The sequence below is a fragment of the Tropicibacter sp. Alg240-R139 genome (assembly GCF_900537075.1).
Classification (GTDB): domain Bacteria; phylum Pseudomonadota; class Alphaproteobacteria; order Rhodobacterales; family Rhodobacteraceae; genus Falsiruegeria.
Window position 1 is genome coordinate 56,999 of record NZ_UNRA01000001.1, and the last position, 228,070, is coordinate 285,068.

Annotated in this window: 222 protein-coding genes, 4 tRNA genes and 3 pseudogenes (2 of these 229 cut by a window edge); 96 read left to right on the plus strand and 133 right to left on the minus strand. The window is 58.8% G+C overall.

The genetic code is table 11. From position 1 onward, the window contains the following. Nucleotides 1-459: the 5' portion of a YeeE/YedE thiosulfate transporter family protein gene (locus G6R15_RS00285; protein ID WP_373455996.1), read on the minus strand. The gene continues 141 nt to the left of window position 1, outside the view; only the first 459 of its 600 coding nucleotides appear in the window; it begins with the start codon at nt 457-459; its stop codon lies off the left edge, out of view. Between the two features lie 165 nt (nt 460-624). On the opposite strand from G6R15_RS00285, the gene G6R15_RS00290 reads away from it, so the two are divergent. Beyond that, complete coding sequence (locus G6R15_RS00290; RefSeq protein WP_240336628.1) at nt 625-1,125, plus strand: hypothetical protein; 501 nt, start codon at nt 625-627, stop codon at nt 1,123-1,125. 7 nt (nt 1,126-1,132) lie between these two features. Here the strand turns inward: G6R15_RS00290 and G6R15_RS00295 are convergent, their stop codons facing one another. Continuing rightward, a complete protein-coding gene (locus G6R15_RS00295) occupies nt 1,133-2,392 on the minus strand; it encodes a VWA domain-containing protein (RefSeq protein ID WP_164657794.1) in 1,260 nt (419 codons plus the stop codon). Between the two features lie 60 nt (nt 2,393-2,452). Further along, nucleotides 2,453-3,361, minus strand: coding sequence for a MoxR family ATPase (locus tag G6R15_RS00300; RefSeq protein WP_164657795.1), 909 nt, complete (start codon nt 3,359-3,361; stop codon nt 2,453-2,455). Between the two features lie 249 nt (nt 3,362-3,610). Here G6R15_RS00300 and G6R15_RS00305 point away from each other — a divergent pair, with 249 nt between their 5' ends. The 25 genes and pseudogenes from G6R15_RS00305 (at nt 3,611) to purF (ending at nt 28,358) form a co-directional block, all read left to right on the plus strand. Further along, nucleotides 3,611-4,642 carry a glycosyltransferase family 2 protein gene (locus G6R15_RS00305; RefSeq protein ID WP_164657796.1) on the plus strand — a complete coding sequence of 344 codons (1,032 nt, stop codon included), beginning with the start codon at nt 3,611-3,613 and terminating at the stop codon, nt 4,640-4,642. Next, nucleotides 4,639-5,292, plus strand: a complete 654-nt coding sequence (locus tag G6R15_RS00310) for a sulfotransferase (protein ID WP_164657797.1) — start codon at nt 4,639-4,641, stop codon at nt 5,290-5,292. The genes G6R15_RS00305 and G6R15_RS00310 overlap by 4 nt, the downstream gene beginning before the upstream one ends. Continuing rightward, nucleotides 5,292-7,709 (plus strand): glycosyltransferase family 2 protein, encoded by a 2,418-nt coding sequence (locus G6R15_RS00315; RefSeq protein ID WP_164657798.1) that lies wholly within the window; start codon nt 5,292-5,294, stop codon nt 7,707-7,709. The genes G6R15_RS00310 and G6R15_RS00315 overlap by 1 nt, the downstream gene beginning before the upstream one ends. A 3-nt stretch (nt 7,710-7,712) precedes the next feature. Continuing rightward, on the plus strand, nt 7,713-8,444 hold the full coding sequence (locus G6R15_RS00320) for an FkbM family methyltransferase (protein ID WP_240336629.1): 732 nt from the start codon (nt 7,713-7,715) through the stop codon (nt 8,442-8,444). 5 nt (nt 8,445-8,449) lie between these two features. Further along, a complete protein-coding gene (locus tag G6R15_RS00325) occupies nt 8,450-9,529 on the plus strand; it encodes a glycosyltransferase family 2 protein (RefSeq protein WP_164657799.1) in 1,080 nt (359 codons plus the stop codon). A gap of 86 nt (nt 9,530-9,615) precedes the next feature. Beyond that, nucleotides 9,616-10,575: a phosphoadenosine phosphosulfate reductase gene (locus tag G6R15_RS00330; RefSeq protein WP_164657800.1), complete on the plus strand. Its 960-nt coding sequence runs from the start codon at nt 9,616-9,618 to the stop codon at nt 10,573-10,575. Nucleotides 10,576-10,655: 80 nt separating this feature from the next. Continuing rightward, a complete protein-coding gene (gene pyrC, locus G6R15_RS00335) occupies nt 10,656-11,693 on the plus strand; it encodes a dihydroorotase (protein ID WP_164657801.1) in 1,038 nt (345 codons plus the stop codon). 73 nt (nt 11,694-11,766) lie between these two features. Next, complete coding sequence (locus G6R15_RS00340; RefSeq protein ID WP_164657802.1) at nt 11,767-12,444, plus strand: orotate phosphoribosyltransferase; 678 nt, start codon at nt 11,767-11,769, stop codon at nt 12,442-12,444. A 199-nt stretch (nt 12,445-12,643) separates the two neighbouring features. Beyond that, a complete protein-coding gene (locus tag G6R15_RS00345; RefSeq protein WP_164657803.1) occupies nt 12,644-14,137 on the plus strand; it encodes a replicative DNA helicase in 1,494 nt (497 codons plus the stop codon). Between the two features lie 74 nt (nt 14,138-14,211). Then, nucleotides 14,212-14,427 carry an agmatine deiminase family protein gene (locus G6R15_RS00350; protein WP_164657804.1) on the plus strand — a complete coding sequence of 72 codons (216 nt, stop codon included), beginning with the start codon at nt 14,212-14,214 and terminating at the stop codon, nt 14,425-14,427. A gap of 49 nt (nt 14,428-14,476) precedes the next feature. After that, nucleotides 14,477-14,830, plus strand: a pseudogene (locus G6R15_RS00355) (agmatine deiminase family protein); the annotation flags it as partial. A 103-nt stretch (nt 14,831-14,933) separates the two neighbouring features. Then, nucleotides 14,934-15,005, plus strand: a complete 72-nt coding sequence (locus G6R15_RS23070) for a hypothetical protein (protein WP_373456004.1) — start codon at nt 14,934-14,936, stop codon at nt 15,003-15,005. Between the two features lie 162 nt (nt 15,006-15,167). Further along, nucleotides 15,168-16,106 (plus strand): isopenicillin N synthase family oxygenase, encoded by a 939-nt coding sequence (locus tag G6R15_RS00360; protein WP_164657806.1) that lies wholly within the window; start codon nt 15,168-15,170, stop codon nt 16,104-16,106. 46 nt (nt 16,107-16,152) lie between these two features. Then, nucleotides 16,153-17,181: pseudogene (alr, locus tag G6R15_RS00365) on the plus strand (alanine racemase); the annotation flags it as partial. Between the two features lie 104 nt (nt 17,182-17,285). Next, complete coding sequence (locus G6R15_RS00370) at nt 17,286-18,068, plus strand: ABC transporter permease (protein ID WP_164657808.1); 783 nt, start codon at nt 17,286-17,288, stop codon at nt 18,066-18,068. After that, nucleotides 18,065-18,505, plus strand: a complete 441-nt coding sequence (locus G6R15_RS00375) for a hypothetical protein (RefSeq protein ID WP_164657809.1) — start codon at nt 18,065-18,067, stop codon at nt 18,503-18,505. The genes G6R15_RS00370 and G6R15_RS00375 overlap by 4 nt, the downstream gene beginning before the upstream one ends. Continuing rightward, complete coding sequence (locus tag G6R15_RS00380) at nt 18,498-19,244, plus strand: ABC transporter ATP-binding protein (RefSeq protein ID WP_164657810.1); 747 nt, start codon at nt 18,498-18,500, stop codon at nt 19,242-19,244. The genes G6R15_RS00375 and G6R15_RS00380 overlap by 8 nt, the downstream gene beginning before the upstream one ends. A 107-nt stretch (nt 19,245-19,351) precedes the next feature. Continuing rightward, entirely contained in the window at nt 19,352-19,723 is a 372-nt protein-coding gene (locus G6R15_RS00385) for a hypothetical protein (RefSeq protein ID WP_164657811.1), read from the plus strand. Nucleotides 19,724-19,842: 119 nt separating this feature from the next. Then, nucleotides 19,843-20,295, plus strand: a complete 453-nt coding sequence (locus tag G6R15_RS00390) for a paraquat-inducible protein A (RefSeq protein ID WP_164657812.1) — start codon at nt 19,843-19,845, stop codon at nt 20,293-20,295. Between the two features lie 100 nt (nt 20,296-20,395). After that, a complete protein-coding gene (locus G6R15_RS00395; RefSeq protein WP_240336681.1) occupies nt 20,396-21,229 on the plus strand; it encodes a DNA repair protein in 834 nt (277 codons plus the stop codon). A 380-nt stretch (nt 21,230-21,609) separates the two neighbouring features. Then, nucleotides 21,610-22,971 carry a DNA repair protein RadA gene (radA, locus tag G6R15_RS00400; protein ID WP_164657813.1) on the plus strand — a complete coding sequence of 454 codons (1,362 nt, stop codon included), beginning with the start codon at nt 21,610-21,612 and terminating at the stop codon, nt 22,969-22,971. Nucleotides 22,972-23,023: 52 nt separating this feature from the next. After that, on the plus strand, nt 23,024-23,578 hold the full coding sequence (locus G6R15_RS00405; RefSeq protein WP_164657814.1) for a CvpA family protein: 555 nt from the start codon (nt 23,024-23,026) through the stop codon (nt 23,576-23,578). Nucleotides 23,579-23,749: 171 nt separating this feature from the next. Continuing rightward, nucleotides 23,750-25,540: an adenylate/guanylate cyclase domain-containing protein gene (locus G6R15_RS00410; protein WP_164657815.1), complete on the plus strand. Its 1,791-nt coding sequence runs from the start codon at nt 23,750-23,752 to the stop codon at nt 25,538-25,540. A gap of 343 nt (nt 25,541-25,883) precedes the next feature. Then, on the plus strand, nt 25,884-26,441 hold the full coding sequence (locus G6R15_RS00415; protein WP_164657816.1) for a Hint domain-containing protein: 558 nt from the start codon (nt 25,884-25,886) through the stop codon (nt 26,439-26,441). A gap of 396 nt (nt 26,442-26,837) precedes the next feature. Further along, complete coding sequence (gene purF / locus G6R15_RS00420; protein WP_164657817.1) at nt 26,838-28,358, plus strand: amidophosphoribosyltransferase; 1,521 nt, start codon at nt 26,838-26,840, stop codon at nt 28,356-28,358. A 310-nt stretch (nt 28,359-28,668) separates the two neighbouring features. Here the strand turns inward: purF and G6R15_RS00425 are convergent, their stop codons facing one another. Then, on the minus strand, nt 28,669-29,178 hold the full coding sequence (locus G6R15_RS00425; RefSeq protein ID WP_164657818.1) for a CHAP domain-containing protein: 510 nt from the start codon (nt 29,176-29,178) through the stop codon (nt 28,669-28,671). Nucleotides 29,179-29,666: 488 nt separating this feature from the next. On the opposite strand from G6R15_RS00425, the gene G6R15_RS00430 reads away from it, so the two are divergent. Continuing rightward, nucleotides 29,667-29,915, plus strand: coding sequence for a hypothetical protein (locus tag G6R15_RS00430; RefSeq protein ID WP_164657819.1), 249 nt, complete (start codon nt 29,667-29,669; stop codon nt 29,913-29,915). Between the two features lie 42 nt (nt 29,916-29,957). Then, nucleotides 29,958-30,602, plus strand: coding sequence for an SDR family oxidoreductase (locus tag G6R15_RS00435; protein ID WP_164657820.1), 645 nt, complete (start codon nt 29,958-29,960; stop codon nt 30,600-30,602). Nucleotides 30,603-30,605: 3 nt separating this feature from the next. Here G6R15_RS00435 and G6R15_RS00440 read toward each other — a convergent pair whose 3' ends face one another. From G6R15_RS00440 to G6R15_RS00470, 7 genes are all read right to left on the minus strand, one after another. Continuing rightward, nucleotides 30,606-31,727, minus strand: coding sequence for an aromatic ring-hydroxylating dioxygenase subunit alpha (locus G6R15_RS00440; RefSeq protein WP_164657821.1), 1,122 nt, complete (start codon nt 31,725-31,727; stop codon nt 30,606-30,608). A 93-nt stretch (nt 31,728-31,820) separates the two neighbouring features. Then, complete coding sequence (locus tag G6R15_RS00445; protein ID WP_164657822.1) at nt 31,821-32,663, minus strand: ATP-binding protein; 843 nt, start codon at nt 32,661-32,663, stop codon at nt 31,821-31,823. 78 nt (nt 32,664-32,741) lie between these two features. Further along, nucleotides 32,742-33,992, minus strand: a complete 1,251-nt coding sequence (pepT, locus tag G6R15_RS00450) for a peptidase T (RefSeq protein WP_373455997.1) — start codon at nt 33,990-33,992, stop codon at nt 32,742-32,744. 245 nt (nt 33,993-34,237) lie between these two features. Next, complete coding sequence (locus tag G6R15_RS00455) at nt 34,238-35,014, minus strand: alpha/beta hydrolase (protein ID WP_164657823.1); 777 nt, start codon at nt 35,012-35,014, stop codon at nt 34,238-34,240. Nucleotides 35,015-35,280: 266 nt separating this feature from the next. Further along, complete coding sequence (tatC, locus tag G6R15_RS00460; RefSeq protein ID WP_164657824.1) at nt 35,281-36,165, minus strand: twin-arginine translocase subunit TatC; 885 nt, start codon at nt 36,163-36,165, stop codon at nt 35,281-35,283. After that, entirely contained in the window at nt 36,162-36,641 is a 480-nt protein-coding gene (gene tatB / locus G6R15_RS00465; protein ID WP_164657825.1) for a Sec-independent protein translocase protein TatB, read from the minus strand. Before tatB ends, tatC begins: the two co-directional genes overlap by 4 nt. A 6-nt stretch (nt 36,642-36,647) precedes the next feature. Then, nucleotides 36,648-36,875, minus strand: a complete 228-nt coding sequence (locus G6R15_RS00470; protein ID WP_164657826.1) for a twin-arginine translocase TatA/TatE family subunit — start codon at nt 36,873-36,875, stop codon at nt 36,648-36,650. A gap of 228 nt (nt 36,876-37,103) precedes the next feature. Here G6R15_RS00470 and G6R15_RS00475 point away from each other — a divergent pair, with 228 nt between their 5' ends. Both G6R15_RS00475 and G6R15_RS00480 read left to right on the plus strand, forming a co-directional pair. Next, nucleotides 37,104-37,412, plus strand: coding sequence for a hypothetical protein (locus G6R15_RS00475; protein ID WP_164657827.1), 309 nt, complete (start codon nt 37,104-37,106; stop codon nt 37,410-37,412). Between the two features lie 33 nt (nt 37,413-37,445). Continuing rightward, a complete protein-coding gene (locus G6R15_RS00480; RefSeq protein ID WP_164657828.1) occupies nt 37,446-38,111 on the plus strand; it encodes a YafY family protein in 666 nt (221 codons plus the stop codon). A gap of 256 nt (nt 38,112-38,367) precedes the next feature. Here the strand turns inward: G6R15_RS00480 and G6R15_RS00485 are convergent, their stop codons facing one another. From G6R15_RS00485 to G6R15_RS00520, 8 genes are all read right to left on the minus strand, one after another. Beyond that, nucleotides 38,368-39,546 (minus strand): peptidoglycan DD-metalloendopeptidase family protein, encoded by a 1,179-nt coding sequence (locus G6R15_RS00485; RefSeq protein ID WP_164659208.1) that lies wholly within the window; start codon nt 39,544-39,546, stop codon nt 38,368-38,370. A gap of 70 nt (nt 39,547-39,616) precedes the next feature. Next, nucleotides 39,617-40,264, minus strand: coding sequence for a protein-L-isoaspartate(D-aspartate) O-methyltransferase (locus G6R15_RS00490; RefSeq protein WP_164657829.1), 648 nt, complete (start codon nt 40,262-40,264; stop codon nt 39,617-39,619). Continuing rightward, nucleotides 40,261-41,043: a 5'/3'-nucleotidase SurE gene (gene surE / locus G6R15_RS00495; RefSeq protein WP_164657830.1), complete on the minus strand. Its 783-nt coding sequence runs from the start codon at nt 41,041-41,043 to the stop codon at nt 40,261-40,263. Before surE ends, G6R15_RS00490 begins: the two co-directional genes overlap by 4 nt. Nucleotides 41,044-41,303: 260 nt before the next feature. Further along, a complete protein-coding gene (locus G6R15_RS00500) occupies nt 41,304-42,347 on the minus strand; it encodes an ABC transporter ATP-binding protein (RefSeq protein ID WP_164659210.1) in 1,044 nt (347 codons plus the stop codon). Nucleotides 42,348-42,496: 149 nt separating this feature from the next. Further along, on the minus strand, nt 42,497-43,540 hold the full coding sequence (locus G6R15_RS00505) for a methyltransferase domain-containing protein (protein WP_164657831.1): 1,044 nt from the start codon (nt 43,538-43,540) through the stop codon (nt 42,497-42,499). 104 nt (nt 43,541-43,644) lie between these two features. Beyond that, nucleotides 43,645-44,442, minus strand: a complete 798-nt coding sequence (locus G6R15_RS00510; protein WP_164657832.1) for an O-methyltransferase — start codon at nt 44,440-44,442, stop codon at nt 43,645-43,647. A 23-nt stretch (nt 44,443-44,465) separates the two neighbouring features. Beyond that, the gene (locus tag G6R15_RS00515; RefSeq protein ID WP_164657833.1) at nt 44,466-45,572 is read right to left on the minus strand and encodes a hypothetical protein; all 1,107 of its coding nucleotides are present in this window, start codon (nt 45,570-45,572) and stop codon (nt 44,466-44,468) included. 3 nt (nt 45,573-45,575) lie between these two features. Continuing rightward, nucleotides 45,576-46,355: an SDR family oxidoreductase gene (locus tag G6R15_RS00520; RefSeq protein WP_164657834.1), complete on the minus strand. Its 780-nt coding sequence runs from the start codon at nt 46,353-46,355 to the stop codon at nt 45,576-45,578. 187 nt (nt 46,356-46,542) lie between these two features. Here G6R15_RS00520 and G6R15_RS00525 point away from each other — a divergent pair, with 187 nt between their 5' ends. From G6R15_RS00525 to G6R15_RS00535, 3 genes are all read left to right on the plus strand, one after another. Beyond that, the gene (locus tag G6R15_RS00525) at nt 46,543-47,550 is read left to right on the plus strand and encodes a Hint domain-containing protein (protein WP_240336630.1); all 1,008 of its coding nucleotides are present in this window, start codon (nt 46,543-46,545) and stop codon (nt 47,548-47,550) included. A gap of 380 nt (nt 47,551-47,930) precedes the next feature. After that, a complete protein-coding gene (locus tag G6R15_RS00530) occupies nt 47,931-48,368 on the plus strand; it encodes a cytochrome c (RefSeq protein WP_164657835.1) in 438 nt (145 codons plus the stop codon). Nucleotides 48,369-48,856: 488 nt separating this feature from the next. Continuing rightward, a complete protein-coding gene (locus G6R15_RS00535) occupies nt 48,857-49,279 on the plus strand; it encodes a hypothetical protein (RefSeq protein WP_164657836.1) in 423 nt (140 codons plus the stop codon). A 37-nt stretch (nt 49,280-49,316) separates the two neighbouring features. Here G6R15_RS00535 and G6R15_RS00540 read toward each other — a convergent pair whose 3' ends face one another. Continuing rightward, nucleotides 49,317-49,664, minus strand: a complete 348-nt coding sequence (locus G6R15_RS00540; protein ID WP_240336631.1) for a BrnA antitoxin family protein — start codon at nt 49,662-49,664, stop codon at nt 49,317-49,319. A gap of 156 nt (nt 49,665-49,820) precedes the next feature. Between G6R15_RS00540 and G6R15_RS00545 the strand changes: the two genes are divergently transcribed. The 3 genes from G6R15_RS00545 (at nt 49,821) to G6R15_RS00555 (ending at nt 53,852) form a co-directional block, all read left to right on the plus strand. Beyond that, nucleotides 49,821-51,428, plus strand: a complete 1,608-nt coding sequence (locus G6R15_RS00545; protein WP_164657837.1) for a peptide chain release factor 3 — start codon at nt 49,821-49,823, stop codon at nt 51,426-51,428. 669 nt (nt 51,429-52,097) lie between these two features. Then, entirely contained in the window at nt 52,098-53,504 is a 1,407-nt protein-coding gene (locus G6R15_RS00550; RefSeq protein WP_164657838.1) for a DEAD/DEAH box helicase, read from the plus strand. Between the two features lie 156 nt (nt 53,505-53,660). After that, entirely contained in the window at nt 53,661-53,852 is a 192-nt protein-coding gene (locus tag G6R15_RS00555; RefSeq protein ID WP_164657839.1) for a hypothetical protein, read from the plus strand. A gap of 84 nt (nt 53,853-53,936) precedes the next feature. Here G6R15_RS00555 and G6R15_RS00560 read toward each other — a convergent pair whose 3' ends face one another. From G6R15_RS00560 to G6R15_RS00730, 37 genes are all read right to left on the minus strand, one after another. Next, nucleotides 53,937-55,604 (minus strand): ribonuclease J, encoded by a 1,668-nt coding sequence (locus G6R15_RS00560; RefSeq protein ID WP_164657840.1) that lies wholly within the window; start codon nt 55,602-55,604, stop codon nt 53,937-53,939. A 2-nt stretch (nt 55,605-55,606) separates the two neighbouring features. After that, nucleotides 55,607-56,380 (minus strand): type III pantothenate kinase, encoded by a 774-nt coding sequence (locus G6R15_RS00565; protein ID WP_164657841.1) that lies wholly within the window; start codon nt 56,378-56,380, stop codon nt 55,607-55,609. Between the two features lie 14 nt (nt 56,381-56,394). Beyond that, nucleotides 56,395-57,144 (minus strand): biotin--[acetyl-CoA-carboxylase] ligase, encoded by a 750-nt coding sequence (locus G6R15_RS00570; RefSeq protein ID WP_164657842.1) that lies wholly within the window; start codon nt 57,142-57,144, stop codon nt 56,395-56,397. 54 nt (nt 57,145-57,198) lie between these two features. After that, a complete protein-coding gene (gene nuoN / locus G6R15_RS00575) occupies nt 57,199-58,641 on the minus strand; it encodes an NADH-quinone oxidoreductase subunit NuoN (RefSeq protein ID WP_164657843.1) in 1,443 nt (480 codons plus the stop codon). A 14-nt stretch (nt 58,642-58,655) separates the two neighbouring features. After that, nucleotides 58,656-60,200, minus strand: coding sequence for an NADH-quinone oxidoreductase subunit M (locus G6R15_RS00580; RefSeq protein WP_164657844.1), 1,545 nt, complete (start codon nt 60,198-60,200; stop codon nt 58,656-58,658). Then, the gene (gene nuoL, locus G6R15_RS00585; RefSeq protein WP_164657845.1) at nt 60,200-62,335 is read right to left on the minus strand and encodes an NADH-quinone oxidoreductase subunit L; all 2,136 of its coding nucleotides are present in this window, start codon (nt 62,333-62,335) and stop codon (nt 60,200-60,202) included. Before nuoL ends, G6R15_RS00580 begins: the two co-directional genes overlap by 1 nt. 6 nt (nt 62,336-62,341) lie before the next feature. Continuing rightward, nucleotides 62,342-62,647 (minus strand): NADH-quinone oxidoreductase subunit NuoK, encoded by a 306-nt coding sequence (gene nuoK, locus G6R15_RS00590; RefSeq protein ID WP_005624625.1) that lies wholly within the window; start codon nt 62,645-62,647, stop codon nt 62,342-62,344. A gap of 2 nt (nt 62,648-62,649) precedes the next feature. Next, nucleotides 62,650-63,252, minus strand: a complete 603-nt coding sequence (locus tag G6R15_RS00595) for an NADH-quinone oxidoreductase subunit J (RefSeq protein ID WP_164657846.1) — start codon at nt 63,250-63,252, stop codon at nt 62,650-62,652. Then, nucleotides 63,249-63,668: a carboxymuconolactone decarboxylase family protein gene (locus G6R15_RS00600; protein ID WP_164657847.1), complete on the minus strand. Its 420-nt coding sequence runs from the start codon at nt 63,666-63,668 to the stop codon at nt 63,249-63,251. The genes G6R15_RS00595 and G6R15_RS00600 overlap by 4 nt, the downstream gene beginning before the upstream one ends. Beyond that, nucleotides 63,665-64,159: an NADH-quinone oxidoreductase subunit NuoI gene (nuoI, locus tag G6R15_RS00605; RefSeq protein WP_164657848.1), complete on the minus strand. Its 495-nt coding sequence runs from the start codon at nt 64,157-64,159 to the stop codon at nt 63,665-63,667. The genes G6R15_RS00600 and nuoI overlap by 4 nt, the downstream gene beginning before the upstream one ends. Before the next feature lie 12 nt (nt 64,160-64,171). Next, nucleotides 64,172-64,411 carry a hypothetical protein gene (locus tag G6R15_RS00610; protein WP_164657849.1) on the minus strand — a complete coding sequence of 80 codons (240 nt, stop codon included), beginning with the start codon at nt 64,409-64,411 and terminating at the stop codon, nt 64,172-64,174. A 4-nt stretch (nt 64,412-64,415) separates the two neighbouring features. Beyond that, nucleotides 64,416-65,453, minus strand: coding sequence for an NADH-quinone oxidoreductase subunit NuoH (gene nuoH / locus G6R15_RS00615; protein ID WP_164657850.1), 1,038 nt, complete (start codon nt 65,451-65,453; stop codon nt 64,416-64,418). Between the two features lie 6 nt (nt 65,454-65,459). Then, on the minus strand, nt 65,460-65,846 hold the full coding sequence (locus G6R15_RS00620; RefSeq protein WP_164657851.1) for a hypothetical protein: 387 nt from the start codon (nt 65,844-65,846) through the stop codon (nt 65,460-65,462). Continuing rightward, nucleotides 65,843-67,864, minus strand: coding sequence for an NADH-quinone oxidoreductase subunit NuoG (gene nuoG, locus G6R15_RS00625; protein WP_164657852.1), 2,022 nt, complete (start codon nt 67,862-67,864; stop codon nt 65,843-65,845). The genes G6R15_RS00620 and nuoG overlap by 4 nt, the downstream gene beginning before the upstream one ends. 3 nt (nt 67,865-67,867) lie before the next feature. After that, nucleotides 67,868-68,386 (minus strand): DUF5333 domain-containing protein, encoded by a 519-nt coding sequence (locus tag G6R15_RS00630; protein WP_240336632.1) that lies wholly within the window; start codon nt 68,384-68,386, stop codon nt 67,868-67,870. Further along, complete coding sequence (locus G6R15_RS00635) at nt 68,383-68,745, minus strand: hypothetical protein (RefSeq protein ID WP_164657853.1); 363 nt, start codon at nt 68,743-68,745, stop codon at nt 68,383-68,385. The genes G6R15_RS00630 and G6R15_RS00635 overlap by 4 nt, the downstream gene beginning before the upstream one ends. A 70-nt stretch (nt 68,746-68,815) precedes the next feature. After that, complete coding sequence (locus G6R15_RS00640; protein ID WP_164657854.1) at nt 68,816-69,319, minus strand: DUF3291 domain-containing protein; 504 nt, start codon at nt 69,317-69,319, stop codon at nt 68,816-68,818. Beyond that, nucleotides 69,316-69,732, minus strand: coding sequence for an MAPEG family protein (locus G6R15_RS00645; RefSeq protein ID WP_164657855.1), 417 nt, complete (start codon nt 69,730-69,732; stop codon nt 69,316-69,318). The genes G6R15_RS00640 and G6R15_RS00645 overlap by 4 nt, the downstream gene beginning before the upstream one ends. A gap of 315 nt (nt 69,733-70,047) precedes the next feature. Continuing rightward, nucleotides 70,048-71,343 (minus strand): NADH-quinone oxidoreductase subunit NuoF, encoded by a 1,296-nt coding sequence (nuoF, locus tag G6R15_RS00650; RefSeq protein ID WP_164657856.1) that lies wholly within the window; start codon nt 71,341-71,343, stop codon nt 70,048-70,050. Between the two features lie 7 nt (nt 71,344-71,350). Further along, nucleotides 71,351-71,590 carry a DUF5337 domain-containing protein gene (locus G6R15_RS00655; RefSeq protein WP_164657857.1) on the minus strand — a complete coding sequence of 80 codons (240 nt, stop codon included), beginning with the start codon at nt 71,588-71,590 and terminating at the stop codon, nt 71,351-71,353. A gap of 27 nt (nt 71,591-71,617) precedes the next feature. Beyond that, nucleotides 71,618-72,055: a hypothetical protein gene (locus G6R15_RS00660; protein ID WP_164657858.1), complete on the minus strand. Its 438-nt coding sequence runs from the start codon at nt 72,053-72,055 to the stop codon at nt 71,618-71,620. Between the two features lie 24 nt (nt 72,056-72,079). Next, nucleotides 72,080-73,177, minus strand: a complete 1,098-nt coding sequence (gene nuoE / locus G6R15_RS00665; protein WP_164657859.1) for an NADH-quinone oxidoreductase subunit NuoE — start codon at nt 73,175-73,177, stop codon at nt 72,080-72,082. Nucleotides 73,178-73,204: 27 nt separating this feature from the next. Further along, nucleotides 73,205-73,507 carry a hypothetical protein gene (locus G6R15_RS00670; protein ID WP_164657860.1) on the minus strand — a complete coding sequence of 101 codons (303 nt, stop codon included), beginning with the start codon at nt 73,505-73,507 and terminating at the stop codon, nt 73,205-73,207. Beyond that, nucleotides 73,504-74,718, minus strand: a complete 1,215-nt coding sequence (locus G6R15_RS00675) for an NADH-quinone oxidoreductase subunit D (RefSeq protein ID WP_164659216.1) — start codon at nt 74,716-74,718, stop codon at nt 73,504-73,506. Before G6R15_RS00675 ends, G6R15_RS00670 begins: the two co-directional genes overlap by 4 nt. Nucleotides 74,719-74,759: 41 nt before the next feature. Then, a complete protein-coding gene (locus G6R15_RS00680; RefSeq protein ID WP_164657861.1) occupies nt 74,760-75,134 on the minus strand; it encodes a nuclear transport factor 2 family protein in 375 nt (124 codons plus the stop codon). A gap of 14 nt (nt 75,135-75,148) precedes the next feature. After that, nucleotides 75,149-75,295 carry a hypothetical protein gene (locus G6R15_RS22645; protein WP_165821361.1) on the minus strand — a complete coding sequence of 49 codons (147 nt, stop codon included), beginning with the start codon at nt 75,293-75,295 and terminating at the stop codon, nt 75,149-75,151. After that, nucleotides 75,292-75,465 carry a hypothetical protein gene (locus tag G6R15_RS22650; protein ID WP_205520446.1) on the minus strand — a complete coding sequence of 58 codons (174 nt, stop codon included), beginning with the start codon at nt 75,463-75,465 and terminating at the stop codon, nt 75,292-75,294. The genes G6R15_RS22645 and G6R15_RS22650 overlap by 4 nt, the downstream gene beginning before the upstream one ends. Beyond that, entirely contained in the window at nt 75,465-76,070 is a 606-nt protein-coding gene (locus G6R15_RS00685) for an NADH-quinone oxidoreductase subunit C (protein WP_164657862.1), read from the minus strand. The genes G6R15_RS22650 and G6R15_RS00685 overlap by 1 nt, the downstream gene beginning before the upstream one ends. Next, entirely contained in the window at nt 76,067-76,600 is a 534-nt protein-coding gene (locus G6R15_RS00690) for an NADH-quinone oxidoreductase subunit B family protein (RefSeq protein ID WP_037307875.1), read from the minus strand. Before G6R15_RS00690 ends, G6R15_RS00685 begins: the two co-directional genes overlap by 4 nt. Continuing rightward, nucleotides 76,591-76,956, minus strand: a complete 366-nt coding sequence (locus G6R15_RS00695) for an NADH-quinone oxidoreductase subunit A (RefSeq protein WP_164657863.1) — start codon at nt 76,954-76,956, stop codon at nt 76,591-76,593. Before G6R15_RS00695 ends, G6R15_RS00690 begins: the two co-directional genes overlap by 10 nt. A 370-nt stretch (nt 76,957-77,326) precedes the next feature. After that, a complete protein-coding gene (locus tag G6R15_RS00700; RefSeq protein ID WP_164657864.1) occupies nt 77,327-78,106 on the minus strand; it encodes a crotonase/enoyl-CoA hydratase family protein in 780 nt (259 codons plus the stop codon). Between the two features lie 2 nt (nt 78,107-78,108). After that, nucleotides 78,109-78,630, minus strand: a complete 522-nt coding sequence (locus G6R15_RS00705) for an AAA family ATPase (protein ID WP_164657865.1) — start codon at nt 78,628-78,630, stop codon at nt 78,109-78,111. Then, nucleotides 78,631-79,485 (minus strand): hydroxymethylglutaryl-CoA lyase, encoded by an 855-nt coding sequence (locus G6R15_RS00710; RefSeq protein WP_164657866.1) that lies wholly within the window; start codon nt 79,483-79,485, stop codon nt 78,631-78,633. A gap of 72 nt (nt 79,486-79,557) precedes the next feature. After that, complete coding sequence (locus G6R15_RS00715; RefSeq protein ID WP_164657867.1) at nt 79,558-81,495, minus strand: acetyl/propionyl/methylcrotonyl-CoA carboxylase subunit alpha; 1,938 nt, start codon at nt 81,493-81,495, stop codon at nt 79,558-79,560. Nucleotides 81,496-81,576: 81 nt separating this feature from the next. Further along, on the minus strand, nt 81,577-83,181 hold the full coding sequence (locus G6R15_RS00720; RefSeq protein WP_164657868.1) for a carboxyl transferase domain-containing protein: 1,605 nt from the start codon (nt 83,179-83,181) through the stop codon (nt 81,577-81,579). Further along, complete coding sequence (locus G6R15_RS00725) at nt 83,178-83,942, minus strand: hypothetical protein (RefSeq protein WP_164657869.1); 765 nt, start codon at nt 83,940-83,942, stop codon at nt 83,178-83,180. Before G6R15_RS00725 ends, G6R15_RS00720 begins: the two co-directional genes overlap by 4 nt. Further along, nucleotides 83,939-85,465 (minus strand): AMP-binding protein, encoded by a 1,527-nt coding sequence (locus tag G6R15_RS00730; RefSeq protein ID WP_164657870.1) that lies wholly within the window; start codon nt 85,463-85,465, stop codon nt 83,939-83,941. The genes G6R15_RS00725 and G6R15_RS00730 overlap by 4 nt, the downstream gene beginning before the upstream one ends. Before the next feature lie 181 nt (nt 85,466-85,646). Here G6R15_RS00730 and G6R15_RS00735 point away from each other — a divergent pair, with 181 nt between their 5' ends. Further along, on the plus strand, nt 85,647-86,252 hold the full coding sequence (locus tag G6R15_RS00735; RefSeq protein WP_164657871.1) for an OmpW family protein: 606 nt from the start codon (nt 85,647-85,649) through the stop codon (nt 86,250-86,252). Between the two features lie 84 nt (nt 86,253-86,336). On the opposite strand, the gene G6R15_RS00740 is transcribed toward G6R15_RS00735, so the two are convergent. The 3 genes from G6R15_RS00740 to G6R15_RS00750 form a co-directional block, all read right to left on the minus strand. Further along, complete coding sequence (locus tag G6R15_RS00740; RefSeq protein WP_164657872.1) at nt 86,337-87,500, minus strand: isovaleryl-CoA dehydrogenase; 1,164 nt, start codon at nt 87,498-87,500, stop codon at nt 86,337-86,339. A 200-nt stretch (nt 87,501-87,700) separates the two neighbouring features. After that, nucleotides 87,701-88,897 (minus strand): DegT/DnrJ/EryC1/StrS aminotransferase family protein, encoded by a 1,197-nt coding sequence (locus G6R15_RS00745; RefSeq protein ID WP_164657873.1) that lies wholly within the window; start codon nt 88,895-88,897, stop codon nt 87,701-87,703. A gap of 46 nt (nt 88,898-88,943) precedes the next feature. Next, the gene (locus G6R15_RS00750; RefSeq protein ID WP_164657874.1) at nt 88,944-89,642 is read right to left on the minus strand and encodes an HAD-IA family hydrolase; all 699 of its coding nucleotides are present in this window, start codon (nt 89,640-89,642) and stop codon (nt 88,944-88,946) included. Between the two features lie 214 nt (nt 89,643-89,856). Here G6R15_RS00750 and G6R15_RS00755 point away from each other — a divergent pair, with 214 nt between their 5' ends. Next, a complete protein-coding gene (locus G6R15_RS00755) occupies nt 89,857-90,399 on the plus strand; it encodes a pyridoxamine 5'-phosphate oxidase family protein (protein WP_164657875.1) in 543 nt (180 codons plus the stop codon). Here G6R15_RS00755 and G6R15_RS00760 read toward each other — a convergent pair whose 3' ends face one another. Then, nucleotides 90,400-91,119 carry an FkbM family methyltransferase gene (locus G6R15_RS00760; protein WP_164657876.1) on the minus strand — a complete coding sequence of 240 codons (720 nt, stop codon included), beginning with the start codon at nt 91,117-91,119 and terminating at the stop codon, nt 90,400-90,402. A gap of 104 nt (nt 91,120-91,223) precedes the next feature. Here G6R15_RS00760 and G6R15_RS00765 point away from each other — a divergent pair, with 104 nt between their 5' ends. After that, nucleotides 91,224-91,910: a DNA alkylation repair protein gene (locus G6R15_RS00765; protein WP_164657877.1), complete on the plus strand. Its 687-nt coding sequence runs from the start codon at nt 91,224-91,226 to the stop codon at nt 91,908-91,910. Here G6R15_RS00765 and G6R15_RS00770 read toward each other — a convergent pair. Next, nucleotides 91,898-92,359 (minus strand): hypothetical protein, encoded by a 462-nt coding sequence (locus G6R15_RS00770; protein WP_164657878.1) that lies wholly within the window; start codon nt 92,357-92,359, stop codon nt 91,898-91,900. The two genes, G6R15_RS00765 and G6R15_RS00770, sit on opposite strands and share 13 nt — an antisense overlap. 91 nt (nt 92,360-92,450) lie before the next feature. Between G6R15_RS00770 and moaA the strand changes: the two genes are divergently transcribed. From moaA to G6R15_RS00785, 3 genes are read left to right on the plus strand one after another with little or no spacing between them, the layout of a single operon-like run. Beyond that, nucleotides 92,451-93,458, plus strand: coding sequence for a GTP 3',8-cyclase MoaA (gene moaA, locus G6R15_RS00775; RefSeq protein WP_164657879.1), 1,008 nt, complete (start codon nt 92,451-92,453; stop codon nt 93,456-93,458). Then, complete coding sequence (locus G6R15_RS00780) at nt 93,458-94,756, plus strand: 3-deoxy-D-manno-octulosonic acid transferase (protein ID WP_164657880.1); 1,299 nt, start codon at nt 93,458-93,460, stop codon at nt 94,754-94,756. The genes moaA and G6R15_RS00780 overlap by 1 nt, the downstream gene beginning before the upstream one ends. Beyond that, complete coding sequence (locus G6R15_RS00785) at nt 94,753-95,799, plus strand: glycosyltransferase family 4 protein (RefSeq protein ID WP_164657881.1); 1,047 nt, start codon at nt 94,753-94,755, stop codon at nt 95,797-95,799. Before G6R15_RS00780 ends, G6R15_RS00785 begins: the two co-directional genes overlap by 4 nt. Before the next feature lie 79 nt (nt 95,800-95,878). On the opposite strand, the gene G6R15_RS00790 is transcribed toward G6R15_RS00785, so the two are convergent. Genes G6R15_RS00790 through G6R15_RS00810 form a run of 5 tightly spaced genes read right to left on the minus strand, consistent with a single transcriptional unit; the run spans nt 95,879 to nt 102,440 of the window. Continuing rightward, a complete protein-coding gene (locus G6R15_RS00790; protein WP_164657882.1) occupies nt 95,879-97,042 on the minus strand; it encodes a M20 aminoacylase family protein in 1,164 nt (387 codons plus the stop codon). Between the two features lie 28 nt (nt 97,043-97,070). Next, the gene (locus G6R15_RS00795) at nt 97,071-98,234 is read right to left on the minus strand and encodes a M20 aminoacylase family protein (protein WP_164657883.1); all 1,164 of its coding nucleotides are present in this window, start codon (nt 98,232-98,234) and stop codon (nt 97,071-97,073) included. A 39-nt stretch (nt 98,235-98,273) separates the two neighbouring features. Beyond that, nucleotides 98,274-99,440 (minus strand): M20 aminoacylase family protein, encoded by a 1,167-nt coding sequence (locus G6R15_RS00800; RefSeq protein WP_164657884.1) that lies wholly within the window; start codon nt 99,438-99,440, stop codon nt 98,274-98,276. Further along, nucleotides 99,441-100,610, minus strand: coding sequence for an acetylornithine deacetylase (gene argE / locus G6R15_RS00805; RefSeq protein ID WP_164657885.1), 1,170 nt, complete (start codon nt 100,608-100,610; stop codon nt 99,441-99,443). Nucleotides 100,611-100,619: 9 nt separating this feature from the next. Next, nucleotides 100,620-102,440 (minus strand): ABC transporter ATP-binding protein, encoded by a 1,821-nt coding sequence (locus G6R15_RS00810; RefSeq protein ID WP_164657886.1) that lies wholly within the window; start codon nt 102,438-102,440, stop codon nt 100,620-100,622. A 283-nt stretch (nt 102,441-102,723) separates the two neighbouring features. On the opposite strand from G6R15_RS00810, the gene G6R15_RS00815 reads away from it, so the two are divergent. The 3 genes from G6R15_RS00815 (at nt 102,724) to G6R15_RS00825 (ending at nt 106,472) form a co-directional block, all read left to right on the plus strand. After that, on the plus strand, nt 102,724-104,430 hold the full coding sequence (locus G6R15_RS00815; RefSeq protein ID WP_164657887.1) for a peptide ABC transporter substrate-binding protein: 1,707 nt from the start codon (nt 102,724-102,726) through the stop codon (nt 104,428-104,430). A gap of 109 nt (nt 104,431-104,539) precedes the next feature. Then, on the plus strand, nt 104,540-105,547 hold the full coding sequence (locus tag G6R15_RS00820) for an ABC transporter permease (protein WP_164657888.1): 1,008 nt from the start codon (nt 104,540-104,542) through the stop codon (nt 105,545-105,547). Continuing rightward, nucleotides 105,540-106,472 (plus strand): ABC transporter permease, encoded by a 933-nt coding sequence (locus tag G6R15_RS00825; RefSeq protein ID WP_164657889.1) that lies wholly within the window; start codon nt 105,540-105,542, stop codon nt 106,470-106,472. The genes G6R15_RS00820 and G6R15_RS00825 overlap by 8 nt, the downstream gene beginning before the upstream one ends. A gap of 446 nt (nt 106,473-106,918) precedes the next feature. On the opposite strand, the gene G6R15_RS00830 is transcribed toward G6R15_RS00825, so the two are convergent. The 4 genes from G6R15_RS00830 to G6R15_RS00845 all read right to left on the minus strand — a co-directional run bounded on the left by G6R15_RS00830 (nt 106,919) and on the right by G6R15_RS00845 (nt 112,039). Then, nucleotides 106,919-108,196 carry a DUF3422 family protein gene (locus tag G6R15_RS00830; protein ID WP_164657890.1) on the minus strand — a complete coding sequence of 426 codons (1,278 nt, stop codon included), beginning with the start codon at nt 108,194-108,196 and terminating at the stop codon, nt 106,919-106,921. A gap of 238 nt (nt 108,197-108,434) precedes the next feature. Next, a complete protein-coding gene (locus G6R15_RS00835) occupies nt 108,435-109,868 on the minus strand; it encodes an NAD(P)(+) transhydrogenase (Re/Si-specific) subunit beta (RefSeq protein ID WP_164657891.1) in 1,434 nt (477 codons plus the stop codon). A 13-nt stretch (nt 109,869-109,881) separates the two neighbouring features. Next, the gene (locus G6R15_RS00840) at nt 109,882-111,453 is read right to left on the minus strand and encodes a Re/Si-specific NAD(P)(+) transhydrogenase subunit alpha (RefSeq protein ID WP_164657892.1); all 1,572 of its coding nucleotides are present in this window, start codon (nt 111,451-111,453) and stop codon (nt 109,882-109,884) included. 130 nt (nt 111,454-111,583) lie between these two features. Then, nucleotides 111,584-112,039, minus strand: coding sequence for an isoprenylcysteine carboxylmethyltransferase family protein (locus tag G6R15_RS00845; RefSeq protein ID WP_164657893.1), 456 nt, complete (start codon nt 112,037-112,039; stop codon nt 111,584-111,586). Between the two features lie 218 nt (nt 112,040-112,257). Here G6R15_RS00845 and G6R15_RS00850 point away from each other — a divergent pair, with 218 nt between their 5' ends. The 3 genes from G6R15_RS00850 (at nt 112,258) to G6R15_RS00860 (ending at nt 114,854) form a co-directional block, all read left to right on the plus strand. After that, nucleotides 112,258-113,010 (plus strand): SDR family NAD(P)-dependent oxidoreductase, encoded by a 753-nt coding sequence (locus G6R15_RS00850; protein ID WP_164657894.1) that lies wholly within the window; start codon nt 112,258-112,260, stop codon nt 113,008-113,010. 84 nt (nt 113,011-113,094) lie between these two features. Continuing rightward, the gene (locus G6R15_RS00855) at nt 113,095-114,390 is read left to right on the plus strand and encodes an SDR family oxidoreductase (protein WP_164657895.1); all 1,296 of its coding nucleotides are present in this window, start codon (nt 113,095-113,097) and stop codon (nt 114,388-114,390) included. Beyond that, on the plus strand, nt 114,387-114,854 hold the full coding sequence (locus G6R15_RS00860) for a DUF2269 domain-containing protein (protein ID WP_164657896.1): 468 nt from the start codon (nt 114,387-114,389) through the stop codon (nt 114,852-114,854). Before G6R15_RS00855 ends, G6R15_RS00860 begins: the two co-directional genes overlap by 4 nt. A gap of 72 nt (nt 114,855-114,926) precedes the next feature. Here the strand turns inward: G6R15_RS00860 and G6R15_RS00865 are convergent, their stop codons facing one another. Together G6R15_RS00865 and G6R15_RS22970 are read right to left on the minus strand one after the other, a co-directional pair. After that, nucleotides 114,927-116,129: a sulfatase-like hydrolase/transferase gene (locus G6R15_RS00865; RefSeq protein WP_164657897.1), complete on the minus strand. Its 1,203-nt coding sequence runs from the start codon at nt 116,127-116,129 to the stop codon at nt 114,927-114,929. After that, nucleotides 116,048-116,665, minus strand: coding sequence for a sulfatase-like hydrolase/transferase (locus G6R15_RS22970; RefSeq protein WP_164657898.1), 618 nt, complete (start codon nt 116,663-116,665; stop codon nt 116,048-116,050). Before G6R15_RS22970 ends, G6R15_RS00865 begins: the two co-directional genes overlap by 82 nt. A gap of 142 nt (nt 116,666-116,807) precedes the next feature. Here G6R15_RS22970 and G6R15_RS00875 point away from each other — a divergent pair, with 142 nt between their 5' ends. Further along, a complete protein-coding gene (locus G6R15_RS00875; protein ID WP_164657899.1) occupies nt 116,808-117,725 on the plus strand; it encodes a LysR family transcriptional regulator in 918 nt (305 codons plus the stop codon). Between the two features lie 234 nt (nt 117,726-117,959). Further along, a complete protein-coding gene (gene kynU / locus G6R15_RS00880) occupies nt 117,960-119,153 on the plus strand; it encodes a kynureninase (protein ID WP_164657900.1) in 1,194 nt (397 codons plus the stop codon). On the opposite strand, the gene G6R15_RS00885 is transcribed toward kynU, so the two are convergent. Beyond that, nucleotides 119,146-119,724: a TetR/AcrR family transcriptional regulator gene (locus G6R15_RS00885; RefSeq protein WP_164657901.1), complete on the minus strand. Its 579-nt coding sequence runs from the start codon at nt 119,722-119,724 to the stop codon at nt 119,146-119,148. The two genes, kynU and G6R15_RS00885, sit on opposite strands and share 8 nt — an antisense overlap. 101 nt (nt 119,725-119,825) lie before the next feature. Between G6R15_RS00885 and G6R15_RS00890 the strand changes: the two genes are divergently transcribed. The 3 genes from G6R15_RS00890 to G6R15_RS23040 all read left to right on the plus strand — a co-directional run bounded on the left by G6R15_RS00890 (nt 119,826) and on the right by G6R15_RS23040 (nt 125,137). Beyond that, a complete protein-coding gene (locus G6R15_RS00890) occupies nt 119,826-120,290 on the plus strand; it encodes a (2Fe-2S)-binding protein (RefSeq protein WP_164657902.1) in 465 nt (154 codons plus the stop codon). Between the two features lie 3 nt (nt 120,291-120,293). Beyond that, on the plus strand, nt 120,294-122,531 hold the full coding sequence (locus tag G6R15_RS00895) for a xanthine dehydrogenase family protein molybdopterin-binding subunit (protein WP_164657903.1): 2,238 nt from the start codon (nt 120,294-120,296) through the stop codon (nt 122,529-122,531). Nucleotides 122,532-123,049: 518 nt separating this feature from the next. Beyond that, entirely contained in the window at nt 123,050-125,137 is a 2,088-nt protein-coding gene (locus G6R15_RS23040) for a Hint domain-containing protein (protein WP_164657904.1), read from the plus strand. Between the two features lie 2 nt (nt 125,138-125,139). Here G6R15_RS23040 and G6R15_RS00905 read toward each other — a convergent pair whose 3' ends face one another. The 3 genes from G6R15_RS00905 to G6R15_RS00915 form a co-directional block, all read right to left on the minus strand. Next, a complete protein-coding gene (locus tag G6R15_RS00905; protein WP_164657905.1) occupies nt 125,140-125,919 on the minus strand; it encodes a gamma-glutamyl-gamma-aminobutyrate hydrolase family protein in 780 nt (259 codons plus the stop codon). A 116-nt stretch (nt 125,920-126,035) separates the two neighbouring features. Next, entirely contained in the window at nt 126,036-126,461 is a 426-nt protein-coding gene (locus tag G6R15_RS00910) for a heme-binding protein (protein ID WP_164657906.1), read from the minus strand. A 69-nt stretch (nt 126,462-126,530) separates the two neighbouring features. After that, complete coding sequence (locus G6R15_RS00915) at nt 126,531-128,663, minus strand: malate synthase G (RefSeq protein ID WP_164657907.1); 2,133 nt, start codon at nt 128,661-128,663, stop codon at nt 126,531-126,533. A 230-nt stretch (nt 128,664-128,893) separates the two neighbouring features. Here G6R15_RS00915 and pepN point away from each other — a divergent pair, with 230 nt between their 5' ends. From pepN to G6R15_RS00940, 5 genes are all read left to right on the plus strand, one after another. After that, a complete protein-coding gene (gene pepN / locus G6R15_RS00920) occupies nt 128,894-131,446 on the plus strand; it encodes an aminopeptidase N (RefSeq protein ID WP_164657908.1) in 2,553 nt (850 codons plus the stop codon). A 23-nt stretch (nt 131,447-131,469) separates the two neighbouring features. Beyond that, nucleotides 131,470-131,994, plus strand: a complete 525-nt coding sequence (locus G6R15_RS00925) for a hypothetical protein (RefSeq protein WP_164657909.1) — start codon at nt 131,470-131,472, stop codon at nt 131,992-131,994. A 12-nt stretch (nt 131,995-132,006) separates the two neighbouring features. Beyond that, entirely contained in the window at nt 132,007-132,747 is a 741-nt protein-coding gene (locus tag G6R15_RS00930) for an SDR family oxidoreductase (protein WP_164657910.1), read from the plus strand. Then, nucleotides 132,747-133,178: a hypothetical protein gene (locus tag G6R15_RS00935; RefSeq protein WP_240336633.1), complete on the plus strand. Its 432-nt coding sequence runs from the start codon at nt 132,747-132,749 to the stop codon at nt 133,176-133,178. Before G6R15_RS00930 ends, G6R15_RS00935 begins: the two co-directional genes overlap by 1 nt. A gap of 185 nt (nt 133,179-133,363) precedes the next feature. Next, a complete protein-coding gene (locus tag G6R15_RS00940; RefSeq protein WP_240336634.1) occupies nt 133,364-134,578 on the plus strand; it encodes a hypothetical protein in 1,215 nt (404 codons plus the stop codon). 34 nt (nt 134,579-134,612) lie between these two features. On the opposite strand, the gene G6R15_RS00945 is transcribed toward G6R15_RS00940, so the two are convergent. Further along, nucleotides 134,613-135,467, minus strand: coding sequence for an endonuclease/exonuclease/phosphatase family protein (locus G6R15_RS00945; protein WP_205520447.1), 855 nt, complete (start codon nt 135,465-135,467; stop codon nt 134,613-134,615). Between the two features lie 223 nt (nt 135,468-135,690). Between G6R15_RS00945 and gatB the strand changes: the two genes are divergently transcribed. Continuing rightward, the gene (gene gatB / locus G6R15_RS00950) at nt 135,691-137,202 is read left to right on the plus strand and encodes an Asp-tRNA(Asn)/Glu-tRNA(Gln) amidotransferase subunit GatB (RefSeq protein WP_164657912.1); all 1,512 of its coding nucleotides are present in this window, start codon (nt 135,691-135,693) and stop codon (nt 137,200-137,202) included. A 141-nt stretch (nt 137,203-137,343) separates the two neighbouring features. Here gatB and G6R15_RS23075 read toward each other — a convergent pair. Further along, nucleotides 137,344-137,712 (minus strand): annotated as a pseudogene (locus tag G6R15_RS23075) (alpha/beta hydrolase family protein); the annotation flags it as partial. A gap of 306 nt (nt 137,713-138,018) precedes the next feature. Then, nucleotides 138,019-139,572: a phosphatidylserine/phosphatidylglycerophosphate/cardiolipin synthase family protein gene (locus G6R15_RS00960; protein ID WP_164657914.1), complete on the minus strand. Its 1,554-nt coding sequence runs from the start codon at nt 139,570-139,572 to the stop codon at nt 138,019-138,021. Between the two features lie 112 nt (nt 139,573-139,684). On the opposite strand from G6R15_RS00960, the gene G6R15_RS00965 reads away from it, so the two are divergent. Then, nucleotides 139,685-140,185, plus strand: coding sequence for a DUF4177 domain-containing protein (locus G6R15_RS00965; RefSeq protein WP_164657915.1), 501 nt, complete (start codon nt 139,685-139,687; stop codon nt 140,183-140,185). Here the strand turns inward: G6R15_RS00965 and G6R15_RS00970 are convergent. Beyond that, nucleotides 140,182-140,436 carry a BolA family transcriptional regulator gene (locus G6R15_RS00970; RefSeq protein WP_164657916.1) on the minus strand — a complete coding sequence of 85 codons (255 nt, stop codon included), beginning with the start codon at nt 140,434-140,436 and terminating at the stop codon, nt 140,182-140,184. The two genes, G6R15_RS00965 and G6R15_RS00970, sit on opposite strands and share 4 nt — an antisense overlap. A gap of 115 nt (nt 140,437-140,551) precedes the next feature. Between G6R15_RS00970 and G6R15_RS00975 the strand changes: the two genes are divergently transcribed. Next, nucleotides 140,552-141,178 carry a DnaJ domain-containing protein gene (locus G6R15_RS00975; RefSeq protein WP_164657917.1) on the plus strand — a complete coding sequence of 209 codons (627 nt, stop codon included), beginning with the start codon at nt 140,552-140,554 and terminating at the stop codon, nt 141,176-141,178. 266 nt (nt 141,179-141,444) lie between these two features. Here the strand turns inward: G6R15_RS00975 and G6R15_RS00980 are convergent, their stop codons facing one another. Both G6R15_RS00980 and G6R15_RS00985 read right to left on the minus strand, forming a co-directional pair. Further along, nucleotides 141,445-141,663: a heavy metal-binding domain-containing protein gene (locus G6R15_RS00980; protein WP_306432330.1), complete on the minus strand. Its 219-nt coding sequence runs from the start codon at nt 141,661-141,663 to the stop codon at nt 141,445-141,447. A gap of 822 nt (nt 141,664-142,485) precedes the next feature. Next, on the minus strand, nt 142,486-144,030 hold the full coding sequence (locus G6R15_RS00985) for an arylsulfatase (protein ID WP_164657918.1): 1,545 nt from the start codon (nt 144,028-144,030) through the stop codon (nt 142,486-142,488). Between the two features lie 323 nt (nt 144,031-144,353). Between G6R15_RS00985 and cobS the strand changes: the two genes are divergently transcribed. Both cobS and cobT read left to right on the plus strand, forming a co-directional pair. Beyond that, the gene (cobS, locus tag G6R15_RS00990) at nt 144,354-145,340 is read left to right on the plus strand and encodes a cobaltochelatase subunit CobS (RefSeq protein WP_164657919.1); all 987 of its coding nucleotides are present in this window, start codon (nt 144,354-144,356) and stop codon (nt 145,338-145,340) included. Nucleotides 145,341-145,498: 158 nt separating this feature from the next. Then, a complete protein-coding gene (gene cobT / locus G6R15_RS00995; protein ID WP_164657920.1) occupies nt 145,499-147,376 on the plus strand; it encodes a cobaltochelatase subunit CobT in 1,878 nt (625 codons plus the stop codon). 69 nt (nt 147,377-147,445) lie between these two features. Here cobT and G6R15_RS01000 read toward each other — a convergent pair whose 3' ends face one another. After that, nucleotides 147,446-147,811 (minus strand): hypothetical protein, encoded by a 366-nt coding sequence (locus G6R15_RS01000; RefSeq protein ID WP_164657921.1) that lies wholly within the window; start codon nt 147,809-147,811, stop codon nt 147,446-147,448. 115 nt (nt 147,812-147,926) lie between these two features. On the opposite strand from G6R15_RS01000, the gene G6R15_RS01005 reads away from it, so the two are divergent. From G6R15_RS01005 to G6R15_RS01015, 3 genes are all read left to right on the plus strand, one after another. After that, nucleotides 147,927-149,717, plus strand: a complete 1,791-nt coding sequence (locus G6R15_RS01005; RefSeq protein ID WP_164657922.1) for an aminopeptidase P family protein — start codon at nt 147,927-147,929, stop codon at nt 149,715-149,717. 79 nt (nt 149,718-149,796) lie between these two features. Further along, nucleotides 149,797-150,141 carry a DUF427 domain-containing protein gene (locus G6R15_RS01010; protein ID WP_164657923.1) on the plus strand — a complete coding sequence of 115 codons (345 nt, stop codon included), beginning with the start codon at nt 149,797-149,799 and terminating at the stop codon, nt 150,139-150,141. A gap of 449 nt (nt 150,142-150,590) precedes the next feature. Beyond that, nucleotides 150,591-152,339 (plus strand): amidohydrolase, encoded by a 1,749-nt coding sequence (locus G6R15_RS01015; protein WP_164657924.1) that lies wholly within the window; start codon nt 150,591-150,593, stop codon nt 152,337-152,339. A gap of 270 nt (nt 152,340-152,609) precedes the next feature. Here G6R15_RS01015 and G6R15_RS01020 read toward each other — a convergent pair whose 3' ends face one another. The 10 genes from G6R15_RS01020 to murB form a co-directional block, all read right to left on the minus strand. Continuing rightward, on the minus strand, nt 152,610-154,295 hold the full coding sequence (locus tag G6R15_RS01020) for a chloride channel protein (protein ID WP_164657925.1): 1,686 nt from the start codon (nt 154,293-154,295) through the stop codon (nt 152,610-152,612). Nucleotides 154,296-154,625: 330 nt separating this feature from the next. Next, nucleotides 154,626-156,275, minus strand: a complete 1,650-nt coding sequence (gene recN, locus G6R15_RS01025) for a DNA repair protein RecN (RefSeq protein ID WP_164657926.1) — start codon at nt 156,273-156,275, stop codon at nt 154,626-154,628. 24 nt (nt 156,276-156,299) lie between these two features. Then, entirely contained in the window at nt 156,300-157,151 is an 852-nt protein-coding gene (locus G6R15_RS01030) for an outer membrane protein assembly factor BamD (protein WP_164657927.1), read from the minus strand. 140 nt (nt 157,152-157,291) lie between these two features. Then, nucleotides 157,292-158,224: a UDP-3-O-acyl-N-acetylglucosamine deacetylase gene (lpxC, locus tag G6R15_RS01035; RefSeq protein ID WP_164657928.1), complete on the minus strand. Its 933-nt coding sequence runs from the start codon at nt 158,222-158,224 to the stop codon at nt 157,292-157,294. A 202-nt stretch (nt 158,225-158,426) separates the two neighbouring features. Continuing rightward, entirely contained in the window at nt 158,427-160,058 is a 1,632-nt protein-coding gene (ftsZ, locus tag G6R15_RS01040) for a cell division protein FtsZ (protein WP_164657929.1), read from the minus strand. Between the two features lie 344 nt (nt 160,059-160,402). Beyond that, entirely contained in the window at nt 160,403-160,807 is a 405-nt protein-coding gene (locus G6R15_RS01045; RefSeq protein WP_164657930.1) for a hypothetical protein, read from the minus strand. 6 nt (nt 160,808-160,813) lie between these two features. Further along, on the minus strand, nt 160,814-162,148 hold the full coding sequence (ftsA, locus tag G6R15_RS01050) for a cell division protein FtsA (protein ID WP_164659220.1): 1,335 nt from the start codon (nt 162,146-162,148) through the stop codon (nt 160,814-160,816). A gap of 6 nt (nt 162,149-162,154) precedes the next feature. Then, nucleotides 162,155-163,048, minus strand: a complete 894-nt coding sequence (locus tag G6R15_RS01055; protein WP_240336683.1) for a cell division protein FtsQ/DivIB — start codon at nt 163,046-163,048, stop codon at nt 162,155-162,157. A gap of 98 nt (nt 163,049-163,146) precedes the next feature. Further along, nucleotides 163,147-164,025, minus strand: a complete 879-nt coding sequence (locus G6R15_RS01060) for a D-alanine--D-alanine ligase (protein WP_240336635.1) — start codon at nt 164,023-164,025, stop codon at nt 163,147-163,149. 145 nt (nt 164,026-164,170) lie between these two features. Further along, the gene (murB, locus tag G6R15_RS01065) at nt 164,171-165,112 is read right to left on the minus strand and encodes a UDP-N-acetylmuramate dehydrogenase (protein WP_164657932.1); all 942 of its coding nucleotides are present in this window, start codon (nt 165,110-165,112) and stop codon (nt 164,171-164,173) included. Here murB and G6R15_RS01070 point away from each other — a divergent pair. Continuing rightward, nucleotides 165,111-165,386 carry a hypothetical protein gene (locus G6R15_RS01070; RefSeq protein ID WP_164657933.1) on the plus strand — a complete coding sequence of 92 codons (276 nt, stop codon included), beginning with the start codon at nt 165,111-165,113 and terminating at the stop codon, nt 165,384-165,386. The two genes, murB and G6R15_RS01070, sit on opposite strands and share 2 nt — an antisense overlap. Before the next feature lie 28 nt (nt 165,387-165,414). Here the strand turns inward: G6R15_RS01070 and G6R15_RS01075 are convergent, their stop codons facing one another. Genes G6R15_RS01075 through ftsW form a run of 5 tightly spaced genes read right to left on the minus strand, consistent with a single transcriptional unit; the run spans nt 165,415 to nt 169,597 of the window. Further along, nucleotides 165,415-165,654 (minus strand): DUF2484 family protein, encoded by a 240-nt coding sequence (locus tag G6R15_RS01075; protein WP_373455998.1) that lies wholly within the window; start codon nt 165,652-165,654, stop codon nt 165,415-165,417. After that, the gene (locus tag G6R15_RS01080) at nt 165,654-165,920 is read right to left on the minus strand and encodes a DUF2484 family protein (protein WP_164657934.1); all 267 of its coding nucleotides are present in this window, start codon (nt 165,918-165,920) and stop codon (nt 165,654-165,656) included. Before G6R15_RS01080 ends, G6R15_RS01075 begins: the two co-directional genes overlap by 1 nt. A 13-nt stretch (nt 165,921-165,933) precedes the next feature. Further along, nucleotides 165,934-167,328 carry a UDP-N-acetylmuramate--L-alanine ligase gene (gene murC, locus G6R15_RS01085; protein ID WP_164657935.1) on the minus strand — a complete coding sequence of 465 codons (1,395 nt, stop codon included), beginning with the start codon at nt 167,326-167,328 and terminating at the stop codon, nt 165,934-165,936. 11 nt (nt 167,329-167,339) lie between these two features. Then, entirely contained in the window at nt 167,340-168,434 is a 1,095-nt protein-coding gene (locus G6R15_RS01090) for a UDP-N-acetylglucosamine--N-acetylmuramyl-(pentapeptide) pyrophosphoryl-undecaprenol N-acetylglucosamine transferase (RefSeq protein WP_164657936.1), read from the minus strand. Then, nucleotides 168,434-169,597, minus strand: coding sequence for a putative lipid II flippase FtsW (gene ftsW, locus G6R15_RS01095; RefSeq protein WP_164657937.1), 1,164 nt, complete (start codon nt 169,595-169,597; stop codon nt 168,434-168,436). Before ftsW ends, G6R15_RS01090 begins: the two co-directional genes overlap by 1 nt. A gap of 131 nt (nt 169,598-169,728) precedes the next feature. On the opposite strand from ftsW, the gene G6R15_RS01100 reads away from it, so the two are divergent. Further along, nucleotides 169,729-170,910, plus strand: a complete 1,182-nt coding sequence (locus tag G6R15_RS01100) for an NAD(P)/FAD-dependent oxidoreductase (RefSeq protein ID WP_164657938.1) — start codon at nt 169,729-169,731, stop codon at nt 170,908-170,910. A 129-nt stretch (nt 170,911-171,039) separates the two neighbouring features. Here the strand turns inward: G6R15_RS01100 and murD are convergent, their stop codons facing one another. The 9 genes from murD to mraZ form a co-directional block, all read right to left on the minus strand. Continuing rightward, nucleotides 171,040-172,434 carry a UDP-N-acetylmuramoyl-L-alanine--D-glutamate ligase gene (gene murD, locus G6R15_RS01105; protein ID WP_164657939.1) on the minus strand — a complete coding sequence of 465 codons (1,395 nt, stop codon included), beginning with the start codon at nt 172,432-172,434 and terminating at the stop codon, nt 171,040-171,042. 69 nt (nt 172,435-172,503) lie between these two features. Next, entirely contained in the window at nt 172,504-174,324 is a 1,821-nt protein-coding gene (locus tag G6R15_RS01110) for a tetratricopeptide repeat protein (RefSeq protein WP_164657940.1), read from the minus strand. A 176-nt stretch (nt 174,325-174,500) separates the two neighbouring features. Beyond that, nucleotides 174,501-175,583, minus strand: coding sequence for a phospho-N-acetylmuramoyl-pentapeptide-transferase (mraY, locus tag G6R15_RS01115; protein ID WP_164657941.1), 1,083 nt, complete (start codon nt 175,581-175,583; stop codon nt 174,501-174,503). A gap of 12 nt (nt 175,584-175,595) precedes the next feature. Beyond that, entirely contained in the window at nt 175,596-176,999 is a 1,404-nt protein-coding gene (gene murF, locus G6R15_RS01120) for a UDP-N-acetylmuramoyl-tripeptide--D-alanyl-D-alanine ligase (RefSeq protein WP_164657942.1), read from the minus strand. Then, entirely contained in the window at nt 176,996-178,477 is a 1,482-nt protein-coding gene (locus G6R15_RS01125; RefSeq protein ID WP_164657943.1) for a UDP-N-acetylmuramoyl-L-alanyl-D-glutamate--2,6-diaminopimelate ligase, read from the minus strand. The genes murF and G6R15_RS01125 overlap by 4 nt, the downstream gene beginning before the upstream one ends. Nucleotides 178,478-178,496: 19 nt before the next feature. Then, on the minus strand, nt 178,497-180,284 hold the full coding sequence (locus G6R15_RS01130) for a penicillin-binding protein 2 (RefSeq protein WP_164657944.1): 1,788 nt from the start codon (nt 180,282-180,284) through the stop codon (nt 178,497-178,499). Further along, complete coding sequence (locus G6R15_RS01135) at nt 180,281-180,631, minus strand: cell division protein FtsL (protein WP_164657945.1); 351 nt, start codon at nt 180,629-180,631, stop codon at nt 180,281-180,283. Before G6R15_RS01135 ends, G6R15_RS01130 begins: the two co-directional genes overlap by 4 nt. Continuing rightward, nucleotides 180,628-181,620, minus strand: a complete 993-nt coding sequence (rsmH, locus tag G6R15_RS01140; RefSeq protein WP_164659225.1) for a 16S rRNA (cytosine(1402)-N(4))-methyltransferase RsmH — start codon at nt 181,618-181,620, stop codon at nt 180,628-180,630. Before rsmH ends, G6R15_RS01135 begins: the two co-directional genes overlap by 4 nt. Nucleotides 181,621-181,624: 4 nt before the next feature. Next, nucleotides 181,625-182,092 carry a division/cell wall cluster transcriptional repressor MraZ gene (gene mraZ / locus G6R15_RS01145; RefSeq protein WP_240336636.1) on the minus strand — a complete coding sequence of 156 codons (468 nt, stop codon included), beginning with the start codon at nt 182,090-182,092 and terminating at the stop codon, nt 181,625-181,627. Nucleotides 182,093-183,080: 988 nt separating this feature from the next. Here mraZ and G6R15_RS01150 point away from each other — a divergent pair. Together G6R15_RS01150 and G6R15_RS01155 are read left to right on the plus strand one after the other, a co-directional pair. Continuing rightward, entirely contained in the window at nt 183,081-183,305 is a 225-nt protein-coding gene (locus G6R15_RS01150; RefSeq protein WP_164657947.1) for a DUF1127 domain-containing protein, read from the plus strand. 484 nt (nt 183,306-183,789) lie between these two features. Next, nucleotides 183,790-184,080 (plus strand): DUF1330 domain-containing protein, encoded by a 291-nt coding sequence (locus tag G6R15_RS01155; RefSeq protein WP_164657948.1) that lies wholly within the window; start codon nt 183,790-183,792, stop codon nt 184,078-184,080. Here G6R15_RS01155 and G6R15_RS01160 read toward each other — a convergent pair. Then, complete coding sequence (locus G6R15_RS01160) at nt 184,077-186,497, minus strand: ATP-dependent helicase (protein WP_164657950.1); 2,421 nt, start codon at nt 186,495-186,497, stop codon at nt 184,077-184,079. The genes G6R15_RS01155 and G6R15_RS01160 overlap by 4 nt on opposite strands. 318 nt (nt 186,498-186,815) lie before the next feature. On the opposite strand from G6R15_RS01160, the gene G6R15_RS01165 reads away from it, so the two are divergent. The 3 genes from G6R15_RS01165 to G6R15_RS01175 all read left to right on the plus strand — a co-directional run bounded on the left by G6R15_RS01165 (nt 186,816) and on the right by G6R15_RS01175 (nt 193,235). Next, nucleotides 186,816-188,459 (plus strand): diguanylate cyclase, encoded by a 1,644-nt coding sequence (locus tag G6R15_RS01165; RefSeq protein ID WP_164659226.1) that lies wholly within the window; start codon nt 186,816-186,818, stop codon nt 188,457-188,459. Nucleotides 188,460-188,503: 44 nt separating this feature from the next. Then, a complete protein-coding gene (locus tag G6R15_RS01170) occupies nt 188,504-189,661 on the plus strand; it encodes an alpha-hydroxy acid oxidase (protein WP_164657952.1) in 1,158 nt (385 codons plus the stop codon). 136 nt (nt 189,662-189,797) lie between these two features. After that, a complete protein-coding gene (locus tag G6R15_RS01175) occupies nt 189,798-193,235 on the plus strand; it encodes a pyruvate carboxylase (RefSeq protein WP_164657954.1) in 3,438 nt (1,145 codons plus the stop codon). Between the two features lie 73 nt (nt 193,236-193,308). Here G6R15_RS01175 and G6R15_RS01180 read toward each other — a convergent pair whose 3' ends face one another. Next, nucleotides 193,309-193,458: a hypothetical protein gene (locus G6R15_RS01180; RefSeq protein ID WP_164657955.1), complete on the minus strand. Its 150-nt coding sequence runs from the start codon at nt 193,456-193,458 to the stop codon at nt 193,309-193,311. Between the two features lie 165 nt (nt 193,459-193,623). Here G6R15_RS01180 and G6R15_RS01185 point away from each other — a divergent pair. The 4 genes from G6R15_RS01185 (at nt 193,624) to G6R15_RS01200 (ending at nt 194,887) form a co-directional block, all read left to right on the plus strand. Continuing rightward, nucleotides 193,624-193,698 (plus strand) — tRNA-Gly (locus G6R15_RS01185). A gap of 42 nt (nt 193,699-193,740) precedes the next feature. Further along, a tRNA-Gly gene (locus G6R15_RS01190) sits at nt 193,741-193,815 on the plus strand. A 42-nt stretch (nt 193,816-193,857) separates the two neighbouring features. Then, nucleotides 193,858-193,932 (plus strand) — tRNA-Gly (locus G6R15_RS01195). Nucleotides 193,933-194,023: 91 nt separating this feature from the next. Next, on the plus strand, nt 194,024-194,887 hold the full coding sequence (locus G6R15_RS01200) for a GNAT family N-acetyltransferase (protein WP_164657956.1): 864 nt from the start codon (nt 194,024-194,026) through the stop codon (nt 194,885-194,887). 4 nt (nt 194,888-194,891) lie between these two features. On the opposite strand, the gene G6R15_RS01205 is transcribed toward G6R15_RS01200, so the two are convergent. After that, nucleotides 194,892-195,131 carry an Lrp/AsnC ligand binding domain-containing protein gene (locus G6R15_RS01205; protein ID WP_164659227.1) on the minus strand — a complete coding sequence of 80 codons (240 nt, stop codon included), beginning with the start codon at nt 195,129-195,131 and terminating at the stop codon, nt 194,892-194,894. A gap of 182 nt (nt 195,132-195,313) precedes the next feature. On the opposite strand from G6R15_RS01205, the gene hisB reads away from it, so the two are divergent. The 3 genes from hisB (at nt 195,314) to G6R15_RS01220 (ending at nt 196,883) form a co-directional block, all read left to right on the plus strand. Then, the gene (hisB, locus tag G6R15_RS01210) at nt 195,314-195,901 is read left to right on the plus strand and encodes an imidazoleglycerol-phosphate dehydratase HisB (RefSeq protein WP_164657958.1); all 588 of its coding nucleotides are present in this window, start codon (nt 195,314-195,316) and stop codon (nt 195,899-195,901) included. 89 nt (nt 195,902-195,990) lie between these two features. After that, nucleotides 195,991-196,629 carry an imidazole glycerol phosphate synthase subunit HisH gene (gene hisH, locus G6R15_RS01215; RefSeq protein WP_164657960.1) on the plus strand — a complete coding sequence of 213 codons (639 nt, stop codon included), beginning with the start codon at nt 195,991-195,993 and terminating at the stop codon, nt 196,627-196,629. Between the two features lie 29 nt (nt 196,630-196,658). Beyond that, a complete protein-coding gene (locus tag G6R15_RS01220; protein ID WP_164657961.1) occupies nt 196,659-196,883 on the plus strand; it encodes a hypothetical protein in 225 nt (74 codons plus the stop codon). Between the two features lie 237 nt (nt 196,884-197,120). On the opposite strand, the gene G6R15_RS01225 is transcribed toward G6R15_RS01220, so the two are convergent. Continuing rightward, nucleotides 197,121-197,519, minus strand: a complete 399-nt coding sequence (locus tag G6R15_RS01225) for a DUF2147 domain-containing protein (RefSeq protein ID WP_164657962.1) — start codon at nt 197,517-197,519, stop codon at nt 197,121-197,123. A gap of 135 nt (nt 197,520-197,654) precedes the next feature. On the opposite strand from G6R15_RS01225, the gene hisA reads away from it, so the two are divergent. Then, on the plus strand, nt 197,655-198,377 hold the full coding sequence (gene hisA, locus G6R15_RS01230; protein ID WP_164657963.1) for a 1-(5-phosphoribosyl)-5-[(5-phosphoribosylamino)methylideneamino]imidazole-4-carboxamide isomerase: 723 nt from the start codon (nt 197,655-197,657) through the stop codon (nt 198,375-198,377). On the opposite strand, the gene G6R15_RS01235 is transcribed toward hisA, so the two are convergent. Together G6R15_RS01235 and G6R15_RS01240 are read right to left on the minus strand one after the other, a co-directional pair. Then, nucleotides 198,374-198,745 (minus strand): hypothetical protein, encoded by a 372-nt coding sequence (locus G6R15_RS01235; RefSeq protein ID WP_164657964.1) that lies wholly within the window; start codon nt 198,743-198,745, stop codon nt 198,374-198,376. The two genes, hisA and G6R15_RS01235, sit on opposite strands and share 4 nt — an antisense overlap. 24 nt (nt 198,746-198,769) lie before the next feature. Beyond that, entirely contained in the window at nt 198,770-198,916 is a 147-nt protein-coding gene (locus tag G6R15_RS01240; RefSeq protein WP_205520448.1) for a hypothetical protein, read from the minus strand. Between the two features lie 170 nt (nt 198,917-199,086). Between G6R15_RS01240 and hisF the strand changes: the two genes are divergently transcribed. The 3 genes from hisF to G6R15_RS01255 all read left to right on the plus strand — a co-directional run bounded on the left by hisF (nt 199,087) and on the right by G6R15_RS01255 (nt 200,820). After that, nucleotides 199,087-199,848, plus strand: coding sequence for an imidazole glycerol phosphate synthase subunit HisF (hisF, locus tag G6R15_RS01245; protein WP_164657965.1), 762 nt, complete (start codon nt 199,087-199,089; stop codon nt 199,846-199,848). Continuing rightward, complete coding sequence (locus tag G6R15_RS01250; RefSeq protein WP_164657966.1) at nt 199,845-200,162, plus strand: phosphoribosyl-ATP diphosphatase; 318 nt, start codon at nt 199,845-199,847, stop codon at nt 200,160-200,162. The genes hisF and G6R15_RS01250 overlap by 4 nt, the downstream gene beginning before the upstream one ends. Before the next feature lie 73 nt (nt 200,163-200,235). Next, nucleotides 200,236-200,820 carry a hypothetical protein gene (locus G6R15_RS01255; RefSeq protein ID WP_164657968.1) on the plus strand — a complete coding sequence of 195 codons (585 nt, stop codon included), beginning with the start codon at nt 200,236-200,238 and terminating at the stop codon, nt 200,818-200,820. Here the strand turns inward: G6R15_RS01255 and G6R15_RS01260 are convergent. The 4 genes from G6R15_RS01260 to rlmB all read right to left on the minus strand — a co-directional run bounded on the left by G6R15_RS01260 (nt 200,809) and on the right by rlmB (nt 203,352). Then, the gene (locus tag G6R15_RS01260; protein ID WP_164657970.1) at nt 200,809-201,279 is read right to left on the minus strand and encodes a CoA-binding protein; all 471 of its coding nucleotides are present in this window, start codon (nt 201,277-201,279) and stop codon (nt 200,809-200,811) included. The genes G6R15_RS01255 and G6R15_RS01260 overlap by 12 nt on opposite strands. A gap of 364 nt (nt 201,280-201,643) precedes the next feature. Next, nucleotides 201,644-202,099 (minus strand): YHS domain-containing (seleno)protein, encoded by a 456-nt coding sequence (locus G6R15_RS01265; protein WP_164657972.1) that lies wholly within the window; start codon nt 202,097-202,099, stop codon nt 201,644-201,646. A gap of 122 nt (nt 202,100-202,221) precedes the next feature. Further along, complete coding sequence (locus G6R15_RS01270) at nt 202,222-202,539, minus strand: hypothetical protein (protein WP_164659228.1); 318 nt, start codon at nt 202,537-202,539, stop codon at nt 202,222-202,224. Between the two features lie 39 nt (nt 202,540-202,578). Further along, on the minus strand, nt 202,579-203,352 hold the full coding sequence (gene rlmB / locus G6R15_RS01275; protein WP_164657973.1) for a 23S rRNA (guanosine(2251)-2'-O)-methyltransferase RlmB: 774 nt from the start codon (nt 203,350-203,352) through the stop codon (nt 202,579-202,581). 130 nt (nt 203,353-203,482) lie between these two features. Between rlmB and G6R15_RS01280 the strand changes: the two genes are divergently transcribed. Continuing rightward, a tRNA-Tyr gene (locus G6R15_RS01280) sits at nt 203,483-203,566 on the plus strand. 82 nt (nt 203,567-203,648) lie between these two features. Here G6R15_RS01280 and G6R15_RS01285 read toward each other — a convergent pair. The 6 genes from G6R15_RS01285 to G6R15_RS01310 form a co-directional block, all read right to left on the minus strand. Further along, nucleotides 203,649-204,173 carry a DUF2478 domain-containing protein gene (locus G6R15_RS01285; protein WP_164657975.1) on the minus strand — a complete coding sequence of 175 codons (525 nt, stop codon included), beginning with the start codon at nt 204,171-204,173 and terminating at the stop codon, nt 203,649-203,651. Between the two features lie 82 nt (nt 204,174-204,255). Then, complete coding sequence (locus G6R15_RS01290; protein WP_164657977.1) at nt 204,256-204,921, minus strand: NnrU family protein; 666 nt, start codon at nt 204,919-204,921, stop codon at nt 204,256-204,258. A gap of 39 nt (nt 204,922-204,960) precedes the next feature. Next, entirely contained in the window at nt 204,961-205,854 is an 894-nt protein-coding gene (locus G6R15_RS01295; protein WP_164657979.1) for a DMT family transporter, read from the minus strand. A 3-nt stretch (nt 205,855-205,857) separates the two neighbouring features. Then, a complete protein-coding gene (locus G6R15_RS01300) occupies nt 205,858-207,921 on the minus strand; it encodes a proline/glycine betaine ABC transporter permease (protein ID WP_164657981.1) in 2,064 nt (687 codons plus the stop codon). Continuing rightward, nucleotides 207,918-208,982 carry a glycine betaine/L-proline ABC transporter ATP-binding protein gene (locus tag G6R15_RS01305; protein ID WP_164657982.1) on the minus strand — a complete coding sequence of 355 codons (1,065 nt, stop codon included), beginning with the start codon at nt 208,980-208,982 and terminating at the stop codon, nt 207,918-207,920. The genes G6R15_RS01300 and G6R15_RS01305 overlap by 4 nt, the downstream gene beginning before the upstream one ends. Nucleotides 208,983-208,992: 10 nt before the next feature. Next, on the minus strand, nt 208,993-209,943 hold the full coding sequence (locus tag G6R15_RS01310) for an ABC transporter substrate-binding protein (RefSeq protein WP_164657983.1): 951 nt from the start codon (nt 209,941-209,943) through the stop codon (nt 208,993-208,995). 239 nt (nt 209,944-210,182) lie between these two features. Between G6R15_RS01310 and G6R15_RS01315 the strand changes: the two genes are divergently transcribed. The 4 genes from G6R15_RS01315 (at nt 210,183) to G6R15_RS01330 (ending at nt 212,704) form a co-directional block, all read left to right on the plus strand. Then, nucleotides 210,183-210,761, plus strand: coding sequence for a hypothetical protein (locus tag G6R15_RS01315; protein ID WP_164657984.1), 579 nt, complete (start codon nt 210,183-210,185; stop codon nt 210,759-210,761). Between the two features lie 40 nt (nt 210,762-210,801). After that, entirely contained in the window at nt 210,802-211,206 is a 405-nt protein-coding gene (locus G6R15_RS01320; RefSeq protein ID WP_164657986.1) for a PaaI family thioesterase, read from the plus strand. Nucleotides 211,207-211,275: 69 nt separating this feature from the next. Next, entirely contained in the window at nt 211,276-211,938 is a 663-nt protein-coding gene (locus G6R15_RS01325) for a DNA-3-methyladenine glycosylase I (protein WP_164657988.1), read from the plus strand. Nucleotides 211,939-212,023: 85 nt separating this feature from the next. Beyond that, the gene (locus G6R15_RS01330) at nt 212,024-212,704 is read left to right on the plus strand and encodes a hypothetical protein (protein WP_164657989.1); all 681 of its coding nucleotides are present in this window, start codon (nt 212,024-212,026) and stop codon (nt 212,702-212,704) included. Here the strand turns inward: G6R15_RS01330 and G6R15_RS01335 are convergent, their stop codons facing one another. Continuing rightward, the gene (locus tag G6R15_RS01335) at nt 212,705-213,112 is read right to left on the minus strand and encodes a cytochrome c (RefSeq protein WP_164657991.1); all 408 of its coding nucleotides are present in this window, start codon (nt 213,110-213,112) and stop codon (nt 212,705-212,707) included. A 12-nt stretch (nt 213,113-213,124) separates the two neighbouring features. Then, nucleotides 213,125-213,514 (minus strand): cytochrome c, encoded by a 390-nt coding sequence (locus G6R15_RS01340; protein WP_205520449.1) that lies wholly within the window; start codon nt 213,512-213,514, stop codon nt 213,125-213,127. 150 nt (nt 213,515-213,664) lie between these two features. On the opposite strand from G6R15_RS01340, the gene G6R15_RS01345 reads away from it, so the two are divergent. Then, the gene (locus G6R15_RS01345) at nt 213,665-214,102 is read left to right on the plus strand and encodes a DMT family transporter (protein ID WP_164657992.1); all 438 of its coding nucleotides are present in this window, start codon (nt 213,665-213,667) and stop codon (nt 214,100-214,102) included. On the opposite strand, the gene G6R15_RS01350 is transcribed toward G6R15_RS01345, so the two are convergent. Beyond that, the gene (locus G6R15_RS01350) at nt 214,086-214,772 is read right to left on the minus strand and encodes an ABC transporter ATP-binding protein (protein WP_164657993.1); all 687 of its coding nucleotides are present in this window, start codon (nt 214,770-214,772) and stop codon (nt 214,086-214,088) included. The genes G6R15_RS01345 and G6R15_RS01350 overlap by 17 nt on opposite strands. Further along, nucleotides 214,765-216,051, minus strand: a complete 1,287-nt coding sequence (locus G6R15_RS01355) for an ABC transporter permease (RefSeq protein ID WP_164657994.1) — start codon at nt 216,049-216,051, stop codon at nt 214,765-214,767. Before G6R15_RS01355 ends, G6R15_RS01350 begins: the two co-directional genes overlap by 8 nt. Nucleotides 216,052-216,341: 290 nt before the next feature. On the opposite strand from G6R15_RS01355, the gene G6R15_RS01360 reads away from it, so the two are divergent. After that, the gene (locus G6R15_RS01360) at nt 216,342-216,704 is read left to right on the plus strand and encodes a hypothetical protein (protein WP_240336637.1); all 363 of its coding nucleotides are present in this window, start codon (nt 216,342-216,344) and stop codon (nt 216,702-216,704) included. 76 nt (nt 216,705-216,780) lie between these two features. Here G6R15_RS01360 and proS read toward each other — a convergent pair whose 3' ends face one another. After that, the gene (proS, locus tag G6R15_RS01365) at nt 216,781-218,136 is read right to left on the minus strand and encodes a proline--tRNA ligase (protein WP_164657996.1); all 1,356 of its coding nucleotides are present in this window, start codon (nt 218,134-218,136) and stop codon (nt 216,781-216,783) included. Between the two features lie 17 nt (nt 218,137-218,153). Here proS and G6R15_RS01370 point away from each other — a divergent pair, with 17 nt between their 5' ends. After that, nucleotides 218,154-219,272 (plus strand): isopenicillin N synthase family oxygenase, encoded by a 1,119-nt coding sequence (locus tag G6R15_RS01370; protein ID WP_240336638.1) that lies wholly within the window; start codon nt 218,154-218,156, stop codon nt 219,270-219,272. Nucleotides 219,273-219,278: 6 nt separating this feature from the next. Here G6R15_RS01370 and G6R15_RS01375 read toward each other — a convergent pair whose 3' ends face one another. Further along, nucleotides 219,279-220,145: a hypothetical protein gene (locus tag G6R15_RS01375; RefSeq protein WP_164657998.1), complete on the minus strand. Its 867-nt coding sequence runs from the start codon at nt 220,143-220,145 to the stop codon at nt 219,279-219,281. Nucleotides 220,146-220,526: 381 nt separating this feature from the next. On the opposite strand from G6R15_RS01375, the gene G6R15_RS01380 reads away from it, so the two are divergent. From G6R15_RS01380 to G6R15_RS01395, 4 genes are all read left to right on the plus strand, one after another. Further along, nucleotides 220,527-222,383, plus strand: a complete 1,857-nt coding sequence (locus G6R15_RS01380) for an SLC13 family permease (protein ID WP_164659235.1) — start codon at nt 220,527-220,529, stop codon at nt 222,381-222,383. 70 nt (nt 222,384-222,453) lie between these two features. Then, nucleotides 222,454-223,521, plus strand: coding sequence for an AI-2E family transporter (locus G6R15_RS01385; RefSeq protein ID WP_164657999.1), 1,068 nt, complete (start codon nt 222,454-222,456; stop codon nt 223,519-223,521). Continuing rightward, entirely contained in the window at nt 223,522-224,193 is a 672-nt protein-coding gene (locus G6R15_RS01390) for a DnaA ATPase domain-containing protein (protein ID WP_164658000.1), read from the plus strand. A gap of 80 nt (nt 224,194-224,273) precedes the next feature. Continuing rightward, a complete protein-coding gene (locus G6R15_RS01395; RefSeq protein WP_164659236.1) occupies nt 224,274-225,818 on the plus strand; it encodes a Ppx/GppA family phosphatase in 1,545 nt (514 codons plus the stop codon). A gap of 276 nt (nt 225,819-226,094) precedes the next feature. Here the strand turns inward: G6R15_RS01395 and G6R15_RS01400 are convergent, their stop codons facing one another. The 3 genes in view from G6R15_RS01400 to G6R15_RS01410 are tightly spaced (at most 42 nt apart) and all read right to left on the minus strand, a layout consistent with a single transcriptional unit that may run on beyond the window. Further along, a complete protein-coding gene (locus G6R15_RS01400; protein ID WP_306432332.1) occupies nt 226,095-226,466 on the minus strand; it encodes a hypothetical protein in 372 nt (123 codons plus the stop codon). 42 nt (nt 226,467-226,508) lie between these two features. After that, nucleotides 226,509-227,513: an endonuclease/exonuclease/phosphatase family protein gene (locus G6R15_RS01405; protein WP_164658002.1), complete on the minus strand. Its 1,005-nt coding sequence runs from the start codon at nt 227,511-227,513 to the stop codon at nt 226,509-226,511. A gap of 3 nt (nt 227,514-227,516) precedes the next feature. Continuing rightward, nucleotides 227,517-228,070, minus strand: partial view of a molecular chaperone DjiA gene (locus G6R15_RS01410; RefSeq protein WP_164658003.1) — the 3' portion only. It continues 127 nt past the right edge of the window; 554 of the gene's 681 nt are visible here — the last part of the coding sequence; its start codon lies beyond the right edge, outside the window — the gene reads right to left on this strand; the stop codon is at nt 227,517-227,519.

A 228,070-nucleotide genomic window follows, 5' to 3' on the forward strand; every position in this document is an offset into this window, starting at 1 on the left:
ACCATAAAGAACGATGAACCCACCAACAAAAGCTGCCGCGTAGCGCTTAATCTTGCCATCACCGAAGTTGGCCCGCCACAGCGTGGGCACTTGCCGGTCCGCCGTCGGGATGCCACCCCGCGCCAAAGCAGACAGCAGCCCGCCAAGCATCATCGCGATGACAAAGACAAAGCTGTAGTTGAGCGGGTTCGACACCGCCTTGGCGTATTTGCCGCCCGATTTCGCCAGATAGGTGTTGGTCGAAGTAAAGCTGTCCGCGGTCTGCGTCACCAATCCGGGGTTCACGGCCTCCGCCACGATCCCGTCCAGGATCACAAATTGCGTCGACACGCCAATCGGTTTGACCAGCCACACGGCGGCAAAAAATACCAGCCCCAACAGCAGCCCGCCAACCTTCCAGTTTAGTTGCATGGGTTTTCCTTTCCTATTCACATTCCAATTACGATATATATAATACATTCCAACTTCGGAATGATTTAGATCAAAGTGACGCAGATCCCCTGCCGGGGTTGTGCTGGCGAACAGCAAGGCGTATCTTGATTGCGCCTAACTACATGGCACGGCGCAGTTTTTCCGCGCCCAGAACTTTAAAGATCAATTCTCATTTTTCAGGAGCGTTCCAAGTTGAAACACGTCCTCAATCTGACTGCTGCGGCCTGCATGATGGTGGCAACCACCGCCCAGGCCGACAAATTCGAACCCTATGGCGCGGTCGAAGGATGGAACATCTATGCCGACACCGAAAAGAAATCCTGCATGATCGAAAGCAAGGATGACTTGGGCAACGTGGTGCAGATGGGCCTGACCGCCGACCGTGGCGTCGCCTACATCGGTGTTTTTACACTGGCCGAAACCAACATCAAGAAAGGTGACAAAGAAGCCGTCGCCATCGTGTTGGGCGACAAGATCTACGCCGGCGAAGCAACCGGCATGCGCGGCAACATCACCAAGGGATATTCGGGCGGCTATGTCCTAACCGACGACCCGTCCGTGATCGAGGCTGTGGCCAAGGAACACGTCATGTCGGTCTTTCCCGAAAAGGAGTACGGCTTTGTCGTGAACCTCAAGGGCACCTACAAGGCAATCGAAGCCGCCGCCAAATGCAACCAAGAGCAGCTGCAGTAAGCCGTTCTTATGGAAGCGCGGCCATCAACCGCGCTTTCTCGCCCACATCGTCGGGGCGTGAAATGACCTCTGCCAGTTCTTGAAGTGATGCAATGGAATGGCCCGCGCGGAAACTGTCCACATGCGGCAGCATCGCGGCAATGCCTTGGGCCTTGGGTGCAAACCCTTCCCACCGCAGCAGCGGATTCAACCAGATCAAGCGTCGCGCCGACAGGTGCAATCGCTGCATCTCGTGACTCAGTTGATCCGGCTCGTCCCGATCCAGCCCATCAGTGATCAACAGCACCACCGCCCCCTGCCCCATGACTCGGCGTGACCAGTCGCGGTTAAACGCGTGCAAACACGAGCCGATCCGCGTGCCGCCTTCCCAATCCTGCGCTTCGGCACCTGCTGCCTTCAGCGCCGCGTCCACGTCGCGCTGCGCCAGATGGCGGGTGATATTGGTCAGCCGGGTGCCAAAAGTGAACGCATGTACCTTGGCCCAACCCGTGCCTTTGGCGTTGCTAACAGCATGGAGGAAGTGCAAGATGATGCGGCTGTACTGGCTCATAGATCCCGAAATATCGCAAAGCACCACCAGATTCGGCCAACGCGGGCGCGGCGTCAGCTTTGCAATGTCCTGAATCTCGCCCCCCTGCCGCATCGAGGCACGCAGAGTACGCCGCCAATCCACACGAGCGCCCCGCAGGCTGGCCATACCGCGCCGAGACGGAATCGGTTTAACTGGGAGGGACAACTGCGCCAGCATCCGCTTGGCCTGAGCGATCTCAGCGGTGCTCATCAGCTCGAAGTCCAAACTCCGCAGCCGCTCTTCGCCGGACATGGTGCGCGAGGCGTCGATCTCGATTTCGGTTTCGTCAGATGGGTCGCCCTCTTCCCGCGGCGGCGTCTCCCGTTCGACCCCATCCAGCAAAGCCTCGGCCGCGCGGCGTTCGGCAGCTTGCGCCTCGCGATCCTCCTGCACGCCGCGAATTGCGGGCAACATGGCGGCCATCATCTGCTCCAGATAACGCGGATCGCGCCAATAGAGGCGAAAGATTTGCGCAAAGACTTCGCGGTGTTCGGGCTTGTTCACAAAACAGGCGTGAAGCGTCCAATAAAAGTCGCGTTTCTCGGTGAACCCCGCCGCTTCGACCGCATAGATGGCGTCGATCACCCGCCCCGGTCCGATGGGCAGCCCGGCCTTGCGCAAAGCGCGGGCAAAATGGGTGATGTTCTGCGCCAGTTTGGGGCGCTCGGGGATGTCCAGCGGAATCTGTTCTGCCATGTTACAACCGCCGGGGGCGCTGCCCCCGGACCCCCGGAGTATTTGAAAAAAGGTGAAGCATCAGGCGGGTGCAAGGCTGGCATGGGCTTGGTCCAAAATACGTTTGGCCTCTGATCCTTGCATCTTTTGGATGTCATCCTGGTATTTCAGGATCGCGCCAAGCGTGTCGGCGATCACCTCGGGGCTGAGGTTGATGACGTCGAGTGCCAGCAGGCATTTGGCCCAATCAATGGTTTCCGCCACGCCAGGTTTCTTAAACAGATCTTCAGTCCGCAGTTGCTGGACAAAAGCCACAATTTCTCGGGACAGGTTTTCAGCGGCTTCGGGCGCACGGGCATTCAGGATTTCGACCTCACGCTCGAAATCCGGGTAATCGACCCAATGATAGAGGCACCGGCGCTTCAGCGCATCATGCACTTCACGTGTGCGGTTCGAGGTCACGATAACCACTGGTGGCTCCGGCGCCTTGATGGTGCCAAGTTCGGGGATGGTAACCTGAAAATCGCTGAGCGCTTCCAAAAGGAACGCTTCGAAGGGTTCATCCGTGCGGTCCAACTCGTCGATCAACAGCACCGGTGCACCGTTTTCATCCGGGCGCATCGCCTCTAGCAGCGGGCGCTCGACCAGGAACTCGTCCGAAAACAGCTCGGTCTGTAGGGCCTTGCGATCTGCCCCTCCTGACGCTTCGGCCGTGCGAATTGCCACCATCTGCGCCGGAAAGTTCCATTCATAAACCGCCGACGATGCATCAAGCCCTTCGTAACATTGCAACCGGATCAGACGGCGCCCCAACGCCGCGCTAAGCGCCTTGGCAATCTCGGTCTTGCCGACGCCTGCCTCGCCTTCCAGAAACAAGGGCCGCCCCAGCTTGAGCGACAGGAACACCACCGTCGCCAACGACCGTCCACAAACGTATCCTTGGGCGGTCAGCATCTCTTGCACCGCATTGATCGAATTCGGAATTGTCATGCTCTCTCCTCTTGGCGACCAGATGGGCACGAGAGCGCGCCGTCCGTCAACCGCCCTTGCGGCCGCATTTCACCGCAATTTAGGCCACCGTGGCACACTGTCCAAGAGTTTGCGAAATGTTGACGGATTCGCGCACAAATGTCATGACTTGGGAAACAATCAGCGCCCAGAGAATGGCGCCCTACAGGTATTGATCGGGGTAGACGTGGTGAAGAGTAGACCGGCATGCGAACCGGCGGAGGGTCGGGTATGAAGATCACGGCCGTGACCTGCGTCAAGAACGAGGGGCCTTTCCTGCTGGAATGGATCGCCTTTAACCGGTTGATCGGCGTGACCGATTTCCTGTTTTACTCAAACGATTGCACAGATGCGACCGACCGCTTGCTGGATGCACTGGCAACGCGCGGTATCGTCCGGCACCTGCCGAACCCGGCCCAAGGGCGCAATTACCAGATGGAGGCGCTCAAGGCCGCCGCCCATGAGGACATCGTAGTGGATGCCGATTGGGTCTGGATCGCGGACGTGGACGAATTTTTGAACATCCATGCAGGCGATCATACGATTCCCGCCTTGATCAAAGCCTGCGGCAACCCGCAGGCCATCAGCCTCTCGTTTCAGTTCTTTGCCAACGACGGGATCGAGGCATTCGAGGACAAGCCGGTGATCGAACAATTCACCCGGTCGCACAATCCCGATCTGTGGGGCGGTGAAAGTGCTGCCGAGGTCAAGACACTGATCCGCAGCGATTTCCCACTGCAATACTACGGCGCGCACCGCCCGTTTTTTCGCAAGAAATTACCGCCCAAGAAGCGACCCAGTTGGACCGATGGCTCGGGCCGCGATGTGCAACACCGGTTCAAAGTTGCCGCCAACCCCCGCCGTATTCGCAAATTCCCGTCCCGTGGCGCGCGCGATCTGGCAACGTTGAACCATTATGCTCTGCGCAGCCTAGACAGCTATCTGGTCAAAAATGACCGGGGCGACGTAAACCGTGAGCACCGCAACTTCGACGACAGCTATTGGCGCGACCGCAACGATCCGGCCTGGCAGGATCTAAGCATCCAACGCTATCTGCCCGATCTGGAACGCGAGTTGGCCGAGTTGAAATCGGACTCCGAGATCCGCACGCTGCATGACGAGGCAGTGGCGCTTCACCGCGCCAAGCGGGACGAGCTGCTGGAGCAAGCTGAATATCAGGCCATGCGCGATCAACTGCGCGCGGCGTCGACCTTGCCGCCAGCCGAAGAAAAACTGTTGCAAAGACTGGGACTGACCGCATGAGCCGTTTGCGCGTGATCAACCTTGGCCTTCCGAAATCGGGCACGACAACCCTGGGCAAGGCGCTAGAGGCGTCCGGCCTGAAAGTTGCGGATTGGAAGATCCATGATCACCAGACCGAAATCAAAGAGCTGCGAAACGACTTTGTCGGGCGTCTGCTGTATCGTGGATATTTCAAGAAAGGCGATCCGCTGCATTTCATGCACGAGTTTGACGCCTTTACCGAAATCAGCATGATCGCACGCGGTTTCAACGAATGGCCGCAGACCGATTGGGGGTTGTTGAGCACTATCATCGACAAGCACCCCGGCGCCAAATTTCTTTATTCCAGCCGCCCCCCCGAAAAGCTGGTGGATTCCATGCTGCGCTGGTCCAATTTGGGCAAACGCCGTCTACCAATGTACCAGGTTCCCGGCATGCCCGAGGGATATGGGTACGAGGTCGGAGAATTGATCCGCTGGATCGACGGACATCAAAAATTCTGCCGGCAGGTGTTTGCCGGAACCGATCGCTTTCTGGAATACGACATCACCGACCCTGAGGCACCGCAGAAGATCAGCGAATTCCTGGGGATGGAAATCAAGTGGTGGGGCAAGGCCAACGTACAGGCCGAGCGGATCGCCGAAAAAACAGCGGCGGGCAAAAAATCCTGATGCGACTCTATCTGCATATCGGCCCCGAAGTGGCAGGCGCGCAGGCGCTGCAAGAGGTCCTGTCGTCCAAGCGCGAGCAGCTGCGCTCCAAGGGTGTTCTGTATCCCCGCAGCCCCGGCAACAAGGCACACACCCGGTTCTACATGGCGGTGACCGACACCGATCACATTGATCCGCTGCGGTTCAATCGCGGGTTTGCCCACCCGCAGAAACAGTCAGAGTTGCGCGATGAAGTGATGCGCGACCTGCAACGCGAGATCGACCAGACACGCCCCGAAACGGTGATCCTGTCGGTGCCGCAATTGGCGACATCAGTTCACCGCCGGTCTGAAATGCAGCGCATCCACGATCTGCTGCGCCCCCTTTCGAATGACATCCGCCTGCTGGCCTATTTGGACGACCCCGCGCGCCTGTTGTTGGATCATTACACCGCGCAACTCTCTGAAGGACGGGCCGAGCCGTTGAGCCACGAGTTGGCTATGATGGAACGCGAAAATTGGTGGGCCTCCTGCGTCGATGCCATGCCCCGCATCGACCCGCTGGCTGGTGTGTTCGAAGAAACCCAAGGCCCCGCCTTCTGGCTGGACACAAAGGCATTGCAACAAGAGTGGGAAGCCGTTTTTGGCGCAGGCGCCCTAAGCTTGCGCGCCCATGCCGAAGACCTGTTTGCCCCCGACACCATTACGGATGAAATCCGTACCGCCTTTGGCATCAGCCAAACCATCGGCAAGGCCCAAGAGTTGCCCGAAAACCCGCCCATGTCGGCCGCCTGGATGGCCCGTGCGCGACAGCTCAACACGGTCCTTTTGCGCTTGCTGGCGCAGGGCGAGCGCCACGTGCCCCGACAGCTTTGGCGCAGCTTCATTGCCGAGGTTGCAACGCCCGGCCCAGCGACCAACCCAGGCAGCCTGTCGCAGATCTCGGACCGGTTCAGTGGAGCAAACGCAGAACTGATCCTGCGCCACCCCGAACTGGACGACGATACGTTCCGAGCGTCTAAGGCCAGTCAGCCTTGGACTGAGGCTGATCCAGACCGCGGTTTTCGCGCGTCACAGTACCTGCTGGCCTTTCTGTTCCGCATCGAAAAAGCCACAAAAGAAAAATTTGCCCAACGGGTTGAGGATCTGGCGGATCGCGGCACAGTTTCACCCACGCCCACCGTCTCGCATCCCGCACCTACGCCCGCGCACGAGGCCGCACCTGTCGCGCCTGTCGCACCAAAAGTTAATGGTTTGACCGACACGGCCCGCGCCCTGATGCCGCCGCAAGCGGTGCAGAATTTTGAAAAGCTCATGACCTCATCCTTTGCGCCTCACAACCGACTGGGTGCCGTCGACGAGGAGCAGCTGGCCGCCGCCTATACCGAAGTCCCACCGCGCGACCTGCCCGAGGGGCGCAGCGGCAATGTCATCGTCGGCTGCATGAAGAACGAAGCCCCCTACATCGTGGAATGGGTCGCCTATCACCGCGCCATGGGGGTCGACAATTTTCTGATCTACACCAACGATTGTTCCGACGGCACCTCGGAAATCCTGGATCGGCTGCAGGACCTGGGCGTTCTGCAGCACCGCAACAACGATGATTGGAAGGGTAATTCACCTCAGCAATATGCGTTGAACCAAGCGTTGAAAGAGCCGGTAATCCAGAACGCTGACTGGATCTTGCATATCGACGTGGACGAGTTCGTCAACGTGCGCACCGGCAACGGCACGCTCCAGGATTTCTTTGATGCGGTGCCGGATGCGACCAATGTCGCGATGACCTGGCGTTTGTTTGGTCACAATAACGTCACCCGGTTGGCCGACGAGTTGGTCATAGATCAATTCGACACCTGCGCCCCGAAATTCTGCCCCAAGCCACACACGGTCTGGGGGTTCAAGACGATGTTCAAGAACATCGGCGCCTATGAAAAAATCAGCTGTCATCGCCCCAATAAGCTGGTCGAAGACAAGCGCGATGACGTCCGCTGGGTCAACGGATCGGGCCGAGACATGACCGGCGAAGCGGTCGACAACGGTTGGAGGAACTCCAAAAAATCAATCGGATATGACTTAATCCAGCTAAACCACTATGCGCTGCGCAGCGCCGAAAGCTATCTGATCAAACGCCAAAGGGGCCGTGCGCTGCACGTCGATCGCTCGATCGGGTTGAACTATTGGATCCGCATGGATTGGTCGGATTTTCGCGATGTCACCATCAAGCGCAACCTTCCCCGCCTGCGTACCGAATATGACCGCCTGATGCAGGACAAGGTTTTGCATAAATGGCACCTCAAAGGCTTGGACTGGCACAAGGCCAAAGCCATCGAGCTGCACGGCATGCCAGAATTTGAAGAGTTGTATCAGCAGGCCCTGAAGGTCAAACTGACAGAAACCGAGCGTGTTGCTTACGCGCTTGCCCTTGATCTGGAGAGTTGAGACGTGGCTGAGACACAAAACACACAACCGCAAGATCAAACCGAAGCCGAAACCGCTTCAAAACGCCAGCCAGTTCTGTGGTGTCGGGACATGAAATTCCCACGCAACATGGAGCTTTTGCCCAAAAAGATCCGAATGTCGCTGCGCACAGGCGCCTATGAGCGGGATGAGGCCGACGCCGCGCTCAAACTGATCCGCAAGGGCGACGTGGTGCTGGAACTGGGCGCCGGGATCGGCTTTATGTCGACCCTGATTTCCACCCAGACCCGCGCCCGCGAGGTGCATTCATTCGAGGCCAACCCAGGCCTGATCGATTATATCCACGAGGTTCACAGGGTGAACCGCGCCAAGAAGGCACAGCTGCATCACGCGGTTCTGGGCGACAAGGATGGCAGCACCACGTTCTATTGTCGCGAGGATATCCTGTCTTCTTCGTTGGACCCCGAGGATGGCGGCATCGAAACCACACCCGCCCAAGTGCCGGTTCGCGATGCAAACAAGGTTATTGCCGAAATAAAACCTACGATTCTGGTCTGCGACATCGAAGGGGCCGAGGCCGACCTGCTGCCCAAATTGGACCTGAGCGGGTTGCGCGCTCTGTTAATCGAACTGCACCCACAGTGGATTGGCAGCGAAGGCATCAAAAGTATCTTTCAACTGCTGCATGATCAGGGTTTGGTCTATTTCCCCAAGATGTCCTACTCCAAAGTCGCGGTGTTCCGCAGCGATTGGTAAGCGCCATGCGCATGCTTGCTGTCCTGACCGTCCGCAACGAAGGTGCTTTTCTGCTGGAATGGCTGGCCCATCACCGGGCGGTTGGTTTCACTGATTTCCTTGTTTTTTCAAACAATTGCCAGGACGGCACCGACCGCATCCTGGACCGGTTGCAAGAGATGGAGCAGCTGACCCATTTGCCCAATGACGGGCCTTACGACAAACGGGGCATCCAGTTCACCGCGCTCAAGGCCGCAGGCAAACACCCTTTGGTCAAGAAAGCCGATTGGATCCTGCCAATGGACGTGGACGAGTTCGTCAACATCCACACCGGCGACGGCACGCTCACCGATCTGATCAACGCCCTGCCCGAGGCCACCGCCATCACGCTGACCTGGCGCCTTTTTGGCAACGGCGATACCATCCGTTATTCCGACGAACCCGTCACGCAGAGCTTTACCCGCTGCGCCCCCGGCGTGATGTTCTGGCCGTGGCGCGCGTCAATGTTCAAGACGCTTTACCGCAACGACGGCATCTATGCCAAGTTGGGTGTCCACCGTCCCCGCAACCCCGATCTGGAGCGTCTGGACGAGGCGCGGTGGTTCGATGCCAACGGGCGCGAATTGGACGAGCAGTTCAAACTCAAACGCCTGTTTTCCAACTATGGCCGTGACAATTTTCAAATGGCGCAGCTCAACCATTATCCCTTGGGTGCCATGGAAAGCTATGTGCTCAAGGCCGATCGGGGCCGCGCGGTGCATTCCGACCATATGCTGGATGTGGATTACTGGGTCGAGCGTAATTTCAACACCGACACCGACACCTCGATCAGCCGCTATGACACCCGCAGCACCGAATTGCGCGATGAACTGCACGCTGATCCGACACTTGCGAAACTGCACAAGCGCGCGGTTGAATGGCGCCAGAACCGGTTCCAGAAACTGATGGAGCAAGAACCCTATCGCGCCCTACTGGCCCGCCTGATGATGACCCCACAATCGCGCCCTATCAGCGCCTCAACGGCGCGAACATTAACAGGCTTTGCCAACTTGGGCCGCTTGCGTGCCAAAACCCAAGACACCGGAAACGGCCCGAAACCGACCTGAGTTTTTCCCATTTTGGCCTCATTCTCAGCCTAGACCTGTTCGAAATAACCGGCCCGAAAAGCGGCTGGGGTTTCGAGGATGAGTATATGCAGGACGAAAAAACCAGTATCGACACATCAATTGCGGGCTATCGGCGTGGCGTGTGGAAACGCAAGCTGCTCGATCAGGCCGAGGCCGAAGGCATGTCGCAGGAATTGGGCGACAAACACTTCGCGACCTTCATCGACCGCGATGCAACCCTGATCGTCACGTTTGAGACGATGCAGGGCATTCGCGCCATGTCGGAAACCCAGCAACCCTTTGGCTTTGACCTTGTGAAAACGCAAAACTGGTCGCACTTGTGCATCATCTCGGACGGCGACACCTGGTTCCGCGACCCCAAGATTTATGGCTTTTTCGACCGGTTGATCGACGACGGCTTTTTCGAAGATTTCGACCGCGTTGTGTTTTATGGCGCAGGCCCTTGCGGCTATGCGGCCGCGGCCTTTTCCGTGGCTGCCCCGGGCGCGACCGTTGTTGCCGTGCAGCCCCAGGCGACACTTGATCCCAACATGGCCGAATGGGACGATCGTTTTGTCGAGATGCGCCGCACCTCGTTCACCGACCGCTACGGCTATGCGCCCGACATGCTGGATGCAGCCGATCACGCCTTTATCCTGTATGACCCGCAGCAGACGCTGGATGCGATGCATGCGACACTATTTCAACGCTCGAACGTCACCCGCCTGCGCATGCGCAATATGGGGGGTGAGCTGCAGTCGCGCCTGCTTGACATGAACCTGCTCTATCGTCTGCTCGCGATGGCAGGCACTGGCAAGTTGAGCGCGCGCAGTTTCTTCCGCCTTTACCGAGCCCGTCGCTCGTACCCACGGTACTTGCGCGGGCTGGTGGGGCAACTGGATTCGGCCGAACGCTTCTACCTCAACACGCTGTTGTGCCGGAACGTGACCTCGCGGATGCCCGCGCGCCGGTTCCGGGCGCGGCTGGAGCAGCTCGAAGAGATGGCCCAACAAGGCGCCTTTGCCGCGCCGCCGACCGCAGGTTGATCGCTACAAATCAAACGAAAACCCCCGGCCTGTGTTGGCTGGGGGTTTTCCGTTTGGGCAGGCTGTGCTAGCGGGAACGCATGACCGATAGCCTCACGATCCGCCGCCCCGACGACTGGCATCTGCATCTGCGCGATGGCGCAATGTTGCAGGCCGTCCTGCCCGAAACCGCCCGCCATTTTGCCCGCGCCATCATCATGCCGAACCTGGTCCCGCCCGTGGTCAAAGGGTCTGATGCCGCCGCCTATCGCGAGCGCATCCAGGCCGCCCTGCCCGACGGCATGAGTTTCGAGCCGCTGATGACACTCTATCTGACCGAAGATACCGACCCCAATGACGTGGCCGCTGCCCACGCCAGCGGTCTGGTCAAAGCGGTCAAGCTTTACCCGGCTGGGGCCACCACAAACTCGTCTTCGGGCGTACAGGATTTCAACAAGATCCGCCCAGTGCTGGAAAAGATGGCCGAGATCGGCCTGCCGCTGTGCTGCCATGGCGAGGTCACCGACCACGAGATCGACATTTTCGACCGCGAAGCCGTGTTCATCGACCGCGTGTTGGACCCCGTGCGCAAGTCCACCCCCGGCCTGCGCGTTGTGATGGAACACATCACCACCGCCAATGGCGTCGACTATGTCAAAGCCCATGACAAAGACCTCGGTGCGACCATCACCACGCACCATCTGATCATCAACCGCAATCACATCCTGGTTGGCGGGATCAAACCGCATTACTACTGCCTGCCGGTGGCCAAACGCGAAGAGCACCGCCTGGCCCTGGTCAATGCTGCAACATCCGGCGACGCGCGCTTCTTCCTGGGCACCGATTCAGCGCCCCACACCGACGCGAACAAAGAAATGGCCTGCGGCTGTGCCGGTTGCTTCACTGCGACCAACACAATGTCACTGCTGGCCGAAGTGTTCGAAAAAGCCGGTGCGCTGGACAAGCTTGAAAACTTCACCTCTCTCAACGGCCCCGGCTTTTATGGCCTGCCGGTGAACGAGGATACGCTCACGCTGATCAAAGGCGACCCGGTCACCTACCCCACCAAGATCGAAAGCGGCGACGGCCCGGTCACCGTCTTTGACGCGGGCTTTCCGCTGCACTGGCACGTGTCCTGATTTCATTTTTTCCCAAATACTCCCGCCGGAGGCACCTGCTCGCGCCTCTGGCATCTGCCCTAAGGATGTTCCGATGATCCCCACCTCATACCCCCCCGTCGAAGAGATCGCCCGTCTGACCGCCCGCATGCTGCTGGAAATCAAGGCGGTGCACTTCAACTCGCGCGAGCCGTTCACGCTGGCCTCGGGCCTGCCAAGCCCGACCTATATCGACTGCCGCAAGCTGATCTCTTATCCGCGCATCCGCTCAACGCTCATGGACTTTCTGACCGTCACCGTCATGCGTAATGCAGGTTTTGAGGCGTTCGACAACATCGCCGGTGGCGAAACCGCAGGCATCCCATTTGCCGCCTTTGTGGCCGAGCGGATGGCCCTGCCGATGACATATGTGCGCAAAAAGCCTAAAGGTTACGGCCGCAACGCTCGCATCGAGGGCGCAATGAGCGAAGGCGAACGTGTTCTACTGGTCGAAGATCTGACCACCGATGGCGGCTCGAAACTCAGCTTTGTGGATGCCATTCGCGAAACCGGTGCGACTTGTGGGCACACGGCGGTGATCTTCTATTACGGCATCTTCCCCGAAACGGAAAAGACGCTGGGCGATCACGGTGTTCAACTGCATTCCTTGTGCACCTGGTGGGATGTTCTGGCCGAGGCGAAGGCGCAAAAAGCGTTCGACGACGAGACGCTGCGGGATGTCGAATCCTTCCTCAACGACCCGCGCGCGTGGCAGGAAGCCAACAAATCCTAACCGAGGGTCAGGTTCGGCATTGGCGAAAATCCGCAGCATGATTTTCTACGCCAGACCACAAAATGTTGGATTTTTACCCTGACTCGCGTCAATATGATGGGGGTCAGGATATGCACATGATATCCACACAAACATACAATTTGCTAGGAATCCCCTGCCTCGTCTATCACCCATGGCTCAAGGGGACGCACACAAAACAATGAACGAGATAAGCAACATCGAGCAGGTACCGGCGCAGGTCCAGAATGCCGATACGATGCCACATTCGGTCGAAGCAGAACAGCAACTGCTGGGCGCGATTCTGACCAACAACGACGTCTACGACCGGGTGGCATCGGTCATCGGACCACAGCATTTCTACGACCCCGTGCACGCGCGCATCTACGAGATCGCGTCAGCACGGATCGCCAAAAATGCACTGGCCTCGCCGGTCACGCTCAAGGCATTTATGGAAGACGATGAGGGGCTCAAGGAACTGGGCGGCCCCGCTTATCTGGTCAATCTGGCTGCGGCATCTATCAGCGCCTTTGCGGTGCGTGACTATGCGCAGATGATCTATGATCTGGCGATCCGGCGCGAGCTGATCGGGCTGGGTCGCGACATCTCGGACAAGGCCGCCAAGGTCAACGTTGACTCGGAACCGCGTGAACAGATCGTCGAGGCGGAACAGAAGCTCTACAAGCTCTCGGAACAGGGCCAGACCGAAAGCGGCTTTGTCTCCTTCCTCAAGGCCGTGACCGAGGCGGTGAACACCGCCAACGCCGCTTATCAGCGCGATGGTGGTCTGGCCGGTGTCTCGACCGGGCTGATCGACCTGGACAAAAAGCTGGGTGGCCTGCACCCGTCTGACCTGTTGATCCTTGCTGGGCGTCCGTCGATGGGGAAAACGTCGCTCGCGACCAACATCGCCTTTAACGTGGCCAAGGCTTATAAACGCGGCATTCGCCCCGATGGCACCGAGGGCACTGTTCAGGGCGGCGTCGTGGGGTTCTACTCTCTCGAAATGAGCTCGGAACAGCTCGCCGCGCGTATCCTGTCCGAAGCCTCCGAAGTTCCATCCGAACAGATCAGACGCGGCGACATGACCGAAGGCGAATTCCGCCGCTTTGTGGATGCCGCCAAGTCGCTTGAGGCCTGTCCGCTGTTCATCGACGATACACCGGCCCTGCCGATCAGTCAGCTGGCCGCCCGCGCCCGCCGCCTGAAGCGAACGCACGGGCTGGATCTGTTGATCATCGACTACTTGCAGCTCTGTCGCGGTACGGCGGAAAACCGGGTTCAGGAAATTGGCGAGATCTCGATGGGCATGAAAGCCATCGCCAAAGAACTCAACGTCCCCGTCATCGCTTTGTCTCAGCTCAGCCGTGGCGTTGAAAGTCGCGACGACAAACGCCCGCAGCTGTCGGACCTTCGGGAATCAGGTTCGATCGAGCAGGACGCCGACGTGGTGATGTTCGTGTTCCGCGAAGAATATTATGTCGAACGGGAAAAACCGTCGGACGACAGGCTGGATGAAATGGCCGCCTGGCAGGAACGCATGGAACGTCTGCATGCCCGGGCCGAGGTGATTATCGGCAAGCAGCGGCACGGCCCCATCGGCTCGGTCGATCTGTCGTTCGAGGGTCAATTCACTCGCTTTGGCAACCTCGCCAAACCCTGGCAACAGGACGGCGGCGACGACGGCGGTTATTGAGCCCCCTCCCGATCACACGACGCCACGCCCTGACCCAGATCGTCGGGGCGTCTTTGTATGTCGGAGGGGCCGGGATGACGCAAGCAAGTGACGATTGCCGGGTTCCCGCACAAGAGGCGCGCCGTCAGCGCACCTTTATGCAATCGCCGGTCTTTTCCAAGAACAGCGTCGGGCAGCTGTCTGTGCGTGGCGTGAATTTCAACGGCTGGGGGCGGCGCTATCATCTGCGCGACGACGAACAGATCGCCCGCCCTGTGGTAGATCGCATGGGATTACCTTTTTTACAGTAACTTGCGCGGCGAAGCTGACGGGGTTTAGGTCCGTGGTCATGGCCTACTGATGGCCAATGAAAGCAGTTGGGTGAACTCAATTCGCAATCCCGGCCCGAACCGTAACCAGATTGAACAGCGCCCGCTCGCCGCCTATGGCGCAACGCGCATGATCTGGGGCAAAGGGGTCAAGGGTCAGGACGTGACCGACGATCACATCGATGGCTTCGCTCGCTTCACCGGACCCAAGACCGGGCTGATGATACTTGACCCCGAGCCTGAGGCAAACGACCCCTTTTCCCGATCCGCCTATGCCTTGCGCGACCGGCTGATCAATGTGGGTCTGGGTGTCGACACAATCTCAACCGGCTATGATGGCCGCGTGCGCGACCTTGACGCACTTAGCAGTTATGCCAATTACTATGCCTGCAACGGGGCCGTGATCGCCTCGCACCCCGGGAACCGCTGCGCTAACGCCACGGCCCGCGCGTGCGCTTGCCCGCTATTACCCCGGCCGCGAGGTGATCATGCTCGACACGGAGGTCTTGGGGGAACTTGGTGGCGGCATTCATTGCGCCACCCAGCAGATGCCTGCTTGACTTGAACCCGCCCTTTCCGCCAGATGCCACCATGACCCGCAAGTTCGCATATCTCGTGGTACTCGAACGCCACTTCGGCCATCGCCGTAAACGTTTCGCCGGATAGATCGGGGGCGCTTTGCCCCTGCTTTTCTTATCCGACAAAACATAAAAGGGTTCATCATGACTGAATTCACCGAAATCCCCGTCATTCGACTGGGGGACCGACCCAATGCCGACATCGCAGCCGAGTTTCGCGCCGCCTACGGCACCACCGGCTTTGGCTACATCAAAGACCACGGTATTGATCCGCAGCTGATCGAGAATCTCTTCGACGCCTCTGCGCGGTTCCACGCCCTGCCGCTGGAACACAAGATGACCGTGGCCGTCGACAAGACACACCGCGGCTACATTCCGATCAACAGTTCAACCGACGTCAATTCAACGCTGGCAGATGTCTCCAAACCGAACCAATCCGCCAGCTTCATGATGATGCGCGAAGATGCCCAGGCCGATCCGGACATCTATCTCAGCGGCCCCAACCGCTGGCCCGAGGTGCAAGGCTTTCGCGAAGCCCTCACATCCTATGATGCGGCCATGCGCCAATTGGGCCGTCGCCTGATGAATATCGCCTTGCAAGCCGCTGAAATCAAAAATTCTTCGATTCTATCAGCCTTCGACACACCGACCACCTGGCTGCGCCTGTTGCACTACCCGCCACAGTCCGAACGCAGCCCCGAAGATCTTTATGGTTCCGCCCCACACACCGATTTTGGCTGCCTTACGCTACTGGTGCAGGACGATGTTGGCGGTTTGCAGGTCAAAACACCCGCGGGCAACTGGGTCGATGTGCCCAGGCGCGAAGGCACCTTTGTAGTCAATGTCGGCGACATGCTGCACCGCATGTCCAACGGTAAACTTCTGTCCACCCCGCACCGTGTGATCAACCGGTCGGGGCGCGAACGTTACAGTTGCCCCTTCTTCTACGATCCCCATGTGAACACGGTCATTGAACCACTTCCGGGAACCGGCGAGCCGAAATTTCCGCCGCTCAAATTCGCCGATTTCCTGCGCTCCGAGCTTGAAGCGGCCTATGATGCGCATAAACCCGCCGCCAATTAGGGTATTTCCCCCTTGACCTATGGCCCGCCCATGTCATGAACGGGCCATGAGTACTGCAAGACTGACGATCGATCTGGGCGCGCTCGCCGACAACTGGCGGGCGCTTGATTCAAAAACTTCTGTCGAGACCGCCGCGGTGGTCAAGGCGGACGGCTATGGGCTGGACGCAGGCCGCGTCTCTCGCGCCTTGGCTGACGCCGGCGCGCGCCACTTCTTTGTTGCCATCGCAGAAGAAGGCATCGCGGTGCGCCGTGCAGTGGGTCCTGGCCCTCGCGTCTCGGTGTTTTCCGGTCACATGGCCGGTGACCGTGACGTGCTGCGCGACAATAACCTGACTCCGATGCTGAACTCGGTCGATCAGATGCTGCGCCACGTCGAAGAACTGCCAGGCCACGCTTTTGGCATCCAGCTCGACACAGGTATGAACCGTCTGGGGATGGAACCAGACGAATGGGCCGCCCTGCGTGAGATCGCGCTACAGCAAAATCCGGTTCTGGTCATGTCTCACTTGGCTTGCGCTGATGAGCCGGGGCATGAAATGAATCGCCAACAGCTACGCGTTTTCAAGGATTTGACGGACGATCTTGAAGCGCCGAAATCCCTTGCTGCCACTGGTGGCTTGCTGATGGGGCCCGACTACCATTTCGATTTGTGCCGCCCCGGTGTGGGCCTTTATGGTGGCGAACCCTATGACGAGGCGAAGGCCGTCGTAACCCTGGATATCCCTGTCATTCAGACCCGCGACGTCGCGACAGGCGAAACCGTGGGGTATTCCAACCGCTGGACAGCCAAGCGCCCTTCGCGGGTCGCAACCATCGCTGCAGGCTACGCAGACGGGCTGATCCGCGCCATTGGCAATGGCATCGACGTCTATATCGGTGACGCCGCCTGCCCCGTTGTCGGCCGCGTGTCGATGGATCTGATCACGGTGGACATCACCGACATCGACGGCATGCCTGATAGCGTGCAACTCTTGAACCGCCGCCAAACCGTTGATGATCTGGCCGAGGCAGCCGAGACAATCGGCTATGAAATCCTGACGTCCATGGGACACCGGTACCAGCGAGTATATTCCGGCGCTGAAAAGCTGGCGGCTCAAGCGTCCTCGAACGCGCTGGAAAGCATCCAGCAGAAGCTGCTACGCAAGCGCCCCGAGCTGCTGCGCGAGGGGCGTTCTGGATGAACCCCGTTTTGTTGCTGGGACAACTCGGTCGCGCCGTCCTGACCGTCATGGCGGCTTTTGGTCGGGTGGCGATCTTTGCGCTTGATGCATTGTCGCACATGCTGCGCCCGCCGTTCTACCCGCGTGAATTTGGCGTGGCGCTGCTGAACATCGGCTGGCTGTCGCTGCCTGTAGTCGGACTGACCGCAATCTTCACCGGTGGCGCGCTTGCACTGCAAATCTACGCCGGCGGCGCTCGTTTTAATGCTGAGGCCGTCGTGCCACAGATCGTCGCCATCGGAATGGTGCGCGAACTTGGCCCTGTTCTTGTTGGTCTGATGATCGCAGCACGCGTCACATCCTCTATCGCGGCCGAGATCGCGACGATGAAAGTGACCGAGCAGATCGACGCGCTGGTCACGCTGTCGACCCACCCGATGAAATACCTTGTCGCGCCCCGCGTGCTGGCCGCACTGCTGACGGTGCCTGCTCTGGTAGCCATTGGTGACATCATCGGTATCGCAGGCGGCTACACTGTTGCTGTGCAGAACCTGGGCTTCAACTCTGCCGCCTATCTGCGTAATACCGTTGATTTTCTCGAAATGCGCGACATTGTCTCGTCCCTTGTCAAAGGCGCCGCCTTCGGCACCATCGCCGCCATCATGGGCTGCTACTACGGCATGAACTCGGGCCGTGGGGCCCAAGGTGTGGGCCGCGCCACCAAAGGCTCGGTCGAGGCCGCCGCCGTGCTCATCCTGGCCGCCAACTTCGTCCTGACCGGAGTATTCTTTTCGCTATGACCCGCCTGATCCTGTCCGCCGCAACCGCCCTTGCCCTGTCGCTGCCCCTCACGGCCAGCGCCCAAAGCCAGCTTCTGGGGGAATTCAACACCCAGCGGCTGGAACAGACCATGGGCTTTGACGCCGAGCTGAGCCAGATCGCCTTTGGTTTTCTGCAAGGCAAAACCCGCGACGAAGCCTACGCTTTTCTGGTCGGCGAACGCTTCCGCTGCCTCGAAGAAATCTGCGAGCGTGTGATCGTGGACAAGGAAACCGCAACAGAGGCAGGCAAAACCTTTGGCATGCGCCGCACCACCCGCGCCACCTTTGCCATCACTCTGCTCGCCGACACGATCCGTTCGCCGCAAGACCTCCAGGCCAATTTCCGCTATGAAACCGGCGAAGTCCCTTGGCACCGCCGCCCCAAAGACAGTGACTTTACGGTGCTCCATGATTAAGCTCGACAACGTCAAAAAGTCGTTTGGCGACAATCATGTGCTGCGCGGGATGGATCTTGAGATCCCCAAAGGGTCCTCCATGGTCATCATCGGCGGTTCGGGCACCGGTAAGTCCGTTGCACTGAAATGCGTGCTGGGTTTGATTACACCGGACAGCGGCACCATCACGGTCGACGGTCAAGACGCCCGTAAAGGCGACCGTGACGCGTTCCTGGCCAAGTTCGGGATGCTGTTTCAGGGTGGCGCACTGTTTGATTCGCTCACCGTCTGGCAAAACGTGGCCTTTCGCCTGCTGCGCGGCTCGCTCAAACGCCCGACGGAGGAGGCGCGCGAAATCGCCATCGAAAAACTGCGCCGCGTCGGCCTCAAGGCAGACGTCGCCGACCGCCTGCCCGCCGAATTGTCAGGTGGCATGCAAAAACGAGTCGGCCTGGCCCGCGCCATCGCCGCCGAACCCGAAATCATCTTTTTCGACGAGCCCACCACCGGCCTCGACCCGATCATGTCCGGCGTCATCAACGACCTGATCCGCGAAATCGTGGTGGAAATGGGCGCCACGGCGATGACCATCACCCACGACATGTCCTCCGTCCGCGCCATCGCCGACAACGTCGCGATGCTCCACAACGGCGTCATCCAATGGACCGGACCTGTTGCGGACATGGACGCCAGCGGCGATCCGCATCTGGATCAGTTCATCCATGGCAGGGCTGAAGGGCCGATCGAGGCGGTGCGATAACGATGGACGCAACGTGCATTCCTCTGAGTGAAATTCGAGGATTTGACTTAAGACCAACCGCGTGGGCGTATATTGCAACAGTTTCTGTCCAGTTGCTGCCATTTGCCATGTTCGCAGCACTTCTGGCGAAACGCGTTGCCCAAATTAGGTCAAAGGCGAGCACGGTTGGCATCTATGTCTTTTGCCTCATAATCATCTTGCTGCTGGTAAAACTATTTTGGCCTACGTTCTCGGAAACAGGCGATGCATTTTTTGATTACTATGGTGTGGTCTTCACCATCGCTCTCATCGTATTGAACCTGTTTTTGTTTGTAATCTGGGTCATTGCAGGTTTCAAAACACATTGGCGACCACGGACCTTTGAGGCCATTCCCATACTATTGCTCATATCCTCGATCATATCCGTTTCGATCATGATGTTGGAGATCCATAAGAAATACCAATGGCACAACCTTCCCATCTGCGAACAACAAAAGTAGCGTCGGCAGGTAAATGCGCCAAAAGGCCCGGTTACGAATGATCTTTGGGAAAATGCTTCCAAATGCACTGAACGCCAACTGATCTTGTAGTGTTCGGGACAAGCCCTTAAGTCCCGCTCATGCTATTACGCCTGGCCACCCTGTCGCTGTTGATCCTCTACCCCATCGCATGGTTCGCGCCACTCATGCGCGCAGGGTTACTGCCAATCTTTGGCCTGTCCGAAATCAGCGTGCTCACCGGCCTGCAAGCGCTCTGGGCGTCAGACATCTTTCTCGCCCTGCTGGTGACGTTCTTTGCCATCTTCGCCCCCTACCTCAAAACAATCGGCCTGGCCCTGGTGCAATGGGACCTGCTCGACACCCGCACCTTCCCTGTCCTGCACGTGCTTGGGAAACTCGCGATGGCCGATATTTTCCTGGCCGCGATCTACATCACCGTTGTCAAGAGCATTGGTGTCGGGACCATCGAACCGGCCTGGGGTCTTTACATGTTTACCGCCTGCATCCTGACCTCGATGTTGCTGGGACACCTCAGTGAACGGGCCCTTAAGCGCGGTAATGAAACCACGTAATTGCTTGAAAAGCCGTATTTGTGTATCATCATTAAAGTTCGAGCAGCAAAGTGATTGATTGGCCGGGTCCGCTGGGGGGCGCTCCGCATTTTATGTGAGCATGATTCCGCTGGTTCCGGTGCCGCATTGGTTTCGGTCGGAAAGGTTGCCTATGTCCACCATTCGTAAGTTCGTGTTTCGCGTCCAAGCTCTTTTCATACGTCTCGCCTTCTTCCTTATATGTATCGCCGCTTTTGCCGGGGTACTGGCCTCGCTGCTGTCGGCCACCGGCGTCTGGCCGTGGCTGTCCTTACAGGCCGGGATCGGTGGGCAGATGCACCCGCAGGCAGGCATGCTGGCCCAGATCGGTCTGACCTGTTTGGCCGTGATGTTGGCCTTTTACCTGCCCGCCAATGGTCGCATTCTGGCGCTGGAACGCTCGCATCGCGACTTTCACATCCACATGAATGACGTCGCCCATGCCTACCACGCCGCTCATGCAGCTGACCGTGCGGATACGTTTCAGCTCGCGTCAGAATTCGACGCGGTCAAGGATCGGCTGGCGTTCTTGCGTGAACACCCCGAACTGGGCGATCTGGAACCCGAGGTGCTGGAACTCGCCGCACAGATGAGCCAGGTGAGCCACGAGCTGGCGGATATCTATTCCGACGCCAAGGTCGACCGCGCCCGTACCTTCCTGCGGCAACGCCAAGAAGAGTTGGAGCAGTTCACCACCCGGATCGATGAGGCCAAGATCATCATGCACGAGCTGCGGCAATGGACCCGTGACGTCGAGATCGAAGAATCAGTCGCCAAATCACAGCTGTCCCGCCTGCGCGAAGAGCTGTTCGAACTTCTGCCCGAGCTGTCAGCGCAACTCCAAAGCCCCCCCGACGGCACCGACCCGGACGAGGGATCGGTGGTGCCGCTACAATCGTCACGCTCCAAGGACTAGAGCCAAATGAGTTTGATCTGCTTGACCCTGAACTTTGATGCCGCCGCATCCCGGATCTGAAAGGCCCGCTGCACAAATGGCATCGGCTGCACCATGATCAGGCGCCAAGCCTCAACTGCCGTCAATTGCCGCGCCAATCAACTTCGGGTCGGGCGCAGCAAGATCGCTTACCATGTCATCCTCACACATGTCCTCCACACCGATCTGTGACATCCACCCGCTGGAACAACTGGCCATATCGCCACAGAGCCCCCTGCGCAGTTTGCCCCCAAGGCCGCGCCGATGGCCCCAGCGGGGCCTGAGGCGCGGCCTCCGCCCCCGGCAGCGACAAAAGCCCGTCAGGGCTTGAGGAGCTGCCACACCTCAGGCATCAAGGCGCCATGGCAAAAACATCCTTCTCCTGCTCCGCCTGTGGAGCCTCTTTTACAAAATGGTCTGGCCGCTGCGAAGGCTGCGGCGAATGGAACACCATTTCTCAGGACAAAGGCCTCTCCACCGGCCCCGCCTCAAAATCTCTGGGCGCCAAGCGCGGGCATTCTATCACGCTCACAGACCTCTCGACCGAAGAGACCCCGCGCCCCCGCACCCTCAGCGGTATGGGAGAGCTTGACCGGGTTCTGGGCGGCGGTCTGGTGCCGGCCTCGGCCATCCTTGTGGGCGGTGATCCCGGCATCGGCAAATCCACACTGCTCCTGCAGGCAGCCGCGCAATTTGCGCGCTCTGGCTTGAAAACGCTCTACGTTTCCGGTGAAGAAGCCAGCGCACAGGTTCGCATGCGCGCCAGGCGCCTTGGCCTCAGCGACGCCCCGGTGCAGCTGGCCGCCGAAACCAACCTGCGTGACATCCTCACCACGCTTGAGGCCGAGAAACCGCAGCTGGCGATTATCGATTCGATTCAGACCATGTGGGCCGACAATGTGGACAGCGCGCCGGGGTCCGTCAGTCAGGTTCGCGCCGCCGCGCACGAGCTGACGACATTCGCCAAACGCAACGGCGTTTCGATCATCATGGTCGGCCACGTCACCAAGGACGGACAGATCGCGGGCCCCCGCGTTGTTGAACATATGGTCGACACCGTGCTCTATTTCGAAGGGGAACGGGGCCACCAATTCCGCATCCTGCGCGCCGTCAAAAACCGCTTTGGCCCTGCCGACGAGATCGGCGTCTTTGAAATGACCGGTGCTGGCCTTGCCGAAGTGCTCAACCCCTCCGCTCTCTTTCTCTCTGAACGCGGCGAACCCAGCCCGGGTTCGGTGGTTTTTTCCGGCATCGAAGGCACGCGGCCTGTATTGGTCGAGCTGCAGGCGCTTGTGGCCCCCTCGCCCCACTCGCAGCCCCGCCGCACCGTGGTGGGCTGGGATGGCGGGCGGCTGGCGATGATTCTGGCCGTGCTCGAGGCCCGCTGCGGCATCCCCTTTGCCGGGCTTGATGTCTATCTGAACGTCGCCGGCGGCATGAAGATTTCCGAACCCGCCGCCGACCTGGCCGTGGCCGCTGCCCTGCTCAGCGCCCGCGAAGATGCCGCGCTGCCCGCAGATACAGTGGTTTTTGGCGAGATTTCTCTCTCTGGCGCCCTCAGACCGGCGCCTCAGACGGAAAACAGGTTGAAAGAAGCGCAAAAACTTGGTTTCACCTCCGCTATTGCTCCGGCTGGCGGCAAAACTGGCACAGGCGGCGGGCTTACTCTTAAGCGTCCCGCGGATCTGACCGGTTTTGTTGGCGAAACTTTCGGAGCAGGCTAAGGTGCTGGAAAAGTCCTTCGGGGCGAGCACGTAGACGGAACAGGCGAGGGCCATGGAAGGTTTTACCATTATCGACGGGGTTGTGGCCCTGATCATCGTGTTGTCGGCGCTGCTGGCCTATTCGCGCGGCGTTGTGCGCGAGGCCATGGCAATCGCGGGCTGGGTGGCCGCCGCTGTGCTGGCTTTCATCTTTGCACCCAAGGCCATGCCCCTGATCAAGGAATTGCCCGTGGTGGGCGATTTCCTGACTGGCAGCTGTGAGCTGTCGATCATCGCATCCTTTGCTGCCGTTTTTGCGCTGGCGCTGATCATCGTCAGCTTCTTCACGCCGCTCTTTTCCTCGCTGGTACAGCGTTCGGCGCTTGGCGGGCTGGATCAGGGCCTCGGGTTCTTCTTCGGCGTCGCGCGCGGCATCCTGTTGGTGGCTGTGGCTTTCTTTGTCTACGACACCGTCATGACCGGCCAGAATTTTACCATCGTGGATGAAAGCCGCTCGGCGCAAGTGTTTGCGAGCATGACCGGCCAAATCGAAGCGCAGAACCCCGAGCAAGCTCTGGGTTGGGTCACGCAGCAGTACGAAAACCTGGTTGGCGCCTGCTCGCAGTAAGCGCCTGTTTCTTGGTGGCACGGGCGATTGCGCCCCTACATGTGCCCCAGCAATGCAACCCCGGCCCATCAGTCGCCGGGGTTGAACATGGTTGCCAAACAAACGGGCCATACTTGACTCCTTTGGGTGAACCGCCTTTCCTGAGTTAGGCTTTGACCAAAGGACGGGGCCATGACCAGACGATTGGCAACCATCCTGGCTGCGGATGCGGTTGGGTTCTCCACGCGAATGGAGAAAGATGAAGAAGAAACATTTCTTCTTCTCAAAAGCTTACGCCAGAAAATTGATACCGAGATCGAAACTCACGGCGGGCGTGTGTTCGGCAGCGCGGGCGACAGCGTCGTTGCCGAATTCGCCAGCCCCGTCGAAGCCGTGCGGTGCGCGCTTCGCATCCAGACCACACTGAATCTGGACGACCTGCCCTTTCGGATCGGTGTCCATATAGGCGATGTTCTGGTCGATGGGGACAACCTGATGGGTGACGGCGTGAACGTCGCGGCCCGCCTTGAACAGATGGCTCCAACCGGGGGGATTTGCCTGTCCAAACCACTGGCCGATCTGGTCGTGGACAAGATTGATGCGACCTTCTCCTTTGCCGGTGATTACAAACTGAAAAACATCAAGAAAAAGGTCGGTGTCTGGGTTTGGCCGCAACAAGACGCAAAAGCGCTCGGTGCTCAGACGCGCCCCAATCGCACCCTGGCTTTGATGCTGAGCGCAGCGCTCCTGCTTGCAACTTTTGCGGCCTATCTGTTCACCCCGTGGACACTGAACCGCCCCGGATCAGGCGAACCCACACTGGCCGTCATGGCGTTCGAAGATCAAAGTCCGGGCACGGATCACGGCTATCTGAGTGATGCCATCAGCGAGGGTATTTTGAACAACCTGTCACGCTACACGACGTTCAAAACCATCGCTCGGAATTCCAGTTTCAAGTTCAAGGGCCAAGAGGCCGACCTTGAAACCATCCGCGACGCGCTCGGTGCGGATCTGATTCTGAACGGCAGCCAGCAAAAGATCGGTGAGAAACTAGCGATTTCGGTTCAATTGATCGACGCAATCACCGGCGATCACCTCTGGTCCGAAAGGTTTGAAGGGGAAGTTGGGCAATTGTTCGAATTTCAGGGGGAAATCATCCGTTCGGTCGCCTCGACCGTCGGCGGACGCGTGTCGCACTATACCCCTCCCAAGGGAACCCGCAGCACGGTGACAGCCATGCATTTGGCTGCCGAAGGGTTCAGCCATTTCCGCAAACCGGGGCAAGAGGCAAATGCACGGGCGGTCGAATACTACAAAGCCGCCATCCATGCCGACCCCGAGGCCTCGATTGGATACATGTCCATGGGCTTTGTTCATTGGGCCGAGTCTCACTACGCCAGCACCAACGACGAACGTGAAGCAGATCTTGATAAAGCCGAGGCTCTGGCGAGACAGGCAATCTCGCTGGATAGCGCCAATTACCTGAACCACTACCTGTTGGGCCGATTGCAGGAATCACGTGGCAACCTGCAGGCCGCGTTGCAGATCTATGACAAGGTCAAACAGCTTAACCCAAGCTATTCGAACGTCTATCGCGCCAGCGGATCAACCAAGGTTCTCTTAGGTGACATCGATGGCGCCATTGCCGACATCCAACACGCAATAGACATCGACCCGCTGCACGACTGGTCCTACAACACCGAACTGGCGCTTGCGTATTGGGCTGACCAACGGTGTGGCAAGGCCTTGCAAACCATCCAGCAGGTTTCGAACCTGCCATCGCGGGCATTGCCCAAACTTGCGGTAATCCAGGTCTGCGCGGGCAAGGAGGACATGGCGCGCGAAACCATGGCCAAGCTTCTCGAGGCGATCCCAAATCGCACCTTGCAATTCGAAGTCGATCGCTACGCTGATGTCTGGACAGCCCCCGGAGCGCTGGACCGTTGGCTGGGCGATCTGCGAACTGCCGGCATGCCCGACTAACCATCACATGTCGGCCCGTGGAAGGTGGAACAGTTCATCTTGCATCTTGCGTTTGCTGTTCGAACTGCCTCATTTTTTCCAAAAATCTGCCTTGAACCGACCAGGTTGTCGCCTCCGAATCGAACCAACCCGCATGCAGTATCGACGTCCTAAGCCCCTGTCTTGGTTAACCATTCCTTACCCCGCGTTTTCATATCCGCAGGAAACACTACACGTCAGCGGTCTCTGTTCCATGTTCAGAAACAGTTCGCGAATTCGGCCCTAATCATGTCGAAAATTTGGCACACTTCCCCGGCTTCTCTGGTCCCAGTCCAGAACAGACAAAACCTCGGAGGAACCCGCCATGCATCTCAAGCACAAAACAGCCTTTGCCCAGTTCACCGCAGCCCCCAAGCTCCACCCTGGCCTGATCGCTGGCACGATGGTTGAAACCTGCAACGGTTGGACCCAAGTCCAAGACGTGATCATGGGTACGAAAGTGGCCACGTTTGACGGCGGTTTCCGCCCAGTGACGCAGGTCACCCGGCAACCGGATGCCACCACGCTATGGTGCGTTCCCGGCGGCACATTGGGCGCGTGCTCGGACCTTCTGATGACCGAGGATCAGCATCTTGCTCTGACGTTCCCTACCTGCCGCGCCCTCTATGGCCTGCCGCTGGTTCTGGCCCCGGTCTCGGCCCTTGCCGGTCACTGCGGCATTCACCCAATCCAGAGCAAACCCGCCCCTGTTCACCGCCTGCACTTCGCCGAGGGTGAAATCCTCTGGGCGCAGACCGGCGCGCTGATCCACGCCGGCATTGACGGGCAAGACAGCCCCTATCGCAAACTCAGCTATGGCGAGACACGCGCGCTGCTTTTGATGATGTCGGATCACACCTACACTCCTGATTTGGCGGCGTGATGCCCTACGTCTCCACCTGCGGCAAAAAAGATATGTGATCCTTTCGTGACAGAGCGCCCCTTAGGCATTATGTGGGGGCCAACACTCGCAACGGAATCGGAGCTGCCTGCCTTGCCTAGCCCGCAGATGCCCCCCGCCGACTGGACCGGCCCCTCACTCAGGGCCGTGCCCACACTGACAAACGACGCACCTGACATGTCCTTGGACAGGTAACCGCACGATAGGTCTGCCCCCTCTCCCGGTGCTGTCGAGTTGATGCTGCAATCGACGCTCCATTTTGGCCGATCTTGACATATACTGCCGCCGCAAGTGCCCAGACGGGCTGCCAAGGCACAAAACATCGCCAACTGCAGCAACACCTCACGCGGCCACAGCCGCAGATTTTGGAGCCCTTACATGTGCGGGATTTTGGGGATCGCAAGCCGGACAGACGAAGTCTTTGCCGAGATCTATGACGGTCTGCTGATGTTGCAGCATCGCGGTCAGGACGCCTCGGGCATCGTGACTTACACTGGCGAGAACTTTCGCGAGAGCAAGGCCAACGGTCTGGTCAAGGACGTGTTCAAAGCCGATGACGCCGAAACCTTGCGTGGCAAGATCGGCATGGGCCATGTCCGCTATCCCACCGCAGGCTCGCTGAGTGCATCTGAAGCACAACCTTTCTTCGTGAACGCGCCTTACGGCATCTACCTTGTCCACAACGGCAACATCACCAACACCGAAGAGCAGCGCCAAAAGGTCACTGCCAAATACAGCCGCCACCTGCGCACCACGTCCGATTCCGAAATCCTGCTGAACGTCCTGGCTGACAAAGTGGCCGACGCGATCAAGGTCAACGGCAACGCCGATCCGATCCGCAACCTGTTCGCTGGCGTAAAAATGACGATGGAGCGCATCCAGGGTGCCTATTCCGTGATCTGCCTGATCGCGGGCGTCGGCATGCTGGCGTTTCGTGACCCCCATGGCATCCGCCCCCTGTCAGTGGCCAAACGCGACGCCGAAGGGAACGGCGACGACTACGCCTTTGCCTCCGAGGATGTGGCGTTCGGCATCAACGGGTTCACCAAACTGCGCGATCTGAAAGCCGGCGAAGCGCTGCTGGTCGATCTTGACGGCAACCTGCATGAATTCCAGGCCGTCGAGGGCAACCTGACGCCCTGTATCTTTGAATACGTCTACCTCGCTCGCCCCGATTCACTGCTCGACGGCATCTCGGTCTACAAAACGCAGATGCGCATGGGTCAGACGCTGGCGAAACAGATCGAAGACAGCGGGCTGGACATTGACCGTATCATCCCCGTCCCCGACAGCGCCCGCCCCGTCGCGCTTGAGGTCGCCAAAGCCACCGGCATCCCCTACCGCGAAGGTCTGGTGAAAAATCGCTATGTGGGCCGCACCTTCATCATGCCCGGTCAGGCCGAGCGCCAGAAATCGGTCCGCCGCAAGCTGAACGCGATTCCGCTTGAGTTCGACGGTCACAACGTCCTGTTGATCGACGACTCGATTGTTCGCGGCAACACCATCAAAAAGATCGTCGAGATGTGCCGCGAGGCCGGTGCCAAAAAGGTCTACATCGCATCCGCCTCGCCGCCCGTGATCTACCCCAACGTCTACGGCATCGACATGCCCACCAAGCACGAACTGATCGCCAACGGTCTAAGCATCGAGGAAATCCGCGAAGAACTGGGCGCCGATGCGCTGTTCTACCAAAACCTCGATGATCTGATCTGGGCCGCACAAGAGGGCAACTCCGAGATCAAACAGTTCGACTGCTCCTGCTTTGACGGCAACTACATCACCGGCCTTGACGACAGCTATCTCGAGCATCTGGAATCCAGCAGCCGCGTCAGCAAGAAGATCGAGGATATGCCAGTCGCCGGATCCTCTTGGAACGCGGCCAAACTGGCGTCGGGATGACAACGGCGGCGCAGGTGCAAACACTGTCCCAACCCGCTTGCCTCATGCCTCGGTAAAGAAACCAGACCGGCCTTACATAAGGCGGGTCTTTTCACGAACACACCCTGAACGCCCAAGACAGCAACAATTCGTGCGCAAAATTCGAAGTGCCGATAATCGCGTGATCGAACGGAACTCTGAACAGCGGACGATGCTGTCGCACGGGTTCACTGCACAGGCTAGTCAGTGTCTGAACTTTACAATCATGGTGAATTCAGCCTAAGGCACAATCCGCTGGCGCACCGCTGGTGCGATCGGAAATTGGGGCAACTTACCCGTCAACGTTCGGATAAATAAATCCGTTCACCGGGTAGAAATTGCCATACTGGCCCGGCTGGGTTTCGACCCGGACCAGCGTCCAGTCATTGTTTTTGGACACGTCCTTGACGCCCATTTTCAACGATACCTTGTTGCGGTGCCAGTTGGCGTGGTTCACGATGATTTCTCGTTCAGAAACAACACCCGATACAACGGCCACATGCCCCAATGGCATCCCTCTGGTGCCCCGAAACGACATCACTGCGCCGACAACCGGTTCAGCACCGCGCTCATAGGTATTGCGCGCTTTGCCCCACCAGGTCTTGGCGTTGCCACGAATTTCAATGCCGCTCAGGTTTCGTGCGTAAGGCACGCACCACACTCTTTGCCCTCGGGCCTGTTTGTGTGCTACCTCGCGCAACGCCATCGACTGACGTTCTGGATCGAGGGTCAAGTAGGTCGGGCCTTGAGCGCAGGCAGAGACAAAACCGAACAGCCCCAACACAACTGCGGTCCGGGCCATGCCGGACAGGCGCAGCCAAATCGAGGATGTTCTGAAAGCGTTGTTTTGCACGAAGCGTCACTACCAGTTCAAATGTTCAGGGGGTTTTACGGTAATCACGCTGGCAAAGAAAAGAGACTTACCAGCTCTCCGGCAAGATTTTGCCTGTTTTGCGCGCGGCATTCAGGCCAAAGACCATCCCAAAAGGCGTGAACCCTCGCTTACTGATGGTGGTTGCGATTGCGTACGTGGCTTCCAGCGGGCTCAAAACCGCCTTTGGAAATGAAGCGTCGGGACAGTGCTCAGCTGACAACTGGTTCAGAATAGATTACTGTTTGCACCTCAACTCGCTTGCCAAACCCAACCGCGATCACACGGCCAACGCAGCTCACCGTGCAGTTGCAGCAAAACCCCGCGCATGGGTCACCTCGGCCTCTTTAACCTCTTCAGCGGGCCTGATAGGTCCCCGCTTCGGTAAACCAGTTCCGAGCTTTTTTGGGGAAACGCTCATGTCCAATTCCACAGTTAACAAAGCGGCCACTCAGCCAGGCACGCTCAAACGCAACAGCACCTCTGTCTTGGGTGTCTTTGGCGCGCAGGACGACATGCGCGCGCTGGTGCGCACCTCATCCGGGCGCGTGAAACAGATCAAACCCGGTGCCCGTATCAATTCCGCCCAAGTCGTCGGCATCGACAAGGATGGGCTGATCCTGCAGAAAAACGGCCGAACAGAGCGGCTGAATATCGCGGGCAGCTGATCTGCACTTGACGGGTCGCGCAACTGGGTTCAAACCGCGCGCATGACCGACGCACCCAAAATTGCCCTGATCACCGGCGCCTCGCGCGGCCTTGGCGCAGCCCTGGCCGAGGCGCTTGCCCTCACCCATCACGTCATCGCCGTGGCCCGCACCACTGGCGCGCTCGAAGAGCTGGATGACCGCATTCAGGCGGCGGGCGGCAGTGCTACGCTCGCGCCGATGGACATTACTGATCCCAATGCCATGGCGACGCTGTGTCGGGGCATTCATGATCGCTGGGGCAAATTGGACCTGTGGTTGCACACGGCCATTCATGCAGCACCTCTGACGCCTGCAAACTTTGTCGATCCCAAGGATTGGAACAAGTCGCTGGCGATCAACACCACCGCAACCTCGATCCTGATCCCCTATGTCGCGCCTTTGCTGGGCCACGAGGGGCAAGCCGTCTTCTTTGACGACCCCAAGGCGGGCGAAAAGTTCTATGGCACCTATGGCGCCACCAAAGGCGCGCAGATGGCGCTCGCGCGCAGTTGGGCGGCTGAAACGGTCAAGACCGGCCCCCGTGTCACCATCGTCGAACCCGCACCCATGCCCACGGCTGTGCGCGCGCGCTTTCACCCCGGTGAGGACCGCGAGGCGCTGGCCTCGGTCTCGGATGAGGCTGCAAAGATCGTCGCCAATCTCTGACCCTCAGATCGCGTCACTGTACCAGCGCGCGAAACTGGCCACATTGGGCTCCAGATGCGGCTGAAACCGCCCAGGCAGCGCGTCGGGGCACGCCATGCCACGCTGTTGATTGACCAAGGCCGGCACATCCTCGGCCAATGCCGCATCCAACCTCTCCAGATAAGCTGCCACACGGGTATCAAACCCCGGCAAGGCGCAGGTTTCGGGGTGGAAACAGGCGGTCTGCACCACCTTGCAGCGGTTCGGGGCCAGCGGATAAGCCTCGTAACACCACAGCGCGTCCTTGTTGGCGGCAAATGTCATGTTCGGGAACACCCAGGTATAGCGCGCTCCTTTCGTCGCCTGCCCCGTCAGACCCGGCATATCGGGCAGCGCGCTGTCCTGAGCACTTTCCAGCAGCGCCCCGGTGCCCTCCGTCCGCCCGAACTGCGTGGCAAAGGCCCCCGTCACCTGATCCGCCGGATCAGGTGCGGCATAGATGCTGTCGATGGAATCGGGATGCACAAACGGCAGGTGGTAATATTCGTTGAACACCTCAAGGAACATTTTCCAGTTACAGTCGACCTCCAACTCGCGCCGTCGCACGGTGTTCAGCTCGGCCAATGGCCAGGGCGCATGGATGTCCTGAAAATCCCCCAGATGCAGGTCTAGCGGGTCCGCTGCCTGATCCAGACAAATGAAAACAAACCCCGCCCGCTCTTCGGCACGATAGGCAATCAACCCGTTGTCGGCCCGGTCAAACCCTTGTGCTGCCTCCATCTGCGGTGCTGACACCAGCCGCCCGTCGAGCGCATAGAACCAGGAATGAAACGGACAGCGGATGCCTTTGCAACTCCCTTCTCCGTCCACCAGCCGCGCGCCCCGGTGACGGCAGCTGTTGGCATAGGCGCGCAGGGCACCTTCCTTGTCGCGCAGCAGCAAAACACTCTGACCCGCGAAATCCAGAGTAATGTAGTCACCGGGACCGGCCACCATGTCTGAACGCCCGATGCCAGCCCACCCCTGTCGGAAAAACTGCTCTATCTCAGCAGCTTGCGCATCACTTGCAACATAACATTGCGGTGGCAGACTCGACGCCTCATCCGCCGCCTTGCGGCAGTTCTCAAACGCGCACTCGTCCCGCATGGCTCGTGTCCTCCCTGACTGGCTGCATCCATACCGCGCCAGAGACCACATCCTGTCTGTTCAGAAAACGTCATAACCGACGCGTTCAAACGATTAGCCCAAGGCGACCCCGTTCCGCCCCGCCAGATCGCAAAAGAACTGCCAGGCCACCCGGCCAGACCGCGCGCCACGCGTGGCCTGCCATTCGATCGCCTCGGCCCGCAGGGTGGCCGCATCGATGCTGATGCCATGAGCCGCACAATAGCCGTCGATCATCGCCAGATACTCGTCCTGATCACAGGGGTGAAAGCCCAGCCACAACCCAAACCGGTCCGACAGCGAGACCTTCTCCTCGACCGCCTCGGACGGGTTGATCGCGCTCTGGCGTTCGTTTTCGATCATGTCGCGCGGCATCAGGTGGCGGCGGTTGGACGTGGCATAAAACAGCACATTTTCGGGCCGCCCTTCGATCCCACCATCCAGCACCGCCTTAAGGCTTTTGTAGTGCTGGTCGTCATGGCTGAACGACAGGTCATCACAGAACAAGATAAACCGGTGCTCGGATCCGCGCAGATGGTTCAGCAATCGCCCCACCGAAGGCAGATCCTCGCGTTGCAGTTCCACCAGTTTCAGACCCGGAAGATCCGCGTGAATCGCGCCATGTACAGCCTTGACTAGGCTTGATTTTCCCATCCCGCGCGCGCCCCAGAGCAATGCGTTATTCGCGCCAAATCCAGCGGCAAACCGGCGGGTGTTATCCAGCAGCGTATCACGCGACCGGTTGATCCCCACCAGCAGCTCCAGCGCCACCCGGTTGACCTCGGGCACCGGGATCAGACGGTCCGGCTCCACATGCCAGACAAAGGCGCTGGCCGCGTCAAGATCCGGGGCAGCCAAGGGGGCCGGTGCCATGCGTTCCAACGCTTCGGCAATGCGGGTCAAGGTCATCTCGGTCATGGGATCCTCCGGGGGTCTTCTTGTAGAAGGGTCAAAGCAGGTTTGGACAGGCCGCACAAGCACCCTGCCCGCTCACACTCACCCCTTGGCGGCGCGCTGCACCAGGCTCAGGCAGACGTTGGTGGCTGCCGCCATATCCTGAACCGAAATCCATTCCTTTGGCCCGTGGATGCATTGCATGCCAGTAAAGATGTTGGGCGTGGGAATACCCATTTCCGTCAACCGCGAGCCATCGGTGCCCCCCCGGATCGGCACTGACAGAACCTCGACCCCGTTGTCGGCGCAGGCCGCGCGGGCCAGTTCAACCGGGGTCATGTCATTTTCCAGCCAATAGCGCATGTTGCGATACTGCGGCGCGATCTTGCAGGTGATCTTTGCCCGCGGCTCGGACGCTTGCACCGCCGCGCAAACCTGCTGCAACAGATCACCCTTGGCCGCCAGACCATCCAGTTCAAAATCACGCAGAATGAACTTCAGCTCCATTTGCGACGATCCACCGTTCATATCCGTGACATGAATGAATCCCTCGTCCCCATCAGTCGTTTCCGGCTGCATGGTCGCCTGCGGCAAGGTCTGGATGATCTTGGACGCCAGATGAATCGCGTTGACCATCTTATCCTTGGCATAGCCAGGATGGATGGAAACGCCGGTCACTGTCACCACAGCCCCGTCGGCCGAAAAGCTCTCGTAAACCACCTCGCCCACGACACCCCCGTCCAGCGTATAGGCAAAATCAACCTTCAGATCATCCGCCAACCGGTTGTCAAAGCCGCAACCAATCTCTTCGTCGGGTGTAAAGGCCAGCCGCAGCGTCGGGTGCCGGGCATCGTCTGCCCTCAGCAGATGGCGCGCCATGGTCATGATGATCGCAACGCCGGCCTTGTCATCCCCACCCAAAAGCGTCGTGCCAGAAGCAGTGATGATGTCATGCCCCACCTTGGTGTCCAGATACGGGTGATCTTTGGGTGACAAAACCAGATCAGCGTCATCGGGATAGGTGATGTCGCCCCCGTTGTATCCGTCAATCACACGCGGTTTGACCCCAGTGGCGTTGAACTGCGGCGCCGTGTCCACATGCGCCAGAAACCCGATCGTCGGCCCTGCAACGGTCCCCGGCACAGTGGCCAACACAACGCCGTAGTCAGTCAACTCGACATCGGCCGCGCCAATCTCGGTCAACTCCTGCTCCAACAGGCGCAGCATGTCCCACTGACATTCGGTGCTGGGAGTGATGCCGGTGGTGGCGTCGCTCTGGCTGTCGATGGCAGCATAACGCATCAGGCGTTCTTGCAGTTCCGCGTCAAAGCTCGTGTCCAGATTTGCTGTCATGGGATCTCCAAAAACGGGCCTGCTCCGGGCCGACCTTTTCATACAAGTTTCGCCCATTCTTCGCGCATATGGAGCCGATCATCAACACATCAACCATCAGTTTGAGACAGAAGCGGTTACCAATCCATGCGTGTTGTTCCGTCTCACAGTCATCCTCGTCAAAGACTCCCGGTCGCGCATTCGTTGGGGGGGATGTCTTGGCCAAAAACGGTGGCTGCGGTCCGCAGTTCGAAATTACACGTCTCTCAAATCTTGTGATCCAACCAATCCAGCGCCTTTTGCGCAGTTTCCGGCCAGGACTCGTCGAACTGCATGTAATGACAGGCTTTTTCCACAACAAGGAAATCTGCGATTTCATAGCGCGCGGCCATACTTTTAGCCGTACTCGTTGCCACCGCCTTGTCTTCAGTCCCTGAAACAAAAAGCAATGGGCAGGTCACATGCGCAGGGTCAACAAGGGTGGTCTGGAGTTCATCGAACATCCAAAAAACAAACTCGAACAGAACGCGACCAGATTCGGTGCCCAGACGCGCATGGATGTCGCGCTGCAGATCCTTGGGCAATGTGTTCAGACCATATTTCACCAAAAGATCCAGGTCCTGCCCGAGCGCCTGTTCCCAGAAAGCACCTGCTGAAATGAACAGTTTCCCCAGATTGCGCTCTCCGTCCGTCGTCGCCAGCACACCGTTCAACACACTACTGTTAAGAAGGACGCCGGCCCTAACAGCACCCTGCGCCGCCAAAAGCTGTGCAATGACCCCGCCAAGGGAATGACCGACCACAATCGGAGCTTCACCAATTCCCTCGATCGCGCGCCGGGCGTCTTCTACGTAGTCTGCGATACTCAGCCCAACCAGCTTGCTGTCACGCTCTGGACCGGGCGGAAGTTCATGATAGCGGTAGGTCAGGCTGTGGCAGGTATATCCCGATGCCTCAAATGACGCCTGTACGTTCGCCATTGTCCACGCCGCCGCGTTGGTCCCCGTTAGTAGCAAAACTGGCGGTGTATCTGGTTCCGACATTCATATTTCCCCCAAATGGATTCAAAACCAACGCACTGCCGTCACATCATGCGACCAGATTTCACGAAATTTCAGTTAGCGACAAGGTGCACGAAATCCGATTTACCTGAAGAACAGACACCTAACACGAAATCACCCTCGCCGAGATCGGCGAGGGTGTCCATTTTTTTGCCCATCAATTACACCACGCGGCGGCGTTGACGGTCAGATAAGCCTAGCAAAAGACCTTGGCCAATGTGGGACCTGCGGCCCTGGCAGAGGCCCTCCTACTTCAGGTCATCGTCATGCTCGGCCAGATCCTCATCCATTTCGGCTTCCATCTCGTCGTCATAATAGCCATCAGCGCGCAGCTGTTCCTCGCGCTTTTTCTCGACGCGGCCAACCAGGAAGATCGACACCTCGTAAAGGCCATAGACCACAACAAACAGGATGACCTGAGTGATCACATCCGGCGGCGTCACCAGTGCGGCCAGCACCAGAATGGCGACAACCGCGTATTTGCGCACGTTGCCCAGACCCTCGGCACTGACCAGACCCGCCTTGCCCATCAGCGTCAGCAATACAGGCAGCTGGAAACACATGCCAAAGGCCACGATGAACTTGATGGTCAGGTTCAGGTATTCCTGGGCCGAGCCCTGGAACACCACGCTCAGCGGTGCGGCGGTCGCTGTGTCGGTCACGGCCTCGCCCTCGGCGCCAAACTGCTGGAACCCCAGGAAAAAATCATAGGCCAACGGGGTGACCACGTAAAAGGCAAACGACGCGCCCAGAATGAACATGAACGGCGATGCGATCATGAACGGCAGAAACGCGCCCTTTTCGCTTTTGTAGAGACCGGGTGCCACAAAGCGCCACATCTGCATGCCGATGTAGGGGAACGCCAGCATGAAGCCGCCCAGAAGCGAAACCTTAATGGCGACAAAGAAACCCTCTTGCGGCGAGATGAAGATCAACCCGCAGTCCTGGCCACGTTCATTCAGCACCGCGCACAAGGGTTCGGTCAGAAAGTTGAAGATCGGCGTCGCGACCGTGAAACAGGCGATCATGCCCACCAAGAACGCGACCACGCAGTGGATAAGCCGCGTGCGCAGCTCGGCCAGGTGTTCGATCAGCGGGGCAGAGCTGTCTTCGATCTCGTCGGTATGGCTCATGTTTTGGTCTCGGTCTCTGTGGTTGGCGTCGCTGTGTTCAACGCCGCCTCAGCTTCTTCGGCTTTGGCCATTGCCTGTTCGGCCTCACGCGCCTTGCGCTCAGCAGCTGCACGCGCGGTCGAGGCTTGGATTTTCTTTGCCGCCTCCGCCCGTTCAGCCGCCAGCTTGCCGGTCTCGCTTTCGGGGTCGAACTTGGTGGGGTCAATGGCGCTGGTCATCTCGCGCGCGGCATCCTTGACGCCGTCCATCGCCGCCCCCATCGGGTTGCTCGCGGTTTTCAGCCCCTTGGTGATGTCATTGACACCCGCCTGATCCGCCGCTTCGTTCATGGCGCTGGAAAACTCGCGCGCCATGCCGCGGGCCTTGCCGACCCAGCGACCGACATTGCGAAAGAGCACCGGCAAATCCTTGGGGCCAACAACGATCAGCGCAACGACGCCGATCACCAGCAGCTCGGTCCAGCCCAGATCGAACATCCCAGCTTAGACCTTGTCTTTTTCGGTCACGGCTTCGGCTTCGGGCGTCACGTCCTTGGCCTCGTCAGCGGCTTCCTGCTCCAACTCGGCGGTGCCTTCGTTGATGCCCTTTTTGAACGAGGTGATGCCTTTGCCCACTTCGCCCATCAGCGAGCTGATTTTGCCGCGCCCGAACAGGACCAGAACCACAACCGCAATCAGCAGGATGCCGGGAAGGCCGATATTGTTCAACATGTGTTGTCTCCTCAACTTGGGTGCCGCGCGGTGGCACGGCAGAATATCTCGGGCTCAGGTCTAGCGCAGCGCCTTGATCCGGGGAAAGGCGCATGGGTCCAGATTTCGCGCCCCCCTCCCGCAAAAGTGAAGATTTCCACCCCCACTGAAACCCAACTGACAGGTTTATGTCAGTTGCCCTACGTTAGGTCCACCCCATCGAAGGTCAATCAAACAGGAGTATCCAAAATGACCCAAGTCGCCGAGATCGTCACCTTTTTGCTCGCCCCTAATGTAAGCGTCAAAGACTTCGTAGCCCTCAGCCAAGCCTCCGAGGCGTTTGTGCGCGCCACGCCCGGATTTGTGCACCGCCAGCTCAGCCAGGGCGCGGACGGGCGTTGGACGGACTATGTGATCTGGCAGGACATGGAGACGGCGCAAAAGGTCGCTGCTGTCTTTCCAAAGCAGGACTTTGCGCCTGCGCTGATGGCGGCCATCGCGCCCGGAAGCGAACAGATGCGCCATGAAAAAGTACACTGGCAGATGAAGGCCGGTTGACGATGACCGGTGCGGCGCGGCAAGGGTAGTGCCATGCGCCGCACCGACCGCCTTTTTGACATCATCCAGATCCTGCGCGACGGCAAATTGCACCGCGCGCGCGACATCGCCGACCGGCTCGAAGTGTCGGTGCGCACGATCTATCGCGACATGGACACGCTGGTGGCCAGCGGTGTCCCGGTCGAGGGCGAACGCGGCGTGGGCTATATGGTGCGCGAGGCGATCACCCTGCCCCCTCTGACGCTGACCACCGAAGAGCTGGAGGCGCTGAACCTTGGCATGGCCATCGTCGCCGAGGCCGCTGATCCGGGGCTGAAAGCCGCCGCGCAATCGCTGGTGGACAAGATCGACGCTGTATTGCCGACGCAAACGGTTGCCGAAGCGGATGCCTGGAAGTTCGCGGTCTACCCCTTTGCGGATGCGGCGCGCGGCTTTACCCACATGGCGCCGCTGAGATCCGCGATCAAATCCCGCCAGAAACTGGCACTGAAATACCGCCGCATCGACGGCACGTTAACCGAGCGCACCATAAGACCGCTGCACATGGAATACTGGGGCCGCGTCTGGACGCTGACGGCTTGGTGCGAAACGCGCTGCGATTTCCGCGTCTTCCGCGTCGACCTGATCGAAGAGGTTACCCCCCTGCCCGAACTCTTTGCAGATGAACCCGGCAAACGACTTGAGGACTACGTACTCTAGGAAAGGTTCTGTCCTATAACAGGGGCACTCCCGCCCGTCGTCGATGCCCCTTGCGGGACACCTCCTCCCGTTGGGCCGTGCCGCCGCGCTGCGCGCGGCGGCGGGCGTCTAGCCGCAACCGTTGGTGACTCAAACGATAGCTTTCGCCCAGACGGAACCGCGCCGAGCCGAAGGCGAGGCGCCCGGCCCAAGACCGTTAGCTGTGCTGACGAAGTCAGGACAGTTCGAGCGCGGGAGCCCCCGTGCCCAAAGCGCGTTACTGCAGATACGGTGTCGGATCGACGCTGTCGAACCCCTTGCGCACTTCGAAATGCACATAGGCATTGTCGCCCGACCGCAGCTGCGCCAGCTTTTGCCCGCGCTTGACCCGATCGCCTTTGTTCACCTCGATGCTCTCGACGTTGGCATAGACGGTCAACAGGTTGTCTTTGTGGCGCACCACGATGATCGGCACTTGATCAGCGTCCGCCGTGATCGCCGCTACTGTCCCTTTGTCGGCCGCGACAACAGCCGATCCGGCCGCGGCAGCAATATCAATCCCGTCGTTCTTGCCCTTTTTGTAGGGTCGGATGATCTTGCCGCTGACCGGCATCGTCATCGCTGCACCACTGGCCTGCGTCGGCTTGGCCACCTCAACAGTCTCTGGTTCTGGTGCCTTGGCCGTCACCTTTTCATCTGGCAAGGGCGCTGTCGCACTTGGTGGTGTCGGCGTCGGGCTGCCGGATCCCGGCTTGGTCACTGCCGCCGCACTGGCCGCAGCCGCCGCTGCACCACTGGGCGCGGATTGATCCTTGACCGGGATAATCAGATATTGACCTTCGCGCACGGCAAAGTCGGACCCCAGCCCATTCCATTCCGCCAGCGCCTTGACCGGCACTTGATAGAGTCGCGACACAGTATAAGCCGTCTCGCCGCGGGCCACCTTGTGGCGTACCGGTTCCGGCCCCGTCGGTTTGGCCGCAGGCTTGGACGAACTTGCAGGCGCCAATGTCGTGGTCTCAACCGGCGTCGTGTCGGGTGCCTGATCAATCGCACTGCCCGCCAGCGCCGCAATATCCACCGATCCCCCCGAGTTGGCTTCCGCTACCCGAGACGGCAGGGCCAAAACCTCGCCCTTGCGCAGGGGCGTGTCTGCGTTCAAGCCGTTAAACCGCGCCACCTCACCCGCTGGCAGGCCGATGCGGTTGGATAATTCCGTCACGCTGTCCCCGGATCGGGCCACCGCCACCTGATAGTTGGGATAAGAAATCACCCCACGCGCATCTGGCTTTGGCCGGGGCGCAGTCTTGATCGATTGCGCCGCCTCAGTGGTGTTAAAGGCGCCGATCTGACCGCGCAGGTCGTAATCCAGCGGGCCCTCGCAGCCCGCGACCAAGGCGACCACAGCACCAGCGTACAGCAGCCGGGTGGGCAATTTCCGGGTGGAACAAATCATCTCGCTATCCTCAAACACGCGCCCCCCTGTTTGCCGGGGGCTTGGCGATCATCGCAACTCAAATAAGCCTTTAACCGTCCTTGCCCAACCCCTCAAGCAAGGGGACAAAGCGGACGGGCCGGATTTCGTCATAGTCGAACCCGCTTTCACTGCGCCGCACCCGGATCAGGGTCTGCACAGCGTCGGACTGGCCTACCGGCACCACCATGATACCGCCGATTTTCAGCTGCGCCAAGAGCGGCCCCGGCGGGTCCTCGGCCGCAGCCGTCACAATGATGCGGTCAAAGGGCGCCTGATCGGGCAATCCGAACGAACCATCGGCGATCATCGTGGTAATATTGACCAGCTGCAACGCTTGAAATATCCCTTGTGCCTCGCGCACCAGACGCGCATGCCGTTCCACCGTATAGACCCGCCGCGCCAGCTTGCTCAGGATCGCCGCCTGATAGCCCGACCCGGTCCCAACCTCGAGCACCTTGTCGCGCGGGTTGACTTGCAAAGCCTGCGTCATGATCCCCACCACCGAGGGCTGGCTGATCGTCTGCCCGCAGGCAATCGGCAACGGCATATCTTCGTAAGAGCGATCAGCAAAGATACCACGCACAAAAGGACCGCGATCGATCTCTTCCATCGCGTTCAGCACCCTCTTGTCCGTCACTCCCTTAGAGCGCAGAGCAAACAAAAACTGCATCTTGGTTTGTGCGTCAGGCCCACTCATTCGATGTCCGCAAGGGCCTCCATCGCGTCATGGGCCGTCAGATCTGCTCGCATCGGCGTGATCGAAATGTACCCCTCCAGGTTCACGGCCGCATCCGTTCCCGGCGCTGTCATGATCTGCTGATTGCCGCCCTTGATCCACAAAAACTGCTTACCAGACGGGGAGTTATGCGGCTCGACACTAAAACACGACCCGCGCCGGAATCCCTGCGGCACCACGCGAATACCCTTGACGTCACCGACCCGCACAGGCGGCAGGTTAACATTGTAGAACAGACGATAATCCTGATCTTGCGCAGGTATCTTGGCCAGAATCTTGCGGACCACATCGGCCCCATGTTCACGTACCAATTCAAAAGGCTGATCAATGCCATAGTTCTGCGGGCCATAATATTGCGACATGGCAATTGCTGGCAGACCTTGCAGGGCCGCCTCCATCGCGCCGCCCAATGTGCCGGAATACAGCGCATTTTCGGCCGAGTTGTTGCCTCGGTTCACGCCAGACAACACAAGATCGGGGCGTGCATCCTTCATCACGTGGTGCAGGCCCGCCAGCACGCAGTCAGCCGGGCTGCCTTCGGTGGCGTATCGCCGCTCACCCATCTTTGCGATCAACATCGGATGAGTGTAGCTGATGCAATGACCGACGCCAGATTGCTCGAACGCTGGGGCCACGACCCAGACCTCTCCGTCCGGTCCGGCCAGCTCTGCCGCGATCTCCTCCAGCGCGGCCAACCCGGGTGCGTTGATGCCGTCGTCATTTGTCAAAAGAATGCGCATGAAACCGCCGCCCCATCTGGTTTTTGCTGATTTTGCCCTTGATAGACGCGAGGTCCGACACGGGCAAGCACATGGATCATCTGCGCAAAGATAAAGCCACCCCTAAGGTGAATGAGCCACAGGTCCGACGTCGACATCCGTCGGCCGACGTCTAAGCGCACAAAAACTGACACAGTTTTTGATCCAATTTCTTTCCAAGAAATTGTGCCCCGCATGTAGCGAACGGCATCAGAACCCGCAGGGCAAGGCTTGCTGGTGGTTCAGGCCGGGAACACAAAGCAGCGATCGCGCCGCACCGTCAGCCACATCACCCGGCCTGCTTCGGGCACAAACACATTGGGCACCGTGGCCCGCAGGACCGATCCGTCGAAATCCATCCGGAACTCGACGAGGGATTCATTGCCCAGAAACCGCGCGCGCTCGACCACGCCCCGTGCCGCGACCCCCGCAGCGGGGGTCGGCAAAGGCCCCTTGCCGCCGCGATCAAAGTCCAACTTCACATGCTGCGGGCGAAAGACGATCTCGACATCCGTCCCATCCGGCACCCCCGGTGCCAGAAACTGACCAAAAGGCGTATCCGCCAGTGCACCATCAACTCTGGCACTCAGCGTGTTGATATCGCTAAAGAACCCAACCGCCGCCTTGTCTACTGGACGGGTATAGACATTATAGGGCGCACCGCTCTGCACGATCTGCCCATTGCGCATCAACGCGATTTCATCGGCCATCCGCATCGCCTCTTCCGGCTCATGCGTGACCAGCAGAACGGCGGTGTCTTCTTCCTTGAGCAGCGCCAACGTCTCGTCGCGGATGCCGTCCCGCAAACGGTTGTCGAGGCCCGAAAACGGCTCGTCCATAAGCATGATCCGAGGCCGCGGTGCCAAGGCCCGCGCCAAAGCGACCCGCTGCTGTTCGCCGCCTGACAGCTGATGGGGGAATTCGTCAATGTATTGGATCAGATCAACTTTGCGCAGCAACTCTTCGACCCGCGTGCGCTTCTCGGCCTTGGGCCCCTTAAGGCCGAAGGCCACGTTGTCGGCCACGCTCAGATGCGGAAACAGGGCAAAGTCCTGAAACATCAACCCGATTTCGCGCCGCTCGGGTGGGACCCGAAACACCGTGTCACAGATCAGCTTGCCATCGACATAGATCTCGCCTGAGTCCTGCATCTCGACCCCTGCGATCATTCGCAATGTGGTCGACTTCCCGCAGCCCGACGGTCCCAGCAAACAGGTCACCTGCCCCGCCTGAATCGACAACGAAACGTCATCCACCACGGCGCGCCCGTCGAACTGACGCACCATATTGCGGATTTCCAACCGGGGGGTCGGGCGTAAATGTGCCTGTGTCTCAGCGTTCAAATCTAGCCTCTTCGCCTTTCCCGAGTCCTTTCATCGGGCTTGGGACGGGATAGCAACCTGCCCCCCCCGACGCAAGAGAGTGGCGCAAGGCGTCAACAGCAGCTGACGATCGTTCCCGGTTCCTGATTGAACGGGCTGTCGCCGCCGCAGCCCTCAAAGATGCCATAGTGCGTGTCGAATTCGCCGATGAACTCGAAATGGCGCGCAAATCGCGTGTCTTGCAACATCATCCAGGTGTTGCCGCAGACCGGGAACACCTTGCCCGTCTCGATCACATGGTGATCATCCAGCACAAACTCATGCGGTGCGTGCGCCACAGTACCCTTATAGATCACCGCCTGCCCATAATCCTCGCACGCTGGTTCCAGCTCAGGCAGCTTGAACAGACGATAGGTCGCTGACAGGAACGACAACGGCGCCACCCGTGCCTCCAGCTCGGGGTTTTCGATGGTCAGCGGGCGGTGTGTGACCAAACGCGGATCGCCAAAGCCGGACGCCTTGGCGATGCTCAGGAAGTCATTCCAATACAAAGCGCCCGACAGGCACTCGCCATACAAAACCTCATCTTCGGCCATCTCTTTGGGCACCCGTCGGTCTGCGTAAACGTCCGAGAAATACATCTCGCCGCCCGGCTTCAACAGATGATGCGCCCCGCGCAGCACCGCACCCTTGTCGGTCGCAAGGTTCACCACGCAGTTCGACACGATGATGTCAAACGAACCCGGCTCCAGATCCAGTTCTTCGAGTTTTTCGATAAATCCGTGGTGAAAGTCGACATTGCTGGCGGCGTGACCAAAGACCTCGGCGTGATAGTCCTGATGGGCGCGGGCTACATCCAGCTGCGCAGGCGTCATGTCCACACCCACAACGCGCCCTGTTTCACCGACCATGGCCGAGAGCGCGTAAACATCGCGCCCAGCGCCACAGCCCAGATCCAGAATACGCATTCCGGTCAGATCCAGCGGCGCAATCAGCCCGCAGCCGTAATAGCGGGTCAGAACCTCGTCATGCACCTTGGACAAGATCTTCTTCAGATGATCGGGCATCTCATCGGGCGTGCAGCATGCATTGGTCTGCAGATCCGAACTCCCCTGCAACACCTCGCCGTAATAGTTCTGCACTGCTTCATGCTTCATCGGACCGCCCTTTTCTTAATTGTCCCGATGCAGCTAGCCGCCCCTGTGTTTCCTCGCAATCCGTGCGGGCCACATCTGACGCAACCGTGAAGCTGCGTGGGTCCTCACGCTTTGTTCCGACCCAGAATCCTGGCAAAAAAACGGGCCACAGCAGCCCCAATACCAACCTCAGATGACGGCAATTCCACCACCCCGACCCGCGCACCCACTTCCCAGACGCCTACAAAATCTTCGCGCGCCTGTATTTCGCCCCAGCACTTTTTCATGCTGTCCGAAAAATTGATACCGTCGATCAGAACAATCGCCCCCTTGGCGGCAACCCCTTCGATCAAAGCAAGCTGCTGGCGAACAAAATAACGCGTGTGAATCCCGTCGATCAATGCGATTTCCACCGACGTCGTGATCCGCTCCAGATTGCCTTCGAACGTGCCCTCGGTCAGATCGTAACTGCCCCCGACGCTGGCAAAATTGTCGCGAACGATCGGGGTCCACAGACGATTGGGTTCAAAGCTGAACAAGGTGCCGCCGCCGGCATACTTCATTCCCGCCAGCCAATACATGCCACTGACCCCAAAACCTGAACCAAACTCCAGCACGGCCTCTGGTTTAGTCTGCGCAGCCAACCAGGCATAAAACCTGCAGTAATCGGGTTGCGTGCGCACCTCTTCCACGTCGCGCTTGGGGTTTTGCCCAACCTTCACGCCATAGTTCCGCACCCGCTTATAAGCGGACCAAAGCGGCAACTTTCCCTTGTTCATGGTGCGATAGACCGCGGTTTCGATCTTGTCGAAAACAGCCACGTTCTCAGTGTCGAACCGGTCCTGTTCCTCTGGGTATCGCTCAAAAACCTCCGCCATGCGGCTCTTGTCCGTGACCCGCAGCGGTTTGATTACAACACTCATGACCTCTCCCTTTTTGGCTTCCTTTATGGCAGAAGCTCAAAGCTCTTTTCTACGCGCACGACACCGTTCACCTGTACCTGCAACAGATGTGCACCCGGCACCAATTTAAACGTGGTGGCGTCCCCCTTCAGCTTGTGCCGCTTGCGCAACGTCAATCCGCCTCCCGTCACCACCGCCTGCTTCAGCTTGTGCACCTTGGCCGAGGTCTTGCCGCCCGGACGTTGGAAATGAACGATATAATCCACCAATACTGGCACATCACGCGCGCCCGCGATCCCAACCTCGAACTCCAGCGCGCCGCCAATGCGCGCCTCGCCGTCGATATCAACCGTCACGGAAATTTCTGCGTCCGGGTCATACCCCAGCATCGACATCGCGCCGGGATGACCCGCTTTGACCAAACCTCGCAACGCATGAGCCGTCATCCAGTGCAGCTCGTTATCGTCCTGTGCCTTCTGCACTTGCCACTGCCCCAACCGCGACAACACCAGATCGGGGTCTTTCTTGGCGATGTCGTTCAGATGGTTGGCCACCGACCGCGTGACATAACGCGTTCCATCGCCATGCAACTTATCAAGCAACGGCAACGGATCAACCAATCCCAGACCCACGCTCATCCCCCAGGGCAACCGGGGTCGCGTCCCTTCACTGACCAGTCGCCGCACGTGATAGCTGTCATGCCCGGACCAGGCCACCATGCGCCCCAGTACCTCCTCTGGCCAGCGGTTCAGAAACGGCCGGATCGCCCATTCCATCGAAAACCGCTGCGTCAACTCTTCCAGCACATCCAGCGCCAGATCCGGATGCTCGATCCCCACATCGGCCACCCATTCGCCCAAGGGCGCAAAGATGAAATCGCCAAAATCGTCATCGCTCAATTCAGGGTTCAGCGGCGGCGGCAAGGACCGTAGGATCACAGGCGCCACCACCTGTAAATCCCCCGGCACAGCCTCGGCCAGACAGGCAGCGATCCAGGTCATCCGCTCTTTCAATTCCAGCTCCAGCAACCGCGACATCACCCGCGCCTGAAAGCCGTCTGCGTCAAAGCCGTCACGGTCAAAAAGGCCCGCCAGATAGCGGACCTTTTCGGCGTTAAACAGCTGATCCTTCATGGAAAAGCCAGATGCCATGAATCACATCGTCATGTTGGTGGCACCGCCATCCAGCAGAATGTTCTGGCCCACGATGAACCCCGAATGCTGCGAGCACAGAAAGGCACAAGCCGCGCCGAACTCTGCCCGTGTGCCATAGCGGCGCGCCGGGATCGTCGCCTCGCGCGCGGCCTTGGCCTCGTCCAGCGAAATCCCCTGCTGTCCCGCCACCCCCGTGTCCAGTGACACGGCACGATCAGTGGCGTGAATGCCCGGCAACAGGTTGTTGATCGTCACCCCATGCGGCGCCACCTGCCGCGAGGTGCCCGCAACATAACCCGTAAGGCCCGTGCGTGCCGCATTCGACAGCCCCAACACCGCGATAGGCGCGCGCACCGATTGCGAAGTGATGTTGACCACCCGGCCCCACCCCTTGTCCATCATCCCCGGCAGCAGCGCCTTCATGAAAGCAATCGGCGTCAGCATGTTGGCATCCAGCGCCTTGATGAAATCGTCACGCTCCCAATCCGACCACATGCCGGGGGGCGGACCGCCCGCATTGGTCACCAGAATATCAACGCCTTGAGCTGCCTCAAGCACCCGCGCCTGTCCGTCCTCGGTGGTCACATCCGCCGCAACCGTCTGCACGCTCACACCATGCGCGGCGCGAATCGCTTCGGCCGAAGCCTCGAGCGCTTCGGTCCCGCGCGCAGTCATGATCAGATCGACACCCGCCCCGGCCAATGCTTCTGCGCAGCCCAGGCCCAAACCCTTGCTGCTGGCCGACACCAACGCGCGTTTTCCCGAAATTCCCAGATCCATCTTCATCTCCCTCTCTCGCCCCAAAAAAACGGCGGCTTTGCGCCCGAGTTAGCACCAGCTTGCCCGCAAATGCCAGCCATTCACCAAAGGTCTGACCGATATCCGCCACATTCTGGCGCTATCGTGACTTGTCACACCTGAGGTGACCCGCCAAATTATAGAGCCGAGCAACAAAGAGCCAACACCCGTGACCGCAACCAGCCCCGTGCAATCCATTCCCGTCTTTCGCGCGCAGCACTTTACCGTGATCAACGGCGCCAACATGGGCGACGAGCTCTCGTTCATGGACGAGCTGATGTTGGATGACATCTATGCGCTTGGCCACGGCGCCACGCTGCAACGGCTGGCCTTGCAGACGGATGCAGAGGGCCGGTTCGAAGTGGCCGATGACACCGATTGCGGCACCCCCGGCGCTCTGATCCATCTTGATTGCACGCTCAGCCTGATGTCACCCGACGGGCAGACCACCGATGCGTTGGTGCTGGTCGAAGTCGACGGCACCGGCCACATCGCCGAGCTTTACCTGCTGCCCCTCTCCCCGCTCGAAGCAAAAGTGGAATACTCCCTTGTCGGCATGGACCGCGACAGCGCGCGACAAAAATTTGCACAGGTCGCTTGCGTCTCGTTCACCCGCGGCACCCACATCACGCTGGCCTCGGGCGCACAGATAAGGATCGAGGACCTAAGCGTCGGTGACCGTATCCTGACCCGCGACGACGGCGTGCAACAGGTGCGCTGGATCGGCCAAAGCACCGTCCGCGCAGTGGGCGAATTGGCACCCATCATCATCAAGGCAGGCGCGCTCAACAACGAAAACGACCTGCTGGTCAGCCCTGACCACCGGCTTTTTGTGTATCAACGCTCTGATCAGATTGGCGCCGGGCGGCCTGAACTTCTGGTCAAGGCACGCCATTTGGTCAACGGTGACACCGTGTTTGTGCAAGACGGCGGCTTTGTGGATTATTTCCAGCTGCTTTTCGACCATCACCACATCATCTACGCCGAAGGGATCGCAGCCGAAAGCATGCTGCTGGATCCCCGAACCAAACCGGCACTGCCGCAAGAGCTGATCGACCGCATTTCGCCCCTCTTGGACCAACACGGCACCGGCGCCGAGCATGGCATAGACGTCGCCAAGGCCTTGCTGGACCGCCCCGACGCCATCGCCCTCCTGAAACGCGCCTCGCGTCACTAGCGCAGGTTTCGCTTCAAACAACTCCGGGGGAGCTCCCGTGCCCGCGCGATCCTGGCTTCGCCAGCACCGCGAACGGCCTTGGGCCCAGCGCCGCGCTACGCGCGGCGCGGTCGTGCCTGTTGCTCCTGTCTTGCCCAAAGCCGCCCCACAAGGCGCGCGCGCCCTAATCGATCCGCCCAACACAAGCACCAACCGCCGAGCGCAGCGAGGCCCGGCCCAACGGGAGGCGGTGTTCCGTCAGGAACGCCAACGACGGGCGGGAGCATCCCCCTCATCGGATCCACCTGTCCAATCACGCTCTGGTCAAAACGATCGCATTTGGCTTCATCAGCAGGGCACAAGGCTCTAACCTTATGCGAGCATCACACAACGGACATCCAATGATCAAACGCCCGCTTGCCACCGCAGCCCTGATCCTCGCCGCCACCGCCGCCTTCGCCCACCAAGGCGTCCAGAACCCGGCAGTCAAGGCGCGCACGCATTCGATGATGGGGTTAGACAAAGACCTCAAGCTGATGATCTCGATGGCCAAGGGGGACATCCCCATGGACGCCACCGCCGCTCAATCAGCAGCCCGCCGCATTCAGGCAGGCACACCCGACATCGCGCCGCTCTTCGAAGCCCCCGAAACCGACCCCAAATCCGAAGCGTTGCCAAGCATCTGGGATGAGTACGACACCTTCACCGCTCTGGCCCGCGATCTGGACCAGGCCGCCGCCAAAGCCGCGCCCACCATCCAGGACCGCCCCTCCCTGGCCCAGGCCATCACCAACATCGGCGGGGCTTGCCGAGCGTGTCACAAGCGGTATCGCGAATAACCGGGGCATTTTGAACGCCCACGCAAGCCACGCTTCACTTATCATCCCACGACAAACAACTGGCGCACTGTGCCAATCTGGATGACACTCAAGGTCAACGGGGGAACCAATCAATCTCCCCCCTTGAAGGGTGGTAAGAAATCGGATTGTTGTTTCACGTACCTCAGCCAACTCTCAGAAAGCTATTGTAAGTGAGACGACATCGTTTTTGATGTTCTGCACTGTTCCTATGCGCCGCTTGGTTTTCCCAAACTGGCCCTGCAAGTACCCAACAACCTGGGCAACCGCAGTGCCAACTGGGCGAGGAATTCTACCCGGAAGGTCGCGTCACAGTCTTGGGTGAGCGCGTGTTCAAACTTTGCAACGGGCAGTTCAACACACCCCCAAACGACCAATGGGTTTCGCTCAGTGTAAGCCGTGAAAGTAGCATTGACGCGGCGTTGGCTCCGGGTTTTCCGGGCTTGCGAAATACTGGAAGCCTCAGCAGAGTGACCTACACGCATGGGCAGCCTCACCCTGGATCGCGAGAATTGATCCAGCTAACAGCAGGTGACGTTCGTTACTCTGTTGGTGTTTTGCCGTTTAGGATGGACAAAGCGAATCAAAAGGTTGCTGAGAGTAGATTACCCCAGAACTCTGCCTACCACACGGCAGCAGAACAAGGTGCGCCGGAACACTACTTGTCATGCAACGTACCAATATCCCCACCTTTCTCAAATGACGTGTTTTGTCGTTTTGCCGTTGTCTATCAGCCCGGAGAAGATCTGTTCATAGATCTGATTTATCTAAAGTCAGAAAGTTTTGGTTTCGCCGGGTTTGGCGCAGAAGACTTCAATCTTTCAAACCTACCCAATCATGTCTGTGGCCTCCATCGCGCTTTCCAGGCAATTGAAATAGTAAAGGACAAATAAGCGACCCACCTTCTATTCGACTGCCCTAACCTTGTCCTCACCCCGACACCTCCCGCTGGATCCGCTGCGCCTCCAGCATCAACCGTGGCAGCGTGTTGTCATACTGATGCCCGCTGATGTGACCACACAACAGCGCCGTCCAATAGATCCGAAGCACCTGATTGATCCGCGCCTGATACCCCGGTCCCAGCTTACGAAACCAACGCACCATGTCCGCGTCCAACCGCAGGGTCACGCGGGTTTTGTCGCGCACCGCCCCGTGCCATGTGTCCAGCCCATGCCAGTCCTTGGGCAAGCTCTGATCCAACCAGTCCCGCGCCAACCCGTTTTGCAGCTCTTCCAACTCGTGCAGCATCTCACCGCGCGCCTGTTTGCGACCCACCATCACGTTACCTCTCGTTAACCTGCCGACAACTTTGCCCGGCAAAAGTTAACACAGCATCAGTCCTACGGTCGGTGCACGCCCTGTGCACGGGTTGTGCACGCATAGCACAGCGCGTTTTTCTTGCGTTGCCCGCGTTCCTTACCTATACGCGCGCTCATGCTTGATACCGCCACAAACCGCCCCGAATTGCCGCCCGAGATCGCGCGTCGCCGCACCTTCGCGATCATCTCGCACCCGGACGCCGGCAAGACGACCCTGACCGAAAAGTTCCTCTTGTACGGGGGCGCCATCCAGATGGCCGGGCAGGTGCGCGCCAAGGGCGAAGCAAGGCGCACACGCTCAGACTTCATGCAGATGGAAAAGGATCGCGGCATTTCGGTCAGCGCATCCGCAATGTCGTTTGATTACAATAACTTCCGCTTCAACCTCGTGGACACACCCGGCCACTCGGACTTCTCGGAAGACACCTATCGCACGCTCACGGCGGTGGATGCGGCGGTGATGGTGATCGACGGTGCCAAGGGTGTCGAAAGCCAGACCCAGAAGCTGTTCGAGGTCTGCCGCCTGCGCGACCTGCCGATCCTGACGTTTTGTAACAAGATGGACCGCGAAAGCCGGGATGTCTTTGAAATCATTGACGAGATTCAGGAAAATCTCGCCATCGACGTGACCCCGGCCAGCTGGCCCATCGGCGTGGGGCGCGACTTTGTGGGCTGCTATGACATCCTGCACGACCGGCTGGAACTAATGGACCGCGCCGACCGCAACAAAGTGGCGGAAAGCATTGAAATCAATGGACTTGATGACCCCAAATTGGTCGAACACGTCCCCGAGCATCTGCTGGAACAGCTCAAAGAAGAGCTGGAAATGGCGCGCGAGCTGCTGCCGCCGCTGGACCCCCAAGCGCTGTTGGATGGCACGTTAACACCGATCTGGTTCGGCTCGGCGATCAACTCCTTCGGGGTCAAGGAACTGATGGACGGGATCGCCGGTTACGGCCCCGAGCCTCAGGTTCAAAAGGCCTTGCCTAGAGAGATTTCGCCAGAAGAAACAAAGGTTTCCGGCTTTGTTTTCAAGGTTCAGGCCAACATGGACCCCAAGCACCGCGACCGCGTGGCCTTTGTCCGCATGGCGTCGGGCCACTTCAAGCGTGGCATGAAACTGACCCATGTGCGCTCCAAAAAACCGATGGCGATTTCCAACCCTGTGCTGTTCCTGGCGTCTGACCGCGAACTGGCGGAAGAGGCCTGGGCCGGCGATATCATCGGCATCCCCAACCACGGCCAACTTAGAATCGGTGACACGTTAACCGAAGGTGAAGCCTTGCGTGTTAGTGGTATCCCCAGCTTTGCTCCGGAACTGCTGCAGGGGGTGCGGGCTGGTGACCCGATGAAGGCCAAACATCTGGAAAAGGCGCTGATGCAGTTCGCCGAAGAAGGCGCCGCCAAAGTGTTCAAGCCGTCCATCGGCTCGGGCTTTATCGTCGGTGTTGTTGGCCAGCTTCAGTTCGAGGTTTTGGCCAGCCGGATCGAATTGGAATACGGCCTGCCCGTGCGGTTTGATCAATCGCAATTCACCTCGGCCCGCTGGGTCAACGGTGACAAACAGGCCGTGGACAAGTTCATCAACGCCAACAAACAGCACATCAGCTATGACCACGACGGCGATGTGGTTTATCTGACGCGCCTGCAATGGGACATCGACCGGGTCGAGCGCGACTATCCTGACGTGCGCCTGACCGCAACAAAAGAGATGATGACCTGACCACCCGGCAGGTCATCAATCAACTTCAAAGGAAATTTAAACGTTTACTTTCATAAAGTTAGATTAATCTTATGCGCCCTAGCGTGTGCCAGGCAGCTGTTTGCAAACACGGCCCGCTGCTGCCTGTCCAGTGGGCGGCGACAGGGTTTCACTGACATATCCAACCGTCACCGCCCTCCATCCCCCAGCGGCACGCATCGTGTTTCAGATCTCGGCTATCCAAGTAAGCAGACGTCTGATTTACAGCCGGGATACCTATCAAATGCCTGCCCATTCAGTGGCGTTTGAAGTATTGGAACTGATCGCATTGGCCCGCCTCTGGCACATGTCGAAATCAACCCGGTGGTGTACCCCTTGCTGTTCCTGCATTCTGCGCCCGCCTAGATTCGCCCACAAAAACGTCTTTGCCCACACGTCCCGCTCCAGGTCTGTGCGCAATTCCGATGTCCCTGGATCAGTGGAAACAGAACCTCCGAGCCCACTTCGGTTGTCGACTAATATGTCAAAAAATCACATAATTCAGCCTCAATAGGTCACATGATTTGACCCCAGCCGGGGATTTTGCTATGTCCGCGACCGAGCCGTGATGCGCAATCAGCGCAGGGTCGTACGGACCCGGCTCACACCAGACGTGCGGGCCGTGAATGTGTCCGCAAACCGCGGAAACTCATGACGAAATTTACCGACCTCAACCTGAATCCCAAGGTTCTCAAAGCTATTGCAGAGGCGGGGTACGAATCCCCCACCCCAATTCAGGCTGGCGCCATCCCTCCCGCTCTTGAAGGGCGCGATGTTTTGGGAATCGCTCAGACCGGCACCGGCAAAACAGCCAGCTTCACGCTGCCGATGATCACGCTTCTGGCCCGAGGCCGCGCCCGTGCGCGCATGCCGCGCAGCCTGGTGTTGTGTCCCACGCGCGAGCTGGCCGCCCAGGTGGCCGAGAACTTTGATACCTACACCAAACACATGAAGCTGACCAAAGCGCTGCTCATTGGCGGCGTCAGCTTCAAAGAGCAGGAGTCGATCATCGACAAGGGCGTCGACGTCCTGATTGCCACCCCTGGTCGCTTGCTGGACCATTTCGAACGCGGCAAGTTGATCTTGTCAGACGTCAAGGTCATGGTCGTGGACGAAGCCGACCGGATGCTCGACATGGGCTTTATCCCCGACATCGAGCGTATTTTTGGCCTGACCCCGTTTACCCGCCAGACACTGTTCTTTTCCGCCACAATGGCACCCGAGATTGAGCGGATCACCAACACCTTCCTGTCCGCGCCCGAGCGGATCGAGGTCGCGCGCCAGGCAACAGCGTCCGAGACCATCGAACAGGGTGTGGTCATGTTCAAACCGTCGCGCCGCGACCGTGAAGGCAGCGAAAAACGCACGGTTCTGCGCGCATTGATCGACCGCGAAGGCGAAAAGTGCACCAACGCAATCATCTTCTGCAACCGCAAGACGGATGTCGATATCTGCGCGAAATCGCTCAAGAAATATGGCTATGACGCCGCCGCGATCCATGGCGATCTGGATCAATCACAGCGCACCAGGACTCTCGATGGGTTCCGCGAAGGGTCCTTACGCTTGCTGGTGGCTTCTGACGTGGCCGCGCGTGGCCTGGATGTGCCTAGCGTCAGCCACGTGATCAACTTCGACGTCCCCGGTCACCCCGAGGACTACGTTCACCGCATCGGCCGCACAGGCCGCGCCGGACGCGAAGGCACCGCGATCACCCTCTGCGGTCCACGCGATCAAAAAGCGTTGGATGCGGTTGAACAGCTGATCCAGAAAGAAATTCCTCGCCTCGAAAGCCCGGTGAAATCCAAGGCTGTTGAGGTCAAGGAAGCACCCAAGGACGAGATCAAGGAACCGCGCGAGAATAAGAGCGCAGGCAAGCCTCGCCGGGCAGACAAACCCGACAGATCAGAAAGATCAGACCGCACGGACAACAAGCCGACCGAGAACAAGCAACGTTCGCGTGGGCGTGATCGCAATGATCGCGGCCACAAAGTCGTCGGCATGGGGGATCACCTGCCAAGCTTTATTGCTCTCAGTTTTGCGGAACGCCGCGCCAGCTGACGCTCTGGGCCTTCAAGATCACAAAGCGCCCCATGTGCCGACATGCGGGCGCTTTTTTTGTCCTGACGACTAAGCTGTGCAACAGGATCATGACCGGTTTGCGCAAACATCCGATGTACTCTGTCCGTGTGAACCATATGTCACGGGTTCAACAAGATGATCCGAGATACGAACATGAAAACCCAAGACATACACTTTCTGTGCGCCGCCGAAGTCGACTCCATCCGCCTGCAAGCCGAAATGGCCCGTAGCCGCGCCCTGGCAGATGGCGTCACATCTGCGGCCAAGGCAATTATCGCCCTGCCCCGAAAAGCCGGCCAGCTATTTGCGCGCAAACACCCGGCGTAAACGCCCCCAAAAACCACCACTCACAAAAGAAAACCGCCCGCCGGATCACTCTGGCGGGCGGTTTTTTCTTGCTAGTAAGTCAGCTTAGCGCATTCGACTGGTGACCACTGTAACTTCTGGTTTCTTACCAATCTCAGCCTGCCCGGTCTGACGCACGATCCGTCGCAGCGCCTCTTCCAGCTTGTCGTCGTCTTTCAACGTCTTGGCCCCGGCGCGCATCAGGAACTGATTCAGGTCCTCTTCCAAAACCTCGATCAGTGCCGCCTTGGAGTTGCCCATTTCCGGCAGACCCATCGTCTCGCACCAGGGTTCGCCCAACGGCTCATCCTCTTCGTCCAGGATCACCGTAACCAGCACGTGGCCATTCAGGGCCATGCGGATGCGGTCGCGGACAACACCGTCCAGTGCACCAACCATCACCGCGCCATCCAGATAGCTGCGCCCGGTGTCAACGTATTCCGCCACAGTCGGCGCATTGCCCGACAGATCTAGCATCATGCCGTTGACAGCCACGATACCAGGGCGGCCATGTGTTTCCGCCAGCTTGGCGTGTTCGCGCAAGTGGCGATGTTCGCCGTGCATCGGGATCACCATCTGCGGATCAATGATTCCATGCAGTGCTTCCAGATCCGGGCGGTTTGCATGTCCCGACACGTGATACAGACCTGAACTGTCATCAACCACATCAACGCCCTTTTCGCTGAGCTGGTTAATGATGCGGATCACACCCTTTTCGTTGCCCGGTATCGTCTTGGACGAGAACAGGAACAAATCGCCCTCTTTCAGCTCAAGCCCGCGGTACTTGCCGCGCGCCAGCTGCGCACTGGCAGCGCGACGCTCGCCCTGACTGCCTGTGACCAGCAACATAAGGTGGTCACGCGGTACATCGCGAGCCTCTTCAGGGCCGATAACCTTAGGGAAATCTGTCAGTACGCCGGTTTCAATCGCCGCCTCGACCATGCGCCGCATTGCACGGCCCAACAGAACAACTGAACGCCCCGCCCGATCCGCTGCCTCTGCCAGTGTCTTCACCCGCGCCACGTTGCTGGCAAAAGTCGTCGCTACCACCATGCCAGTGGCTTCACTCACCAGCCGCACGATCTCCGGGCCCACTTCGGATTCAGAACGGCCGGGATGCGTTGAAAACACGTTGGTGCTGTCACAAACCAACGCGCGCACGCCGGATTTGGCAATCTCGGCCCACATGTCCGGATCAAACGCCTCGCCCACCACTGGGTTCGGGTCCAGTTTGAAATCGCCAGTGTGCACCACACGGCCCGCCGGGCTGTCGATAACAAGCCCTGCGCTTTCGGGAATGGAATGCGACATGGGCGCAAAGCCAACCGTGAACGGCCCCGCCTTGATCGTCTCGGGCCATGTCGATGCCGTGCGCACAGCCTCGGCCGGATGACCGTGTTCTTCCATCTTGCGGCGCGCGATATTGGCAGTAAAGGCGCGGGCATAAACCGGTGCGCCCAGTTTGGCATAGAAATGCGCCACACCACCCACGTGGTCCTCGTGTGCATGGGTGACAAAGATCGCGTCCAAGCGGTCTGCACGTTCCATCAGCCAGGCCATATCTGGCATGATCAGATCCACACCCGGCGTGGTGTCCATATCGGGAAAGGCGACGCCCAGATCGACCAGGATAAAGCGTTCCTTGTCCGCTGCCCCATAGCCGTAAACATAGGCGTTCATGCCAATTTCACCTGCCCCGCCGAGGGGCAGATAGATCAATCTCTCGCTGCTCATTGTCAGCCATTATCCTTGTTATAGCGATGAATCACGGTCAGCCCGTGCATCGTCAAATCCTCTTCCATGGCATCAAACAGATCAGCACTTTGCTGAAACAGCGGGGCCAGCCCGCCTGTCGCCACGATTTTCATTGGTCGGTCGCGCTCCTCGCGGATACGCGTACAAATCTCTCGCACCAGCCCGACATAGCCCCAGAACACGCCGGATTGCATGCAGGCCACGGTGTTGGTGCCTACTACACGCTGCGGCTTGGCAATGTCCACATGCGGCAGGGCTGCGGCGGCCATATGCAGCGCCTCAAGGCTCAGGTTCACGCCCGGTGCAATAGCCCCGCCCACATAAGCGCCATCATGATCCACCACATCAAAGGTGGTCGCAGTGCCAAAATCCACCACGATCAGATCACCGCCGTGGCGGTCAAAAGCCCCTGCCGAGTTCACCAGCCGGTCGGGGCCAACTTGCGTCCCCTCATCCACACGCGGCTGGTGCGGCAGCAGGCATTCAGGTTTGCCCACAACGATAGGACGGCAGCCAAAAAAGCGATCAGCAAAGACACGCAGGTTGAACACAACACGCGGCACCGTGGACGAGATGATCACCTCGGTAATGTCCACCTCAAGCCCGTAATGCTTCACCAGCGTCGAATACCAGGTGAAATAGGCATCCGCAGTCCGGGCGTGGTGGGTCGAGGTGCGCAGGGTGCACAGAAACTCGGACCCGTCCCAGATCGAAAAGACGGTGTTGGTATTGCCGCAGTCAATGGCCAAGAGCATGATATGCCCCTTTCTTAGAAATACACGTCCGCTGCCGGTATGCTGACGCGCCCTTTGGCGGTGTTTAGGACAAGGTTGCCGTCGCCGTCCACCGTTTCAAAGGTGCCCACGGTTTCGGACGTTGCGGTACGGGCTGTGATGACCTCTCCCACCTTGGCGGCGCGGGCCAGCCAAGCGGTGCGGATCGGTTCAAACCCGTAAGTCCGCAATTGGGTTTCGTATTTGTCGAAAGCAAGCGCCAGTTCCAGCAGAAAATCCTCGGGCTCGACCTTGAGACCCGTTTCCCCAAGCAGTGACACAGGCCGCGTGGCACGTTCTTCCAAGATGTCATCTGGCGGACCAGCGATCAGGTTCACACCGATACCAACGGCCAGATGGGTAACCCCGTTCCCATTGCCTGCGCTTTCCAAAAGAATACCCGCGACCTTGCCGCCATTTAAAAGCACATCGTTTGGCCATTTCAGCGACAGGCCATCCGGGCGTCCCGTTACTGCGACAAAAGCATCAAACAGCGCCAGAGCCGCCACAAAACTGCGCAGCGCCGCCTGTTCGGGCGCCCCCTCGGGGCGCAGCACAAGCGTGGACGAGAAGTTGCCTTGTGGGTTCTTCCAGACCCGCCCGCGCCGTCCGCGACCAGCGGTCTGGTGATAGGCCATGATCCATTCCGGCCCCGCCAGCGTCAGTGCGATCCGGGCGGCCTCGTTCAGGGTGCTGTCGATTTCCTCGAACACCCGGCGGCCATATCCATGCGGCCAGGCCTTCATGACAAAAGGCCCGGTCGTGTGACCAGGCCCCTTTGTTTGACGCGGTTATTCAGATCAGTTGACAAGTGTCGCCGCCGCAGCTGCTGCCGCGCCCTCAATTCCGAACTGATAGACAACACCAACCAGCATCAAGGCCGCCGACCCCATCAACGCTGCCCACAGGATGGGCGAGGAATGCGTGTCGAGCGCCTCTTCGGGCTCTTCGCCAAAGTACATGTAGAACACGATCCGCAGATAGTAGAACGCACCGATGACCGAAGCCACAGCCGAGGCAATCACAAGCCCGGTCAGGTCCGCCTGCACACCCGCCTGCCAGACGCCATACTTGGCAAAGAAGCCCAGCATCGGCGGAACGCCTGCCAGCGAGAACATCAGGATCAGAACCGCCAGTGCCTTACCTGGTTCGCGGCGGCCATACTGGCGCAGCGCCTCGATGTCCGTCACGGGCTGGCCGTCACGTTCCATCATCAGGATAAAGGCAAAAGTGCCCACGTTCATGGTCACATAGATCGCCAGATACATCAGCATCGATTTGACGCCCAGTTCCGTACCCGCAGCCAGACCGATCAGGGCATAGCCCATATGCGCAATCGACGAAAACGCCATCAGACGCTTGATGTCGCGCTGCCCGATAGCAGCAATCGCGCCCAGGAACATCGACAGCACCGACAACAGAACGATGACTTGTTGCCAGTCCTTGACCGCGGCACCAAAGGCGTCGTGCATCAGACGCGCAAACAGAGCCATCGCAGCAACCTTGGGTGCGGTGGCAAAGAAGGCGGTGATCGGCGTGGGCGAGCCCTCGTAGACGTCCGGGGTCCACATGTGGAACGGAACGGCCGAGACCTTGAATGCCAGGCCCGAGATCAGGAAAATCAAGCCAAACAGCATACCAACCGACAGCTCGCCATGTTTGGCGGTCTGGATGATGCCCGAGAACAACGTGGTGCCGGAAAATCCATAGACCAGCGAGGCCCCATAAAGCAGCAAGCCCGAGCTGAGCGCGCCGAGGACGAAGTATTTCAAACCAGCTTCGGTCGATTTCACGCTATCACGGCGCAGGGCCGCCACAACATAAAGCGCCAGTGATTGCAGTTCCAACCCCATGTACAGCGCCATCAGGTCGCCTGCCGACACCATCATCATCATGCCAACAGCGGCCAAGGCCACCAGCAGCGGGTATTCGAACCGCAGCAGGCCGCGACGGTTCATGTAGTCCTGGCTCATCACCAGAACCGCCGCCGCGCTCAGCAGGATCGCCACCTTGGCGAACCGGGCAAACCCGTCATCGACGAACATGCCGTTGAACGCCACGTTGGTGCCATTGCCGCTGGTTGCGATCCAGATGGCCAGCACGGCCATCAACCCGCTGGTCGTCCAGACCAACAGCGGGGCCACGCCGTCCTTGGTGGTGTAAACCGCCCCCAAGAGCGCCACCATGGCGTACACGGCCAGAACAATCTCTGGCAGGATTACGGTCAGATCAGCCTGGATCATGTCCCGGGGCCCCCTTAGTGCGTCTCGGCCACCTGGATCGCGGCCTCTGCCGCGGCCAGGGCCGTGTCATAGTTCGAAATCAGCGCAGCGGTCGACGGGCCGATGATATCAGTGACCAGCGAGGGGTAGACCCCCAGCAGTACGGTCATGACGATCAGCGGCGTGAACACTGCACGCTCGCGCGAGCTCATATCAGTGATGGACTTCAGGCTTTCCTTGATCAGGTCGCCAAAGACAACCCGGCGATATAGCCACAAGGCATAACCAGCTGAGAAGATCACCCCCGAGGTCGCCACAGCGGCCACCCACGTGTTGACCTGGAATATCCCCATCAGCGTCAGGAATTCACCCACAAATCCCGATGTGCCCGGCAGGCCCACGTTGGCCATAGTGAACAGCATGAACACCATCGCATAAGCAGGCATCCGGTTCACCAAACCGCCATAGGCGTCGATGTCACGGGTGTGCATCCGGTCATAGATCACCCCCACACATAGGAAGAGCGCCGCCGAGATGAAGCCGTGGCTGATCATCTGGAAAATCGCGCCATCCACGCCCTGCTGGTTGGCTGCAAAGATGCCCATGGTCACAAAGCCCATGTGCGCAACCGACGAATAGGCGATCAGCTTTTTCATGTCTTCCTGCACCATCGCCACCAGCGAGGTGTAGACAATAGCAATCGCCGACATCCACAGAACCAGCGGCGTCAGCACCTCTGCCCCGACCGGGAACATCGGCAGGCTGAACCGCAGGAAGCCATAGCCGCCCATCTTGAGCAGGATCGCTGCCAGAACCACGGAACCGGCTGTAGGCGCCTGAACGTGTGCGTCCGGCAACCAGGTGTGTACCGGCCACATCGGCATCTTGACCGCAAAAGAGGCAAAGAACGCCAGGAACATCAGCGTCTGCATACCGCCCACGATGTGAACACCCAGCACGCTAAAGCTTTGCGACGCGAACTGATGGCTCATCAATGCCTCGATGTCAGAGGTGCCGGCATCCACATACATGGCCACCATCGCCACCAGCATCAGAACCGAGCCGAGGAAAGTGTAGAGGAAGAACTTGAAGCTGGCGTAGATGCGTTCCTTGCCGCCCCAGATGCCGATGATCAGGAACATCGGGATCAGACCCGCCTCGAAGAACAGGTAGAACAGGATCAGATCCAGCGCCATGAACACGCCCAGCATGAGCGTTTCCAAGAGCAGAAAGGCGATCATGTATTCCTTGACCCGCACCTCCACATTCCAGCTGGCCAGAATGGTCAGCGGCATGATGAAGGTGGTCAGCAGGACAAACAGCACACTGATGCCGTCAACGCCCATCTTGTATTTCAGCCCCATGAACCATTCTGCCTCTTCCACGAACTGAAAGCCCGTGTTGGCCGGATCAAAACCCGTGTAGATCCCGATGGACACCAGGAAGGTCACGGTCGTCGCAAACAACGCCCCCCATTTGGCGTTGCGCTGTGCAGCTACATCTTCGCCACGCAGGAACACGGCCAGAATGAGCGCGGCAATCGCCGGGACAAAGGTGACGATGGAGAGGATATTATCCATTAGTGTGCGCCTCCGCCGATCGACATCCAGGTGACAAGGGCAGCTAGCCCCAAAACCATCCAGAAGGCATAGGTAAAGATGTAGCCCGACTGCGCCTTGCCTGCGAGGCGGGTAAAGAAGGGAACAACGCCCATGGCCATCCCGTTCAGGAAGCCGTCGATGGTGTTGCCATCACCGCGTTTCCACAAGAGCCGGCCCAAACGGAGCGCCGATTTGACAAAAATAGCGTCATAGATCTCGTCAAAGTACCACTTGTTCTTGAGGAACCTGTAGAGCGGATTGAAGTTCTCGACCATGCGACCGGGCATCGCCGGGTTCCAGACATAGAACCAAAGCGCCACGATCAGGCCCAGGACCATCGCAATAAAAGGCGAGAGCTTGACCCACTTGGGCGCAGCATGCGCGTCGTCCAGAACGGTGTTGTCCGGCGCCATGTAAAGCGCGCCCTCACCCGGCTCTCCGGCAAAGACATAGTGATGCTCACCCGAAGATGGCTCGCCATGCCCGTCATCTGCGTAACCAGCATCATCACCATGACCGTCCGACGACACAGTGTCCGACCCGGACGCGCCGTGCGACGTGCTGTGACCATCCGCAGCAGTCTCGGCCACCGGGATGCCATAGAACTTGGCGACCTGATCTGTGTGACCAAAGAAGCTGTTGTACCAGATCATACCGGCAAACACGGCCCCTGCCGACAAAACGCCAAGCGGAACCAGCATGGTCATCGGGCTTTCGTGCGCGTGCTCATGCGTATGCTTGTCGCCGCGTTCCTCGCCATAAAAGGTCAGCAGGATCAAACGCCAGCTGTAGAAGGATGTCATCGCAGCCGCCACGACCAGCAGCCAGAAGCCATAAGACGACCCGCCTGCATAGGCACTTTCGATGATCGCGTCCTTGGACAGGAAGCCTGCGAAACCAAAGGTGGTCAGCGGAATGCCCACCCCGGTGATGGCCAGCGTGCCGATCATCATCGCGGCAAAAGTATAGGGGATCTTTTTGCGCAGGTTCCCGTAATTCATCATGTCCTGCTCATGGTGCATCGCGTGGATGACCGACCCGGCCCCAAGGAACAAAAGCGCCTTGAAGAAGGCGTGCGTGAACAGGTGGAACATCGCCGCCGAATACATGCCCACGCCAGCGGCCACGAACATGTAACCCAGCTGCGAACAGGTCGAATAGGCGATGACGCGTTTGATGTCGGTCTGCACCAGACCCACGGTTGCGGCGAAGAATGCGGTTGTTGCGCCAAGAACGGTGATGAAGCCGGTCGCGCCCGGCGCAAATTCCATCAGCGGCGACATGCGGCACACCAGGAAGACACCAGCCGTCACCATGGTTGCGGCGTGGATCAGCGCCGACACAGGCGTCGGGCCTTCCATCGCGTCTGGCAACCAGGTGTGCAGGATCAGCTGCGCCGATTTACCCATGGCACCGATGAAGAGCAGCACGCAGACAACCTCGATCGCGGACCATTCGGCCCACAGGAATGTCAGCTGCGTTTCGGCCAGCGTCGGTGCAGCGGCAAAGATGTCGTCAAAGTTGATGCTGTCGACCAAGAAGAACAGCGCAAAGATGCCAAGCGCAAAGCCAAAGTCACCCACCCGGTTGACGATGAACGCTTTCATGGCGGCAGCATTGGCCGATGGCTTGCGATAGTAGAAGCCGATCAACAGGTAGGATGCGACACCCACGCCTTCCCAGCCAAAGAACATCTGCACCAAGTTGTCGGCTGTCACCAGCATCAGCATGGCGAAGGTAAAGAATGACAGATAGGCAAAGAAGCGCGGTTTGTAACTCTCGCCTTCGCGCCACTGCGGATCGTGTTCCATGTAGCCGAAGGAATACAGGTGCACGAGCGCCGAAACGGTGGTCACAACGATCAGCATGATCGCGGTCATCCGGTCCAAACGGATCGCCCAGTCGGTGCTAAGTGCGCCGCTTTCGATCCAGCGCAGGATTTCAATCTGCTGAGTAACCCCGTCAAAGGTAAAAAAGACGATCCAGCTGAGCAGACAGCTCAGGAACAGCAGGCCCGTGGCGGTCCACATGGCCGCTTTTTCGCCCAGAAACTTCCAGCCGAACCCACACAAGATCGCGCCGACCAGAGGGGCAAAGAGGATAGTGGTTTCCATAATCTCTTAACCCTTCATCACGTTGATGTCTTCGACGGCGATGGTGCCGCGGTTGCGGAAGAAGCAGACCAGAATGGCCAGACCGATCGCAGCCTCAGCCGCGGCGACGGTCAGCACGAACAACGTGAAGACCTGCCCGACCAGATCGCCCAGGAAGCTTGAGAAGGCCACAAGGTTGATGTTCACCGCCAAGAGCATCAGTTCAATGCTCATCAGCAGGATGATCACGTTCTTGCGGTTCAAGAACAGACCAAAGATGCCAATGACGAACAGCGTCGCCGCAACGGTCAAATAATGTTCAAGTCCGATCATGGTTACAGCCCCTGCCCCGGTTTCACGTCCTTGAGCTCCATCGCTTTGGCCGGGTCGCGCATCATCTGAGCGACGATGTCCTGACGCTTGATGTCGGTCCGGTGGCGCAGGGTCAGCACGATCGCGCCGATCATTGCGACCAGCAGGATCAGGCCTGCCAGCTGGAACAGAAGGAAATATTGGTCGTAAAGGATGACGCCAAGCGCCTCGGTGTTGTGGCGATCTGTCGGCACCGGCTGCGCCAGGTGATCAGCGGCACCCGGCGCACTCTCCCACGCACCAAAAGCCATGACGAACTGCATCAGGATCACCAGGCCGATCAGCAGGGCCAGCGGCATATATCGCGCCATTTCCGCTTTTAACTCGGCAAAATCCACATCCAACATCATCACCACAAAAAGAAATAGAACTGCGACCGCGCCGACGTAGACGATGATCAGCAGCATGGCGACAAATTCCGCCCCCAGCAGAACAAACAGCCCCGCCGATGATATGAACGACAAGATCAACCACAGCACCGAATGCACCGGTTGACGGCTGATCACGGTGAACAACCCCCCGGTGATCGCGCTGATCGCGAATAGGTAAAAGGCAAATACACTCATGTTTCGCTGTCCCCTTCTTCGCCCAGGACCTCTTGCGCCAACTCAAGCGCGCGGGTCATAGCCGGAATGCCGGCAAACACCGACATCTGCCCAATCGTTTCAACGATCTCTTGTTTCTTGGCACCCGCCGCGACTGCGTGGCGCACCGTTTGGCGCACAGCTGAATCGGCCTGCGCGCCCTGCATTGTCAATCCAGCCAGCGTAATCAGAAGGCGCGTCTTGGCGTCCAGCCCGTCCTTGTTGACAGTGTTGCCAAACATCATTTCCATGACCTCTTTGGGCATGGTCGGCCAAAGCGCTTCGAACCCCTTGAACGCGTCAGTCGGAGAGAACTTCTCCAGCGCGGGGTTCATCGACTTGGCCATCTCAGTGGCCTGAGCCATCATCATCTCAAACGGGTTTTTCGGATCGGTCATCGGTAGGGCGCATCCATTTCCAGATTGCGGGCAATTTCGGCTTCCCACCGCTCGCCATTCGCCAGCAGCTTGTCCTTGTCATAGAACAACTCTTCGCGGGTTTCGGTGGCGAATTCGAAATTCGGCCCCTCGACGACGGCATCCACCGGGCAGGCTTCTTGGCAGAAACCGCAGTAGATGCATTTGGTCATGTCGATGTCGTACCGCGTGGTGCGACGGCTGCCGTCCTCGCGCGGTTCGGCGTCGATGGTGATGGCCTGCGCCGGGCAGATCGCCTCGCAGAGTTTGCACGCGATGCAGCGTTCTTCGCCGTTGGGATAGCGACGCAATGCATGTTCGCCACGGAAACGAGGTGACAGAGGCCCCTTTTCATGCGGATAGTTGAGTGTAGCCTTGGGACCAAAGAAATACTTCAGCCCCAGCTTCATGCCGACCCAGAAATCCTGCAATAGGAAGTATTTGGCGGCGCGGGTATAGTCGATTTGGGTCATGCTCTTTCTTCCTTACCTTGCCACGCGAAATCCAGTCGACCAATTAGCCAGCTCAGAAGTCTCATCGAGCTGCTCCTTCAACCAACCTTTTGTCTTTTGAATCTCTACGGCGGCTTCGACTGCGTCCTCCAGCGTTTCGCATCGAAGCAGCTCATCATTCCTTGCAGTCAGAATAAAGTACTCTGAAGCGTTCCAAATTGTGAATTCCGCTCCATCGTTATCGAACGAATAAAACCGGTCGCCTTGCAACATTGTATCAGCCCCCTACGCTCCAGCGGGCGAATGCCCCCCAGAACCAGTCGAATTTTGCCGCAAAGGCCACGAAAACCACCCAACCCAGCGAGAACGGCAGGAACACTTTCCACCCCAGACGCATTAGCTGGTCATAGCGGTAGCGCGGCGTAATCGCCTTGACCATCGCGAAGAGGAAGAAGAAGAACGCCATCTTGGCGACCATCCACAGCACGCCATCCGGCAGGCCCGGGATCGGCGACAGCCAGCCGCCAAAGAACAGCAGCGTGGTCAGGGCGCACATCAGGAAGATGGCGATGTATTCGCCCGCCATGAACAGCAGGAAAGGTGTTGCCGAATATTCTACCTGATAGCCAGCCACCAGTTCCGATTCCGCCTCTGGCAGGTCGAACGGTGGCCGGTTGGTTTCTGCAAGTGCCGAGATGAAAAACAGGAACACCATCGGGAAATGTGGCAGCCAGTACCAGTTAAACAAGCCCAGATTGCCGTCCTGCGCGCGCACGATGTCGCCAAAGTTCATCGAACCCGTCGACAGGATTACACCGATGATGATCAAACCAATCGACACCTCATAGGAAATCATCTGCGCGGCTGATCGCAGCGATCCCAGGAACGGGTATTTCGAGTTCGAGGCCCAACCGCCCATGATCACGCCGTAAACCTCCAACGAGGAGACGGCGAAGACATAAAGGATCGCGACGTTGATGTCCGAGAGAACCCAGCCATCGTTGAACGGGATCACCGCCCAGGCGATCATCGCCAGCACAAAAGACGTCAGCGGCGCCAAGATGAACACGGTGCGGTCGGCACCGGCGGGGATCACCACCTCTTTGACCACATATTTCAGTGCGTCGGCCACTGATTGCAGCAGGCCGTAGACGCCCACGACGTTGGGGCCCCGACGCATCTGGACTGCCGCCCAGATCTTGCGGTCGCCGTACACCAGGAAAAGCAGAGAGATCATCACAAAAGCAACAACTGCAAGCACTTGCGCCAGGATGATGATGGCGATGCCGCCTGGGGTGTTAAAGAATTCAGCCATAGGTCCTCACACCGTGGGTATTCCGTTTTCCGCGCAATTGGCGACCACGACTTCGGCGTCGATGGTATCCAACCCACGGGGTAATGATGACGAGATGGTGTAAACAGCATCCGCCGACCACACGCCACCCTTTTCATTCATGTTCGTGCGCAAATGGCGCGCAAAACCGTAGCCACGGATCAGCGCATATTGCGCCGCCGCACATTCGGCATAGGCATCCACGTCTTTTTCATCGCGCGCGCCGGTCATTGATACGTCGAACTGCACCAGATCCCCATCCAGCAACGAGGTCTCAACGCCCTGATAGTCGGGCGCGAACTGTGTCACCGTTCCGTCGGCCTGTTCCTCACAGGCCGCCAAAGCGATCAGGGATATGAGCGCTATCCGGATCATTCTGCCGCAATCTGCTCCGAGTTGCGCGCCTTAGCGCCCGCTGACAGCTCGGCCATCAGCTCTGATGCGCGGGCGATCGGGTTGGTCAGATAGAAGTCCTTGACCGCAGTGCGGAAGCTCGCCTGGCCAAGAGATCCGGTATCCAACGGTTGCACCTCATTGTCGGCAACCTCGTTGATTTTGGCCAGGTGCGGTACAGCGGCGACCAGCGTCTGACGCAGTTGCGCGAGGCTGTCGTAGGGCAGCGCTTCACCGGTCTCGGCACTAAGTGCACGCAGGATGGCCCAGTTTTCCTTGGCCTCACCCGGCGCAAATCCGGCGCGCAATGCCAATTGCGGACGACCTTCGGTGTTCACGAACAGACCGTTTTCTTCGGTATAGGCTGCCCCCGGCAGGATCACGTCGGCGCGATGCGCGCCGCGGTCGCCGTGGCTGCCCTGATAGATGACAAAGGCACCTTCGCCGATCTCGATCTCATCCGCTCCGAGGTTATAGATCACGTCCGCTTCGCCAACTGCGTCCATGCCACGTTCGTTGGTGGCATCGACATCCATAGCGCCCACGCGCGACGCAGCGGTGTGCAAGATCAGCAGCCCGCTGCCTGTGTTGGCCGCGACTGCCTGAGCCGAGGCCAGAACTGCCGCGCCGTCAGCCTCTTGCAGGGCACCCTGCCCCACAATCACCAACGATCGTCTGCCCTTGATCTCGTCATCGCCGCCCATGTCGACGACCCGTTGCAATGCAGCGCGATCGTCACCCATGTGGGCATAGTCAAAGGTCAGATCGACCGCTTGCCCGACAAGTGCCACTTCAGCCCCATCAATCCATGCCTTGCGGATACGCGCGTTCAACACCGGTGCTTCGTTACGCGGGTCCGTGCCGATCAGCAGGATACGCTCGGCGTTGTCGATGTCCTCGATCGCGGCGGTCCCGGCATACGCACCCCGGTTGCCCGCTGGCAGTTTTGCGCCATCGGTACGGCATTCCACAACGCCGCCTTTTCCCTCGATCAACTGCTTCAAAGCAAATGCCGCTTCGACCGAGGTCAGATCGCCAACGACTCCAGCCAGTTTTTCGGCCCCGTTAATCGCCTTGGCAGCAGCGGCCAATGCTTCCGGCCAGCTCGCCGGTTTCAATTTCCCGTCAACACGCACATAAGGCCGATCCAAACGCTGGCGACGCAACCCGTCCCAGACAAAGCGGGTCTTGTCGCTGATCCATTCCTCGTTCACACCGTCATGGTTGCGAGGCAGAAATCGCATCACTTCGCGCCCCTTGGTGTCGACACGAATGTTCGATCCAAGCGCGTCCATCACGTCGATGCTCTCGGTCTTGGTCAGTTCCCAAGGGCGCGCGGTGAAAGCATAGGGTTTCGACGTCAGCGCCCCAACCGGGCACAGATCGATGATGTTGCCCTGCAGGTTCGAAACCAGCGTTTCGTTCAGATAACTGGTGATTTCCGCATCTTCACCGCGACCAGTCTGACCCATCTGCGTGATACCAGCAACCTCGGACGTGAAACGCACGCAACGGGTGCAGCTGATGCAGCGGGTCATCGCGGTGGACACCAGCGGCCCCAGATCCAGGTCATCGACAGCCCGCTTGGCTTCCTTAAACCGGGTGTCAGAGATGCCGTAGGCCATCGCCTGATCCTGCAGGTCGCATTCGCCGCCCTGATCGCAAATCGGGCAATCCAGCGGGTGGTTGATGAGCATGAACTCCATCACCCCCTCGCGGGCCTTCTTGACCATGGGCGAGTTTGTCTTGACCACCGGTGCCTGACCTTCGGGGCCGGGACGCAGATCGCGCACCTGCATCGCGCAAGAGGCCGCCGGTTTCGGCGGACCGCCAACAACCTCGACCAGACACATGCGGCAGTTGCCCGCGATGGACAAACGCTCGTGATAGCAGAAACGCGGTACCTCGACCCCGGCCTGTTCACAGGCCTGGATCAGGGTCATCGCGCCGTCCACTTCGAGCTCTTGCCCGTCAATATTGATCTTGCGGAGGTCAGACATGGTCTATTTCGCCCTCAAATACACGCCGATCGCGCTGTTTTTATTGATTTCCGCGCGGCCAAGCGCACAGAAGGTTTCGGGTTGTCCGTATTTCGCCCCGTTGGCGGCCAAATAGGTCTCGCCCTTGTTGCGCATACGATCTTTTTCAGTATCGGATTCCACATAGGCCCGGATTTCGTCATCCGAATAACCCAGTTTGTTGGCCTTGGACCGCAGCGCCCACATCACACTGATTGCCTTCATCCGGCGGCCGGTGATGCCGTTGCAGATCTCGGCGATCTCGTTGGCGATGGCGATGTAGTAGAGCTCGTTGTCGATCTCGCTCACTTCACGCAGGGGTGGTTTCGCCTGAGCTGATGCCGGGATTGAGATTGGCAACGCAACCAGACCAGCAAAAACGGCGTACTTGATAACGGACATGACATTCCCTTTCGTTTTGGATGTTCCAAAACGACCCTCATCCGGGCTGCTATTCAATAACGGCCCCTCAAATGAGCAAGGATATGCCAATGCACGAATCATGGACGGCCACAGGTCCCACGGAATGTCACGGCCCCATCAACCAAAGGCACCCGCGCCGGATCCGCGTCCGGGCCAACAACCCAGTCGATTTTTGATGTTCCATAATTTTCGATGCAATAGCGGTAAGCGCGATCGCGACCAGCCTTACGCGCTGAATCCAGCGAGATGGCCGCACCTTCGACGCGGACGTAAAAGTCGGCCAAGGTCACCTTCTTGTCGATGGGCTGCGCATCGGTGCGAAACTCGATGCCATCATAGGTAATTAGGTTTACTTTGTTTTTCTTGCGGTTACATCCGGCAACGGCAACGGCAACGGTTGCACACAGAATCCCAAGCAGGGCAAGACGGGTGGCCTTCATGTCAGTGTCCTCCTACCGCTGTGCCCAGTTGCCTGGGTTGGCTGTTGAATTTCGGTTCGATCATTTTCTCTCACTCCGCTGCAACGTGGGTGCAACCGTGTGAGCGCCACATATTAGCATCACTCAGGGCGGACCAGTCAAAAGCATGTTCACTCGCGCCATGCGCGCGCAGATGCCCGAGCCGCTCCATTGCTTCGTCCAGTGTCGGTTCTTGACCTTCTGGCACCCACCACATGACGAAATGCATCGCACCCAGTATTTCGAACCATTCCTGCCGACGTTCATAAAACTGCTTGTGGATGGTGCCCCAAACGAACTTTTCCAGGCTCGGTGCATCGCTCCAGACGGTCAGGTTGGCCACGAACTGGGGGTCATTGCAGATGCTGTTTTCTGTATTGCCAGTACCGGGTTCCCCAGAACCTTCCATCATCCAGACGAACCCCGGCATACGCTTGCCCAGGTCATTCACACGATCGAGATTCTCCATGAACTCGGCCACACGCGGATCATCCGTCGGTGCCAAAAGGCGGCCCACGTTCAGCTCGGCTAGGTGATATCCATCAGGTTGCTTCAAAACACCGCCACCAATGTCATTACGGCCAGAACCACCATGCAGGCCCAACCGGCAACATAAAACACCGAGCGCGGCCCGCTGTGCGGTTTGCCGACACCCTGTAGGTGGACAACCAGCATGATCAGGCGCACCACCAGAAAAGTCGAAGCCAAAAGGTTGACCCAGAACGGGCTCGCCCCGGCCAGCATCGCCGCAACTGTCACGGTCAAAAAGGCTGGCAGTGTTTCGGTCCCGTTCAGATAGGCCCGGTTCAAACGATAGGCCTTGTTCGCATAATCCTGCTCAGGCGTTGCGCCCGGAGCCAGCCCCTTGCTCGCCTTAGCGAGCGCCGAAAACGGCGAGAGTGCGAGCACGACCAGCGTGAAAAGCACCAACGACGCAATCGCGTGGGTATATTCTGCAAACTGTTCCATCATTGCGATCCTTCAAGCACACCCCAGCGTCATGCCGAGAGAGACAACAAAATCTTCGGTTTCACGTCAGACCTACCAAAAGAAGAGGTAAGCCACGCCAAAACACAAAAGCACTCCGTACAATACGGCCAACCAAAGAAATGAAGGCGGATTGTTTCGGCGCTTTCTCGCGATTTCATATTGCTCGTGTTGGCTCCTTTCGTAGGTTTCACATCCGTCTACATGGTCTGCGCTAGGCTGTTTCCATTTCTGACATCCTGGACACCAGACGGGAATTTCAAGTCTTAACCCGGCAAACCGCATTCAAAATCTTCCTTATTCAGCCGCCATCGCCCCCATGCGACCGGTGCGCTTGGCTTTGATCCGGTCCTCAATTTCCTCGCGGAAGTTCTTGATCAGGCCCTGGATCGGCCAAGCCGCCGCATCCCCCAAGGCGCAGATGGTGTGGCCCTCGACCTGTTTGGTGACGCTCAGCAGCATGTCGATTTCCTCGACCTCGGCCTCGCCTTTCACCAGACGGTCCATCACCCGCATCATCCAGCCGGTGCCTTCGCGACAGGGCGTGCACTGACCGCAGCTTTCGTGTTTGTAGAACTTGGACAGACGCCAGATCGCTTTGATGATGTCGGTTTGCTTGTCCATCACGATGACGGCAGCGGTGCCCAGCGACGAACCCTTTTCCTTGAGCGCGTCGAAATCCATGACCGCGTCGCGCATGTTCTCGCCGGTCACACACGGTACAGACGAACCGCCAGGAATCACGGCCTTAAGGTTGTCCCAACCGCCACGAATACCGCCGCAATGCTTGTCGATCAGCTCCTCAAAGGAAATCGACATCGCCTCTTCAACCACGCAGGGGTTGTTGACGTGGCCCGAGACGCCAAACAGCTTGGTGCCCGCATTGTTGGGGCGCCCGAACGAGCTGAACCAGTCAGCGCCACGGCGCAGGATCGTCGGCACAACGGCAATGGATTCCACGTTGTTCACGGTGGTCGGGCAACCATAGAGACCCGCGCCCGCCGGGAACGGCGGCTTCATGCGGGGCATTCCCTTTTTACCTTCAAGGCTTTCGATCAGCGCGGTTTCTTCACCGCAAATGTAAGCGCCCGCCCCGTGGTGCAGGTACAAGTCGAAATCCCAGCCCGAGCCAGCAGCATTCTTGCCCAGAAGGCCCGAGTCATATGCCTCGTCAATCGCGGCCTGAAGCGCCTCGCGTTCGCGGATGTATTCGCCGCGGATGTAGATATAGCAGGCGTGTGCGTTCATCGCGAAGGACGCGATCAGGCACCCTTCGATCAGGGTATGCGGATCATGGCGCATGATCTCGCGGTCTTTGCAGGTGCCCGGTTCGGATTCATCCGCGTTCACCACCAGATACGCCGGACGTCCGTCGCTTTCCTTGGGCATGAAGGACCATTTCAAACCCGTAGGGAAGCCCGCACCGCCGCGTCCGCGCAGACCAGAGTCTTTCATCTGCTGGACGATCCAGTCGCGCCCCTTTTCGATGATACCGGCGGTGCCATCCCAATGGCCACGCATCTGCGCGCCTTTGAGGGTGCGGTCGTGCATCCCGTAGAGGTTGGTAAAGATCCGGTCCTGATCCTTCAGCATCGCGTGCCTACCTTTGCCTGTCTTGTTCACTGGCCTGACGCATCCGCCAGAGTTGAATGATATTGATCACTGCATAGATGAACCCCGCCAAAGCGGCGAGATCAAAGAGCAGCGCATAGCGCCCGGCCAATCCAACGGCCGGACCCACGAACACGGTCATGACAACCCACAGCACCATCGTTCCGGCGATAACCAGACCGATGTGGCGGCCCTTTTGGGCGATGGCTTTGTCCTGTTCCGTGTTCATCTTCTTCGTGTCGTTGACCGCTGCGGATTAGGCAGAGGCGTTTCCTTTGTATGTCCAACTGCCTTTGCGGTTGGCCAATTCGATCTGGCCCGGCAGCTCCTTTGATGGTTTGACCATCGAACTGGTCGAATCGGGTGTCGGCTCCGGGGCTGCCTCGGTCGCCACAGGTGTCGGCTTGGATGTCGCCTCTAGCTCGGGCACCGGTTCTGGCGCTGCCTCTGCCATCGTTTCCGCCGCTGGTTCCGGTGCCGGAGCTGAGGCCATCGTATCCTGTTGCACCTCGGGGCACAAAAAGCGCGTCAAAACAATGCCCAACACGACAAAGCTGACAATGCCCCCGATGGCTGCTGAGACGATCCCGGCGTTCCCCACAAGAATGAACAAAACCGCCAACGCAACGCCGCCATATGCGGACAATCTCCAACTGCGCGCTTTACAGCCTGCCTGATCTGTCGAATTGGTCATCGTGTGGGTCTCCCTTCCCATTTTCTAGTCTTCTTCGTATGTCCCGGCTTCTTTGGCCCGCTTTGCGAACTCTGTTTCCTGTCCAGTGGCGAGCAGTTTTGCTTGCGCCACCCAATCATCCCGGCTGACCCGCCCCTTGAAACCGACCAGATTCTGGTCCGCCCAAGCGACTTCAGTCCCGCTCCATGCAGCGATCTGGTCGTAATGGAAGATGCCGATGTCGTTCAGCACCCCTTCCAGCTTGGGGCCAACGCCTTTGATCATTTTCAGGTCATCTGCCGTACCACCGCGCGCCGCGTTCAACGTTGCAGGCTTGTCGCCGGTCTCCAGTTCAGCTTTTGGTGCTACGGCTTTTTTGACAGCTTTCTTGGGGGCCGACTTGGCCTTGGGCTTTTCAGCCACCGGTGCCTCGGCGTCTTTGAGCCATGGCGTCAAAAGCGGCACTTCGGTGCCGTCGATGCACTTGACCGTGTCGCCAATATCCGCCGCCAGTTGCACCGACGCGTTATACTGCGTGCGACCGCTGTCGTATTCGGTCAAGCTGGTCAAACCGCTCAGCGGCTCGGCTCCATACCGACCGTTTTGCGGACCGGGCGTGGGTACCTTGCCTGCTGCCAGCTCATCGATCAGCTGGCCGAATTTCTCTGCCGTCAGATCCTCGTAATAGTCCTTGCCAATCTGGGCCATGGGCGCGTTGGTGCAGGACCCGAGGCATTCCACCTCTTCCCAGCTGAACTTACCGTCGCCCGAGATCACATGCGGTTTGGACGCGATCTTTTCTTGACAGACGACAATAAGATCTTCGGCACCGCAGATCATACAAGACGTGGTCCCGCAAACCTGAATATGCGCAACAGAACCAACCGGCTGCAGCTGAAACATGAAGTAGAACGAAGCCACTTCAAGCGCACGGATATAAGCCATGTCCAGCATGTCAGCGACAGCTTCGATGGCAGGGCGGCTCAGCCACCCCTCTTGCTCTTGCGCGCGCCACAGCAACGGAATGATCGCACTGGCTTGGCGGCCTTCGGGGTATTTGGTGATCTGCCCTTCGGCCCAGGCCAGGTTGGCCGGGGTGAAAGCAAAGCTTTCGGGTTGTTCGGGATGCAGACGGCGTAGCATGTTTATTCGTAGTCCTTCTTGTTCCCGTCAGGCCGCGCAAGGTCCGGTGGTGATACGGATAGAGTTGCCATCATCGACCCGTTGGGCCTTGCCGCGCGACAGATAGCCCGTGGTGATCGCAACCGTTTGCTCGCGGGTCAGGCCCGCCTGAAAATCAACTGCGCCGTATTGGCGTTCGTCGCGCAAAACACAGCCGACAGAAGCAACAGCAACCAGGTAGTCCTGACGCAGTTCTGGGGTGATCGTGCCCCCCGCACCGCTGGTTGTAGTCACGTCGCATCCTGCCAACACAAAGACCGCGCCAATAGATGCCATGGTCGCTTTGATCATCGGTCGATCTCCCCGAACACGACATCCATGGTGCCGATGATGGCGGCCACGTCGGCCAACTGGTGGCCTTTGGCAACGTAGTCCATCGCTTGCAAATGAAGGAAACCCGGCGCGCGCAGCTTGGCGCGGTACGGCTTGTTGGTGCCATCAGCAACCAAGTAGACGCCGAACTCACCCTTGGGCGCCTCGACCGCGGCATAAACTTCGCCTGCCGGGACGTGGAACCCTTCTGTGTAAAGCTTGAAGTGATGGATCAGGCTTTCCATCGAAGTTTTCATGTCCGAGCGTTTGGGCGGGGTGATCTTACCGCGCGCCAAAATATCTCCGGGGCATTCTCGGATCTTGGCGATCGCCTGACGAATAATCAGTAGCGACTGGCGCATCTCTTCCATGCGAACGAGGTAGCGATCGTAGCAGTCGCCGTTTTTGCCTACCGGGATCTGGAAATCGAACTCGTTATAGCATTCATAGGGCTGCGACCGGCGCAAATCCCATGCCAGACCGGAACCGCGCACCATCACACCAGAAAATCCGTACTGCAGGATATCCTCTTCGGTCACGACGCCGATGTCAGCGTTGCGCTGCTTGAAGATGCGGTTTTCGGTCAACAGACCGCCGATATCGTCCAAAATGGCCGGGAATTCATGGCTCCAGGCTTCGATGTCGTCGAGCAGGTCGTCGGGCAGGTCCTGATGCACACCCCCGGGGCGAAAATAGGCCGCGTGCAGACGTGCACCGCAGGCGCGTTCATAAAACACCATCAGCTTTTCACGCTCTTCAAACCCCCAAAGCGGCGGGGTCAGCGCGCCCACATCCATCGCTTGGGTGGTCACGTTCAGCAAGTGGTTCAGGATGCGCCCAATCTCGGAATACAGCACCCGGATCAGCGAGGCTCGGCGCGGCACCTCGACCCCGGTCAGCTTTTCGATTGCCAGACACCAGGCATGCTCCTGGTTCATCGGCGCCACATAATCCAGACGGTCGAAATACGGAAGGTTCTGCAGATAGGTGCGGCTTTCCATCAGCTTTTCGGTGCCACGGTGCAGCAGGCCGATGTGCGGGTCGCAGCGCTCCACGATCTCGCCGTCCAGTTCCAAAACCAGACGCAGCACGCCGTGCGCCGCCGGGTGCTGGGGACCAAAATTGATGTTGAAGTTGCGGATCTTCTGCTCGCCTGTCAGAGCGTCGTCGAAGCCCTTGCTGCCGTCCATCATCCGTGTCTCTCCTGTCCGGGTTGAACCCGGCGTTTCCTTTACAGTTCGGGGCCCTCGGCCACGCGGAACAGTTTTGTAATCAGGCGCCATTCGCCTTCGACCCGGAAAAAGCCCAGGTAATCCAGATACCGCCGGGGCGGCATGTCGACCCACAGTTTAACATGGGCCATGTCAGGGCCTTCGACGTCGACCGAGATCACCTCGAACGAGGGCGCGTCTTTGTCCGCGTCCAACGTGCGGATGCCGCCCACGAATTTTTCCTTGTTTAGGAACCGTGGGGTGCCATCGTCCTTGACCCAGGTCATCAGGAACCGGTCATGACACAGCGCATCCAGCGCATCGCTGTCCGCCTTGTTCAGCGCGACGCAGTAGGCCTCGGCCGCTGCGTTCACCTGTTCCAGGGCTGTTGTCATGTCCAACGCCATCGTCACCCTTTCCGTCGCGCGTTGCGCGATTTGGCCTTTGCCTTGACCCGAACCCGGGCCTTTTCTGCTTGGGCCGCCTTGGCTGCGGCGCCTGCCAGCAGGACACCCAGAACACCAAGAGCCGCCAACTCACCAAGAAATGCCATCATCTGCGGTCAAGCTCCTGCAACTTCATCGCCATGACCCAAAGCAGGACCACCACGGCGGGCGAAATCACGCAGATGAACGCCCAGTATTGGTGGATCCCAAAATGGGGCAGAAGTTTCATCATCGGTATCACTGTCACCACGACCAGAAATGCCCAGATGATAAACTCCATTACTTAGCCCCTTCTTTCTCGTCCCCGGGCAGGATGTACTCCGCACCTTCCCATGGGCTCATGAAGTCAAATTGACGATATTCCTGTACCAGGCTGACGGGCTCATAGACCACGCGCTTTTGCGCCTCGTCGTACCGAACCTCGGTATAGCCGGTGGTCGGGAAATCCTTGCGCAATGGATAGCCGCGAAAGCCATAGTCGGTCAGGATGCGGCGCAGGTCCGGGTGACCGGTGAACAGGATGCCGAACATGTCGAACACCTCGCGCTCGAACCAGTTGGCCGAAGGGTGCACGTCGATGATCGACGGCACCATGTCATCCTCGCGGATCGACACCCGCAGGCGAATACGCTGGTTCTGGTACATCGACAGGAAATGATAGACCACGTCGAACCGCTTGGCGCGTTCCGGGTAATCAACGCCCGTGATATCCACCAGCGTCGAAAACTTGCAGGTCGGGTCGGATTTCAGGAATTCCACCAAGCCGACGATGTTGGATGGTGTGACGTCCAAATTCAACTCATCGTGGGTCACGTCCCACGCCAACACGCAATCGCTTCGCTTGAGCTCGATATGCGCGCCCAGTTCTTTCAAGGCTTCACTCATCGTACGATCGTCCCCGTGCGGCGAATTTTGCGTTGCAACTGCATCAGACCATAAAGCAGCGCCTCGGCCGTCGGCGGACAGCCAGGGACATAGATGTCCACCGGCACGATCCGGTCACAACCACGCACCACCGAATAGGAGTAGTGGTAGTACCCGCCCCCATTTGCGCAGGATCCCATTGAGATCACATAGCGCGGCTCGGGCATCTGGTCGTAAACCTTGCGCAGCGCGGGCGCCATCTTGTTGGTCAGCGTGCCTGCCACAATCATCACGTCCGACTGACGCGGCGAGGCGCGCGGGGCGATCCCGAAGCGTTCCGCATCATAGCGCGGCATCGAGGTGTGCATCATCTCAACCGCGCAACAAGCCAGACCGAATGTCATCCAGTGCAGCGAGCCGGTGCGGGCCCAGTTGATGATATCCTCGGTCGAGGTCAGCAGAAACCCCTTGTCCTGAAGCTCGGCATTCAGGGCCTGGGTCGCGACTTCTTTGTCGACGCCCGCCGTGTTGGCTCCGGTCATCACTCCCATTCCAGGGCCCCCTTCTTCCACTCATAGGCAAAGCCGATGGTCAGAACGCCTAGAAACACGATCATCGACCAGAACCCGACATCGCTGATGTCCTTAAAGCCGACAGCCCAAGGGAACAGGAATGCAATTTCCAGATCAAAGATGATGAAAAGAATTGCGACCAGGTAAAACCGGACGTCAAATTTCATACGCGCGTCATCGAAGGCGTTGAAACCGCATTCGTAGGCACTTACCTTTTCAGGGTCCGGGTTGCGCACGGCCAGGATCACCGCAGCCAGAATCAAAACGATGCCAAGGCCGACAGCGACGGCCAGAAACACCAGAATCGGGAGATACTCCCGCAACAGCTCTTCCACGAGTGGCTCCTTTCCTGCGCACCACATTTTGGCGCGCCGTCAATTGGCGTGTTGACTGGACATTCTCTACCTGTGCGGCACCAGAGCGTCAACCAAAGCGAGGCCGCGAAACCCTGTCGAATTGCCGCAAACGAAAATTGGGTGAATTAGGTATTTACCCGCATTTTGCCGCCGGAACAGGCTTAACTTGGCCTTTCCGGCGTGGAAGAGGGGAAAAGCGGCAATCTTTCGGCAGATTGCCGTGATCAGAAGGGTTTAGCGAATTTTGCGGCCGCGCCCATTGGTATGGCCCCACGGTAGCGTCCTGGCAGCTAAACTTTATGTGATTCCCTCAGCCCCCCAAAAGACTAGGGCCAGATTCATCTTTTCTTCACACCCAGTTGGGTTTGCGCTTGGCAAAGAACGCCCCTATCCCTTCGGCTGCCTCATCGGTTTCCCACCGCTCAACCAGCGACTGGATCGTGGAGTCGATCACCGCATCATCAATGCGCGGACCCAGCTCTCGGGTTAGTTGTTTGGCCGCGGCCACTGCACCGGGGGCACAGCTAAGATAGGGGGTTACCTCGGCCTCGACAGTAGCCGCCAGTTCTTCCGCAGGCACCACCTTGGCCAGAAGACCCAGTTCAACCGCCTCGACCGCGCCAAAGACGCGCCCCGACATGAACACCCGTCGCGCCCGTGCTTCCCCCATGCGCGAGATGACATAAGGCCCAATCGTCGCCGGAATGATCCCCAACCGCGTTTCGGTCAAACCCATCTTGAGCGTATCGACCCCAATAGCAATGTCACAGACCGACGCCATCCCGACACCACCGCCAAATGCATTGCCTTGCAGCGCCCCGATCAGCGGTTTCGGCAGGGTGTTAAGCGCCTGCAGCATCTCGGCCAGTTTGCGCGCCTCGACAAAGCGGGTCAGTGAATCCGCAGCCATCTGAGCCTGCATCCAGGCCAGATCGCCGCCCGCGCAGAACGATTTGCCCGCCCCCGTCAGCACAACAACCCGCACGGCATCATCTGCCGCCAGCTGTCCTGCCGCCTGCGTCAACTCGGCCAGCATCTGCGCCGACATCGCGTTGTGCTTGTCCACCCGGTTCAGGGTCAGCGTCGCAACGCCGCGTGCGTCGGTCGAAAGGTCGATGGTCTCAAACATGCTCAAGTCTCCTGTTTCGCCGCCTCAAGGGCCCGGCTCAATCTTTCAACGGCGGCTTCGACCGAGGTCAGGCCTGTGTCCAATGTCACATCCGCATCCGTCATCGGCTCATACGTGCGGTCCAGCACCGCTTGCCAGTCGGGACCGACCCAGCCCGGCAGATCGACCTGCCGCGTTTCGATCCTGCTACGATGCGCATCCTGATCCGAGCATGTCAGCTCAACCGTGATCAAACGGGCACCCGTATCTTCCGCCACCGCCCGCCATGCCGTGCGTGTCAGCGCGATGGGGTTCACACAGTCCGCGATGACGTCGAACCCCTGGCGCAAGGCCCCTCTCGCCACAGCTTGCGCCGCGGCATACCCCCCATCGGCCAGATCATCCGTCACCATGTGAGAGGCCTTCATCGCCACCTCGATCTGATCAATCCACAGCCACAGCGCGCCAGTGCCGTCGGCCACCTGTTTGGCAATCGTGGATTTGCCCACGCCGGGCAAGCCGGTAAAAGACACCAGAACCGGCATTCACCCTGTCCGCATCGCGCGCGCCATCTGCGCCGCCTCGCCCAGCACAGCCATATCCAAACCGGTTTCATAGCCTTGGCCCGTCAAATGGTTCACCACAGCCTCGGTCGCCACATTGCCCGCAGCGCCCGGCGCATAGGGGCAGCCGCCCAAGCCACCAACGGCGGCGTCAAACACGCGCAGGCCGAGCTCCAGCGAGGCATCGATGTTGATCAATGCCCGACCAGCAGTGTCATGATAATGTCCGGCAAGCTTTTCGGCAGGCACCCTATTCAGCACCGCTCCCAGCATCGCAGCGATGCTCTCGGGCGTACCTTGCCCGATGGTATCCCCCAGCGAGACTTCATAGCAGCCCAGATCCAGCAACCGCCCGGCAACCTCGGCCACCTGCCCCGGCGGGGTCGGTCCGTCAAACGGACAGTCAGTCACGCACGAGACATAGCCCCGCACCGGCAGGCCGACCTCGCGTGCGGCCTTAAGGATCGGCACAAACCGCTCGATACTCTCGGCAATCGTGGCGTTGATATTGGCCTTGGAAAATCCTTCAGAGGCAGAGGCAAAGACCGCAATCTCATCCGCTTTGGCCGCCACCGCGTCCTGATATCCGCGCAGGTTGGGCGTCAGCGCCGCATAACTCACACCATCCGCGCGGGTGATGCCCCCCAGAACCTCGTCCGAGCCTGCCATCTGCGGCACCCATTTAGGCGAGACGAAACTGGCCACCTCGATCCGGCGAAAGCCCGCACGGCTGAGGCAATCGACAAGCGCGATCTTCTCGGCCACCGGAATCTCGCGTTTCTCGTTCTGCAGACCGTCTCGCGGACCCATCTCGAATATCTCGACCCGGTCACCCATGGCGCGAATCCCCTGCTTCTTTTGGTTTCAAATACGGAAATACCACCGCCCACACCGCGCAGTGGCCCCGGCTTATTCCTCTTCCAGTCGAACCAGAGCGGCCCCGGCTTCGACCTGAGTGCCCGCTTCGGTCAGAACCTCGGCCACTATCCCGTCTCGCGCCGCCAGCAAAGAATGTTCCATCTTCATCGCTTCCAGAATGGCCAAACGGTCGCCTTCGCTCACCGCCTGCCCTGTTTTGGCAAAAACCGCTTTGACCAGGCCAGGCATCGGTGCTTCGATCACATTGCCATCGCCCATAGCACCCGCATCGCGATCAAGTGGATCCGTCACAGTGAACCGATAGCCGTTTCCCCAAAACACCGTAAGTTCGTTTCCAACATGGGAAACCCGCGCTTGAACTTTGGTGGCATCCACCCACCAGATGCCGTCGCGGCGGCTGACTTGATGTGTCATGTTTGGCAGCGTCACGGTGAAACTATCTGGCCCACCAGCCAGAACACGCGCTTCAAATACCTCGTCATGATGGGTTAGTGTCACGTCCCAGCCAAGCGACCCCCAAAGGGTGAAACCTCCGCCCGCGCCCGCGCCGTCCTGCAACCCCAAAGCCGTCAACGCAGCAATGGACCGGGCTTTTGTGCAGGCAACCGGGGCTGGAGTCAGGGCCTCAAGCTCGCGGTCAATCAACCCAGTATCCATTTGACCCGCGACAAAATTCGGCTGAGCCGACAACACGCTCAGGAACGACACGTTGGTCACCGTTCCGCCCACATCGGTCCACCGAAGGGCACGCTCCAGTTTGCGCAAAGCCGCGCCACGCGTCGGGCCAAAAACGGTCACCTTGGCGATCATCGGGTCGTACCAGGGGCTGATCGTGTCGCCACACCTCACCCCACTGTCGATCCGAGCATCATCGGGGAATTCGAGATGCGTCAAGGTGCCGGTGGCGGGCAGGAAGCCCTTGGGCACGTCCTCGGCATAAATCCGGGCCTCAAACGCGTGCCCTTTGAAACTCAGATCAGATTGTTGGGCAGGCAAGGGTTCCCCCGATGCTACCCGCAACTGCCATTCCACCAGATCAACGCCAGTGATTTCCTCGGTGACGGGATGTTCCACTTGCAGGCGCGTGTTCATCTCCATGAACCAGAACCGATCTGTGCGCAGCCCGTCTGAGCCGTCGACGATAAATTCCACCGTACCAGCACCTGAATACCCGATAGCTTCGGCCGCAAGCACGCCCGCCTGCCCCATGGCCTCGCGCATTTCTGCTGTCATACCCGGCGCAGGCGCTTCTTCGATCACTTTCTGGTGTCGCCGTTGCAGCGAGCAATCCCGTTCAAAAAGATGCACCGCATGAGTGCCGTCACCAAAAACCTGCACCTCGATATGGCGCGGCTTTTGCACGAACTTCTCAATCAGCACATCCGGATTTCCGAACGCGGTGGTCGCCTCGCCTTGCGCACTCTCAAGCGCTTCTGCAAACTTGGTAGGATCTTCGACCAGTCGCATACCTTTGCCGCCGCCGCCCGCTACAGCCTTGATCAGCACCGGATAGCCGATCTGACCAGCCTGCTCTGCCAGGAACTCAGGCTCTTGATTGGCACCGTGATAACCAGGGACCACCGGAACGCCGGCTTCTTCCATCAGTACCTTGGCCGCGTCCTTGAGCCCCATGGCCCGGATCGCTTTGGCAGAGGGTCCGATGAATTTTAGGCCAACGGCCTGAACCGCCTCAACGAAGTCCGGGTTCTCGGACAGAAAGCCATACCCCGGATGGATCGCTTGCGCGCCAGTGTCGAGCGCGGCCTGGATGATCACGTCACCTCTTAGATAGCTGTCCGCCGGAGCAGGCCCGCCAATGTGCACGGCCCGGTCCGCTTTCTCGACATGTTTCGCGCCCGCATCTGCATCGGAATAGACGGCCACCGTTTTGACCCCCATAGAGCGGGCCGTGTCCATGACACGGCAGGCGATTTCACCACGGTTTGCAATCAGAATTGTATCAAACATGGGGTTGGTCCTTTGTTTCAGACGTCGGACCGGGGGCTATCTGCCCCCGGACCCCCGAGGATATTTTAAGCAAGAAGAAGATCACATCCGGAACACGCCAAAGCGTGTCTCTTCAATCGGTGCGTTCAAAGCTGCACTCAGAGACAAGGCCAGAACATCACGCGATTTGCGCGGGTCGATGATACCGTCGTCCCATAGGCGCGCCGAGGCATAGAGCGGATGGCTTTGTTCCTCAAACATCTCAATGGTGGGGCGTTTGAATTCGGCCTCTTCTTCGGCGGACCAGCTATCGCCCCGGCGTTCGATGGCGTCGCGTTTGACCGTTGCCAGCACGCCCGCCGCCTGTTCGCCGCCCATGACTGAGATACGTGAGTTGGGCCAAGTCCACAGGAACCGCGGCTGATAGGCGCGACCCGCCATGCCGTAGTTACCCGCGCCAAACGAACCGCCGACCAGCATGGTGATCTTAGGCACATTGGTCGAGGCCACCGCCGTCACCATCTTGGCCCCATGCCGCGCGATACCTTCGTTTTCGTATTTTCGGCCCACCATGAAGCCGGTGATGTTTTGCAGGAAGACCAGAGGGATCTTGCGCTGCGAACACAGCTCCACGAAATGCGCGCCCTTCTGCGCCGCCTCAGAGAATAGCACGCCGTTGTTGGCGATGATGCCGACGGGGCACCCTTTGACGTGCGCAAACCCGGTCACCAGAGTCTCGCCAAAGCGCGGCTTGAACTCATCAAACCGCGAGCCATCGACCAGCCGCGCAATCACTTCGCGGATGTCATAGGGCGTGCGCAAATCGCCCGGTACCACGCCCAGGATCTCTTCGGGATCATAAGCGGGCTCTTCTGGATTGGCCCAGTTCACCGTCAGCGGCTTGGTGATGTTGAGCGACAGCACCGCACGCCGCGCCAGCGCCAGAGCATGCGCATCATCCTCGGCCAGGTAATCGGCGACACCCGACAGGCGCGTATGCACGTCACCGCCCCCCAGATCCTCGGCACTCACCACCTCGCCCGTCGCGGCCTTGACCAGCGGCGGACCGGCCAGAAAGATGGTGCCCTGTTCACGCACAATGATGGTGACATCCGACATAGCAGGTACGTAAGCGCCGCCCGCCGTGCACGATCCCATGACCACCGCGATCTGAGGGATGCCCTTGGACGACATGCGCGCCTGATTATAAAAGATGCGGCCAAAGTGATCGCGGTCCGGGAACACCTCATCCTGTTGCGGCAGGTTGGCCCCACCGCTGTCCACCAGATAGATGCAGGGCAGACGGTTTTCCTCGGCAATCTCTTGCGCGCGTAGGTGTTTCTTGACCGTCATCGGATAATAAGTGCCGCCCTTCACAGTGGCATCGTTGCAAACCACCATGACTTCTTGCCCGTGCACCCGACCGATGCCCGCAACAACACCCGCCGCAGGGGCCGCGTTGTCGTACATGCCATACGCCGCCGTTGCGCCGACCTCCAAGAATGGAGAGCCCGGATCCAGCAGGTTCGCCACCCTGCGCCGCGGTAACATCTTGCCCCGGCTTTCATGGCGCGTACGGGACTTCTCCCCGCCCCCCAAACGCGCGGCCTCCGCCGCCTCACTAATCTGCGAGAGCGCCTCCAAGTGCGCCGTGCGGTTCTGTTTGAAGCCGTCCGAGGAAGGCATGGCTTTGGATGTGAGTTTCATTTGCCATTCTCTTTCTGTGTAAGGAGGGCACCCTTGTTCAACACGGCATCTGTAAGTTCGTTGAACCGCCTAACTAGAGTAGGAGGAGTCGGGGAATGATCCCGAAAACAACGCCACATAAGCCCGTATGCATGATCTCGATACTTCCGAGCTTTCCAACCGAGAAAAAATTTGGCGTCACGATAGTGAGACTTGAGATCCCAATCTCCACTCTCCTCCCCTGCTTCGACAATCGTTTCGACCAACGAGTAGGTGTAAATAGAGTTCTCTGTGGTATTCCATCCGTGGACCGTGTTTCCCCGATCCTTGATGGCTTTACCCATAATATCGTCAATAAGCTTGAGTTCAGCCTTTAGCCACATAGGCTCAGGCAACCTTAGAATTAGCGCAGCACTTTTTTGATTGTTGAAGTATAACTTGGTCTTTTCCTTGAAATGATAACATAGGTTTTGAACCAAAAACCACGTCATCTCCAGATGAGACGATTTGGAAATGTCGGTCCCGTGCCAAGGGTATCGTTTCAACATCTTACACGCCGTAGCTAGTTCTTCAGGCACTCCATTAAACTGCATAAATGCGCCGACCGAGCTGCCTACTCGTTGCTCTAGATTTTTTGCCAACAGCTTTGTGTCTGAATGCTCCATTGCCTCGAAGTTACTTTTTTTGCTTCCGGGCAATACAAACTCTGCGCAATCGTTCAAAAAATCGATGGAGTCTTTCTGAGAAGAAAACTCAGCATATGCGTTTGATGACACGTTCATTCGATCACCTCTCCAGCAGCCCGTGCCTTCAGCTCTTTCCGAATAACCTTCCCCGTCACTGTCATTGGCAGCGCATCCAGAAAGGCAATCTCGCGCGGATACGAATACTGTGCGAGCCGGTCCTTGACCCAGGCCTGCAGCTCTTCGGCGCTAACTGCGGCACCTTCTTTGCACACCACATAGGCCTTGACGATCTCGGTCCGCAAAGGGTCGGGTTTGCCAACGACACCCACCGTTGCAACGGACGGATGGGTCAGCAGGCAATCCTCGATCTCGGCCGGGCCGATGCGGTATCCAGCAGAGGTGATGACATCATCGTCTCGCCCGACAAAGCGTAGATATTCACCCTCCCACACACCGCGATCGCCAGTAACCAGCCAATCGCCCCGAAACTTCTGGCTCGTTTCTTGCGGCCGCTTCCAGTATTCCAACAGCATCGAGGCAGACCCACGCCGAACCGCCACATCGCCCTCTTCTGACGTGGGGTTACCATCCTCGTCGACCACCGCCACCTCATGCCCCGGCACGGGTTGACCAATGCATCCCGGCTGCACCGGGAAATCGACGCTACAGGACGAAACCACCATGTTGCATTCGGTCTGGCCATAGAATTCGTTGAACGTCAGCCCAAAGGAGCGTTGGCCCCAAGCGAGCATCTCTGCGCCCAGGGGCTCTCCACCAGAGGCAACCGAGCGCAGACCGTCGAGCCCCTGCCCAGTCGCCTTGAGCATTCGCAGGGCTGTGGGGGGAAAGAACACGTTGCGCACACCGCCACGCGCCACGACATCGGCGCAGGCCGCGGGCGTGAATTTGTCCAGACGCGCGGCAACCACCGGAATGCCAAGCGCCAGCCCCGGCATCAGCACATCAAACAACCCCCCGATCCATGCCCAGTCCGCTGGCGTCCACAGGCAATCGCCCGGGCGCAGATGGTTGTGGCTGATCGAAACACCCGGCAGATGACCCGTCAGCACGCGGTGACCATGCAACGCGCCCTTGGGGGAGCCGGTCGTGCCACTTGTGTAGATCAGCACCGCCGGGTCTTCGGGACCAGTGTCGACATAGCTCACCGGCCCACCATCCTGCCCAATCTCAGCCGCCATCAACGGCGTCGCAAGATCACCCAGTACGGCGGCTCCTTCGGCGTCGGTCAGCACCAGTTTGGCCCCTGCATCCCCAACCCGAGAGGCCAACGCTTCGCGCTTGAACAGCTTAAACAGCGGCACCGAGATCGCGCCAATCTTCCAGATTGCCAGATGGGCCGCCGCGCACCAGGGCGACTGGCTGAGCAGCACACCCACCCGATCCCCAGGTCGAACCTGAGCCATCAAGGCGCGTGCCAGACCGTCGACCATTTCCGCCAATTCGTCGAACCGCACGTCGTGACGATCCGCACCGGTCAAGTCGATGATGGCCACCTTATTGGCCTCATGCGACAGACATTGCTGCGCCATGTTCAGACGCTCGGGAAGGTCCCAGCTGCCCGCTTGGGTCAACCCCGGAATGCGCTCAGAGAAAGTCATGACGCACCCCCTGAAAACCACCTGGAACCGCGACGTCAACCTGGTGTTTTTTGATACATATCAAACCGGTTGCCAGGCGACATGAATGCAAAATTTGATTCAGATCAGAGAGCCCAATCGACACTCGATTCATAACCGGGATGTCTTGCAAAGACTCACAATAGAAAGAGTAGGCATCCTGATGAAATCCCTGACAACTGCCGCCGTCTGTGCTGCCGCGCTTGCCACCGTTTCCGCCCCCGTTCTGGCCCAATCTCAAGGCGACTGGACCGTCGGTATCGGTGTCGCCAACGTCACTCCCGAATCTTCGAACGGCACGCTGGCCGGTGCCGCGGCCTCGATCGGTGATGACACCCGCCCGACCCTGACATTCGAATACTTCGTGCGCGACAACATTGGCATCGAGCTGTTGCTGGCCACCCCGTTCGAACATGACGTCTCGCTGGCGGGCGCGGGCAAAGTGGGCTCGGTCAAGCACCTGCCGCCGACCCTCTCGGTCAACTACCACTTCCCCACCAAGTCGGCGATCAAGCCCTTTGTCGGCGTCGGCTTGAACTACACCACCTTCTTCGAGGAAAGCTCGCCCCTTGGCAACCTCAGCCTCGACGACAGCTTTGGCGTCGCGCTGAACGCCGGTGCCGATTACCAGATCTCTAACAATGGCGCGTTGCGATTGAATGTGCGCTGGATGCAGATCCGCTCTGACGCCAGCCTGAACGGCGCGGGCATCGGCGAAGCGAAAATCGACCCTGTCGTTATTGGCTTGGCTTACGTGCACCGGTTCTGATCCTTCACTCCCATGCGTGACGCGTTTGATTGCGGCGCGCAACAGCCCCCGTGCGGCCCGAACCGCATGGGGGTTTTTTTTGTTTCAAAGCATCGAGCTCATCAGCTCGCGACCGACCAACATGCGCCGAATCTCGGACGTGCCCGCACCGATTTCCATCAGCTTTGCATCGCGGAAAATGCGCCCGACGGGGTTGTCAGACAAATAACCCGCCCCGCCAAAAGCCTGCACCGCCTGATGCGCCTGCACCATCGCCTGCTCAGATGCATACAGACAGCACGCCGCTGCATCCTGGCGGGTTACGTCACCCCGATCACAGGCCTTGGCGACCTCATACACGTACGCTCGCGATGAATTCATCGCGGTGTACATGTCCGCAATCTTGCCCTGCATCAGCTGAAAGTTCCCGATGGGCTGCCCAAACTGCTTGCGTTCGGCCATATACGGCATGACCTCATCCATACAGCCCGCCATAATGCCCAGGCCGATGCCTGCCAGCACCACGCGCTCGTAATCCAAACCGGACATCAGGACCGCAACACCCTTGCCCTCTTCGCCCAGAACGTTTTCGAACGGCACTTCGACGTCTTCAAAGATCAGCTCGGCGGTGTTTGACCCGCGCATGCCCAGCTTGTCGAAATGCGGCGAGGTCGAAAAGCCCTTGAATTCTTTCTCAATCAGGAATGCAGTGATCCCCTTAGACCCACCCTCAGGATCGGTCTTGGCGTAGACAACCAGCGTGTCGGCGTCCGGACCGTTTGTGATCCAATACTTGTTACCATTCAAGCGGTAGTAACCATTGCGCTTTTCCGCGCGCAGCTTCATCGACACCACGTCGGATCCGGCGCTCGGCTCGGACATCGCCAATGCGCCGACGTGTTCGCCCGACACCAGACGCGTCAGGTATTTTTCCTTCTGCTCCTGCGTGCCGTTCAGCTTAATCTGGTTCACGCATAGGTTCGAATGCGCGCCATACGACAACGAAACCGAAGCGCTGGCGCGCGCGATCTCTTCGACCACGATGGTATGCGCCAGATAGGACATGCCCGCGCCACCGAACTCTTCGGGAACAGTCACACCCAGCAGACCCAGGTCGCCCATTTCCTTCCACAGCTCAGCCGGAAATTCATTTGTCCGGTCGATTTCGGCGGCCATCGGCTTGACCCGCTCTTGCGCCCAACGGTGAACCATGTCGCGCAGTGCATCCACGTCTTCACCATGATCGAATTTCATTGTTGCGGTAAACATCGCCTCTCCCATCGAGTCTAAGAACAACCGTTTATGAACAAGTGTTCAATAAAGGGATAGCAGCGAATCCAATTTGCGTCAACGATTGCGTATCGCGCCGCGACGTCGCGCCTGAACGGCACAAAAGAAAACCGCCCCACCGGCTGCGGCGGGGCGGTAAACAAAACATCGAGCGTGCGCCGCAGGCGCACTCAATTTAACTACAGTTGCGACTGATGAACCGCGCTTACTTCGGCCCTGATGATCCGCGCAATCAAGGCGCAATCATCCAAGCTAAAGGTGAGCGGTACTCGCATGTCCACAATACCGGTCAAAACCCGATCGCTCGCTGGCATCCGCTCGCTTTGGGCATAGCGCCAGCTGTCATAGCGCGAGGTGAAGCCCGCAGGCTCATCTGCACCAAACCACTTGAGCTCGACCCCGCGCGCGCTGCAGCGTGCAATCGCCTCTTGCACGGCCTCAGGGGTCCAGTCCAGCAACAAGAACTGTATAGACGACCCAACATAGCTTTCCTCGGCAGGTCGCTCGATCACTGTCAGCCCGGGAACATCCCGCAGACCCGCTTCCAGTGTCTGATACCGCTCATTCCACCGCGCGACTTGGGCGTTCAAATCCTTCAACTGCGGCCGCAGGATCGCCGAACGCAGATTGTCCATACGCCCTGACACGTTGGGTGTGTGATATTTGATCCGCTCGAACACCTCTGGTCCCGGCGCTGCCAGATGCCGCTCGTACAGCATGTAAGACCCCGACAGCATCACCGCCTTGGCCGCTAATTCCTCGTTATCGGTGATCAACAGACCACCCTCGCCCGAATTCACGTGCTTGTAGGTCTGGCAGGAATAGCAGCCAATGGCCCCCTGCCGCCCCGATGGCACACCCCGCCACGCCGCGCCCATGGTGTGGGCGCAATCCTCGATCACTGTGATCCCTTCAGCGTCACAAATCTCCATCAACCGGTCCATATCGCACAAGTGACCGCGCATATGGCTGAGCAACAGCACCTTGGCCTGATCCGCCTTTGATGCCAAATCGTCCAGATCAATGGTCAGCTCTTCGGTCACGCCCACAAACACAGGTCGCGCATTGACCGAAGCGATCGCGCCCGGCACCGGGGCCAGAGTGAAAGCGTTGGTCAACACCGCATCGCCAGGCTGAACCCCCACTGCGCGCATGGCCGTTGCCATCGCATAACCACCCGAGGCCACAGCCAAGCAATACCTAGCGCCCGTTTGTGTGGCAAACTCCTGTTCCAGCAGAGCGGTTTCGCCCAACTCTCCGTCCGACACGTTGTAGCGATGCAATCGCCCGTGTCGCAGAACGGCCAATGCCGCCTCGATGGCCTCATCCGGGATGGGTTCCTGCTGCGTAAAGCTGCCTGTAAATCTATCTGTCATATGGCGGTTTTCCGTTTGCAACACAGCATGGTCAAGCACCCAACACTCAATTCACGTTTCCCAAAGCCGCGTTTTTGGTCTTTGCACTCAGGACCTGCCCAACCAGGTCAGGCAGATCGGCATAGTCTTCCAACAGTGCCTCAGGCTCCAACGCTGCCATATCCGCGCCCGACGGGCCAAATGTCACAAGGATTGACGGTACACCTGCCGCGCGCGACGTGTTGCGATCCGTATCTGAATCCCCGATCAAAACGCAGTGAGCCGGATGCCCCCCCGCCTGCCGCGCGGCTTCACGCAGGGGCTCTGGGTCGGGCTTGCGCACTGTCAACGTGTCCGCCCCGATCAGCGATGCAAAGGCATCACGTACCCCCATCCGCTGCATCAACAGCTCGGCCAGCCCCTCGGGCTTGTTGGTGCAAATACCGACGCCATACCCCAAGGCTTTAAGCTGCTCGACAGCCTCCATTGCACCGGGATAGAGAAACGTATGCGTGTCGATGGCTTCTGCGTAGGCCTTGAGAAGAACAGGATAGTACCGGTCGACCGTGGCGGCCTCGAATGCACCGACCCGCTCAAGCCCTCGGGTCAGCATCATCCGACCGCCACGCAGGGCAATTCCGGCATCCTGCCCCGGGACCAGAATATCACCGTGTCCCATGTCGCGAAAACAGTGGTTCGCCGCCGCAAGCAGATCACCCGACGTATCTGCCAGAGTTCCATCCAGATCAAAGATCACTGTCTGCATCTTGCCCTCATGTTCTTCCCATCATTCGCCGCCACTCACGGCAAAACGCGTCCTTCTTCCGCGATTAATCTGGGGCAGCGTGAAATTAAAGTAAAATCGCGCCAAAATGATCGACTCGCCCCCTGAAACACTTGCACTAGCATCACCAGACCGGGCAAAAATGAGCCCAGATCCCTGACTTATCAAAACGAGACACCAACCGGATGGAGCCCCTATGGCCAAGCAATTTGACCGTATCGAAGACCAGCACCGCACCTTTATTGAAGAACAGCATATGTTTTTTACTGGATCTGCTGGGCCCGAAGGAAGGGTGAACATTTCCCCAAAAGGGATGGATTCGTTGCAAGTAATGGGACCGAACCGAATCCTGTGGATGAACCTAACCGGCAGCGGAAATGAAACAGCCGGGCATTTGCAGGAAAATGCCCGCATGACGTTGATGTGGTGCTCTTTCACCACACGCCCCCTGATCCTGCGTACTTTTGGCATGGCCCGAACCGTCCACGTGAATGACCCGGATTGGAGTGAGCTCGCGCAATACTTTCCCGCTCACCGCAGTGCGCGCCAGATCTTTGATTTGGACATCGACCTGGTTCAGGCGTCTTGCGGATATGCTGTGCCTTTCATGGAGTTCCAATCGGACCGTGACACGATGCAAAAATGGGTAGACGACAAGACCGATAAACAGATCCGCGACTACTGGTTGACCAAAAACACAAAGACCATCGATGGAAAACCCACTGGCGTTCCAGTCTGACTACGCGCGGATATAGAGAACATCCCCATGGCGTGGCACCTGTACATAACGGTGCGACGCCAAGCGGAATCCCATTGATCGCATATACGCGTCGATGTCTTCAAAAAGCGCGCCGCCCTCGTACATCGGCACACGAGAAACCTCACATTTGCATTGATGGAACTGTTTAAGGTCATCACCTAAGCCTTTGAGAACAGACAATTCATGACCCTGAACATCTACCGCAAGCATCGACCGCGCGGCCCCCCTAACGTCCACATCATGGCGGGCAAGAATGTCAGGCAGAGAATGGGTTGTAAGCTGTATGACCTCGCCGGTTTCATGGCTATGTGGGAACCGCTTGCGATAAACGTCTGTCGAATTATAGATCGAAGACGAAGCCCCATCACCATTGAAGCGATTAAACGTTAACGTCTCTCCACCCGTTGCAGATACAAGTGTGTTCTCCGTCACGTGGCGCGTGGTTTTGGAACGGCCCGCAAGCGCTTTGGTCAATTTCTGATAGGTGTCTGGATCGGCCTCTATCCACAGGATTGTCTTGGCACCACAAAGCTCATAGAACGCGGCATCCTCGCCCCAATGCGCGCCCACATGTACGATCAGATCAATAGGCGCGCGCCGCTCCATCAACAGCTCGTACTTTGATGCGCGCAGGTGTTTTCTCCATCCCTGCGGAACCAGCTTTTTGGCCACCCGTTCCAAACGCTTGAGACTTTGCATCTCATACTCCCCCAACTCAGCCACTCTCCTCACAGAAAAGTAACAGCCCCCTTGATCTGGGAAAAGCTGTCAATATGCTGCCGGACAAAAAAAGGGAGCTATCAATGCTTGCGGCCTATCTGGAAGAGATCAAATCCCACGCAGACCCCAACCGCGCGCCTGGCATGGCGTCCTATCATAAGATCGACCGTGAATACCTAGGCGTAGCAAACCCGATTTTGAATGATTTGACAAAGGTTTGGCGGCAAGACCTGACGATTGCAGAGCGCGTTCTACTGGCGTCCGAGCTGTGGCAGACTAACATCTATGAAGCGCGGCTTGCGGCATCAAAGCTACTGTCCCAGGCACGCATTCGTCCTGATGACGATGTTTGGGAATTGCTGCAAAGCTGGCTGCCAGACTTTGACAGCTGGGCTATTGCCGATCATGCCTGCATGGCAGCACAAAAACGGCTGACCGCAAACCCTGACCGCCTGGATCAAGTTGAGGAGTGGACCGCGTCAGACCACATGTGGACCCGTCGCGCCGCATTGGTCGCGACACTGCCCTGGACCAAGCAGAATCACCCAAAGCCCGACGATCTGATGCGCCGCGATCGCATTCTGGAATGGGCGGCAGTTTATGTGCCGGATCGGGACTGGTTCATTCAAAAAGCCATCGCTTGGTGGCTGCGCGAACTGTCAAAGCATGACGCTGACCGCACTCGTGCTTTTCTCGCGGAGCATGGTGATGACATGAAACCTTTTGCCCGCAAAGAAGCGGGACGGTTCCTGAAAGCTCAACTGGAATAGACGTCCAGTTCGACAAGCTGTTCGAGCGGAGCAAGAAGTTTACGCATCGCCTCAAGCGAAAGATGGCTGCCCGCGCCTGCGTCACCAGGAATCGGGATCAAGGTTACCGTGGCCGCTGCACCCGTTTTGCGCACAACAACACGGCCAGTACGTTCGACGCGGACCAACGGTGTTTCCATCCAGATCCCTCCACGGGTCGGATCGCCCAATCCAGCCACTGTCTGTTTCGCACCTTCCCAGGTTTCCAGCGTCTGCGCCTCAGAGGTTTGGACGGCCTCAACCACCTCTGTTTCCGCAGCCTCAACCTCATCAACGACCCCGCCCTCTTCCACAACAGTTTCAACGGGTTTGGGGTCAGAGCTGAACCAACCCCCGACCTGATCTGTAGTGGAGCGAACCTGATCGCATCCGGCGACCACAATGACGGCAAAGAGCAACATGTATTTCATGCCCCGACCCTAGTCGCCCGTCACGCCACGCACCAGCCCATTTCGCATATTGCCCTTGCCCGGCTGGGGGTCACGCTTTACCTATGCTCTCATGACCGCACCGCTAATCGATCCATTCGCCCGCGCCATCACCTACCTGCGAGTTTCCGTCACGGACCGCTGCGACTTTCGCTGTGTCTATTGCATGTCGGAAAACATGACCTTTCTGCCTAAGAAAGAGTTGCTGACGCTCGAAGAGTTGGACCACATGTGCTCAACATTTGTCGGCTTGGGCGTTGAGAAACTCCGCATTACTGGCGGCGAACCGCTGGTGCGTCGCGACATCATGACATTTTTTCAGTCGATGACCCGGCATCTGGAAAGTGGCACGCTTAAAGAGCTGACGCTGACCACAAATGGCTCGCAGCTGGAACGCTTCGCCGATCAGCTTTATGCCGCTGGCGTGCGCCGCGTGAACATCTCGCTTGATACATTGGATGAGAAAAAGTTTGCCGATGTCACCCGCTGGGGCCGCCTGCCCCAGGTGTTGCGCGGCATTGATGCGGCGCAAAAGGCGGGCTTGCGCGTCAAAATCAACGCTGTTGCGCTTAAGGGATTCAATGAACCCGAACTGCCGCAGATCACCCAATGGTGCGCCGAGAGGAACATGGATCTGACCTGGATCGAGGTTATGCCGATGGGCGATCTGGGCAACGAAGACCGGCTGGATCAGTATTGGTCACTCAAGGACGTGCGGTCAGAATATGCCCAGCATTACACAGTCACCGATTTGGCCGAACGCACCGGTGGTCCGGCGCGCTATGTGCGACTAGAAGAGACAGGTCAGAAAATCGGCTTTATCACACCGCTCAGCCACAACTTCTGTGAAAGCTGCAACCGTGTGCGCCTGACCTGCACCGGCGAGCTGTACATGTGCCTTGGTCAAGAAGACATGGCCGACCTGCGTGCGCCGTTGCGGGCCCATCCCGATGACCCTGCCGCGCTTGAGTCCGCGATCCGCGACGCGATCTCGCACAAGCCCAAGGGTCATGATTTCGACTATTCCCGCCAACGTGCCGACGGCCAGATGAGCCGCCACATGAGCCACACAGGCGGCTGATGTCTGCCTCTTCCGGGAAACCGACCCCGCTCTATCGCCTGTATCGGGGTGTGACAGCGGCGATTGCCCCTATTGCCTGGGCCTCTGTCGCGCGCAAGCTGCGCAAGGCCGGTGTGCCAGCCGAACGCCAAAAGGAACGCCTGGGCGTGGCCAGCCTACCCCGCCCACCGGGACAGCTGGTGTGGTTTCACGCCGCAAGCGTCGGCGAAAGCCTGTCGGTTCTGACCCTGATCACCCGTATGGGTGAACGCCTCCCCGCGACCGAGTTCCTGATCACCTCTGGCACGCCCACCTCAGCCGAGTTGATTGCCAAACGCCTGCCGCCGCGCACACGACATCAATTTGCGCCGCTGGATGTGCACGGCCCTGTCGGGCGGTTCTACAATCACTGGCGACCCGAGGCCGGGATCTTTGTCGAAAGCGAGATCTGGCCGCAGATGTTGGTCAAAGGGCGTGAGCGTGGCACCCGATTGGCCTTGCTCAACGCACGCCTTTCCCAGAAATCCGTCCAAGGTTGGAAAAAGCGCCCAAAGACAGCGCGCTTTCTGCTGGACCAATTTCGCCTGATGCTGACGCAGAATGACAAGACCGCTCAAAACCTGCTGGACATGGGTGCCGATCGTACCCGCGTGAAACCAGGCACCAACCTCAAGGCCACGTCAGCCCCGCTGCCGGTGGACGAACTGGCCCTGGCGCGTATTCGGGGTGAGATCGGCGATCGTCGGGTCTGGATCGCCAGTTCGACCCATGCGGGCGAAGAGGAAACGATGCTGGCCGCACACAAGGAGTTGCTCAAGACCGATCCGGACCTGCTGCTGCTGTTAATCCCCCGTCACCCGGATCGTGGCGATGTGGTCAAACGCCTGGTTGCGCAAGCTGGCTTGACTTGTGCGCAACGTTCCGCCGCACAAACACTGGCCCCGGACACGCAAGTCTATCTGGCGGATACTCTGGGCGAGACTGGGACGTGGTACGCTCTATGCCCGCTGGTGTTCATGGGCGGCTCGCTGCTGGAAATCGGCGGCCATAACCCGTTTGAGCCGGCCCAGGCCGGGGCCGCCGTCATCACTGGACCGGGATACTTCAATTTCCGCGAAACCTTTGAACCGTTGATCGCTCAAGGGGGTGCGGTGCAAATCACGGATGCCGCCAGCCTGACCGCCGCCGTGTCGCGCTGGCTGACCGACGCCCAGGCGTTGGAGCAGGCCTGCACCGCCGCCCGGTCCTGTGTGCAGGATCAGGCCGCAGCCCTCGACACTGTCGTCGAAACGCTGATCACCGCGCTGGAGCTGGAATGACGCCTGAGCTCTTTGTCACCAACTTCAACAAGAACTTCACCGGGGTGTCGGCAACGGCGGCCAATGTCATTCGCCAGCAGGTCAAACACCACGAGCTGCGCTTGGTCGGTCACCCCCTGCCCGGCTGCCCAGCACCGATCAGTGCCAGCGATGCCAAACGCCTGAGCCGCCAGACACCAAAAGGCCGCCCCTTTGCCATCTGGCATGTGCGCCGAAACCCGGAAATGCGCGTGGCGATCTGGGCCCGCGATGTGCTGCAACTGCCGATCCGCATCGTCTTTACCTCGGCCGCGCAACGGCTGCATTCGGCCTATCCCCGCTGGCTGATCAGCCGCATGGATGCGGTGGTGGCCACGACCGAGCGCGCGGCAGAGTTTGTGCCTCACGTCCGCGCCGTGGTCCCGCATGGTGTCGACACCGATCTCTTCACGCCTGCAAGTGACCGCGCCGCCGCTTGGGAGGCGACGGGACACGGCGGCACGATGGGCATCGCCACCATCGGGCGCATCCGGCCAGAAAAAGGCACCGATCTATTTGTCGAGGCGATGCTGGGTCTGCTGCCCGACTTGCCCGGCGCGACCGCTTTGGTCATCGGGCGTGCGGGTGGCAAACATGATGCGTTTCAACAAAAGCTCCTGGGCAAGATCGCCGCTGCAGGTCTGAGCGACCGCATCCTCTTTCCGGGCGAGGTTCCAGCCGCCGAGTTACCCGCGCTGATGCGAGGTCTGTCACTGGTAATGCAACTGCCCCGCTACGAGGGGTATGGCATGACCCCGCTCGAAGGGATGGCCAGCGGTGTGCCGTTTGTGGGCAGCGACGCGGGCTACTACCAGGCGTTCTCGGCCCAAGGGCGCACCGGCTCCATCGTGCCGCTAGAGGCCGCAGCAGAGGCTGCTGGAGCCGCCAACGCAATCCTGTCGGATACAGAGAAACATGCTGCCATGTCCCGCGCCGCACGCGAGATCGCAGAACACAGCTTCAGCGCCGCACGCGAGGCCGAAGGCATCGGCCCTGTGTATCAGGAGCTCTGGTCAACCTCCTGACCGCCTATTCATCTTTTCAGAAATACTCCGGGGGAGGCCCCGCAGGGGTCGGGGGCAGAGCCCCCTTCCCACCTTTAGATCAAGCAGCAGGCATCCGCTGCTCGACGATCTCGGCCCACCAGCTGCAGCCGGCCGGGATCGCGTCATCGTTAAAGTTGTACTCGGGGTGATGCACCATAGCCGTGTCGCCATTGCCGACCAGGATATAGGCACCGGGACGCTCTTCGAGCATGAAGGCAAAGTCTTCGCCCCCCATCACCAGCGGCGCGTCATCACATGTGCCTGATACAGACGCTGCCACCTTGGCCGCAAACTCGGTCTGCTCTTCATTGTTCACCATCACCGGATAGCCGCGCATATAGTTGATGTCAGCGGTTCCACCAAAGGTGGCCGCGATGCCGTTGCAGATCGCCTTGATCCGCGTTTCGGCCAGGTCGCGCATCTCTGTCGACATGGTGCGCACGGTGCCTTTGATCTGTACCGTCTGCGGGATCACGTTGAATGCCTTGGACGAAGTTTCGAACGAGGTGACGGACACCACGATCTGATCCACTGGATCCGCGTTGCGCGACGCGATCGTCTGCAGCGCCAGCACGGTCTGCGCGGCCATCACGGTGGTGTCGACGGTGTCATGCGGTTTTGCCGCGTGACCGCCGCGCCCTTCCAGCGTGATGTCGAACGTGTCCGTTGCCGCAAAGAACGCACCGGGACGAATGGCGAAAGAGCCGACAGGACGGCCAGGCCAGTTGTGCATGCCATACACTTCCTGGATGTTCCAACGCTCCATCATGCCGTCGTCGCACATCTCCTTGCCGCCACCTCCGCCTTCTTCAGCGGGCTGAAAGATCACCACAACGGTGCCGTCAAAGTTGCGCGTCTCGGACAGGTATTTCGCCGCTCCAAGCAGCATCGCAGTGTGACCGTCGTGGCCACAAGCGTGCATTGCGCCGTCAGTTTTTGACGCATACTCCAGCCCCGTCGCCTCAAGAATCGGCAGCGCGTCCATGTCGGCACGCAGACCAATGACCTTGCCCGCGGTGTCGGACTTGCCCTTGATCACGCCCACGACGCCGGTGCGGCCGATGCCGGTGACGATCTCATCACAACCGAACTCTTGCAGTTTCTCAGCAACCAGAGCGCTGGTACGGTGGGTTTCGAACAGGATTTCAGGGTTTTCGTGAATATCACGTCGCCATTCGGTGATTTCATTTTGCAGTTCCGCAAAGCGGTTCTTGACTGGCATGTCTCTTCTCTCTCTTGGTTTATCTCATTCACGCAGCGGGCATGCGCCGCTCGACCATCTCGGCAAACCAACTGCAGCCGAATGGAATGATCTCGTCGTTGAAGTTGTATTCAGGGTGATGAAGTCCGGCGCTGTCACCGTTGCCCAGGGTAATGAAAGCACCCGGACGGGCCTCAAGCATGAATGAGAAGTCCTCTCCCCCCATGATCATCGGCGCTTCTACGCAAGACCCGCCCACGATGCGTGCAGCCTCGGCTGCATATTCGGTCTGTGCGTCAGCATTGCTGGTCACGGGAACCCCATGTTCATAGGTGACCTCAGCCCTACCGCCAAAAGTCGCAACAATGCCCTGCGCCACCTCATTCACGCGCAGTTCGATCAGCGCACGCATGTCGTTGGAATGTGTCCGCACGGTCCCCTTGATCCGCGCGCTTTGCGGGATGACGTTGAACGCATTGGATGAGGTTTCAACAGAGGTCACCGACACCACCGCCTGTAGCACCGGATCGGTGTTGCGCGACACAATGGTCTGCAACGCCACGATGAGCTGTGAGGCCATCACAGTCGCGTCCACCGTCTCATGCGGTTTGGCCGCATGGCCCCCGTGCCCTTCAAGAGCAATGTCGAATGTATCGGCAGCGGCCAGCATAGGGCCGGATCGGATCGCAAACTGCCCCGTTGGCAGGCCAGGGACGTTGTGCATACCGTACACTTCTTGAATACCGAAACGGTCCATCATCCCATCCTTGACCATCGCCTCGGCGCCGTTGCCGCCCTCTTCGGCGGGTTGAAAGATAACCACGGCGGTGCCGTCGAAATTGCGCGTCTCGGCCAGATATTTTGCCGCCCCCAGCACCATAGCCGTGTGGCCATCATGGCCGCAGGCGTGCATGGCCCCATCGGTTTTCGAGGCATAGTCGAGCCCCGTCTGTTCCTGCATCGGCAGCGCGTCCATATCACCACGCAGACCAATCACCGCACCTTTGCTGTCGGTATTGCCCTTGATCACGCCCACAACTCCGGTGCGACCGATGCCGGTCACGACCTCATCACAGCCGAATTCCTTTAGCCGCTCGGCCACCAGCGCACTTGTGCGGTGGGTGTCATAAAGGATTTCAGGGTTTTCGTGGATGTCACGCCGCCATGCCGTGATCTCGGCATGCATTTCGGCCAGGCGGTTCTTGATCGGCATGTCACTCTCCCCTTTGTCACACCGTAAGTTAGGCCGCGCTCAGGCGGCAGGCATTCGTCGTTCGATGACTTCGGCGTACCAGCTGCACCCAGCCGGGATCGCCTCGTCGTCGAAATTGTATTCCGGGTGGTGGCACATCGCTGTGTCCCCGTTTCCGATAAAGATATAGGCGCCGGGGCGTTCTTCCAGCATGTAGGCAAAATCTTCGCTCGGCATGATCGGATCGGTGGCGTCGTTGACAGATCCAGATACGGCGCGAGCAGCCTCGGCCGCGAATTCTGTCTCATCCGGCGTGTTGACCGTCGCGGGATAGCCCGGTGTCCACGTCACCTCGGCCTTGGCCCCAAAGGCCGAAGCCGTGTCTTCGGCGATCCGACGCACGCGCTCTTCGGCGATGGTGCGGTATTCGGGGTCGAGCGTGCGCACCGTGCCCTGCAGGCGTGCGGTATGCGCGATCACGTTTGAGGCGACACTGTCGGTTTCAAAAGTGCCCACGGTCAACACCACCCGCTTGATCGGGTCAACCGTACGGGACACAACCGATTGCAATGTAACGACAATTTGCGATGCCACCAACGTGGTATCCACAGCATCATGGGGGGCTGCCGCATGGCCACCCTTACCGGTCACCACAATTTCGAATTCATCAGATGACGCCAACAACGCACCGGGTCGAATTGCGAATTCCCCAACCGGGAAACCCGGCATGTTGTGCATGCCGTAAACTTCTTGGATGCCCCAACGGTCCATCATGCCGTCCTGGCACATCTCAAGACCACCCGCCCCGCCTTCTTCGGCGGGTTGGAAAATCAGCACGGCGGTGCCGTCAAAATTCCGTGTCTCGGCCAGGTATTTCGCCGCCCCCAGCAACATCGAAGTATGCCCATCATGCCCGCAAGCGTGCATCTTACCCTCGACGGTCGAGGCATAGTCGAGCCCCGTCGCCTCGTGGATCGGCAGTGCGTCCATGTCAGCACGCAGGCCGATCACCCGGCCTTTGGTGTCCGTACGTCCCTTGATGGTGGCCACGACGCCGGTGCGCCCAATGCCGGGCGTGACCGTGTCAACGCCGATCTCTTTCAGTCGCTCGCACACAAATGCTGCGGTTTTTTCAACGTCAAAGAGCAATTCTGGATATGCGTGGAGGTGCCGACGCCAGCCAGTGATTTCGTCGTGCATCTCGGCCAAGCGGTTTTTGATCGGCATTTAACCCTCCTGCAATCGGTCCAGTAATCGGTCTGCGAAACCAACACCGGCCTTGAACTGGGCAACGGTGATGAATTCATTCGGTTGATGAGCTTGCGCGATGTCGCCCGGCCCACACACCACAGCGGAATAGCCCGCCTCTTGGAACTGCCCAGCCTCGGTCCCGTAGCTGACAACATGGCCAGCGTTGTCGCCGGTGATCTTACGCACCAGCCCTTCGGCTTCGCCATTCTCTTCAGGTTTCAAGCCCGGCACAGCAAAGCGCTGATGCACCTCGATCCGCGTCTCGGGATGAATGACCTGCATCCCCGCTTCGACTTCGCGGACCTTGTCCTTGACCAATGCGTCCCAGGCATCTTTGTCGGCGTCAGGGACGGCGCGATAACCCAGGTCGAACCGACAGTGTTTGGCGGTGATGTTAGCGGCGGTGCCCCCTTCGATTACGCCAGTGTGCAGCGTGGTCCACGGCGGTTCGAACATCGCAGCGACGGGTGTGGGTTCCTTAGCACGCTCGACCTCGTTCACGTCATTGGCCCAAGCGATGATCTTGGCCGCCTCCATGATCGCATTGACGCCAGTATGCATGAGCGAGCTGTGAACCTCGAACCCCCAGACGTCGACAACAAACCCCTGCCCGCCTTTGTGGCCAGTGACGGCCTTCATCATCGACGGCTCGCCCACGATAACGGCCGAGCCTTTGGGCAGAACCGGTTGCATCGCCTCAATCATCGGTGGCGCCCCGGTACAGCCAATTTCCTCGTCAAAGCTTAGCGCCAGTTGCAGTGGGCGTTTGAGATCAAGGTACTTGGCTTCGACCAAGGCCCAGATGGCGATGGCGTCAAAACCCTTCATATCGCAGGTGCCGCGCCCGAAATATTTGCCGTCGCGTTCAATCACGGTGAAGGGGTCGCTATCCCAAGGTTGCCCATCGACTGGCACGACATCGGTGTGACCCGACAGAACCACGGCCCCCTCTTCCCAAGGACCAACATGGGCAAACAAAGCGGCCTTATGCGGTTGATCGGGATCAGGCCAGCGGTGGCTTTCGATGCCATGTTCGACCAAATACCCCTCGACCCAGTCGATCAGCGGCAGATTGGTGTCCCGGCTGACAGTCGGAAACGAGATCAGCTTGGTCATGATTTCCAGCGGAGACAAACGCTCGGTCATAATGTCCCCTTAGTATCCGCTGTCGGTGGTCAGCACATAATGTCCCGGCTCGACCTCGCGGTACTGCGAGGGCTCGGGGGTGTAGTCCAATCCGTGGATCGGCGACGGGATCGGCTTGAAGTTCAGGTCCTTTTCCGACTTGCGCTTATTCGGGTCAGCGATTGGCACCGCCTTCATCAACGCCTGCGTATAGGGGTGCTGCGGGTTCTCGAACACGCGATTGCGCGGTCCCAGTTCAACAATCCGGCCCAGATACATCACGCCGACCTGATGGCTGACGCGCTCGACCACGGCCATGTCGTGGGAAATGAACAGATAGCTCAGCCCCAATTCGGCCTGCAGCTCCATCATCAGGTTCAGCACTTGCGCCTGCACCGACACATCCAGCGCCGACACCGCCTCGTCCGCGATGATCAGCTTGGGATTCAGGGCCAATGCGCGGGCAATCGCGATCCGCTGGCGCTGACCGCCAGACATTTCATGCGGATAGCGGCGCATAAAGCTGCGCGGCAGTTGCACGCGGTCAAACAGGTTTGCCACCCGGTCCGTCAATTCCGAGCCGCTGGCGACGTTATAGTTGCGCATCGGCTCAGCCACTTGTTCTAGCAACTGCATCTGCGGATTGAGCGAGGCAAAGGGATCCTGGAAAATCATCTGCATGTCCAGACGCGCCTTGCGAAGGCCGCCTTGATCCAGCTTCATGATATCGACGCCATCTAGATCAATTTCACCCGCCATAGGTTCGACAAGGCGCAGAATCGACCGACCCGCCGACGATTTACCACACCCCGATTCGCCCACCAGGCTCAGGGTTTGGCCCCTGTTGATGTTGAACGACACGTCCTCGACCGCGTGGACGTTAGAAATGGTGCGTCGGAAAAAACCACCTTTGACCGGGAACCGCGTGGTCAGACCCTTGACCCGCAGCAGCACTTCATTGGTGCCGGGGATGGGGTCGAGATTCTGCCCCTCTACGCCCATCAGTTTCATTGGGCTGGGTTGGGTGCTTCCGCGCATTTCGCCCAGTTTCGGTACCGCCGCAAGAAGCGCCTTGGTGTAGTCGTGCTGTGGGTTCTCAAAGATCTCCTGAACCGAGCCCTCTTCAACCTTGTTGCCACGGAACATGACAACCACACGGTCCGCCATCTGTGCCACAACCGCCATATCGTGGGTGATGAACATCACCGCCGTGCCGGTTTCGCGTTTCAACCGGTCCATCAAAGCCAAAATTTCCGCCTGAATGGTCACATCCAGCGCGGTTGTTGGCTCATCCGCGATCAGCAGGCGCGGCTCGCACGCCATTGCCATGGCGATCACGACACGCTGGCGCATCCCACCTGACAATTCGTGCGGGTATTGCTTAAGGCGACGTTCGGGTTCAGGGATTCGCACCTCGCGCAGCAGTTCAAGCGCCCGCGCTTCGGCATTCTTTTGCGACAGCCCCTTGTGAACGCGCAGCCCCTCGGTCAGCTGGCGACCCACGGTAAAAACTGGATTCAAGGCCGTCATCGGCTCTTGAAAGATCATCCCGATCTCGTTGCCGCGAATCTGTTTCATCAATTCCTGATCAGCATTGGCCAAATCCATCTCACCGCCGTCGCGACGATCGAATAGCAATCTGCCGCCCGCAATCTCGCCACCGCCGAACTCGACCAGACGCATCAGGGATAGGGAAGATACCGACTTTCCCGAGCCGGATTCGCCAACGATACAAACAGTTTCGCCCGGATTGACCTCGAACGAGACGTCCTCGACACCGACAACCGGACCGTCTTTGGTCTGAAACTCGACCCGAAGACCTTTGATCTGTGCAATAGGCTGATCCAGCACGCGCGCGCTCCCCTTTGGTCGCCGTTGGAATTGAGAACCAAACGCTAAGACCCTGCAAGGGGGAAAGTCAAACGCATAGATTTTCCCGTCACGAAGGCTTGCAATTTTTTCAAACTCTGTTTCGATACGCCTCGTAACCGTTCTCGGGGGGAGAGGAGAGCTTACGTAACGTGAATATGTTTCTCGTTTAGTTACAATCCTTTACTGAAAGAGCGGCACACGCTGAATCCGCGGGCATCGCGGAGATAATCGAGACACCAACGTGTCCAACATGGAGTGTACAATGAAAGTTAAAGCCCTTTTACTTGGTGCGATCGCAAGCACGGCAATGGCCCCGATGGCCATGGCCGAGCGCGGATCGGACGGCAACGTCAGCATCATTTATTGGCAGGCCCCATCGATTCTGAACCCGTTTCTTTCGGGCGGCACCAAGGACGTGGAATCTGCCTCGCTGGTTATCGAACCGCTGGCCCGCTACAATCAGGACGGCGAGATGGTACCCTTTCTCGCGTCAGAGATTCCAACCGTCAGCAACGGCGGCGTGAGCGAGGATCTGACGTCGATCACCTGGAAAATCTCGCCTGGCATAACCTGGTCGGACGGCACGCCGTTTACATCGGCTGACGTCAAATTCACGGCCGACTACTGCATGCACCCCGAGGGTGGCTGCGCGCAGCTGACCAAATTCGATGGTGTGACATCGGTTGAAACGCCGGACGACATGACCGTCGTCGTCACATTTGATCAGCCGACCCCGTTCCCCTACGGACCCTTTGTGGGCGGCGAAAGCCCGATCATCCAAAAGGCTCAGTTCGAAAACTGCATGGGCGCCAAGGCACCGGAATGCACGACCGAGAACTTTGGCCCGATCGGCACCGGCCCCTTTGTTGTCACCGAGTTCAAGCCGAACGACGTGATCACCATGAGGGCCAACGACAACTATCGTGATCCGGCAAAACCCGCGTTCGCCACGCTGACGTTCAAAGGCGGCGGTGATGCAACCGCGGCTGGTCGTGCAGTCATGGAAACTGGCGAATTTGACTATGCCTGGAACCTTCAGCTGGCGCCCGAAGTGATCGCTCAGATGGAAGCAGGCGGCAAAGGCACCCCGGTTGCTGGCTTTGGCCCGTTGGTCGAGCGCATCATGCTGAACCAGACCAACCCGTCATCTGATTTGGCCGAAGGCGAACGTGCGACTGCCAAGCATCCGCACCCGTTCTTGCAGGATCCGGCGGTGTACAAGGCAATGTCGATGGCAATCGACCGCCCGCTGCTGGTCGAAATTGGCTACGGCAAAGCCGGTCAGGTCACCTGTAACTGGATTCCTGCACCTGCTGCTGTGAATTCGTCCACTTTCTCGTGCGATACTCAAGACATCGCTGGCGCCAACAAGCTGCTGGACGATGCAGGCATCGTTGACACCAACGGTGACGGCGTACGCGAAAAAGACGGTGTACCGCTCAAAATCGTGTATCAGACCTCGACCAACGCTGTGCGTCAGGATTTCCAGGCTCTGATCAAAGAGTGGTGGAGCCAGATCGGCATCGAATCCGAGCTGCGCAACATCAACGCATCGGTCTTCTTTGGTGGTGACCCGGGCTCGCCCGATACCTTCCAGAAGTTCTATGCTGACGTTGAAATGTACGCCAACACCTTCAACGGCACCGACCCTCAGTCCTATCTTGGCAACGGCCTGTGCGACAAAGCACCCAAGCCGGAAAGCCAGTGGCAGGGTGAGAACATCAGCCGCTTCTGTAACGAAGAGTTCGATGCGCTGCACGGTGAACTGACCCAGACTGCTGATGCGGACAAGCGTGCCGAAATCGCGCGCCGTTTGAACGACATCATGGTTGAAAACGGCGGTATGATCCCGCTGGTTCACCGTGGTCGTTTGTCGGCCCATGCCAACACCCTTGGCGGTGTGGTTCTGAACGTGTGGGACAGCGAGCTGTGGAACGCAGCTGACTGGTACCGCAAGACCGGTTCCTAAGCGTTAGCGCTTGCAAAGCCGCGCTCCGATCACTATCGGGGCGCGGCCTCTGGCATCACGACCCTAGGTCGTACCCAAGAAAAAGACTCATAAACAAAGGCGCACACGTATGCTGACCTTCACTATTCGACGATTGGTTCTGGCTGTACCGACGCTTTTGTTCATCAGTCTTGTGATCTTTCTGTTGCTCGAAATGGCACCCGGAGATCCGATGGCCCAGGTTCCCCTGACGGTTCCACCCGAAGTCAAAGAAAAGATGCGCGAGGCCCTAGGCCTTGGCGAGCCGATGCCCATTCGGTTCTGGAAGTGGATCGTTCAATTCTTTTGGATCGAACCACAGGTGCTGATCGATCATTACCTCGGCACGTCCTTTTCCGAAGGCAAGCTGCGCGTCATCTCGTGGCAGACCCGCTCGCCCGTGATGGACATCGTTGTACAGCGTATCCCGCAGACCCTGTGGGTTGTTGGCACAGCCTACATCGTCGCCATCCTGATCGCCCTGCCTATCGGCATCTATTCGGCCTATCGTCAGTACAGCTGGTTCGATCAGATGGGCACGTTTGTCTCGATGGTCGGTTTCTCGGTTCCGCCGTTCTTCTCGGGCGTGCTGGTGATCGTGATCTTCTCGGTCCAACTGGGTTGGTTCCCGTCGATCTATGACACCACGCTAGTGGTCAACAGTTGGGACAGTTTCGTGAAACAGCTGCAACAGATGATCATGCCGGTCATGGTTCTGGCGTTGCAAATCACCGCACAGCTGAGCCGGTTCATGCGCGCCTCGATGCTGGACAACCTCAACCAGGATTACGTCCGCACTGCCCGCGCCAAGGGTCTGAGCGAATATGTCGTGGTCATGGTTCACGTCCTACGCAACTCGATGATCCCCGTTGTCACTGTGATCGCCCTGGGTATTCCAGCGATCTTTGGTGGTGCCATCATCACCGAGCAGGTGTTCAAGGTGAACGGCATCGGCCAACTGCTGATCGGCGCTATTCAGGCCAACGACCTGCCCATGGTGCAGACCCTCACATTCATTTTCGCCGTCCTCATCGTGCTGTTCAACCTGATCGCCGATGTCCTGTATGGCATCCTTGACCCACGGATCCGCTATGACTGAACTAAGCAAAACTCAGACTGAGCTGAACCAACCTCAACCGACGAAACCACCGCGTAGCCAATGGCTGGACGTGTGGGACCAATTCAAAACCCACAAGGGCGCAATGATGGGCGGTGTACTGTTCGTCTTGATCGTGGCAGGCGTCTATCTTGGGCCTTTCCTCTGGGAAATCGATGCGACCAAGATCGACATCCGCGCGCGCAATCAAGGGCCCAGTATGGCCCACCCCTTTGGCACCGACCAATTGGGCCGTGACCTGTTGGCCAGGATGATGGCGGGCGGCGCAACATCTGTATCGGTCGGCATTACCGCCATGCTTTTGGCCTTGTTCCTTGGGTCTTTCGTCGGCGTGGTCGCCGGGTTCTTCAAGCGTTTGGACGGGCCTCTCATGCGCCTGACTGATCTGTTCCTGGCCTTGCCCCTGCTGCCGCTTCTTTTGGTCATGATGCTGCTGTTTCGCGAACCGCTGAACGCCGCATTTGGCCTGGAGCAAGGGATTTTTATCCTGATCGTGACCTCGATCGGCATTACTTCGTGGATGCCAACCGCACGCATCGTGCGTGGCGACGTACTGGCACTGAAGGAGCGCGAATTCGTATTGGCAGCACGTTCGATTGGCACCACCAACTCCAAACTGATCACACGCCACATTCTGCCCAACGTGCTGTCACCGATTATGGTGTCGGCCACCCTCGGAATTGCCACCGCGATTATCACCGAAAGCGCTCTGTCCTTCCTCGGCCTTGGGTTTCCGCCGGATTTCCCGACCTGGGGTCGCCTGCTGTTTGATGGCACTGATTATCTTCAGCAATACCCTGAGCGGGTGATCTGGCCGGGTCTTGCGATCTCGCTGACCGTGCTGAGCGTCAATTACCTGGGCGATGGTCTGCGCGACGCACTGGACCCGCGTATCCGGGGCCGCTGAACCAGGCAAAAAAGAACGTGTCCTAACGGCCGCCCCTTAACGGGCGGCCGTTGGTCTGTTTGGAGCGTAAATAGTTAACCGGAAAAGCAGGACAGCGCCGTGTTTGCCCTGAACCTTAGAGCGATCTTGGGATTTCTTGCGGAACGTACGGGGTTCTGTTTTCGCTGCGCTGCTGCTGGTATGGCTGGTTTTTGCCACAGTTGCGCACGCCACGCTCAAGGGTATCCTGGCCCCGCTCCGGGTGGCTATGGAGTCGGTCACATTGGATATTGGCCCAAGTGTTTCGCCCACAACGTTGCCCGGAAGGGGCTGGCCTTATTCTGGCACTGTGGCAGGAGCCGCGCTGATCATAACTTTGCGGTCCGGGAACCGAACGTTACCCCCGATCAACGGAGCTTTCATCGGCGTGCAGCCAATTGCGCTTGGCCGCAGGCTGACGGACCAGTTCATTCGATGCGCTTCCGAATTCGGCGCACCATCCACCAGACCAAGCCCACGACCGGCAGAGTGACCAAAGCTGTGATCATCCCCTTGCTCAGGCCCGTGGCAGTCAGTGGATAAAGCAGATAACCCGTCAGCGACACGGCGTAGTAGCTGATCGCAACGACTGACAAGCCCTCGACTGTGTGCTGCAACCGCAAGGCCAGATCGGCACGACGGTCCATGCTTTCCAGCAACGCCTGATTTTGCGCGCTGCGTTCCACGTCGACCCGGGTCCGCAGCAATTCCCCTGCCCGGATTGCCCGGTCTGACAGCATTTGCAGCCGGGATTCGGTGGACTTCACCGTCCGCATTGCGGGTTCATACCGGCGCATCATGAAGTCGGCAAAGCTCTGGCGCCCTTCGAACCGTTCCTCTCGCAGAGACTGTATCCGCTGGTTCACGATCGCCTCATAGGCCCCCGTTGCACCAAAGCGAAACGACGAGCGTGCGGCCATAGTTTCCAACTCGGTCGAGGTCGAAATCAGTTGCGGTAGCAACTCCTCGGCCGGGGCGCTCGCCTCGGTCATCTCGACCATCAGCTGTGTCAGGCGCACATCCATCTCGCCAAGGCGCTCATTCAGGGACTTAACACGCGCAAAGCCCAGCATCGACATCGCCTTGTACGTCTCAATTTCGCACAGGCGCTGCACGATCCGTCCCACGCGCCGCTTGCCGGTGGCCTTAGAGACAAACACAGCAAAACGCATGTGCCCGGCCGGGTCGATCCGGAAATCCCCTGCCGCGATGGCCGCGTCATCCAGCATATGCGAAACAGCCAGGCTTTCCGGAACAAACCATTCCGCCAAGAGCCGTTTGACCTTGGCCTTCTCGGGCCGTTCAATGACCTGCAGCATCACCGAGGTCACACGCTGCCCTGGTGCCTGCTCTAGCCAATCGGCCGGGAACACCTCAAAATCCGACGGGTTGAATACGCGCTCACTGACACCATTTGAAAAGGCCGTATAGGTCACAAACTCGGTGTGCTGCTCCCATTTCAACCAGTGCCGCCCAATTTGTCCTGCATAGTGGGTGGCATCGGGTTGCGGATGCGGCGCACCGTGGCGATCCAACAGATCTAGCAGATGCGCGCGATCAAGACCTCGATCACGGCCTGCCGCCTCATCGGGTTTCTTGATCGCCAGAAACACGACCGTGCAGGGCGCCTCGGACACGGGGAACGGGCGGGCGTGCAGTTCATTGGCTAGTGCGTAACGCAAAGGGTGGTCCTGAATGGGCGGCATGGGGCTCCTCCGGGCTTTGCGTCACTATAACGGTGACCGCAATAACATCAATTATCATTTTGAATCAATCACTTACAGGCATACGAAGGCATACAAACGCCGCAACATATTGAAACCTAGCGGTTTTCGATCTTTCTCTCTTCTTCTTGCTAAAAATATCCCGGAGCGCGAGGCAGAGCCTCGCATGAAAAAAGGGCGCCCCGAAGAGCGCCCTTTCGAAATTCATGCAAACCTAAGATCAGTTGATCATGGTCAGCAGCGTATCCAGCGAGGCCTTGGCGTCGCCATAGAACATGCGCGTATTCTCTTTGTAGAACAGCGGATTTTCAATGCCCGAATAACCGGTACCTTGACCACGCTTGGACACGAACACTTGTTTAGCCTTCCAGCACTCCAGAACCGGCATGCCAGCGATTGGCGAGTTCGGGTCCTCTTGTGCGGCCGGGTTCACGATGTCGTTCGAACCGATAACAATGGCGACGTCCGTTGTAGGGAAGTCATCGTTGATCTCGTCCATCTCCATCACGATGTCATACGGCACCTTGGCTTCTGCCAGGAGCACGTTCATGTGCCCCGGCAGACGACCCGCAACCGGGTGGATCGCAAAGCGCACCTCTTTGCCCTTGGCGCGCAGACGACGGGTCAGTTCCGCCACGTTCTGCTGTGCCTGAGCAACGGCCATGCCGTAGCCTGGGATGATGATGACGCTGTCGGCCTCGTCCAAGGCAGTTGCCACGCCCTCGGCGTCGATTGCGATCTGCTCGCCTTCGACTTCCATGGCGGGACCGGTGGTGCCGCCAAAGCCGCCCAGGATCACGCTGACGAACGACCGGTTCATCGCCTTACACATGATGTAGGACAGGATCGCACCCGACGAGCCGACCAAAGCACCGACCACGATCAGCAGATCGTTGCCAAGCGAGAAGCCGATCGCAGCCGCAGCCCAACCCGAGTACGAGTTCAGCATCGACACAACCACCGGCATGTCCGCACCACCAATGCCCATGATCAAGTGATAGCCGATGAACAGCGCCGCCAAAGTCATGATGAACAGCGGCAGGAACCCACCGGTATTAAAGTACCAGATCAGGCACAGGAACGAGAGGCCAGCAGCGCCAGCGTTCAGCATGTGACCCCCGGGCAACTTGGTCGCCGCCGAGGACACTTTGCCCGCCAGTTTGCCATAGGCAACAACCGAACCGGTAAAGGTCACAGCACCAATGAAGATGCCAAGGAATACTTCAACCCGCAGGATGTTGATCTCGACACTGGATTTCTTGGCCAGCAGATAAGCAAACCCTTCCAGCGATTTCTTGGCGCTGTCATCCAGTGCCAGAACATTGCCCAGCTCAAGATGCGCGTTGAAACCAACAAATACCGCCGCCAGACCAACCAACGAGTGCATCGCTGCAACCAGCTGAGGCATCTCGGTCATCTGAACGCGCTGCGCAACAACGGTACCAATGGCACCGCCTGCTGCGATCAGCAGCAGCGACAGCAGCCAATAGCCCGAACCGGGGCCGACCAATGTTGCAAACACAGCCAAGCCCATGCCAACGATGCCGTACCATACGGCGCGTTTGGCGCTTTCCTGACCGGACAAGCCGCCGAGCGACAGGATGAAGAGAACAGCCGCAACCACATATGCGGCAGTTGTAAATCCAAATTCCATTATCCCGGCCTCCTTAAGATTTCTGGAACATGGCAAGCATGCGCCGTGTTACGAGGAAACCGCCGAAGATGTTGATCCCGGCCATAAAGACCGACAGCGCCGCCAGCAGGATCACCAGGAACGAGCTGGATCCGATCTGCATCAAAGCCCCAAGGATAATGATCGACGAAATGGCGTTGGTGACGGCCATAAGCGGTGTGTGCAGCGAATGCGCAACGCCCCAGATCACCTGGAAGCCAACAAAACAGGCCAGAACAAACACAATAAAGTGCTGCATAAAGCTGGCCGGGGCCACTAGACCCACGAGTAGTATCAAACCACCGGCAACCGCCAACAGGGTGACCTGCTGTTTGGTCTGGGCTTTGAATGCGGCAACTTCGGCTTCGCGCTTTTCTTCCGGGGTCAGTTCCTTGACCTCGGGTTTCTTCTGCGCGGCAATCGCGGCCACTTTGGGCGGCGGCGGTGGGAATGTGATTTCACCCTGGTGCGTCACGGTCGCGCCACGGATCACGTCGTCTTCCATGTTGTGATTGATCTGACCGTCTTTTTCAGGGGTCAGGTCAGTCATCATGTGACGGATGTTGGTCGAATAAAGCGTCGAGGCCTGCGAAGCCATCCGGCTGGGGAAATCGGTGTAGCCGATGATGGTCACGCCATTGTCGGTCACGATTTTCTCGTCCATGACGGTCAGCTTACAGTTGCCGCCCTTTTCAGCCGCAAGGTCAACGATGACCGAACCCGGCTTCATCGCGGCGACCATGTCTGCGGTCCACAACTCGGGGGCTTCGCGGTTGGGGATCAGCGCCGTGGTGATGACGATGTCAACCTCAGGGGCCAGTTCACGGAACTTCGCCAGCTGCGCCTCGCGGAATTCCGGCGAAGAGACAGACGCGTAACCACCGGTGGCGGCGCCGTCCTGCTGCTCTTCTTCGAAATCCAGGTAGACGAATTCGGCGCCCATGGATTCGACCTGTTCGGCCACTTCGGGTCGCACGTCGAACGCCAGGGTGATGGCACCCAGCGAGGTCGAGGTCCCGATGGCGGCCAAACCGGCAACACCCGCGCCCACAACCAGAACCTTTGCCGGGGGCACTTTGCCCGCAGCAGTGATCTGACCGGTGAAGAAACGGCCAAAGTTGTTGCCCGCCTCGATCACGGCACGGTAGCCTGCGATGTTGGCCATCGAAGACAAAGCGTCCATCTTCTGCGCGCGCGAGATGCGCGGCACCATTTCCATGGCGATGACGTTTGCGCCCTTGGACTTGGCCAGCGCCATTCCGTCTTCGTTCCCTGCCGGGTTGAAGAACGAGATCAGCGTCTTGTCGCCATTCAGGCGCTTCAGCTCTGTCTCGTTGGGCTGGCGCACCTTGGCGATGATGTCGACGTCTTTCCACAAGGCAGCGGCGGTCTTGATGACTTCGACGCCTGCCTCTACGTACGTCGCATCAGAAAAGCCGGCAGCAAGACCTGCCCCGCTTTCAATCGCGCAATCATAGCCAAGTTTCTGCAACTGCAGCGCAGACGCAGGGGTCATCGCGACACGCGCTTCCCCGTCAAATATTTCCTTTGGTGTGCCTATTTTCACCCGTCAGGTCCCCCTATTTCGCCCGGAAACGGACGCGGTTTGGTTCGGTTCGCAAAGCCATGCCATAAATTGCGCAACATTATTTCGCAAGTGCAGCATAATGAACGTTAGGTCCAGTGTCACAAAACTCCTACACCCAACGGCGCGTTTTGCCTTGATAACGGGCAAAATCCGCGCGAAACGTCCGTCTAAGTCGGTTTTCTTCTGGGATGACAAAGCGTCGCTCTAGCAGCCAGACAAAGATCGGAACAAGTGGTAGCGCCAACACCGCGTCAAACCGCAGAATCAACCCCGCCAGGATCAGCACGTCACCCAGATAGATCGGGTTTCGGCTGCGTTTATAGATGCCGGTTTGAACAAGGGATTGCGCGGTCTCATGTGGCCAGAGCGTGGTCTGCTGCCTTCGCAACTCGCTCACGGCCAACACCATCAGCAACAGCCCCGCGCCGATCAATAACCCGCTAAGTAGGTCTGTTATCGACCCCTCCAGCGAAAGCCCCATGGGCCGGTATTGCGCCTGCATCCAAGCCAAGGCGGCAAACCCCAGCAACCAGAGCGGCGGCAGGTCGATCTTCTGTAAAGTCATGCGCGTCGTTCCATGGGTGAAACGCACCTCTCGATCAGGTTGCCAGTCCCCTATTGCATGAGTGGGGGATTTGTACAGGTATTCAGTCCAATTGCGACAATATGGACGTCGTTTTTAGCGCGCCGGCAGCGCCCCGATACCACGTTGTGACGGAACGGCGCGACTTGTCACATCGCACTTCAAAGGTAGGGTTACTGTAGGAAATTGGAGGACTGAATATGAGCTTGCAGGGAAAACACGCACTGGTCACCGGCGGCGGCACCGGGATCGGCCTGGCCATTGCGCGCGCTTTGGCCGATGAGGGGGCCCATGTGACCATCACGGGACGTCGCCAAGAAGTACTGGAAGAAGTCGCGATCGGCAACATGACCGCCATGGCCATGGATGTCCGGGATGAAGCGGATGTGACCGCCAAGATCGCCGCCGCCGTTGCCAAGAACGGCCCGATCCAAATCTCGGTTCCAAATGCAGGTATTGCCGAGGGCAAGATGCTGCAAAAGACCGACATGGAATTTTGGCGCAACATCATGGCTACCAATCTGGATGGCGCATTTCTGACCATCCGCGAAAGCCTGCGCTCGATGCTAAAAACCGACTGGGGCCGCGTGATCCCCGTGGCCTCGATTGCTGGGCTACGTGGCGCACCAGGGGCTGGTGCCTATGCGGCATCCAAACACGGGCTGGTGGGTCTTATGCGCACCTACTCTGAGGAGTTCATGGGCACCGCTTACACCTTCAACGCGCTCTGCCCCGGTTATGTGGACACCCCCATCGTGGACCGCAACACCGTTTCGATCGCGGAACGCTCAGGGGTGAGCAAGGAGGATGCGCTCAAGATGATGGTCAGTTCCAACCGCCACAAACGCCTGATTGCGCCCGAAGAGGTCGCCGCCGCAGCGCTGTGGTTGGTTCGCCCCGGATCAGAAAGCATGAACGGACAATGCATCGAAATCTCGGGTGGAAAAATCTGATAGGCTGCGACAACAGGCCTGTGGAGTTTCAACGCCCTACCCTCTCAACTGAAGCGTGAAGAATATCAGAAAGAGGACGCAGGTTTGCCCAAGGCGATTGTTCTAGGCGGCTATGGTTTGATCGGGTCGGCCTGCATGCGCGCGTTGGCGCGGTCAGGTTTTGACGTCATCGGGGTCGGTCGGTCGCGCAAGGTCGCCGAAACCGTTGATGCTAAGGCCCGGTGGATCATACAAGATATCACGACGATTTCGACCTTGGGCTGGCACGACATTCTGACCGATGTGGATGTCGTGGTGAATGCATCCGGTGCGCTTCAAGATGGGTTGGTGGATGATCTAGAGGCCATCCACGTCACGGCCGTCTCTCAACTGGCCCAAGCGGCTACGAACTTGCCTGTGCGGGTCATCCAAATCTCGGCAGCTGGTGTGTCCGAACACGCATCCACCGCTTTCTTTCGCAGCAAAGCGCGCGGTGATGCCGCCCTTATGGAAACCATGCAAAACTGGGTTATTCTACACCCGACACTGCTTTTGGCCCCGCAGGCCTATGGCGGCACCGCTTTGTTGCGCGCAGCCTCGGCAATTCCCCTCATTCACCCGATTGTCCTGCCCGAAGCACAAATCCAGACCGTTTACATAGACGATGTAACTGCTGCCGTTGTGTCTGCGGCACAGGGAGACATTTCTTCTGGAACCATCGCGGATCTGACCGAGACTGAGGCCCGCAGCCTGCCCGAACTGATCGCACGGATACGGGTCTGGCAAGGTTGGCCACACCCTCGCATCACAATACGCCTGCCGGGGGGGTGTATCTCGGCTTTGGGGCGGATCGCCGACGGGCTGGGACATCTCGGCTGGCGCTCTCCACTCAGAACCACTGCCTTGCAGGTTCTATCCGACGGCGTGCGTGGCGATCCGCAAACATGGGAGAACGCAGGTGGACAACCCTGCCGCACGCTAGAAGACGCACTCCAAAACCTGCCATCAACACGGCAAGAGCGCCTGTTTGCACGGGCATTTCTTGCCCTGCCAGTCGCTATCGGCGTATTGGCACTATTCTGGCTGCTGTCCGGGATCGTCGCGCTTATGGATCCGCAACGGGCAATGACGGTGCTGGCGGATCGAGCCGCGCCTCAGTGGCTGATCGCCACAAGTGTCATCGGAGGTGCCACTGCAGATATCTTTCTTGGCTTGGCCATCCTCTACCGCCCCTGGACCCGACATGCCGCTTTGGGAATGATTGCGCTTTCAACCGCATATCTTCTTGGTGGCGTGATACTAGCCCCTGATCTTTGGGCCGATCCGCTTGGGCCAATGATCAAAGTCTTCCCTGGTATGACCCTGGCCGCAATGGTTTGGCTGATGGTAGAGGACAGATGAGCTACGAGGTGCTCTTGTTTCTGCACGTGATCGGCGCAACGGTTCTACTGGGCACCGGCGCGGGTATTGCGTTCTTTATGGTCGTATCGAATCACAGCAAAGATCCGCGTTTGATCGCCCATGTGGCCGGCATCGTTGTTCTGGCTGATACGCTGTTCACTGCAACCGCCGCTGTGTTTCAGCCTGTCACCGGGTACTTTTTGGCCAAAGACGCCGGATGGCCGCTGTCCGAGGGATGGGTCGCCCTATCGCTTGCGCTCTATGTGATTGTTGGCGCCTTTTGGCTTCCTGTGGTGTGGATACAGATCAAATTGCGCAGCCTTGCGACCACCGCGCGCGACACTGGACAAAAGTTACCGCCCGCATATCACCGCCTCTATCGCATCTGGTTCGCCTGCGGTTTCCCGGCATTTGCCGCCGTGCTGACGATCGTCTGGTTGATGTTGACCAAACCAACGTTCTAAGTACGAATTCCGAACACGCGAGGGGCCTCGTCGTTGCGACAAGGCCCCGGCTTAATGAATTTCAACTCAACCTCAATGCCCGGCGTTGCGCTTGGCGTTGATTACCGTCTGCTCCAGCGGGTTGTACCCTTCGGGCACCGGAACCAGGTTCACCTCTTTGGCGTAAGCGTCAAAGAATGAACGCATTTCGGCAACCCGGTCCGGCATTTCACCTGCCAGGTCGTGCAGCTCGGACAGGTCCGTTTCGATGTCGTACAGCTCCCACTCTCCGGTACCTTTTGGATCAAGGTTCTGCATCAGCTTGAACCGCCCCTGGAACACGGCGGAAGATCCAGCCAATTCGTAGCCCACCGGGTTGTCTTCACCGCGAACGGTGTCGGCCTCCCCCTTGAACACTGGCAACATGCTGAAGCCATCAGGCGCATAGATCTCGCGGCCGTCGTACGTGCCACACGGCGTTTTCACACCGGCGACTTCCAGCAAAGTCGGCAGAATATCACGGACGTAGGCGAACTTGTCGATCTGTGCGCCCGGTGCAACCACGCCCGGAAAACGGACAATCAATGGAACCCGCAGCCCGCCCTCGGTCGAGAAGGTTTTGAAATAACTGCCCGGCACGGCCGCAGCCGCCGCCCAGCCGGGGCCATAATCGGCATAGACGCCCTTTTGCCCCATGTCGGAAAAGTCGCCTTCGAAATCTTCGATATAGACCTTGTCATAATTGGCCTTGTACCAGTCCCGATAGGCCTCGGACAGCGGTAGCTGGTTGGGATCGGGACCGTTGTCGGCCATGAAGATCACGATGGTGTTGTCGGTAATGCCCTTATCCTCAAGGTGTTGCAACAAGCGGCCAATGTTGACATCCATATTGTCGAGCATACCGGCATAGGTCTGCATCCGCCGCGCATTGAACGCCTGTTCTTCTTCGTTCAGGGCCTCCCAATCGGGCATGCGCCAGGGTTCATAGGTGGTTTTGGCGAACTCGGGGTCCAGCTCCACGTTCGCCGAAATCAGACCCAGTTCTTTTTGCTTTTCTAAACGCGAAACGCGCAGCGCCTCGAACCCATCGTCATAAACACCGTCGTATTTGTCGATGAATGATTTGGGTGCCTGATGCGGGTAGTGCACCGCCTGATAGCCGACCCAGGCCAAAAACGGCTTGCCGTCATCCAAATTGCTGTCGATGTAGTCGATCATCGTTTGCGTATAGAAATCAGACGAGAAATAATCGTCGCTCGGCAGGCTGACCAATTGGTCGTCCTCGGAATAGTGCACCCGGTCATAAACGGCGCATAGGGCTGTTCGACCCAGTTGTCTGCCCCGCTTTCGCTCAGCATAAACGACTTTTCGAACCCACGGTCATAGGCGATGGTACCGGGCTCGTGCCCTAGATGCCATTTGCCGGTCATATAGGTGTGATAGCCTGCGTCGCGCAGCAGGCGCGGCAGGGCAACGACCTTGTCGTTCAGATGGCCCTCGTACCCCGGCTTGCCGAACTGGTTGCCGGCTTGAATTTCAAGCATGTTGCCAAGCCCGGCCAGATGGTTATCGACACTGCTGGTCAGCATCGTGCGCGCTGGAGAACAGGATGCACCGACGTGGAAATTGGTAAACAGCATGCCCTGATCAGCCAACTGGTCAATCGAAGGGGTTTCAATTTCGCTGCCAAAGGCGCCAACATCGGAAAACCCCATGCCATCAGCAATGAAAATTAGTATGTTCGGACGCTCGGTCTCGGCCATGACCTGATGTGCTGCGACGGTCATCGCCACACCACTCAGCGCTGAAATAAGTGATTTAAATCGGACCATTTAGGTCTCTGTACTCATGTCGTCCGGACGATCTGCCGCGGATTGACACCTTGTGACAAAATACTCAAGGTCCGGCCACAATTCGAACCACTCGTTTCAAGTGTTGGTACGCGCGTTCCGCTTTCTGCGATGAGGGTTAAAAGTGATTGACGTAAAGGTTTCGACGGCCGGGCTGGCCCTGTCAAAATACGGCAACTACTGCGCTGCGGCCGAGGCCATGGGCACCTCTCCGGCCAGTTTTTCGCGCTATATCAGCCAAGCTGAAAGTTTCGCTGGTCACACCCTATTCGAGCGCGGCGCGAACGATGCCCCGCCAACCCCGGCACGGCGTGATTTCCTACAGTTGCTGAGTCGGATGAACAGCGCAGCAACCCAATTCGAGGCTGGCGTGTCCCGCCTGCGCTCCAAGGGGCCGGAAACGCTCAAGATCGGTTGCGGGCCGCTCACCACGCGTACGATCATCGCGCCGATTTTGACCGACATGTTGGCGCAGACCCCTGACCTGCACGCCCTGATCAACGTGCGCGCCACCAAGGAACCACTTGAGGCGCTGCGCATGGGCGCGCTGGATGTGGCGGTGTGTGATCTGACCCATACCCCGGACCTGAGCGATCTGGACATTCTGGCGCTGCGCAAGGAACCGGTGTCGTTTTGGGCTCGACCAGGCCATCGCTTGCATGAGGCGCGTGCGGTTTCAGTTGCAGATGTCTTTCGCGGGCCATTCATAACCGCGCATCTGCATCGTCACTGGCGTACGGCAATTGCCGGGGTGCTGGGCGGCGACCCCGAAGCTTGGCAGATCGTCGCCCAACTGCCAAAAATCGAATGCGACGACTTTGCGCTTGTGGCCGAATTGGCCTGCCGCACCGATCTGGTGGCGGCCGGCTTGCACGAGGATTTCGCGCTACACGCCAAGCTTGGTCATCTGCAAGAGATCAAGACCGTTGAAACGATGACCTGGAACATTTGCACGGCCCGTCGCAAAACCGTGGGTTTTCCAGCCCTTGACGGGTTTTGGTCTCACTTGGCTAACGATTTTGGCGCGACGAAAAGCGCGTAAGTTTGGCCCACTGGGGAGTGGATATCCAAAAAAGCGCAACCCAATTCAGAACAGTGAATATCAACCATCAAAGCATTGAAATAAATAAATAAATTATAAAATCTCTCTCAAATGCAGTTCCGGGTGCACTTGCAAATCCTAAGATAGTTCACACAAAAGCTAGACAGGTGCAGGGGTTCTAAGATACCCACGACCCAAGATACTTCAAGCTTAAAATACATGTGAGAGGCCATCATGACCGACTTCGCTGCAACCAAGGCCATGTTCGCACTGCCCGAGGGCATGATCTATTTGGACGGCAACTCGCTGGGGCCCCTGCCCAAAGCCGCAGGCGCACGCGTTCATGATATGATGACCCAGGAATGGGGTAAGCTGCTGATCACCGGTTGGAACAAGGCCGGCTGGATGGCCAAACCCACCGATCTGGGCGATCGTGTTGGCAAGCTGATCGGGGCGGAACCCGGCAGCGTGGTGATGGGCGACACCCTGTCGATCAAGGTCTATCAGGCGGTCGCCTCGGCGCTGGAGCTGAACCCGACCCGCAAAGTTGTGCTGTCGGACAACGGCAACTTTCCAACCGATCTCTACATGGCCGACGGCCTGCTGCGTTCGCTAGGCGACGATTATGAGCTGCGCGTGGTCGACCCCGAGGCCGTGGCCAACCACCTGACCGACGATGTGGCCGTGATGATGATCACTGAAGTTGACTATCGCACGGGGCGCAAACACGACATGAAGGCGCTGACCGAACTAGCCCATGCCAACGGTATCGTCACGGTCTGGGATCTGGCCCATACAGCCGGGGCTTTGCCGGTGGACCTGGCTGGCTGTAAGGCGGACTTTGCGGTGGGCTGCACCTATAAATACCTCAACGGCGGTCCAGGTGCGCCCGCCTTCATCTACGTCGCGCCGCGCCTCGCAGATCAGGTGCGCCCGGCACTGTCAGGTTGGCTGGGGCATGAAGCACCGTTTGCCTTTGATCTGGACTATCGCCCTGGTTCCGGCATCGAACGCATGCGGGTGGGCACACCCCCAGTCATTCAAATGACCGCGCTGGAGACGGCGATGGACGTTTGGGACATGGCCGACATCCACGAGGTGCGCGCCAAGTCCATTGAGCTGACAGAGCTGTTCATCGCCGAGGTCGAAGCCGCCTGCCCGATGCTGAGGCTGGCCAGCCCGCGCGATGCGGAAATCCGGGGCAGCCAGGTCTCGTTCAGCTTTGAGGACGGCTATGCCGCTATGCAGGCGATCATTGCGCGCGGCGTGATCGGCGATTTCCGCGCCCCTGATATCATGCGGTTCGGTTTCACGCCGCTCTATATTGACGAAGGCGATGTGCGCGCCGCGGTGGCTATCATCGCAGATGTCATGAGCAACAAACTGTGGGACCGCCCCGAGTATAAGGTCCGAAACAAGGTTACTTGACGGACAAACCCGCGCCTGAGATCGCCGCCAATAGGTGCACGCGGGTCGAATAAACTTCAAAATCAGGAGCGTGACTCTTCACGCCCTTGAGCGCTGTGGTCAGTGTCGCCGCAATCTCGGGCGCCTCGCCAGACAGATGCACACGCCCTTTCGCAACCTCGCGCGTCATCCAATCCGCATAGAGCTTTTGCAGCGCGCCTTCCCCAACGTCCACGATATCAGACGCCATGCTGGAACTCGCATCAAGCAGTTCCATTCCATGTGGCGACGCCAAAAGAGCCGCGATACCCTCGCCCTGCTTCATCATCGCCGCAGTCAGAAGTTCGGTGACCGAACCCGGTGCATTCAAGGCCTCTGATACAGCAGTCGTGGCCTTGTCATAGTGATGCTGAACAAGACTGCGGCAGATGTCTTCTTTGTTGCGATAATGCTGATATAGCGCCGGGCGTGACATGCCCGCCCCACGCGCGATGTCATCCATCGACGTCTTGCGGAACCCATAGGTCGCAAAGGCCTGAAACGCCGACCCTAGGATCGCCTGCTGCTTCGGATCACTGCTGATGTCTTTCATAATATCAGCTCTGACAGTTTCTGTAAAATATGTCAATTGACACAATGACACTTTGCGCTAATTATGTCAGCAATCCTAGCTGAAGCGGAGAAAAGCGCGCCATGGCCACCACACTCACCATCAACGGCAAGACCCACCAGGTCGATCTGCCTGACGACGTGCCCCTGCTGTGGGTGTTGCGTGACGAGGTCGGTTTGACCGGAACCAAGTTCGGCTGCGGCGTGGCCGCCTGCGGAGCCTGCACTGTGCATATCAATGGTGAGGCGGTGCGCAGCTGTCAAACCCCACTGTCGGATGTGGATGGCCCCGTCACCACGATTGAAGGTGTCGGGACCCCCGAAAGCCTGGCCACCATTCAACAAGCCTGGATCGAAAATCAGGTGGCACAATGTGGGTATTGCCAGTCCGGTCAGATCATGCAGGCCGCATCGCTGCTGGCCGAGAACTCCGCGCCCACAGATGCCGACATTGACGATGCGATGCAGGGCAACCTGTGCCGTTGCGGCACCTATCCCCGCATCCGTGCCGCCATTCACGACGCCGCCACCAAGTTAAAGGAGGCCTGATCCATGGGCATCGGAAAAATTCTGCGCCGTACATTCTTGATCGGCTCTGCCGCCATTGTTGGTGGTGTCGCCTTTGGTGCCTATTATGTCACCCGTCCCGCTGCAAACCCGCTAAAGCCGCGCGACGGCGAAGCTGCGCTCAACCCGTTTGTCATGATCGACCAGAATGGCGTGACACTTTTTGCACCACGCGCGGAGATGGGCCAGGGCGTCAAAACCTCGTGGGCGGCACTGATCGCCGAAGAGCTCGATGTCGATCTGGAACAGGTCAATGTTCTGCACGGACCTGCAGCAGCGGCCTATTACAACTCGGCCTTCCTTTCCGATGGCTTGCCCGGCAAAGGCTATGACAAGAGCGAGTTCCAGCACAATCTGGGCGAGGCTCTGGGTGTCATTGGCAAATCCCTGTCACTGCATGGCACCGGCGGCTCGACCTCAATGAAGGACGGTTTTATCCGTATGCGTGAGGCAGGCGCCAGTGCGCGCGAGACGATCAAACAAGCCGCTGCCGAGCGTCTGGGCGTGGATCGAAGCCAGCTAAAAACCGAAGCTGGCCACGTAATCGCGCCAGATGGCACCACGATCCCTTACGCCGAGCTGGCTGAGGCGACTGCGACGCTTGATCCGGTTGAAGCTGAACTGCGTGACCCATCTGAGTGGCGTTATCTGGGACGCAGCCAGCCGCGGCTGGACATGGTGGGCAAATCCACCGGCACGGCCGAATTCGCCATTGACGTGCGCTTGCCGGGAATGAAATTCGCCACTGTGCGCCGCAATCCCAAGCTGGGTGGCGGGATGAAATCATTTGATGACAGCGGTGCGAAATCCATGCCCGGCGTCGAAAAGATCGTTGACATCGGGGACGGCATTGCCGTGATCGGCACCAACACATGGTTGGTCATTCAAGCCGCCGAAGCGGTCGAGATCAAATGGGAAGACGCCCCCTATCCACCAACGACGGACGCGATTTTCGCCAAGATCGCCAAGGCCTTTGACGGATCGCCAAATTCGACCATGCGCGATGATGGCGACGTCGAAGCGGCAATTGAGGGTGCCACTGAAATCACTGCAGATTACACCGCCCCCTATCTGGCGCATTCGACGATGGAGCCGATGACGGCTGCGGCACAGCTGGGCAGCAACGGGCTGCAGGTCTGGACGGGTACGCAGATGCCGCTCTTTGCTCAGATGCGCGCTGCAAGCGTAGCCGGCCTGGAAAGCGAACAGGTCGAGATCAACACTACCTACCTGGGCGGAGGCTTTGGTCGCCGGTTGGAGCTGGATTTCGTCGAAGTGGCTGTCAAGGTGGCCATGGCGGTGCCTGGTACTCCGGTCCTGACCACTTGGTCGCGCGAAGAGGATATGCGCCACGACTATTTCCGCCCCGGTGCAATGGCACGCCTGCGCGGTGCAGTCAAAGGCGGCAAAGCAGTCCTGATCGACGGTCATGTTGCCGCGCAATCGCCAGTGCAGCAGGCCGTGGAGCGGATCACCGGCATGGCCGGTGGCGGTCCTGACAAGGTTCTGGTCGAAGGCTTTTTCAACCAACCTTATGCGATACCCAACTATCGTATGAGCGGCTATGTCGCTGACGTAAAGTTGCCAGTGGGCTTCTGGCGCTCGGTCGGCAACAGCTACAATGGCTTCTTCCACGAGACGTTTATGGATGAACTCGCCCATGCTGCAGGTCGCGACCCTCTGGCGTTTCGGCTGGAACACGCCCGCGACGAATGGGATGTCGCCGCCCGCTGTCTGGAAAAAGTACGTGACATGTCCGGCTGGACCGGCAAGACACCTGACGGTGTTGGACGCGGTGTTGCGATGACATACAGCTTTGGCACACCAGTGGCGCAAGTGATCGAAGTGGTGGACGAAAACGGCACCATCCGTATCAACAAGGCCTGGATCGCCTGCGACATGGGGTTGGCCATCGACCCGCATGTGGTCAAGGCGCAGATGTTTGGTGGCATGATGTATGGCCTGTCGGCAGCGTGTTTCGGTGAGATCACCTTTGACGGGGGCGAAGTGGAGCAGTGGAACTTCCCCGATTACGATGCCCTGCGGATGCACACAGCGCCGCAGGTCGAGGTCGAGGTGCTGGAAACCAACCGCTTTATGGGCGGCGCAGGTGAGCCAGGAACACCGCCGTCGATGCCAGCCCTCGGCAATGCGCTTTTTGACCTAACGGGGAATCGCGCGCGCACCCTGCCGCTAAGCCACACCTTTGATCTGCTGATCTGAGGCCCGCAAAGTGCAGACGGCAGCGCCCTTCAAAGACGGGCGCGCTCCCGCACCCGAACGACCCTGGCTTCGCCAGCACCGCTTACGGTTTTGGGCGTAGCGCCGCGCTTTGCGCGGCGCGGGCCCGCCTTTGGCCGCTGTTTCGCTCAACCAACACCGCCAGAGAAGCCGTGAAGCACGGCTTTCTCAATCAAGCACCGACAGCCGAGCGCAGCGAGGCCCGGCCCAACGGGAGGAGGTGTTTCGCAGGAAACATCGACGACGGGCGGGAGCGCCCCCGTTCTTTTGCCTCCGGGGCAAAACCAAGGTCCGACCGTCCACGATTTGGAAACAATTGTGGCAAAATTTCGGAAAATCTCCCTGATTTCGTCAGAATGCCACCCTTCTTTCGCCTCCCCCCCCCTCTATCCCCTTCAATGGGACGGAAGGACTATCGAGAACATCCAAGAAGGCCCGTTTTGCAGAATTTCGCGGGCGCTCCCTGATTTGGGCGCGCAAGCCAAGTTAGGACCAGTACGATGCCATTCGGTTACCTTGTTTCCTTGGGAGCGGACAACACGCTCAGCGCCAGTGACATCATCTCGGGCGCCTGGACCGAGTTCAACACCCAGACAGCGCTTGGCTCAGGACAATGGGTATTCACCGGCACTGATGGTGGCACGTCCTATACCAACGAACAGGAACCCGGAGAGTTCTTTGTTGCCGAAGATGGCAACGTCTACTTCGTTCCGGACTTGGGCGAGGTCGACACCCTGAATAGCGCATCGACCGTCACTGCACCAACCTACACACCGCCGTCCCCGTTTGATGTGCCGACAGGCCTCCCGGACAATGTCGTCGTTGGCACCACTGGCGACGATTCCATCGACGCGTCGTACACGGATGTATTCGGCAGCAGCCTGAATGATTCCGCTGACAATGCCGACCTCGTTCTGGGTTTCTCGGGTGATGACACCATGCGTGGGCTGTCCGGCGATGACTGGTTGCTGGGTGGTGCCGGGGACGACATCCTACGTGGCAATCAGGGCGACGACATTCTTTATGGCGACCGCTCAATCGAAGCGCTGAACTGGGACGCCCAAGCCGCGGATGAGACCGACGTCTCTGGCGGGTTTACCCAGAACACTGGCGACATCGACGTCGCCGTAAGCTTCAGCAATGATGGCAACAACGCGCCAACGTATTCAATCGAAAGCTCTGACGCGCTCTATGTCGGAACCGACGAACCCTTTGACACCCAGTCATCCCTGCATCTGTTCGGCAATGGGGATGGGGCAACCTCGACCACGACACTGACCTTTTCTGCCTCTGCCGGGTCGGATGTTCAGGACGAGGTCGAAAACGTTTCTTTTCGTATCAACGACGTCGATTTTGCTTCGGGAAACCATCGGGACGTCATCACCATCAACGCAGTGGATGCTGACGGAAATGCGGTGACAGTGACGATCACTGCGGACACGACAGCCGCCGATCCAGACACTGTATCGGGGAATACTGTCACTGCTGGTGATTCAGGTGAATCCCAAGCAGATCAGACCGGATCTGTTCTGGTCGAAATCGCCGGTCCGGTCTCCGAGATCGAGATCATCTATGAAAATGCCCTTTCGGGCACGCAGGCGATCTGGGTCAGCGACGTCTTTTTCGAAACTGTCGCTCTGACCGGGGGCAACGACACCCTGAATGGCGGCAGCGGCGACGACACGCTGTTTGGCGAGGACGGTGATGACGTTCTGAACGGCGGTCGCGGTGCGGATGCAGCTGACGGCGGCGCCGGAGACGACACGTTCAACACCGCCCAAGGCGACACGGTTCAGGGCAACGAGGGCGACGACACCTTTGTGCTGACCGATTTGGGTGAAGCGGGCAGTGCCAACATCCAGATCGACGGCGGAGAAGGTGACGAAACCGATGGGGACCTGCTGGACCTCAACGGGCTGGCCGTGGATGGAACCCTCAACTTCACGTCGACCACACCCGGCGATTTGGCTGGCACGGTCGAGATGACCGACGGCTCAATCGTCACATTCTCGAACATCGAACGCATCATCTGCTTCACTCCCGGCACTTTGATCACCACTGTCCGTGGCCCACGCCTGATCGAGGATTTGCGCCCAGGCGATCTGATCGTGACTCGCGACAACGGCCTGCAACCGTTGCGTTGGATCGGTCAGAAAACGGTAAAAGCCTCCGGCGTAAATGCGCCCATCGAGCTACACCGATCCCTGCTACAAGGTGCAACCGCACCGCTTCTGGTGTCGCCGCAACATCGTATGCTTTGGACTGGGTCTCGTGCGCAAATGCTGTTTGGTGACAGCGAAGTTCTGGTTGCTGCGCAGCATCTGCTGGACAACCCCGGTGCGCGACGGGTCGAAGGCGGAAACGTGACCTACATGCACCTGATGCTGGACCAGCACGAAGTGATCTATGCCAACGGCGCCGCGACCGAGAGTTTCTTTCCCGGTGATACCGCGCTGAATGCCCTGACAGGTCAGAGCAGGGACGAGATGTTTTCGGTCTTCCCGGAATTGCGCAGCCGCCACGGCTCTTTTGGCGAAACCGCACGTCTTTGCCTGCGCGCGCATGAAGCGCGAGTTTTGGCCGCATAAACCTAAGCCGATTTCTGCAGAGCAGGTCCTTTGTCTTCGCGCGCCCAGGACCGCGCCGCATCCCCGAACGCCTGAAACAGTGGCCGCGACACCGGGTCGTTGGCCGCGTCCCACTCGGGATGCCATTGCACCGACAAGGTAAAACCTGGCGCGTCCTTGACATAAATCGCCTCGGGTGTGCCGTCAGGCGCATGACCATCTATAACGATCCGCGCACCAGGGCGATTAATTCCCTGCCCGTGCAGCGTATTGGTCATGACCTCTTGCGCCCCAAACAAGCGATGGAACGGGCCATTATCCGACATCTCGACCCTGTGGCGCAGGGCGAACTTCTCTTCCAGCGTGCCGTCCGGTGGCATCCGATGGTTCATGCGACCTGGCAGATCGCGAATTTCTGGGTAGAGCGTGCCGCCCATGGCCACGTTCACCTCTTGAAACCCGCGGCAGATGCCCAGAAACGGCTGACCGCGTTCGACACAGGCCCGCACCAGCGGCAGTACAATCGCATCGCGCGCCCGGTCAAAAGCACCATGTGCTTCGGTTTCGGGCTCGCCGTATTCTTCGGGATGCACATTAGGGCGGCCGCCAGTCAGCAAAAACCCGTCGCACGTCTCCAGCAGCTCGTCCACGGACAGGAACCGTGGGTCCGCCGGGATCAGCAAAGGAATACACCCGGCCACATTGGCCACCGCATCCGAATTCATCGTCCCGCCCGCATGGGTGGGATATTGATCATTCATCAGATATGAGTTGCCAATGATACCAACGACCGGTCGCGACATGGAATCTCCCTGGGCTGTGCGTCGAAGGTTAACCTAGCCACCCCATCAAATCTCTGCAACAGCGCACGACCTGCACCATGGCGCAGGTCGTTGTTCAGTGACGCACAAAGTGCAGATCAGATCTCGCCGATCAACCCAACCGCTTCGATTGCTGCAAGTGCAGCAACTGCATCATTGTCCGAGGTGTCGCCGGTGACGCCAACAGCGCCAATCACAGCGCCCTTCTTGTCGCGCACGAGCACACCGCCAGGCACTGGGATGACCTGACCGCCATAAACCCCGTTCACGGCCGCCATGAAATAAGCCTGCCCTTCGGCCCGCGCCATCTGCGCCGTGCCTGCCATGCCCAGCATCACCGCGCCATAGGCCTTGCCGTGCGCAATCGCAAACCGCCCCGGAGCAGCGCCATCTTCGCGCTCAAACGCCTGCACATGGCCACCTGCATCCAAAACCACAACCGACAGCGGTTTCAGCTCCATCTCGCGGCCTTTTTCCAACGCTTTGCGGATGATCGTCCGCGCCCGTCTTAATGAAATCGCCATTCCTGATCCCCTTCTTCTGGCTAAAAATATCCCGGGGAGCGCGAGGGGCTGGCCCCTCGCCCCCTATGCTTATGCGCCCAGGCTGGCTTTCAGCTCCAACCGACGCGCATGCAATACTGGCTCTGTGTAGCCCGAAGGTTGCAACCGCCCCTTAAATACCAGATCACAGGCCGCCTGAAAGGCAACCCCGTCAAATCCGGGCGCCATCGGGCGGTACGCTGGATCGCCTGCATTCTGGCCATCGACCACAGCGGCCATCTTCTGCATCGCGTCCATGACCTGACCTTCTTCAATCACCCCATGATGCAGCCAATTTGCCAGTGCCTGGCTGGAAATCCGGCAGGTGGCGCGGTCTTCCATCAGGCCCACATCATTGATGTCCGGCACTTTCGAGCAACCAACTCCGTGATCGACCCACCGCACCACGTAACCCAGGATACCTTGCGCGTTGTTCTCGATCTCGAGGGCGATTTCGTCGTCGCTCAGGTTGCGACCACCAAGCAGCGGTAAGGTCAGCAAATCGGCCAACGTACCGCGTGCGCCGCCCGCCGCGAGCTCATCCTGACGCGTCAGCACATCGACTTTGTGGTAATGCGTCGCGTGCAGGGTTGCGGCGGTCGGCGACGGAACCCATGCACATGTCGCCCCCGATTGCGGATGACCGATCTTGGCCTCCAACATCTCGCCCATGCGGTCGGGCATGGCCCACATGCCCTTGCCGATCTGCGCGCGCCCCTTCAGGCCACAGGCCAGCCCGATGTCCACGTTTCGATCCTCATAAGATGCGATCCAAGGCGTGTTCTTGATGTCGCCCTTGGGCAGCATCGGACCTGCCTCCATCGAAGTGTGGATTTCATCACCCGTGCGATCCAGGAAACCGGTGTTGATAAAGGCAACACGGCTCTTGGCCGCGCGAATGCATTCCTTGAGGTTCACGGACGTGCGGCGCTCTTCATCCATGATGCCCAGCTTTACAGTGTTGCGCGGCAGACCCAGGATGTCCTCGACCATGTCAAAGATCTCGACCGAGAATGCGACCTCTTCGGGTCCGTGCATCTTGGGTTTCACCACATAGACCGACCCGTGGACCGAGTTGCCCCCCTCGCGCGCCAGATCATGCATCGCGATCATGGTGGTGCAAAGCGCGTCTAACAGCCCCTCGCCCACTTCATTGCCGTTGGCGTCCAAAACGGCGGGATTGGTCATCAGATGGCCGACATTGCGCACCAACATCAGCGACCGGCCCTTGATCAGACCCATGCTGCCATCCGCAGCGGTATAGCTCAGGTCATCAGCCAGGGTGCGGGTAAAGGTGGTCCCGCCCTTGGTCACCTCCTCGGCCAGATCGCCCCGCATCAAGCCCAGCCAGTTGCCGTAAGCCATTGCTTTGTCTTCGGCATCAACGGCAGCCACCGAATCTTCGCAATCCATGATGGTCGACAGCGCCGATTCCAGGCGCACGTCCGCAATGCCCGCCGGATCGCTGGACCCAATAGTCGAAGTTGCGTCGATAATTATCTGAATATGCAGGCCGTTGTTCTTGAGCAAAACGAAGTCCGGTTTATCCGCCGCTCCGCCGTACCCCACAAAAGCGTGCGCATCGGCCAACGCCGGGGTCAGCGCACCATTCTTAACGCTCACACCGTCAACATCGCTCCACGATCCGCTGGCCAATGGCACCGCGTCGTCCAGAAACTTTTTGGCCCAAGCGATCACACGCGCACCACGGGCGGTGTCAAACCCGCCGCGTGAAGGCAGATCGCCCATAGCGTCCGTGCCATAAAGCGCGTCATAAAGACTGCCCCAACGGGCGTTAGCCGCATTCAGGGCAAAGCGGGCGTTGGTGATTGGCACCACCAGCTGCGGTCCCGGTAGGGTCGCGATCTCGGGATCGACGTTGGCGGTGTCGATGGAAAACGCATCGCCCTCTTCCACCAGATAGCCAATCTCACGCAGGAACGCTTCGTAAGCAGCGGCGTCCGCATCGCGGTTGGCTTGATGCCAGGCGTCTACGCGGCTCTGAAACTCGGCGCGTTTGTCCAGCAAGGCACGGTTCTTCGGGCCTAATTCGGCCATCATGCGCGCCAGACCAGCCCAGAAGTCGCTCGCCGCAACGCCTGTTCCCGGCAAAGCCTGCCCTTCGACAAAGGCGACGAACTCGGGCGCGACCTGCAACCCGGCCCGGTTTTCTCTGACACTCATTGCGCTCTCCCTCTGGCGGCCCGTGTACAAATGTATGCAGTCCCAGATAGATCGAAAGTTTCCGATAGGCAACTTTTGTCGCGGCGTCGAAACTGTGCTGTTTCAACGAATGCTGTTTCAAATGGCACCGAACAATCACCTGCCCAAAATCGCAACCACTTGTCCACGCTTGCGGCCCCCAGACGAACCCCATAACGTCAGCCCGAAACTACCATCACCCAGAGGCCCCCATGCGCGACGCTGCCCCGACCACGATCTACCTCAAGGATTACACGCCCTTCGGATTTATCGTCGATAATGTGCACCTGACATTCGATCTGTCCCCCAGTGCCACGCGCGTCACCTCTCGGATCACTTTCAGCCCCAATCCGCAGGCCAGCGACCGGACGTTTTTCCTGCACGGCGAGCAGCTGAAGTTGATCCGAGCCAGCATCGACGGCCTACCTGTGACACCTGATGTCACCGACAAAGGGCTGACTTGCGACGTGCCCCACACGACCTTCGTGTGGGAGGCCGAGGTCGAGATTGACCCAGCAGGCAATACCGCGCTCGAAGGGCTCTATATGTCGGGTGGCATGTATTGCACACAATGCGAGGCCGAAGGGTTTCGCAAGATTACCTACTACCCCGACCGCCCGGACGTGATGAGCACCTTCACCGTGCGCATCAACGGATCGGAGAAGGTGCTGCTGTCGAATGGCAACCTCACCGAACAAGGGACAGGCTTTGCACAATGGCATGACCCCTGGCCAAAACCGGCCTATCTCTTTGCACTGGTGGCCGGGGACCTGATCAACCACCCCGACCGCTTCACCACCAGATCAGGCAAGGATGTCGAGCTGAACATCTGGGTCCGCCCCGGCGACGAAAACAAATGCGCCTTCGGGATGGAGGCGCTTAAGAAGTCGATGACCTGGGACGAGGACGTCTATGGCCGCGAATACGATCTGGATGTGTTCAACATCGTGGCAGTCGACGATTTCAACATGGGCGCGATGGAAAACAAGGGGCTGAACATCTTCAACTCTTCCTGCGTTCTGGCATCCCCCGAGACCAGCACCGACGACAACTTCGAGCGGATCGAAGCGATCATCGCACATGAGTATTTCCACAACTGGACTGGCAACCGCATCACCTGCCGCGACTGGTTTCAACTGTGCCTGAAAGAGGGGCTGACAGTTTTCCGCGACGCGCAGTTCACATCCGACATGCGCAGCGAACCGGTCAAGCGCATCCGCGACGTGATCGACCTGCGTGGACGCCAATTCCCCGAGGACAACGGCCCGTTGTCGCATCCCGTCCGCCCCGAAAGCTTTGTCGAGATCAACAACTTCTACACTGCCACCGTCTATGAAAAGGGCGCCGAGGTGATCGGCATGCTCAAGACGCTGGTGGGCGATGACGCCTATGCACAGGCGCTGGATCTGTATTTCGACCGCCACGACGGCGACGCCGCCACGATCGAGGATTGGCTTCAGGTGTTCCAGGACGCCACCGGCCGCGACCTGAGCCAGTTCAAGCGCTGGTATTCGCAGGCCGGCACACCGCGCGTGAAGGTTTCTGACGATTGGGTGGATGGCACCTATACCCTGACGCTGTCGCAATCGACGCCACCCACGCCGGGGCAAGACGACAAGCAACCGCAGGTGATCCCTGTCGCCGTGGGTCTATTGGGGCAAAACAGGGATGAGGTCACAGAAACACGCGTGCTGGAACTGACCGAAAGTGAGCAGAGCTTCACCTTTGACAATCTCACCGCCAAGCCAACCCCCTCGATCCTGCGCGGCTTTTCGGCCCCCGTCGTTCTGGAGCATGACACCACCAGCGCCCAGCGCGCCTTCTTATTGTCGCACGACACCGACCCGTTCAATCGGTGGGAAGCAGGCCGGTCGCTGGCACAAGAGACACTTTTGGCGATGATCACCGAAGGGGCTGCAACCTCTGGCGCATACCTCGACGGAGTGCAGGCGGTCCTGCGTGATGACACGCTGGACCCGGCCTATCGCGCGTTGATGCTAGGCTTGCCGGGGCAGTCGGAACTGGCCGCAGCCCTGTATGACGGCGGCACAACGCCTGACCCGCAGGCGATCTGGTCCGCGACCGAAACCCTGCGCCAAGCCCAAGCACAGCACATGCAGGACTTGCTGCCGCGTCTGCATAGCGAGGCGCAGGTGGCCGACGCCTACCAACCCGACGCTGATCAATCAGGCCGCCGCGCGCTTGGCAGCGCGTCACTGTCGCTGATCGCACGTCTGGATGGCGGGGCGCTGGCCGGGGCGGAATACGCCAAGGCCGACAACATGACGCTGCAACTCTCGTCGCTTGGGTGCCTGATCAAGGCAGGCAAGGGACAGGACGAACTGCAGGCCTTCTATGACCAGTGGAAAGACGACCGACTCGTGATCGACAAATGGTTCGGGCTGCAGGTCTCGCTGGCCGATCCCGAACAAACGGCCACAGTCGCGCGCACCCTGACCAAGCATCCCGATTTCAATTGGAAGAATCCCAACCGCTTCCGCGCTGTCTTTGGCACGTTGGCGATGAACCACGCTGGCTTTCACCATGTCGGCGGTGCCGCCTACATGCTGCTGGCCGATTGGCTGATCCGGTTGGACCCGGTGAATCCGCAGACCACAGCGCGCATGTGTTCGGCCTTCCAGACCTGGCGCCGCTACGATGACAACCGTCAGGGTCTGATCGGTGTACAACTCGACCGCATTGCGGCCACGCCGGACCTGTCCCGCGACGTCACCGAAATGATCACCCGCATTCGCGGCGCGTGATCCCCAGATAAGGAGGTCTCTGGATGCCCGTTCTCATCGCGCTTGTGGGCCTTGCTGCAGCCGTTGCCTGGTACGTCATTCGTGCACGCCACGCCGCCCAGACAGCGGGTGATCTACTCGACATGGCCAATGACGTTCGTCTGGCTGCGCGACGCTTCGGCTTTCGCCACCGCAGCGACCTCCACCCGGTCGAGTCGATCGAACGCGCCGAGCTTGCCATTGCGGCCACCGCCATGGCCTTTCAGGATCTTGACGGATTGCCCACGCAAGACCAACGCGATGCGTTACAGTTGCAACTGCGCAAGATGCTGAAACTGGACGCGGAAGAGACAAAAGAGGCGATGGCGCTCTCGCGTTGGTTGGTGGCACAATGTGGCGGGGCAGACCCGGCACTGTCGCGGATCAGCCACAAGCTCTACAAAATCTCGGGCGTCGATGCCCTGCAACCGCTTCTGAGCGTCATCCGGGGCGCCGTCCTACCGGGTGAGGTGCTGTCGACACGCCAGAAAGAGGCGATGGCAGACATCCAACGCGCCTTCAAACTGTAAGGAGCAAGACCCATGCGCAAGACCCTACTCATCACTGGCGCCAGCGCCGGGATCGGTGCCGCCACCGCGCGGCTGGCTGCCGAACAGGGCTATAACCTGGCGCTGATCTATCGCAGCGATCATGCGGGCGCCGCTGCGGTGGCCGAGGCCGCGCAGGCGGCGGGCGCGCAGGTTGTGCTGTGTCAGGGCGACGTGGCGGACCCCGACGACATCGCGCGGATATTTGCGCAAGTGGATGAGACATTTGCCCGCCTCGACGGGTTGGTCAACAACGCGGGTATCGTCGACATGACTGCCAAGGTCACCGACCTGACCCACGATCGCCTTCGGCGGATGTTTGACATTAATGTGATCGGCGCAATGCTTGTCGCGAAAGAGGCCGTCTTGCGGATGCAAGCGCACGGAAACGGTGGATCCATCGTCAACATATCTTCTGCCGCTGCCCGTTTGGGGTCGGCAAACCAGTATGTCGATTATGCTGCATCCAAGGCGGCAATCGACATCTTCACAAAGGGCTTGGGCGAAGAAGTGGCGGCGCAAAACATTCGCGTCAACGCCATTCGACCCGGTTTGATCGAAACGGATATCCACGCCAAGGGCGGAGAACCCGGCAGAGCACAGCGGTTGTCACACCTGGTACCGATGCAACGCACAGGATCAGCGCAAGAGGTCGCAGATGCGGTGCTCTATCTGCTGTCGGATCGCGCGTCCTATGTCACCTGCACATGTTTGGATGTGTCGGGCGGTCGATGATGTCAGAGACCTATTCGTTTGAGCGCCATCACCGGCAGCCACGGACTGTGATGATCCTGATCGCGGTCTATGGGGGACTGGTTGCTTTGATCATCCTGTTCAACGCAGCCTGGTGGATTGTTGGCGGATTGGCTCTGTTCACCCTCCCCACCCTGTGGGATCTTGCCACCAACGCAACCGCTGGTCTGTCACTGGATGGCCGCGCCCTGTCATGGTTCAGCGGCCGCCGCGCGGCCGAGGTTCAATTGGATGAAATCGCCTACCTTCGTTTTGACACCCGCTGGGATTTCTCAATCCGCGTAACCATCTATCTGACCACCGACAAATGTGTGCGTATGCCCTATGACAGCTTGCCCCCCCACCGCCAATTCGAAGAGGTCGCGCAGGCACACGGGTTGCGTGTAGAGCGGCACCATTTCACCATTCTTTAGGGAATATGGCACGTATTGCCGCGAAACTCCTCAAAAGCTGTCCCGAAACATCCCAGCTTAGACACGATTGTGCCGCAAACCAGCGTCAGCTTGAAACGGTCCAATTTTGTTGAACCCGTTTCGGAGCTGTAATGTTTCACCCACCCCGTTTTGTTTCCCGCCACCTTTTGCCCCGCTTGGCGGGTGTGCTCCCGAGCCGTTCGACAACTGACACCCCCACGCCCCCCTCAAAACCTGAACCATTCCGGGCAGAAGACTGGCTGAGCATCCCCGTAACCAACCGATCGGCAAGTGAGGTTTTCGCCCGCGAGCTGCAAAGCCGCGGGCAGTTTCTGGCCCGCCAGGACCGCTGGGACGAACTGGCCGCCGAAATGTCCGCAGCGGATGCCGACAAACAAGTGACCTCGAATGGCACGCCGGTCACGGATCTGTTGGCCTATGGCGCCCGTTCCGATGTCATCCAGGCCGTTGAACACGCCCTCGCTGAGGGGGCGCCGGCCAATTCCGCATCCCTGATTGATGGTGTAAGCGGTCTCGAAGAAGTGCTCAATGAACACCCCGGCGATGCGATGCTCGCGGCTGTGGTGGCTCTGACCCATGTGGACATGGGATGGGCCTGGCGCGGGACTGGATGGGATTCGATCGTACCACGCCTCAACCGCGAGCGCTGTGCAGCGCATTTCGACCGCGCCACTGATGTGCTGGCGCCCTATGCTCGTGAAACCCGGTCCAGCCCGTTTCTGATGGCGGCCCGTTGTGCGCTTTTTGCCGGGCGTCGGATCAAAAACTTGCGCGTAGCTGATGAATACGAACGGCTGATCGATCTGGCTCCCAACAACCACCGCCACATGCGTGCGATGGGAACACAGCTGTTACCACGTTGGTTCGGAACCTATGACGAGTTAGAGCTTGAAGCACGCCGAACGGCCTCGCGCACACAAGGCATCTGGGGCGCAGGTGGGTACGCTTGGGTCTATTTCGACGCCATCGCCATGGACGAAGAGGCCTGTGCCCGCATCGATGTCGAATTTTTCGTGGATGGGCTGCGCGACATCATCAAGGCCCGCCCCGATCAGGAAATGGTCAACCTGCTGGCGGCCTATTGCGCGGTTGCCCTGCGCAACGGCATGGGTCTGGACGAAGGGGCCGATTTTGTTCGCGCACAAATCTGCAGCAACGACCGCTGGCTGATCCGTGACCACATGACCGAAATTCACCCGCTGATCTGGGCGCACGCAACGGATGGCTTCGACAACAATGCACGCATCACCTCGCCCAGCAGGTTCGCTGCACGGGGGCGCGCCGATGCGTTGCACGTGATCGCCGATCTGTTTCGGGACGAGATCAGCCGCGGCCTGCGTGTGACCTTTACCCCGGACGGACCGCGGGTCGAAGCCTGATACACCGCAGACCTCGACGCATTCAGCATTTGGCTCAGATCATGGTCTTTCCGACTTTGACGTCGACAAACAAGGGCACGTGATCTGACGCCTTGGGACTGTCATCGCCGACGTCCTCAAATCGGTCGCCCTCGTATCGGTCGGCGCGCCAGGGCAAACCGTCCAACACGCGCATCGGCACGGGCTTGCCCGACGCATCATCCAATGACTTGGACAAAAGCAGATAATCCAATTGCCGATATTCACGCCCGCCCGCCCAATAGTGCGTCCAGCGATCGTTCTTGGGTAACCGGTCAACGATATTGACCAACTCGGGCTCATTCAAAAGCGACCCAAGGGACGTCGTGGTGCCGCCTCCCTTTTGCGGATAGTCGTTGAGATCACCCAGTACCAAGAAATCTCCGTCAAGATTATCGCCCCAATCCTCGCGAAGGATCGCAGAGACACGTTCGGATTGCTCCAACCGACGCGCGCGCGTCTTTTTTCGCCCGCCCATCATGGATTTGAAATGGTTGCCATAAAGGGTCAAGGTACCGCCATCGACCTCAATTTCAGCCCGCAAACAGTCTCGCGAGAATTTTGCTGCCGTGTTCGCCTCGTTTCTCTCGTGTCTATAGGTACGGACTGCGCCAATCGGTCGGCGTGAGATCAACGCAACATCTATACGACGTGGATCGTTACCATCGACCAGAATGCGGTGCGTGTATCTTTTGTGTTTTGGCCCCCCAAGGAATTCTGAATTGAAGCGATCCAATACGGGAAGGTTTTCGACCTCCTGCAAGCAAATCACGTCAGCGTCCATTTCCTTGATCGCCTTGGCCGTAATCCGCTTGGATCTTGTGTTGAAGATGTCGAACTTGGTGTCGTTGATATCAAACCCACGGGACACATCCCCGACGTTCGATCTGAATTGATATCGGGCGAACAAGTTTTCACAGTTGAATGTAGCCACGCGCAAAGTCGGCATTGTCTTTCTCCAAAATCCATTTCAAATAATTCCGCCATGATACGTAATATGGTGAAAAATTCAAAGTAACCAAACCGTACGCGCCCCTTGTCCAAACCGTCAGAAACGCTTAAAACGCATCCGCCTGCAAACTCTGGAAAACGCCATGCTTGACCTGACCTACGAGACACCGAAAATCAAAACCATCGCCGGAGCCAAGCACGATTGGGAACTGGTGATCGGGATGGAGGTGCATGCGCAGGTTTCATCCAACGCCAAGCTGTTTTCCGGCGCGTCGACCCAATTTGGATCGGAACCCAACTCAAACGTAGCGTTTGTGGACGCGGCAATGCCCGGAATGCTGCCTGTGATCAACGAATATTGCATCGAACAGGCGGTGCGCACCGGTCTGGGCCTCAAAGCCGAGATCAACCTGAAATCCGCTTTTGACCGCAAGAACTATTTCTACCCCGACCTGCCCCAAGGTTATCAGATTTCCCAGCTGTATCATCCCATCGTGGGCGAAGGCGAAGTGCTGGTTGAAATGGGTGACGGCGTCGCGCGCATGGTGCGGATCGAACGTATTCACATGGAACAGGACGCGGGCAAGTCGATCCACGACATGGACCCCAACATGTCTTTCGTGGACCTCAACCGAACTGGCGTCTGCCTGATGGAAATCGTCAGCCGCCCCGACATTCGTGGCCCCGAAGAGGCCGCCGCCTATATCGTCAAGTTGCGCCAGATCCTGCGCTATTTGGGCACCTGTGATGGCAACATGCAAAACGGCAACCTACGGGCTGACGTGAACGTATCGATCTGCCGACCTGGCCAGTACGAAAAGTACCAGGAAACACAGGATTTCGGCCACCTCGGCACCCGCTGCGAAATCAAGAACATGAACTCGATGCGCTTTATCCAGCAAGCGATCGAGGTCGAAGCCCGCCGTCAGATCGCCATCGTCGAAGGGGGCGGTACGGTCGATCAGGAAACCCGCCTGTACGACCCGGATAAGGGCGAAACCCGCTCGATGCGGTCCAAGGAAGAAGCACACGACTATCGCTACTTCCCCGACCCCGACCTGCTGCCGCTGGAGATTGAGCAGGCCTGGGTCGACGACATCGCCGCCAACCTGCCCGAACTTCCCGACGCCAAAAAATCCCGCTTCATCGCGGATTTCGGCCTGACCGACTATGACGCGTCGGTGCTGACCGCTGATGTGGAATCGGCGGCGTATTTTGAAGACGTCGCCAAGGGCCGTTCAGGAAAGCTGGCCGCAAACTGGGTCATCAACGAGCTATTTGGCCGCTTGAAGAAAGAAGACCACGACATCACCGACAGCCCGGTCTCGCCCGCGCAACTGGGTGGCATCATCGACCTGATCGCTTCGGACGCGATTTCCGGCAAAATCGCCAAAGACCTGTTCGAGATCGTCTACACCGAAGGCGGCGACCCGTCGGACATCGTCGAGGCGCGCGGTATGAAGCAAGTGACGGATACCGGCGCCATCGAAGCAGCCCTGGACGAGATCATCGCGGCCAACCCGGCACAGGTCGAAAAGGCCAAGGTGAACCCGAAGCTGGCAGGTTGGTTCGTAGGCCAGGTGATGAAAGCCACCGGCGGCAAGGCCAACCCCAAAGCGGTCAATCAGTTGGTGGCGCAAAAGTTGGGCCAGTAAAAAGGTGCCACCGACTGCATAAAAGGTCCCATGGGCAGCGCAGTTGCGTTGCCCTTTTTCGTTTCCAGTTACATTTTGTCGCTTCATTGCTTGACCGAAACGCTCCCCAGGGCAGAGTGCCAATGTACTCAATCGTTTTTATTAGGGTTCCATGGTCAAGAATTTCTTCCTTGGACTTACTGCCCTGACTGCCGCTGCGACCGCAACCGCCCTGTTTTCCACACGCGACACCCCGCCCACGCATCCGGTCTTGCAGGCAAGCACCCTCCCTCCGCTCATCCCAACTCGCGCATTTTGGGCCAATGCCAACGACACCTGAGATTGGCGTCTCCTACGACGCCAGCCTGATGTCCATGATCTCGGAGAAAACCGGGTCTGAAACTCGTTGTTGAGCATCGGGATTTCGGCAATGGCAGCGCCCAACAACCCAGGGTCGCGGGTCATGGCCAGCGCGGCGGAATATCCACCATAGCTCATCCCCACTGCAACCAGAGCGTCAGTGTCAGCTAATCCCTGATCGACTGCCTAAAGGACTGCATCGGCAACATCTTACCGCATTGCGCGTCAGAATTGGTTGAATCCCAACGTTTGGAACTCTTCACCAAAGCCGGGTGAACCACGAGAGTTCACCGACAACTCTCCATATCCACGATGGATTCGAAACTGAGTGCCATGGCCATAACCGAAATGACCATTCTGCGCAGGTCGCCCGTGTATCCAGACAATCAAAGGAACTCTCACAGCGAGCTGGTGTACCGCATTCACGGCCCTATCAAGGTCGTAGGCAGAATACGCTCCCATGTTCATCGACTAAGTCTATAGCTGCTGCTCGACTGGCAGCAGCGCTGTAATGCCCACCACCAGCTGTTTCCAGAATGTGGCGCCCGGTTCGGTCGCTTTTATGGTGATCTGGTCGGGTTGTTCATAGCGCCATTGCAGGCGCTCGTTGTCATCCAAAGCGATGCGATAGGTGTAATCTACAAGCCCCTGCTCCAGATCGGACAGGATTTCCTGCGCAAACCGTTGGCTTTCCATGAACAAGCCAAGTTCGGCGTTTTGCTTGATCGACCGGGGGTCGAGGTTCAGCGACCCGACAAACACAGTGTCATCAATCACCGCCAGCTTCGTGTGCATGACAACACCGACCTCGGACTCGGCTGGGACCAAGCCAAGCTCTTGCAACGAATCCGCGCGCAATTCATACAGCTCAACGCCCGCCCTCAGCAGGGCCGCGCGATGCCTGCGGTACCCGGCATGAACATAGGCATGGTTGGTCGCCGCCAGAGAATTGGTCACAATCCGTACCCGTACACCTCGCTGCGCCAGATCGGAAAACAGCCGTGCTCCATAGTCCTCGGGCACGAAATAGGGCGTCAGCAGAATGACCTCGCGTTTGGCGTCGCGCATTTGCGCCAACAGCGTTTCCGCCAGGGGACGAGGGCCGCCGCGCACCGGCTGCTTGAGTTTTTGGGGCGGATCAACCACCAACTCGACCTGCCCGCGATAGATCGGAACCGCCGAGGAACCAATCTCGCGGATATAGGGGTTCTCAACCGCGTCTTCATAAACTTGGCGTGCTGGCTTCAATTCCGCAGCCAGTTCGGCTCGGGCGTCGCGCAACTCTTGCGCCGATGCCCGTTCGTAAAGGCTACTCAGCGGCACCGCCCAGCCATCATTCCAATACAGATCAAATTCCTCTCCGATTTCCCTGACCGGTGGGCCAACCACCAACAGGTCAAAATCAGCAAACTCGGAACTAGTGTTGAGTTGGAAATACTCATCCGCAATATTGCGCCCGCCGATGATGGCAAAGGCCTGATCGGCGGTGAAGGATTTGTTGTGCATCCGGCGGTTCACGCGCGAAAATTCTAACGCCATGCCAAGAGGTTTGGGCCACGGGCGCGCCGCTGGATTGTAAATCCGCACCGCAATGTTGTCGTGTGCATCGATCAGGGACAGGCTGCTGTCGTCGACGGTGGTAAAGAAATCATCCAGCAAAAGCCGAACCCTAACCCCGCGATCTGCAGCCTTGAGCAGGGCGTCGGCGATCAAAGCCCCGCCCAAATCCGGTTTCATCAGGAAATACTGTAAATCCAGCGTATCCTGTGCCCCTTCGATCAACCGCAACCGCGCGCCAAGGGCCTGATCCCCATCAGACAGCGGAACAAACCCCGCCTGCCCCCGCGAAAGTCCACGCGCAGAACTCACCAGCGTAGAGTGCGGCGCATCACGCGCTTGAGTGACCGTCGTGTTTTGATCAAGTGGCGCACCCGAACAAGCCTGCAGGCAGACCAACGCTGCGCCAGTCAAAACGCGTCGTAAAGACCCCGATTGCATTATCATGTCCTCGCCTGCTGCCTCGCTCTTCATGCCCCGAAGAGATCATTGAGGAAACCATAGACCGGCCCTTTCCCCGCGAACAGGTCTTTTACCTGCGCGTTAACCTGTTAGATTGCCGCGACACGAAGTTCCGGGAAACACCATGCACCGCTACGAATACAAAGTCGTTCCTGCGCCATCCAAAGGCACCAAAGCCAAGGGCGTGAAAACGCCCGAGGGGCGCTTTGCCCTGACCGTTGAACAGCTGCTCAACCAGATGGGCACTGACGGGTGGGAGTTTCAGCGCGCCGAACTGCTGCCCAGTGACGAGCGCACTGGCTTGACCGGGTCGGTCCAGAACTGGCGCAATGTGTTGGTGTTCCGCCGCGATCTTGTCAGGGATGACACAGATGAAGACGACGCGGTTGCCCAGCCGGTTCCCGGCCCGATGTCCGAACCCGCACCCGTTTCAGCCCCAGCTCCGATTTCGGCCGAGGTCAACGACCCCCCCATGGCCAGCGGAGCCGAGCGAATGCTTAAGGACAACGGCGTCGAAGAGTTGAGCGACGTGTCAGGCATGACCGAAGCTCTCAAGTCGCGCGCCGAAAGCCAGGCCGACGACGAGATTGACGTCGAGCCTGATGAGACGACGAAACGGGACTAGCTATCAATATCCAGGGCCAAGGCGTGAATGCGCGGCACGATGTCGCCCAGGGCAGCGTGAACGGCGCGGTGTCGAGCCACACGTGATCTTCCAGCAAACTCGGCGGCCCGAATTCGTACGTTGAAATGGCTTTCGCCGCCTTCCTGATACCCTGCATGGCCCCGGTGGCTCTCGCTGTCGTCCACAACTTCCAACTCGGTTGGACTAAAGGCGGTTTCCAGCCGATCCCGGATCTTATCAGTCATGCTCATTGTCGTGTTCTTTCCTTTTGTCGCGAATTTTTTTACCGCGCCCTCTTCTATCTGCCGCCACTTAGATTAAACTCTGGCCTCCGAGTCGAGAAGTTGCGTTCGAAAGGTGTCCACCATGGCCAAGTCAGATCCCTTTGGGTTCGATATGTCAGTCTCATCCGCAAAGAAAAAGAACCCGCGCGGACGTCGGGGCATGTCAGGTGCATCCGAAACCTCTCAGCGCCTGTGCGAACATGAAGGGTGTGAAGAGGCCGGTAAGTTCCGCGCACCAAAAGCCCCTGACGTTCTGGATGATTTCTTCTGGTTCTGCCAGCAACACGTCCGCGAGTACAATCTGAAATGGAACTTCTTTGACGGCACCACAGAGGCCGAGCTGAACGCGCAGCAATCCAAAGACAAGGTCTGGGAACGCGAGACCAAACCCATGGGCGACCCCGAAGCACGCGCCTGGGCCCGGCTTGGCATCGAAGACCCGCATCAGGTGCTGGGCGCCAACGGTACTCAGAACAAGGGGCGCACATCGGGTGGCGGCGGCAAGCGCCTGCCCCCGACCGAGCGCCGCGCCGTCGAGATTTTGGAAGCCAAGGACAACTGGACCAAGGCCGAAGTGCGCAAAGCGTACAAGAAGCTTATCAAAGTGCTGCATCCGGACATGAACGGCGGCGACCGCAGCCAGGAGGAACAGCTGCAAGAGGTCGTCTGGGCCTGGGATCAGATCAAGGAAAGCCGAAATTTCAAGTAGCTGCGAGAGGTTCAGAATGGCGCCACTTTCTGACGGGTTTCCGACCGAAGCACCGACGACGCTGCTTGGTACAATCTGAAAACTACTGGGTAGCATCCTCGCCGCACAGCGCGGAGGTGTTACTTTTTGTCATGACAAGATTGAGGAGTGCGCTGTGTTTCAGTTTTTGACCGTCTCGCAGTCACCTGAGGCTCAAGACGAGGATCTTCCAACGCCGCGCTTGAGACAACGGAATTTGCCTTACCTGCTGCCCCGCCGGAAGTGCATCACAGATCCGCCGCCAGTCTCACGGCGGTTCCAGAGACCACAAGCATAAGCATGGTACTGCCAGTCGCACCGATTTCGCTATAGTCCAGACCGACACCGACAACAGCCCCCCCTCCCAACGAGGCAGCTTCGACGCGCAATTCAGTCAGAGCTTTCTCGCGCATGTCTTTGAGAGCGTTTTGAATATTGCCGGTACGTCCACCAACAATATTGCGCACGCCCGTCAGGGCATCTTTTGAAAATGTTCATTCCAACCACAACTTCAGCGGTCACAATGCCGAGGCGATCTTTAACAGGCAGGGTGTGAGCCGTTTCTGTGGTCAACACAATATTGCGCCTAGCGTTCAATCGGTGGTTACTTCGCTTGATCTCGTCCGTCACTTGGCGTCTGCTGGCTTGTTCTTCAGCACGCATTTACTCGACGGACTTACCTTTGCTGGACGCACCAAGATCTATTGAATGACGCTTTCCACAACGCCCGTTGAAGTTGTTCACCCCGTCGACCTGAAGGTCACAATCAATTCACGCGACCAAGAATCCTCTCCTTCTTCGGGCTTCATACGTCAGCTAGGCCCTTTATTGGGGGGAGGTGAAAACCGTCACATGAACGCACCGCTGTCGATTTTCCAAACACTCATCGTGCTCCATAGGAGAGCGAGTGCCAGACACAACGCACCATGATGCAGATGATCTGCGACAACCGGTCCCACTGTGACAGCCGATCCCAAAGAGCTCCCGCACCCGAGCGATCTCGACTTCGTCGGCACCGCTAACGGCTTTGGGCCGGGCGCCGGGCAAAGCCCGGCGCGGTCGCGTCAGGATACGACGTTACGCCCGATTTGCAAGCGCGCGACAGACGCGATCAAACGCGACTGCCGAGCGCAGCGAGGCCCGGCCCAACCGGAGGAGATGTCCCACAAGGGGCATCGCCGACGGGCGGGAGCTTTTCGAGATCACTCCGACCCGACCCCCAAAATGGGCGCGCCCTGCCTTTGACCGGCACGTCGTGTAAGGTCTCGACATGGGTCGAAAACCGGCTCCTAGCCCCCTTGATTGCGCTGCAAGCTCTCCAGAACCTGGTCGATCGAGAAACTGGCGGGTTTCTGGCGCGGCGGATAGTCTTTGAACGTCTCGAGGAACTGTCCCACAAAGGCTTGGGCCGGAACCAAAAGATATGTTCGATCCAGCCGCCATTTAGCATATCCGATGGATTCGTGTTCCGCCCGCTCGAACGGGTCCGAGTAGAGATCGATGATCTTGGGCAACCGCAAGAAAGTTAGCGGTTCCTGCCAGACATCGAACCCGTGGGCGCGTTGCTCGGCGAAAACGACTTTCCAGCGGTTATAGCGCAGGTTCATCAGGTCGCCGCCATCTGAGAAATACAGGAACTCCCGCCGTGGCCCCTCTTCGGTTTCCCCACGGAAATATGGCATGAAATCGTAGCCATCCAAATGCACTGGCTCGTTGCCTTCGCCAAATGGAGCTTCGGTCAACATCCGCTCTTTCATGTCAGTATCACCCAACGCGGACATAAACGTCGGGAACCAATCCAAATGGCTGATGACCTGGTTCGAGCGGCTGCCCGGTTCGATCACACCCGGCCACTTGATCATCATCGGGACACGGAAACCGCCCTCCCAATTGTCGTTCTTTTCGCCCCGGAACGGCGTGGTGCCACCATCCGGCCAACTAAAGACCTCGGCCCCGTTGTCGGTCGAGTACATCACGACAGTGTTGTCAGCGATGCCAAGCTCCTCGAGCTTGTCCAGCATCTGACCAACCATATTGTCATGCTCGACCATCCCGTCAGGATAGACGCCCAAGCCGGTTACGCCTTCGCTTTCTTCTTTCAGATGGGTGTGAATGTGCATCCGCGTGGTGTTGTACCACAGGAAAAACGGCTTTTCTTGCTCGGCTGCGCGGTCCATGAAGTCAAGCGCACCGGCGGTGACCTCTTCGTCAATGGTCTCCATTCGCTTGCGCGTTAGCGGCCCAGTATCCTCGACACTGCCATCTGCTGAGGATTTGATCACACCGCGCGGCCCAAAGTTCTGCCGGAATTCTGGGTCCTTGGGATAATCCGCGTTTTCTGGCTCTTCTTCGGCATTCAGGTGATACAGGTTGCCAAAGAACTCATCAAACCCGTGGTTTGTCGGCAGGTGTTCGTCCAGGTCGCCAAGATGATTCTTGCCGTATTGCGCCGTCATGTACCCTTTGGATTTCATGAATTCGGCAATGGTAGGATCTTTCTCACTGATCCCTTCCTTGGCGCCGGGCAAACCAACCTTCAGCAGCCCAGTCCGAAACCCCGATTGCCCCGTCACGAATGAGGCCCGCCCCGCCGTGCACGATTGCTCGCCATATCCGTGGGTGAACAACATGCCGTCTTTGGCGATGCGGTCGATGTTGGGGGTTTCGTACCCCATCATGCCTTGATTATAGGCGCTGACGTTCCAGTACCCGATGTCATCCCCCCAGATGATCAGGAAATTCATCGGCTTGTCTTGGGCCACTGCGGCCCCCGCGCTTGCAAGGCCAAAGACTCCTGCCAGCAACGTCTTTTTGAAATGGCTTAATTCAGTCATTTTTCTCCCCAAAAACAACATGTGTTGGAATTCTGGGTCGCCGGTGATGTCGTATGCAGGCGACCCGGTTCAATTGGGTGAGTATACCGCGCATCGCCCATCGGTCCCACTGTTTTTGGCCAACAGGACCTTCTGCCCATCGGCGCAGGCCAAAATCTTGCGGAATTTGATACAATCAACGCAGGCGATAAGTCCAGTTTACAACCTTTTTTCAGCGCAGCTGAACGGAACGTCCGGTTCCCCTTGCCCTTGCCCCAAAGATGTTGCACCAAACGCAGGTTCATGCCCCGCTGCAAGGGGCCGAGAGGATAAGGACGACTGGCATGGCTGACGGTTTGATCGACATCAACGCAAAACCCACCGAAGAAATCTCGGTCCGTGAGGTGTTCGGCATCGACACCGACATGACGATCAAGGGATTTGCAGAAGCGTCGGACCGCGTGCCCGAAGTCGACCACACCTACAAGTTCGACCCCGACACCACGATGGCGATCCTGGCCGGCTTCAGCCACAACCGCCGCGTCATGGTGCAGGGTTATCACGGCACAGGCAAATCGACCCACATCGAACAGGTCGCCGCGCGCCTGAACTGGCCCGCCGTCCGGGTGAACCTGGACAGCCACATCTCCCGGATCGACTTGATTGGTAAAGACGCCATCAAACTGCGCGACGGCATGCAGGTCACCGAATTCCACGAAGGAATCCTGCCTTGGGCGCTGCGCAACCCGGTTGCCATCGTGTTTGACGAATACGACGCGGGCCGCGCCGACGTGATGTTCGTGATCCAGCGTGTTCTGGAACATGACGGCAAGCTGACGCTGATGGATCAGAACCAGATCATCACACCCAACCCGCACTTCCGTCTGTTTGCCACGGCCAACACCGTTGGTCTGGGCGACACCACGGGCCTCTACCACGGCACGCAGCAGATCAACCAGGCCCAGATGGACCGTTGGTCGCTGGTCGCGACGCTGAACTATCTCAGCCACGATGCCGAAACGATGATCGTCCTGTCCAAGGCGCCGCATTACAACACCGCCGATGGCCGTAAGATCGTCAGCCAGATGGTGACCGTTGCCGACCTGACCCGGACTGCGTTTATGAACGGCGATTTGTCGACCGTCATGTCGCCCCGTACCGTGATCAACTGGGCCCAAAACGCCGAGATCTTCCGCGACGTGGGCTATGCTTTCCGCCTGTCGTTCTTGAACAAATGTGACGAGCTGGAACGCCAGACCGTGGCCGAGTTCTATCAGCGCTGCTTTGACGAAGAACTGCCCGAAAGCGCCGCCAGCACAAGCATGGGGTAATCAAGCCCGGCGAAACGCCGGGCAGTGCCCGTCCACCCCCATGAGCTGGCACTTCGTTTCCCGCCCGCGGCCGGGCACCGCTCTTTCTCAAAAACTAAGAGAATACTGGACAACGGCTGCCCAAGACGGAATGCTTCTATCAAGGACAGCTTGCGATCATGAAAAAGCCAAACGACAATCCCGCCGATCCGTTCAAAAAGGCCCTAGCCGAGGCCACCAAGGTCATGGCCAATGATCCTGAGCTGAACGTCAGCTATACGGTCGATCCCTCGGGTGTGTCCGGCGATTCCATGCGCCTGCCGCAGGTCAGCCGCCGCATGAACCGCGAAGAGGTTCTGCTGGCACGCGGCACCGCCGACGCCCTGGCCCTGCAACGCAAATACCACAACGCCGAAACCCACGCGCGTTATGCGCCTCCGGGCAACATGGCGCGCGATCTGTACGAGGCAATGGAAACTGCCCGGTGCGAGGCCGTCGGCGCCCGCGATATGCCGGGCACCGCGTCAAACATCGACGTCAAAATCACGCACGAAGCGCTGCGCCGGGGCTATGACCAATGCACCCAGGCCGCCGACGCCCCCCTGCCTGTCGCGGCCGGTTATCTGATCCGCCATCTGGCCACGGGCCGCGACCTGCCCGCAGCCGCCGACAACGTCATGAACCTGTGGCGCGGCTTCATCGAAGAACAGGCCGGCGGCACGCTGGAAAACCTCCAGGACATGCTTAGCAATCAGGCCGAATTCGCCAAATTCGCCCGTCAGGTCATCGACGATCTGGGTTACGGCGACCAGCTGGGCGATGACCCCGACGAGCTGGACGAAGACCAAGAGGATCAGGCCGAAGACAACGCCGACGAGCAACCCGATCCCGACAGCACCGGTGACGACCAGCAGGATCAGGAAGACGCCGACGCCGATCCCGAGCAATCTCAGGAAGAGCAACAGGACCAATCCCAGGCCCAGGTCTCGATGGACGAGATGGCGGATGAGGAGCTTGGCGAAGAGGCCGAGATGCCCGAAGGCGAAGCCCCGCTGGAACCGCCCGCACCACAGCCCGTTTCTGACGCGGACCCCAGCTATCTGGTCTATCTGTCCGAACACGACGAGGAAATCGCCGCCGAGGATCTGGCCGAACCCGCTGAACTCGAACGCCTGCGCGCCTACCTTGATCAGCAATTGGACCCCCTCAAAGGCGCAGTGAGCCGTCTGGCCAACAAACTGCAACGCCGCCTGCAAGCACAACAGAACCGCAGTTGGGAATTTGACCGTGAAGAGGGTATTTTGGATGCAGGGCGTCTGGCGCGTGTTGTCGCCAGCCCAACCACGCCGCTCAGCTTCAAGGTCGAAAAAGACACCGAATTCCGCGACACCGTAGTAACGCTCCTCTTGGACAACTCCGGCTCGATGCGCGGCCGGCCGATCTCGATCGCCGCCATTTGCGCCGATGTTCTGGCCCGCACGCTAGAACGTTGCAACGTCAAGGTCGAAATCCTGGGCTTCACCACCCGCGCCTGGAAAGGTGGACAGGCACGCGAGGCGTGGCTGAACGATGGTCGCCCGCAACAACCCGGTCGCCTGAATGACCTGCGCCACATCATCTACAAAAACGCCGACGCCCCATGGCGCCGCGCCCGCCCCAATCTGGGCCTGATGATGAAAGAAGGCCTGCTCAAGGAAAACATCGACGGCGAGGCGCTGGAATGGGCCCACCGCCGGATGATGGCGCGGCGCGAGCAGCGCAAGATCCTGATGGTGATTTCGGATGGAGCCCCGGTGGATGACAGCACCCTGTCGGTGAACCCGGCCAACTATCTGGAAAAGCACCTGCGCGACGTGATCGCCATGGTCGAAAAACGCAAGATGGTCGAACTGCTGGCCATCGGCATCGGCCACGACGTGACCCGCTACTATGACCGTGCGGTCACTATCACTGACGTCGAACAACTCGCGGGTGCAATGACCGAACAGCTCGCGGCCCTTTTCGACAGCGACCCCCGCGCCCGTGCGCGTGTCATGGGAATGCGCCGGGCCTCATAAGGCCCCGCTTTTCTTCTTGCCAAAAATATCCCGGGGGAGTCGCGCAGCGACGGGGGCAGCGCCCCCTCCCTACTCCTCCAGGATTTCACTGAACGCCTGATAATCCTCGCCGTAACAGTCCGAAAACAGGCCTGTCACATTGCGCGTGCTTACGACCTCGGACCCGTCATCGTTCAGCGACACTTCCCAATAGGTCCGCCCAATGTAAGTGCCCCCTGGGGTGTGGGCATCCGTCACCGAGCACAATGTGGGCTGCCCGTCCTTCTCGAATAGGCGCGACACCCCGGCCTGCCCCGGGTTGCTCGGGTCCGTCATGCTTTCGGTGATGGCCTCGGCTGCGGTCTGGCGCGCGCGTTCCACCAACTCAGCACCCTCCTGCGCCACGGCAGGGCTGACAAGAAACAGGCTCAGGGCAAATACGGGCAAACGGGTCATGCCGCCACTTTACCGAAGGGTCGCGAATTGCCAAGGGCTGCTCTTTCGCGACTGGACATTTCGCCCCCGCCCCCTCACCTTTTGCGCGACCAGACACAAGAACAAAGAGGCCCGAATGTTTCAAAGCTTTGAGGTAACCGCACGCCCGGAACAAGGCCCGCCCCGGCTCGCTGCACTGCGTGCCGAGATCGCCAATCAGGGGCTGGATGGGTTTCTTGTGCCGCGCGCAGACGCTCATCAGGGCGAATACGTCGCCGCCCGCGACGAGCGTCTGTCCTGGCTCACCGGCTTCACAGGCTCGGCGGGCTTTTGCGTGGTGCTGGAGCAGATTGCCGGCGTTTTCATCGACGGGCGCTATCGCACTCAGGTTAAGGCGCAAGTGGCCGATGTCTACACTCCCGTCCCTTGGCCTGACGTCACCCTTTCAATCTGGTTAAAAGAACAGCTGCCAAACGGCGGCAAGGTGGGGTACGACGCCTGGCTGCATTCGGCAGGCCAGATCGCGCAGGCCGAAAAAGAGTTAAAGGGCACCGGCATCGACCTGATGCGTGTCGACAATCTGGTCGATGCGGTCTGGGACGATCAGCCCACCCCGCCGATGAACCCAGTCAAGGCGCATCCAATTGAATTTGCCGGCGAAAGTGCGACAGACAAGACCGCTCGATTGGCAGCTGAACTGTCAGAGGCCCGTCATACCTCGGCCGTGATCACCTTACCGGATTCGATCATGTGGCTGTTGAATATCCGCGGCGCAGACATCCCCCGCAACCCTGTCGCCCATGGCTTTGCCATCCTGCACGACAGCGGCGCGGTGGACCTGTTCATGGCCGCACAAAAGCTCAAGGAACTGGGCGCGCATTTCCCCGACACAGTGTCCATCCATGACCCGGCAAGCTTCCTGACTGCAGTGGATACGCTCGTGGGCAAGGTGCAAGCTGATGCAGGGACCGTGCCGCAGAAAGTGGCAGACATACTGGGGGACCGAATGGTGGACGCGGGCGACCCCTGTGCCCGGCCCAAAGCACGCAAGAACGCCGCCGAAGTCGAAGGCTCGGCCGAGGCGCATCTGCGCGACGGGGCGGCCATTGTCGAACTGCTGGCTTGGTTGGACGCCCACAAGCCCGGTAGCCTGACCGAGACCCAAGTGGTGTCAGAACTTGAAGCCCGCCGCCGCACCGACAATGCGCTCCAGGACATCAGCTTCGAAACGATCTCAGGCACCGGCCCCAACGGCGCAATCATGCACTATCGGGTGACGCAAGACACCGACAGCACGCTGGAAAACGGCCACCTGCTGGTCCTCGACAGTGGCGGCCAATATCTGGACGGCACCACCGACATCACCCGCACCGTCGCCATCGGCACTGTTGGCGACGAAGAAAAGGCCTGTTTCACCCGTGTCCTCAAGGGAATGATCGCCCTGTCGATGCTGCGTTGGCCTGCGGGCCTTGCAGGTCGTGACATCGAATGCGTCGCGCGCATGCCGCTGTGGTTGGCGGGGCAGGATTTCAACCACGGAGTCGGCCACGGCGTTGGCGCGTATCTCAGTGTTCACGAAGGTCCCCAGCGTCTGGCCCGCACCAGCCATGTGCCGCTGGAACCGGGCATGATCCTGTCAAATGAGCCGGGTTATTACCGCGAAGGCGCCTTTGGCATCCGCATCGAAAACCTTGTGGTCGTACAAGACGCCCCCACCCTGCCGACCGCAGACCCCGAACGCGCGATGCTGTCGTGGCGTACTTTGACCTTTGCCCCCATTGACCGCCGCCTGATCGTCGTGGATATGTTGTCCGCCGAAGAACGGGATTGGCTGAACGCCTATCACCGCGACGTGACCGACATGATCGGCCCGCGCGTGGGACCCGAGGCGCGTCTGTGGCTGGATGCCGCAACGGCGCCAGTATGACGCAACGGGCTGACACCAGGCTGTTACACGGGCGGGCGACAAGACCGCCCACCAATAGGACGATGGGGAAGGGGATAAAATGACAGATCACATCAAGATCCGTAAACCGGGCGGCAAGTGGAGCGTACGTTCCGGCGGGGCCATTCTTGGCGAAAGCAGCGAGGTGCTGGAACTGAGCGAAGGCGATCTGGATCCGGTGATCTACTTCCCCCGCAAGGACATCGCAATCGCGTTCCTGGACGCCTCGGACAAGGCAACCCACTGCCCACACAAGGGCGACGCCACTTATTTTTCGATCGTCAACCGCTCGTCCGTCACCACAGACGCAGCGTGGTCTTATGAAAACCCGATCGAGGCCGTGGCCCAGATCAAGGATTATCTGGCGTTCCACCTACGCAACGGCGTGACCGTAGAACAGCTGTAATTCAGGCCGGACCAACAGTCCAATCCAACTCTGATTAAAGAAACTCCAGATGGGCGCGTCACTTTGTAGGCGCGCCCATTAATATTTGGTGTCCTGCCTAACCCCAGTGATCTGCCGTCAAACGTTCAAGATCAAGGGTTCTGCCGAGAGGCACTTACCCCGTCGCATTAGATGTCTTTAGTATTAAGCCCTAAGAGTTCGCCAAATGGGACTAAACTTTCATTATAATGGGACACAGTAATGGCAGGTTCCAACCCAAAGCGGACGCGACCAGACTGAATGTCGGGCGGTTTGCGGACCTTCGTTGCACGTTGCGGCAATCGCAGCTCTGCCGAGGCTATGTAGTCATGGTCGTATGCAATTTACCAAATTTGCTTTTGGTCCAAACCATTCTATCCTAACTTTTGGAGACCACGGTGCGAATGTCAAAAATTGATACAGGATGAACAATGAAAAACTCCACAAATTCAATAGCGACATTTTTAAGCGTTATCTTCTTGGCGTCGCCTGTCCTATCTCAAACGGCCGACATGGTGTTTACCAACGCATCGGTTCTGACGATGAACGATGCCCAGCCTACAGCCGAAGCTGTCGCCGTCACGGGAAACAAAATCACTTTTGTAGGGTCCGCTGCTGATGCGCAGGCGGTGATCGGCGACAATACAGAAGTTTTCGATCTTGACGGTGATACTTTGCTGCCCGGTTTCATCAGCGGGCACGACCATTTAATCGCATCCGGTTGGAACTCTCGCGGCGTCAGCCTGTTCGGGATTGAGACCATAGAAGAAGCGGTGGCGACCATTAGGGAGTACTCCGAAGCCAACCCAGATGAAGAGGTGATACTGGGATATGGTTTCAACCGTAACAATTTTGGCCGATGGCCAACCAAAGAAGAACTTGACGAGGCTGTTTCTGACCGTCCGGCATTTATCCTCGATTATACAATTCACGACATCTGGATGAACTCCAAAGCGTTTGAAGTTGGTGAGGTTCCCGAGGATGACGCTGATCAGGTTCCCGGCGTGATGTACTGGCAAAGGACCGATGCCGGTGAACTTTCTGGAGTAGGGATCGAATTCCAATGGGCGAGCGCTTACCAGAAGGCCGGTGCTTGGAAACCGGCAGACGATATTGCCCAGTTTCAGCAGGTCAACTATGGGGAAGCCGTCAAACTCGGTATGACATCGGTTCACATTCCCATGATGGCTATGCCGACGGTGACCGACGCGGAGTTGCTAAAGGGGGACGAGCAACTTGTCTTGAATTACTTACATGGCCTCGAGGAAACAGGCGACCTTACCGTCAGAACCTTTGTCGCGACAGGCTTCAAAGATCCAAATGGCAAGGCAGACGATGTCGTCGCACATACTTTGTCTCTGAAAGAGAAATACAACAGTGACATGTTGAGAATTTGGGGCATCAAGATTCACCCAGAAGGCAATTGGGGGTCAATGACTTCGTGGCAGCTTGAAAACTACGAGGGAACGAACACCAGAGGCGCGGCTGCCATCGAGGGCGGAAGCATCATGGCTGTTTATCTTTTGGCCAACGCTGCGGGATTGCCGGTGGGAACTCATGTGGACGGTTCCCAAACCGTGCGCAATGCCGTCGATGCGATCATGGCTTCAAGAGAAGCCGGATTTGATGTGCCAAACAATCTGTTGCATCACTACTTCACCGTCGGTGACCGCGAGCACAAGCGTGTGATCGAGAACGGTATCATGGTCAATACGACGCCTGCTTTCCAATCTGACTGGGATGGTGAAGCCGACACGGCCCTCAAAGTTCTGGGGCGCGCTCGGGTCGAAGCTCAGTATGCGCGTTACTCATCGCTCATGGCTATTGGGCACAATGTTTCAATTGCGTCTGACCTGCCGTCTTCGCCCATCAATATGCTGGCCCCGCTTTACAACGTCGAAATAGTCATGACGTTGCAAGATCCGCATAACGAGAATTCAAAACCATTCCCATTGTCGCGCAAACCAGCGGCCCTAGACCAGGCTTTGAAAGCAGTTACGATTTTTCCGGCCATGCAGCAAAATATGCAGGACAAGATTGGAAGCCTTGAGATAGGTAAATACGCCGACCTGGTCGTATTGGAGCAGGACATAACAAAAACTGCGCCACGTGATATTGCTGACATAAAAGTTGTGGGCACAATCATGAATGGCACGTTCACCCATCGTGATGGACTGTAGGCAGGGAACACGGAAAAGTTGACTTGTGGCGAAAGGGGGTGGCAATTTAATCGGCCCCCACTTGTCACCGCGAAATGGCCGCAGAAGCGCTAGAAGCCGCCGTTCGGTGCGGGCATCACCAATGTCAGTTATGGGCCGTCGCCAAACTTTGAAAAGGTCGCTACCTGCGCATAGGCGTCGTTCGCAAACTCTGCTGCATTGACCGAAGCGGACTCCAAGTAGACAATTGGCTCAAATCATCACTTAGGCTTTTCTGGCCACCCTAGCACCCTACGAATGCTCCTCCGCCGCCGTGGCCGCCAAGGCCCGGTTGTACGCCTTGAGCGCGTCGATGTGGAACAAGGCTCCGACCAGCTTAGGCGGCAGTCCCTCTTTGTGCACGACAACCGGAACAAAGGGCACATCCGCCCGGTCGAAATAGGGCATCGCGGCCTCTAACGTGGCCGTGCCCTCGACGCAGAGCCCTTCGCCGATCAGCTGCTCGCAGGCATCCCTGTCGGCGCAGCGCGGATCATCCAGTGCCCGCATCACTGTTGAGCACCGCATCATCGCCAGCAGATAGGCTTGTGGTCCGGCGGCCAGATGGATGTTTCGGCGTTCCAGCTGTGTCAAGAAAAAGGACCGATCCACAAGGCGCGACGCCAAAGCTGTGGACATCGAGACAGAGACCATCACCGCGATCCCAATCTGCCAATCTCCGGTCAGTTCAAAGACAATAAGCGTGGTCGAAATCGGCGCGCCCAGAACGGCCGCCGCCACCGCGCCCATTCCAGCAAAGGCATACAGCGTGTGCGTGCCCGACACATCCGGCAGCAAGCCAGTGGCGATCAGGCCAAAGGCCAGCCCCGACAAGGCCCCGATCATCAACGACGGCGAAAACACCCCGCCCCCCATGCGCCCGCCAAAGGTAATGGCAACGGCGACCGTTTTAAGCACCGCAAAGATGACGGCATTGTGCAGCAATAGCTCACCGCTCAGGGCCAGCGTCGTCGTCTCATACCCAACCCCGATGATATGCGGAAACCAGATCGCCAAGCCGCCCAGCATCGCACCCGAAATCGCCGGCCGGACCCAACGCGGGATGGCAAACTTGTCCTGAAGATGGTTCGCCAGATCCTCGGCCAGGAAGATCGAGCGCATAAGCAGAACGGCAATCACCCCGCACAAGAGCCCCAACAGCAGGAACGCGGGCAGTTCTACATAGAATTTGAGCGAACCGGGTGTGTTGAGAACAAATTCGGTAACATCCCCGAACTCCAGCCGGTTGATGACGGTGCCCGCAACGGCGGCGATCACGATGGGGGCAAATGCGTGCACCGCGAAATGGCGCAACACGACCTCGAGCGCAAAAAGCGCTCCGGCAATCGGCGCATTGAAGCTTGCCGAGACAGCGGCTGCCACGGCGCACCCCAACAGATCGCGCCCGGTGATGCCGTCGGCGTGAATCCGATCGCTGACCCAGGTCGACACGACGCCCGCCATATGCACAACAGGCCCCTCGCGGCCTGTGGACCCGCCCGAACTGAGTGTGATGAGCGAGGCAAACATCGACGCGATCCCAGCACGCTTTTCGACCCGGCCATCAGTCATGGCCGCCCCTTCGATTACGTCCGCAACAGAGCGCACGCGACCATCTTCGGTGAAGTTGTGCAGGATGATCCCGACGATCAGCCCACCCGCAATGGGAATGAGTAGCACCCAGTACCACGGTAGCTGTTCGGCAAAACTGTGCAGGAACTGCACGTCTTCGCTCCCGTAAAGCGCGGCCTGAAGCGCATTGATTCCCTTGCGAAAAAACAGGGCTGCAAAGCCAGCAACGATCCCGATGGCAAGCGCAATGAACCAAAACTGGATCTGACTGGGGCCACGATGGCGCATCACACGCCAGCCGTCCTTGATGGCGGCCATGGCCTGTCTCAGCTGCTGCTGCAGCACCGTGCGTGTAGATTGGGTCATCTGTGACCTCGGGTCGTCAGTTAACCCTGTGTAGGACACTCGGGGTTAACAGAAAAGACGCATTCCCGCAGGAAGCTGCGGGAAAGGCGTCATATTTTTGCGATGATGTATCCAGAACTCGGTTTCAACGTCAGTGACCGTTTTCGCTTGCAACGGAGCGCTCCCGCCCGTCGTCGATGTTTCTAACGAAACATCTCCTCCCGTTGGGCCGGGCGCCGGGCTCTGCCCGGCGCCCGGCCCAAAGCCGCTAGCGGTGCCGACAAAGTCGGGATCGCTCGGGTGCGGGAGCTCCCGGAGCTTGTAAACACAAAGTGCAGAAGTTTGCGGAACTCAGGAAACCAAAAGAGCCTTGGCTGCGGCGCGTGCCTCATCCGTGATGGTGTCGCCTGCGACCATGCGGGCGATCTCATCCACCCGCTCGTCCAATGACAGCGGCACGACTGTCGACAGGGTAATATTGTCCTGCACCTGTTTTTGCACCCGCCAATGGTGCTGCCCCTGCGCCGCCACTTGCGGCGAGTGTGTCACCACCAGAACCTGCCCGCCATGTGCCAGCGATGCCAAACGCCGACCGACTGCATCCGCCGTCGCACCGCCAACACCCCGGTCAATTTCGTCAAAGATCATCGTCCGGGCGCTGTCTTCCCCCGTCAGACACACCTTCAACGCCAAAAGAAACCGGCTGAGTTCCCCGCCCGAAGCGATTTTGTTGAGCGGCCCGGCCGGCGCGCCCGGGTTGGTAGCCACGGTAAAGGCAACCATATCACGCCCATCCGGCCCCGCCTCGCCAACGGTCAGCTTGGTTTCAAACACCGCACGTTCCATCTTAAGCGGCGCCAACTCGGCCATCACTGCCGTATCCAGGCGCCCGGCTGCTCCGATCCGCGCGGTGGAAAGGGCCGAAGCCGCGACATCATAGGCTGCGTCCGCCTCGGCCAGGTCTGTCCGCTGCTGCTGCAAATCCGCATCGCCCGCCTCAAGCGCATTCAACTTGCCACGCAGGGTTTCGGCGTACGCCCCCAGTTCATCGGGCAACACATCGTGCTTGCGCGCCAAAGCCCGGATCGCAAACAGGCGCTCTTCGGCGGCTTCTAATTCAGACGGGTTGAAATCCAGCGCGTTCAGACAGCTTTCTACGCCGTTCTGCGCCTCGCCCAATTCAATCATGGCACGCCCCAAGGCCGTGATCGGCCCCTCCAACTGTCCACCGGCTTCGGCCGTGACCCCTTCGAGCCAGCGCAGAGCATCGCTCATCGCGCCTTCGGCGCCCTCGCCTCCCAGCAGGGCAAAGGCGCGCGCCACGTCATCCCGGATCTTTTCGGCCCCTTGCATCAGACGACGGCGGGCATCCAGCTCGGCATCTTCGCCCGGCATCGGGTCCAGCTGGTCCAACTCGGCTACAGCGTGGCGCAGAAACTCTTCCTCGGCCCGCACAGCATTCAATGCCGCTTGGGTCGCCTCGACTGTTTTACGCGCCTTGGCAACCTGGCCCCAGGCTGCGCGCGTATCGGCAAGCAGGTGATCCAAACGGGCAAAGGCATCCAACATCGCCCGGTGCCCCCGCGGATTCAGCAAGCCCCGGTCATCATGCTGTCCATGCAGTTCAATCAGAGTCTCGGACAAGGCGCGCAACACCTCTCCGGAACAACGCCTGTCGTTCACCCACGCGGTCTTGCGCCCATCGGCCCTGTTCACCCGGCGCAAGATCAGCTCTTCGCCCGACGGCAACCCGGCCTCGGTCAGAATATCATGTGCTGGATGTCCCTCGGGCAAGTCAAATTCAGCGACCACCTCGCCCTGTTCCGCCCCTTGGCGCACCAACTCGGCCCGGCCACGCCAGCCAAGGACAAAACCAAGCGAATCCAAAAGAATCGACTTGCCGGCCCCGGTTTCACCGGTCAACACATTCAAACCTGGCTGAAACACAAGTTCCAACCGATCAATGATCAGCATGTCGCGGATATCAAGTGCGCGCAGCATGTTCAGATCCCGTCTGCCCGGGCCTTACAGCCACTCGCCCTTGACCGATTGACGATAGATCTGGCTGAGCCAATTATTGCCCCGATCCTTGAGCTTAAGTCCGGCTGCCGTCAACAGCGTGTAGCTGCTCTCATACCATTCGGACGACCGATAGTTGTAGCCAAGAATGGCGCCCGCAGTCTGCGCCTCGTTCACCAGACCCAACGAGAGGTAGGCTTCGACCAGGCGGTGCAGCGCTTCGGCGGTGTGCGACGTGGTCTGGAAATCCTCGACCACCACGCGGAACCGGTTGATCGCCGCAGGATAGTGATCGCGGCGAAGGTAATAGCGCCCGATTTCCATTTCCTTGGCCGCCAAGTGGTCAAAAGCCAGGTCAAATTTCAAAATCGCCGACGTGGCGTATTCACTGTCAGGATAAACCTCGATCACAGTGCGCAGCGCCTGCAACGCCTGGAATGTCAGGCCCTGATCGCGTCCGACCTCGTCAATCTGGTCATAATAGCTAAGCGCCAACAGATACTGCGCATAGGCTGCATCTTCGTCCGCCGGATAAAAGTCGATATAGCGCTGAGCTGCGGCGCGGCTTTCCGGATAGTCCTGACCTGAATGAAAGGCAAAGGCCTGCATGATCAGCGCGCGTTTGGCCCAATTCGAATAGGGATAGAGGCGTTCGATTTCCGAAAAGTACCAAGCCGCATCATCTGTGCGCGACTGCGCCAATTCGAATTCACCGCGTTCAAAGATCTGCTCGGGTCCGAACCCGTCCAAGTCCTGGCTGCGATCTGCCGACCCTCTTCCACCGATCCCACAGGAGGCCAGAAAAGCCGTAAGAATAAGTGCACCAACAACTTTGGCCCCCACCTTGCCGCCGATCATACTCGCTCATCCTTGTCGTCTTGCCGTGCCGGTTACCCCGACTGAGCCTCGGTCTAGCACATTAATTTCCGCTGCAAAACGCCTTAACGACCTGTTGAGAAAAAGAGCTGTGATCAGGCGCAGGAACCGCACGGGTTCGTTTAAGCCACCTGGGGAACTTCGGCCCAAATCAGGCCTTGACCTGGCAGACGCTCGGCAGTTTCGGCGTCACACAACACCGGACGCACGGCACCGGGTGTTGCAAAAAGCTCGCGCAGCAGCGTGTTGGTCAACGAATGGCCTGCGCGCTCGCCCACATAGTGACCCAAAAGCGGACCACCGGCCAGATACAGATCCCCAAGCGCGTCCAGCATCTTGTGCCGCACCGCTTCGTCCGCGTGGCGGAAGCCACCGGGGCTCAAAACTTCTTCGCCGTCAACGACAACTGCGTTGTCCAGCGTACCACCCAAGGCCAAGCCGTTTTCATGCATCGCATCAACATCAGCCTGGCGGCAGAAAGTGCGGCTGTCGCTCAGCTCGCGGGCAAAAGTACCGTTGCGCATGTCCAGCTTCTTGCTTTGACGCCCGATCGCGGGGTCGGCAAAATCAATGTGGAATTCGATTTCCAAACGGTTCGATGGCAACAATGTCGCCTTGGCGCCGTCCTTTTCGACGGTGACCGGCTTGAGAACTTCATAAGCCAGAACCGGGGCCGCCTGCTGGCGCACGCCCTTGCCAATGATGCCGCGAACAAACTCGACCGACGATCCGTCCATGATCGGAACTTCGGAACCGTCAATCTCGATCAATGCGTTGTGTATGCCGCAGCCGGCCAGTGCCGCCATGATGTGCTCGACCGTCGATATCGTCACACCTGCCCCATTCACCAGCTTGGTGCACAGCGGGGTGCGCTCAACCAGATCATAGATCGCCGGAACCATTGCATCGCCCACCTGGATATCGGTCCGCTTGAACCAGATACCGTGCCCGGCTGCCGCGGGCTTCAGAACCATTTTGACAGGTGCGCCGCCATGCAGACCAACACCTTTGAAGGTTACCGAGGTTTTGAGCGTATTTTGCAAACCGTGCCTCATCGAGCAGTGTCCAGCATCCCCATGTGCTGTGTTGATCCTGAGGTAAGGGAGGCACGGCCTAGGCTCAACTCAATCTTTGTAACCGAATGAAACATCAATGTGACAGATAGGCGAAACCCTGCTTACAACCCTATACCCGCCTGTAATACAAAAGAAAAAGGCCACCCGAAGGTGGCCCTCTTTACCATTATTGTGACCGCTATCAGTTGGCCTGACGGCGCAGGAACGCGGGAATTTCAATGCGATCCTGCTCGGGGTCGCTTTCAACCGGAGCAGGTGCCGTCGCGTCAGCCTGGCGCATCATGGGCTGTTGACGAACCTGTGCCGCGGGACGCTCGGCCGGGACATCAGCGGCGTGTCCGGTCATCCGGTCAATCAGACGGTTGAACCCAAAACGGCCTTTTTCCTGTGCCTGAGCAGCCGGAGCCATGCCCTGCTGCGGGGCCGATGGGGCCTTTTGTGCGGCAGCCTGCAGACGCTGCATCGCCTCGGGCGACGGTGTGCCCGGTGCCGGTGCGCGCGGTGCTACAAATGCCTCGACTTCGGTTTCCATCTCTTCGTGACGCGGCTCAAACGCTGCGACCTGTGGCTGATACGCTGGCGGCGGCAAGCCGTCATCGGCCAGCAGTTCAGGCTCTTCAGCTTCAAAGATGTCTTCACCCAGATCCTGCGCTGCGACCTCTTCAACTCCCATTCCTGCGAACAAGCTGGGCTCTTCGGCGGCTTCTGCAACAGGTGCAACAGCCGGGGTTTCCAATGTCAGAGGAGCCTCAGCGACAGGCGCCGGAACAATCTCTTCCGCCGAAACCTTCTGCTTGAGCGGCGCGGCCATTGGACGGCGCGGCACAGGCATATCTGCCGGAACTTCGGCTGCGTCGATGCCCGTTGCAACAACGGAAACGCGCATGCCGCCTTCCATCGCAGTGTCCAGGGTCGAACCCACAATGATGTTCGCCTCGGGATCCACCTCTTCGCGAATGCGGTTGGCAGCTTCGTCCAGTTCGAACAGGGTCAGGTCGTGCGCACCGGTGATGTTGATCAGCACGCCTTTTGCCCCGCGCAGGCTGATTTCGTCCAGCAGCGGGTTTGCAATCGCCTTTTCGGCGGCCTGAATGGCGCGATCTTCGCCTTCGGCCTCGCCGGTGCCCATCATAGCCTTGCCCATTTCGTCCATCACGGCGCGAACATCGGCAAAGTCAAGGTTGATCAGGCCCGGACGGACCATCAGGTCGGTCACGCCTTTGACGCCTTGATACAGAACGTCATCGGCCATCGAAAACGCCTCGGTAAAGGTCGTTTTTTCGTTGGCCAGACGGAACAGGTTCTGGTTGGGAATAATGATCAGCGTATCAACGACCTTTTGCAGCGCCTCAACGCCGTCTTCGGCCTGACGCATGCGCTTGGCGCCTTCAAACTGGAACGGCTTGGTCACGACACCAACGGTCAGCACGCCCAGCTCACGCGCGGCTTGCGCGATGATCGGGGCTGCTCCGGTGCCTGTGCCACCGCCCATACCGGCAGTGATAAAACACATGTGTGCGCCCGCCAGATGATCGACGATCTGCTCGATGCTTTCTTCGGCGGCTGCCGCGCCTACGCTGGCACGCGCGCCTGCACCCAGACCTTCGGTGACTTTCACGCCCAACTGGACCCGGCTTGTCGCCTGGTTCTGCTGCAACGCCTGTGCGTCAGTGTTGGCCACCACGAACTCGACCCCGTCGAGTTCTTTTTCGATCATATTGTTGACCGCGTTGCCGCCTGCGCCACCGACACCAAAGACCGTGATCCGTGGTTTTAAATCGTCCTGACCGGGCATCGAAAGGTTCAATGTCATGCTCTGTCCGCCTGTTTTCATGCCCGCTTACGCGCGCTTTTTTCTTACCTATCCACAGACGACTCTACCGTGATCCAAGGGGGGCGTCATCAAAAAAACGCAAAAAAACCCCAAAATACCGAGGGTATAGGCACGATTTCAGCAACATTTCGCCCCCCCCCCTAGATATTGCGGGGCACTTGGGGCGCAGCACAAATCAGCCCAATGGGCGGCCCTGATCAGCACCGAACGCATTGGACGTTTCAAATTTCAATCTTCGTGGCGACTGCTCATCCTGCCGCCGGGTTTCTGATGAACCTTGTGGACAGTTTGGGGGATAACTCTTCGTGCCGCAAGCCGTTTCTTCAGCTCATCGGAAGGGTTTCGCAAGTCAAAGGGTCTTCTGAAATACCGCGTATCCTTTGCACGCCGCGCATGAATTCGCCAACCGGGCGCAGGATGACTTCGCCATCGTATTCATATGGCCACCAGCACGCAGGCCTCTCGGGCTGGATGTCCTCGTACACAAAGCACACGCGCCCACGATCAACATAAAGCTGCCCTGTAACGCAACCATATTCGGGTGTTTTCCAGATTGTCTGATCTCGACTAATGAATTGTTCTTCCCCAACCAACCGGCCCGAGTTGAAATGCACGAAACTGACGGTTTTACCCAGTACAAGATCAATGAACGCTTCGGCGGGCATAAGCGTTTGCGCCGACGCCGGTGACGCCATAGCCCAGGCCGCCAATACTGCAACACGCCACATCAACGATCACCAATTGTCGCGGAACCACTTCACAGCCCGTTTCAGGGACCGGCCTGCATAGCGGTCGATCGGGATCTCGAAATCCCACCATTCGTCCTGCGGGTTCGCAGCAAAAAGGCTGAGCCCCACAGCGCTTGAAAACCCCGGCCCCGTGGCCGATTGCGGCAGGCCATGGACACGCAGGGGACGCCCCAGACGCACCCGCTGCCCCAGGATGCGGCTGGCCAACCCGTCCAACCCCATGATCTGACTACCCCCGCCCGTCAACACGATCTGCTGGCTGGGCAAGTGGTCGAACCCGGCCGCGTCCAGACGCGCGCGGACCTCTTCCAGGATTTCCTCGACCCTCGGACGCATGATGCCGATCAGCTCGGCCCGGCTGACAGTACGGCGGTCGTGCTCCCAGTCGCCCGTGTCGCCGCCAATGTCGATCATGTCACGGTCATCCGCCCCGGTGGCATGCACCCCGCCGCAGAATGTCTTGATCCGCTCGGCATTGGCCATCGGCACGCCCAGACCCATCGAAATGTCGCTGGTGACGTGATCGCCGCCCATGCGCACGCTGTCCGCATAGATCATATGTTTCTTGAGGAAGATCGAAATGCTGGTCGACCCGCCCCCCATGTCAATACAAGCTGCACCCAGCTCTTGCTCGTCTTCGACCAGTGACGAGATGCCCGAGACATAGGCCGACGAGGCAATGCCCGCGAGTTCCAGATCGCAACGCTTGATGCAGTGGATCAGGTTCTGGATTGCCGCACCATCAACGGTCAGCATATGCATGTCCACGGCCAGGCTCTGCCCCAGCTGCCCACGCGGATCGCTCAAGCCAGACCGATGGTCCAGCGCAAAGTTCACCGGCTGAGCATGCAACACATCGCGGCCTTCGCCGTATTCGGGCACGTCACAGGCACTAAGAACGCGGGCCACTTCGGCCTCGTTCACCATCTGGCTTTCCAGCTCGATCTGCGCATCCAAGCCATAAGAGCGCGGGTTCGCTCCCGAGAAACAGGCTATCACGTGATCCACCCGGATCTCTGCCATCTTCTGTGCGGCTTGCAACGCGGTGCGGATCGCGCGTTCGGTTTCCTGCATGGCGTTGATTTCGCCAAACTGCACCCCGCGCGAACGGGTGGTGGCCGCGCCAATCACGCGAAACCCGGTTTGCCCCGCCATCGATCCGATGGAGTTATCGTCGCTCAAGCGCCCCGTGCCGTCAAAGCGCAGCACCAGACAGGAAATCTTGGAACTGCCCACGTCGAGAATAGCGACAACGCCGCGCTGCATCGCCTGACGCCGCATCTGCCGCATCGCGCGCTGAGACTGATAAAGATCCGCCATCATGATTTACTGTCCGTTCCCGCTTGCTTTTCTTATCCGCCACCATTCTTCGACAGCGTTTTGTGTCATTCTTATCGTTGGCCGCGCGCCAAGGCGCATGTCCACGGCGGCCACATCCCGCTCCAGCAGCTCCTGCACCTCGTTGACCGCCAGCACACGCTCCAACGCACGCACCGGGCGTTCGGTTGGCAGCATGATGCGCTGATCACGATCCAAAACCACGTCCCACCGGCGCTCACCAATGCGCACCAGCCCGCGCAGTCGCTTACCTAAGGGCTGCGCCGCATGTAGCAGAGCCATCGCCTCGGCCACGGATTTGTCCGCCCCATCACCCACGATCAGCGGCAGATCGGCCCGATCAGCCCGCGCTTTCAGGTCATCCACATGGGCGCCTGTTTCATCCAAAATTTCAATTCCTTCGCGCGTCCGCCAAACCACAACCGGCATCCGCTCGACCACGTCGACCTGCAGGATACCGCCGGGCCGAATGCGCACTGTGGCCGACTTTACCGGATCAAGACCCACAACGATCTCGCGGATCTGCTCGACATCCAGATCGAATGAGCTGGTCGGGAAATCAAACGGCACCACCTCGCGAATGTCTGCCGACAGGCTGTCGCCCGCCCCGTCGATGGCCATCAGGTTGACCATGAATTCCGGGCGCTCTTGGATCGAGGCGCGGACGTCCGCCACAAACATGTTCAACGCATCTCGGCGCTTTTCACTGGACAGGAACGCGCTGCCAATCGCAAAGGCCAGGCAGAACGGCACACCGATCCGCAAGCCCAGGCGAATGCCCGGCGTCAACATCCAGCGTTGCAGGCGGTAACTCCACCGAGACGGCGCGGGATCAGCACGCTTGGTGCTCAGGCGAATGCGCCCCGCACCTTCAAGCGGGATGCCCTGCCCCTGCGGATCATAGTCGCCTGCCGCAAAGTCCGCGTCCTGCGCCTCTGGCACCTTGGACCGGAACAGCACCGGCAGCAGGCGATTGCGCTTTACCTGTTGCACGAGGCGTCCTCCACCATCCAGGCGCAGAGCTGGCCGAATGTCATCCCCAGCTCACCGGCCTGTTCCGGAACCAGTGAGGTCGGCGTCATGCCGGGCTGCGTGTTTGTTTCCAACAGGAACAACCCGTCAGCGCCCTTGCTGTCGTCCCAGCGGAAATCGGTCCGGCTTGCGCCACGGCAACCAAGCGCCTGATGCGCGCGCAGGGCATAGTCCAGGCAGAGGTCAAAGATGTCCTGCGGGATGTTCGCGGGCACCTCGTGGCGCGATCCGCCGGGGGAATACTTGGCCTCGTAGTCGTACCACCCATCGGCAAAGATTTCCGTCACGGTCACCGGCTTGTCGCCCACCACCGTGGTCGTCAATTCGCGCCCTGGCACATACTGCTCAACCATCACCTGCTGCGGCATGGTGGGTTCCAGCTGTGGCGGGCTGTTGGCGGCCTCGTGCACGATATAGATACCGACCGAAGACCCTTCGTTGTTGGGTTTGACCACGTAAGGCGGCGCAAGCACATGCCGCGTCTTCACCTCATCGCGGTCGGCAATGACGCTCTCGGCCACAGGCAGACCAGAGGCGCGAAACATCTCTTTGGCCCGGTCCTTATCCATCGCCAGGGCCGACGACAGCACGCCCGAATGGGTATAGGGGATGCCCAGCCATTCCAGCAGGCCCTGAACACATCCATCTTCGCCCCAGCGACCATGCAGGGCGTTAAAAACAACATCTGGTTTGATCTCTTGCAGTCGCTCGGACAGGTCCGGACCGGCGTCCAGCTCAATAACGTTGAAACCTTCGTCCCGAAGGGCGGTGGCGCATTCACGCCCGCTGGACAGGGAAACCTCGCGTTCAGCCGAGGGCCCGCCCATCAATACCGCCACTGTCCGGGGTGCCCTGCTCGACTGACCCACAACACGTGCCTCGAATTTGCCGGACCTTATTTGGCGGTCCGTGTCTGATATTTACCGCAGTTCCCGCCTGTTATTTTGCCTGATCAGGTCTGTGGAACGGGTGTTATTCCTTCAACGGATCACCGACCCGCATGATTTCCCACTCTAGCGTGATCCCGCTGGAATCGTAAACCTTTTTTCGCACCTCTTCGCCAAGCCCCTCAAGGTCTGCGGCAGTTGCGCCACCCGTGTTGATCATGAAATTCGAGTGTTTCTCACTCATCTGAGCGCCACCAACGCGCGCGCCGCGCATCCCGGCATTATCGATCACCTTCCACGCCTTCAGATCATGCACGTCATCAGCACGCCCGGTGGACGAGAACCCGGCAGGGTTGCGAAAGGTCGATCCGGCGCTGCGATCCTTGGTCGGCTGCGTCTCATCGCGCTTTTGCAATTGCGCCGCCATGCGGGCGTGCAGCCCGTCCGCCTCGCCCGACACACCTTTGAGCGTGGCCGAAACCAGCACCGCCCCCTCGGGCATATCTGTCTGACGATAGCGAAAGTTCAACTCCTCCGGCCCAATTTCACGCAGCTCGCCCTGCCGCGTCACAATGGTGCCCGATTGGAACACATCCGCCGTATAGCTGCCGTAACAGCCCGCGTTCATCCGCACCGCCCCCCCGACCGAGCCCGGAATGGTGCGCAGAAAGGTCAGATCAACCCCCGCATCCGCCGCCTTGCGTGCCACATGCGCATCCAGCGCAGCGGCCCCTGCAGTGATACTCAGGCCATCAACCTCGATCCCGTTGAACCCACGCCCCAAACGGATGACCACACCCCGCAAACCGCCATCCCGCACAATCAGGTTTGAACCAACGCCCATGGGAAACACATCCACATCGCCGGGCAGCTGTCGCATGAAGTCTTGCAGATCCTCGACATCAGCCGGTTGAAACAGGTAATCCGCAGGACCGCCAACGCGTAACCAAGTGAGATCGGATAGGTCACGTTGCGGGGTCAGTTTGCCTCGCACTTCAGCAAAGCCATCCATCTTGAGTTCGAGCATGTCAGAACCAATCCATCCTGCGCAGGAAAATGTTGATCACCCATCCGAAACAGAATGCCACAACGGCGCCAATCCCGGCGCCACTGATGTACGTCAAGAGAATGCCAAATCCAATTCCCCTTCCGTCATCGCCCTGACCTTTGTCGAAGAAAGGCTGGATATTGTAAAGGTAATCCCAGATCAGAGCGGCACAACACATAGCCACGATCAGAGCAAACCCAATGGCAAAGCGCCGAACCCAGCCACACAGGCCGCAGACCAAACCCACTATTGAACTCAACACGATCAAAAACATTCTCGGTTCAGCTCTTACCTCTCACCCAACGACCCAGATAGATCACCGGCCAGCGCAGCACGGACATGCCGCCCAGCAACACGATCAGCCCGACCCAAGGGCCGTTTTCATAGGTGACATAGCCCAACAGCGGGATGCCGATGGCGATCAAAACATAAGCGTTGCGCCAATGGTTGTCCTTGCTCGGTGTCATCGCCAGCACATTGGTGATGATGGCCCAAATGCAAACCAGTGCGATCGACAGCATCAGTCCCGTTCCTTGATCAATTCATCCACATCTCCGCCCGTCCATTTGCGCCAGAAATAGCGCAGCGGATTGCGGAACATCGAAATGAAGGCAACAGCCGCAGCAACACCGGCCACCCAGCCAAACTCACGCCCCAGTAAGTAGATCAGAACCGGTGCCGCTAGCATCAGGGCCACCCCCGGCACGTATTGATGCCGCAGCGGCAACATCGCAACACCTGTGGCGGCCAGCACCCAAAGAGCTGAAACTGCAATCAACAACGTCATGTCGCCAGTCCTCTTATCCCAGACGCGCAGGCAACCCATTGGCCCAGGCACTGATCGTACCCGCACCAAGACAAACCACCATGTCGCCAGGGCGCGCCTGTTCGCGTACCAGGCGCTCCAGATCATCCTCGTTCAACAACGCGCGGGCATGACGATGGCCGTGACGGATCAACCCCTCGACCAACGCGTCGCGGTCGGCTCCCTCAACGGGCTCTTCACCGGCGGCAAATACTTCGGCAATGGCGACGACGTCGGCCTCGTTGAAACAGGCGCAGAAATCATCAAACAAGCTGTGCAGGCGCGAATATCGATGCGGCTGATGCACGGCGATCACCCGCCCCTCACTCGCCTGACGTGCGGCTTTCAGCACGGCGGCAATTTCGACCGGGTGATGGCCGTAATCGTCGATGATGGTCACGCCATTCACCTCTCCCACCTTGGTAAAGCGCCGGTTGACGCCGCCAAAGTTTGCGAGTGCCTCGCGGATCTCATCCGCCTTCATGCCCAGATGACGCGCCACCGCGATGGCCGACAACGCGTTCGACACGTTGTGGTCCCCAGGCATCGGCAGGGTGCAGCCTTCGATCACCATGTCCTCGTGCTGCAAATGCACGTCAAAATGCGCCACGCCCCCTTTGTAGGTCAGGTTCACGGCCCGCACATCGGCCTGCGCGTTGAACCCATAGGTGCGCACACGTCGGTCGGTGATCCGGCCCACCAGCGCCTGAACCTCGGTGTGATCGGTGCAGCAGACGGCCAGCCCGTAGAATGGCAGGTTCGAGACGAACTCGTAAAACCCATCACGCAGCGTGTCGAAATCACCCCAATGCTCCATATGCTCGGGGTCGATGTTGGTAACGATGGCAATTGTCGCTGGCAAACGATTGAACGAACCGTCCGACTCGTCCGCCTCGACCACCATCCATTCGCCCTGACCCATGCGCGCGTTGCTGCCATAGGCGTGAATGATACCGCCATTGATCACAGTCGGATCAAACTCGCCCGCCACCATCAGTTCGGCCATCATCGTGGTTGTCGTCGTCTTGCCGTGTGTTCCCGCAATCGCGATGTTGGACTTCAACCGCATCAGCTCGGCCAGCATATCGGCGCGACGCACCACGGGCAGGCCCTGGGCCCGTGCCCCATCCAGCTCAGGGTTGCCTGGCTTGATCGCGGTGGACACCACCACGACAGCGGCACCATCAAGGTTCTCGGCGCTCTGACCAACAAAGATGTGCGCGCCCAGCTCGGCCAGCCGGTCGGTGATTTTAGACGCTTTCAGATCAGACCCTTGCACGCGGTAGCCAAGATTCAACAACACCTCGGCGATGCCCGACATGCCAATCCCCCCGATGCCAACGAAATGGATCGGTCCAACATCAGTGGGGAGCTTGGTTGCAGGGGTCATTCAGTATCCTTTCAGGCCGCGCCTTGGGCCAGATCTTCGACAAGGGCCACCAGACGCTCGGTCGCATCCGGGACACCGACGCTCAGCGCAGCATTGGCCATCTGTTGCGCTGCAGCCGGGTTGGTAAGAACCGCCGCCATCTGCTCTGCCAACACCGCAGAGTCAAGGCGGCTTTCGGGGATCATGATCGCACCGCCCGCGTCTACTAGTCCGCGCGCGTTGGCAGTCTGGTGATCACCGGTTGCAGCGGCATAGGGGATCAGGATCGACGGGCGGCCAATGACCGAGATGTCGGCTACGCTCGATGCGCCTGCGCGGCTGATCACCAACTGCGCCTCGGACATGCGGCTGGGAACGTCGTGAAAAAAGGGCTGCACATCGGCGCTAATGCCATGTTCTGCATAAAACTGCGTGACACGCTCGCCATCTTCGTCGCGCGCCTGATGGGCCACGCGCACATATTGGCGCAAGCCCTCGGGCAGCATCGCAATGGCAGCAGGCACCACATCCGACAGAATGCGCGCACCCTGCGAGCCGCCCATAACCAGCACCAACATCGGGTAATCACCGGGTGAGATATAGCCCGCCCCGGCCCGCTCCAGCACAGCTGCGCGCACCGGGTTGCCCACGTGACCGGCCTCGACGCCCTCGGGCACCTCGGTCGGCCAAGTGCCGCAGGCTATACCCGCGACCCGTTTGGCAAACAGCTGATTGACCCGCCCCAGAACGCCATTTTGTTCATGGATCATGCGCGGCAGCTTCAACAGCGTCGCCGCCCCAAGCGCCGGGATCGACGGATACCCGCCAAAACCCACCACCACATCCGGCGTGTCGCGCTTCATCTGCCAGGCCATACCAGCGATACCCGCAGCAATCTTTGGCGCGACCAAAGCCTTGGCCAGCACACCGCCCCGTGCAAATGTCGCGCTGGAAGCCTCGACAATCTCGGTCGTATGCGGAAATCCACCCGTGTAGCGCGCACCGCGCGCATCCGTTGACAGGCGCACCCGCCAGCCCTTTTTCAACATCGCTTCGGCCAGCGCCTGCGCAGGGAACATATGTCCCCCAGTGCCGCCCGCCGCAATCAGCAGATAGTTTTGCGTCATCATCCCCGTCCGCGCAAAATGTCCCCAAATTCACCTTGCGGACGTGTGCGCGTAAACGCCAGCAGCATCCCCAAGGCAATCCCGCCGGCAATCAGCGACGACCCACCGTAGCTGACAAAGGGCAAGGTCATACCTTTGGCGGGCAGCAGTCGCACCGCCACACCCATGTTGATCATCGCCTGAACGCCGAACATGCAGGCCAGACCGGTGCCCGCCAGGCGGATGAACGGATCGCGTTCGCGCATCAGACGCAGAAGCGAACGCACAACGATCGAGGCATAGAGCAAGATGATGATCAGAACCAGGATGAGGCCGTATTCCTCGGCCGCCACAGCGATAATGAAATCGGTATGCGCATCCGGCAGCGACCATTTCACCTGCCCCTCGCCCACGCCAACACCGAACAAACCGCCCTCGCGGATCGCGTTGGTCGCATACCCCAGCTGAGTTGTGGGGTCCACGTCAGGGTTTAGAAACCCGTCAATCCGGCGGGCAAAGTGTTCAGAACTGGAATAAGCCACCATGCCGCCCAGGACCACAAAACCAGCCATGGCAACCAGCAGAAGCATTGGCGCACCCGCCACAAAATACATCACGCCCCAACCAAAGAGCACTAGGCAAGCCTGACCAAAGTCGGGCTGCATCACCAGCATCGCCACAATCGCCATGCACAGCGCAAAGGACCACAACCGACCCGGAGGACCGTTGATCTCTTGGCTGGCGGCAAACAGCCATGCAGCCACCACAACAAAGCCGGGCTTGAGAAATTCGGATGGCTGGAACGAGGCAAAGCCCAAGCTATACCACCGCACCGCGCCTTTGCCGAAATCGGTGCCAAAGACCGGCAGTAATGCCAGCGCCACAAAGGCACAGAGAAAGCCCAAAACAGCCAACCGTCGTACCAGAATGGGCGACATCATCGACGTCAACAGCATGGCCACCAACGCGGCACCGCCAAATATCGCCTGCCGTTCGACATAATGGAACGGATCAAACCCGTTGCGCGCCGCCAGGGGCGGCGACGCGGCCAATCCCAAAAGCAAGCCGACCCCAAACAGGATCAACACACAGGACATCGACCACTTGTCGAGCGTCCGCCACCATTTCGGAAGAATTGGTTCGCCACCCTGCGCGGGCACGGCTCCATACACCATCTCAGTCATGAGATTACCGCCACTGATCTGCCTCGTTGATGTCCCTTTTCGGGATCTGACGCCGACTCTACAGGCAAAAAGGGAATCAGGCCAGCCTCTTCCTCTTGCCATTGGCGGCAATCCGCGCCACGGGGTGGGTCATGGAGTTCGACACAATCATATTGGGGGCTGGCGCGGCTGGCATGATGTGCGCCACCCACGCAGGCGGGCGCACCTTGGTGGTGGATCACGCAAAAAACCCGGGCGAGAAAATCCGCATCTCGGGCGGCGGGCGGTGCAATTTCACCAACATGTACGCTGAGCCGGGAAATTTCCTGTCGCAGAACCCGCATTTCTGCAAATCCGCGCTGGCGCGCTATACCCAGTGGGATTTCATCGAATTGGTCGGGCGTCACGGCATCGCCTGGCACGAAAAAACGCTCGGCCAGCTGTTCTGCGATGGCTCTGCCAAACAGATCATTGCCATGCTGGTGCAAGAGATGGAGCGCGCAGGCGCTACCCTATGGCTGCAAACCTCGCTGGCAGAGCTGACCAAAACCGAAAGCGGCTACCACCTGACCCTCGACAGGGACGGCAAACGGGTCTCGGCCTCCTGCCGCAATCTGGTGCTGGCCACCGGCGGCAAGTCAATCCCCAAGATGGGTGCCACGGGACTCGCTTATGACATCGCGCGCCAGTTCGACTTGCCCGTGACCGAAACCCGCCCTGCGCTGGTCCCCTTCACTTTCCCCGAAGGCCGCTTCAAACCACTGGCCGGCGTTGCCACGCCCACACGCCTCAGCAACGCACGCGCCAGTTTTGACGAGGCGCTGTTGTTCACGCACCGTGGGCTGAGCGGCCCGGCGGTCCTGCAACTGTCGTCCTATTGGCGCGAAGGCGAAGAGATCCACGTCAACCTGGACCCTGACGGCACTCTTTTCGACGCTCTGCGCAACCAACGCCAACAATCAGGCCGCAAGGCGCTGACGACAGAATTGTCAAACCACCTGCCGACACGCCTGGTTGAGGTATTGAAGATCGACATCCCCATGGGTGGCAATCTGGCGGATCAATCCGACGCCAAGTTGCAAACACTGTGCGCCGCCCTTTCGGACTGGCGCCTAACCCCGTCCGGCACCGAAGGCTACCGCACCGCCGAAGTCACCTTGGGCGGCATCGACACGGCGGCCCTATCTTCCCGGACAATGGAAGTCACATCAGTCCCCGGCCTCTACGTGATCGGCGAAGCGGTCGACGTCACCGGCTGGCTCGGTGGGTTCAACTTCCAATGGGCTTGGTCTTCGGGTCACGCGGCGGGAACCGCCATCCGCGCAAGCCTGTAAGATTTCAAGCGAGGCTCTGCCTCGCGCTCCGGGATATTTGAAGCAAGAAGAAGCAAGCTCCCCTTTTTTCTTGCTTCAAATATCCCGGGGGAGTCGCCAAAGGCGACGGGGGCAGCGCCCCCTCCTACGTCACAACCGAGCGCGCACCTCGCGCACAAAATCCTCGCCGCGCTGCTCGAAATTGTCGTATTGATCAAAACTCGCCGCCGCAGGCGCCAGCAGCACTGTCTCGCCCTCCTGCATCTCGGCCATTGCCCGTTCCACCGCCGTGGCCATCGTGGTACACACCTCGGCCTCGACGTCCAGTTGCATGGCAAATCCGGCCGCCTCGCGCCCGATGACATATGCCTTGACCACGCCACCAGTTGCACTGTTCAGCGCCGACAGCCCGCCCTCTTTCTCTAGTCCCCCACAGATCCAGCGGATCTTCTTGAACGCGCTCAGCGCTTTCACAGCCGCATCCACATTGGTGGCTTTGCTGTCGTTCACGAATGTCACACCCCGCGCCTCGGCCACGATCTGACTGCGGTGCGGCAGGCCCGGATAGCTCTGCAACGCGGCCTCGATCACCCGCGGCGCCAGCCCCAGCGACCGGCACGCCGCATAAGCCGCACAGGCATTCTGATGATTGTGTGCCCCTGGCAAACCCTTGATCGGGCGCAGGTCAATCGACCCGGCCTGCCGCCCCTTGCGGTACTCGCTCAGGAACCCCTTGCGGGCAAAGACATGCCACCCCGGCCCGCTCAGCTTTTGCGCCACAGACACCCGGATCACCCGATCATCTGCTGGTCCTTCGGACAGTTGGCCTGCCAGAAACAGCCCCTCGGGCTCATCAATCCCCACCACCGCGCGATCCGGCCCGCCCTCAGAGAACAGCCGCCGCTTGGCCGCGAAATAGCCGCCCATCCCGCCATGGCGATCCAGATGATCGGGGCTGAGGTTGGTGAACACCGCCACATCCGGCGTCAGCGAGCGCGCCAGTTCCGTCTGATAGCTCGACAATTCCAGCACCACGACCGAGCCATTTTCGGCCGGCTCAATATCCAGCACCCCGCGCCCGATGTTGCCCGCCAATTGTGAGGGGCGCCCGGCCTCGGTCAAGATGTGATGGATCAACGCCGCCGTGGTGGATTTCCCGTTCGACCCTGTGACCGCAATCACGCGCGGCAAGGTTTCGAAATGGTGCCAGGTGCTGTCTGCAAAGGACCGAAAGAACAGCCCGATGTCATTGTCCACCGGCACGCCCGCCTCCAACGCGGCGCGCACCACCGGGTTCGGCGCAGGGTACAGATGCGGAATGCCGGGGCTAACGATCAGAGAGGCCACGCCTTCAAAATCCCCCGCCCGGCGCAACTCAACGCACTCAAACCCCTCGGCCTCAGCCGCCTCTCTCGCGGCCGGATTGTCGTCCCAACAGAGCACTTCCGCCCCGCCCGCCAGCAAACTGCGCGCCGCTGACAGCCCCGAGCGGCCCAGCCCCAGAACAGCCACCTTTTGACCCTTGCACCCTTTGACCGGGATCATCTCACGCGCTCCTTACCGTCTTGCCTTAGAGCTACCCTGTACCGAGCGCGGACGAGATTGCAAGCGGGGCTAGTCGGGCTTTTTCTCCAGAAAGGCTTCCAGGTTTTTGCGCACTGTCTGTGTGTTTGGATGATCCAGCCCCAAGGCCGCCTCCAAAACGTCCAGCGCCGCGCGATAGAGCGGCTCAGCCTCCCTGTACCTGTCTGTCGTCTTCAGCAATCCCGCAAGGTTGTTGAGATCGATTGCAAAGTCGGGGTGCCCTTCCCCCAGCACCCGTCGGTCAATCTCCAAAGCTTCGCGGAAAAGCGGCTCCGCTTCATCATACCGACCCGTTGCCGCCAGCAAACCCGCAAGGTTGTTGAGGCGGGTCGCATAGTGGGGATGCCCCTCTCCCAGCGTCTTGCGACCAATCTCCAGCGCACCTCGATACAGCAGCTCGGCCTCGCCAAACCGGCTCGTCGTCTCCAGCAATCCCGCGAGGTTGTTGAGCCAGGTCGCATAGTCGGGATGTCTCTCGCCAAGCGTCTTGCGACCAATCTCCAGCGCCTCACGAAAGAGCGGCTCGGCCTCCTCGTACCGGCCTGTCGATTCCAGCAATCCCGCAAGATTGTTAAGGCCGGTCGCGTAGTCGGGATGCGTCTCACCAATCGTCTTGCGGCCAATCTCCAGCGCCTCGCGATGAAGCGACTCGGCTTCGTCGTACCGGCCAATCGTCTCCAGAAATCCCGCGAGGTTGTTGAGGCGGATCGCATAGTCGGGATGCTTCTCGCCAATCGTCTTGCGACTAGTCTCCAGCGCCTCGCGGTACAGCGGCTCGGCCTCGCCGTACCGACCCGTCGCTCTCAGCAGTGCAGCAAGATTGTTGAGGATGGTCGCATAGTCGGGATGCCCCTCCCCCAACGTTTTACGACCAATCTCCAACGCCTCGCGATAAATCGGTTCGGCCTCGCCATACCGGCCCGTCGTCCGTAGCAAACTCGCAAGGTTGTTGAGGCGGATCGCATAGTCGGGGTGCCTCTCACCAATCGTCTTGCGGCCAATCTCCAGCGCCTCGCGGCAAAGCGGCTCGACCTCTTCGTACTGGCCCGTTGCATTTAGTGTGAGCGCATGTTCGTTCAACGCAATGGCCAAATGCTCTTCGGTCTCTTCAGACCGTGCGAAGCCGATTAACTCTTCACCTAAACGCAACGCATTGTTGTAATCTCCGGACCGCCACAGAAATTCGCGCGCCTTGAGCAAAGCATCAAATGTCGGGTCCAGCCGGGCGGCGCGCGCATAGTGCTCCGCCGCATCTCGCCAACGCACTTCCTCCTCGGCGATCTCTCCCCGACCAAAGGCAGCGCGGGCCGCTTCCTGTACTTCCAACTCGCGACTGGCCTCGACCTCGGCAAAGATGTCATCCGCCACAGAAAAGTCGCCGCGCTCCAACGCGGCGCGCGCCTCGGCGATCCGCTCGCCCCCGATGCTGTTGCCTGACCTCTCTAGCAACCGCTCCAAATCAGCGATCCGCTTTTGGGCCTCGGCCAAGGCCGGTTCCGGGTTAGCGATCTGGCTTTCCAGTTCGGCAATCCGCGCGCGCAGCAGGGCGGCCTCACCCGGCGCGGTCTGTGCCAGTTCCAACTCCAACTCGGCCTTCATCTCGCGCCGGATGCGGATGAATTCAGCGGTGGTCAGCTTGGTCTCGGACAAAGGTTGTGGTGCCGGCTCGGGTTGGGTCAACGGAACCTTCTTCGACAGTCGGCTGAGCACGAACCATCCAAAGGCACAAATCATTCCAACCAAGGTGAGCAGGGCAGCCGCCGCAGCAGCAATGGCCGTGACCCGGTTCTGGTGGTCCTCGACGCCGAACCACGTCCAGATCTCTACGCCGAACTCATAAAGCCAATCCAACCGCTCACACTCTCTCCTGCCCGTGAAGGGCACCCTATCAGGTCGCGGAAAAGTTGAAAGTTGGACTTCGCGGCGGCAGACGCACGCTGCGCTGCCGCAGTGTACGGGGGGTGCACACTTAGTGCACGCATATCACACCCCCGTCAGACGCCATTCCTGCTGCGCTGCGGCGCGCCTTAGCGGACCTTCAGCGTGGCCAATCCGATCATCGCCAGGATCAGCGAGATGATCCAGAAGCGGATGACGATGGTGGGCTCGGCCCAGCCCTTTTTCTCGTAATGGTGATGGATCGGGGCCATCAGAAAAACCCGCTTGCCGGTGCGTTTGAAATAGAGCACCTGGATGATCACACTTAAGGCTTCAACCACAAACAAACCGCCGACGATGGCCAAAACGAGCTCGTGTTTGGTGGCAACCGCTATGGCCCCCAAAGCGCCACCCAAGGCCAGCGAACCGGTGTCGCCCATGAAGACCGCCGCCGGAGGGGCATTGTACCACAGGAAGCCCAGACCACCACCAAACAGCGCGGCGGTAAAGATCAGGATCTCACCGGTTCCGGGCACATAATGCACGTCCAGATATTCGGTAAAGTCGACCCGTCCCACCGCATAAGCAATCACGCCCAGGGTCGAGGCCGCGATCATTGCCGGCATGATCGCCAGCCCGTCCAGACCATCGGTCAGATTGACCGCATTGGCCGCGCCAACGATGACGCAGATCGAGAAGGGAACGTAGAAAAGTCCCAAGTTTATAAGGGTATCCTTGAACACCGGCAGGGCCAATTGGTACTGCAACGCCTCGGGGTGATTGTAGCTTGCCCAGACGGATGCGATGACGGCGATTATGATACCCAAGGCCAGCCGCAACTTGCCCGGAACTCCATTGGTATTTTGTTTGGACACCTTCGCGTAATCGTCAGCAAAGCCAATGGCCGCAAAGGACAGCGTTACGAATAAAACCAACCAGACAAAGGGATTGTCGAGCCGTGCCCACAACAGCGTCGAGGACACCAATGCACCCACAATCAGCAGACCGCCCATGGTCGGCGTTCCCGCCTTCTGGAAATGCCCCTCGGGTCCATCATCGCGGATCGGTTGACCCTTGCCCTGCTTGCGACGCAAGACGTTGATCAGTGGACGCCCGAACAGAAAGCCGAACAGCAAAGCCGTCATAAAGGCCCCGCCCGCGCGGAAAGTGATGTAGCGGAAGAGGTTCCAGATGTCCCCTCCGTCCGACAGCGCGGTCAACCAATATAGCATCTGCTCTTGTCCCTACTCGTCCGTGTTTTCTTGCGATCCGGCCCCTTGGCCCATTTCACGCAGCCCGTCAACAACCCGCGCCAATCCCATGCTTAATGAGCCCTTGGCAAGCACGATATCGCCGGTTTGGATCAGATCCGGCAGCATTTCAGCCATTTGGGCGCTGGTTTCAGTCCACTTGCCTCGCTTTTCTTCAGGCAAAGCAGCGTACAGGGCTTTCATCAACGGGCCGACGCAATGGATTTGCTGGATGGAATTTATGGCGTTCAGATCGGCCAACCCTATGTGCAACTCTTCGGCCTGCGGTCCCAGCTCTTTCATGTCTCCGATAAAGGCCAAACGACGCGGACCCTTTACGGTGGCCAAAACAGCCAAGGCCGCAGCCATCGAGGTTGGATTGGCGTTGTAACTATCATCAAGCAGCTCGAGCGTGCCGTTGGGTATGGCCAATGTTTCACGAACGCCACGCCCCTTGAAGGGCGCCCAGCTGGCCAGGCTTTTGACCGCCTCTTGTAGGTCAGCCCCCATGGCCTGCGTTACGGCCAAAGCCCCTAATCCGTTCATCGCGAAATGCGCGCCAGCGGACTGAATTTCAAAGTTTATCTCTTGTTCATTGATCAGCGCACAAGACGTGGTCAGGTCCCCGTCAAGCTCGACGCTCAGCAAATGATAGTCCTGAGCGTTGGTGCCGAAGGATAGAATTTTGGCGTTAACTTCGGCCGCCGCATCATGCAAAATCTGCGCGTCATCGATGTCGGCATTCACAACTGCCACACCGTCCGGCTCAAGCCCTTCAAAGATTGCAGCTTTTTCGCGCGCAATCGCCGTAACGCTGTCAAACGCCTCCAGATGCGCGGCAGCAACAGTGGTGACCATCGCCACATGCGGGCGTGCCTGTTTGGCCAATGGAGCGATTTCGCCGGGATGGTTCATGCCGATCTCGATCACCGCGTATTCGGTGTCGCGCGGCATCCGCGCCAGGGTCAACGGGACACCCCAATGGTTGTTGTAGCTGGCAACGCTGGCGTGGGTCATACCCTGATCGCCCAGCATCGCGGACAACATTTCCTTGGTCGAGGTTTTACCGACCGAACCCGTGACAGCCACAACGCGCGCGCGCGCCCGGGCACGGGCTGCGCGGCCCAAATCCTCTAGCGCGGCTTGCACGTCATCGACGAGCAACAGCGGAGCATTGCCCGGCAGACCGGTGGGAATGTGCGAAACCAATGCAGCGCCCGCCCCCTTCTCCAGCGCTTGCCCCACAAACTCATGACCGTCTCGCGCGGCTTGCAGCGCAACAAACAGATCACCGAGTTCAATGGTGCGGGTGTCGATCGAAACACCGTTCACCGACCAATCGCCAATTGCGCGCCCATTGGTGGCCGCTGCAGCCTCGGTTGCGGTCCAAAGCGTCATGCCAACCCCCCGTCCAATGCAGCCACGGCGATGCTGGCCTGTTCCACGTCATCAAAAGGCAGCACCTGATCGCCTACGATTTGTCCCGTTTCGTGCCCCTTGCCGCAAATCAGCAAAGAGTCTCCGGGTTGCAAGGCATCAACCCCGCGCAGGATCGCCTCGGCCCGGTCGCCCACTTCGGTCGCCTCTGGCGCGCCACCCATCACAGCCGCCCGGATGGCGGCCGGGTCTTCGCTGCGAGGGTTGTCGTCGGTCACGAATACGATGTCGGCATTTTCCGCTGCCGCCTGCCCCATCAGGGGGCGCTTGCCCGCGTCCCGGTCACCGCCCGCGCCAACGATGGCGATAAGGCGACCCATCACATGGGGGCGCAAAGCCTTCAGTGCAGTCGAAACCGCGTCGGGTGTATGAGAGTAATCGACAAAGACAGATGCGCCATTGGAGCGTGTTGCCGCCAGCTGCATCCGCCCGCGCACGGTGGTCAGGTGGGCCAATGTGTCGAACACACGCTCGGGCTCATCACCGCTGGCAATCACCAGCCCGCAGGCAAGCAGGATGTTTTCGGCCTGAAACCCGCCGATCAGGTTGAGCCGTGTCTGAAAGGATTTGCCGCGCCAGGAAAACCGCAGGTCCTGGCCCGTGGCATCAAAGCGTTGGTTCAACAAGCTCAAGTCGCAATTGCCCCGACCCACCGACAATACCTCCTGCCCACGTGCCGCTGCAATAGCTCGCATCTCGGCGCCTTTGGGATCGTCCATATTGATCACCGCCGTTCCGTCCTGCGGCAGAACACGGCGAAACAGACCCGCCTTGGCGGCAAAATAGGCCTCGAATGTGTCGTGATAGTCTAGGTGGTCCTGAGTAAAGTTCGAAAAACCCGCCGCCGCCAGATGCACGCCGTCCAGGCGACGCTGTTCGAGACCATGAGAAGAAGCCTCCATCGCGGCGTGGGTTACGCCGTTGTCCACCGCCTCGGCCAACGTGCGATGCAAGGTAATTGGCTCGGGTGTGGTGTGGGCAAGCGGCGCAGTCCACGCGCCTTCGACGCCAGTGGTGCCCAAATTGATGGCTGCATGATCCAACTCGGTCCAGATCTGACGAACAAAGGTTGAAACGGAAGTCTTCCCATTGGTCCCCGTGACCGCGATCATCGTCTTGGGTTGCTTGCCGAACCAGAGCGCTGCCGCCCCAGCCAAAGCTTGTCGGGGATCTTCGGCAATCACCACCGCCGTGTCCGATTGTGCCAATTCATCTGCCGCGATCTCGGCCCCTTTGGCGTCGGTCAGGATTGCCTTGGCCCCCATGCGCAGAGCGTAAGTGATAAACTCACCCCCATGCACCTGCGTGCCGGGCATTGCGCCAAACAGAAAGCCGGGTTTGACCTCGCGACTATCGACGGCCACGCCAGTGATTTCGGGGTCCAGACCACCGCGCGCGGTCAGGGCCAGCTGGCTGAGTTTCTTTGCCGGTGTGCCCATGACGCCCCTGCTCAATTGGTTAATTCGAGGTCAGCGTTATACCAGCGGTTTCGCCGGGCTCAACCTCTGGCCGTAACCCCAACAACGGCGCGATGCGTCCAATCATCTCGGCCGCTACAGGAACAGCTGTCCAGCCAGCGGTGCGGCGCTTTTTGCCGTAGGCCAGGATCGAGGGTTCATCGAGCGTCACCACCAGCACATATTTCGGGTCATGTGCCGGGAACAGCGTGGCAAATGTGGCGATCACTTTGTCTTCATAATACCCGCCACGCGGCTTGGGCTTGTCTGCGGTGCCAGTCTTGCCACCGACCGCATAGCCCGGAACCTCGCCAAAGCTGGCAGTGCCGCTGGTCACGACCTTGCGCAACATCTTGCGCGCCTGACGTGCAGCCGTCGGCGACATCACGCGCGGGCCGTATTGTGGACCCTTCTGGCGCAGAATCGTCGGGCTGACGTAGTGACCGCCATTGGCAATCGCGGCATAACCCGCTGCCAGATGCATCGGGCTGGTCGACAACCCGTGACCGTAAGAGATGGTGACCGTGCTCAGCTCGCCCCATTGCTTGGGAAAAAGCGGCTGACCACCCTGGGCCTCGACAATCTCGAACGGGGTCGGGTCGAACATGCCCAAAGAGTTCAGAAAGTCCTGTTGCCGCTTGGAACCGATTTGCATCGCCAACCGACCGGTGCCCCGGTTCGAACTTTTGACGATGATGTCAGCGACGCTCAGTTTGCCGTAATTCTTGTTGCGGAATTCACCAATGGGAAAGCCGCCAATCCGCATCGGGCCGGACGTGTCGATGACAGTTTCCGAATTCACCAACCCAAGATCAACGGCCTGTGCAGCCGTGAAGATCTTATAAACCGAACCCAACTCATAGACTCCTTGCACCGCACGGTTAAAAAGCGGGCTGTCCGATGGATCAAAACCGCTGGTTGGCGGTCGAGGGCGGTCGTTGGGATCAAACGCGGGCAGCGAGGCCACGGAAATCACTTCGCCTGTGTGCACATTCATCAAAACCGAAGACGCGCCTTTGGCGTTCATGATCTTCATGCCGCCCAGCAGGACACGCTCGGCGGCCGCCTGCACGGTCAAATCCAGCGAGAGTTTCAGCGGCTTGGCACCATTGGCCGGGTCACGCAGGTAGCCATCGAACTGCTTTTCCACACCTGCAACACCGATCACCTCGGCGGCGTTCACGCCCTCTTTGCCAAACCCTGCACCGCCCAATACGTGCGCGGCCAGCATTCCGTTGGGGTAGAGTCGCATTTCGCGCGGGCCAAACAGCAGACCGGGATCACCAATGTCATGCACCGCCTGCTTCTGCTCAGGCGAGATCCGCTTCTTGATCCAGATGAACTTGCGCTTACCGGTGAAGTCCTTGATCAGGCGCTCTTTATCCAAATCCGGGAACACCTGCGCCAACCCTGCGGCAGCCGCAACCGGATCAACCATCAGCGGCGGCTGAGCATAAAGCGAATGGGTTTCAAAGTTCGTTGCCAGAATGCGCCCTTCGCGGTCAACAATGTCGGCGCGTTGGGTTGCGATGTTGGCGCCTTGGGCACTGGCCAGCGGCTCTTGCGCCTCGGATGTGGCCAAAAGCCCCATTCGCGCGCCCACGACCGAGAAGGCGCAGAAGAAGAATACACCAAGCACCAAAAGCCGTCCCTCGGCCCGTGCGCGGGCGCGATCCTGCATCTCTTCGTGGCGTTGGCGGATGTTTTCACGTTCAATGACGTCGGGGTTCTCGCCCTTGCTGCGGGCCTCCAGAATGCGAGCCAGCGGGCGCAAAGGGATACGGCTCATGGAAATTGCTCCCCATTGAGAGTCGAGACATCAACGGCATTGGTGATGGGCGGCAAAGGTGCCGGGGGATAGGCGACCTCGTCCACGCGACCGAATTGGTCGGGGCGCAGGGGCAAAAGACCCATTCGGTCAAAGTTCAGATCGGCCAGCTCGCGCAGACGATCGGGACGGTTCAGATAAGCCCATTCGGCGCGCAAGACACTCAGGCGCACCTGTGCCGCACCAATCTCGCGCTGCAAGCCCTGCGTAACTTTCAGAACCTGTTGCGTCCTGTAATTTTCTTGGTAGGCCCAGAGGGCAAGACCAAACACAGCCAAAGCGGTCAGCACATAGATCACGCTTTTCATCGGTTCCCCGCTTTCAACATCGGCATGCCAATGCTCTTTCCATCCACCGCACCGGCCGGGGCATCAGTGCGAATGCCGACACGCAGCTTGGCAGAACGCGAACGGGGGTTTTCTTCCAGCTCTTGTTCGTCCGGACCTATGGCCTTGCGCGTCTTGAGCGTGAATTGCGGGGCATCCTGCGCGATCTCGGGCGCATAGCGGTTGGCTCGTCCTGACTTGCCTGCGCGGGCCTGCAAGAACCGTTTGACCATACGATCTTCGACGGAATGAAAGGTGACAACAGCCAATAGTCCACCGGGCTTCAAAGCCCGTTCAGCGGCCATGAGACCGCGAAACAGCTCGCCGTATTCATCGTTCACCGCAATCCGCAACGCCTGAAAGCTGCGGGTCGCGGGGTGCGATTGCCCGGGCTTGGGACGCGGCAGGCAAGATTCGACGATCTTGGCCAGCTCCAAGGTCGTTGTAATTGCGCTCTCGGCGCGCACCCGCCCGATAGCCTTGGCGATCCGGCGGCTGGCGCGTTCTTCGCCGTAGTGAAACAAGATGTCGGCAAGATCTTCTTCGCTGGCCTCGTTCACCAGATCAGCAGCCGAAGGACCGTCCTGGGACATGCGCATGTCCAAAGGGCCGTCTTTCATGAAGGAAAAGCCACGCTCGGCCAGGTCCAGTTGCATCGACGAAACACCCAGGTCCAGAACAACGCCGTCCAGATCGCTGGCATATTCATCCATGCGCGAGAACACTCCGGCCTGCATCACCAGACGGTCACCATGTTCACCGGCCCAATCGGCGGCCATTTCAAACGCCAGCGGGTCACGATCAACACCAATGACGGTATCGGCCCCGGCGGCCAGCAAGCCACGGGTATAGCCCCCAGCCCCGAACGTGCCGTCCAGCCATCGCCCCGTGACCGGAGCCACAGCAGCAAGCAAAGGACGCAACAATACAGGGATGTGTGGGTCTTCGTCGGGGCGGGCCTCAGCAGCCATGCCGTTACGCGCCCCCTGCGCCATCAAGGTAGGCCATCGGATCAAAGTCGCCCGGCAATTCGTCCAACCACTCTTCGGCGGCGGCCAGTTCTTCGGTCTCGTAAGTCTCGGGCTTCCATATCTGGAAGGTGTCACCAGCGGCGATAAAGAATGCCTCTTTGTCCAGGTCGATTTTCTTGCGCAACTTAGCCGGAAGCACCAAGCGGCCGGTCTCATCAACTGCGGTTGGGAAAGATTGACCGTGGAACATACGCTGAAGCATCTTACGCTCCATTGAACCGCGCGGAAGAGCATCAATCTTGGCGTCGACCTCGTCGATCGCCTCCATCGTGTAACATTCCAGGAATTTGCGGCGGTGGTCGCCATATACAATGACAAGCTCAGGCTGATCGCCGGACTGCCAGTTCGGGTCGCCAGCCTCTAGAACACGGCGAAACGAGGCAGGAATCGACACCCTGCCCTTCGTATCCACCTTATTCTGGCTTTCGCCTCTGAACCTGCGCGCCAAAACGACTGTCCCTTTCGCTATGCGCCAACTTTTTCGCCCCCAGAAATTAGAAACGGCGGGTTGATCTGCTGCCACTGATCAACCCGCCGCCTGATCCCGCTGTGCGGGGATGTCCGACTGCGCGCGCCACCTGGGGGGATGTCTGCTCGCTCGCGCGCCGGATCTCTTGGTTCTGATGAAAGCGAAGCGCCTGTATGAAACCTGCTTATTATTGGTTTGGGGTCGTTTGCTGCCCCTGCTGTCCCGTTCTCATCCGATGAACAAGGGATGCCATGGGAATTCATGGAAATCAATAGGAAATTTTGGAGAGATTCGCGAAACTGAGTAATGTGACGCACGGAGTCAACCCATTAATCGTCGACCTCCCCACTGTATATAGACATCACCCCACAGAAGGGGTCTATATATTGACAAAATGTGCTACCCAGACGAACTCCCATCGTTTCCCAAAAAATTTCACTAATGGTGGGAATTCCGAGCTGAGATCCACAAAATCGACGCAATTTGATCATGATCACTCACAGTATGAGTCACAGTCATGACGTCTCGAACACAAGATCCCATGGTTTCCCACATACCTCACCGCCCCACTCATAGACTCTCAACGTCAAGCAAGGCTTTCAGCGATAGGTTCGCAAGATATCGAGTCGATTTCCCGGCGCGCCTGAACGCATTTTTCAAGGGGCAGAATGGCGTCACGCTGCGTCAGAAATAGCCAGTTGATCATTTGTGACAGGAATCTTCCCGCTGAAGGAATGCATCGAGCGCATTAAAACCCTAACAAAACAAGCCAGTTCCGCGAAGCTAGTGATTTCACGGGACAATCCATGCAAATGCTGCATAGCGGCATTGATGCTGTGAGCTATTGTGCAACTGCAGCATTTCCTTATCTTCAATCTCAAGCAAACGCCGCATCGACGCGGCACTGACGAGACGACGATAGGTTAAGAACATGGCTGTCACTAGCGACTACACCGCCGCCAAAGGCGCAACATTCTCCGGCTTCTCCTCGCTGATCGAGGCCGCAAAAACCCGCTACATCCGCAACCGGATGTACCGCCGCACTGTAAACGAGCTGAGCGCTTTGTCGGAGCACGAGTTGGCCGATCTGGGCCTACACCGCTCGATGATCAAGCGCATCGCGCAGCAGACATCGGCGGAATACGCCGCACGTTAAGCGGCACAAGATACTGAATTCAGGTCTCTTCTCCTCCTCCCTGAGGCCTGAGTGTTAGCGGCGACATCTTCCTCCTCCCTGATGTTGCCGCACCAAATACCGGCCCTGATGATGCCGGATGCTGATACACCGGGTCTCTCCTCCTCCCTGACCCTGGTGTTGCAAGCGAGCGGTGATGCCCTCCTCCTCCCTGGCGTCACCGCGACCTCATACCGGCCTTGGATGCCGGAACGCGGGTACATCCGGGTCTCTCCTCCTCCCTGACCCTGGATGTAGATAGCGAGCGGCGGCTTCCTCCTCCTCCCTGAAGCCGCCGCGACCTCATACCGGGCTCGAACCCGGGTTCGAATACATCGGGGCTCTCCTCCTCCCTGTCTCGATGTTGTCATGAACGGCGGTTCCCCTCCTCCCTGGGAACCGCCGTTTTTTGGTCTTTGGGGATAGAAATGATACTCTGGTGGCAACCGCAGCCAGGGAGACAAAGATGTCGGCATTTTTCTTTGCACAGTTGAACATTCACGATCCCGACGGGTACCAAGAGTACCTCAAGGGGTTCATGCCGATCTTTGAACGGCACAACGGCCGCTTGCTTACGGTTTCAACCAAAACCGTCGATTGTGTCGAAGGGGACTGGCCCGAGGGCGGTGTCGTGTTGATGGAGTTTCCGGACCTGGAAGCTGCCTATGCGTGGAAAAACGACCCCGAATACGTCGAGCTCGCGCGCATCCGGCAAACCACGGCTTCAACCAACGCAATCATCGTGGACGGGCTTTAGAACGGAACGTCGTCGTTGGTGGACAGAAACTTGGCGACAACCTTTTTGGTGCCAGCCTTCTCGAACTCGATCTCAAGCTTGTCGCCCTCGATCCCGATCACTGCGCCATAGCCGAATTTCTGATGGAACACGCGCTCGCCAAGCGTAAAGCTGGACACCGCGTTCAAATCGATCACCGTGTTTCGACTCTCTTTGGGTTGCGAAAGGCCGCGTTGCCCTTGACGCGCCTGCAACCGCTTCCAGCCGGGTGAGTTGTAAACATTCGCCTCGGCCGCTCGGGTTTCGATCCCCTGCGAGCTGACACCGCCTGCGCCACCACCGTAAAGACCGGATGGCGTCAGGACATCGACGTGATCTTCGGGCAGCTCATCAACAAAGCGGGACGGCATGGAGTTCTGCCATTGTCCAAACACCCGCCGATTGGCGGCAAAAGAAATCGTGCACAGCTCTTCGGCGCGAGTGATGCCCACATAGGCCAGGCGGCGCTCCTCTTCGAGGCCTTTGAGACCGGTTTCGTCCATCGAGCGTTGTGAAGGGAACAGACCATCCTCCCACCCCGGCAGAAAGACAGCAGGGAATTCCAGTCCCTTGGCCGCATGCAGGGTCATGATCGACACTTTGGCCCCATCCGATTCCTGCTCGTTGTCCATCACCAGGCTGACATGCTCTAGGAACCCTTGCAGGTTTTCGAAGTTATCCAGCTGGCTCACCAATTCTTTGAGGTTTTCCAACCGTCCGGGCGCTTCTGGCGTTTTGGTGTTCTGCCACATGGTGGTGTAGCCGGATTCGTCCAGGATGATCTGCGCCAATTCAATGTGGCCGACTTCGGGTTGACCGAATGCCAATTGTGGCTCTGACCCGTCGTCGATCACCTCATCTTCGTTAACCTCAAGCACAGGTCCGCGCGTCATCGCGCGCCAGCGGGTCAGATCCTCGGCCAGTTTGCGCAGGGCCCCGGCGCCTTTGCCCTTGATCAGCCCTTGATCCAACGCGATCCGCGCACCATCGACCAGCGACACGCCGTTTGATCGCGCCGCGATCTGAATCGTCTGCTGCGCCTTGTCACCCAAGCCGCGCTTTGGCGTGTTGACGATGCGCTCAAACGCCAGATCATCGTCGGGTGATACCACCAACCGGAAATAGGCCATGGCATCACGGATCTCCAACCGCTCATAAAATCGTGGCCCGCCGATCACCTTGTACGGCAGGCCGATGGTCAGAAACCGATCCTCAAACGCACGCATCTGGTGCGAGGCGCGCACGAGAATCGCAATGTCATCCAGGCTGAAGGGACGCATCCCCCGAGTGCCGCTTTGCATGGCATCAATCTCTTCGCCGATCCATCGGGCTTCTTCCTCGCCATCCCAATGGCCGATCAGGCGAACCTTTTCGCCCTCATCCGCCTCGGTCCACAGCTCCTTGCCCAGACGATCCGCGTTGCCGCGAATGACGTTGGACGCTGCTGCCAGGATATGCGGGGTCGAGCGGTAATTCTGTTCCAGCCGCACCACATGGGCGCCCGGAAAGTCCTTTTCGAACCGCAGGATATTGCCCACCTCGGCCCCGCGCCAGCCATAGATCGACTGGTCATCATCGCCCACACAGCAAATGTTCCTGTGCTTTCCAGCCAAAAGGCGCAGCCAAAGATACTGTGCTACGTTAGTATCCTGATACTCGTCCACCATGATGAAGCGGAACCAACGCTGGTATTGCTCTAGCACATCAGGGTGTGCCTGAAAAATCGTGACGACATGCAAAAGGAGATCGCCAAAGTCGACCGCGTTCAGTTCTTTCAGCCGGGTCTGATACTGCGCGTAAAGGGCGATGCCTTTGTCGTTATAGGCCCCAGCATCAGCGGCGGGCACCTTGTTCGGGGTCAGCGCGCGGTTCTTCCAACCATCAATCACATTCAACAGCAGCCGCGCAGGCCAGCGTTTGTCATCAATACCTGCGGCCTTTATCAATTGCTTGATCAGACGCAGCTGATCATCGGTATCCAGAATGGTAAAATTCGATTTCAGCCCCGCAAGCTCGGCATGACGGCGCAACAGCTTGACACAGATCGAATGGAACGTGCCCAGCCAGGGCATCCCCTCGGCCGGTTGCCCCAACATCCGCCCCACCCGGTTCTTCATCTCGCGCGCAGCCTTGTTGGTAAAGGTCACGGCCAGGATTTCGTTCGGGCGGGCTTTGTGGGTGTTGAGCAGATGCACGATGCGCGTCGTCAGAGCCTTTGTCTTACCGGTGCCTGCGCCGGCCAGCATCAGCACTGGACCATCCAAAATTTCGACGGCTTCGCGCTGCGCCGGGTTGAGGTCATCCAGATACGGCATCGGCCGCGCCGCCATCGCGCGCGCTGAGAGGGAAGGTTGCTGTGCGGCACCTTCAAAGGCGTCCATTTCGTCGAAACTGCTCATGTCTGCAAAGTAATTCGGAATTCACCAGAGGGAAAGGGTTTGTTCACGACATGTTCGCAATTTCAGGGCAATTTTTCCCAAATTCGCACGAACCCGTGTTACTAGGTGAGCGCTCCGCCCCTCTTTCGTTAACCCGATATCAATCTCTGTTTCACATTTTCTCAAGTGGAAATACGGGAGCGCGGAACTAAGACCACGGAATACAAGGCTTCGGCGGCGCAACGGCTGAAGTGGGCGGGCGCAGCCATTTTCCTGGTGGGGCTGGTCGTCGCGGCAGGATGGGGCGTTTACACCTTACCCACGCCGATCGTAGATGGCATGCTTGAAGCGGACATCCGAAAACAGTCCGAGATGTGGAAACGTCGTGTGCTCATGCACATGGAAGACGCCGAGATCACGTTTCAAACCGGAATCATGGGCGCCCATGATCAGGAGTTCCTGGAACTCATGCCCGAAGCCTCGGATGTGTACCGATTCAAACTGTTTCATGCCGATGGCACTGTCTTTTGGTCAACGCGCCCCTCCGACATCGGTTCGGTGAACACAAACCCGTACTTCGCGACCAACGTCACAAATGGTGAAATTTACTACAAGCACGAAAAGAAACCTGCATCCGAAATTGATGATCTTGTACTGCACTCTGCGCAGCTGGACACGAGCATGCCCCACCATGTGGCCGAGATATATACGCCAGTTATGCGCAACAGCTCTTTCCTGGGTGCCATTGAATTTTATACGGACATCACTGAATTGCGCGAAATCTTTATCATGCGCGTTCGGGTGTTGCTCGGGGTATTGTACGGGGTCGCCCTGACAGCAATGGTGATCGTGTCGCTGGTGATTTATCGCAGCAATCGGCGACAGCTCAATTCGTTGCGTACGCGCTCTCAATACGAACGCGACTTGATGGACGAACAGCTGCGCCTGGCGCGCGAAGTGCGACTGTTGGGGGAATTGAACGAATGGCTCCAATCTAGTCGATCCCTGGACGAACTTTTCGACATGGTCGCCAGATTCATGACACATATCCTGCCGGACGCTGAGGGCAGCGTTTACGTCTATTCCAATTCGCGCGATGTGCTGGACGGTAGTGCCAGCTGGAATGGCGGCGCGCACAAGGATCACATTCACCCTGATGGGTGTTGGGGCCTGCGTCGCGGGCGCACGTATGAATATGGCGCGACGGAGGTGGACTTTGTCTGCGAACACGCCGAGCCGCATGATGGCCGCGCCTACTTCTGCTTCCCGATTCTGGCGCATGGCGAGACGGTCGGCCTCATGCACCTTCGAGCCCAACACGGCTGTGAAGAACAGTTTGCCCAAAACAAAAAACTTGCCCAGATGTGCGCCGAGCAGATCAGCATGGCTATTGCCAATGTTCGGATGCGCGATCAACTGCATGACCAATCCGTGCGCGATCCGCTGACGGGTCTGTTCAATCGCCGTCACATGACCGATCAGCTTCGCAAGCTCATTTCGCGCAGCCAGGCCAGCGGCACGCCGGTCAGTCTGATTGCTGTGGACGTGGATCACTTCAAGAAATTCAACGACAACCATGGCCACGATGCGGGTGATATGGTGCTGCGCGCAGTGGGATCGGTGTTGCAGCAATCCTGTGACGGAGATGAAATCGCCTGCCGGATGGGTGGTGAGGAATTCACTATCATACTGCCAGACAACAGCCCATCCGAAGTACAGGACCGCGCCGAAAAACTGCGCAAAGCAGTCGAGGATATCGCCGTACGCTATGGAGAAAAGACACTGCCACGCATCACGATTTCGCTTGGAATTGCGCATTACCCGACACATGGCACCATGCCGCAGGATTTGATGCGGGCAGCGGACGATGCGCTTTATGACGCCAAGGCCCGAGGTCGCAACCAAGTGCGCGTCGCGGCCCTGCCGCATCAGGCCGAGAATCCCAATGAACCAACCGAACATCATCCGATCGCCGCTGAGTAAAGCCCGGCACTTGCAGAATCGACTCCAGCGTCCGATCAATCCGCATGGATTTACACAGCACCTTTCCCGGCGTCATGGACTTGAAATGGCGGGCAAAACGCAGGATTCCCAAATTTGTATGGGACTATCTGGACAGCGGCACAGGAGTCGAAGCGACTAAGGCACGTAACCGAAAAGCGCTTGACCGGATAGGATTTGACCCGTCGATCCTGCACGGCGCCATCGAAACGAACCTGTCGACCAGTCTACTGGGTCAGGAATTCCCCGCGCCATTTGGCGCCGCGCCAATCGGGATGTCCGGCTTGATCTGGCCCGGGGCTGAGGCACTACTGGCGCGCGCTGCCGCCCAAGCTGGAATCCCTTATTCACTGTCAACCGTCGCCAGCCGCAGCCCCGAAGAAATAGCGCCTAGTCTTGGTCCGCATGCGTGGTTTCAGCTCTATCCGCCCAAAGACCCTGAAATCCGGCAGGACGTTCTGAACAGGGCCCGCGAGGCCGGGTTTTCTACTTTGGTGCTAACCGTGGACGTCCCGGTTGCGTCTCGTCGAGAACGTCAGACCCGGTCGGGGCTGACACAGCCGCCCAAGCTGACGCCACGCCTGCTGGCTCAAATCGCGATGCGTCCGGCCTGGGCGTTTGAAATGACCCAAGAGATTGCCAGGGAAGGCATGCCAAGAATGCGGACTTTGGACAAGTACGTGCCCAAGCAGCTGAACCTCCCCCCCACTGCGCATATTGGCTATCTGCTGCGCACCTCGCCTGACATGGACTATGTCAAATGGTTACGCGATCAATGGGATGGCCCGTTCATCATCAAGGGCGTGATGCGCGCGCAGGATAGCGAACTGCTGGAGCGCGCAGGTGTTGATGCCCTTTGGGTGTCGAACCACGCGGGTCGCCAATTCGACGGAGCCCCATCTTCGATCGAGGTCTTGCCTGCGATCCGGGCCGCGACTCGTCTGCCGCTGATCTTTGACAGCGGTGTCGAAAGCGGATTGGACATCTTGCGCGCTATCGCATCCGGGGCCGATTTCGTTATGATGGGACGTGCATTTCAATTTGCGTTGGCCGCGCTCGGCCCCCAGGGACCTGCGCATTTGATTGACGTGCTAAAACAAGACATGATCGCCAACATGGGCCAGATTGGAGCGGCGTCACTCGCCGAGCTGCCACCGATCCGGACACTATCGGATCTAGATTGATCAAATCCCAATCACTGCACTGCAGAAAAACGGCGTTTGCGAGCGATAACATGCCGGTTCTACCCAGAACTACCAATATACCTGCGCTTATTGTCCGCTTAAAACCCACGCCCAACAAAGAGAGCCGGGACCTGCCATGACAGACTTCAACAAGATCCTCATCGCGAACCGCGGAGAGATTGCTATTCGTGTGATGCGTGCTGCCAATGAGATGGGCAAGAAAACGGTTGCCGTTTTTGCCGAAGAAGACAAGCTGGGCTTGCACCGGTTCAAGGCGGACGAGGCCTATCGTATTGGTGAAGGCATGGGGCCGGTTGCAGCATACCTGAGCATCGATGAAATCATTCGCGTCGCCAAGGAAAGCGGTGCGGATGCGATCCACCCTGGCTACGGCCTGCTGTCGGAAAACCCCGACTTTGTGGACGCCTGCACAAAGAACGGCATCACGTTCATCGGCCCCAAGGCAGAAACCATGCGCGCGCTTGGAGATAAGGCCAGTGCCCGCAAAGTTGCTGTTCAGGCTGGCGTGCCGGTCATTCCAGCAACCGAAGTTCTGGGCGATGACATGGATGCTATCCGGGCCGAAGCCGCCGAGGTTGGCTATCCGCTGATGCTGAAAGCGTCCTGGGGCGGTGGTGGTCGCGGGATGCGACCGATTCATGGGCCGGACGAGTTGGAAGAAAAGGTGCTCGAAGGGCGCCGCGAAGCCGAGGCCGCATTCGGCAATGGTGAGGGGTATCTGGAAAAGATGATCACCCGCGCCCGCCACGTCGAGGTGCAGATCCTGGGCGACAAGCATGGTGAGATTTATCACCTCTTTGAACGTGACTGCTCGGTACAACGTCGCAACCAGAAGGTGGTTGAACGCGCCCCTGCCCCGTATCTGAGCGAAGAACAGCGCGCCGAGATTTGCGAGTTGGGTCGCAGGATCTGTGCTCATGTGAATTATGAATGCGCAGGCACTGTAGAATTTCTGATGGATATGGCTTCGGGTAAGTTTTACTTCATTGAGGTGAACCCCCGTGTGCAGGTGGAACATACCGTCACCGAGGAGGTGACCGGCATCGACATCGTGCAGGCCCAGATCCTGATTGCCGAGGGCAAACCGTTGGCCGAGGCCACTGGCAAGACGGCACAGGACGAGATCCAGCTGAACGGCCACGCGCTGCAGACGCGCGTGACCACCGAGGATCCGCTCAACAACTTCATTCCCGACTACGGCCGCATCACCGCCTATCGCTCGGCCACCGGCATGGGCATCCGCCTGGACGGCGGCACCGCCTATGCGGGCGGGGTGATCACGCGGTATTATGACTCGCTACTGACCAAGGTCACCGCCTGGGCACCAACCCCAGAAAAGGCGATTGCCCGGATGGATCGTGCGTTGCGTGAATTCCGCGTGCGCGGTGTCAGCACCAACATTGCCTTTGTCGAGAACCTGCTGAAGCACCCGACCTTTTTGTCAAATGAATACACCACCAAGTTCATCGACGACACGCCGGATCTGTTTGATTTTAAACGCCGCCGCGACCGGGGCACCAAGGTGCTGACCTATATCGCCGACATCACGGTGAACGGGCACCCTGAGACCAAGGACCGCCCGCTGCCGGCCGCCGATCTGAAGATCCCGCGGGCGCCCGAACGCCGGGGAGAGCCGATGATGGGCACCCGCAACCTGCTGGAACAGAAAGGCCCGCAGGCGGTGGCCGATTGGATGAAGGCGCAGCGTCAGTTGCTGATCACCGACACCACAATGCGTGACGGACATCAATCACTGCTAGCCACCCGGATGCGCTCAATCGACATGATCCGCGTGGCACCCAGCTATGCCTCGAACCTGCCGCAGCTGTTCTCGGTGGAATGCTGGGGCGGCGCGACATTTGATGTGGCGTATCGCTTCTTGCAGGAATGCCCCTGGAAACGCCTGCGTGACCTGCGCGAAGCGATGCCGAACCTGATGACGCAGATGCTGCTGCGCGGATCAAACGGGGTGGGCTACACCAACTATCCCGACAATGTGGTGCAAGCCTTCGTCAAAGAAGCGGCCAAGAACATTGACGTCTTCCGCGTGTTTGATTCGCTCAATTGGGTCGAGAACATGCGCGTGGCAATGGATGCGGTGATCGAGCAGAACAAGATCTGCGAGGGCACCGTGTGTTACACCGGAGACATTCTGAACCCTGAGCGGTCCAAATATGACCTGAAATACTATGTCGCCATGGGCCAAGAGCTGCGCGATGCCGGGGCGCATGTGCTAGGGCTGAAAGACATGGCCGGTCTATTGAAACCCGCCGCTGCCCGCGTGCTCATTAAGGCACTGAAAGAGGAAGTTGGCCTGCCGATTCACTTCCACACCCACGACACGGCGGGCATCGCCTCCGCGACCATCCTTGCTGCCGCAGAAGCAGGCGTGGATGCCGTCGACTGCGCGATGGACAGCTTCTCGGGCAACACGTCTCAGGCGACCCTGGGATCGGTGGTCGAGGCATTGCGCAACACCGATCGCGACACTGGGCTGGACATCAAGGCAATCCGCGAGATCAGCGACTACTTTGAAGCCGTGCGCGGTCAATACGCGGCCTTTGAAAGCGGACTGCAAGCCCCCGCGTCTGAGGTGTATCTGCACGAAATGCCCGGCGGTCAGTTCACCAACCTCAAGGCACAGGCTCGGTCACTGGGGTTGGAAGAACGTTGGCACGAGGTGGCGCAGATGTATGCCGACGTGAACCAGATGTTCGGCGATATCGTCAAGGTAACCCCTTCGTCCAAGGTGGTCGGTGACATGGCGCTGATGATGGTGAGCCAGGGGCTCAGCCGCGATGACGTAGAAAACCCTTCGACCGACGTGGCGTTCCCGGATTCGGTAATCGACATGATGCGCGGCAATCTGGGTCAGCCTCCGGGCGGCTTCCCTGACGCCATCGTGGGCAAGGCTCTGAAGGGCGAAACGCCCAACACCGAGCGTCCGGGCAAGCATCTGGAGCCTGTCGACCTGGATGCGCTGCGCATTCAGATCTCGAAAGAGTTGGAGGGCAAGGTGGTCGATGACGAAGATCTGAACGGCTTTCTGATGTACCCCAAGGTCTTCATGGACTACATGGGCCGCCATCGCTCGTATGGTCCGGTGCGTGCCCTACCGACCAAGACCTTTTTCTATGGCATGGAGCCGGGCGAAGAGATCGCGGCCGAGATTGACCCCGGCAAGACGTTGGAAATACGACTGCAGGCCCTTGGCGAGACGGACGAGAACGGCGAAGTGAAGGTGTTCTTTGAACTCAACGGTCAGCCCCGTGTGATCCGGGTGCCGAACCGATTGGTCAAATCCACGACTATCCAGCGACCCAAAGCCGAAGTTGGCAATGCTGATCACATCGGCGCCCCGATGCCGGGTGTCGTGGCCAGTGTCGCGGTGCAGGCCGGTCAACAGGTGAGTGAAGGCGATCTGCTGCTGACCATCGAAGCGATGAAGATGGAAACCGGTATCCACGCGGAACGCTCGGCCACCGTCAAAGCGCTGCATGTCCAGCCAGGTGGCCAGATCGACGCCAAGGACCTGCTTGTCGAGCTGGAGTAAGCCGCAGAACGCAAAAATAAGCACTGTCCCGGCATCTCGCCGGGGCGGCAGCCCTTTACCCCGTACCAATGGTTCAGGACAAAACCTGAACCACAATCGGCGCGGGTGGATGCATGATCGGCAAATCCTCGGGTTGGGTTGCGTCCTGTGCTGGATTGATTGCCGCAAATGATCCGATTGCAGTCAACAACCCCACCATCATGAAGAATTTTCCCGAAACCATGTGATACCTCGTCCAACTGTCAAAAGGGATGGGATCAGTTTGGGTGAAATGGGTGAACAAACCCTTTCTGTTGCCACCTAACCAGAACGAAGAAATTTGCCTTTTCTGCACTTTTGCTCTTGCGGTGCGGCCCCAGAAATTCTAATTCACGCCTCACTCAAGGAAGCGGGCGTAGCTCAGGGGTAGAGCATAACCTTGCCAAGGTTAGGGTCGGGCGTTCGAATCGCCTCGCCCGCTCCAATGAGTACCTGGATCACCCATCCGGGGCACAGACTTGATAGTGCGGGCGTAGCTCAGGGGTAGAGCATAACCTTGCCAAGGTTAGGGTCGGGCGTTCGAATCGCCTCGCCCGCTCCATCAAGATCCGGATCACCCATCCGGAGACATAAGATATAGGTTGCGGGCGTAGCTCAGGGGTAGAGCATAACCTTGCCAAGGTTAGGGTCGGGCGTTCGAATCGCCTCGCCCGCTCCAATATCTTCTCTCTCCTTCACATCATTGATGACTTGGCGACGACGGGCGTTTTGCGTCATGCTTGGGGCAATTGAACCTCAAGGTGTCCTTTATGTCCGCAGATTATGCCATCCGCCCGCTCACCCCTGAAGAAGTGCGAACTGCTGTGGATTGGGCGGCGAACGAGGGGTGGAACCCAGGTCTGTCAGACCGCCCATGTTTTCTATCGGTTGACGCGGAGGGATTTTGGGGCGGGTTTCTGAAGGGTGAGTTGATCGCCACAATCTCGATCGTGAACTATGACGAACTCTTCGCATTCTTGGGGTTCTATATTGTTCATCCGGATTTTCGCGGACGGGGCTATGGGTTGCGCCTGTGGCAGGCTGCGATAGGTCACGCAGGCGATCGTCTGATCGGTCTGGATGGCGTACAGGAAGAGCGAGAAAACTACGCCAAATCCGGCTTTCGCCTGGCCTACCGCAACATTCGCTTCGGCGGGCCGATCCAAAGGGCTTTGCATGCACTGCCGGACGGCGTCGAAGCGACTGAATTAGACGTCCTGTCAACAGAGGCAGAACAGTTCGACCGGGCCGTTTTTCCTGCCCCGCGCGCGGACTTTCTAAATCACTGGCTCAACGCCAAAGGCCATGTGGCGCGGTCGTTGCACCAGAATGGCGATCTACACGGTTATGGAGTCATCCGGCCCTGTCGCAGCGGCTACAAGATCGGACCGTTGCTTGCGAAAAGCCCGGATGTCGCGCGAAAAATTGCGGGGGCTCTTTTGGGGGCAGTGCCTGCGGCGGATCGCGATCAGGATGTCTTTTTGGATGTGCCAGAACCGAACGGCGCAGCAGCTGCAATCGCTGGGGGTATGGGCCTGAAGCCAGTGTTTGAAACTGCGCGCATGTACACCGGTCCAGCCCCGGAGATCGCCGTAGATCGGATCTTTGGTGTGACAACGTTTGAGTTGGGCTGACGCCTTAGAATGCCTTGAAGGTCATCGTAGTCAAGGATCGTTCGATGTTGGGGATCACCAGCAGATGTTCGTTGATGTAGTGGCCCACATCCTCGCTCTCGGGGATATAAAGTTTGAGCAGCAGATCGTATTCGCCGCTGGTCGAATAAAGCTCCGAGTGGATTTCGCGCAGGGCGATATCCTCGGCGACTTTGTAGGTAGAGCCGGGTTTGCAGCGGATCTGGATAAAGACACAAGTAGCCATCTGGATGCCCTTCTTCGGGGAATTTGCGTTGCCGCCAAGCTGCCACGCGGTGCAGGTGGGTGCAATCCCTTGCCTGACAGGTGGTTTGCGCAACACTTGTGTCGCTGTGCGCCCATGCGGGGTGGCAATAGATGGATGGTTTTGCCTATAAGCACCTCCGTGATCATCAGGGAAAGACCGCCATGCGCCGCGCTACTATCACCCGCCAGACCGCCGAGACCGAGATTTCCGTCGAGATCAACCTCGATGGCACTGGAACTTATGACAACCGGACCGGCGTTGGTTTCTTTGATCACATGCTGGATCAGTTGGCGCGCCATTCGCTGATCGACATGACGATCCGCGCCAAAGGTGATTATCACATCGATGATCACCACACGGTCGAGGATACTGGCATCGCCCTGGGTCAGGCACTGACCCAAGCACTTGGCGACAAGAAGGGTATCAATCGCTATGGAGAATGCCACCTGCCGATGGATGACGCACAAGTGCGCTGTGCGTTGGACCTGTCAGCGCGCCCATTCCTGATTTGGAACGTGGACCTGCCGACGCAAAAAATAGGCGCGTTCGACACCGAACTGGTACGCGAGTTTTTTCAAGCATTCAGTACCCATGGCGGCATCACGTTGCACATCGACCAACTGCACGGGTTTAACAGCCACCACATTGCCGAGGCGGCGTTCAAGGCTGTGGCGCGCGCGTTGCGTACGGCTGTAGAAACCGACCCACGCAAGGCAGATGCGATTCCGTCGACCAAGGGCGCGTTGTAAGCAGCCGAACTGAGGGGCGCTGCCCCTTTTGGCCTTTGGTCAATTCACCCCGCTGTGTTTGGAACAAAAAAGAAGAACAGGACTACGTGATGCTGACCGCGATCATTGACTATGAGTCGGGCAATTTGCATTCGGCAGAGAAAGCGTTCCAGCGTATGGCGCGCGAGGCGGATGCTGGTGAGGTCGTAGTGACCTCGGACGCGGATGTGGTATCGCGGGCAGACCGGCTGGTGTTGCCTGGCGATGGTGCCTTTCCGGCCTGTGCGGCCGAACTGCGCGGGCACAAAGGCATCTATGACGCCATGGTCGAAGCGGTCGAGGTCAAAGGTCGACCATTTCTGGGCATCTGCGTAGGCATGCAGTTGATGGCTTCCAAAGGACATGAGTACAGAGAGACTGATGGGTTGGGATGGATCGCGGGCGATGTGGTCAAGATCGAGCCTGCGGATCCTTCGCTGAAAGTCCCGCATATGGGGTGGAATGATCTGGTCATCGACCACCCTCACCCGGTGTTTGACGGCGTAGAAACCGGGGATCACACCTATTTCGTGCATTCATATCACTTCCGTGTAGCCAATCCGACAGAGCGTCTGGCTCATGTGGATTACGCAGGCGACGTCACCGCCGTGATTGGGCGCGATACGATGGTCGGTATGCAGTTCCATCCAGAAAAAAGCCAAGCGACTGGTCTGCGCCTGATCGCCAACTTCTTGAACTGGGCTCCGTGACGCCGCCTGCCCTTTCTTTGGCCAAGACAATGGACTGGTTGATTCTGGACAAAGACGACTTTCCAGAGGCTCTGTACGAGGTGAACCCCGTCGCAACCCTTGAAGAGCGCGGCGTTTTGAGCTGCCACAGTGACCAGCTGTTCCAACGCGCTGCAGGGAACCTTGAACAGGTCGTGTTTGTGTCCCACTGGACGACCAAAGCGCCTTTGACCGGCGGCAGGCACCCCGACCGAGTAGCTGGCAGAGCACTTTGACCGGCTAGTCGAAGTATACCGCTCTTGCCCGGTCGATGTAGCCACAGCACCGTTTCTGGCGCGGCGCCGCCATCCGAAACACATGGATCATCTTAGCAGCTCTCAAAATCTGACAGATCAAATGCAACAAAGAATCAGCCAGTTGCCCTTGGCACTTGGCGAGTTGACCGTTGCCGATCCCCGACAGGATGTCGATCTAGAGGCGCTCTTGGCACGACTTGGGCGCTAGGGTCAGGTTTATTTGACCCGCGTCCAATTTTGCCCGCGACAAATCAGACCGCCCGCGACGCACCCTTTGACCGTCAGCGAATTGCCGTTGAGCGACATCTTCGAGCTGTAGGTTTTATTCGAATCTGGCGCCCAGATTTTACCCCCCGAGTACGCGCCGCCGCCATCCGGGACCATGTCCCAAATCATCTGCTTGCCCAGATGCTCATACTCGGGCGACATATTACCGGCTGAGTCAAACGCTGTGTCGATCGTGCCGCAAATTGCACTGCCGCAGGGTGCTATGCCAACGTGCAAATAGGCCCCATCGTCGGCCCTTTCTGTTTTCCAGATACCTGCGACCGGGTCTGCTGCTGCCGTACCGGCCAAGCCGAGCCCAAGTGCCGCGCCCAAGATCAGTTTCTTCATCTGCGTTTCTCCCTGTTTTGCCTAACTGTGACGCGCCTGCCCTGCTTCTGGCAAGGCTGACTTTGGGTCGCGTTGCATCCACAGGCGGTCTCATGCCATATCGCGACCAAATGTGACACGAAAGGCTGCCCCATCATGATCCTCTACCCCGCCATCGACCTCAAGGACGGTCAGGCCGTTCGCCTGCTGCGCGGCGAAATGGAAAAAGCGACCGTGTTCAACGACGATCCCGCAGCCCAAGCGCGCGCCTTTGTGGACGCAGGCTGCGAATGGCTGCATCTGGTGGATCTGAACGGCGCCTTTGCCGGTGAGCCTGTCAATGCCGCCCCGGTCGAGGCGATCCTGGCCTCTTGCGACGTCCCTGCCCAACTGGGCGGCGGCATCCGCGACATGGCCACAATCGCGACCTGGATCGAAAAGGGGCTGGCCCGCGTGATCTTGGGCACTGTGGCGGTGGAGAACCCCGACCTGGTGCGCGAAGCCGCGCGTGAATTTCCCGGCAAGGTCGCCGTCGGCATCGACGCCCGCAACGGTATGGTCGCGACCAAAGGCTGGGCCGAAGAGACGGACGTGCAGGTGACGGAACTGGCGAAATCGTTCGAGGACGCGGGCGTCGCCGCCATCATCTACACCGACATCAACCGCGACGGTGCGATGCAGGGCCCCAACATCGAGGCCACCGCCGATCTGGCCCGTGCCGTGTCGATCCCGGTGATCGCCAGCGGCGGTGTAAGCTCGCTGGCCGACCTAATTGCCCTGCGCGATTGCGGTGTCGAGCTGAACGGCGCCATCTCGGGTCGCGCGCTTTATGACGGTGCATTGGACCTGAAAGAGGCTTTGGCGACCCTCAAAGGTTAGCCGCCAGCAGGCTCTTCGATGATCCAGACGTTGGGCAGTTTCTGCTGCCCGACGTAGGGCTGCAATGTGGTCGCGTTGACGCGCTCGATGCGCCAGCACTCTGACCGGTTGCTCCAGCTTTCACACCACAGGTCTTGTCGGATGGTCCAGGCGCTTGTGTAGATGCGCTCGCCAAAGGTGCCCTCCCCAGTGCCGGATCGCTCCCCCAGGCCATAGGTCTGCACCCATCGCGTGGTGTGGTCTTCGTTCGATATCCCCGACAAGATCGCGCCGGGGATGGTCTGCATCAACTCTTGCGCACTCATCATCTCGCCGGCCTGCAAAGGCGCAGCTACGAGGGTCAGGGCCAATGTCATCTGTTTCAGCATGGGTGTACTCCCTTCGCGCTCAGCTTAGCACAAAGGCAGAGGTTGCCCGAATCCCGCGTGATCCACACCCGCAAACACGGTCGCGCCTGCGTTGCCCTCCCAGATTTCCAGCGCGTCCATCGCGCCCTGCACCGATTTGTCCGTCTTTCCCTTGATGATATCCTGAGCCATTGCTGCCCCATCAGTGATTGCCAGAAGTCCTGCCCAAATCAGAGCGCGCGTCGTCGAACCTCCTTTAATTGAATCCACAGATCAGATTTCACACCGTCGCTTCATCCAATCACGGCTCTGGCATCGGCAGGGCTTTGCCTTTAGACGTGCCCCGACCCAGAGGAATGCCCATGCTCAAGACCCGTATCATCCCCTGCCTTGATGTCGCCGATGGCCGCGTGGTCAAGGGCGTGAACTTTGTCGGATTGCGCGATGCGGGCGACCCGGTGGAATCGGCCAAAGCCTATGACGCGGCCGGCGCGGACGAGCTGTGTTTCCTCGACATCCACGCGACACATGAAAACCGCGGCACGATGTTCGATGTGGTTCGGCGCACGGCCGAGCAGTGCTATATCCCGCTGACCGTGGGCGGTGGCGTGCGCTCCAAGGAAGACGTGCGCGACCTGCTATTAGCGGGCGCGGATAAGGTCAGCTTCAACTCGGCCGCTGTCGCAAGGTCAGATGTAGTGGCCGAGGCCGCCGATCAATTCGGTAGCCAGTGCATCGTCGTCGCCATCGACGCCAAGACCGTGAGCCCCGGCAAGTGGGAGATCTTTACCCACGGCGGCCGCAAGGAAACCGGTATCGACGCCGTAGAGTTTGCCAAGACCGTGGTCGCCAAGGGGGCTGGTGAAATCCTGCTGACCTCGATGGACCGCGACGGCACCAAGGCGGGTTTCAATCTGCCATTGACCCGCGCGATCAGTGATGCGGTGAATGTGCCTGTGATCGCCAGCGGCGGGGTCGGCAACCTGGATCATCTGGTCGAAGGCGTCACCAAGGGCGGCGCAAGCGCTGTTCTCGCGGCATCGATCTTTCATTTTGGCGACTACACCATCCAAGAGGCCAAGAAACACATGGCCGCTGCAGGCATTCCGATGAGGCTGACATGAGCATTCTCCACGATCTGGCCGACATCATCGAGTCCCGCAAAGGCGCTGAACCAGACAACAGCTGGACCGCCAAGTTGTTGGCCAAGGGCCCTGAAAAATGCGCAGAAAAATTCGGCGAAGAGGCGATCGAGGCGATCATCGCCGCCGCCAAGGATGACCGTGAAAACCTGACCTATGAGGCAGCAGATGTGCTCTATCACCTGCTGGTGATGCTGGCCGCGCGCGACGTTCCGCTTGATGACGTGTTGAACGAGCTGGCCCGACGCCAGGGGTTAAGCGGAATTGCGGAAAAGGCCGCACGCAACGCGGATTGAGGGGTTCTCAGGCCGCGGCGATGTTTGTTAAAGGTTTGTCAGAGTATCCAGTCAATTGCGGGACCTTTCCAACATGAAGACCCTGTTTGCCGTTCTCGCTTGCCTTTGCGTGCTGTGCCTTGGCGCTTGCAGCACCTCTGCCCCAGCCTACACCCAAAACGATGTGACCAAGCTGGCACAAACCTTGCGCGACCTTGGCCCCGAGGTGGACCCGGCCGAGGCCACCCGCGCAGCTCAGATCGCCTTTTCCTACTCCCGGCAACTGGCTACCGAATATGGCGTGACCACCTCGCCCATCATTCACAACGTCAGGGTCAACGAGGGTGCGAAAGAGCGCGGTCTGTGCGTGCACTACGCCGAGGACATGCAACGCCGCCTGAATCAAGAGGGGTTCAAGACGCTGCAAATGCACCGCGCAATTGCCTTGCCCAAGACGCCGTTCAATATCGACCACAGCACCGCTGTAATCAGCCGACGGGGCGACGATATGTACGCCGGTGTGATTCTGGATCCTTGGCGGGACGCAGGCGACTTGTTCTGGTCGCCGACACAGGACGACACCCGATACAACTGGCGCCCTCGGATGGAGGTGTTGGAAGAATTGTATCCCGAAGAATTCGCCGCCGCACGTGCATCGGGAGTTTTGTCACAGTTTTGACGAGATGATGCCAGTTGCAAAACCGCCCATGCGCAGCTCGCCGAACAAGCGCTGATACTCGATCTTTGGGCAGCGGTTTTGGATCACATCTACACCCTGCCCTTCAGCCTTGGCTGCCGCTTCGGTGTGTTTGACGCCGATCTGCATCCAGATTGTTTTGAGCTGCGGAAACAACTCCAGAGCCTCATCCACGATGGGGGGAACGGCCTCAGGACGGCGGAAGATATCAACCATGTCCACTGGTTCTGAAATTTCGTTCAACCCGGCGCGCACCGTCTGACCGAACAGCGTCTTGCCCGCATGACCGGGATTGACCGGAATCACGGTATAGCCTTTGAGGCCCAGATAGCGCGCCACGTAGTAGCTGGGCCGCACGGGGTTCATCGACACGCCCACAACAGCAATGACCTTAGTGCGTTGCAGAATGGTTTTGAGATGTTGATCGGAATAGTCGCTCATACCGCGCACCCTATGTCAGCTCTTCAGAAGTGTCTTGCAGCGATTGAAGCCGCTCGCTCTGGCTAGATTGAAGGCATGCCTCTGAAAAGAAAAAAGCGCCCATGGAACGATGCCATGGGCGCGAGGTATGGAACGAGGGACAGTGAAATGACCCGCGGCAGTTCCGTTCCGCGGTCACTGTGTCATTTAAGCCCTCAATTGGACAAAAAAAGGGGTGGAAATGAATTTTCTTAATGACACGGTGATTCTTCTCAATTTGATCGAAAATCTAGTCATTTTCAGCTAAGCCACACGAGAACAAGAAGAACACCCTTCAGATGTCCTTTCAATTTGGAGTGATTCGCTTTCGAAAAGGCTGATTCGATCAGTTACGCAAGACCTGCGGCCAATGACCCTCGGCCATTTCGATATTGCCCGGAACGTCCCGAGCCCACATCTTTTCGATAGACGAAGAATGAACAAGGTAAAGTTTGTCGTCCACAATCTTCCAAACCTCGGGGTCTGTGCCAACCGTGTACCCGCGCGACACTGCATAGGCGCAGTAACCACCAAATTGCGGCGCATAGGCATAAGGGTTCGCCTCGAAGGCCTCGCGGTTTTCGTGATTGGCGAAGTACCAAACGGCCCCCTTCCACATCACGGCAATGTCGGGGTGACCACGTACAGGTTCATCACCCATGAAGTACGACACAGTGTCATACCCATCAATCGCCGCCCCATCATCTGCGTAATAGATCTGTATCTGCTCGGCCTGAACAGCCGGAGCAGTGAGACACAGAGCGCTGAGGGCGCATGCAAGGATGGTGCGTCGATTAAGCATTTCAGTCCGTTCGATCATATGCGTGCTGCATAAAATGACCGCATCCCGCGCCTGAGCCAAGCCCCCCTGACAGGGATGTGATCAAACTGTGTCATGTGGTTCTCGACGCCGTGATCGGCAGATCAGTCGAAAATGTCCTCGATCGCGTCCCATGCCTCGTCCAGAACGCGTGACATCAGGCCTTTGCGCTTCTTGGCCTTCTTGAGTTTGTTGCGGGGCTTCTCATGCCAGTCCGACTTGCCTTTGGCCTTCTTGGATTTCGGTTTGGGCAGATGGCTGATCGCTGCTGCGTCCGGCTTGGCCTGACGCAGCATCTTGAGGTCATGCAACGGCGCGCCACAGGTCGAACAGCTCAACTCGTGGCGCCCATCCTGACTAAGCACCAGCGCCGCGCGTGTCCCGCAATAACAGCAAGTCGCAATCTTTGTCGGATGTGGAATGGCTGCCTCCTGTCAAACGGACCGTCGTGAGTGGCCCGCTTAATGGGCCTTGGAGGCATATAGGGCGATTGCGGCCGCATTTGAGACATTAAGCGAGCCAAATCCGCCTGCGGCATCAATTTTTACCAGCTGATCCACGGTTTCCTTGGTCTTTTGTCGCAATCCCGGCCCCTCGGCCCCCAAAACAAGGGCCACCGGATGATCCCTGCGACCTTCCAAAGCGGCCTCGATGGTCTGTTCCGCCTCTCCGTCCAACCCTAGTACAAGGAATCCCATCCGCTGGAGTTCCACGATGGTATCCGACAGATTGCGCATCCGCAGATAGGGCTGGCGTTCCAATGCGCCGCTGGCGGTCTTGGCCAGCGCCCCGGTTTCGGGTGCCGAATGATGTCGCGTACCGATCACCGCGCTGGCGCCCAGAACTTCGGCAGAGCGCAAAATCGCGCCCACGTTGTGCGGGTCGGTGACCCGATCCAACAAAATCACCCGCGGCGATTCTGCTCCGATGCAGTTTTCGGCCAGCCCACCCCAGTTGAGTGGCTTAACCTCCAGCGCTGCCCCTTGATGCACCGAGCCGGAATCGATCGGCGCGGAAAATCCGCGAGGTTCGACAACTTCTGGCTCGATCCCACCCTGAGCAATTGCATCAGACAGTTTGTCAGAGGCGTTTTTCGTTACCATCAGGCGTAGTTTTTCGCGCTTTGGATTTAAAAGCGCGTCCCTGACGGCATGTAATCCAAACAGCCACACGGTCTCGGATCCTGCCGCCTTGCGCGCCTGTTCCTTTTCAACGACCCATTTGGGTTTCTTCATCTTCACGGCCTCATTTTTCGGGACACGGGGTCCAGAACTCAGTTTCCTGCGCCCAGGTGGAATTTTCCTGTTGACGCTTCTTTGGTGCGCTTGTAATCACGCCTCCACAGCAGGCGCAACGCCTGATAGTGGGCGACAGGCCGCAAGGTGTGGCAGGGGACTGTAACTCCCTCGCGGAGACGCACGCCTGGTTCGATTCCAGGGTCGCCCACCACTTTCCTCTAGCATGAAACGCATGAGCAACACACCAGTTGTCGAGGGAATTGGTGCGCCCGGCTTCGGTCGGCACATGTCCTTCAGGCAGCCTGAGTAGCTTGCGGCGCAACACGGTCGAGCCAGTTCGAAATAGCATCCAGATCTGCCGAAACTTTTTCGGCAACCCCTTCTGAAAATTCGACGAATCTCTCTTCGTTCAACCCATTGACGCCGACAAGAACAGGGATGTCGCGCGCTAATGCCTCGCCGATGATCGGGCGGAATCCACGGCCATCGGCCTCGTGCTTGCCGAACTTGTTGATGATCAACAGTCGTGGTTGCTCTTCGAGCGCGGCGCTCACCAATCCTACGGACTGCTCTAAAGCCGCCGGATCCAATCGACACCCGCGCGACCCCGCGCCTAGCGATTGCGAAATGCGGATGACCTCGCCAGTGCCAGACAGAACCCGAAGGTCCATATCGCACTTGGCGTTGTCGGCGCATTCCGTGTTGGTTTGCACAACTCCGGCCAATGACACGCCCTGCGCCTCAAGTCGCTCGGCAAAAGCACTGAGCAAGCGATCGGTTTCACCGCGCTGAATGGTGGTGACATAAGCCAGATGCATTTTACAGGTCCCTTGTCCGTAAGCTGAACGACAAATTAGCACGCGCCGCTGCCCACGACCACCTTGGACGAAGCAAAAGCTGTTACATCGGCAGCGGGGACAGGCCAATGACCGCCTCATGAGCGGACAACAGAAGCAGATAGAGGGCCGCTCCGAGTCCCCAATCCAGAACATGGACACGGGTCAGCCCACGCAAATCGCACAGGCCGGTCTGCGCAGCCATACGGGGCCAGTCGCCCCCCATCTCGCGCTGATTTCGCCTGTCGATCAAACGCATGCCGATCACCGAAAAGCCACCCATAAGGCTGAACAAAATCACATGCGCCAGATCGCCATTCACCAACAGATGCGCAAAGGCCCAAAGCGCCGCAGCCAACAGGATCGGGTGACGAGAGACCGCCAGAACGCTTGGCCGAACCGAATCAAAACGCCCTTGCCCCATCCCGCCAAAGGACAGCGGATTGATCGCGCGCAGGCCCGCCACGGCCAAAACACAAACAATTGGCATCACCGTCAGTGGTACCCACCGTAACATCGGCTCGGGTGGGATAATCCCCACAAATGGCGCGCGCGCTGCCGAAACAAACAGCCAGACCAGAATAACGATGGACAGTCCACTGTAGGCAAGAAGGTAACCTCTCTGCCCCAGCCGAGCGATCAGCCATGGCCTGACGGGCGGGCGCACCGGGATTACATGGCTGAGAAAGAACACAGTCAATGCTACACCAAATTCAAACCAACCGTTCATGAGCGACTTATCCGTTTTTGGTAGGTCTACGGCTGTGCCTCAGGTCGGTCCTTGACCCGGATCAACCCGCCGACCCAAAAGCGAGGGCAAAATCTCGCTCAAGGCCCCCAAAACGATCAACGCCGCCCCAGCCATGCGCAAGGGACCAAAGGGTTCGTCGAGCAAAACGGCGCTAGAGATCACGCCCGCAAGGATTTCCGCCGTCAGTAAAAAGGTCAATGTCGCCGGGCTTAGAATTTGGGCGCTCCACAAGGTAAGCGCCAGGATCGGCACCACATAGAGCAGCCCCAAACCCAGAGCTCCTGTGATCAAAGCCCCCTGCCCGCCCGTTGGCCAATCCCCCTCGATCGTCATGAAAAACAGCGCGATCACGGTTGCAGTCAACGCGGATACAGCGCTCAACGGAATGGGCCGCGCGTTGCCAGGGTTTATGAAGATCAATGTCGCACCGACAGACCAGGCGATCCCAGATAACACGGCCAACCCGTCGCCGACCGTCACACCAGATGTAGCAATGTCACCGCCTAGAACCAGAAACGCTCCAGACAGCGCCGCAATCAGAGCCAGCGTCGAGGTCCAACGCCAGGGCATGTTCAAGAACCGCCACTCGATCAGTTTGGACCAGGCAGGTGCCAGGTAGAACAACAGGATCACCCGCACCACATCGCCATAGTTCAACGCAACCGAATAGGTTCCGATGGCAACGCCAACGCAGGCCGCCCCAAGCACAGCCTTGGGGCCCAGGAAAAACGGCTCGCGCCGGACCAACACCCACAACAGGCAAGAGACAAAGGCCCCGGTGTTCATCGCCGCCCCGCCTGCAGCGCCAGTCAGGCCAAGTGCGTCGAACCAGCGAATGGGAATCCACCACAGCCCCCAAAGAGCAGCGGCAAGGAAAGCCAGAATGACCGGCCTAAGCCCCGCCGCTGCCACGATCTACAGACCCAACGCCTTGCGCCGTTCTTCGGCGAAACCCTGCACCAGACGGTCGGCCACAAGGGCCAGAATCGCCATCGCCGCCCCGGCCGAAATACCAAGACCGATGTCCGCCTTGCCAAGTGCCAGATAGATCGACTGCCCCAGACCGGTAGTTCCGATCAGCGCCGCGATGACCAGCATCGCAAACGCATAAAGGATCGTCTGGTTCAGCCCCAACAGGATCGTCGGCGCCGCGTAGGGAGCCTTGATGTCGCGCATGATCTGAAACTGGGTTGCCCCGCTGGCGATGGCCGCCTCCATCATCTCTTCGGGCGTGTTGACCAGCCCATGGCGGGTGTAACGGATCATAGGCACGATCGCATAGGCGCAGATTGCCAAAAAGGCCGAGAATTCGCCGATCTGGAACACCATCAGAACCGGTATCAGGAATACAAACAACGGGATTGTCTGCAACATGTCACAAATCGGACGCACGATTTTCCACGCCAGTGGACTGATCGCGCTCATCAAGCCGATGAGACCGCCAACAATGGCGCAGGCAAACACCGCCGCCCCGCTCAGGTACAATGACAGCAGAGCCCTGTCCCACAGGCCCGAAACCAGGATCGTGGACAAAAGACCAGCCGACAACACAGCTAGACGCGGGCCGCCTGCCACCCAGCCAAGCGCTGCCGCGCCGGTCAGAACAAAGGGCCATGGCAGGTTCGAAACGCCGGTTTCCAGCATGCCAAAGCCGATCAACACCATCACCCCGCGAGTCACATGACCCCGCCAAGCCAGAACCGCGCCAATCGCGGCTCCGGTCAGGAAGAATCCCGTACTCATGTTTGATGTCCAGGTGAAACCCCAAGTGAACGGCAGAACCGCCTGATCCAGCCCGATCCGCAAAGGGAGCAGGACATAAAACATCGAGTTGTTCTTGAAGGCATCCAGCGAGGCGCCATTGGCCCGTGTGAAATCGGTTAGACCATTGTCGAGCGCATCAGACACCGGGTCGAGCAGCGTCAAGTCTGACGGCGCCGGCAGGCGGGTCCAGAAGGCCACGGTAAAAATCACCGCGAAGCCAAGAAGCCCCCAGACCACCCGCGTGTCATATCGTTTGCGCTCGGTCGCCAGTGCGCCGCTCATCCGGTCGATCACCATAGCAAAAACCACAATCACCATGCCCGCGATTAGTGCCTCGCCAAACTGCGCCTTGCGCATGGTCAGCAGCACTTCCCAACCGATGTCATTGAAACCACCGATCACGGCCGCAATGATCACCATCGACAGCGCCGCCATCAAACATTGGTTCACACCCACCATGATCTGGGTCGAGGCCGAGGGGATCTCGACCTGAAACAGCTGTTGCAGCCGGGTGCCGCCTGCCATCACCGCCGCCTCTTTGACTTCGGATTCCACGCGTTCGAGCCCTAACAGCACATTGCGCGCCATTGGTGGGGCGGCATAAATTGCAGACGCGATCAGCCCCACCACCGGACCAAATCCGAAGAGCAGCAAAAGCGGCGTCAGATAGGCAAAGGTGGGGACCGTTTGCATAATGTCCAGAACGGCCTGAAGCGCGTTCTTCATACGCGGCACCTCATTGGCCAATACACCAATCGCACCACCAACAATCAACGCCAGCGGAACTGAAACCGCGACCAGCGCCAGCGTGTTCATACTCTCGGACCAATAGCCCGAGGCCAGGACAAAACTCAGCCCCAGAAACCCGAGTGTCGCCATCGGCAAGCCGCCAAGATACCAACCCACTGCCGTAACAATGCCGATGACCAACGGCCACGGCGTGCCGTTCAACACAAAGTTCGCCCAATCCATTGGATAGGCCATCAGTGCCGAAAACCCACGCGCCACTGGTTTCATAGTCGTCAGAACGCTGGTCAAAATCGTTCCGACCCAGTCCGTCGCAGGCAAGACCCAGGCCGCAGGCCATTTCACCAACCAAGGCGCGACTGGCTCCAACGCCAAACAGATGGCTCCGACCAGAAGGGTGATCAGCGCAGCCTGCGTACCTATCGTCAACCGCGAACGGGTTACGGGCGCATCTGTTATCGCGCTCATGCCTCTTCCACCTGAAGCGCTGCGGCCAGGTCGGCCGGGTTCACCATGCCCACGAGGTTACCTTCCTTGTCGCGCACCGGCACGGGCTCATAAAGCTCCATGCAATGCGCAAGGGCTGCGTCCAGTGTCATGTCCGTGCGCAGGCCGGGATCATCGGGGCCGACGCCTTCGGTGCCTTGGTGCATGACAGATGCAACGCGGGCGTGCTGTCCCTTGGCCACATCCTTGGAAAACTCGCGCACATAGTCATCGACCGGGTTCAGCACGATGTCGGTCGGCGTGCCAATCTGGACGATCTTACCATCACGCATAATTGCAATGCGATCAGCGAGTTTCAGGGCTTCGTTGATGTCATGCGTTATGAAAACGATGGTCGTTTTCAGCTTGGCCTGAATTTCCAGGAATTCGTCCTGCAACTGCCGCCGAATCAGCGGATCAAGCGCCGAGAACGGTTCATCCAGGAACCAGACTTCGCAATCGGCCACCAGCGAACGGGCAATACCGACACGCTGCCGCTGTCCGCCGGACAGCTCGCGCGGATACCGCTCTTCACGCCCCTCGAGGCCAACCAATTCAATAACTTCAGCAGCTTTCTTAAGTCGCTCTTTGCGGGAAACACCCTGCACGCGCAGGGGATAGGCCACGTTATCCAGCACAGTCATGTGCGGGAACAGGCCAAAATGCTGAAACACCATGCCCAACTTTTTGCGCCGCAACTCGATCAGCCGCTGCTTGCTGGCGGTCATAATGTCTTCGCCGTGAATGCGGATCTGCCCACCGGTGCCATCCAGCAACTGCGAGATACAGCGGATCAGGGTCGACTTGCCCGAACCCGAGAGGCCCATGATGACAAAAAGCTCGCCCTCTTTGACATCAAAATTGGCGTCCTGCACGGCCGGAACATACCCGGCATCGCGCAAGATTTTGGCGGCGGCGTCTGCGTCATTCCCTGACCGAGCCAAAGCGTCGGTCAGGGCCTTTTCCGCGCCCTTTTCACCACTATGGCCAAACACCTGCCAGAGATCCTGGCAGGCGATGGCCGACGTGTTTGCATCGGTCACGTGTCGTGGCTCACTTGGTTGCCGCGTCGACAACCGGACGCCAGGTGCCTTCGTTCTCGGACATCCATGCAGCGACAACATCCTCTACCGAACCGCCGTCAACGTCGATGGCGCCCATCATCGGCTGCTGGTCAGCAACATCAAGGGTGTAGTTCGACAGGATTTCGAACGCGGCCGGCCATTTGTCTTCCATACCGGACCAGGACGCCTTGAAGATGCGGGTCGGAGCAAAGTCACAGTCGTTAACCGCGTTGGGGTTCGGGCCCCACGAGGCATCGGTGAAACATGCATCTTCGCCAGCAGGCAACTCGACAAACTGCACGTCATAGGCAGACATGGCCCAATGCGGCTGCCAGAAGGTGATCAGCAGCGGTGATTTTCGTTCTGTCGAGGCGCGCAATTCAGCGATCAAAGCACCTTCGGAACCGGCAGGAACCGCTTTGAACGGCAGCTCGAGGCCAGTCATGCGGTCCGCACCGGGTGTGCCCCAGTCAGCGGGATAGTCAACCAGACGACCAGCCGGCAGTGTTTCTGCTGTGGCAAAGTTTTGAGCACACTCTTTCAGTGCTTCCCAAGCAGGCAAGCCAGGGCACATTTCGGCAACGTGCGCGGGGTAGGCAATGCCCTCTTTTGCATCCAGACCCAGATCACCCAACTCGGTCACGCCACCAGCATCAATATGCTTGGCGTATTCTTCGGACACGTTCGACGACCAGATTTCCAATGCGGCGTGCAGCTCGCCATCGGTCATGGCTTGGTACATGTTCATGTAACCTGCGGTGACATATTCGACGTTGTAGCCGGCCGCTTTAAGCATTTCGCCTGCAACGTGCGTACTTACGTGCTGACCCGTCCATTCGTTAACCGCCAGCTTGATCGGCTCGTCCACAGCGCCAAGCTCTGCCGCATGTACGGTACCCGCCAAAGCGGTCAATGCGATCCCAAGACCTATAGTTTTCATAGAGGTGTCTCCCTGTTTTTCATGTTGTTGCCTGTCATTATCAGGCAAATCCCAAAAGGAGTCACCCGGCTATCGACCGGCTTTTTTATTGATTGATGAGTCAATCACTAACGATTCTCGCCAATTTGTCGACCCCCTACGCGACGCAGGAATTTTCCATGCCAGTCACAGCAATACTTGGCAGAGCTGCGCAAGCCGCTTAAAGTTGAGGAAATACAAAAGACGGGGGGAGACCCAAGATGAACCAAACGCCGAAACTCAGCCATATTTTGGGCGCTGTGATAGGCTGCTTCATGGGATCAGCCGTGTTGGCAGAGCCCATAGATTGGAAAACTGTAAGAGGCTGGGATATCTCGTTTTATCCCGCAAGCGAGGGATGCCAAGCCTTTGCCCTCTTTGAAGAAGACACAGCGTTTTTTATTGGGTTTGACAACACCGAAAACGAATTGTCGCTTGATGTCACCTTACTGGATCAGAAATGGCGCTCGATCGAAGCAGGCAAAGAATACAAGATCGAAGTTAAATTTGGCGATGAAAGTCCCTGGACCATGGATATGGACGGGTTGAAGACCGATGACTTCCCCGGCTTGGGAATAATGATCGACGCAGGATCGGATCAGGCCAAGTTGTTCATCGATGAATTCCAACGCGAAAATTCGATGAAATGGAGCTTTAGCTCAACTGTGTTGGGCCACTACACTTTGCGGGGGTCGCGCGCGGCTTTCAACGAGGTAATTGAATGTCAGCGGTCGTACTTGCGAGCACAGTCTTCATCTGATCCCTTTGGGCAAAAATCGTCAGACCCATTCGCCGACTGATCTCCCTTCAACAAATTTACCCCCCTGCCTGAGGCCACCGATGACGCCCCAATCCGCCCAGATCATCTTGGACGACAACTTTGCTGACTGGGTCAAGGCGCTGGACCTGACGGTTCAATCCGTAAATGCCGATCACACATTGATCCGCATGCCGCTTGCGGATCATCTGGCGCGGGTGGGTGGGATCGTATCAGGCCAGGCGCTTGCAGCACTCGCCGACACGACCATGGTCCTGTCGGCGGTGGCCCACACAGGAGAATTCAAACCTTTCGCCACCACCGATCTGCACACACAGTTTCTGCGTCCCGGTGTTGGCACCGCCATCCTGTGTCGGGCTGAGGTGGTGCGCGCAGGGCGCGCATTGGTCTTTGCCCGCTGCGACATGACCGAAGAGGACAGCGGCAAAAAAGTCGCCACTGCAACCGCCACTTTCTTTGCGCCCTAACGCGCGTGCCCCACCCTTGCAGAGCCTGGAACAAAATGGCAACATGCCTTGAATTAGGGAATAGGCCCAATGCATCATTTCGACGAGATCTTTGGCCTGGCTGCGGCCCGTCATGGCGGCGACCAAGCGCTTGAAGCAAAACTGAGCAAACCCAAATCCCCGCAAGAACTGGCCAACATGCCCGACGACCGCTGGCTGTCGGTGATCACCAAATGCGTCTTTCAGGCGGGATTCAACTGGAAGGTCATCGAGGCAAAGTGGGACAGCTTCGAAGAAGCTTTTGATGGTTTCGATCTGGGCCGCTGCGCCTTTATGGACGACGAGAAATTTGACGCGCTGCTAACCGACACGCGAATTGTACGCAATGGCACCAAGATCGCCACCGTGCGCGACAACGCCGCCTTTCTGCTGGAGCTGCGCCAAGAAGGGGGCGTTGGTCAGACCCTGGGAGGCTGGCCCTCGACCGACTACATCGGGTTGCTGGGAATGCTCAAATCCCGCGCCTCGCGCCTGGGTGGAACAACAGCGCAATACGCCATGCGCTTTGCCGGACGGGATAGTTTCATCCTGAGCCAGGACGTGGTGGCCCGGCTGGTGGCCGAAGGTATTGTCGACAAAACACCAACCTCAAAAAAGGCGCTGGCGGCCACGCAAGAGGCGTTCAACACATGGATGGACCAATCCGGCCGCTCGCTGACCGAAATCAGCCGCGTTCTGGCCATGAGCTTGTGATCCACACAGGGGTATTTTGCCACCTCACAACATATTTTCACCGCCCCCCCTATCCGGGCCAAGATGGCCGGGCTAGGTTTGCCGCATGATCCTGCGCGCGTTCTTGCTTTTGCTGTTTCTGGCGTCCTGCGGGCGCCCGCTGACGCCGACGGAAATGTCATTCATCTCTTCCATTCACGGCGAAGATCTGAACCTGAATCGGGTGCGGCTGGTCAAGGGCGCGCCGGTGGGCAGTGTCACCTTCAAACGCAAACCCCGCCCACGAGTTGCGTGCCGCGAACGAATTTTGCCCCCCGCCAAAGAAGAGATCGTGACGACATCTCCGGCAGCAGTAGCGCTGTTCAACAAGGTCTATTTCACCAAAGACTGGTATATCGACAATTACCTGCCGACCTATCCCGACAGGCTCTATCTGGTCGAAGCAATGCTATTGGCACATGAGATGACTCATGTCTGGCAGTGGCAGAACCGCGAGCGCACCGGGTACCATCCGCTCTTGGCAGCCGCTGAACACACACGTTCGGACGATCCCTATCTGTTCCAGTTGGAGGGCGCGCCGGATTTCCTGAGCTATGGGTACGAGCAACAAGGCGCGATTGTCGAGGAATACGTGTGCTGTCGGTCACTTGCACCTGACGCCCCCCGCACACAGCGACTGCATGATATGCTGAAAGAGGCTTTTCCGGTGTCTGACCTGCCGCAGTCGCGCCAGCATGACGTCTATCTGCCCTGGAAAAAGGCCGAACTGAGCGGCATTTGCGACTGATCAATCGTCGGTTTGAATACTCTCCAGAAACGCCAGCAACGCCGCCAGGCTGCGTGGTGTTGGAGTCAGTGTGCCGTCGATGTCCACCGGCACCTGTTCGCCAGCAAGGATCGCCCCGAACTCTGGCATGGCACCGGGATTGTCGTGCCCCTTTTGTCCATAGCCATCAATCTTGGACAGAACTTTGGCCCGTGGAAAAGTACCCCCGTTGCCTGCTGCCAATTGCGTCAGATCAGGCGCGACAGCGCGGCTGCTCAGCTCTCCACCTGCTGCATCGTAATTGTGACAGGCGGCGCAGTTTTCGACAAATATCTGCTCGCCTTCCTGCGCGGTTGGCATGGAATTTTGGGCATTACACCCTGCCAGCAAAATCGCCGCGCCCAATGTGAACATCTGTGCCCGTGGCATGCCCGTCCTCCCTTATTTCACCTGTAGTGTACGCAAGTAATCGACCAAGCCCACAATCGGTTCACTTGTCATTAACGGCTGCCCGGTTTGCGTTTTGATCGCGACATCCTGACCTTCGAAGAAGTCGCCGTAAACCGGCATGGGGCTGCCGTGGCTAACCAAGGCGTCCCGCCCGTCGATCCGTTTGACTACCCGCTCGACCGGAAAGACGCCATCTTGTTCCAGCTGAGTCAGGTCGACTGGCTTGATCATCAAAACACCCGCCATCGGCCCCTGCCCGGTCGCCTCGATCCCATGACAGGTCGCGCAATGTTTCAGATACAGCGCTTCGCCTTCAAGGGCATCCTGTGCCATCGCACCACTTGCCGACAGTCCCAGAAGCAGAGACAACACCACCTTCATCAAACTCTCCCAAAACCTGTGCCATTTCGCCCCTAACACGCAGACAGCTACAACTTTGTGACCCGCGCGCACCTTTCCAACCTTGTGCATCCTCAGGAGGATCGCAATGATCCAGATCAACGCCAAATCTGACCGACAAGAGGCCTCTTCATGACACACTACGCAGTATTGATGTTGGCCGCTGGCATCGGCATCCCGATTCTGGCCGCGCTGAATTCAGCGTTGGGACAGCACATAGAGTCCCCCATTGCTGCCGGAGTGGTCCTGTTTGCCGTCGCTTTCTTGGGCTCGGCCGTGGTGATGATGCTCTTTCCCGGTCCTGCCGCGCTCTTGCATCTCGGCGGGGCGCCGAAGCATCTGTTTTTGGGCGGGCTTTTCGTGGCTTTTTACGTGCTGACCATCACCCATATCGCCCCGCATTTCGGGCTCGGAAATGCGGTGTTCTTCGTTCTGTTGGGACAATTGATCAGCGCCGCCATCATCGACCACTTTGGGCTTTTTGGTGCACAGATCTCACCGCTCACCTGGATGCGTGCAGGCGGGATTGCAGTGATGGTATTGGGCGTCGGGATCACGCAACTGGCGTGAGCACACCGTTCTCCAATCGCAGCATCCGGTCCATACGTGCGGCCAATTCCATGTTATGCGTGGCAATCAAAGCCGAAAGCCCGGTGCCGGAAACCAGATCGACCAAAGCGGCAAACACCTGATTCGCAGTTGCCGGGTCCAGGTTTCCAGTCGGCTCATCCGCCAGTAAAACGCGCGGTTTGTTCGCAAGCGCCCGGCAGAAGGCGACCCGCTGCTGCTCCCCGCCCGACATAGCCGCCGGTCGATGATTGGCGCGGTTTGCTACGCCTACACGGCCCAGCAAGTCTTGCGCTCGGGCGCGGGCCTCGCGCTCGGACACGCCATTGGCCAGTTGCGGCAAAGTGACGTTTTCCAGCGCTGTGAATTCAGGTAGCAGGTGATGGAATTGATAGACAAAGCCGACGTCGCTGCGCCGCGTCGCCGTGCGGCGGCGGTCGCTTTTGCCGGTCATGTCCTGACCACCGATTTCCACCGTTCCTGTGTCTGGCGTGTCCAACAGGCCTGCGATGTGCAAAAGCGTCGACTTGCCAGCACCCGAAGGCGCCACTAGCGCCACGGTTTCACCTGACCGAAGTTCCAGGTCGGTGCCCCGTAGCACTTGAACCTCGCCCGGAGTTCCAACCAGATATGTCTTCGTCAGCCCGGACAGGCGCAAGGATACATCATTCATAGCGCAGTGCCTCAACCGGGTTCAGCCGGGCCGCACGACGCGCCGGAAAATAGGTGATCAACCAACTCAACCCCATGCTCAGCGCGACCGAAGACAGGACATCCGGCACAGTGATGATGGCCGAAGGAAAAATGAATCCGTTTGCTTCCAAATCCCGCACACCACTGCCCGAGGTCCAATCGACAAAGGCGTACACACTGTCGATGTTCAGCGCAAATATCACGCCCAGGATCACTCCGAACAGGGTTCCTGCCGTACCAACGGAAGCCCCGCAGATAAAGAATACGCGCAAGATCGCGCCCTGAGTCAGGCCGATGGTGCGCAGGATGCCAATGTCGCGGCCCTTGTTTTTCACCAGCATGATCAGCCCCGAAACGATGTTCAGCGCTGCGATAAGAACCAGGATCGCCAGCACGATGAAAATCGCATTGTCCTGCATCTTGAGCGCCCGGATCATACCGCCCGCCCGATCACGCCAAGTGTAAAGATAAGCCCGCTCGCCCGCTGTATCGAGCACCGGCAGGATCAGCGTCTCTGCCCTGAGCGGATCATTAAGCCGCAGGTCGATTTGATCAACCGCCCCTTCGCGATTGAAGAACTCCTGTGCTTCAATCAAAGGCATGTACAGACGGCTTTGATCGACAAATCCCTGACCGGACGAAAAGACGTAAACGACATCATAAGCTGACACCCGAACCGAGCGCCCCATAGGTGTGCGAGCCCCATCCGGCGATACCAGTTTCAGCCTGTCCCCCACGCCAATACCCAACTGCCGGGCAAGCGCACCGCCGATGGCAACGCCTTCGTCAAAATTGGCAAGATCACCCCAGCTGTCTTCGGCCTGGGCAATCATCGGGTAATCGCGCAGATCGTCCAGAGTGATGCCATAGACATCTACCGGCATGTTACGGCCCTGATAGCTGCCCATGACTTGCGCCCGCACCAGCGGAGCCACGTCCTCGACGCCGGCCATGGCCGACAGTCGCAAAGACAAGTCGTCATAGTCTCGGATCAGGTGATCCTTGGGAATTTCGGCTTGCAGGTCACGGCGATAATGAACGTCCATATGTGCATTGGCCCCCAACATCGTCTGCACGATGTCCGAGCGCAGCCCCTCGCGCACAGCCAGGGTCGACACCAGAGCAAAGACCGCCAACGTGATCCCGATCAGACTGATCCAGGTCATCACGCTCACCCCGCCTTCGGCACGGCGCGCGCGCAAATAGCGCCACGCGATTTTCCATTCGAACGGGGCAAATGGGGCTGGGGTTTTGGCCATTTCGGCTCCTGCTCTTGTCGTTGGCGCGGAGAGTGGAGTCTGCCGCCTGTGGGGTCAAGTCACCGCCCCGTTATTCGCGCCGTACAAGCGGAATTTCTCATACCAACCTGGTTTCCAATTTGGCAACACTGTGCCGATGGTTTTGTGGATTGTCACCAAAATGCCCAATGAATTAACCAAAGTTAACAAAAAGACGCGGCAAATTTTGGTCAAGTTTGAACCTTCTGCAAGCCTGAAGACACACAAGGGTATGCCAGATGAACAAGGGCAGGATCGAAAAGGAGATGTTCATGGAACCGAACCGAACCGACGTCACCCACAACGTTTACAAACTGCACACCCCTCGCGTGCGCGAAATGAGGTATGGGCCAGCTCAATACGATTGCGAAACCGCCTACCTGCTACGCGCCATTCTGTTGCCCATCTTTGATGTGGCCAAATCTTGGACCGATCTGATCGACCGGCTTGGGTCCAAAGGGTATCACCCGATGTTCCGTGGTGGAGAGCTCTGTCTGATCAAACACTGCGACGGCAACCGCATCTGCGGACTGCGCTTTCTGGGTTTGAACATGCGCGACCTGGTTGTCCGTCTTGGACGTCCTTGCGTTCTGCCTTGCGCCGGTCAAATGGCGGATGGAGAAATCCTGCACTGACCCCAAACGAAAAATGCCCCACGTGCGCGATGGGGCATTTTCCTTAATTTTCATTGTGACCGATCAAGTCCGGGCTTTAAAACAAGCCGCCTACACGATGAGGGGTATAGATCTCGGCAACTTTCTTGACCGCCTCTTCGGGCGTCATTTCGACGCTTTCGCCGGTCTTGCGGCTGGTCAGCTCGACCACACCGTTTTTCAACCCGCGCGGACCAACAGTGATCCGCCACGGCAGGCCGATCAAATCCATGGTCGCGAACTTGCCGCCAGCGCGTTCTTTGCGGTCGTCGTAAAGCGGCTCTAGCCCTACAGCGGTCAAAGCGGTCTCTAGCTGTTCACAGGCGGCATCGGCGGCTTCGTCGCCTTGCTTCAGGTTCACAATACCACAGTGGAACGGCGTCACGCCTTCGGGCCAGATGATGCCGTTATCGTCATGGCTCGCTTCGATGATCGCGCCAAGCAGACGCGACACGCCGATGCCATGGCTGCCCATGTGAACCGGGTTCTGCTTGCCGTCAGGGCCTTGCACCACCGCGTTCAGCGCCTCGGAATATTTGGTGCCAAAGTAGAATATCTGTCCCACTTCGATCCCGCGCGCTGTGCGACGACGCTCTTCGGGGATCTGGTTGAACAGTTCCTCATCATGGGTTTCATCCGTGCGGGCATAGCGCGATGTGAACTCTTCGAGCACCGACTGGCATTGCTCGACGCTGTCATAATCGATCTCACGATCGCCAAAGGTCAGATCGGTGACGGCGCTGTCATAAAACACCTCGGATTCACCGGTTTCGGCCAGCACAAGGAACTCGTGTGTGTAGTCGCCGCCGATCGGACCACCATCAGCGCGCATCGGGATTGCCTGCAGACCCATCCGCTCATAGGTGCGCAGATAGCTGACCAGATGACGGTTATAGGCGTGCAGCGCGTCCTCTTTGGTGAGGTCAAAATTATAGCCGTCTTTCATATAGAACTCGCGACCCCGCATCACGCCAAAGCGCGGGCGGATCTCGTCGCGGAATTTCCACTGGATCTGATACATGGTCAGCGGCAGGTCTTTGTAGCTGCTGACGTTGGCGCGGAAAATGTCGGTGATCAGCTCTTCGGCGGTCGGCGTGAACAGCATGTCGCGGTCGTGCCGGTCCTTGATGCGCAGCATTTCCTCGCCATAGGCGTCATAGCGCCCGCTTTCGCGCCACAGATCGGCTGATTGGATCGTCGGCATCAGCATCGGGATATGGCCCGCGCGCATCTGCTCCTCGTGGACGATGTTTTCCAGCTTGCGCAGCACCTTGAAACCCATGGGCAGCCAGGAGTAGATTCCGGCGGCAGATTGCTTGATCATACCGGCCCGCAGCATCATGCGGTGGCTGACGATCTGGGCCTCGCTCGGGGTTTCCTTGAGCACAGGCAGAAAATAGCGGGACAAGCGCATTGCGGTCTCTCTGATCATTGGCGTTTTCGCTGATCTACGGCATCGCCGCGTCTGGGGCAATCGGCCATTGTGGTTTTCGCGACCACGACGTGTCGGAATTCGAGTTGATCCACATGAACACAGCGGCGACGCTCAACCAATCGGCAACTATGGAGCGCACGATGCAGAGCATTCCGACCATCGACATTTCCCCTCTTCGAGATATGGATCACCCGGAAAGGGCCGATGTGATCAAACAAATCCACGGGGCCTGTACCGACATGGGGTTCCTTTCGATCGTGGGCACAGGTGTCTCGCAGCAAACGATCGAAGACATGCGCGCCTGCGTTCGCACGATCTTTGCCGTGTCAGAGGCCCGCAAGTGGGATCAAGCCATCACGCGCGACAACTACCGGGGCTTTATCCCGTTTGGCTTCTTTTCTCCGAACGACGGAACGGGAAGCGCAGACAAATACGAGGGCTACAAACTGCATCAAGAGGTTGCCGCATCACACCCTGTTGTCGCCGATTGCGCTCTCTATGGCCCCAATCGCTGGCCCTTAGAAGTTCCAGAGGCCCAAGAGACGGTCCTAAATTATTGGTCGCAGCTTGATGAGGTGGCATTGCTGCTGCTTGGCGCGCTGGCCGAGGCATTGAAATTGCCGTCCCGAACGTTCCAAGACGCCTTTGCCGCGCCAATGACCAACATGACCTTGCTGCACTACCCACCGCAAGCTCCTGACGAACCGGGGTTTGGTATTCACCCGCACAAGGATACCGACGCGCTGACGATCATCGCGCCCGATCCGGTTGGCGGATTAGAAGTACAGACTCGCAGTGGCGACTGGATCACGCCCGATTGCCCGCCTGGCGGCTTTGTGGTCAACATTGGCGACATGCTGGAACTGTGGTCCGGGGGGCGGTTGGTCTCTACGCCGCACCGGGTTGTGAACCGTTCCGGGAAAGAGCGCTACTCCTTCCCTTACTTCGCCGTTCCCCGCCACGACGTGGTGGTTGCGCCATTGCTACCGGCCCTGCCCGGCTTTGACAGACCATCGGTGCATTGTGGTCATTGGTCGGCCGAGACCTGGCGCACCAATTGGCCGGATGAAGAAGCTAACGAAGACACACCCGAGTTGGGAACGCTCCACAACTAGGCGCAGTTACGGATTACGTCGCATGTCCCGATAGAGCAGCAGCGCCAGAACCAAACCATAGAGGCCCCACTGTTCCTCGACGTATTCCGCACCGGGGTAAAAGGAGGCGAAGATCCACAGCATCGGCATCATCCACAGTCCGTAGCGGTCGCTAACCTGCATAATGCGCGGTACGCCGTTTATCTGATAAACCCAGGCCAATATCTGCACCTGCCGGAACCAGGTGAAGAAACACAAAAACGCGGCGTTGAACGGTACATACAGATACTTTTGTATCGGGTTGATCAGATTGTGGAAATTCAGCTCGTCCTGATAGTTGTATTCCATCATGACGTCAGGTGTTTCGATTCCCAGAACCCTTTGCCCCCAACTGATTTCCTCGAACGCGAACAACAACCAGGCCAGGCCCAAAAATATCGAAAACCGCGATCCCATGTAACCGCAGATCAAAAAGATCACGCCCCCCAGGAGGGCCAGCACAAAGGTCCCCCATTCCAACAGCGTATCTTCGGGATCAGCACCTTGAAGTACGATCCGCAAATAGTAGCTGTAGAACAGGAAATGAACGACGAAGAAGACCAGATACCAATAGGCATATTGCTTGGGGAAACTCCAGACCCGGTAGGTGACAGCCGTCAATACGACCCAGAGCGCCAGTAAGACCGGAGCCAAGGTAAATTTGGCAAAGGTATATCTGGGGCTCGATATCTCACCGTCAGGTGACAGATACGTTGCCATAACCTGGATCAGCTCGGCCTGAAAACTTGTATAGGCTATGACCGCGCCCAAAACCCACAAGCAAGAAAAAACCACCACGCCGACAAGCAATTGCCGACTGTTTCCCGTTGCCCGTTCACTCTGACTTTCGTTCACATCCGTCACCCTCCTCCCCGAGAGAGATTGCGACAAAGGATAAGCTCCCCCAAGCGATCATTTGCCACCCCGGTTCAGCCGAGGCCCTGCGGTTCGTCAAAATTATCGAACCAGTTTAGACACTTAGGCGGAAAATTCAAACTGTCCTATGAATCACCTTCTGTGTCCGGTTCAATTTTCTCGCGTCTGACACAAACCCAACCTGCTTTGGCAGTTCCATTTCGGTGGACCAGAAGCAGAAACGGGCCATAAATATTGTTGCTCAACGACTGGACTCAAAGAAACATCATGACAATATGGCCAGTCATTGATTAGGGTAATTTCAATACCAACGACAAACGATACGGGGGCGGAGTGGAACAACTTGCCTTTACTTATGAAATGGGCGTGGTTGCCGCGCTCTTGGCATTCACGGTTTTTCTCTTTGTTTCCGAGCTGATACGAATAGATCTTAGCGCCATTCTGGTGCTGGTGATCATCGGGATGCTAAGCTATCTGCCGGGATTGGAAAGCCTGGCAGACGTCAACAACCTTTTCGATGGGTTTGCCTCCAATGCGGTGATTTCGATCATCGCTGTGATGATCGTTGGCGCCGGTTTGGACAAGACCGGGATCATGAACAAGGTGGCCGCTGTCATCCTGCGCTATGGAGGTACGACCGAAGGACGCATTCTGCCGATCATCTCAGGCACTGTCGGCGTGATTTCGTCCTTCATGCAGAACGTCGGGGCTGCTGCCCTGTTTCTGCCAGTAGTCAGCCGCATCTCCTCCCGCTCTGGCATTCCGCTGTCGCGGCTACTGATGCCAATGGGGTTCTGCGCTATATTGGGGGGCACCATGACGATGGTGGGTTCTTCCCCGCTGATCCTGCTAAACGACCTGATCCAAACCGCAAACGAGGGCCTGCCCGAGGGGCAGAAGATGGCGCCCTTTGGTCTGTTTTCTGTGTTTCCAATTGGCGCGGTTCTGATCTTGACCGGAATAGCCTATTTCCTGGTGCTGGGTCGCTGGGTTCTGCCTGCAGTTCCGGCCCGCGTGGACGGTGCCACCGCCCAAGGCACCCAAACCTACCTCAAACGGGTTTATGGGTTGAAAGCCGAAGTGTTTGAGGTCGATGTGCCAGCTGATAGCCCGCTGGTGGGGCAAATCCTGGCTGACATCAATCTTGAGAACAATCTTTACATCATTTCAACCTTCTATCGCGGCAAGGTGTCGATGGTGCAGATTTTAACCGCCCAAATCGCGGCCCCCTGTCGATTGGCGATCATCGGAAAATCTAAGGTAGTGCACGGCTTTGCCCACAAATACGGTCTGCACGTGCGCCCCGAACTGGATGTCTTCTCGGAAGAGTTTGCAACCACCAACGCCGGCATCGCCGAGCTGGTCATTCCACCCGACAGCCAATTGATCGGCAAATGCCCGCGCGAAATGCAGCTGCGCAAGACCTATGGCCTGAGCCTGCTGGCGATCCACCGGGGCGAAGACACGCTCAGCCACGTTGAAACCGAAGATCACACACCCACCGCCATCGGCCTGGTCGAGTTTCGACCGGGCGACATGCTGGTGTCGCACACCCGTTGGGACAACCTGACCCGGATCAAACAGGATCCCGATTTTGTCGTCGTGACCTCGGATTTCCCACAAGAAGAGTTGCGCCCGCAAAAAGTGGGGTGGGCGCTGACGTTTTTTCTGATCGCCATTTCGCTCATTCTGCTGACCGACATTCGCCTGTCATTGTGCCTGCTGGTGGGGGCTGTGGGGATGTTGCTGACCCGCGTCCTCAGCATTGACGAGGCTTATCGCGCCGTTGGCTGGAATACCGTGTTCTTGTTGGCAAGCCTTATTCCACTGGGGCAAGCTGTGCAAAACACCGGCACGGCGGCCTGGATCGCCCAGCAGATCATGTTCATTCTGGACGGCTGGCCGATCTGGTCCCTGCAGGCAGGCGTCGCCATTTTGGCCACTGTGTTCTCACTCGTGATGTCCAATGTGGGCGCCACCGTGCTGTTGGTGCCACTGGCGGTGTCGATTGCGGTCGCGGCGGGGGCCAATCCGGCGGTCTTTGCTTTGACAGTGGCGATCTCGACCTCGAACAGTTTTATCATCCCAACTCATCAGGTGAACGCTCTGATCATGGGGCCTGCAGGGTATAAGGTGATGGATTTCGTCCGCTCGGGCGGGATCATGACCATCCTGTTCCTGGTGGTTTCCCTGACGATGCTGAACGTGGTGTTCTAGCCTCAGAACGCTTGCAACCTGCTCCACCTTGGGCGATGTACATTGCAAAGTTCACGGGTTTGGAGCGGGCATGTCCCTGACAGTTAAAGAACAGTTTCGGTATTGGGGCGTCGCGGCGGTAGTTTTCGTCCTTGTCCTGTGGCTGCTGGGTGATGTGCTCCTGCCGTTTGTGATCGGCGGTGCCATCGCCTATTTCATCGACCCCATTGCGGACCGGCTAGAGACCATGGGCCTGTCCCGCATGGCCGCAACCGGCGTGATCACTATCGCGTCGGTGCTGCTGTTCGTGATCATAATCCTGATGGTCGTACCCGCCCTGATCGCCCAGTTGATTGATCTGATCGAAGTGCTGCCGCAACTTTTCCGCGATCTGCGCGCTTTTGTTGACGAACGCTTCCCTTCGCTGCTGGATCGCGAATCCAACACCCATCAGATGCTGGCCACCATTGGCGAAACGCTCAAGGCGCGCAGCGGTGATTTCCTGCAAGGCGTGCTGGGTTCGGTTGGATCGGCCCTGAATGTGGTTATCCTGCTGGTTATCGTACCAGTCGTGGCTGTGTACCTGCTTTTGGACTGGGACCGCATGATCGCACGCATCGACGAGCTGCTGCCCCGTGATCATGTAACGGTTATCCGGACGTTGGCCACCGACATCGACAAAGTTTTGGCCTCGTTCGTGCGTGGCATGGGCACGGTTTGTCTGATCCTGGGCACATACTATGCCGTGGCCCTGATGGTTGTCGGACTACAATTTGGCCTGATCGTAGGCTTCATCGCTGGCCTCGTGACCTTCATCCCTTATCTGGGAGCCTTGATCGGCGGGGCGCTCGCCATTGGTCTGGCACTGTTCCAGTTTTGGGGCGATTGGGTATCCATTGGCATCGTCGGGGCAATCTTTGCCTTTGGTCAAGTGATCGAAGGCAACGTATTGACCCCCAAGCTGGTTGGCAGTTCTGTCGGCCTGCATCCGGTCTGGCTGCTGCTGGCCCTGTCGGTTTTTGGCGCGCTTTTTGGCTTTGTCGGTATGCTGATTGCCGTACCAGTCGCTGCTGCCTTGGGTGTTGTCGCCCGCTTTGCCACCGGCCAATACCTGGACAGCCGCCTGTATCAGGGCGTGTCAGGACAGGACGTCGAGTAAATGGCAGAGCAGCTGAGTTTTGATCTGCCCGCCAAAACGGCTCTGGGGCGGGAGGACTTCTTTGTCTCGCCTGCCAACGCGCTGGCAGTTGCGATGATCTCGGCCTCGAGCTGGCCGGGCAACAAGCTGGTTCTGACGGGGCCAGCAGGATCGGGCAAAACCCATCTTGCCCACGTTTGGGCCGGCGAAACCGGCGGACGTATCGTCAATGCCGAAGACCTCAGTCATGACGCGGTGCCCGATCTGGCATCTGGTCCAATTGCGGTCGAAGATGTCCCTTTCATTGCGGGCGATTTGGACAAGCAAAAAGTCCTGTTTCACCTGCACAACCTGACTCTGGCCGAGGGGCACACCCTACTGATGACCGGACGCCTTGCGCCGCGATTCTGGGAACTGCCCCTACCCGACTTGCAAAGCCGCATCCAAGGGGCCCATCACGTGGCGCTTGATCCACCCGACGATGCTCTCTTGTGCGCTGTGCTGGCCAAGCTGTTTGTCGACCGTCAGCTCAGCCCCAAGCCCGAGGTGATTTCCTACCTCGTCAAGCGCATGGACAGACAGTTCGACACGGCTGCTCAGGTCGTGGAACGCCTGGATCGAGTGGCCTTGGCTGAAAAGCGTACCATCACCCGGGCTCTTGCCATCCGGTTGCTGAATGATGACACCCTTTAATACTCTGAACGCAGGCCATCATGACAATTGACGCAGACAATGCGATTTCGCAATCTGACAAGGACCTATCTGGGGATGATATGGACCTGCACCTAGACGACAACGCGCCCGAATGGGGCGTCTTTGGCCGCCCGTTGTTCGATGATCCAAGCGTCCGACATCTGTCCAGGATCGGCGTTGTCGACGTTGGATCAAACTCGGTCCGGATGGTGGTCTTTGATGGCGCGGCGCGTTCGCCTGCGTATTTCTACAACGAAAAGATCATGTGTGCGCTTGGCGCGGGTCTGTCGGAAACAGGGCGCCTGAACCCCAAAGGCCGCGAACGGGCGCTGGCTGCGTTGGAACGGTTTCAGCATCTGGCCAAGGGCTTGGACCTGCCGCCTTTGCATGCGGTGGCCACCGCAGCCGTGCGCGATGCCGAGGACGGAGCTGAATTCTGCGCCCAAGTGCTGGATCACACTGGCCTGCACATACAGGTCATCGACGGTCAAGAAGAGGCGCGTCTGTCCGCCCAGGGCGTTCTGTTGGGGTGGCCTGGCGCCTATGGGTTGATCTGTGACATTGGCGGTTCCTCCATGGAACTGGCTGAAATCTCTGACAACAGCGTCGGTCGGCGCGTGACCTCATCGCTCGGGCCACTCAAGTTGCGCGATATCAAGGGGGGGCGCAAAGGACGGCAGGCCCACATCAAAGAGGTGATGGAGGGTCTGCGTGACCAGTTGGGATTGCAACGCGATCGCCTGTTCCTAGTGGGCGGCAGCTGGCGGGCGATTGCACGGATCGACATGCTGCGACGTGGTTATCCGCTCAAGGTTCTGCACGAATACCGCATGACGGCCCATGACGTACGCGAGACGGTGAAGTTTATCGAAACCGGCAATGCAGACAAAATCCGCAGCGCCGCTGGGGTGTCCTCCTCTCGCATGGCGTTGGTGCCTTATGCAGCGGACGTATTGATGCGGCTGTTGCGCACGTTCAAACCCAAGGACATCGCGATCTCCAGCTACGGCATACGTGAGGGGTTGCTGTACGAGCAGATGCCTTTGCGTCTGCGCAAGCGCGACCCGCTGATCGAAAGCGCCTACTTCGCAGAATCCAAGGACGCCCGCCTGCCCGGATTTGGCAAGAGGTTGTTTGATTTCGTTATGCCGTTGTACAGATCTGCGCCCAAGTCCCGCATTCGCCTGGTCAAAGCCGCCTGCCTGCTGCACGACGTCAGCTGGCGCGCGCATCCTGACTATCGTGCCGAAGTCTGCTTTGACAACGCCACCCGCGCCAACCTGGGCGGGTTGAAACATTCGGAACGGGTGTTCCTGGGGCTGGCCTTGCAGCACCGCTATCGCAACAAACGCGAAGGCAACCGGTTCGAGCCGCTCTATGAGCTGCTGGACGAGAAAGAACAGAAGCAGGCCGAAATCCTGGGCAAAGCCATGCGGTTCGGCGCCATGCTTTGGATGCAAAAGGACGCCGAATTGGGCAAGCTCAAGTGGTACCCAAAGAAAAAGCAACTTGAGCTGCTGCTGCCCAGCTCCTCGCGCGCGCTCTATGGTGAAGTGGGTGAGGCCAGGTTGAAATCGCTGGCGCAATCTCTGGAGGCCGAACTCATCGTTAAGCGGCGCGGTTAGAGTCTCACCTCAATCATTGCTTGGCTCTAGAGCTCTCCCGCCCGTCGTCGATACTTCTGACGAAACACCTCCTCCCGTTGGGCCGGGCCTCGCTACGCTCGGCGGGTGGCGTATCAAAGAAACCGAAGCAGCCAGGAATTGTGTCGTCGCCAATTTTTTCGAAAACACGGACCACGAGCGGGACCGCGCCGCGCGCAGTGCGGCGCTCGGCCCACGTCCGCTGGTTGTGCTGACGAAGTCAGGACTGCTCGGACGCGGGAGCCCCCCGATTGCCGATCAAATATCAGTCTGCTCAGGCGCACCATCGGGTTCAACCGGATCTGGCACCTGCTCTTCGGGCTGTTTCTTACGAATGATGATGTCACCGTTGGGCAGAATCTCCGGCGCGTGATAGGCGCTCCAGTCCTGCACCTCCCCCACCAGATCGGCAAGCGCAGGACCCATCTCTTCCAAAAAGCTCATCATCGACGGACCAAATTGCTCCGTCATTTCCAACATACCCTCAAGCGCTGGCTCCATTTCCTGACGCAGCCCTTTGAAGAACAATTCAGCCCCCAGCTCCATCAGGGACCTTTCGTCCGGCTCAGTGCCTTTGTCCTGCGCCGAGAGCGGCGCTGCCAGCAGTATCCCAACCGTGGAAAGCATCATGATCTGTCTCATAGCATTCATATAAGACCTAAACCGCACCATTCAAAGATCAACATCCAGCGACACCGGGTAATGGTCCGACGCCAGACGCAATGCCTGTTGCAATTCAGGCGATCCACGGCAATCCGGGCAACGATCAGGATGCCAGATCTTCCATTCAGGATGACGGTTTTGAATTACGGATGTGACCAGGATATAATCCAGCAAAGCTTCGAGTGATGACCCGCTTTCAGCGTTCTCGAACCGGGCCGTGATCTGCTTTTGCCCCCGATCCGTCGCATAAGGGTGCGGATCATAGAGACCCGCATCTAACAGGATCTCGACCGACGACCGACCAAAAAGGTTTTCGAACTCATCCAACCCCGGCCCGTCGTTCAGATCGCCGAGCAAAATGACCTCTTCACCCCGCGCCTGATGCACCTTGACCCGTTGGTGCAGCCAGATTGCTTGAGCCAATTGCTTGCGTCGATTGGCAATTGACCGGCGGATCACTTCGTCGCGCGTCCTGGCCCCGTGCGGTGCCTTGGATTTGAGATGCACACCAATCATTCGAAACTGAAAGCCAGCAGCAGTCTGCACCTCCAGTTCCAGCGGTGGCTTGGAAAACCGCACCAGATCTTCGTTCGCATCGACGTCCAGATCTATCCGGAACGTTCCATCGAATCGTGGCGCCTCGGCACTGCCTTTCTTGCCAGTTTCATCACCTTGGGGATCGTGGCGAACTGTCAGGCGATCCGGGTCATAGAGCACAGCAATCTCTTGTTGCGTGTCGTTGGCAAACCCCATCAGCGCCTTGCTGGTGCGCAGTCCAAAAGTGCGCGCAAAATGATCAAGCGCCCGCACTGTGCTTTGCCGCTTGCCCGTATTGGGCGCTTCAACAATCATCACGATATCTGCGTCAATGGCGGTGAACACTTTGGCCAAAGCCTCGGTTTGCTGCACCCGCGTCACGCCATGACGACCAGACCAGCCATCGTCGGCGATCAACTGATCCTTCTTGTCGAAAAGATTGGCAAACCACTCGACGTTGTAAGTGGCCACACGCATGGCTCAGACCCGAGCGCCGTTGATCTCGTCCCAGGCGCGGTTGATGTCGATCATGCGTTTTTCCGCCAGTTTGATCGCCTCTTCGGGGACGCCACGGGCAATCATCGCGTCGGGATGGGTCTCGCGTACAAGCTTGCGCCAGGCCTTGCGGATTTCGGGCATCGGCATGTCCGGCTCGACCCCTAGAACCACATATGGATCGTTGGGCGCATCCGGTACGAACCGCGCCCGAAGTGCAAGGAATTGCGCCTCGCTTAAGCCAAATATCCCGGCCACATCGCCCAAAAACTCGTTTTCATTGGGATGATAAAACCCATCCGCCATGGCGATGTGAAAGAGCCCCTCCATCAGATCATTCAGTGTCTGTGGATCCTCGGCAAACATGGCTTTGATCTGCTGGGCATAATCCTGATAACCGGCAACATCTGTGCGCGCCATGTTGAACACCCGCGCCGCGCCCGCTTCATCATCGCGCGCGATCTGGAACACCTCGCGAAAGGCCGTGACCTCATCGCGTGTCACATGACCATCGGCCTTGGCCATTTTCGCTCCAAGGG

Excerpts from the sequence above, each read along its gene's own strand:
- G6R15_RS00295 (WP_164657794.1), bottom strand. The coding sequence starts at position 2,392 with ATGGCAGAACAGATTCCGCTGGACATCCCCGAGCGCCCCAAACTGGCG.
- G6R15_RS00300 (WP_164657795.1), bottom strand. The coding sequence starts at position 3,361 with ATGACAATTCCGAATTCGATCAATGCGGTGCAAGAGATGCTGACCGCC.
- G6R15_RS00305 (WP_164657796.1), top strand. The coding sequence starts at position 3,611 with ATGAAGATCACGGCCGTGACCTGCGTCAAGAACGAGGGGCCTTTCCTG.
- G6R15_RS00310 (WP_164657797.1), top strand. The coding sequence starts at position 4,639 with ATGAGCCGTTTGCGCGTGATCAACCTTGGCCTTCCGAAATCGGGCACG.
- G6R15_RS00315 (WP_164657798.1), top strand. The coding sequence starts at position 5,292 with ATGCGACTCTATCTGCATATCGGCCCCGAAGTGGCAGGCGCGCAGGCG.
- G6R15_RS00325 (WP_164657799.1), top strand. The coding sequence starts at position 8,450 with ATGCGCATGCTTGCTGTCCTGACCGTCCGCAACGAAGGTGCTTTTCTG.
- G6R15_RS00330 (WP_164657800.1), top strand. The coding sequence starts at position 9,616 with ATGCAGGACGAAAAAACCAGTATCGACACATCAATTGCGGGCTATCGG.
- pyrC (WP_164657801.1), top strand. The coding sequence starts at position 10,656 with ATGACCGATAGCCTCACGATCCGCCGCCCCGACGACTGGCATCTGCAT.
- G6R15_RS00340 (WP_164657802.1), top strand. The coding sequence starts at position 11,767 with ATGATCCCCACCTCATACCCCCCCGTCGAAGAGATCGCCCGTCTGACC.
- G6R15_RS00345 (WP_164657803.1), top strand. The coding sequence starts at position 12,644 with ATGAACGAGATAAGCAACATCGAGCAGGTACCGGCGCAGGTCCAGAAT.
- G6R15_RS00350 (WP_164657804.1), top strand. The coding sequence starts at position 14,212 with ATGACGCAAGCAAGTGACGATTGCCGGGTTCCCGCACAAGAGGCGCGC.
- G6R15_RS00360 (WP_164657806.1), top strand. The coding sequence starts at position 15,168 with ATGACTGAATTCACCGAAATCCCCGTCATTCGACTGGGGGACCGACCC.
- G6R15_RS00370 (WP_164657808.1), top strand. The coding sequence starts at position 17,286 with ATGAACCCCGTTTTGTTGCTGGGACAACTCGGTCGCGCCGTCCTGACC.
- G6R15_RS00375 (WP_164657809.1), top strand. The coding sequence starts at position 18,065 with ATGACCCGCCTGATCCTGTCCGCCGCAACCGCCCTTGCCCTGTCGCTG.
- G6R15_RS00380 (WP_164657810.1), top strand. The coding sequence starts at position 18,498 with ATGATTAAGCTCGACAACGTCAAAAAGTCGTTTGGCGACAATCATGTG.
- G6R15_RS00385 (WP_164657811.1), top strand. The coding sequence starts at position 19,352 with ATGTTCGCAGCACTTCTGGCGAAACGCGTTGCCCAAATTAGGTCAAAG.
- G6R15_RS00390 (WP_164657812.1), top strand. The coding sequence starts at position 19,843 with ATGCTATTACGCCTGGCCACCCTGTCGCTGTTGATCCTCTACCCCATC.
- G6R15_RS00395 (WP_240336681.1), top strand. The coding sequence starts at position 20,396 with ATGATTCCGCTGGTTCCGGTGCCGCATTGGTTTCGGTCGGAAAGGTTG.
- radA (WP_164657813.1), top strand. The coding sequence starts at position 21,610 with ATGGCAAAAACATCCTTCTCCTGCTCCGCCTGTGGAGCCTCTTTTACA.
- G6R15_RS00405 (WP_164657814.1), top strand. The coding sequence starts at position 23,024 with ATGGAAGGTTTTACCATTATCGACGGGGTTGTGGCCCTGATCATCGTG.
- G6R15_RS00410 (WP_164657815.1), top strand. The coding sequence starts at position 23,750 with ATGACCAGACGATTGGCAACCATCCTGGCTGCGGATGCGGTTGGGTTC.
- G6R15_RS00415 (WP_164657816.1), top strand. The coding sequence starts at position 25,884 with ATGCATCTCAAGCACAAAACAGCCTTTGCCCAGTTCACCGCAGCCCCC.
- purF (WP_164657817.1), top strand. The coding sequence starts at position 26,838 with ATGTGCGGGATTTTGGGGATCGCAAGCCGGACAGACGAAGTCTTTGCC.
- G6R15_RS00425 (WP_164657818.1), bottom strand. The coding sequence starts at position 29,178 with ATGGCCCGGACCGCAGTTGTGTTGGGGCTGTTCGGTTTTGTCTCTGCC.
- G6R15_RS00430 (WP_164657819.1), top strand. The coding sequence starts at position 29,667 with ATGTCCAATTCCACAGTTAACAAAGCGGCCACTCAGCCAGGCACGCTC.
- G6R15_RS00435 (WP_164657820.1), top strand. The coding sequence starts at position 29,958 with ATGACCGACGCACCCAAAATTGCCCTGATCACCGGCGCCTCGCGCGGC.
- G6R15_RS00440 (WP_164657821.1), bottom strand. The coding sequence starts at position 31,727 with ATGCGGGACGAGTGCGCGTTTGAGAACTGCCGCAAGGCGGCGGATGAG.
- G6R15_RS00445 (WP_164657822.1), bottom strand. The coding sequence starts at position 32,663 with ATGACCGAGATGACCTTGACCCGCATTGCCGAAGCGTTGGAACGCATG.
- pepT (WP_373455997.1), bottom strand. The coding sequence starts at position 33,992 with ATGACAGCAAATCTGGACACGAGCTTTGACGCGGAACTGCAAGAACGC.
- G6R15_RS00455 (WP_164657823.1), bottom strand. The coding sequence starts at position 35,014 with ATGTCGGAACCAGATACACCGCCAGTTTTGCTACTAACGGGGACCAAC.
- tatC (WP_164657824.1), bottom strand. The coding sequence starts at position 36,165 with ATGAGCCATACCGACGAGATCGAAGACAGCTCTGCCCCGCTGATCGAA.
- tatB (WP_164657825.1), bottom strand. The coding sequence starts at position 36,641 with ATGTTCGATCTGGGCTGGACCGAGCTGCTGGTGATCGGCGTCGTTGCG.
- G6R15_RS00470 (WP_164657826.1), bottom strand. The coding sequence starts at position 36,875 with ATGTTGAACAATATCGGCCTTCCCGGCATCCTGCTGATTGCGGTTGTG.
- G6R15_RS00475 (WP_164657827.1), top strand. The coding sequence starts at position 37,104 with ATGACCCAAGTCGCCGAGATCGTCACCTTTTTGCTCGCCCCTAATGTA.
- G6R15_RS00480 (WP_164657828.1), top strand. The coding sequence starts at position 37,446 with ATGCGCCGCACCGACCGCCTTTTTGACATCATCCAGATCCTGCGCGAC.
- G6R15_RS00485 (WP_164659208.1), bottom strand. The coding sequence starts at position 39,546 with ATGATTTGTTCCACCCGGAAATTGCCCACCCGGCTGCTGTACGCTGGT.
- G6R15_RS00490 (WP_164657829.1), bottom strand. The coding sequence starts at position 40,264 with ATGAGTGGGCCTGACGCACAAACCAAGATGCAGTTTTTGTTTGCTCTG.
- surE (WP_164657830.1), bottom strand. The coding sequence starts at position 41,043 with ATGCGCATTCTTTTGACAAATGACGACGGCATCAACGCACCCGGGTTG.
- G6R15_RS00500 (WP_164659210.1), bottom strand. The coding sequence starts at position 42,347 with ATGGTGCGTCAGTTCGACGGGCGCGCCGTGGTGGATGACGTTTCGTTG.
- G6R15_RS00505 (WP_164657831.1), bottom strand. The coding sequence starts at position 43,540 with ATGAAGCATGAAGCAGTGCAGAACTATTACGGCGAGGTGTTGCAGGGG.
- G6R15_RS00510 (WP_164657832.1), bottom strand. The coding sequence starts at position 44,442 with ATGAGTGTTGTAATCAAACCGCTGCGGGTCACGGACAAGAGCCGCATG.
- G6R15_RS00515 (WP_164657833.1), bottom strand. The coding sequence starts at position 45,572 with ATGGCATCTGGCTTTTCCATGAAGGATCAGCTGTTTAACGCCGAAAAG.
- G6R15_RS00520 (WP_164657834.1), bottom strand. The coding sequence starts at position 46,355 with ATGGATCTGGGAATTTCGGGAAAACGCGCGTTGGTGTCGGCCAGCAGC.
- G6R15_RS00530 (WP_164657835.1), top strand. The coding sequence starts at position 47,931 with ATGATCAAACGCCCGCTTGCCACCGCAGCCCTGATCCTCGCCGCCACC.
- G6R15_RS00540 (WP_240336631.1), bottom strand. The coding sequence starts at position 49,664 with ATGGTGGGTCGCAAACAGGCGCGCGGTGAGATGCTGCACGAGTTGGAA.
- G6R15_RS00545 (WP_164657837.1), top strand. The coding sequence starts at position 49,821 with ATGCTTGATACCGCCACAAACCGCCCCGAATTGCCGCCCGAGATCGCG.
- G6R15_RS00550 (WP_164657838.1), top strand. The coding sequence starts at position 52,098 with ATGACGAAATTTACCGACCTCAACCTGAATCCCAAGGTTCTCAAAGCT.
- G6R15_RS00555 (WP_164657839.1), top strand. The coding sequence starts at position 53,661 with ATGATCCGAGATACGAACATGAAAACCCAAGACATACACTTTCTGTGC.
- G6R15_RS00560 (WP_164657840.1), bottom strand. The coding sequence starts at position 55,604 with ATGAGCAGCGAGAGATTGATCTATCTGCCCCTCGGCGGGGCAGGTGAA.
- G6R15_RS00565 (WP_164657841.1), bottom strand. The coding sequence starts at position 56,380 with ATGCTCTTGGCCATTGACTGCGGCAATACCAACACCGTCTTTTCGATC.
- G6R15_RS00570 (WP_164657842.1), bottom strand. The coding sequence starts at position 57,144 with ATGAAGGCCTGGCCGCATGGATATGGCCGCCGGGTGTTCGAGGAAATC.
- nuoN (WP_164657843.1), bottom strand. The coding sequence starts at position 58,641 with ATGATCCAGGCTGATCTGACCGTAATCCTGCCAGAGATTGTTCTGGCC.
- G6R15_RS00580 (WP_164657844.1), bottom strand. The coding sequence starts at position 60,200 with ATGGATAATATCCTCTCCATCGTCACCTTTGTCCCGGCGATTGCCGCG.
- nuoL (WP_164657845.1), bottom strand. The coding sequence starts at position 62,335 with ATGGAAACCACTATCCTCTTTGCCCCTCTGGTCGGCGCGATCTTGTGT.
- nuoK (WP_005624625.1), bottom strand. The coding sequence starts at position 62,647 with ATGATCGGACTTGAACATTATTTGACCGTTGCGGCGACGCTGTTCGTC.
- G6R15_RS00595 (WP_164657846.1), bottom strand. The coding sequence starts at position 63,252 with ATGAGTGTATTTGCCTTTTACCTATTCGCGATCAGCGCGATCACCGGG.
- G6R15_RS00600 (WP_164657847.1), bottom strand. The coding sequence starts at position 63,668 with ATGACCGATCCGAAAAACCCGTTTGAGATGATGATGGCTCAGGCCACT.
- nuoI (WP_164657848.1), bottom strand. The coding sequence starts at position 64,159 with ATGACCCAAATCGACTATACCCGCGCCGCCAAATACTTCCTATTGCAG.
- G6R15_RS00610 (WP_164657849.1), bottom strand. The coding sequence starts at position 64,411 with ATGTTGCAAGGCGACCGGTTTTATTCGTTCGATAACGATGGAGCGGAA.
- nuoH (WP_164657850.1), bottom strand. The coding sequence starts at position 65,453 with ATGGCTGAATTCTTTAACACCCCAGGCGGCATCGCCATCATCATCCTG.
- G6R15_RS00620 (WP_164657851.1), bottom strand. The coding sequence starts at position 65,846 with ATGATCCGGATAGCGCTCATATCCCTGATCGCTTTGGCGGCCTGTGAG.
- nuoG (WP_164657852.1), bottom strand. The coding sequence starts at position 67,864 with ATGTCTGACCTCCGCAAGATCAATATTGACGGGCAAGAGCTCGAAGTG.
- G6R15_RS00630 (WP_240336632.1), bottom strand. The coding sequence starts at position 68,386 with ATGATTCGTGCATTGGCATATCCTTGCTCATTTGAGGGGCCGTTATTG.
- G6R15_RS00635 (WP_164657853.1), bottom strand. The coding sequence starts at position 68,745 with ATGAAGGCCACCCGTCTTGCCCTGCTTGGGATTCTGTGTGCAACCGTT.
- G6R15_RS00645 (WP_164657855.1), bottom strand. The coding sequence starts at position 69,732 with ATGGAACAGTTTGCAGAATATACCCACGCGATTGCGTCGTTGGTGCTT.
- nuoF (WP_164657856.1), bottom strand. The coding sequence starts at position 71,343 with ATGCTGAAGGATCAGGACCGGATCTTTACCAACCTCTACGGGATGCAC.
- G6R15_RS00655 (WP_164657857.1), bottom strand. The coding sequence starts at position 71,590 with ATGAACACGGAACAGGACAAAGCCATCGCCCAAAAGGGCCGCCACATC.
- G6R15_RS00660 (WP_164657858.1), bottom strand. The coding sequence starts at position 72,055 with ATGACCAATTCGACAGATCAGGCAGGCTGTAAAGCGCGCAGTTGGAGA.
- nuoE (WP_164657859.1), bottom strand. The coding sequence starts at position 73,177 with ATGCTACGCCGTCTGCATCCCGAACAACCCGAAAGCTTTGCTTTCACC.
- G6R15_RS00670 (WP_164657860.1), bottom strand. The coding sequence starts at position 73,507 with ATGATCAAAGCGACCATGGCATCTATTGGCGCGGTCTTTGTGTTGGCA.
- G6R15_RS00675 (WP_164659216.1), bottom strand. The coding sequence starts at position 74,718 with ATGGACGGCAGCAAGGGCTTCGACGACGCTCTGACAGGCGAGCAGAAG.
- G6R15_RS00680 (WP_164657861.1), bottom strand. The coding sequence starts at position 75,134 with ATGACAACAGCCCTGGAACAGGTGAACGCAGCGGCCGAGGCCTACTGC.
- G6R15_RS22645 (WP_165821361.1), bottom strand. The coding sequence starts at position 75,295 with ATGATGGCATTTCTTGGTGAGTTGGCGGCTCTTGGTGTTCTGGGTGTC.
- G6R15_RS22650 (WP_205520446.1), bottom strand. The coding sequence starts at position 75,465 with ATGGAGTTTATCATCTGGGCATTTCTGGTCGTGGTGACAGTGATACCG.
- G6R15_RS00685 (WP_164657862.1), bottom strand. The coding sequence starts at position 76,070 with ATGAGTGAAGCCTTGAAAGAACTGGGCGCGCATATCGAGCTCAAGCGA.
- G6R15_RS00690 (WP_037307875.1), bottom strand. The coding sequence starts at position 76,600 with ATGGGAGTGATGACCGGAGCCAACACGGCGGGCGTCGACAAAGAAGTC.
- G6R15_RS00700 (WP_164657864.1), bottom strand. The coding sequence starts at position 78,106 with ATGTTTGAGACCATCGACCTTTCGACCGACGCACGCGGCGTTGCGACG.
- G6R15_RS00705 (WP_164657865.1), bottom strand. The coding sequence starts at position 78,630 with ATGCCGGTTCTGGTGTCTTTTACCGGCTTGCCCGGCGTGGGCAAATCC.
- G6R15_RS00710 (WP_164657866.1), bottom strand. The coding sequence starts at position 79,485 with ATGGGTGACCGGGTCGAGATATTCGAGATGGGTCCGCGAGACGGTCTG.
- G6R15_RS00715 (WP_164657867.1), bottom strand. The coding sequence starts at position 81,495 with ATGTTTGATACAATTCTGATTGCAAACCGTGGTGAAATCGCCTGCCGT.
- G6R15_RS00720 (WP_164657868.1), bottom strand. The coding sequence starts at position 83,181 with ATGAAACTCACATCCAAAGCCATGCCTTCCTCGGACGGCTTCAAACAG.
- G6R15_RS00725 (WP_164657869.1), bottom strand. The coding sequence starts at position 83,942 with ATGAACGTGTCATCAAACGCATATGCTGAGTTTTCTTCTCAGAAAGAC.
- G6R15_RS00730 (WP_164657870.1), bottom strand. The coding sequence starts at position 85,465 with ATGACTTTCTCTGAGCGCATTCCGGGGTTGACCCAAGCGGGCAGCTGG.
- G6R15_RS00735 (WP_164657871.1), top strand. The coding sequence starts at position 85,647 with ATGAAATCCCTGACAACTGCCGCCGTCTGTGCTGCCGCGCTTGCCACC.
- G6R15_RS00740 (WP_164657872.1), bottom strand. The coding sequence starts at position 87,500 with ATGTTTACCGCAACAATGAAATTCGATCATGGTGAAGACGTGGATGCA.
- G6R15_RS00745 (WP_164657873.1), bottom strand. The coding sequence starts at position 88,897 with ATGACAGATAGATTTACAGGCAGCTTTACGCAGCAGGAACCCATCCCG.
- G6R15_RS00750 (WP_164657874.1), bottom strand. The coding sequence starts at position 89,642 with ATGCAGACAGTGATCTTTGATCTGGATGGAACTCTGGCAGATACGTCG.
- G6R15_RS00755 (WP_164657875.1), top strand. The coding sequence starts at position 89,857 with ATGGCCAAGCAATTTGACCGTATCGAAGACCAGCACCGCACCTTTATT.
- G6R15_RS00760 (WP_164657876.1), bottom strand. The coding sequence starts at position 91,119 with ATGCAAAGTCTCAAGCGTTTGGAACGGGTGGCCAAAAAGCTGGTTCCG.
- G6R15_RS00765 (WP_164657877.1), top strand. The coding sequence starts at position 91,224 with ATGCTTGCGGCCTATCTGGAAGAGATCAAATCCCACGCAGACCCCAAC.
- G6R15_RS00770 (WP_164657878.1), bottom strand. The coding sequence starts at position 92,359 with ATGAAATACATGTTGCTCTTTGCCGTCATTGTGGTCGCCGGATGCGAT.
- moaA (WP_164657879.1), top strand. The coding sequence starts at position 92,451 with ATGACCGCACCGCTAATCGATCCATTCGCCCGCGCCATCACCTACCTG.
- G6R15_RS00780 (WP_164657880.1), top strand. The coding sequence starts at position 93,458 with ATGTCTGCCTCTTCCGGGAAACCGACCCCGCTCTATCGCCTGTATCGG.
- G6R15_RS00785 (WP_164657881.1), top strand. The coding sequence starts at position 94,753 with ATGACGCCTGAGCTCTTTGTCACCAACTTCAACAAGAACTTCACCGGG.
- G6R15_RS00790 (WP_164657882.1), bottom strand. The coding sequence starts at position 97,042 with ATGCCAGTCAAGAACCGCTTTGCGGAACTGCAAAATGAAATCACCGAA.
- G6R15_RS00795 (WP_164657883.1), bottom strand. The coding sequence starts at position 98,234 with ATGCCGATCAAGAACCGCCTGGCCGAAATGCATGCCGAGATCACGGCA.
- G6R15_RS00800 (WP_164657884.1), bottom strand. The coding sequence starts at position 99,440 with ATGCCGATCAAAAACCGCTTGGCCGAGATGCACGACGAAATCACTGGC.
- argE (WP_164657885.1), bottom strand. The coding sequence starts at position 100,610 with ATGACCGAGCGTTTGTCTCCGCTGGAAATCATGACCAAGCTGATCTCG.
- G6R15_RS00815 (WP_164657887.1), top strand. The coding sequence starts at position 102,724 with ATGAAAGTTAAAGCCCTTTTACTTGGTGCGATCGCAAGCACGGCAATG.
- G6R15_RS00820 (WP_164657888.1), top strand. The coding sequence starts at position 104,540 with ATGCTGACCTTCACTATTCGACGATTGGTTCTGGCTGTACCGACGCTT.
- G6R15_RS00825 (WP_164657889.1), top strand. The coding sequence starts at position 105,540 with ATGACTGAACTAAGCAAAACTCAGACTGAGCTGAACCAACCTCAACCG.
- G6R15_RS00830 (WP_164657890.1), bottom strand. The coding sequence starts at position 108,196 with ATGCCGCCCATTCAGGACCACCCTTTGCGTTACGCACTAGCCAATGAA.
- G6R15_RS00835 (WP_164657891.1), bottom strand. The coding sequence starts at position 109,868 with ATGGAATTTGGATTTACAACTGCCGCATATGTGGTTGCGGCTGTTCTC.
- G6R15_RS00845 (WP_164657893.1), bottom strand. The coding sequence starts at position 112,039 with ATGACTTTACAGAAGATCGACCTGCCGCCGCTCTGGTTGCTGGGGTTT.
- G6R15_RS00850 (WP_164657894.1), top strand. The coding sequence starts at position 112,258 with ATGAGCTTGCAGGGAAAACACGCACTGGTCACCGGCGGCGGCACCGGG.
- G6R15_RS00860 (WP_164657896.1), top strand. The coding sequence starts at position 114,387 with ATGAGCTACGAGGTGCTCTTGTTTCTGCACGTGATCGGCGCAACGGTT.
- G6R15_RS22970 (WP_164657898.1), bottom strand. The coding sequence starts at position 116,665 with ATGGTCCGATTTAAATCACTTATTTCAGCGCTGAGTGGTGTGGCGATG.
- kynU (WP_164657900.1), top strand. The coding sequence starts at position 117,960 with ATGACCGACTTCGCTGCAACCAAGGCCATGTTCGCACTGCCCGAGGGC.
- G6R15_RS00885 (WP_164657901.1), bottom strand. The coding sequence starts at position 119,724 with ATGAAAGACATCAGCAGTGATCCGAAGCAGCAGGCGATCCTAGGGTCG.
- G6R15_RS00890 (WP_164657902.1), top strand. The coding sequence starts at position 119,826 with ATGGCCACCACACTCACCATCAACGGCAAGACCCACCAGGTCGATCTG.
- G6R15_RS00895 (WP_164657903.1), top strand. The coding sequence starts at position 120,294 with ATGGGCATCGGAAAAATTCTGCGCCGTACATTCTTGATCGGCTCTGCC.
- G6R15_RS23040 (WP_164657904.1), top strand. The coding sequence starts at position 123,050 with ATGCCATTCGGTTACCTTGTTTCCTTGGGAGCGGACAACACGCTCAGC.
- G6R15_RS00905 (WP_164657905.1), bottom strand. The coding sequence starts at position 125,919 with ATGTCGCGACCGGTCGTTGGTATCATTGGCAACTCATATCTGATGAAT.
- G6R15_RS00910 (WP_164657906.1), bottom strand. The coding sequence starts at position 126,461 with ATGGCGATTTCATTAAGACGGGCGCGGACGATCATCCGCAAAGCGTTG.
- G6R15_RS00915 (WP_164657907.1), bottom strand. The coding sequence starts at position 128,663 with ATGAGTGTCAGAGAAAACCGGGCCGGGTTGCAGGTCGCGCCCGAGTTC.
- pepN (WP_164657908.1), top strand. The coding sequence starts at position 128,894 with ATGCGCGACGCTGCCCCGACCACGATCTACCTCAAGGATTACACGCCC.
- G6R15_RS00925 (WP_164657909.1), top strand. The coding sequence starts at position 131,470 with ATGCCCGTTCTCATCGCGCTTGTGGGCCTTGCTGCAGCCGTTGCCTGG.
- G6R15_RS00930 (WP_164657910.1), top strand. The coding sequence starts at position 132,007 with ATGCGCAAGACCCTACTCATCACTGGCGCCAGCGCCGGGATCGGTGCC.
- G6R15_RS00935 (WP_240336633.1), top strand. The coding sequence starts at position 132,747 with ATGTCAGAGACCTATTCGTTTGAGCGCCATCACCGGCAGCCACGGACT.
- gatB (WP_164657912.1), top strand. The coding sequence starts at position 135,691 with ATGCTTGACCTGACCTACGAGACACCGAAAATCAAAACCATCGCCGGA.
- G6R15_RS00960 (WP_164657914.1), bottom strand. The coding sequence starts at position 139,572 with ATGAAGAGCGAGGCAGCAGGCGAGGACATGATAATGCAATCGGGGTCT.
- G6R15_RS00965 (WP_164657915.1), top strand. The coding sequence starts at position 139,685 with ATGCACCGCTACGAATACAAAGTCGTTCCTGCGCCATCCAAAGGCACC.
- G6R15_RS00970 (WP_164657916.1), bottom strand. The coding sequence starts at position 140,436 with ATGAGCATGACTGATAAGATCCGGGATCGGCTGGAAACCGCCTTTAGT.
- G6R15_RS00975 (WP_164657917.1), top strand. The coding sequence starts at position 140,552 with ATGGCCAAGTCAGATCCCTTTGGGTTCGATATGTCAGTCTCATCCGCA.
- G6R15_RS00985 (WP_164657918.1), bottom strand. The coding sequence starts at position 144,030 with ATGACTGAATTAAGCCATTTCAAAAAGACGTTGCTGGCAGGAGTCTTT.
- cobS (WP_164657919.1), top strand. The coding sequence starts at position 144,354 with ATGGCTGACGGTTTGATCGACATCAACGCAAAACCCACCGAAGAAATC.
- cobT (WP_164657920.1), top strand. The coding sequence starts at position 145,499 with ATGAAAAAGCCAAACGACAATCCCGCCGATCCGTTCAAAAAGGCCCTA.
- G6R15_RS01000 (WP_164657921.1), bottom strand. The coding sequence starts at position 147,811 with ATGACCCGTTTGCCCGTATTTGCCCTGAGCCTGTTTCTTGTCAGCCCT.
- G6R15_RS01005 (WP_164657922.1), top strand. The coding sequence starts at position 147,927 with ATGTTTCAAAGCTTTGAGGTAACCGCACGCCCGGAACAAGGCCCGCCC.
- G6R15_RS01010 (WP_164657923.1), top strand. The coding sequence starts at position 149,797 with ATGACAGATCACATCAAGATCCGTAAACCGGGCGGCAAGTGGAGCGTA.
- G6R15_RS01015 (WP_164657924.1), top strand. The coding sequence starts at position 150,591 with ATGAAAAACTCCACAAATTCAATAGCGACATTTTTAAGCGTTATCTTC.
- G6R15_RS01020 (WP_164657925.1), bottom strand. The coding sequence starts at position 154,295 with ATGACCCAATCTACACGCACGGTGCTGCAGCAGCAGCTGAGACAGGCC.
- recN (WP_164657926.1), bottom strand. The coding sequence starts at position 156,275 with ATGCTGCGCGCACTTGATATCCGCGACATGCTGATCATTGATCGGTTG.
- G6R15_RS01030 (WP_164657927.1), bottom strand. The coding sequence starts at position 157,151 with ATGATCGGCGGCAAGGTGGGGGCCAAAGTTGTTGGTGCACTTATTCTT.
- lpxC (WP_164657928.1), bottom strand. The coding sequence starts at position 158,224 with ATGAGGCACGGTTTGCAAAATACGCTCAAAACCTCGGTAACCTTCAAA.
- ftsZ (WP_164657929.1), bottom strand. The coding sequence starts at position 160,058 with ATGACATTGAACCTTTCGATGCCCGGTCAGGACGATTTAAAACCACGG.
- G6R15_RS01045 (WP_164657930.1), bottom strand. The coding sequence starts at position 160,807 with ATGTGGCGTGTTGCAGTATTGGCGGCCTGGGCTATGGCGTCACCGGCG.
- ftsA (WP_164659220.1), bottom strand. The coding sequence starts at position 162,148 with ATGGCGGATCTTTATCAGTCTCAGCGCGCGATGCGGCAGATGCGGCGT.
- G6R15_RS01060 (WP_240336635.1), bottom strand. The coding sequence starts at position 164,025 with ATGGGCGGGCCCTCGGCTGAACGCGAGGTTTCCCTGTCCAGCGGGCGT.
- G6R15_RS01070 (WP_164657933.1), top strand. The coding sequence starts at position 165,111 with ATGTCAGAACCAATCCATCCTGCGCAGGAAAATGTTGATCACCCATCC.
- murB (WP_164657932.1), bottom strand. The coding sequence starts at position 165,112 with ATGCTCGAACTCAAGATGGATGGCTTTGCTGAAGTGCGAGGCAAACTG.
- G6R15_RS01075 (WP_373455998.1), bottom strand. The coding sequence starts at position 165,654 with ATGCTGTCGATCGCACTGGTTTGCATTTGGGCCATCATCACCAATGTG.
- G6R15_RS01080 (WP_164657934.1), bottom strand. The coding sequence starts at position 165,920 with ATGACGTTGTTGATTGCAGTTTCAGCTCTTTGGGTGCTGGCCGCCACA.
- murC (WP_164657935.1), bottom strand. The coding sequence starts at position 167,328 with ATGACCCCTGCAACCAAGCTCCCCACTGATGTTGGACCGATCCATTTC.
- G6R15_RS01090 (WP_164657936.1), bottom strand. The coding sequence starts at position 168,434 with ATGACGCAAAACTATCTGCTGATTGCGGCGGGCGGCACTGGGGGACAT.
- ftsW (WP_164657937.1), bottom strand. The coding sequence starts at position 169,597 with ATGACTGAGATGGTGTATGGAGCCGTGCCCGCGCAGGGTGGCGAACCA.
- G6R15_RS01100 (WP_164657938.1), top strand. The coding sequence starts at position 169,729 with ATGGAGTTCGACACAATCATATTGGGGGCTGGCGCGGCTGGCATGATG.
- murD (WP_164657939.1), bottom strand. The coding sequence starts at position 172,434 with ATGATCCCGGTCAAAGGGTGCAAGGGTCAAAAGGTGGCTGTTCTGGGG.
- mraY (WP_164657941.1), bottom strand. The coding sequence starts at position 175,583 with ATGCTATATTGGTTGACCGCGCTGTCGGACGGAGGGGACATCTGGAAC.
- murF (WP_164657942.1), bottom strand. The coding sequence starts at position 176,999 with ATGACGCTTTGGACCGCAACCGAGGCTGCAGCGGCCACCAATGGGCGC.
- G6R15_RS01125 (WP_164657943.1), bottom strand. The coding sequence starts at position 178,477 with ATGGGCACACCGGCAAAGAAACTCAGCCAGCTGGCCCTGACCGCGCGC.
- G6R15_RS01130 (WP_164657944.1), bottom strand. The coding sequence starts at position 180,284 with ATGAGCCGTATCCCTTTGCGCCCGCTGGCTCGCATTCTGGAGGCCCGC.
- G6R15_RS01135 (WP_164657945.1), bottom strand. The coding sequence starts at position 180,631 with ATGAAAAGCGTGATCTATGTGCTGACCGCTTTGGCTGTGTTTGGTCTT.
- rsmH (WP_164659225.1), bottom strand. The coding sequence starts at position 181,620 with ATGGCTGCTGAGGCCCGCCCCGACGAAGACCCACACATCCCTGTATTG.
- G6R15_RS01150 (WP_164657947.1), top strand. The coding sequence starts at position 183,081 with ATGGCTGTCACTAGCGACTACACCGCCGCCAAAGGCGCAACATTCTCC.
- G6R15_RS01155 (WP_164657948.1), top strand. The coding sequence starts at position 183,790 with ATGTCGGCATTTTTCTTTGCACAGTTGAACATTCACGATCCCGACGGG.
- G6R15_RS01160 (WP_164657950.1), bottom strand. The coding sequence starts at position 186,497 with ATGAGCAGTTTCGACGAAATGGACGCCTTTGAAGGTGCCGCACAGCAA.
- G6R15_RS01165 (WP_164659226.1), top strand. The coding sequence starts at position 186,816 with ATGCTTGAAGCGGACATCCGAAAACAGTCCGAGATGTGGAAACGTCGT.
- G6R15_RS01170 (WP_164657952.1), top strand. The coding sequence starts at position 188,504 with ATGGATTTACACAGCACCTTTCCCGGCGTCATGGACTTGAAATGGCGG.
- G6R15_RS01175 (WP_164657954.1), top strand. The coding sequence starts at position 189,798 with ATGACAGACTTCAACAAGATCCTCATCGCGAACCGCGGAGAGATTGCT.
- G6R15_RS01180 (WP_164657955.1), bottom strand. The coding sequence starts at position 193,458 with ATGGTTTCGGGAAAATTCTTCATGATGGTGGGGTTGTTGACTGCAATC.
- G6R15_RS01200 (WP_164657956.1), top strand. The coding sequence starts at position 194,024 with ATGTCCGCAGATTATGCCATCCGCCCGCTCACCCCTGAAGAAGTGCGA.
- G6R15_RS01205 (WP_164659227.1), bottom strand. The coding sequence starts at position 195,131 with ATGGCTACTTGTGTCTTTATCCAGATCCGCTGCAAACCCGGCTCTACC.
- hisB (WP_164657958.1), top strand. The coding sequence starts at position 195,314 with ATGCGCCGCGCTACTATCACCCGCCAGACCGCCGAGACCGAGATTTCC.
- hisH (WP_164657960.1), top strand. The coding sequence starts at position 195,991 with ATGCTGACCGCGATCATTGACTATGAGTCGGGCAATTTGCATTCGGCA.
- G6R15_RS01220 (WP_164657961.1), top strand. The coding sequence starts at position 196,659 with ATGGACTGGTTGATTCTGGACAAAGACGACTTTCCAGAGGCTCTGTAC.
- G6R15_RS01225 (WP_164657962.1), bottom strand. The coding sequence starts at position 197,519 with ATGAAGAAACTGATCTTGGGCGCGGCACTTGGGCTCGGCTTGGCCGGT.
- hisA (WP_164657963.1), top strand. The coding sequence starts at position 197,655 with ATGATCCTCTACCCCGCCATCGACCTCAAGGACGGTCAGGCCGTTCGC.
- G6R15_RS01235 (WP_164657964.1), bottom strand. The coding sequence starts at position 198,745 with ATGCTGAAACAGATGACATTGGCCCTGACCCTCGTAGCTGCGCCTTTG.
- G6R15_RS01240 (WP_205520448.1), bottom strand. The coding sequence starts at position 198,916 with ATGGCTCAGGATATCATCAAGGGAAAGACGGACAAATCGGTGCAGGGC.
- hisF (WP_164657965.1), top strand. The coding sequence starts at position 199,087 with ATGCTCAAGACCCGTATCATCCCCTGCCTTGATGTCGCCGATGGCCGC.
- G6R15_RS01250 (WP_164657966.1), top strand. The coding sequence starts at position 199,845 with ATGAGCATTCTCCACGATCTGGCCGACATCATCGAGTCCCGCAAAGGC.
- G6R15_RS01255 (WP_164657968.1), top strand. The coding sequence starts at position 200,236 with ATGAAGACCCTGTTTGCCGTTCTCGCTTGCCTTTGCGTGCTGTGCCTT.
- G6R15_RS01260 (WP_164657970.1), bottom strand. The coding sequence starts at position 201,279 with ATGAGCGACTATTCCGATCAACATCTCAAAACCATTCTGCAACGCACT.
- G6R15_RS01265 (WP_164657972.1), bottom strand. The coding sequence starts at position 202,099 with ATGCTTAATCGACGCACCATCCTTGCATGCGCCCTCAGCGCTCTGTGT.
- rlmB (WP_164657973.1), bottom strand. The coding sequence starts at position 203,352 with ATGAAGAAACCCAAATGGGTCGTTGAAAAGGAACAGGCGCGCAAGGCG.
- G6R15_RS01285 (WP_164657975.1), bottom strand. The coding sequence starts at position 204,173 with ATGCATCTGGCTTATGTCACCACCATTCAGCGCGGTGAAACCGATCGC.
- G6R15_RS01290 (WP_164657977.1), bottom strand. The coding sequence starts at position 204,921 with ATGAACGGTTGGTTTGAATTTGGTGTAGCATTGACTGTGTTCTTTCTC.
- G6R15_RS01300 (WP_164657981.1), bottom strand. The coding sequence starts at position 207,921 with ATGAGCGCGATAACAGATGCGCCCGTAACCCGTTCGCGGTTGACGATA.
- G6R15_RS01310 (WP_164657983.1), bottom strand. The coding sequence starts at position 209,943 with ATGAAAACTATAGGTCTTGGGATCGCATTGACCGCTTTGGCGGGTACC.
- G6R15_RS01315 (WP_164657984.1), top strand. The coding sequence starts at position 210,183 with ATGAACCAAACGCCGAAACTCAGCCATATTTTGGGCGCTGTGATAGGC.
- G6R15_RS01320 (WP_164657986.1), top strand. The coding sequence starts at position 210,802 with ATGACGCCCCAATCCGCCCAGATCATCTTGGACGACAACTTTGCTGAC.
- G6R15_RS01325 (WP_164657988.1), top strand. The coding sequence starts at position 211,276 with ATGCATCATTTCGACGAGATCTTTGGCCTGGCTGCGGCCCGTCATGGC.
- G6R15_RS01330 (WP_164657989.1), top strand. The coding sequence starts at position 212,024 with ATGATCCTGCGCGCGTTCTTGCTTTTGCTGTTTCTGGCGTCCTGCGGG.
- G6R15_RS01335 (WP_164657991.1), bottom strand. The coding sequence starts at position 213,112 with ATGCCACGGGCACAGATGTTCACATTGGGCGCGGCGATTTTGCTGGCA.
- G6R15_RS01340 (WP_205520449.1), bottom strand. The coding sequence starts at position 213,514 with ATGAAGGTGGTGTTGTCTCTGCTTCTGGGACTGTCGGCAAGTGGTGCG.
- G6R15_RS01345 (WP_164657992.1), top strand. The coding sequence starts at position 213,665 with ATGACACACTACGCAGTATTGATGTTGGCCGCTGGCATCGGCATCCCG.
- G6R15_RS01350 (WP_164657993.1), bottom strand. The coding sequence starts at position 214,772 with ATGAATGATGTATCCTTGCGCCTGTCCGGGCTGACGAAGACATATCTG.
- G6R15_RS01355 (WP_164657994.1), bottom strand. The coding sequence starts at position 216,051 with ATGGCCAAAACCCCAGCCCCATTTGCCCCGTTCGAATGGAAAATCGCG.
- G6R15_RS01360 (WP_240336637.1), top strand. The coding sequence starts at position 216,342 with ATGGAACCGAACCGAACCGACGTCACCCACAACGTTTACAAACTGCAC.
- proS (WP_164657996.1), bottom strand. The coding sequence starts at position 218,136 with ATGCGCTTGTCCCGCTATTTTCTGCCTGTGCTCAAGGAAACCCCGAGC.
- G6R15_RS01380 (WP_164659235.1), top strand. The coding sequence starts at position 220,527 with ATGGGCGTGGTTGCCGCGCTCTTGGCATTCACGGTTTTTCTCTTTGTT.
- G6R15_RS01385 (WP_164657999.1), top strand. The coding sequence starts at position 222,454 with ATGTCCCTGACAGTTAAAGAACAGTTTCGGTATTGGGGCGTCGCGGCG.
- G6R15_RS01390 (WP_164658000.1), top strand. The coding sequence starts at position 223,522 with ATGGCAGAGCAGCTGAGTTTTGATCTGCCCGCCAAAACGGCTCTGGGG.
- G6R15_RS01395 (WP_164659236.1), top strand. The coding sequence starts at position 224,274 with ATGGACCTGCACCTAGACGACAACGCGCCCGAATGGGGCGTCTTTGGC.
- G6R15_RS01400 (WP_306432332.1), bottom strand. The coding sequence starts at position 226,466 with ATGATGCTTTCCACGGTTGGGATACTGCTGGCAGCGCCGCTCTCGGCG.
- G6R15_RS01405 (WP_164658002.1), bottom strand. The coding sequence starts at position 227,513 with ATGCGTGTGGCCACTTACAACGTCGAGTGGTTTGCCAATCTTTTCGAC.